Raw genomic sequence first — 230,686 nt, forward strand, 5'->3', positions numbered from 1 at the left:
GGTGCTTGACAAAATGGCTCCCAAAGCGACCCGCACCCTGACGGTGCGCTACAAAGAAAATGGGGAAACTAGCCGCAACTATACCAAGCGCACACAGGCAGAGCTGTCGCACAAAGTGGGCGGTGAGTTCAAAGACCGCAAGTACATCGGCGGCGCCTTCCAGAATGTGGACTCGCTACGGGTGCCCGATGAAGTGACCGACCACTCTTACTACATCCGCTACGAAGGTCCGGGTTGGGAGTCGGATAAAGTGGGTTACCGCTTTTACCTCGACTGGCGCAACGGCACCGATGTGTTCGGGAAAACAATCCATGATATGGTGCTGCAAAAGGCAGGGCAGGACGGTTATGACTCATACCACGAACTGCAGGATTGGGGCATGGATGTGCTGAAAGTGGGTAAATCTCTGGGTGTGGGCACACTGGCACACTTCCACAACGGAACTGCCAATCGCATGGCCGAAACCGACAGCATGATCAGTGTGATCACCGAAAACGGACCAGTGTACTCTTCGATCCGAACCAACTACTACGGCTGGAAGATCGCAGACATGAACCTCAATATTAACTCTAACATCAACATACACGCCGGCACCCGACTCACGCACCACCAGGTAGGTATAGCAGGCGACAAGCCGCAGAACTTAGCAACTGGCCTGATCAAAGACAAAAGAGCGAAGCTGCATACAAAGAAAGGTGGCAACGGGGAGTGGGGGTACATCGCCACCTACGGCAAGCAGAGTCTAAACGGCGAAGGCGACAACTTAGGTATAGCAGTGCTTTTCCGTCCGCAGGATTTCATGGAGTTCACAACAGATGAGCACAGCCATGTGGTGAAGCTGAAGCCAAACGGCAATAAGCTCGAGTACTACTACCTGGCTGCCTGGGAACTGGAGCCGGAAGGTATAAAAGACGAAGCCACTTTCCTGCAGTACCTGGACAAAACAGCCCGTGAGCTGGCGAATCCGGTGCAGGTGAAATTTTAAAGAACGATCACAAGGTATAGCTTTGACAAGAGCGCTTATACCTGTAGATAAAATTGAATAGCATGACAACCCGAAACGACCTGAAGAAATTGATATCAAATAGCGTGGCGCTATTGGTAGTATGCCTGGCCGGGTGCGCAACGCACCCGACAGGTATACCTGTCGGGTCTTCAGGGGAGACAGTAACCACAATCACAGCTATACCTGCTGAAGCGAAGGCGCTTGCCTTTCCTGGAGCAGAGGGCTTCGGTAAGTATACCACCGGCGGTCGAGGGGGAGAGGTGGTTTATGTCACGAATCTGGAGGATAGTGGAGAGGGCAGTTTACGCAAAGCCATTCAGAAAAAGGGACCACGCATTATCGTATTTGCTGTGTCAGGTACCATCGTGCTGAAGGAGCCTCTGGATATCAATAACGGAGATGTGACCATAGCAGGGCAGTCAGCGCCCGGAGATGGTATTTGCATCGGCAACTACCCGGTCAGTATTAAAGCAGATAACGTGATCCTGCGTTACATGCGTTTCCGTTTGGGCGACGTGGCGGGGCAACAGGAAGACGCTTTGAGTGGCAACAAAGGCCGCAGCAACATCATCATCGATCATTGCTCTATGAGCTGGGCCACCGACGAGTGCGCTTCTTTTTACCGAAACAAGAACTTTACATTACAGTGGAGCATCATCTCCGAAAGCCTGAACGAGTCGGTACATGCCAAGGGCGACCACGGCTACGGCGGTATCTGGGGAGGAGAGGGCGCCAGCTTTCACCATAACCTGATCGCTAACCACAGCAGCCGCACACCTCGTTTCTCCGGTTCCAAATCAACTCCAAACAGCCCGGATGAACTGGTAGATTTCCGAAATAATGTCATCTTCAACTGGGTGCACAACAGCTCATACGGTGGGGAGAGAGGCCGCTATAATATGGTGAGCAACTACTATAAAGCAGGACCTGCCACCATATCCTCTAAGAAAGACCGCATCGTGAATCCCTCGCAGCCATACGGTAAATTTTATGTGACAGGCAATCATGTGGAAGGCTATCCGGCCATCACCCAAAACAATTGGGCTGGCGGTGTGCAGGCTGACCATGTAGATTCTGCGAAAACGGCTAATCCTTTTGAGGTGGCATCCATCAAAGAACAGACTGCTGCCCAGGCTTACGAACTGGTGCTGGCCTATGCCGGAGCCAGTCATAAACGTGATGCCGTTGATACCCGCGTGGCGGCTGATGTGCGCTCCGGGAAACCAACCAGCGGCAAAAAGAAGAACGGCATCATCGATTCGCAGCAGGAAGTGGGCGGCTGGCCGGAACTAAAGTCGGCACCGGCTCCGGAAGACAAGGACCAGGACGGCATACCGGATGCTTGGGAGCTCCAGCATAATCTGGACCCGACGAACCCTGCAGATGCGACCGGCTATACCTTGGACAAGCAATACACCAATGTGGAGGTATACCTGAACAGCCTTGTGAAACCAGCAGCAGAACTATAGTAAATGAAATACCTCCTGACCATACTGTTTACACTTAGCCTGTGGGCCGCTCAAGGGCAGCACAAAAAGCTGGTCGTGGCGCAAGACGGCAGCGGTGACTATACCCGTGTGCAGGAGGCAATCGATGCTATACCTGCCTTTCCGGTTGGGGGTGTGGAAGTGTTTGTGAAGAATGGTACTTACCGTGAGAAAGTGGTTATCCCTTCCTGGAAGACCGACGTCCACCTGATCGGAGAGGACAAGCACAAGACGATCATCTCCTGGGACGACTACTCGGGCAAAGGCGACATCAATACCTTTACATCCTACACCGTGCTGGTGCAGGGAAATGGCTTCAGAGCCGAGAATATTACTTTTGAGAACACTGCCGGACCGGTTGGCCAAGCCGTGGCGCTGCACGTGGAGGCCGACCGGGCGGTGTTTAAGAATTGCCGCATCGTCGGGGATCAGGACACGCTCTACGTTGGCGTGGGTGGCAGCCGACAGTACTTCGTGGATTGCTACATCGAGGGCATGACGGACTTTATTTTCGGTCCGGCCACGGCGGTGTTTGAGCGCTGCACCATCCAGTGCAAAAAGAACTCCTACATCACGGCGGCCTCTACGCCACAGGAACAGCCATTTGGCTTTGTGTTCCTGAACTGCACCGTAACAGCGGCCGACGAAAAGCTGCAGGTATACCTGGGCAGACCCTGGCGACCATACGCCCAAACAGTATTTCTGAACACAAAACTCGGCAAACACATTCGTCCGGAAGGCTGGCACAACTGGAACAAACCAGCGGCGGAGCAGACAGCCTTCTATGCAGAGTACAATTCCTCTGGGCCTGGCGCTATACCTGAAAAACGTGTAAAATGGTCGAGACAACTGACGGCAAAAGAAGCCAAGCGCTATACGCCCGAAACGATACTGGCCGGAAAAGATAATTGGAAGCCACTAACCAAAGCGACTAAAACGCCTATGACAAAATAAAAAAGATAAAACCGCGTGCTGTTTCCCGGGGCTGATAAGGTGTTTCCAGGACTAGCAATCTGATACCCTGCGTCACCGAAGATTAAAGTGGGATAGCCCAGCATCTTCTGAGTATTGACTGAATTAGCATTTAATTAAAGCTATGCACACAATTCACTTACAGAGCCAAAAATTCTACACACTTATGAAAATTTTGATACTTATGAAGATGAGGTATTTACTAGTAATTCCTCTTTTCTTCGCTTCGATGGCGGTTGCCGTCGCGCAAGGGTTAACAGTGCAAGGAAAAGTTACAGATGACAAGGGAGAAGGTTTGCCAGGGGTAACGGTGATGGTGAAAGGTATTGCAAGTGGTACTGCCACCAACGCCATGGGTGAGTATACCCTGAATGCTCCGAGTGGTACGGGTACACTGGTTTTTTCTTACATCGGATTCAGCACGCAGGAAGTCCCCATCAATAACAGGACAGCTGTCAATGTAACACTTGCAACTGATGCCAAAGCTTTGGAAGAAGTGGTGGTGATCGGGTATGGCACTGTGAAGAAATCGGACCTGACTGGTTCTGTTGCTTCGGTGCGGGGAGAGGACCTGACGGCTATACCTGTGACAAGCGGTTTGGAAGTATTGCAGGGTAAAGTACCGGGCCTCGACCTGACCAGGAGCAGCGGGCAGGCAGGAGCAGGTGTAGACCTGAGAGTACGAGGTACCAGGTCTATCGGAGCCGGTAACGGACCGCTGGTGCTGGTAGACGGTATACGCTATGACGGCCCGCTCGACGTGAACCCGAACGACATCGCTTCCATGGAGATTTTGAAAGACGCGACAGCCACGGCTATCTATGGTTCACTGGGTGCCAACGGTGTAATCCTGATTACTACTAAAAGCGGTTCATCAGGCAAGGCGAAAGTTTCCTTTAACTCCTACTATGGTATTCAGTCCAGAAACGGATATGCAGATATTATGACCGGCCCTGAGTGGGTGGAAATGAGAAGAGAATCCCGCAGAACAGTAGGCGAGTGGAGCAGCCCGGCCGATGATGATAAAATTTTTAACCCTGCACAATTGGAGAACTTCAGAAACGGTATCTACACCGACTGGGCAGATGAAATACTGGGAACCGGAAGCCAGCAAAACTACCAGATAGGTATAACCGGCAGTGCTGACAAACTGAGCTACTACCTCTCCACAGAATACTTTGACGAGAAGGGCCTGTTGAAGAATGACCGAATGAAAAGATACAGCGGCCGCCTGAATGTGGGCTACAATGTATCGGAGAAACTGAAGGTGAGTACCAACCTGATGTATACCTATCGTGACCGGGATTTGAGAAGAGATCCGCTGAACCAGGCAAACAAAATGAGTCCTCTGGGCAGACCTTACGATGCTGAGGGTAACTTCACTACTTTTCCTGTAGGCGATGCATCCACATTGAACCCGCTGGTGGATGAGCAGGATGGCGCCTTTGAGAACAACGAGCTTAACAAGCGCTTCTTTGGCAATCTCTCTGTTGACTACACCCCTATCAAGGATCTGGTTTTCACCTCCCGTTTTGGGGTAGATCAGTTTAACAACCGCAACGGACTATACGCTGGCACCAATACCATTGAGACGGGCGCAAATGGTCAGTCTTTGGCAAGAGCAGAACTTACAAACTTCTCACGGCTTACATGGGAGAATTTTGCCAACTACTCTAAAACGCTGTCAGAGAACCACGAGTTGTCAGCTATGATTGGTACCAGTATCTGGTCCGAAACTACAGAGGCATTTTCTGCCCAAGGGCGTAACCTGCTTTCTTCTACCTTCCTCTTTCACAACTTAGGCGCTACGCAATCAGCTTATCAGCTGGGCAGCGATTTAAGAGAGCAGAGCCTGGCCTCTTTCTTCGGCCGACTGAATTACAAGCTTCTCAACAAGTATTTGTTCACCTTCGTGATGCGTGCTGACGGAGCCTCTGTATTGGCAAACGGCAACAAATGGGACTACTTCCCCTCTGCTTCAGTGGGTTGGTTGCTGAAAGAAGAAAGCTTTTTGCAGGGCGTAAATGCTATATCTGATTTGAAACTGCGACTGAGCTACGGACTTTCCGGCAACAGCTCAGTGAGCCCTTACCAGACATTGGGTAGCCTGGGCAAATCTACCTATGCCTTTGACCAGGGCAGTACCGAAGCACCTGCTTTCGGGTTTTACCCTGCCACGCTGGCTACACCCGCGCTGGGATGGGAGACAACTGCAACAACTAACTTAGGCCTGGATTTCGGCTTATTCAACAACCGGGTGGTAGGTACACTGGATGTTTACCAGCAGGATACCCGGGATTTGCTTCTGCCAAGAGCACTTCCTACCTCCACCGGATTTGAAAGAGTAATTTATAACGTGGGTGAGACCCGTAACCGAGGCGTAGAATTGCAATTAGGTACGGTGAATATTGACCAGCCCAACGGCATTAGATGGTCATCCGACTTCAGCTTCGCCCGAAACAAAGAAGAAGTACGAGCACTGGCTGATGGCGTGGATCGCGACCTGACGCTAGGCGAATATGGCCTGTTTGTGGGGCATCCGATAAACGTTCTCTACGACTATGAGAAAATAGGCATCTGGCAAGTGGGCGAGGAAGAAGCAGCGGCCAAAAACCAGCAGCAGCCGGGCGACATCAAAGTAAAAGACCAGAATAGTGATGGCATCATTACGCCGGAAGACAGAGTGGTGATCGGTAATGCAAATCCTGACTGGACGCTGGGTGTGACTAACCGGGTTGGCTACAAAGGGCTGGAACTTTCCTTTATGGTGAATGCCCGAATCGGCAATACCATCATCAGCGAGGCGGCCGGTTCTTACAAAATAGACGCGCTTGAAAACGGGCCGATGGTGGATTACTGGACTCCGGAGAACCCAACCAATGCCTATCCAAGGCCAAACGCAGGCACCAGCCGCGCCAGCACACGCTACTACACCACACTGCAGTATGTGGATGGTTCTTTCGTGAAGGTGAGAGACATTACCCTGGCTTATAGTTTCCCACAAGGTATAGCAGATAAGTTAAGGCTATCTAACCTGAGAGTGTATGCAACGGCTAAGAACTATTTTATTCTGATGAGTAACATAGCGCCTTATGATCCTGAGCGCGGTGGAGCCCTGAGCTTCCCGATGACGAGACAAATGGTATTTGGCCTCAATGTTTCATTCTAAGAAGTGAAGAACATTTTAAATCTGCAATCATGAAAAAGATATTCTATAGCATACTTGTTCCTGTTCTTCTCCTAGGCACAGCTTCCTGCGAGTCTTTCCTGGACGAAGAAAACAAATCGGGTCTTACCTCTGAAGCTTATTATAAAACAGCAGAGGGTGCAGAAAGCCTGGTGAACTCCCTGTATACGCCCATGCGCTTCTGGTATGGTAAGGAAAATGGTATTGCGTTGACAGAGACCGGCACCGACATCTTCACCCGTGGAAACGGTATGGAAAACCCACCGGTGGCACTCTATAATTCAGACCTGTCTGGCGCTAACGCACCTATCAACTTTTACTGGACCCGCTTTTACTCTGCAGTTAATGCCTGCAATGCCGCTGTCAAAAGAATTCCGGAGTCTGCCCTGGCCGAAAACCTGAAGACAACCAGGCTGGCAGAAGCCCGTTTTCTGAGAGCCTTTTACCTGTGGCACATCGTGGAGACTTGGGGCGATGTGCACCTGACAACGGAAGAGTCTATTGGGTTGGTAACAACGGCTAATCGAACTCCGGTTGAAGCATTCTATACCCAGATATTTGAAGATTTGCAGTTTGCCGCCGATAACCTGGCGCCAACCAGCTCGCAATACGGTCGTGTGACAAAACCGGCGGCAGAGGCCTTTATGGCACGCATGCACCTCTACCGCAAAAACTATCCGGAAGCGGCAAGTCTGGCTAAGAAGGTGATCAACGAGTACAATTTCAGCCTGGTGCCAAACTATGCGAACCTCTGGAGCATCAGCAACATCAAAAATCCGGAGATTGTGTGGCACGTCAACTTTACTGCTGACCTGATCCTGAACCGGGAGTTTGACGGCCCGACCGCCAGCACCAGCGACGATATCCTGCTGCGTGACGGTGGTAACAATGCGCACCTGTTCTTCCTGATGACCTATGACCAGGTAGCAGGTATGCAGCGTGATATGCGCTATGGCCGTCCGTTTGCACGCTTCATGCCGACAGCCCATTTACTCGACTTGTTCGATGAGACAAAGGATGCCCGTTTTGATGCTACTTTCGAAACTGTATGGTATGCCAACAAGCCCGGTACTTATAAAAAGACGCTGTCAAACGGGAGTGAGGTAAATGTGACTTTTGCAGCAGGTGATACGGCTATCTTTGCAAGCAAGAATGTGATATCAAATGCCCGGAAAGATGCTAAGAAGTATACGATCATCGATAGAAGTAGAACCTACAATGTGAATGCTGGTGATGCGCCCGTGGTGCGCGACAGGTACATGTCGCTGAAGAAGTTTCTGGAGCCAAACCGCCTGACCATTTCACAGCAGCAGGGCCAGCGCGATGCCTTTGTTATTCGTCTTGCCGAGTTATACCTGATTGCCGCCGAAGCAGAAATGATGCAGGGAAATACCGGAGAAGCTGTAAATTACATCAACACTGTTCGCAGAAGGGCCGCATTGCCGGGCAAGCAGGCGGAGATGGAAGTGACGGCAGACCAACTGAACATCGATTTTATTCTGGATGAACGGGCACGCGAGTTTGCCGGAGAGCAGCAGCGTTGGTTCGATCTGAAACGCACAGACAAACTGATAGAGCGGGTGAAGAAGTTTAACCCGGATGCTGCGCCGAACATACAGCCTTTCCATGTGCTCCGCCCAATCCCGCAGGCCCAGCTGGATGCGGTTTCTAACCCGGGCGAGTTCAAACAGAACGAGGGATACAACTAGCCGGTCCTGAGAGGGAGGTAGCAATCCTCCCCCTCAGATCAGCTATTCAGGATGAAGATAATCTAAGGAAACACCTTTTTACCAAACTTATGAATATTGCAAAATATACCTTGCCTGTCCTGCTGGCCTTAGCCACTGCCTGTAGCTCGGGCGGATCGGCAACTGAAAACACTGCCCAAACCCAGACCGTTGCCGCTGAAAAGCCGTGGTCTGTGTGGATGGCAGATTCTGATATCAAACGAAATCCGGAGGGGTGGATGATTGATTTCAAAGAAAAGCCGAAGTGGGACTATACGCAAGGCTTGTTTGCCAGTGCCATCGAGCAGGTATGGGAGAAAACAGGTGATGAGAAGTACCTGACCTACATCAAGGCTTTTGCGGACACCATGATCAGCGAAGACGGCACGATCATGACCTACAAGAAGATGGATTACAATATCGACCGTGTGAATCCGGGCAAGTTCCTGATGGAGCTCTATAAAGAGACAGGCGACAACAAGTATAAACTGGCTGTGGAGGAACTACGCGACCAGATGCGTACCCACCCCCGCACCAAAGAAGGAGGCTTCTGGCACAAGAAAATTTACCCGAACCAGATGTGGTTGGATGGCCTGTACATGGCTTCACCGTTTCTGGCGCAGTATGCAGTGGAGTTCAACGAGCCTGCCATTTTTGACGACGTGGCCAAGCAAATCGTTTTGGTAGACAAGTATACCTGGAACAGTGAGAAAGGCCTCTGGCACCATGGCTGGGACGAGAGCCGGGAGCAAAAGTGGGCTGATCCGGAGACTGGTAAATCACCACATGTATGGGGACGCGCCATGGGCTGGTATGCGATGGCATTAGTCGATGTGCTGGACTTCTTCCCGAAAGATCACCCCAGAAGAGACGAGATACTGCAGATAACCCAAAAGATGGCAGGTGCTCTGGAACAGTACCAGGACAAGAATACCGGACTTTGGTACCAAGTAGTAGACCAGGGCGACAGAGAAGGAAATTACCTGGAAGGTTCGGCATCCAGCATGTATACTTACTTTTTGGTAAAGGCGGCGAAAAACGGCCACATTGATCAGAAGTACATGCAGGTAGCACAGAAAGGGTATGATGGTATACTCAATAACTTGATTCAGAAGAACGAGGATGGTACGATCAGTATCACGAATGTGTGTGCCGTGGCTGGGCTAGGCGGTACGCCTTACCGCGATGGCACTTATGAGTACTACATCAACGAGGAGCGTCGGAACGATGATCCCAAAGCGGTAGCGCCTTTTATCATGGCTTCGCTTGAGTTTGAAGAGCTGAACCAGTCAAAAGTATCTGCAAAGTAATCCGAAACCATGCTTACAATTACCAGGTATACCGCCCTTCTTACGCTGCTGTTCTGCCTTTTCCTGGTGCAGGCGCAGGCGCAGAAGCAGAAGCAGCATGACTTTGTGGTGGCGCAGGACGGTAGCGGTGACTTTAAATCAGTGCAGGAAGCTATCGATGCAGTACCGGATTTTCGAAAAAACACCACGACCATCTACATCAAAAAAGGCGTGTACAAAGAGAAATTGGTGCTGCCGGCTTCCAAGACCATGGTGAAACTAGTGGGGGAGAATGTGCAGCACACGGTACTTACCTACGATGATTACGCCTCCAAAAAGAACCGCTTCGGCGAAGAGATGGGCACTACCGGCTCCACCAGCTTCTTTATTTTTGGAGATGATTTCTCTGCCGAGAATATCACCTTCGAAAACTCTGCTGGTCCGGTAGGGCAGGCAGTCGCGGTGCGCATTGACGGTGACCGGGTGATGTTCACCAACTGCCGTTTTCTGGGTAACCAGGACACGCTATACCCGCACGGCGAGAAAAGCCGGCAGTATTACAAGAACTGTTACATCGAAGGCACGACCGATTTTATCTTTGGTTGGTCCACGGCTGTGTTTGAGAACTGCGAGATTTACAGCAAAAAAGGCGGCAGTTACGTGACGGCCGCCTCTACACTGGAAGGTGCACCTTACGGCTTTGTGTTCCTCAACTGCCGCCTTACCGGCGACGCTCCGAAAGACTCTTACTACCTCGGTCGTCCCTGGAGGGCACATGCCAAAACGGTGTTCATCAACAGCTACCTTGGTCCGCATATCAAGCCCGAAGGCTGGCACAACTGGAACAAGCCGGAGGCGGAGCAAACTACTTTTTATGCCGAGTATAAGTCCAAAGGACCGGGTGCCAAGGCAGGCAAGCGGGTCAAGTGGGCGCACCAACTCAGCAAGAAACAACTCGACGATTATACCTTAGTGAAAATATTCGACGGCTGGATACCGGGAGAAAGACCAGAAACAGCCAGTAAATAGATTTTTTACCTTATTGAAACACCTTTGCCATGACTCAGAAACCTGTACTTTACGCTGCCGTTTGCTTTTCATTTTTGCTCAGTTCCTGCTCAGGACTAGCTCAAAAAGATAGTACAAACGCGACGGCAGAGACGATACAGTCAACACCTGCCCCTGTTTCGGAGGTATGGGTGGCTGATTTGGGAGATGGCAGGTATAAGAACCCAATCCTGCATGCCGACTACTCTGACCCGGATGTGGTGCAGGTAGGCGAAGATTATTACATGACCTCTTCCAGCTTTAATGCTATACCTGGTCTGCAGATTCTGCACTCCAAAGACCTCGTGAACTGGAGCATCATTGGTTACGCACTGGATCGCAACACGCCTTATGATCATTTCTCCAGGCCACAGCACGGCAATGGGGTATGGGCACCTTCTATCCGCCGCCACAACGGGGAGTTCTACATCTATTGGGGCGATCCGGATTTCGGTGTTTACATGGTGAAAACTAAAGATCCGGCCGGAGAGTGGGAGAAGCCGGTGCTGGTGAAAGAAGGCAAAGGCCTGATCGACGCATGTCCATTTTGGGATGAAGATGGTAAAGCCTACCTGATACATGGCTGGGCCGGAAGCCGCGCAGGTATAAAAAGCATCCTTACATTGAACAAAATGAGTCCGGATGGTACGAAGGTGCTGGACGAAGGCATGATGGTATTTGACGGACATGATGCACACCCAACCGTGGAAGGGCCGAAGTTTTACAAGCGCAACGGCTATTATTACATTTTTGCGCCGGCAGGAGGTGTGGCCACGGGCTGGCAATTAGTGTTGCGCTCTAAAAATGTATATGGCCCTTACGAAGAGAAGATCGTGATGGACCAAGGCAGCACACCGGTAAATGGTCCGCACCAGGGTGCCTGGGTCGGGACTACAACGGGTGAGGACTGGTTCATACATTTTCAGGATATAGAAGCGTACGGCCGCGTGGTGCATCTGAACCCGGTGAAGTGGGTGAATGACTGGCCGGTGATAGGTATAGACAAAGACGGTGACGGCAAAGGTGAGCCCGTACTGACTCATCAGAAGCCAAACGTAGGCAAGGTATACCCGGTAGCCACTCCGCTGGAATCAGACGAATTTGACGGCCATACCCTGGGCCTGCAGTGGCAGTGGCATGCAAACCCAAAATCAACCTGGGCTTTCGCAACCGGTAGCAAAGGTCAGTTGCGACTGTTCACCGAGCAGTTGCCAGAAGACTTCAAAAACTACTGGGACGCGCCCAATCTATTGCTGCAGAAGTTTCCGGCAGAAACGTTCACCACCACAACCAAGCTCAAGTTCACGCCAAACCCGAAACTGCAGGACGAGCGCACTGGCCTGATCGTGATGGGCGAAGATTATGCTTATGTATCGCTGGTGAGCAAGCTCGATGGGCTATACCTGACGTACAACACTGCCACTAAAGCTCACCAAGGAACCCCGGAGAAAGAAGAGGTGCTCGGCAAGCTGAATGGCAACGAGGTATACTTCCGGGTGAGTGTGAGCAAAGATGCCAAGTGCCAGTTTAGCTATAGCGAGGACGGCACGAATTTCAAGACGGTGGGCTCGACCTTTACAGCCGTACCCGGTCGCTGGATAGGCGCTAAGGTAGGCTTGTTTGCCACCCGCCCCGGCAAAACCAACGACTCCGGCTTTGCCGATGTGGACTGGTTCCGGATCACCCCAAACACGACTAAAATTTCTGTAAGAGACTAAAGCTGAAGATATGATTACGAAGAAGATATTGAAACACCGCTTGTTCCTACTGGCAGGTATAGCCGGCGCCCTACAGTTCGGTTGCCAGCAACAGCCAGCCGCTACGGCTACTGCAAATAACCCTGCAACTGCCCCTGTGGCCGCCAGCACTACCAACGACGATTGGGTATACGAAGGCATCGAGTTCGACATGCTGCGTGTGCAGGAGCCAAGTTTCGGCAACTACAGCGTCAGCATTACCGATTTTGGTGCAGTAAGCGATGGCCTGACCAAGAACACAGCTGCCTTTGAGAAAGCTATTGCCGATGTAGTTGCCAAAGGAGGAGGCAAAGTGATCGTACCACGTGGAATGTGGTTAACTGGTCCTATCGTGCTCAAGAGCAACATTAACCTGCACGTTGAGGATGGGGCATTGGTGCTGTTCAGCAATGATTTTGACGACTATCCACTTGTAAAAACCAGCTTCGAAGGCCTGAACACCTTCCGTTGCCAATCGCCGATTTCAGGTCGTGACTTAGAGAACGTAGCCATTACCGGTAAAGGTGTGATCGATGGAAACGGTGATGCCTGGAGACCGGTGAAGAAAGATAAAATGACCGAAGGGCAATGGAAAAAGCTGGTGAAATCGGGAGGTGTGCTGCGCGAAGACGGTAAGATCTGGTATCCTACTGAAAGCTCTAAGCGCGGAGCTGTAACCGGTAACTTTAACGTGCCGCTTGACCTGACGGAGAAAGAGCAGTTTGAGCCGATCAAAGACTTCATGCGTCCTGTAATGGTCAGCCTGATAAACTGCAAAAAAGTATTGCTCGACGGTCCTACCTTCCAGAACTCTCCGGCCTGGAACATTCATCCGCTTATGTGCGAAGACGTGACCATCCGTAATCTGACGGTGCGCAACCCTTGGTATTCGCAGAACGGCGACGGCCTGGATCTGGAGTCATGCAAGAACTCTGTCATCTACAACAACACATTCGACGTGGGAGATGATGCCATTTGCATCAAGTCAGGCAAAGACCAACACGGTCGCGAGCGGGGTATACCTACCGAAAATGTGATCGTGAAGAACAACGTGGTATACCATGGTCATGGTGGTTTTGTAGTGGGTAGCGAGATGTCGAGTGGGGTGAAAAATGTGCACGTTTCCAACTGTACCTTCATCGGCACTGACATCGGTCTGCGCTTCAAGAGCACACGGGGCCGTGGCGGTGTGGTAGAGAACATCTACATCTCGAACATTGACATGATCAACATTCCTACCCAGGCCATCAGCTTTAACTTGTTCTACGGCGGGAACTCTCCTGTGCTGGAAGCTACCCAAAAGGCTGAAACAGAAAAGCGTGACGAGCAATTGATGCCGGTAACAGAAGAAACCCCTTCATTCAAGGACATCTACATGAAAAATATTCGGGTGGCAGGTGCTGACGAGGCGCTGGCGTTGCAAGGCTTGCCAGAAATGAACCTGAAGAATGTGAACATTGAGAACGCCGTGCTGAAGGCGAAGAAAGGTATAACCGCTGTAGACACTGACGGTATTATACTCAAAAACGTGAGGGTGGAGACGGAGCAAGGACCTGCTCTTACTATCTATAACAGCAAGAACATCGACATCACCGGCTTTAGCTACAACGAAGGCAAAGAGCCAGTGGTAAAGGTGCTGGGGCCAAAAACCGAGAAGGTACGCCTGGAGAAAAAAGACTTTAACAACGCCGCCAAGCAGGTTTCGAAAGGCAAAGACCTGACTGGTACGGCACTCAATATTGAGTAATAAGAACTTTCATTTGAAACACTAAGCATGGTCACTTTAGGGCCATGCTTTTTTATCTTTTTACAACAAAACTGTTACACCTGAAGCAAACCCATTATGCAAAAACTAGTTTTCGGACTTGCGGCCATAGTACTGAGCCTCGTGCTGGTGGCTTTTGTGCCTTTCAAGAAAAAAACTGTTACGGTATACCTGATTGGCGACTCCACCGTGGCCGACTATACCGGCGACTATGACGACAAAGATTACATGACCACCCGCTATCCGGTGGCTGGATGGGGACAGGTGTTTCAGCCCTTCATGCGGCCTGACAGCCTGCGCAAACTCAGGCACTTGATCAAAGTTGACAGTGTGATAGTGGCAGACAAAGCTCGGGGAGGGCGTAGCACACGCACTTTCTTTGAAGAAGGGCGCTGGGCAGAGGTATACCGGTCGCTGCAGAAAAACGACCTGGTGCTGATGCAGTTTGGCCACAACGACGCCGCCGAAAACAAACCCGAGCGCTATACCAATGTCACCGCCTACAAAGAGTACCTGCGCCTGTACGTGTATCAAACCCGCAAGAAAGGCGCTATACCTATCCTGCTGACGCCCGTGAACCGCAACTACCCCTGGAAAGACGGCAAACTGAGCAATGTACATGGGGACTATCCGCAAGCAGTAAAGGATGTAGCCAAAGAACTGAACGTGCAACTGATCGACCTGACGCAGCTATCCATTGATGCCTTCACAGCCAAAGGGCAGGATTATGTGACAGACAATTATTTCATGAACCTGCCAGCCGGCAAGTATACCGCCTACCCGGATGGCCAGAAAGACAACACGCATTTTCAGCCGGAGGGAGCAACTGCGGTGGCGCAGTTGGTATTTCAAGGTATGCAGGAGTTGAAGGCAGGTACAACAGTTGGTCAAAAGTAATGCAGAAGTCGAAAGTATGCTGTCTATACCTGGTCAGTCTTCTGTTGGTATGTTGTTTTCCTGCCCGAGGCCAAACTCAGACTTCTGACATCGGCAACTTCTACCCGGTGCTGCGTGATCATGCGAGTCAGCAAAACAGCAGCCTCTCATACCTTAACAGCAAGCACCGCAATACCGAAAAGTGGCGCAAGGAGGCGAAAGGGAAGCTGCAGGAATTGCTGGCCTACAACCCGGCGCCTGTGCCGCTGCAAAGTGAGGTCATCAGCACGACCAAACGAGATGGCTATACCCAATACCTGGTGCGCTACATGGTAAGTGCTCATCAGCAAACCGAGGCCTTCCTGCTAATACCTGACAACCTGACCAAACCGGCACCTGCTGTGATCGCCCTTCATGACCACGGCGGTTTTTACTTTTTTGGTAAAGAAAAGCATAGTCTGACCGATGACCAGCCGGAAATACTGAAGACCTACATCCAGAATCTGTATGAAGGAAGAACCTATGCCGACGAATTGGCCAAGAGAGGCTTTATCGTACTGTCGCCGGATGCGCCCTACTTTGGTTCTCAGAAGCTGGACCCGGAGCAAGTGAGCGATGATCTTACTAAAAACTACCGCAAGCAGCTGACCGGCGAGCAGAACGCTGATATCAAAACCTATAATAAGTTTGCCAATGGGCACGAGGCAGCTATCAACAAAACAGTACTGGCGGCGGGCACTACCTGGCTGGGCATGATCGTGCAGAGCGATAGGGTCGCGATCGACTACTTGCTGTCGCGGCCGGAGGTAGATCCGGAACGGATTGGCTGCATCGGACTGTCGCTGGGTGGCTTGCGCAGTACGTATCTTTTTGGGCTTGATGCCCGGGTGAAGACAGGTATAGTGGCCGCTTTTTCCACTACTTTTGAGCACATGCTGCGCAACCACACCCACCATACCTGGATGATGTACGTGCCCCGGCAAAACCTATACCTTGATCTGCCGGATGTGGCTTCGCTCAATGCGCCGCGGCCGCTCCTGGTCATGAATTGCAAGCAGGACAAACTTTTCAACCCGGTAGGTATGGAAGCGGCAGAAACCAAGCTGGCAGGTATCTACAGCAAAATGAAAGCAACGGATAAATTCAAATGCAACTACTATGACGTGCCGCATTCCATGACCATCGCCATGCAGGAAGACGCTTTTGAATGGCTGGAGAAGTGGCTGAAATAATTGAACAAAGATCACGGATATGAAATTAGAACACTTTGCCCTGAACGTAGAAAATCCGGTTGCCATGGCGGCCTGGTATGTGGAGCACCTTGGTATGCAGGTAGTGCGGCAGATTGAACAGGCGCCCTTTATGACTTTCCTGGCTGATGACAGTGGCAGGATTATGATTGAAATATACCTGAATCCAGCTGATGAAGTGCCCCCTTACCGTGACATGAACCCGCTGTTGGTACACCTGGCTTTTGTGTCAGAAAACCCGACAGCTGATAAAAACCGGCTGATGGCAGCCGGAGCCACACTTGCCTCGGAGCAGCACCTGGAGGACGGCTCGCATTTGGTCATGCTGCGTGATCCTTGGGGACTTGCGGTGCAGCTTTGCAAAAGGGGAAAACCCATGTTAGCTGAAACCGAAAAATAGCCACTATACTTGGTAGCCAGCAAAGCTTAACTGTTCTGTCTGAGATTTTTGTATCTTTTACCCTGATACCTTACTTACCTCTATGAAACTGATACTCCTCATAACTTCCATACTTCTGATAACGCTCGTTCCGCAGCAGCAGCCAAAGCAGCCCATCAAGGTATACCTGATCGGCGACTCTACTATCTCCATTAAAGACACGAAAGCCTATCCGGAGACAGGGTGGGGGATGCCTTTTGTGCATTTCTTCGACAGTAGTGTAACCGTGGATAATCGGGCGAAAAATGGCCGTAGCACCCATACTTTTATAGAAGAGGGCCTGTGGCAACCTGTAGCCGATAACCTGCAGGCCGGTGATTATGTGTTTATTCAGTTCGGGCACAACGACGAAGTAGAAACAAAAAAAAGCTATACCACGCAGGACCAGTACCGGGCAAATCTGACCCGCTTTGTGCAGGAATCCAGAAAACAGCAGGCTATACCTGTACTGCTTACCCCGGTTGCCCGTCGCCAGTTCGACGAAGCGGGTAAGATAGTTAGTACACACGAGACTTATGCTGCCATTGTGCGGGAGGTAGCCAAATCGCAAAATGTGCCGCTTATCGACCTGGACCGCCAGAGTCAGCAACTGCTACAGCGCCTGGGTGTGGAAGGCTCGAAGCACCTATACCTGCAACTGGCACCGGGCGAGCACCCCAATTATCCCGATGGCAAGGACGATAACACGCACTTTAACGAGTATGGCGCACGACTGATGGCGCAGTTAGTACTTGCAGGCATCAAAGAAAACAAGCTCCCACTGGCAGATAAGGTGGTGAAAAAATGAAAGCTGCCCTCTATAAAAGAAATACAAGGTATAACCCAGGTATAGCCGCGTCTTTATGCGGATTGCTTGCGCTCATTTGTGTGGCGTGCGTACCCCAAAAGCCCCAGCCTAGAGAGGCATTGATGCATGTCTGGCAACTGCATACGCTGGAAGAAGTAGGAGGGCATGTGCCCGAGGTATGGGGCGCCCCCCGCGTAGTGGCTGCTGATAAAGGGCGCAAATCAGTCGCTTTTGACGGTGAACAGGATGGGTTGCTCGTGCCCGCCAACCCCATAGCGGGAGCCAGGGCTTTCGAGATAGAAGTGGTGTTTAAGCCTGCTTCGGGCTACCCTGCAAATGTGGAGCAACGTTTTCTGCATATTCAGGAGCCCGACAACCCCGACCGGCGCCTCCTCATTGAGTTGCGACTGAACAACAAACAGCAATGGTACGCTGACTTCTTCATGCGCACCGAAAAGGCCAGCCTCACCCTTCTCGACTCAACTAAAACACACCCTGTAAATGAATGGGCCACTATCAAACTGCGTTACAAAGACGGCGTGCTTACGGGTTTTGTGAACGGAAAGGAAGAAGTTTCCGGGGCCATTGAGTACCTGCCCATTGCCGATAGCGCCTATACCTCCATTGGTACCCGCATGGATAAAAGGTCCTTGTTTAAGGGTGCTATCCGGGAAGTTTGGTTCAGGACGGAGTAAATAGGTCAGGCCAGTCCTTCGCAAGGAAGAACTGGCCATTTCACCAATTTAATAAACTCAAGTATTATCTATTTCTGGCAGAAGTCTTAAAGCGACACGCCACGTTTCCAGGGAATAAAGTCGTCCTGACCAAGTAGCTGCGCTTTTGTGATGCTTTTGCCGCTCGCTACTTCTATAATGTAATCCAGCATGGCCTCGCCCATTTCTTCGATGGTTTTCTCGCCTGCTATTACAGGGCCTGTGTCCACGTCAATAATATCGGGCATGCGCTCAGCCAACTTCGTGTTTGATGATACCTTGATGACAGGTGTGATCGGGTTGCCTGTGGGCGTGCCCAGTCCTGTTGTAAACAGCATCATATTGGCGCCGGAACCCGCCATAGCTGTGGTGCTCTCTACGTCGTTGCCGGGTGTGCAAAGCAGGTTCAGGCCTGGTTGCACAACATACTCGCCATAGTCAAGCACATCTGCCACCGGTGAAGTGCCCCCTTTTTTAGCTGCGCCCGCCGATTTAATGGCATCAGTAATCAGACCGTCTTTGATGTTGCCAGGGCTTGGGTTCATATCAAAACCTGAGCCAACAGCTTCAGCAGCATGGGCGTAGGCGCGCATCAGGTGCACGAAACGGTCGGCGGTTTTGTCGTCTACACAGCGGTTAATTATTTCCTGCTCCACGCCGCACAGCTCCGGAAACTCAGATAGTATTGACTTGCCGCCCAACGCCACAATTAGGTCCGACACGTGGCCAACTGCCGGGTTGGCTGAGATGCCCGAGAAACCGTCAGAGCCGCCGCACTCCATACCGATGACCAGTTTGCTAAGTGGTGCAGGCTCGCGGGTTTGTTTGTTTGCTTCTACCAGCGCCAGGAACGTCTGACGAATGGCCTGTGTGAGTAGTTGCTGCTCGGTGCCTTCTTTTTGCTGCTCCAGAATGATAAGTGGTTTGGAGAAGTTCGGGTTAAGCGCCTTGATGCGCTCTTCCAGAATCGGTACCTGTGCGTTCTGGCAACCGAGGCTCAGGACGGTGGCGCCTGCCACGTTGGGATTGTGGATGTAGCCGGCCAGCAAGGCGCAGAGCATATCCGAATCCTGACGTATACCGCCGCAGCCGCCCTCGTGCGTCAAAAACTTAATGCCGTCGATGTTCTCAAAAACGCGGTGGCGACCGTTGGTGGAGTTTGGCTGCAAAGGCAGCGTCGCGATTTCATCGGTTTTGCCCGCCTGGTAGAGTTCCACCATTTGCTGCACATATTCCTTGTAGAGGTCCTGTTGCCCGAAGCCCAGTTTCTCCATAAAGGCCTGCTTGATGGTTTCTACGTTGCGGTTTTCGCAGAACACCAGCGGAATCACCAGCCAATAGTTTCCAGTCCCTACCTGTCCGTCTGCCCGGTGGAATCCCATAAACGACTTGTCTACCCACCTCGACACGTCAGGTGCTTGCCAGTCAATAGTTTTGGTCTTGCCAGTGAAGCCCGAAACCTGGTGCTTTACATTGCTTGTGGTCAGGATGCCGCCGGCAGGTATAGCCTCTGTGGCTTTCCCCACGAGCGAGCCATACATAATGATTTCCTGCCCTGCTTCCAGCGGTTGCTCCGCAAACTTATGTTTGGCAGGTATATTCGCTACTATTCCAATCTGCTTTCCATTAAATTCTACCACATCGCCTTCCCGCAAGTCGGTGAGGGCCACGAGTACATTGTCTTCCGGATGAATTTTTAATGTGTTGTGTGCCATGCTGGTTTAATTAGTTCTGTGCAATCGATTGCGCATTAAGACAAGTATACAAACTAAATTGGTAAAATGAAAATTTATACCTGCCGATAAGGTATAAATTTCAGAAAGAAACAAGGCAAATCCTGCTAATGTCAGGTGATAAGGAATACTAAAGCGATTGGTGTTCTTCAGTCTGGCAACTGCTCTGGTTGCACTCGTCGGTAGTTGTGGCAGGTTATGAAAAATGTCGCTAATTGTTAGGCTCAATCACTAAAATAGAAGGTATGAGAAACCTTTTTAAAATAATCGATGTATATACATTTAAAGTCTATACATTTGTTGTAAATTTGCAGCAGAGAAACATTTAAAACCAATTATAAAATTAAGATTATGGCAAGCGTAAAATGGTCAGTTGACCCAACCCACAGCGAAGTACAGTTTAAAGTAAAGCACCTGATGATCACCACCGTGACAGGTTATTTCGAGAAGTTCACGGTTGAAGCGGAGAGCGAAGACGAGAATTTCAACGGAGCCGGCAACATTGTGTTTACAGCCGATGTGAACTCGATTAGCACCAACAACGAGCAGCGCGACACGCACCTGAAGTCAGCCGACTTCTTTGATGCGGACAATCACGGCGAAGTACGCTTTGTAGGCACACGCTACGAGAACGTGGGCGGTAACGATTACAAACTGCACGGCGATCTGACTATCCGCAACATAACCAAGCCGGCAACAGTGAATGTAGAGTTTGGCGGTACGGTAGTAGATCCTTACGGACAGCATAAAGCAGGCTTTACTGTGACAGGTAAGATCAGTCGCAAAGAGTTTGGCCTGACCTGGAACGCGGTAACCGAAGCGGGTAGCGTGGTCGTAAGCGACGAGATCAAGCTGCAGGCTGAAATACAGTTGGTGAAGCAGGCCTAAGGTTTTAAGTGTTGTTTCGAATGTGTGGGAATCGGGGATTATAGTCTTCTGATTTCTCACACATATTCGGAATGACATAGAACACCCAGCCCCGCGTATACCTTAATACCAGTTAATTACTTTTCAATATCATGGAAGACAGCATCTTAGGACTCCACCATATCACGGCTATTGCCGATTCGGCGAAGAGCAATCTGGACTTTTATACCAAAGTGCTTGGGTTAAGGCTGCTCAAAAAGACGGTCAACTTTGATGACCCCGGCACCTATCACCTTTATTATGGCGATGAAGTAGGTAGCCCGGGTACCATCCTGACCTTCTTCCCATACCAGGGAGCACGTCGTGGCAAAGCTGGCGCAGGTATGGCCACACACATCGGCTACGCTGTACCCGAAGGTAGCTTCGACTTCTGGATGAAACGCTTTGATGAGCACAAAGTAAGTTACGGTCGCCCTTCAGAGAAATTCGGGGAGCAGTACCTGCCTTTTCAGGACCCGGACGGACTGCTGCTGGAACTGGTGATTCCTAAGAATGCTGACAAGCGCAAGCCCTGGGAAACAAACGAAGTGAAGGCCGACGTGGCTACGAGAGGCTTCCACAACGTAACGCTCACTTTGCTAAAAGCTGAAAAGACGGCAGCTATTCTGACCGATATCCTGGGTTATACCTTGCAGGACCAGACAGGCAGCACTTATAGGTATAGTACCGATGCGGTGGAAGGTGCTAACATCATCGATATAGTGGAGAATCCGAATATCGGGCGGGGCGAAGGCGGTGCAGGCACAAACCACCACATTGCTTTCCGGGTGAAGGACGAGGAGGTGCTCATGAGATTCCGTGAGAAAATAGCGAGCAAAGGGCTCAACATCACGGAGAAGATAGATCGTAATTACTTTTACTCCCTCTACTTCCGCGAGCCCGGCGGCGTGCTGTTCGAGATTGCCACCGATAATCCGGGCTTTGCGACAGATGAGTCGGTTGAAGACTTGGGCAAGAAGCTCTTGCTGCCACCACAGTACGAACCGCACAGAGCCAAAATTGAGGCCGTATTGCCGAGTCTGGACTAAAGCGATATTCTGAAATTTAACGAAAGGTATACTATGTACACACACGAAAAGGACATACGCACGCAGGGCAAACCCTTGTCAGAAACTGGCAAGGCGCTGATCCTGATCCACGGCAGAGGGGCCACCGCGACCAGCATCCTGCCACTGGCGCAGGAACTGGGTACCAATGATTTTACACTTTTTGCACCGCAGGCCACGAACAACACCTGGTATCCCTACAGTTTCATGGCGCCGGCTGATCAGAACCAGCCTGCCCTGGACTCAGCCTTGGAGCTGATCGACGAAACTGTGCAAAGTATACTGGCGCAAGGTATAGCGAGTAAGGATATCTACCTGCTCGGCTTCTCGCAGGGCGCGTGCCTCACAGCCGAGTACGCGAGCCGGCACGCACAGCGCTTCGGCGGTCTGCTGATTTTTACAGGCGGCCTGATCGGGCAGGAACTGAACGCGGGTAACTACAAAGGCAATTTCGAAGGTACGCCCGTGCTCATCACGACCGGCGACCCTGATTCGCACGTGCCAGTCAGCAGGGTGGACGAGACCGTGAAGCAGCTGGAAAGTATGGGTGCCATAGTAACCCGCAAGGTATACCCGGGCCGACCGCATACTATATTGGATGAAGAAATAGAGCTAGCTAAAAAGATAATAGCTTCTTAAGATAAAGTTTGGCTAAAACAAAAAAGCTGGAAGCGCCGCAATGGTTTGCTTTCAGCTTTCTTGTTTTAGAGGACGAACCATCAATTAGAACTATTAAAGTTAAAGGTGCTCCATAATTTGAAATCAGTTTCGCATTGTCATACCTGACCCTCCCTTCATCGAGGGCCCCTACTCACAAGGGAGACTTTTATGCTATTGCTTTCCTGTCTGTCATCAAGGAAAAAAGTGAGTGCCCGCCGCACAGGCGAAGCTATAAAACAATATCATTTGCTATACCTGCAAAAGTAAAAGCTACAAAGCTATACCTAGGCCAAAGGCCCCACTACAGCAGACACGAGCGAGAACCCTCGCGCCATATAATTGCTATACCTACAACAAAAAAAGCCCTGCTGGCAAAACACCAACAGGGCTCTTCATTTAAAGTGATTTTTCAAAAAAGCGATTTAATTCTGACTCTCGTAGCCGAAATCCTTAAATGTCTTTGAAATGTTCTCGTCACTCGCTTTGCTCTTATTCCTCCAGCTGGCATCAAGTTCCAGCGCTACCAGGCCTTTCAGGTTCATCACCGCTACAAAATCATCCACATCCTTTATAAACTCCGGTCTCCGGCGCGATGACTTGAGTGCATACTTACGGGCAAAGACATCGCCTTTGGTCTGCAGTTCGTTCCGCTTCTCGATGATGTAATTCAGGCGCTCTACCAAGTCTTTGGTGGAGCGGCCAATCACTTCCGTCGCCTCCAGCGTACCGATGGTCATAACGGTGGTGCCCCCGATGGTCGTGATCTTTTTGCTGGTGGCTGGCTCATCTATCACGACGGGAGCTATTCCCGTTACAGCGCCCATCGAGGCATTGGCCAGGGAGCGACCTTTCTTGCCTTTGCGGGCTCGGTTATATTTCTTCTTCAGATCTTTTTCGGTTTCCTTAAGTTGCTCCATCAGGTCCCAGGCGCGCACCAGCGAGGCGCGGTACTCGTTATATAGTTTCTGGTCCTTTTCGCCTTCGTTTACGGCATTGAGAATGGTAAACGAAACGGTGCGCTCATCGCGCTTGTTCGACTTGTCCAGCACAAAAAAGGTCATCTCAAAAGCCAGCGAGTCGAACGGGTCGCGAACAAACTCGTAGCCCGGTCGCCAGATGAATTCGTACTGCGACGGCGTGTTTTTAACCAGGGCAGTAGCCGGTACATTGGCGTTCGTAGAAATAAAGCTGAAAGTGGCAATGTCGGGCTCACCGTTGGGGTCATAGATCTGGAACTTGATGTTCACAGTGGCGTCCTCTTTGTACACAAAGCGCTTCTGAGAAGGAATCATCTGCAGGGTAGGGGGCAGGTCCTGCTGCGTAACCTCTACTTTAAAAGCACCCTTGGTGCGGGCTTTGGCGGGCTGGTCCTCTACGTAAAACTCCACCAGAATCGGCTTGTTGCGCAGGCGGTTGAACTGCGTGAGTGATGGTTTCCAGGTAAACTCTCCTTGTGCCGACAGTTTGGCTCCTTCGGGCATCCCCTCGGCAATGGCCACAAACACGATCGGGTCTTCGTCTTCGTCCTGCACCGCCGCCGACTCGATGGTATAAGTATTCTGGGCGTTGTAGCGCACATAGAGCGGTTTCAGTTCGCCTACCACGGGCGGGCGGTTCACGTGCTCTACCTTAAAATCCACTACCTGGCTGGTGCTCTCGTCTTTGTTATTGCGGACTTCAAAGATCACCTGCAGCACGCGTCCGCCGCTCAGCCTGTCTACAAAGTCGTAATTGGGCGTCCAGGAGAAATAACCGAGCGAGTCGAAGATCATGCCATCGACTTTGCCCTGCTTGATGCTGTACCTGAACTCGGAGCCTGTGCCGCCGCTGGCCTGCACCTCAAACTCGAGTTGTTGTCCCTCTTTCAGTACGTTCCAGCCAGGATCGGTCGGGAACTGCAGTTTGATGGCAGATGACTTGGAAGATTTGCCAGAAGGTGCGTCCTGTGCAATTGCTTGGTTGATAAGGAGTATCAGTAAAGAAAAAAGAAGTAGACTCTTTTTCATATAAGGTGAATTGTGCAATAGGGTGCTTAGAGAATGCTTAAACTTTCAGGTGCCTTTTGGAGCGGATAGGAGCAGAACTTCAGAATAGTACTAAAGCCGTCTGGCAGCAAAGTGCGTCCTGAGGTAGCGAATGGTGGCTTCCGCTGCAAAGTGTGTGTTATATGAAAGATGAAGTTTGAACATGCTCTCTTAGAAGCCTCTAAGTTAGCAAAGACTTCTGCGTTTATCAAAGCAGGTTTTCCGCTAAAATTTTAAACAACCCTTTTCTGAATAGCAGTAGGGAGAAATACAATAGAGAATTGTACTATATAGAGAGTTAAAGTCTTCATGAGTTGGAATTGAGGACTTACTCACTACACCTATATTATATAGAGTGAAACTAACCCAAAACAAGCGCTTTTGGTAGGGCAGGGTAATGGCTATACCTGCTTTATGGCTCTGTGAGTTATCAAAATGTTAATGGAGAAACTGTTTTGCTGCATGTTTTTGCGGATTTAATAAAAAAATATGCATAAAATTTGGTATATAGAAATATAAATGAGTTAATTAGTGAAGGAAAAAGCAGGAATGTCGCGTTAGGTTGCATAAAACTGCGCACTTTACGTTCTATCTACCCTTGCTCAAAGGCAAGGCTATCATTGTAATAAAACCACTATGTATACTTCCTTGAATGTGAAAATGCTGATGAACGGTGCGCTGGCACTGCTGCTCGCGGCAACATCGTGCAAAGCACCGCAGCAACAAGAGACGGCGCCGGTTGCGCAAAGCGCAGCGGCAAAGCCTGAAGCTGCACAAACTCCCATCATAACGGGCGCTGACCAGACCGAGGCTTACCTGCCATACCTGAAGGGTAAGCGTGTGGGCATGGTGGTGAATCCGACTTCTATCATCGGCAACAAACTGAGTGTGGATAGTTTGCATGCACTCGGAGTGAACATTGTGAAAGTATTTGGTCCGGAGCACGGCTTCAGGGGCGATGCCCCTGCCGGTATAAAGGTGGAGGACAGCGTGGACCCTAAAACAGGTATAAAGGTGGTGTCGCTCTATGGCAAGCGCAACAAGCCGACCAAAGAAGACCTGGCCGATGTGGACCTGATGATCTTCGATATACAGGATGTGGGCACCCGTTTCTATACCTACACCATTACGCTGCACCGCGTGATGGAGGCCTGCGCCGAAAACGGAGTAGAACTGATGGTGCTGGATAGACCCAACCCGAACGGATTCCTGGTAGACGGCCCTATCCTGGAGCCAGAAAATAAATCGGGAATCGGCATACACCCTATCCCTATTGCGCACGGTCTGACAGTGGGCGAATTTGCCCAGATGATAAATGGCGAAAAGTGGCTGGCAAACGGCGTGCAGTGCAAACTTAAGATCGTGCCGGTGAAAAACTACAACCACGACATGGCTTACGATCTGCCCGTGTGGCCTTCCCCTAACCTGAACTCGCAGCAGGCCATCCTGCTATACCCGTCTACCTGTCTTTTCGAAGGCACCATTTTTAACCATGGTCGCGGCACCATGTTCCCGTTCACCGTGATGGGGCATCCGGACATGAAAGACAAATACGCTTTCAGTTACACACCTACAGGTATAAAAGGCATGGCCGAAACACCATTACACCAGGACAAGGTATGTTACGGTCTGGATTTGCGCAATTATGATGTCAGCACTTTCCGGAAGACAGGCAGAATTAACCTGAGTTGGATGATCGAACTGTACCAGGCTTACCCGGACAAGGAGCGTTTCTTCGATTACAAGCAGAGCAACCAGATCGGTAACATCGACAAGCTGGCCGGCACCAAAAAGTTTAAGGAGCAGATCATCGCCGGGGTTTCGGAAGAAGAGATTCGCCAGAGCTGGGAACCAGGGCTGAGCCAGTATAAACAAATGCGCCAAAATTACCTGCTTTATCCCTGATGCTGGAGGTGTGTCAGATTGAAGATTTTCAGGACTTGATTTTCGGGATCGGGAACAGAGACAGGAACATGCAGTATGTGTTATGCCATGCGCTGTAACCAGAAAAAGCCGCAGCAACACAGCTTATGCCTCCTGGTGCCTGCATATTTGAAAAAATTGGTTTTGCCGGATTGTGCGTGTTTTGTTTACTGTCACAACATTGGATTTTGAAGCAATTGCGGCTTTAAAATCAATAGAAGCGTTTGTCAGCCGGAAAAGAGATTAAGTTAAAATAATTGTTTAAAAATATATTAAATAAGTTTAATTTTGTATGCATGATTCTGCGTTTTTGCGTATAGGCTAATATTGCTGCTTTTCTCTTTTTTAGCTAAAATGATTGCAACAACCTGTGCGCTATAAGCCTTTTTTACTAGTTTTAATGTGAGTTTAATTTGTACCCAAATACAGGGGAGAGAATGTTGCCAGCTAAATTGTATTATGCAAAGTTTTTTGCCGTAGTGCCGAGTTAGCGTCCTGAAGAGAATTAATTCTATGTTTTACCAATAACCAATAACCAATCTACCCACAATAATCTTAACCAATAGCCACGTAGTTATGATGAAAAAATTACAATGTTACCTATGGGGGATATGTTTCCTCCTGTTTCACTTTACAGCCAATGCTCAGAGCACGACTGTATCCGGCACGGTAACTGCCGCCTCCGACAATTCCCCGCTGCCAGGTGTTACGGTAGCAGTTAAAGGTCAGCCGCGTGGTACGAATACCGACACGGATGGCAAGTTTTCTATTTCGGTAGCACCAGCCGATGTGTTGGTGTTCAGTTTTATTGGCATGAAGTCCGTTGAGAAACCTGTGGGCACGAACACAGTAATCAATGTGGCCTTGCAGGCAAACGCGGAAAGCCTGAGCGAAGTAGTGGTAACGGCCCTCGGTATCAAGCAGGAAAAGAAAGCCCTGGGTTATGCCGTAACAGAGGTTAAAGGTTCCACCATCGCCCAGACACAGCGCGAGAACTTCGTGAACGGTCTGGCCGGTCGTGTGGCGGGTGTGGAAGTGAACGCTTCTTCTGGTCTGCCAGGCTCTTCTTCTTCTATCGTGATCCGCGGTATCAGCTCCCTGAGCGGCAGCAACCAGCCGCTATTCGTAGTAGACGGTCTTCCGATCAGCAACAACACTACTTCTACGGGTGTGTTTGCTTCTTCAATCGGTGCCAGCTCCAAGTCTTTCGAGAACAGAGGCGTTGACTTTACTAACCGTGCCGCCGACATCAACCCAGAAGACATTGAATCCATCACCGTACTGAAAGGTCCTGAAGCGGCCGCTCTTTATGGTATTGAGGCTGCCTCTGGTGCCATTGTGATCACTACCAAGCGTGGTCAGGCCGGTAAGCCGCGTATTAACTACAGCAACAGCTTCCGTATCGACCGCATCGTGCGTTACCCTGAAATCCAGCAGAAGTACGACAGAGGTGCTAACGGTTATACTACAGAAGGTGACGAAAGCCTTTCTTACTTTGGCGCTCCTTACTCTTCTGAAGTACAGTTTTATGACAACGTGAAGAACTTCTTTGATGATGCCTTCACACAAAAGCATAACCTGGCCTTCACTGGCGGCAACGAAGCTGCGCAATACCGCATCTCCGGTTCTTACACCGATGCACAGGGTTTCATCCCGAACACAGGTCTGGAGCGTATCACGCTTTCCTCTGCTATCACAGCTAAGTTGAGCAAGCGCCTTTCAACAGACGTAACATTCGACTATACCCGTTCTGACAACGACCAGGCCTTTAGAGGTGCCGGTGGTCCATTGCTCCAGTTGCTGCGCTGGCCATCTACTGACGACGCCAGCAACTACCTGACGCCAGCTGGTAACAGAAGAGACTTCGGTGCTTACTCAATTGCTATTGAGAACCCGTTCTTCAACGTGAACAAGAACATCTTCAACTCCCTGACTGACCGTTACAGACTGAATGCCAGCTTAACAGCTGATGTGACAGACTGGATGAAACTAGTAGGCCAGGCAGGTGTTGACTACTACACAGAGAAAAACACGATCGTACGTCACCCAGAGTCAAACGTAGGCCGCTCTTTCGGCGGTATCTTCGACCAGGCAGTGATCACGAACCGTAACCTGACGTTCCAGTACTATGCTCAGTTCACAGCGCCAACGCTGTTCAACGACAAACTGCGCACCGACCTGAAACTGGGTAGCACGGTATATGACTGGAACACGTTCAGTGCAGCCGCTACTGGTGAGCAGTTCATGGCGCCGGACCTGTACTCGATCAACAACACGACCCTTACCACACAACGCGCTTACAACAACCTGACGCAGCGCCGTCTGGTAGGTGCCTGGGGTAGCTTCAACGCCAGCTACAACGACATCCTCTTCCTGACATTGACAGGCCGTAACGACTGGAGCTCTACGCTGCCAGTTCAGAACAACTCATTCTTCTATCCATCTGCCGGTCTGAGCTTTGTGTTCACCGAGTTGGAGCCATTCCAGGGCTTCAAAAACGTACTGTCTTATGGTAAGTTGAGAGGCTCTATTGCCCAGGTAGGTAAAGACGCCCGTCCATACAGCATCCGTCCGTTCTACGAAACGGCTACGACAACGGGTGGTGGTTTCCGCTATGGTTTCACAGGCCCAAGCCTGGACCTGCGTCCGGAAATGACTACTTCTTACGAATTCGGTACAGAGTTGAAGTTCTTCAACGACCGCTTCGGCATCGATGCGACTTACTTCAAGAAGAAGTCTGTTGACCAGATCGTGCAGAACCTGCGTCTGAGCTATGCAACTGGTTTCGTACTGATGACCTTTAACGCCGGTGAGATGGAGAACTCAGGTGTAGAGCTCCAGCTGAACGGTACGCCTGTAGAGAACAGCAACTTCAGATGGGATGTGTTGTTGAACTACACGAAGAACAACAGCAAGCTGACCAAACTTCCTGGCGACGTGCAGGAGTTCTACAACTCTGACACCTGGCTGTATGGCAACGTGCGCGTGGGCTCCCGTGTAGATGGTCCGTTGACTACCTTCACTGGCTACGACTACCAGCGCAACGACAACGGTGACGTGCTGATCAACCCATCAACCGGTCTGCCAATCCTGAACACCAGCGAGTGGAAAATAGTGGGTGACCGTAACCCGGACTTCAACATTGGTCTGACCAACACCTTCACTTACAAGAACCTGTCACTCAACTTCCTGCTTGACATCCGCAAAGGCGGTGACGTGTACAACGCCACAGAGCACTACCTGACCACAACTGGTTTGAGCAAGCGCACGCTGAACAGAGAAGAGCCACGCATCGTGACAGGTGTGTTGAAAGACGGTCTGGAAAACACCGCCTCCCCAACGCAGAACAACATTCCGATCGACCTGTACAGAAACTCTACTTACTGGTCGTCTATCTACCCGCACCAGAGCTTCATCGAGAAGGACGTGAACTGGGTGCGTCTGCGTGACGTGACATTGAACTACCGCTTGCCAACCAGCATCATGGAGCGCGTTAAGTTCATTGAAGACCTGAACGTGTTTGTAACAGGCACTGACTTGTTCCTGATCACAAACTACTCTGGTCTGGATCCGGTTGCTAACGGTAACTCTGCTGCAGTAGGTGGTGCCGGTGGTGGCGGCCTTGATTACGGTAACTTCCCGTTGCCTAGAGGAATTAACTTTGGTATTAGAGCAGGATTTTAATTAAGATGAAAATGAGAAAGATATTAGTTGCTTCTCTTATAGCGGCCAGCGTGTTTTCGGCATCTGGCTGTAAAGATTACCTCGACGTAAACACCAACCCGAACGGTCCGGATGCCTTGTTGCAGCCGGAGCTGTTCCTCCCGCAAATACAGTCTGAAATGGCAGTAGCGGTACAGTGGGACGGTCGTTTTGCCGGTCAGTATGTGCAGAACTGGGCTTCTACAGCCGCTGACAACGCCATTGACCTACACGGCAACCCACTTTCTGACACCTACGCGCAGCTCTGGAGAGCCGTGTACTGGAGCATGGGCTATAACCTTTCGGACATGATCGAAAGCGGCGAGCGCAGCAAGAAGTACGACTTTGTAGGCGTAGGCCACATCATGCGTGCGTACGGCTGGCAAAACCTCACCGACTACCATGGTCCTGTGATCATGACAGAGGCCTTCAATACAGACAAACGTGTTTTCAACTTCGATGAGCAGCCGGTTGTTTACCCTGAAATTCAGCGTTTGCTAGTAGAAGGCGTTAAAAGCCTGGAGCGTACAGACGGATTGGATGCTGCCACTTCTGGCTTGAGCAAAAGTGACCTGATCTACGCAGGTAACAGGGACAAGTGGAAAAAGTTTGCATACGGTATGATGGCTATCAACGCTCACCGCCTGACAAACAAGAGCTCTTACGACCCGGCCAAAGTGATCGCGTATGTGGACCAGTCGCTTGCCAGCAATGCTGACAACGCCATGATCCGCTTCCAGGGAGAAGTAAGCGCCAACACAAACTTCTTCGGACCGATCCGTAACAACATCGCCTCTAACCGCCAGACCGACTACATCGTAGGTCTGCTGGATGGTACTAACCCATCGCTGCGCGACGAAGCTCTGGCAGGTACCGATCCTGTATTTGCAGGACAGCATCTGAAAGACCCACGCCTGACGGCCATGCTGGCACCATCGCCTGATGGGCAGTACAGAGGTCTTCGTTCAGGAAAAGGCATCACAGGTATACCTGCTGCCGAGATTCCTAACAACCTGTGGGGTTCTGTGGGTGTATCTACGGCACAGCCACGCCAGATCTATATTTTTGGTAATGCGGCCCCATTCCCGCTGATGACCTACTCACAGCTGCAGTTTATCAAAGCAGAAGCGGCCTGGATCGCTGGTATGAAAGACGTAGCGCTGGATGCTTATACTAAAGGCGTAACAGCTCACATCGACTTCTCACGCACTTATGCGCCGGATCCGGCTATGTTTGACCAGCGCAAGGCAGCTTACCTGGCCAGCGAAGAGATCATGCCGAAAACCAGCGAAGGCCTGACGCTTTCAAAGATCATGCTGCAGAAATATATCGCGACCTGGGGTTGGGGCTTCCTCGAAACCTGGTCAGATATGAGAAGATACCACTACAACCAGGATGGTGAAGTCTATACAGGCTTTACTTTGCCAAGTCCTCTGAACGTAGCTAACCAGGGAGTGCCTGCTTACAGAGCGCGTCCGAGATACAACTCAGAGTATATGTGGAATCAGGAGGCGCTGCGTGCTTTGGGCGGCAACGACGAGAACTACCACACTTATGAAACTTGGTTCAGCAAACACGAATAATCAGAAAAAGAGATGATGAAGATATTTAAAAGAGCATTCCTGTTTTTGGCAGCGGGCCTCATGTTGGGAGCCTGCGAAAAAAACGCCATCCCTGAAGTGACAGAACCAGTGCAGGACGGCGGCGCCTATGTAAAGTTCTTCTTCCAGGTGGAGGGAGCACCACGCGCTAACTTCTATCTGGATAGCAAGAAAGTGACCGGTGTAGCGCCTACTGCGACGGACATCGTACTGGGCAACGCTTATGGATCGGTATACCCAAGCAACGCTTACGCTATGGTGCCGGCCGGAAGCTTTAACATGAGTGCGATTGACACCGTAGCTGGAAAGGGCACTGCCGACGTATTGGCAAGCACTTCTGTAAGCTTGGCTGCTAACAAGCACTACTCAGCTTACCTGGCTGGTACACCGGAAAGTTATGAAGTGTTCATGGTGGAGGACAACCTGCCGCCAGCCGACTACACCAAGATCTGGTGGCGCTTTATGAACACGATGGCCGACATGCCTTTTGCCGTAGATGCCTACGCAGTGCGTTCTGCTGTAGCAGCAACTGAGACGAAGGCAGCTGAGCCGGTTGAGGTTTATGAGTTGGGCAAAGGCCTTAACTTTAAGCAGCATGGCCCATACGTGGAGCTGAAGCCGGGTACCTATACCTACAAGGTGTTCGCTTCAGGAACAGAGTATGATCCTGCTACTTCAACTTCTTATATCCAGCAGTCATTTGCGGTGGCCTCATTGGGCCGGGTGTACACTACCCAGATCCGTGGTGCTTATGCTGAAAAGCCAAAAACTACTCAGATAGATTACTGGAGAGAGAGATAAGGTGGTTAGCCCGGGGCTGCGCTGGCCCCGGGTTACTTTCCCTTGCCTTTGAACAAATGCAGGTCGGCTTATGGCCGTAATGCATGAAAATATAGATAGTGATAGATTAGCTTACGAATAGTTTTATTACCATGAAAGAGCCCCTCCTTTACTAACCCTAACGGAGGGCTTTTTTTTAGCCACCCTCTTACCAACCGGAACAATGATTAGAAACTTTACACTTTTAGCCACCCTGCTGCTCAGTTCGATCAGCCTTTTTGCCCAGGTATCGAAGCAGCCTCCCAAGCGTGAGTTCAGAGGCGTCTGGATCGCCACGGTGCAGAATATTGATTGGCCTTCCAAACCCAAGCAGGGCGTAGACTCCGAGCAGCAGAAGCAGGAGCTGATCGACATCTTCGACGCCCATCAGAAAACAGGTATAAATGCCATCATGCTGCAGGTGCGCCCATCGGCCGACGCCTTTTACGCCAAAGGCCGTGAGCAATGGAGCATGTTCCTGACCGGCAAGCAGGGCACGCTGCCCGAGCCCTTTTACGATCCGCTGGAGTTTGCCATCGAAGAAGCCCACAAACGCGGAATGGAATTGCACGCCTGGATCAATCCTTACCGTGCTTCGACTAGCTTAGCGGACTCCCTGGTGAGCACCGAGCATATTTCCCGCATTCAGCCGGACTGGTTCTTTACCTACGGCGACAAAAAATACTTTAACCCCGGTCTGCCCGAAGTGCGCCACTACCTGGTGGACGTGATCATGGACGTGGTGCGCAACTACGACATTGACGGCATTCACTTCGACGACTACTTCTACCCATACCCTGGCAAAGCCGCCCTGCCCGACTCAATCACCTACATGCTGCACAAGCAAGGTATAGCGAACGTGGAGGACTGGCGCCGCAACAACGTGGACCAGCTGATCAAAGACCTGTCAGTAGAAATTAAGAAAGAAAAGCAACATGTGAAGTTCGGCATCAGTCCGTTTGGTATCTGGCGCAACAAGGCCCAGGACCCGAATGGCTCAGAAAGCAACGGGGGGCTGTCAGGGTATAGCGCCCTCTATGCCGATGCCCGCAAGTGGATGCAGGAAGGTTGGCTGGATTACATCAATCCGCAGCTGTACTTCCCATTCGGCTATACCCCGGCACCTTACGAGAAGCTGCTCGACTGGTGGGCCGCCAACTCTTATGGCAAGCACGTGTACATCGGCCAAGGTGTTTACCGCGCCATGGAAGACCGCGAGGGCTGGCGTGACCGGCAGCAGTTGCCAAATCAGGTACGCTACCTGCGCGCCAATCCGCGTGTGCAGGGCAGTGTGTACTTCAGCTCCCGCTCGCTCACCAACAACCTGGCCGGCTTCCGCGACTCGCTGCAGCATGATCTGTACCGCTACCCGGCCTTGCAGCCGGTGATGCCCTGGCTGGGTATGGCTAAGCCCGCACAACCAGCTAGCCTGCGTGAAAACAAATTCCTGCTCGTTTTTCCACGCCTGCGCAAAGCCGTTATCCGATGGGATTATCCGGACCAGGAAGAAGACGTGTATGGTTTTGTGGTATACCGCTTCGATGAGAACGAGCCGATCAACCTGGAGCATGCCCGCAACATCCGCCGTATTCAGTTCAACGACTATGAGCTGGGCTTTTATGATGAGACGGCCGAACGCGGAAAGACCTACAAATACGTGGTGACTTCCATCGACCGGCTCAAAAACGAGAGTGCGCCGTCTAATGTATACCTGAAAAAAATACGCTAGGTATAGCTTGCATTTTGAAACCAAAAACATCCGGAACTAACAACTGTAAGACATGAACAGAAAAAAGACAGTAGTAGCACTGGTGCTGGCGGCCCTTGTGGGAGCGGCCAATGCCATCGCTTTTACCAACAAAGCCACCCCTGATTTTGAGGAGGCAGCAGGTATAGCCGCCAGAGGACCGGCCTGGATACGCATTAACCAACTGGGCTATACCCCGACAGGTATAAAAGTAGCTGTTTGGGGAAGCAAGTCGAAAGGAAAGCTGAAACGGTTTGAGTTGGTAGATGCCAGCACTGGTAAAGTGGTGTTTAAAGGAAAGGCCGGTAGTGCATTCGGTGCCTACGGTCCTTTTCAGGAATCTTACCGCCTTAACTTTTCCGAGTTCAACAAGCCAGGCACTTATTACCTGCAGGCTGGTGAAACCAAGTCGTCGGAGTTCCGGATCGATGCCGATGTTTACAAAGGCACAGCAGACTTTGCGCTGCGCTACATGCGCCAGCAGCGCAGCGGTTTCAACCCCTACCTGAAAGACTCCTGCCATACCCACGACGGCTATACCATGTATGGCCCGATGCCCGATAGCACCATCATTGACGTGTCAGGTGGCTGGCACGACGCTTCTGACTACCTGCAGTACGCGACTACTTCAGCCAATGCGACCTACCACCTGTTGGCCGCCTACCGCGACTTCCCGAGCGTGTTCACCGACAAGCACAAGGCGAACGGGCTGGAAGGTGCCAACGGCGTGGCCGACGTGCTGGACGAAGCGAAATGGGGACTAGAGTGGCTTCTGAAGCTGCACCCGCGCGAAGACTGGTTGTTCAACCAGTTGGCTGATGACAGAGATCACCAGGGTATGCGCCTCCCTACAAATGATCCTGTCGACTATGGTATGGGCGGCGGTGGTCCGCGACCAGTTTACTTTGCTTCCGGCGAACCGCAGGGTCTGGGCAAGTACAAGAACCGGGCGACTGGCGTGGCCTCCATTGCAGGAAAGTTCACCAGCGCCTTCGGTTTGGCCGCTCAAATCTACAGCACCAAAGACCAGAGCCTATCTAATCTGTTCGGTCAGAAAGCACAGTCAGCTTATAAGCTGGGCCTCGCCAAGCCAGGGGTTGCCCAGACCGCTCCCAACAGGGCGCCTTATTTCTATGAGGAAGACAACTGGGTAGACGACATGCAATTGGGTGCAGCAGCGCTTTATCAGATGACCGGCCAACAGGAGTTCTTCAAACAAGCCTATAACTACGGTCTTCAGGAAAAGGTAACGCCGTGGATGGGCGCAGATACGGCCCGTCACTACCAGTGGTATCCGTTCCACAACTTCGGGCATTTTGAACTGGCCAAGAAGTCTGATGAAAAGACCAAGGCAGAACTGATCGGTTTCTACAAGGAAGGTATAGAGCGGGTGAACGCCAAAGCGAAGAAGAATGCCTTCTACCGCGGGGTACCGTTCATCTGGTGCTCCAATAACCTGACGACCTCTTTTGCCATCCAGAGCTTTTTGTACCGCCAGCTGTCCGGCGATCAGAATTACGCGGAGCTGGAGCAGGCCAATTTTGACTGGCTATTTGGCGTGAACCCGTGGGGAACGAGCATGGTTTACGGCCTGCCGGCACACGGCGACACGCCAACAGACCCGCACTCCGCCTTCACCCGACTGAACAAGTACCCGATTGACGGTGGGCTGGTAGATGGGCCGGTGTATGGCAGCATCTTCAACAGCCTGCAGCATCTCAAGCTGTACAACGAGGATGCCTACGCCGAATTCCAGTCTAAATTAGCCGTATACCACGACGACTTTGGCGACTACAGCACCAACGAGCCAACCATGGACGGCACCGCCTCGCTGATCTACCTGCTGGCCTCCAAAGAGTATAGCTCACAGGAGGGGAGGCCAGTAAAAAAGTAGTCGTTGACCGTCACGGCGCAATCATTCGGGGCGATACGACTTCCCGACAAATTGCGCTGGTCTTTACCGGCGATGAGTTTGCGGACGGAGGGGAGGTGATCAGTGGTGTGTTGAAGAAGCACCAGGTCAAAGCCTCCTTCTTCCTCACGGGTCGTTTTTACCGAAATCCGACTTTCAAGACTTTGATCCGGGGGCTTAAAAATGACGGACATTACCTGGGCGCGCATTCCGACGAGCACTTGCTCTACTGCGACTGGACAAAACGGGACAGTCTGCTGGTCACGCGGGAGCAGTTCAGTCAGGACTTGCGGAAGAACTACCAGCGCATGGAAGCTTTTGGTGTAAAGAAATCTGATGCGCCTTACTATTTGCCGCCCTACGAGTGGTACAACCGCAGCATAAGCAACTGGACCGAGGCGGAAGGTTTGCAACTGGTGAACTTTACGCCGGGTACCCGCTCAGCCGCCGACTATACCTACCCCGATATGGGAAGTCGCTATGTAGACTCGGAGACGATTCTGCAATCGATTATGGCTTTTGAAGCCAGGGACCGGAACGGGCTGAATGGCTTTATGCTGCTTTTGCATATCGGTACGGATCCAAAGCGGGAAGACAAGTTTTACAACCGCCTAGATGAAATGATGATCATGCTGGAGCAGAAAGGCTATCGTTTTGTAAGGCTGGATGAATTACTCGAGCAAACAAAGAAATGACAAAGCAGGGCGCTATACCTGTGCATTAAGAAAGATTAGAACTCAATGAAAAAGATCCTGATACTGGTGTGTGCCCTTGCCGGGCTGATGGGTTGCCAAAAACCGGCAGTCACCTCTGATACATCGCTTATACCCGAAGGTATAACGTTTCTGTCGCGGGAGGAGTGGGGAGCCAAGGCGCCTGTGCTGCCGATGCGGCCGCATAAGCTGACGAGACTGACCATCCATCATACCGGTGTGCCGCAATTATTCGACCGCAGCCTGACTGACAAGCTGCGCAATCTGCAGAAATTCTCTCAGGAGGATAGCCCTTTGGCGGATGGTCGCATGAAACCAGCCTGGGCGGATGTGCCATATCACCTGTATGTGGATGTCAACGGGGCTGTGGGTGAGGCACGGGACCTGAACTACGCCGGCGACTCAAATACTAGTTACGACCCGGCCGGGCACCTGCTGGTGGTGGTAGAGGGTAACTTTGAAAAGGAGGCCATTACCGAAGCACAGATGAAAACGCTCGAAAAACTGGTGCCGGCTCTGGCCAAACGCTACGGTATACCTGCCGACAGCCTGGGCGCGCACAAGGATTTTGCTCAGACCACCTGTCCGGGAGCTGGGTTATACTCGGAACTGCCCCGCTTCAGACAACTGATTAACGCTAATTAAATTCTGGGTACAGTTGCGATGTGCGGGTTTGTGCAGGTATAACAACCATTAAGAAAATTTTAAAATCCTTGTTTTTGCGTGTTCTTGCCGGTTTATGAAAAAAACATGCTTAAAAATTTGGACTACTCGAATACGGTCACTATTTTTAACTTAAATAAAGGGACAGTATTCGTTTTGCTCATGCGCTTTTGTGCGGTTTTCTGCGCTAGTTCTCCAAACAAGAGTCGCGTGAGCAGGATGGATACATTTTTAGTTTAGTCTTACTAAGTCCTTTTGTTTTACGAATGCCTTGAATCAATGAAAATACAAAGGTATGTAGCGTTCATCGCTCTCTTGCTGGTTTCCAGTCTTTGCCAGGCACAATCTTTTCAGTTCGCCTTTGTATCCGATACCCATATCGGCAACCCCACCGCACAAGAAGACCTCGAGCGCACCATTGCCGACATCAATTCCAATCCCAACCTTGAGTTTGTCGTCATCACTGGTGACATCACCGAGTTCGGTTCTGATGAAGAACTGAAATTGGCCAAACAGATCTTCGATACGATTAAAAAGCCCTGGTACATTCTGCCCGGCAATCACGATACCAATTGGTCGGAGAGCGGCAGCAACAGCTTTCGGGTAGTCTTCGGGGCGGAAACTTTTGCCTTTTCACACAAGGGATATCTTTTTACTGGTACTGGTTCCGGACCGAACATGCGCATGGGGCCTGGGCAGATTCCGCGCGAGAACATCGTGTGGCTCGACTCTGTGCTGAACCACATGCCGAATCCCGAAATGCCGGTCATTTTTCTGAATCATTATCCGCAGGACTCTTCTCTTAACAACTGGTACGACGTAACCGACCGGCTGCGCGCCCGCAACACCCAACTCATTCTGCACGGCCACGGGCATGGAAACCGCCAGTTTAGCTACGATGGTATACCTGCGGTGATGGGCCGCTCTAACTTGCGCGCAAAAGATCCGGTAGGCGGCTACAATATTGTGGCCTTTGCCGATGGGAAAGCCAGTTTTGAGACCCGTAAGCCAGGTATAGAAACCCTGCCGCAATGGTTAGAAGTACCACTGGTGAAGCACGATTTCGCAAACGACTCGACCAAACACCACCGACCGTCTTTCGCTGTAAACGGGCTATACCCAAATGTGAAGCAGGTATGGGAGTACCAGGACGATAGCGACGTAGGAGCCGGCACGGCAGTTCATAAGAATCTGGTGATTGCCACCAACACCACTGGTCAGGTATATGCGCTGGATAGTAAAACAGGCAAACGCAAATGGTCCTACCATACCAACGGCAAAATCTACTCTACACCAGCTGTGGCCAATGGGTATGTGGTGGTGGGCTCTTCTGATAACAACATTTACTGCCTCTCTGCCGCCACAGGTAAACTGGTGTGGAAATTCACAGCTAATCGGCCGGTGCTCGGCTCCCCGCTGATAGAAAAAGGCGTGGTCTACATCGGAGCCTCTGATGGACACTTCCGTGCGCTTGATCTAAAGAACGGTAAATTACGTTGGGACTTTGATCAGGTGAATAACTTTGTCGTAACAAAGCCATTGCTGTATCAGGGCAAGGTATACTTCGGCAGTTGGGGCAACGAGTTTTACGCGCTCGATGCGAAAACCGGTCAGCTGGCCTGGAAATGGAGCAACGGCTCCAGCAATCGCATGTTTTCGCCAGCCGCCTGTTACCCGGTAGCTGCCAATGGCCGTATTTTCATCGTAGCCCCTGACCGTTTTATGACCGCACTGGACGCGAACACAGGCGAAGTGGTGTGGCGGGAGCAAATGAAGGAAGGCCGAGTGCGCGAGTCGATGGGCATATCGACTGACGGCAAGCTGGTCTATGTGAAAACGATGGACGGACAGGTATACGGCGTTTCCACATCAGCCAACACCCTGCAGGTAGACTGGAAATCGACGCTGCAGCTGCCTTACGAACTGGCCCCTTCTGCTATTGTCGAACACAACAACGTCGTACTAGTGCCCTCGCACTCAGGTTTGGTCAGCGCGCTTGACCGCCAGAGCGGAGAGGTACTTTGGAAATACAAAAGTTCAAATAGTCTCATGAACCCGGTGATGCCGCTTGGCAAAAACAGGGTAGTCGTGAGCACGATGGATGGGAAAATCGCCTGCCTGGAGTACGTGCCTGCCAAATAAGGTATAGCCACACAGGTAGAGCGATTGATTTAGAAGGAATTATACTTACACAAAATGGAAATTACAACCGAGAAAGACTCGAATTATAACAATCTGGAGAAGATGTCGGTGAGGGAAGTGCTGGAGAACATCAACAGGGAAGATAAAAGCGTACCCCTTGCTGTGGAAAAGGCGCTCCCGCAAATAGAAAAACTAACCGAAATCATAGCCGACCGCATGAAAAAAGGTGGTCGCCTGTTCTACATCGGCGCAGGCACCAGCGGCCGCCTGGGCGTGGTGGATGCCTCCGAGTGCCCGCCAACCTTCGGCGTGCCTTTTGATATGGTGGTGGGCCTGATCGCCGGGGGTGACACAGCCATCCGTAAAGCGGTAGAGTTTGCCGAGGACGACGCAGAGCAAGCCTGGGAAGACTTAAAAGAATACTGTTTGGGTGAGTACGATGTGATAGTAGGACTTGCCGCATCTGGCACGACGCCCTACGTGATCGGCGGTCTGCGCATGGCCAACGAGCATGGCCTGGCAACCGGCTGCATTGTGTGCAACTCGGGTAGCCCGGTAGCTGCAGAGGCACAGTACCCAGTAGAAGTGGTGGTAGGTCCTGAATTCGTTACAGGCAGTACCCGCATGAAAGCCGGCACCGCTCAAAAACTGGTGCTCAACATGCTCAGCACTGCAGTCATGATTCAGCTTGGCCGCGTGCGTGGCAACAAGATGGTAGATATGCAGTTGACCAACCACAAGCTATACCACCGTGGTGTGCGCATGGTAATGGCGGAGACAGGTGCTGATGAAGCAACTGCATCTGCTTTGCTGGAGAAGCATGGAAGTGTGCGTAAGGCTGTAGCGAGTGTGTTTGTGTCCAAGTAGGGTTTCTGCCTTCTTGCTTTAGAGCTTCTGGAAGACACTGTCCTTGCTCGCGTCCCGCGAGTTTGCGGTATACAGCGGACTCTGGCCGCTTGAGCAGAAGTTTTTGCTTCATAGCTAATACCTTCTGCAGGTATAGCGAGCAATATCGTTTTATAGCTTCGCCTGTGCGGCGGGCACCTACTTTTTTCCTTGATGAAAAAAGTAGGCAAAAAAATCAAGACGTTCCAAACTCGCTGACCGCTCAAACAGTGGAGCGCCGTAAAGTGCACTTGGCTAATGCTGTTTGTTTCATCGCTTCCGGGGTAAGTTAACCTTGCTATACCTGCCAGTATTTTGTTTCTGTTACAACAACGCTTATACCTTGAAGTGGCAGTTACAGGCTCTCCGCCTTAGACAAGGAGGGGTTAGGGGTGGGTTGAATCAGCGGGAGCTTAAACAACATAAACTACTAAGCCATACCTGTGAAATGGTAAAGGCCAAAGTCCCCCTTCGAAGGGGGCAGGGGGATGTAATCATGCACGAACATCCAGTTAATACGTGGGGGTAGCAGTCTTCTTGAATCCTGATTCAACCATTCCAGAGCAGGGTTAAAACGAAGCTGAAACCAAACAACATTACCGCCATTTCGGCAAAACTTAGTAACTTACACACATGTGCGGAAGCGTAAGGAATAGGCATGAATGCTGATTTCCTTCTTTCGCGAATGAATAATTAACGTATTATGTCGCCAATTATCCTTCTCTCTTTTCTGATCGGCTATTTTGCGGTGCTGATAGGTATATCCTACTACACCTCGCGGGGAGCGTCAGACAACTCCAGTTTCTTCATCGCCAACCGCAACTCGAAGTGGTACTTCGTGGCATTTGGTATGATCGGAACCGCTCTGTCGGGCGTGACTTTCATCTCGGTACCTGGGGCGGTCGTTAATAGTAGTTTCAGTTATTTTCAGTTTGTGCTCGGCAATACGGTCGGTTTTGTGCTGATCGCTTTTGTGCTCCTGCCACTTTATTACCGCATGAACCTGATCTCTATCTATACCTATCTGGAGAAGCGATTCGGTTATTGGAGCTATAAAACAGGGGCCATGATCTTTCTGGTGTCACGCACCATTGGCTCGGCTTTTCGCCTATACTTGGTGGCTATCGTGCTGCAGCGTTTTATTTTCGACGCCTGGAACGTGCCGTTTGTGGCCACGGTGGCAATCTGCCTTGTCCTGATCTGGCTCTATACCCACAAAGGTGGCCTTAAAACCATCGTGATCACCGATACGCTGCAGACCGTGTTTATCATCGGCTCAGTTATTTTTTCGATCATCTTCATCGCCAATAGCCTAGACCTGAACCTGGTACAGACCTTTGAGGCAGTGAAAGACAGCTCCTACTCCAAGATTTTCTTCTGGGAGGATTTCATGGGCACGAAAAGCCACTTCCTGAAGCACTTTATCGGCGGTATTTTCGTGACCATCGCTATGACGGGCCTGGACCAGGACCTGATGCAGAAGAACCTGAGCTGTAAGAACATTGGAGAGGCTCAGAAGAACATGCTTTCTTTTACAGCCATCTTTGTCTCCATCAATATCTTCTTCCTGAGTATGGGCGCCCTGCTTTACATGTATGCCGAGGCCAAAGGTATCGATGTATCGGCGCTGGCAACTCCTGACCATCTGTTCCCGGAAATTGCCCTGAACCACATGGCCATGATCCCGGCTGTTATCTTTATGCTGGGCCTGACGGCGGCTACTTTTGCCACCACCGACTCAGCGCTTACAGCCCTCACGACTTCTTTCTGCGTGGACTTCCTGAACTTTACCAAGAAGGAAAACCACGACGATGTGAAGCTCATCCGTACCCGCCACCTGGTACACGTTGGTTTCTCAGTGGTGATGTTGCTGGTGATCCTCGTGTTCAGGCTCATCAATGACGACTCGGTGGTGAACGCCATCTTTAAAGCGGCTGGCTATACCTACGGTCCGTTGTTGGGCTTGTTTGCCTTTGGTATGGCCAACAAACGTGCCGTAGCCGACAAACTGGTGCCGTACATCTGCCTTATCTCGCCAATCCTGACCTATATACTTGATAGCAACTCAATGGAATGGACAGGTTATGCTATGGGCTTTGAGCTGATTGTGCTGAACGCCGCTATTACCTTCATCCTGTTGCTGGTAACCAGCAAGCAGGGTGGTGGCGTGTTGATGGATGCGCTAAAGGAGGCTGAAAGAGGCTCCAAAGTAAAACAAACAACTTATTAAGAACCTACCTCCTATGGATATAGTATTGCTTTTGGAGAGTATTATACCAAAAGCGCGCATACGGGCACGCCTGATCGATGTCGTGTCCTACGCTTCTGACGCGGGCTTTTATTACCTGAGGCCCAAGGCCGTGGTACAGCCGGTGTCAGTAGAGGAGATCAAACAGCTGTTTGCTTTTTCGCACCAGCACAAGGTGCCGCTTACCTTCCGCACGGCAGGTACCAGCCTTTCGGGGCAGTCAATCACAGACGGTATACTGGTGGACCTGAGCCAGTATTGGAACAAGGTGCAGGTAGAACAGGAAGGGGCACAGGTACGGGTACAACCTGGCGTTATCGGCGCTATTGTGAACGCGCACCTGCGACCGTATAAGCGCAAGATCGGTCCTGACCCGGCCAGTATCAATTCGGCCATGATGGGCGGGATTCTCTCCAACAACGCCAGCGGTATGTGCTGCGGTGTGAGCAAGAACTCCTACCATACTACCAAATACATCAGCTTTGTGCTGCCGAATGGCCAGTGCTACACCACCGAAAAGCAGATCGATTACCTGCGCTTCAGCGAGGAGTGCCCCGAGCTATACCTGACGCTGCACAAGATCAAGCAGCAGATCCGCAGCAATCCGGAGCTACATTACCTGATCCGGCACAAATACAAAACGAAGAACACCGTTGGGTACTCTGTCAATGCCTTCATCGATTACGAGCACCCGCTCGACATCATGGCGCATTTGCTCATCGGAGCGGAGGGTACGCTGGGCTTCATTTCCGAAGCGGTGCTGCAAACCGTACCTGATTATCCGGCCAAATCAACAGCGCTACTTTACTTCCCAGACATCTACGCTGCTTGTCAGGCCATCGTGCCTTTGACCGAGTCAGGGGCCGAAGCGGTGGAACTGATGGACCGGGCTTCGCTGCGCTCCATCGAGCACATGGCGGGCGTTCCTGCCGTGATCAAAACCCTGCCCGAAACTGCAGCGGCTTTGCTGGTGGAGTTTCAGGCAAACAAACATGAAGAGGTACAGGAGAAGATCCTAAAGTTCATGGCGCTGGCACCTGAGCTGGCTTTGCTGGAGCAACCTGTGTTTACAACCGACCCGATCGAGCAAGCCCTGCTGTGGAAAGTACGCAAAGGCATGTTCCCGGCCGTGGGTGCCGTGCGAGCCAGCGGCAGTACCGTATTGCTAGAAGACATTGCCGTACCGGTTGCCCAGCTCGGTGATGCCATACTTGATCTGCAGAACCTTTTTCGTCAGCACGGTTATCACAACGCCATTATCTTTGGTCATGCCAAAGACGGCAACATCCACTTTGTGGTGACACAGGCCTTCGACACGCCCGCAGAGGTTACCCGCTACGACCGCTTCCTGAAAGAAGTGGTGAAGCTGGTGGTGAAAAAATACGAAGGCGCCCTGAAGGCCGAGCACGGAACGGGTCGCAACATGGCGCCTTTTGTGGAGACCGAATGGGGACCAGAGGTATACCGCATCATGAAAACCCTCAAGCAGGTTGTTGATCCGGAGAACCTGCTAAACCCTGGTGTGATTATCAACCACGACCAGAACGCACACATCCAGAACCTGAAAGACCTGCCGAAGGTGGAAGAGGAAGTGGACCGCTGTATGGAGTGTGGATTTTGTGAGCACAAATGCCCGAGCCGCAACCTTACGCTCACGCCACGCCAACGCATTGTGGTGCGTCGTGAGTTGCTCAACCTGCAGCGCAAAGGAAAGAAGAAGGAGCACAAAGAGCTACTCAACCAATATCAGTACGACGGCCTCGACACTTGCGCCGTGGATGGTCTCTGCGCCACCGCTTGTCCGGTCGACATCAACACCGGCGACTTGGTAAAACGTCTGCGCCGAGAGAACCACAGCGAGCTGGCCAACCAGGTAGCGCTGATGGTAGCGAAGAATTTCAGACCCGTTGCAGCGACTGTGAAGTTTGGTCTGCAGGCAGGAACAGGGGTAAATAAACTGCTGGGTGCCAATACCCTCTCCAGATTAACGGAAGAGGTGAAGGACATGATCCCGTCTTTCCCGCTTTGGACAAAGCAGCTGGCCCCAGCGCCAGGTATAGCCAGGTCTATGGCCAACGCGACAGCGCCTGTTACGGAGGCTGCCGTGGTTTACTTCCCGACCTGTATTTCCCGTACCATGGGCGCTGCGGAGTCCGGCAAGAAAAACATCATCGACACCTTCAAAAGCGTATCGGATAAGGTAGGGCTAAAGTTCACGATTCCGGAGAATGTACAAGGCGCCTGCTGCGGACAGATCTTTTCTTCTAAAGGGTATAGCAAGGCCTACGCCTACACCGCCAACGAAACGATCGAGAAGGTATGGCAGTGGACCGAAAAAGGCCGCCTTCCGCTGGTGCTTGATATCACGTCCTGTACACAGACGCTGCAGAACTGTCGCCCCGTGCTCACCGCTGAGAACAAGGCTAAATTTGATGCGATCAAAATCATTGATAGCATCGACTACATCGCCGATTTCATCCTGCCGAAGGCCACGGTGCTCCGCAAGAAAGCAAATGTGGTGCTGCACCCGGTTTGTTCTTTACAGAAAATGGGAATGGAAGGACGTTTTGTAAGTATAGCCCGACAGTTAGCAGAGGAAGTGACAGTACCGATGCACGCTGGTTGTTGTGGTATGGCCGGTGACCGTGGCTTCTTAGTTCCGGAGCTCACCGCTTCCGCCACCGCACCAGAAGCTGCCGAGGTAAAGCAACGCGAATATGACGGGTATTACTCTTCAGCAAAGACCTGTGAAATGGCAATGACGGAGGCAGTCGGCCGCAACTACGAGTCGATTGTTTATCTACTGGATGAGTGTTTGTAAGATAATCATGTAATAACATAAAAAAGACGCCTGTTAAAGCAACAGGCGTCTTTTTTATGCAGTTTATTCTTACACCACCTCAATTACTGCTGCATATTCTTTTAAGCACACATCAGCAGGTCTCAGATCTGTCACCAGGTAATGGATCGAGTTGAGGTCGCAAATCTTCATGTTCTGGTTAGAGCCGAGCTTTTCGGCGATGCTCATAATGGCGGTTTTCTTGGCGGAGCGTATCATGGCTTTCTTCACCTGGACTACTTCCCAGTCGGAGTCGGTGAGGCCGTCTTCTATGGAGAGGGAGTTGGTACCCAGTATACACAAGTCAACTTTGATCTCGGAGAGCTGGTTTACTACCTGCGCGCCGATCATGATGTGGGAGTTCTTGGAGAGCTGCCCGCCCAGCAAAATCACGTTGATGTTCGGCCGCTCGGCCAGTTCCAGCGCCACCAGCGGGCTAACCGTGAAGAAGGTACAACGGAGGGTGTCGGGTATCATGCGGGCCACTTCAATCATGGTGGTACCGCCGCCTACCAGCACACTCATGCCATCTTTCAAAAGGTCTATCACCTTGCGCGCAATCTCCTTCTTCGATTCCTTGGCGTAAACCTCTGACTGGCTGAACGGATAATGAAAGGACTTTGACAAGGCGCCGCCGTGTACCTTCAGGATCTGGCCGCTTTCAGCCAGCTCGTTCAAGTCTCTTCTAACGGTATCTTCCGACACGTTAAGCTTCAAACTCAAATCCGATGAAAGCACCTTGTTATGCAGATTTATTTGCTTGATAATAAAAGACTGCCGTTCCTCCTTAAGCATTCTGGTCGTGTTTAATCTTCGAAAACCAAATATAGATTTTTTTCTGAAATATGTAGGATGATATAAGCACTGAATTTTGTACGGGAGTCTACAGGATGACCTAATCCCTAAGTATTTTCAGATTTATGAATTGACAAGATTCTTGCAATGATGTGTTTAATCTGTAGGTACAGGTCGCGACCTATCTGCCCGGCGGCTGGCAATGCAACAAGGAAACGTTTAACCTTAAAAGGACTCTTCTTAATAATAGCTAGGATATTCATTACAAAAATTATTCGTGCAAGATTCAGACAGATTGCGACCTGTTCCTACGACCCTCAATTCTGTTTATCTATGAATCCTGAAAGCAAAAAAGCCTGCCCCGGTTAAGGAACAGGCTTTTTATCTCAGATATAAGGTTTCCCTATACCTTCACATAGATCTTTTTCTTGTCCATCCAGAATCCGATCACCCACATCACCAGCATATAAGCTAAGGCGAAGAGGAGGGAGGCCGTTTTGCCTTCGGACCAGCTCAGGAACAGCTGGGTATAGAGCCACTTCTGCAAACTCGTGTCGTCTATCCGAATGAAATTGAGCAGCTTGATGACCAACGTGGCGAAGGCGAAAATGAAGAGAGGATTCTTGCCGAATGCTTCGAAGAAGTATGACCATTTCACAAAGCCAAGTACCTCGATCACCAGCATCAGGCCGGCAATTAGCATCACGCTCAGGCCAACGGAGTGCAGCACGTAAGAGCTCGTCCAGATCGGCTTGTTGATCGGGAAATAGATATCCCACACCAAGGCCATGGCCACCAGCACAGCGCCAGCCACAATCAGCTTGAAGACGGTGCTCAGGCTGTTGCCACTTTTCTGGATGAACAGACCGGCAAAGTAACCGGCAATCACGTTCACGGTGGCCGGCAGTGTACTCAGCAATCCTTCCGGATCGAAGGGCATGCCAAAGCCTTTGTAGAGGTTGGTTTCAGGTATGATCAGGTCGTCGAACTTGCGGGCGGCATTGCCGGCAACACTGTACGGATCAGCGGAGTCGCCGAAGAAGTACATCACAGCCCAGTAGCCAAACAACACTACCACACTGAAAATAGCGGCCCCTTTGAACTTGAGGTAATGCACGGCCAACGAGGCAATAAGATAACACAGCGCGATACGCTGCAGCACCCCCATAATACGAACCGCCGTGAAGTCTTTCATCACGATAGCTCCTTCCGGATCTCTTGTGATAAACGGAAAGAGGTTGAGAAACAGGCCGATCAGGAAAATAAGTGCCGTGCGCTTGAATACCTTGCGTAGAAACACGCTGTCAGGTTGCGTTTCGAACTTGCGCATGCTAAAGCTCATGGCGTTGCCCACCACAAACAGAAAAGACGGGAACACTAGGTCGGTCACTGTAAAGCCATGCCAGGCAGCGTGCTTGAAAGGGGCGTAAATGCTGCCCCAACTGCCGGGGTTGTTCACCACGATCATCAGCGCGATGGTGAGTCCGCGGAGCACGTCTAGGGAAAGGTAGCGCTCGTAGGTTTTCGGACGCAGCAAGCCGGCGTCAGTCAAATGTGGTGCTGTAGAAAGTTTAGTCATCGGAGTGGGTTTAAGGTATGGCGATGATTAAGGTATAGCGATGATGCTCGATGTATAAAAAGATAGCCGCCCCGTTTCGTGCGGGACGGCTATACCTTATAGGATTACTTCACAGAAGCCTCTGCAGGCTGTTTCTCTTTGCTCTTGCCCATGGCGTCATACACCACTTGCAGCACGCCGGTGCGGGTATTGAGCTTGCTGAGTTTGTTGTTCTCGCGGGTCGGGTTCACGCGGTTGCTCAGGAACACATACACCAGGTTATTCACCGGATCAACCCAGGTATAAGTACCCGTGAAGCCCGAGTGACCGAAACTCTCTACCGGAGCACCTGGAGCTGCATTGCTGTTTGGCGCGCCTGGTTTGGCCGGACGGTCGAAGCCGAGGGCGCGGTAGTTGCCCTGGTCGCAGAACTGGCATTTGCTGTACTCCTTTACTACGTTCTCGGCGATGTAACGCTTATTGGCATACTCACCGTCGTTCAGGTATAGCTGCATCAGTTTGGCTACATCGTTGGAGTTGCCGAACAGACCAGCGTGTCCGCTCACTCCGCCCAGCATGGCAGCGCCTTCGTCGTGCACCGTTCCGTGCAGCAGTTGCTTGCGGAAGTGTGGTTCAAACTCGGTTGGCACAATGCGCGACAGCGGGTAGTTCTTGTATGGGTTGAACGTCAGAGTGCTGGCACCCAGTGGCTTGTAAATGGAGTTCTGCAGGTATGTCTCGAAACCTACACCAGTAATGTTCTCCACTACTTTCGGCGCCAGAATGAAAGACAGGTCGCTGTATACGTATCCCGGCTTCTCGTTCAGGGGCGACTCCATGATCTCCTTGTAGATCTTGTCGGCATACTTGCGGTGGATGTACAGGTTATCCGCCACTTTGATCGGGAAGCGGGCAGAAGAATCGGCCTTGAAGGTGCGCCACTTGAAGTTACCGTTTTTCTTCACCGTCTCTTTCCAGAAAGGAATCCAGGATTTCAGGCGGGCCTGGTGGGTGAGGATGTCGCGGTAGTTCAGGTCAGCTTTGTTCGTGCCGGCAGCCATCGGCAGGTAGTGGCCTAAAGTCTGGTTCTCGTCGAAGCGGCCTTCGCCTTTCAGACGCATCAGCGCAGCCATAGAAGTACTGATCTTCGTCACAGAAGCCAGGTCGTAGAGGTCATCGATATGTACCGGCTGTTGCTTGTCGTAGGTATGGTATCCGAAGGCTTTGTGGTAGATCACCTTGCCATCCTTGGCCACCAGCACTTGCGCACCCGGAGCGGCTTCTTCGCGAATCGCCTGGTGCACGAGTGAGTCTATACCTGCCAGATCCTGTGATTTTATACCTACCGCCTCCGGCATGGAGTAGGCCAGGCGAACACCACCGTGGGTCAGCAGGCCGTCACCGATTTTGAAAGAGTTGCTCACGGTTACCGGTAACTTGCCCGTAGCACCTATACCTCCAAAGATCATCTGCGAAACAAGGTCCTGCGTAACGGCATTCTCCTGGTAAGCGGCAATCACGGCATCTGCTTTGTTGAGGCTCTCCATCTCGGCGAGGCTATACACGTTGCCAAACACGCTCACAATGGTTTTCTTATTACGAATAAGCTCTTTGAGGAACAGGTTCATCTCGGCGGTGATGCCGAAATTGCTACTTCCCGCCTTGAGTTGCAGCGCGTGCACGCCTGCGATGATCAGGTTGTAATCTTTCAACTTCTCCTTCATGGCCTGTAGCTCCTCAATAGAGTTGGTTGGCTTCAGGAAGAAAGTGTCTACCTGCGTATAGCGGGCCAGATCGCGCTGGAAAGCGGTTTCTTTTGTAGTGCCGATCGCTAACGCTGCCACTTTCAACGTGTCGAGTGTCTGGATTGGCAGGATGCTGTTTTTATTGCGAAGCAGCGTGAGCGAAGCCGCAGTCAGCTGACGGTTCAGGTACTGCGCATGTGGATTGTTGAGGTCAGCAACCAGGTTCTTGGTTTCGATTGGTTCCCACTTGTCGAGGCCCACCCATTGCTTGGCGGCCAATACTTTGCGAACACGGAAGTCGATCTCAGCCTGCGAGATCTCCTTGTTGGCAATGGCTTTTTTTACTTCCTGGATGGTGGTTTTTACATCCATTGTGTTCAGCATCACATCGTTACCGGCCACCAAAGCCTTCACGTCCACTACCCCCGGAGGGTAGAACTTGGCCACGCCCTGCATGTTGAGGGCATCAGTAAACACCAGTCCTTTGTAGTTGAGCTCGTTTTTGAGCAGGTCTGTTACAATCGGCTTCGACAGGGTAGAGGCCAGGTTTGGTGTGTTGTCGAGCACCGGGATGTTCATGTGCGCCACCATCACGCTACCCAGTCCTTTGTCCATCAGGGCGCGGAAAGGGTGCAGCTCAGTAGAGTCGAGGCGGATGCGGGAGAAGTTGATCAGGGGCAGACCGTAGTGCGAGTCCACGTTGGTGTCGCCGTGACCCGGGAAGTGCTTGGCGCTGGCCAGCACGCGGTTATCCTGCATACCCTTCATGTACGCCAGTGATTTGCTGGCCACGTTATATTTATTCTCACCGAAAGAGCGGAAGCCAATTACCGGGTTGTTTGCGTTGTTGTTGATGTCCACAGTAGGGGCGAAGTTCACATGCACCCCCAGGCGCTGGCATTGGCGTGCAATCTCGGCACCCATTTCGTAGATGAGGCGCTCGTTCTCGATGCCGCCCAACGCCATTTGGTAAGGGAAGCGGATGGTGCTGTCGAGACGCATGGCCAGACCCCACTCACCGTCGATGGAGATCATGAGCGGCACTTTGCTTTCCTGCTGGTAGCGGTTGGTCATTTTGGCCTGACGCACCGGACCACCCTGGAAGAAGATCATGCCACCTACTTTATAGGTCTTCACGATGTTGCTGATCGAGTCGATGTGCGCCTGGTTTTTGTTGGAGTACACTGGAATCGAGATCAACTGGGCGATCCGTTCTTCAGGCGTCAGGGTCTTCATGACAGAATCTACCCAGCGGCTGTTGGTGTACTGCAGGAAATCAGCGTCGCGGCCCGGCGTATAGCTGGCAGCGGGCGCTTTCTTGGTAGTGGCTTTTCCTGTTTTTGCTTTGTTGGACTGGCCTTGCAGGTTGTTTGTGCCGAAAATCAGCAACAAAACAAGGGCCATCGAGAGGTAATAGGATGGTTTCAAGGTGATATAGGTTTATTTACTATCAGATACACTGCAATTTAATAGTTTTCAGGTATAAGTATTTTTATTTGCGGTAATTTTTTAAATTCCTGCAAATAAAAGCAATATTAGGGGCGTGGAGTGAGTAAGTAATCAGTACCAAATATACGATGTTATAGCGGGTATACCTATAGGGTATTCGATCAGGATGTAAGGATGCGGTTTATACCTGGTTGTCTTTGATTAGAATGGGGTATAGCTCGGATTTGAAAGGGTAGAGTGAGTTTTCGTGTATAATTTTTTTGTCTAAATCAGGATTTGCAAGATGAAAGAGGGCCTCTACCCCCACGGATTGACAGGATTTTCGCAGATACCGGGTCCAACCACCCCTAACCCCTCCTTATCCAAGGCGGGGAATCTGTAACTGTCAGTTGATAGGTACAAGCGTTTTAGTTGATGCCACAGACCACTGGCAGGTATAGAAAAGATAACTTGCACTTGAACAATGAAACAGATCGCTTTGCCAAGTGCATAAAACGACAATCCACTGTTTGAGCGTTCAGCGAGTGGGGGTAGGGGCCCTCGATTTTTTCATCAAGGAAAAAAGTAAGGCCCGCCCGGGCAAGCTATAGAACGAAACAGTAGCTATACCTGCAAAGCAGCCGCTACGCTCTTACAAACCGGCCTATGCAAAACCGCATTTGCGTTGTCGCTAAACTCACGGTACAGCTACCACTGGCAGGTATAGCCAAATTGATTTTATATATTTACTGAACAAGTAAACAAATAATGAAACGAATTTTTACTCAAGCATTTGCCCTAATACTAGGCTGCGGCCTGCTGGCAAGCTGCGCTACTAACCCTTACGCCGCAACCAACAAATCGTATAAAAAACAGGCCAAGGCCTATGCTAAATCGCTGCGGGTTATACCTACAGCCCCGAATGGCGAACACACCTACCCGCAAGGTGATCACTGGGTGGGTACTACCAATTTCAATCTGCGCAAGCCCAACTTCGTGATCATCCACCACACGGCGCAAAACTCCACGGACCATACCTTGAAAACCTTCACCATGCCCTCCACGAAGGTGAGCTCGCATTACGTGATCGGGCGCGATGGCAAGGTATACCAGATGCTGCACGACCATATGCGCGCCTGGCACGGCGGCAACAGCAGGTGGGGCAGCAACACCGACCTCAACTCTTCTTCCATAGGTATAGAGCTCGACAATAATGGCTCCGAGCCTTTTACGGAGGAGATGATCAACAGCCTGATTGCCGTATTGGGTAAGCTTAAAAAAGAGCACGGTATACCTGCCGAAAACTTCATCGGTCACGCCGACATCGCCCCGGTTCGCAAAGTAGACCCAAGCCCGCTGTTTCCATGGAAGACGCTGGCCGACAATGGTTTTGGTCTGTGGTTCGACGAGGATGTGCTGGATAAAGAGCAAGTGCTGCGCGAAGTGCCTGTAGGCGGCGAAGGCGACCAGACCCCTTTGCTGGTGATGGAGACAGTGCCGAAGTATACACTGCCCGAGCACTTTAACCCACTCGACGCCCTGCGCATCATCGGCTATGATGTGCGTAATCCCGAGGCTGCCGTGCGCGCTTTCAAGATTCACTTCATCCAGAATGATGTAAACAGCCCACTAACGGAGGACGAGAAGTTGATTCTTTATAACCTGTATCAGAAGTATTTGTAAATTGGGGGAGATTCTCTATCGTATTTAAACTGATATAAGAAAGTTTAAATGAAAGGTATGAACTGTGCCGTATTAAGACCCGTGGTTCAAAAGATAGCAGGTAACTAAAACTGAGGAGAATGGATAATCATACTACACTCAAACTAACTGAGTTTAGGGTACTTTCAAATGGTGCTAATGGAGGCCATTCATATGTCTCGTCCTGTATCGACTATAAAAATCAAAACAGAAAGATTGTAATATTCTTCAAAGACAAAGCGGATGAGAAGAAACTTCAATTTCTAGAAGAGATTTATGTTGAAGGAAACCTTTTAGACGAAGGTGAAGAGTATTCTCTAAGTCTATTAGGAGCAAAATTGATCTATAGTTGACGTTTGGTTTAAATATAGCCTGTAGGATATTATTTAGTGATTTATTCATCAAGAAGTATGCAAATCTTAAACTATGACTTACTCAAAGTATGGAAGAATTCTCAATCAAAGGAGATAACGGGAATCACTTAAAAATTTCCTTTCAGGAAGTGTATGGTTTTCCTGAATCGACCTGTAATTGGGGAGGTTATGAAGTACGCTCTTCCATAGAGATAAAGTCGAATAACTTCATGGTCAAATCAACCTTGTGGACATCTACAGGGGAGCTGCATGACTTCTTTAAAAGGTTGGAAGCCTGCAATAAAGAAATAAAAGGTACTGCCAATTTTACTAATTATGAGTCCAATTTGGAGTTCGTTGTCACTTATGATGAGCTTGGACATGTAAACATTAAGGGAAAATTTGAAGAGTTTACAGAGAATGATAATGAACTGAAGTTTGAATTTAATTCTGACCAATCATACCTGAGCTTGACACTTGAAGAACTCCGACAAATAGTTAAGAAGTATGGAAATATGAGAGGAGTAGAAAGATAAATTCAGGGCATTAAGCATAGACTACAAAAGCACTAAACATCCACCACCCATGACCAAACCTCTACTCACCCGGTATATCTTAAAACTCTTCCCTTGCCTCGGCTTGTTCTTCCTCCTTGGCTGTAGCGCTGCCAAACCCGTGGCGGAAGCGCCTGCACCTTACGGACCGGCGGAGATTCAGCGGCAGGTGATGGAAGTGGCGGCTTTGCAGAAAAGCTTCGTAGGTTTTGTATTGTACGACCCGGAACTGGGCAAGGCGGTGGTGGAGCACAATGCCGACAAGTACTTCGTGCCTGCTTCCAACACCAAGCTGTTCACGTTTTATGCGGCTTCCAAAATGCTGGGCGATTCTATACCTGCGCTCAAGTACGTGGCCACAGGCGACTCACTGATCTTCTGGGGCACCGGTGACCCGACCTTCACGCACATGGACCTTCAGAACAACATCGCCTACGATTTCCTGAAGAACCGCAAGGAGAAACTCTACTACATCGAGGCACCCATGACCAGCACGCCCTTCGCCACTAATTGGGGCTGGGACGATTACAACTACTACTACCAGCCGGAGCGCAGCCCTTTCCCGATCCATGGCAACATTATAAAGTTCAAAAAAGACAGCACCTCGGCCTATACCACCACACCAGCTTATTTTCAGAAGTACGTAAAACCAGATACCTCCAAAAACGCGCACCGCGACACCTTCCGCAGAGCATGGCGCGCGAACGACATTGCCTACAACCCGAAGCGGGCATCGATCGCTTTTTCACAGGAAGTTCCTTTTATCACCTCGCCGGAACTGACTGTACAACTCCTGGCCGACACCCTGAAGCGCTCCGTTAAACTGGTGAAGCGACCTATACCTGCGGGTGGTCAGATTCTGTACGGTCTGCCTGCCGATTCCGTATTCAAACGTATGCTGCAGGTAAGCGACAACCTGATGGCAGAGCAACTGATGATGCTGAGCTCCGGCACTTTCTCTGATACCTTGTCGGTAGAACGGGCCATCAAATATGCCGTGCAAAATTACCTGTCTGACCTGCCGGATGCACCGGTTTGGATAGATGGCTCGGGCCTTTCGACCATGAACATGTTCACGCCACGCAGCATCATTGCGCTTCTGCAGAAAATGCACGCCGAGCGACCGAGGGAGAGGCTGCTGCCTATGCTGGCCGTAGGCGGAAGACCAGGCACTTTCCGGAATATCTACAAAGCGGATGTTCCCTTTGTGTTTGGCAAATCGGGCACACTGGCGCACGTGCACAACCAAAGCGGCTACATTATCACGAAGAGTGGTAAGCTCTTGATGTACAGCTTTATGAATAATAATTTTAAAACATCTTCGGCAGAGATTAGAAGCGCCATGGAACGTATTATGACCGAGGTGCACGAGAAGTATTAAGTAGAAGCTATTTCGGGTTTTTCAATCCAAAATCTAACTGTTGCGGATTTGTAATCTGCATTTTACATGGCAGGGGAATTAGGAAAACCCAATAGTTTACTTCCGGATTAAGAAACCCGGACGAGCAATCTTAAAACAATTAGCAACAAACAATTAAGTATCTATACCTGACCATACAAACAAACCAACACCATGTTGAAACTAACGATACGCTCTTTTGACCTGCCGCTGCGGCATACCTTTACCATCTCCTACGACTCCCGCGATGTGCAGCCGACCATGATTGTGGAGCTGCAGCACGGCGAGCACAAAGGCTATGGCGAGGCAACCAGCAATCCGTACTATGGCTTCACCATCGAGAGCATGACCGCAGCGCTGGAGAACATCCGCGAGAAAATCGAGTCGACCGAGCTGACTTCGCCGGAGGAATTCTGGGCGCAGATGCAGCCACATTTAACGAACCATCCTTTTGCCCTCTGCGCACTCGACCTGGCCGCTAACGATCTGTTCGGCAAAATGAAAGGCCAGCCGCTCTATAAAATCTGGGGCCTCGAGGCGAAGAACATGCCGCTCACCAACTATACCATCGGCATCGCCTCCATCGATAACATGGTGAAAAAGTTGCAGGAAATGCCGTGGCCGCTTTACAAAATCAAGCTGGGTACAAAAGAAGACGTGGCCATTATCAAGGAGCTACGCAAGCACACCGACGCTATTTTCCGCGTAGATGCCAACTGTGCCTGGGGTGTGGAAGAAACCATTGAGAATTCAAAGCAACTGAAGGAACTGGGCGTGCAGTTTATCGAGCAGCCTATGAAAGCCGACGATCTGGAAGGAATGAAAGAGGTATACAAGCGCTCCGAACTGCCCCTGATCGCCGATGAAAGCTGCATTACCGAAGCTGACGTAGCCAAATGTCACGGACTGTTCCATGGTGTGAACATCAAACTCACGAAATGCGGTGGTCTGACACCTGCCCGTCGTATGATCACTGAAGCCAAGAGCCTGGGTATGAAAGTGATGGTGGGTTGCATGACAGAATCCAGCGTAGGTATATCGGCCATCGCGCAGTTGCTGCCAATGCTCGACTACGTGGACATGGACGGCGCCCTGCTGCTGAGCAAAGATATCGCTACTGGCGTCACCATCGACTACGGCAAAGTGAGCTACAGCGAAAATGTGAACGGCACAGGCGTTACCCTCAACGCATAATGGCAAACAAGGTATACACAGACCAACTACCGGGTCGCACCCTGGTGGTAGAGGGGACGGAGTTCCTGTTCTTTAGCGGGACCTCCTACCTGGGTATACCTGTCAATGAGGCTTTCAGGAACTGCGTGCTGGAAGGGATGGCCCGCTATGGCACCAACTACTCCAGTTCGCGCAATTCCAACCTGCAGCTGCGGGTGTTCGAGGAGGCGGAAGAGTACCTTGCCACGTATACCGGAGCCGAAGCGGCTTTTACGATGTCGTCGGGTTACCTGGCGGGGCAGGCGCTGGTGCAGACCCTGCAGGGAAACGGACATTTTATCTATGCTCCCAACACGCATCCGGCGCTCTGGCGCAGCACCGCCGACGAAGTTACCGGTGACTATGACGCCTGGGTTGCTCCGATGCTGCAGCAGGTAAAGTCTGTGAAGGAAAGTCACATCATCCTGGTCTGCAATTCCCTCGACCCGCTCAAAGCACGCAACCATGGATTCAGCTGGCTGAGCGCTTTGCCGACAGACAAGCAAATCACGCTGATCGTAGACGATTCGCATGGCTTTGGTGTGACAGGTGAAGACGGTGACGGTGTATTTGCACAGCTGAATGCCCGTCTGCAACCAAACTTGCGACTGGTGGTAGCCAGCTCCATGGGCAAGGCCTTAGGTATACCTGCCGGTGTCGTGCTGGGTGATAAAAGTTTGGTAGATAGGTTGCGGCACAGCCATTATTTCGGTGGTGCTTCCCCGGCTATACCTGCTTACCTATATGCCTTTTTGAAATGTGAATCAGTGTTCAAAGAAGCCCGTGAAAAGCTGTTTGCGAACATCGCTTATTTTCTGGAGCATTTGGAGCGGCCCGAGCAATTCAGTTACTTTGAAAGGTATCCGGTTTTCGGGGTGCGCGAGCATCGCCTGGCAGCATACCTGCAGGAACATGGCGTGATCATCTCCAGCTTCCGCTACCCGACGCCTGCCGACGACCCGATCACCAGGGTTATTCTGAGTAGTGCGCATCAGCAGGAGGATATTCAGCGATTAACGGCCTTAATCAATGAATTTGCCTGACATTAGCCTTAAAAAGGCACCAAATAAACGTTATTACAGCACCCAAACAATTCAAATTACATTTTACAGACCTTAAAAATCTAACCCAACACCCCTTTAATAGGGAAGTCTGCACTACATGGAAGAAACCACTACCGCTACAGCACCCCTCATCACCAACGATGCCGTTGTGCTGGGTATTCTCATCATCATCCTTGCCATTATTTTCAAAACCTCATCGAGTGAGCGTACCGTGTTCAAGAAATTCTACTCGGTTGTGCCATCGCTTTTGCTTTGTTACCTTATACCTAGCATACTCAACTCGCTCAATATCATCTCTGGGGAAACGTCAGCCTTGTATGGCATGGCTTCGCGTTACCTGTTGCCGGCAAGTTTGGTGCTGTTCACCATCAGCCTCGACCTGAAAGAAATCTGGAAGCTGCGCCACAAAGCGGGCCTGATGTTTATCACGGGTACAGTCGGTATCATCATTGGCGGTCCGTTGGCTATCCTCATCGTCTCCACATTTGCGCCTGATATTGTAGGGGGAGCGGGGCCCGATGCCGTGTGGCGTGGTCTCTCCACGATAGCAGGTAGCTGGATTGGCGGCGGCGCTAACCAACTGGCCATGTACGAGGTGTTCAAACCTAATCCAAACCTATTCTCAGCCGTGATTGCTGTAGATGTGATCGTGGCCAACATCTGGATGGCCGTGCTGCTTTACGGCGCAGGCAGGTCAGAGAAGATAGACACTTTCTTTAAAGCCGACAGCTCGGCTGTGAATGACCTGAAAAACAAAATTGAGAAGTACCGTCAAAGCATTATGAAAATTCCGACACTGTCAGATCTGATGCTGATAGCAGGCGTAGGATTTGGTATAACCGGCGTAGCTCACTTCTTTGCAGATATCATTGCCCCCTGGATCGAGGCAAATGCGCCGGAGCTGGCTCAGTTCAGCCTTACCTCCGGCTTCTTCTGGTTGGTGGTGCTGGCTACTACCTTCGGGATGCTCCTGTCTACCACCAAAGCCCGTAACTTGGAGGGCGCAGGTGCTTCCCGTATCGCTAGTATTTTCCTCTACATCCTGGTGGCTACCATCGGCATGCAGATGGACGTGACCGCCATCGTGAGTCAGCCGGGCTTGTTCCTGGTGGGCATCATCTGGATTTCGATACACATGCTGCTGCTACTTATTGTTGGGAAACTCGTCAAGGCACCTTTCTTTTTCCTGGCAGTTGGCAGCCAGGCCAACGTGGGCGGTGCCGCCTCCGCGCCTATCGTGGCAGCTGCCTTCCATCCGGCACTGGCACCGGTGGGCGTATTGCTGGCTATACTCGGCTATGCGGTGGGTACCTATGGCGCCTACATCTCAGCCATACTCATGCAGCTGGTGGCGCCTCAGTAACGAATTATTATAGAAAGATAAATGTTTAGTGAATAATGCTGTTGTCAGGCACTTGCGTTGGCAGCCGATTAAAAACCGATACCATGATCAAAAAGAACCCATTCGTGCTGTTGCTTTTGCTGGTGCTTGCTTCCTGCACCGGCACACAAAGCACTACTACCGAAACCGCCACTGCGTCTAAGGTTGAGCCCGCAGTTTCCCCGGCCAAGCCACATATCGATGTCGTGCGGCAACAGTTTGCACCCGACAAGCGGGTTGCGCTGTTTGATGTGGAGCCCAAGGGGAATGTACTTCGGGGCGAAACCAACATGTCTGAGGCCAAAGCGGATTTGCTAAAGCGTTTGCAGGCAGCCAATGTGACGTTCGTAGACAGCATACAGGTGCTGCCGGAAGCAGAACTGGGGGGCAAGCATTATGCTGTAGTCACCATTTCAGTGGCCAACATACGCTCTAAGCCGACCCACTCCGCCGAACTGGCGACACAGGCCACGATGGGCACCCCACTCAAGGTATGGAAGAAGCAAAACGGCTGGTACTTGGTGCAGACGCCAGACCACTACCTGTCGTGGGTGGATTATGGTGGCATCGCTTTGATGGACCAGACTGCCTTCAATAACTGGCAGCAAGGCAAGAAGTTGATTTACACCAAAACCTATGGTTTCGCGCACGCCACCGCAGACAGGAATTCCTCAAGTGTGTCCGACATGGTGTACGGTGACGTGATGGTACTCAAGAACAAGACAAAAGATTTTTATGAAGTTGCCTTCCCGGACGGGCGAACCGGTTTTGTTGCCGCTGCCGAAGCCATGGATTTCAAGGAATGGGTAGCCACGCGCAAACCAACCGAAGATAACCTGGTGGCTTCCAGCAAAGAAATGCTAGGTATGCCATACCTATGGGGCGGCACTTCTGTGAAAGGAATGGACTGCAGCGGCTTTACCAAAACCATTTTCTTTATGAACGGGCTGGTATTGCCACGCGATGCTTCGCAGCAGGTGCATATTGGCGAGCTAGTGAACACTGACAAAGGTTGGGATGATATGCGTCCGGGCGATCTGTTGTTTTTCGGTGTGCCAGCCGAAGACGGCAAGCCGGAGCGCGTGGTGCACGTAGGTATGTGGATTGGCGGTAACCAGGAATTTATTCACTCTGCCGGCCGCGTGCGCATCAACAGCATGAACCCATCCGCCGAAAACCACGATGCTTCAGAACTGGCCCGCTTCCTGCGTGCCAAACGTGTATCGCCGGAAGCAACCCTTGTGGATCTGCGCGAAAAGCCACTCTACGAGTAAGATATAGTATTGATTGAACAGAAAGGCGGTGGCGAAAGCTACTGCCTTTTTTATTGTCATTTCATCCTGATGGAGAATTCCAGAATCCCTGTAGTGGCCGTATTATTTCATTTCCATTTCACACTCTTTTGTATCCCGCAAATAAGAGTTCTCTGCCGTTAGTTCTGTGCGTTTCATCAAAGGTAGTGGAGGTTAAAGAATTAAAGATTCTTTATTTTCTAAAACAATAATTCTTAGATTAAGTAAAAATTAATGAATTATAAATTACTTCTATAAAAATTTAGTAGAAGTAACTTGATTTTATACCGCTTATTACCGTACTTTATATTATTAGAAGAAAACTGATCGCATGAGCGCATTTCTGGCATTGGAAGAAGGGTATCTGGAGAAGCTCAACCACGTGGAGCGGAAGAAACACCTTCAGAAGATTAAGATTGTGAGGCACTTGTATGTAAAAGGTGCTCGCTCTAATGCCGATATTTGCAACCGCTTCAATATCAGTTCTCCAACTTCTATGGCTTTGCTCAACGAGCTGATGGCCGAGGGATTGATTGAAAAACAGGGTCGTGGCGAATCAGTAGGAGGTCGCAAGCCGGAACTGTACGGACTGCGCAACAACTCGCTTTTCGTGCTGAGCATCGAAATGGAAAAGTTCAGCACCCGCATGGCGATTTTTGATGGCACGAACAACAACATCACCGGCACCCATACCTTTCCAATAAATCTTTCCAAAGACCTTAGCGCAATCGAGGAGCTATACCTACACGCCAACAATTTAGTGCTTTCGGCAGGTATAGACGCTGACAAACTGATGGGCATTGGCCTGAGTATGCCGGGCCTTGTTTCCTCCCACGAAGGCAATAGCTATACCTATCTGCTAACGGGTCAGAACGAAACACCGCTGCAGGATCTGCTGGCCCTCAGGTTTAACAAGCCGGTTTACATCCAGAACGACGTGAAGAGCATCACCCTGGCCGAGTACCGTTTTGGGGCAGCGCAGGGCAAGCGCGATGTGCTGGTACTCACGCTGGACTGGGGTATCGGTCTGGGGATTATTATGGATGGTAAACTGCGTGCCGGTACCTCAGGGTTTGCGGGCGAGTTTGGGCACATCCCTTTTATAGAAAATGGCGTGCTTTGCCATTGCGGCAAGCGCGGCTGTCTGGAAACTGTTGCCTCAGGAAGTGCATTGGCCCGCATGGCCCGCGAAGGACTGCAGGCCGGTCAGGATACCTTACTAAAAGCGCTTTCAGGGCAGGAATCTGAGAAAATAGAGCCGCAGACCATCATTCAGGCCGCACACGAAGGTGACCAGTACGCCATCAATATACTCGCCGAAACAGGCCGGAACCTGGGCAAAGGTATAGCCATGCTGATCCAGCTGTATAACCCGGAGCTGATCATTATTGGCGGTAAAATGGCAGAAGCCAGGCAATACCTCACCACCCCGATACAGCAATCGATCAACACGTACTGCATGACGCAGCTGCGTGAGCGGACCGAAATCGTGCTTTCCAGGCTGGGAGCGCAGGCAGGTATACTGGGGCCGGTGGCTACGGTAATGGAGCGCATTTTTGAGCACCGCATCGAATCAACGAAATAACAGAACAACGAAACACAACATCACATTATAGCACAAAGAAAATGGCACGATTAAATCTTCTGGAAGAAACCCGTTTTGAAAAGCTTCCGGTTACCGTTTACTCCGATGAACATGTCGCCTCGGTGAAAGTGGCACAGCGTATAGCGGAGCTGATCAGGTATAAGCAAGGACGCAACGAAAAGGCTGTGCTCGGTCTGGCCACGGGTGCCACACCCATAAAGGTGTATGCCGAACTGGTGCGCCTGCATCGCGAAGAAGGGCTTAGCTTCCGCAATGTGATCACCTTCAACCTGGACGAGTACTACCCGATGCAGCCAACTGCGGTGCAGAGCTATGTCACGTTCATGAACGAGAACCTGTTCGACCTCATCGACATCAACAAAAACAATGTGCATATACCTGACGGCACGCTGCCACAGGAAAGAATACACGACTACTGCCTGGAATACGAGCGCAAGATCGAAGCCGTAGGCGGCCTGGATCTGCAGCTGCTGGGCATTGGTCGTACGGGTCACATCGGTTTCAACGAGCCGGGTTCTGCGCCAAACTCAGGTACACGCCTGGTAACGCTCGACGACCTGACCCGCCGTGATGCTTCCCGTGACTTTGGTGGTAAGGAAAATGTGCCGCGCAAAGCCATCACCATGGGCATCGGTACTATCTTCAAAGCCCGCGAAATTATCCTGATGGCCTGGAGTGGCAAGAAAGCGCCGATCATCAAAAAAGCGGTGGAAGGGGAAATGTCGAGTGATGTTCCGGCCACATACCTGCAATTATCAGACAATGTCGAGTTTGTGCTGGACATGGACGCTGCTTCGGATCTGACCCGCTTCAATACGCCATGGTTGGTAAAAGATTGCCCATGGGATGATGCCCAGATCAAGAAAGCGGTTATTTGGTTGTCGCAGACGATGAAGAAGCCGATCCTGAAGCTGACCGAGGAAGATTACAACAACAACGGCATGGCCCAGCTGATCACCGAAAAGGGTACAGCCTACGAAATCAACATCGACATCTTCAACAAGCTGCAAAGCACCATCACCGGCTGGCCGGGTGGTAAACCTAACGCCGACGACAGACGTCGTCCGGAGCGTGCCGAACCTGCCCGCAAGCGTGTCGTAATCTTCTCGCCACACCCGGATGATGATGTGATCTCGATGGGGGGTACGTTTATCCGACTGGTGGATCAGGGGCATGATGTTCATGTAGCTTACCAGACTTCCGGCAACACAGCCGTGTGGGACGATGACGTGCTGCGCTACATGGAGTTTGCCATCGACTTTAACAAGAGCATCGGGCAGGAGACGAATCACCTGGAAAATATCTACGACGACATGCGTGGCTTCCTGGAGAACAAGCAGCCAAACCAGCTCGACACGCAGGAAATTCGCGATGTGAAAGGCTTTATCCGCAAGAGCGAGGCCATTGCCGGTGCCCGCTATGCCGGTCTCGAAGATGATCACATTCACTTTATGGCGCTGCCGTTCTACGAAACAGGCAAGACGGTGAAGAAGCCAGTGACTGATATTGACGTGGAACTGACCATCGAACTACTGCAGCAAGTGAAGCCGCATCAGGTGTTTGCCGCCGGCGACTTTGCCGACCCGCACGGCACGCACATCGTTTGCTTCAACATTGTGCTGGCCGCCCTTACCCACCTGCGCGAAACCGAGGAGTGGGCCAAAGACTGCTGGCTGTGGATGTACCGCGGTGCCTGGCACGAATTTGCTACGCACGAGATCGAAATGGCTGTGCCGTTGTCGCCGCAGGAAGTGGAACGCAAGCGCAACGCCATCTTCAAGCACCAGTCACAGAAGGACTATCCGGTGTTCCCGGGCGACGATGCACGCGAGTTCTGGGTACGTGCCGAAGAGCGCAATCGCGAGACCGCCAAGAACTACGATGACCTGGGCCTTGCCAACTACGAGGCGATGGAAGCTTTCGTGAAATGGAAATTCTAGATTAAACAATGACAGCTGAAACGGAGCAAATTGCTTAGCTTTGTTTCAGCTGTTTTTTTATTTGTCTGGGTTTGTGAAATTGACCCTGATTTAGCTAAAGGCAGGACTCGTTACACTTTGTTTTGTCATCCTGTAAGGATCCTGTTAAAAAGTAGCATAGGCTCGGCTTCTTAGGCAGAAGCCTTTTTTATCAACCAGGCCGCATCGCTTTCAAGCATTACCAACACCCTTAAAAACACGCGTTTCTGATATGACTTTCAGAAAAAATATTCTTACCCTTTTGCTCTCGATTTTCTGCACGGCAGGTATAGCTACGCTTTCGCAGGCGCAGGTAAAGCCTGAATCGCTGTCGCTGATACCGCAGCCAGTGAAACTGACCACCCAAAAGGGAGGCTTTCTGGTGCAACCCTCCACCAAGGTATATGTTGATCCGAAAAATGATGATCTGCTGCGTGTAGGCGAGTTTTTGGCCCAGCACATCGAAGGGGCAATCGGTCACAAGCCGGAGGTGATCCAGAAAAAGCCGAAGAAAAAAGAGACGAACCTGATCTACCTGACGCTGAAGACAGATAACGATACGCTGGGTGCAGAAGGCTATACCCTGGATGTAAAGCAGAATCGCATTACTTTGGCTGCAAAAGAAACACATGGCACATTCCTGGGTATACAGACGATACGCCAGTTGCTGCCTGCCCAAAAAACATCCGAGTCAGCGCTTATACCTGCGCTCCAGATCGTGGACAAACCCCGCTATACCTGGCGCGGCATGCACCTGGACGTGACCCGCCATTTCTTTCCGGTGGAGTTCGTGAAGCAATACATCGATTACCTGGCGATGCACAAGTTGAACAGCTTTCACTGGCACCTGACCGATGACCAGGGCTGGCGCATCGAGATCAAAAAGCACCCGAAACTGACCGAAGTTGGCGCCTGGCGCGATAGTACATTGATCGGCCACTACTGGGATCTTCCACAGACATACCGCAAGCGTCGTCACGGCGGCTACTATACCCAGGAGCAGATAAAAGAAGTCGTGAAGTATGCGCAGGACCGCTTCATCAACGTGGTGCCTGAGATCGAAATGCCGGGCCATGCACTGGCAGCCCTGACAGCCTATCCAGAGCTTTCGTGTACCGGCGGTCCGCACAAAGTGGAGTCGAAGTGGGGTATTTTTCCGGATATTTTCTGTGCCGGCAACGAGCAGACTTTCGCCTTTCTGGAAGATGTACTTACGGAAGTGATGGAGCTTTTTCCGAGTAAAGTGATTCACGTAGGTGGCGACGAAGCCCCGAAAACCCGCTGGAAGGTTTGTCCGAAATGCCAGAAGCGCATTGCCGACGAAGGCCTGAAAGACGAGCACGAACTGCAGAGCTATTTTGTGCAGCGCATGGAGAAATTCGCAAATAAGAACGGTCGCATCATCATCGGCTGGGACGAGATTCTGGAAGGCGGCTTGGCCCCGAATGCTTATGTGATGTCATGGCGCGGCACCAAAGGAGGTATAGCGGCCGCTAAAGAAAAGCACTACGTGGTGATGTCGCCGGGCACGCCTCTGTACTTTGACTACTACCAAGGCGAACGCAACCTCGAACCGACCACCATACATGGGTATAACCCGCTTTCTAAGGTATACGCCTACGATCCAACGCCCAGCGAATTGTCAGCTGAAGAGAAAAAGTACATCCTGGGAGCGCAGGCTAACTTGTGGACCGAATACATATCGACCGAAGAGCATGTAGAGTACATGGTGTTTCCGCGCATATCGGCCCTGAGCGAAGTATTATGGACACCTGCCAAACTGAAAGACTGGAAAAGCTTCCAGAACCGTATGACGGAGCAGTACAAGCGATACGATGCGTTGGGCGTCAACTATGCCCGCAGCGCTTTCAATGTGAACCAGCAACTGCAGGTAGACACGGCCAGCAATAGAGCCAACGTGACTTTTAAGACCGATGCGGCAGATGTCACCATCCACTATACCTTAGACGGATTTGAGCCAAACACGAGGTCGCAGGTATACAAAGGACCGTTCTCGCTCAACAAAACAGCCACGATCAAAGCCGGTTCTTTTGTAGACGGCAAGCTGGTTGGCAAGGTAAGCACCCGCACTTTCGAAGCGCACAAAGGCCTGAACAAGAATATCACACTTACCACTCCCGCTCACCAGAACTTTGCCAATAAGTCAAAACTAGTAGACGGTCTGAAGGGATCAACCGATCAGTATGATGGTCACTGGGTCGGTTTCCTGGACTCAGACGTGGAGGCGATCATTGACTTGGGGAAAGAGCAGCCGATCAAAAGGATGAGCACCAGCTTTATGCAGAACATTGGCTATCGCATTTTCCTGCCCGTTCAGGTAGAGTATGCACTGTCAGTGGATGGCACCAGGTATGTGACCGTAGACACGATCGACGATCCGAACCCACTGGGCGCAGAGGGCATCACGACCCACGAGGTTGCCGCCACTATCCCGCTCACCCGCGCCCGCTTTGTGAAAGTGAAGGTTCGCAGCGTAGGCGTGAGCCCGGATAAGTACCCTTCTGCCGGGCAGAAAACCTGGCTGATGCTGGATGAGATCGTGGTAGAGTAAGTGATCAGTCAAATTTTAAGGTTATAACACCTGATATCCGCGAGATAAATTTTATATTGTACCCTTAATACCGGGCTTAATCACCGGAAGCAGTTTTGCACTTCATCTATACCTAAACTTAACATGACTAAAGTAGCCCCTTCCACAAACAGCGAAACCGGGCAGGAGAATGCTTCTGGTGGGTACATGCGTCCGATCGTCATCATCGGCGCCCTGTTCTTCATCTTCGGCTTCGTTACCTGGCTTAACGCCATCCTGATCCCGTATTTCAAAATTGCCCTGGAACTCAATAACTTCCAGTCGTACCTGGTGGCGTTCGCGTTCTACATCTCCTATTTCGTGATGGCTATACCTTCGGCATGGGTGCTGAAAAAGACGGGCTTTAAGAAAGGTATGTCGGTGGGGCTGCTGGTGATGGCAACCGGTGCGTTGTTGTTTGTACCTGCCGCGCTTACCCGCACGCTCGAGTTGTTCCTGATCGGCCTTTTTGTACAGGGCACGGGTCTGGCTGTGCTGCAGACAGCCTCTAACCCCTATATTACGATTTTGGGTCCGTTGGAGAGTGCTGCCAAACGCATCAGCATCATGGGGGTGAGCAATAAGATCGGCGGCGTGCTGGGCTCTATCATTCTGGGTGCCATTGTGCTTTCAAATGCCGACGAGGTAGTGGCCAAACTGGAGTTGATGAGCGTGGCCGAGAAAGCCGTTGAGTTGGACACGATGGCCTCCAAGGTGATCATGCCATACCTGATTATTATGTGTGTGCTGATTGCGCTAGCCGTTGTCATTTATTTTTCGTCGCTGCCGGAAGTGGACACAGACCAGGAAAGTGAAACTGTGGCTGCGGCCAATGTAAACAAGACAAGCATTCTGCAGTTTCCGCACCTGTTGCTGGGCGCTTTCACCATGTTTGTGTATGTGGGCGTGGAAGTAATGGCCGGTGACACGATCGTGAGTTATGGTGCCTCTCAGGGTATACCTTTCACAACGGCTAAGTTCTTTACCTCATTCACGCTGGGAGCGATGGTGGTTGCCTACTTTGTGGGTGTGGCCACCATTCCAAAATACATCCGTCAGGACAAAGCCCTGCAGATATCCGCCGTACTAGGCATTCTCTTCACGATTGCAGCCATCATGACGAGTGGTTTTGTGTCGGTGTTGTTTATTGCGTTGCTGGGTCTTGCCAATGCCCTCATGTGGCCCGCCATTTTCCCGCTGGCAATTGCGGATCTGGGGCGTTTCACCAAAATCGGTTCCTCGCTCATTATCATGGGTATAGCCGGTGGCGCCATCCTGCCACTTATCTACGGCGCCCTGGCCGACTCGATCAACCCGCAGCAGGCTTACTGGATCATGGTGCCTTGTTACCTGTTCATTCTATACTATGCGACGGCTGGTCATAAGATCAGAACAAAATAGAATTCTGCACCATATTAAAACAGCGACAGGAGCCTTTTATGGAGGCTCCTGTCGCTGTTTTAGGAGGTATAGGCATGCTCATGTAAGCCCCAGCCAGGTAGAAGGCCGTCACACAAATAAAGTATAGGTATAGCGCTTTACTATATAGTATTTGGCAAGGTTGTTGTTGTTGTTGTTGCAGCCACGGTCGTTTTGGCTTCCGGTGTGTCTACAGCTTGCGCCTTGTTGTTTTCGCAGGATGAAACTAAGGCGAGAATGAGCAGGGTCAGCAGCAGCACCCCATATAGTCTGTTCAGCATGGCTTCTCAAGTTTATCGTGCCAGGAAGTTGGCACATGGGTTATTACGCAGGCACGATTGGCTTAGTTGAGGCTCCACTACCAAAGCAGTAAAATAATTTTTTGTAGGACAGAAGCTATGAAGTTTAAGTTTATAAAATAATTGCACTAAATACGGTCACCAGTATATCCGGGTATGCCCGTGATTACATACATTTGTGCCTGCCAAACAGGCTTTATCTCTCAAAATCATAAAACAAACATCCTATGCATCGCCTTAGACTCTTACTCCTGGTTGTACTATCTGTCGCCACAATGGCTTCGTGCACCACTTCCCGCAAGAAAAACAGCAATACCGGCCAGGTAGTGATCATTAAAGACAGTAAGAAAGACAGCAAAGCCGGATATCACAAAGGCTACAAGAAAGGCTGGACCAAGAACACAAACAACCCGCACCACCCACGCACCACCAATCCTGGCCATACCAAGCACAAGCAGGGGAAAGGCGGCAACACTGTGATTATTGTGAATAAGAACAATGCAAATGTGAAGCAGGCTGCCCCCAAGGGCAAACCGGGGCATGGCAATCACCACAACGGAGGCAAAGGAAAAGGTAACCAGGGTAAGGGTAACAATGGCAAACACGGCAACGGAAAGGGCGGTAAGAAATAAATAGTTTGTTCCTTCTGTTTTTACAACACCAGGTATAGGCGGGCTCTTAAAAGGGCCTGCCTTTTTTGTTGCAGGTGGCGCACGCTCGCCATGGAGGCTTAGTCGTGATAATAGCCAGATTTGTATATAGAAAACCTTGGTAGGTATAAATATCCTGTGTTATGAAATGTAAAGGACTATTTTTATGCCATATCCAATGCTACGCTGCGTGGGGTAAGTCTGCTTGTGCCGATTCCAGGCGATGAATAACAAACTATATATTCGGAAACTCTTACTTTGAGACTTTGCCTGAACAACTGGCTCTATACCTTGGATCTGAAAGCTATCAGCGCATCAAAAGGTACCTGAAGTTGAACCACTGCGTCACAGCAGTATTAATCTGAAGCCTGCTCACTAGTTAGTCCTGAGTAAAAAAATAAGACCATCCTTCGAAGACAAGTTCTGCGGGGGATGGTCTTATTTTTTTGGTATAAATCGATGTATAAACTGAACAATATTTGAAGTATATAGGTATATATGTTATATTTAATGCTCGATATTAACCAAATACTCAGAATCTTATGGCCCTTTTGAGATTTACCCTACTCATTGTGCTGGTAAGCACCCTGGCAACCTTTTCCTCGTGCTCTTCTTTCAGCCGTAGCAGCCGCGCCATTGTTGTGGACGACTACAGCAGCATGCGTTATGTGAAAGGAAAGCCGGACAAGGTACACAAAAAGTGGAAATCGAAATCGTCTTATACCCCCAGAAACAACAAAGTAGCCAAACGTAGAAATGCTGACTGGTAGTATTGCGTGCCTCCGAGGGAGGCTGCTACTTTTGTTTGCATGTTGCGTATAGGCAGCTATGGAAACGGCAAAGACACACTATACCCGCACACCCCGAACCGAAAGCCTGAAATGGGTAGACCGGGTCACCCACTTAATGGATAACCAGTTCCGTTTGCCTGGCACTAACTGGCGATTCGGGATGGATCCTATTCTCGGGCTTTTCCCGGTGGTGGGTGATCTGGCCTCGTTTAGTGTGTCAGCCATGCTGATCCTGACCATGGCCCGCCACGGTGCCAGCGGCAAAATGGTGACGCTTATGTTGCTCAACATAGCATTGGACACCCTGTTTGGCAGTATTCCCATCCTTGGCAACATCTTTGACTTTGCCTTTAAAGCGAACGAGCGGAACGTGCGTATGCTTCGGGCGCACTACGAAGAAGGCAAGTACGAGGGAAGCGGCAAAAAAATCATCATAGGCGTCATCATCGGCATCATCGTAATAGGCATTCTGCTGTTATGGGCCCTTTGGGAGTTGGTGGCCTTAGCCTATCAACTGGTGCAGGGTTGGTTCTAGAGTAGGTTATATTCTACCGAGTTCCTTTGCCACGGCCACTGCCTTATGGGCACTCGCTTCCTTGTCTTTTATCTCCAGCATAATATCCATATCAATGCCCTCGGCCTCTACCAGGAAATCGTGAAAAGCCTGTTCACCGATGCTTTGCACATGCTTGCCCTTGCGCTCCCCCGGCGATTGGGCGCTGTAGTCTACCATCAGAACGCCGTCACGTTCGGGTTGCCAGGTTTGGGTCGCCAGCATCAAGGCCTCGCGCATGGGTTCTCCGTTGTTCACGCACTCGTGGTGCAGGTTATCGAAAATGATGGGCATGTCCGTGAGTTCGTGCAGCACCAGGCAGTCGGTTAGGCTATACGTGCGATCGTCGTTTTCAACGCAGAGGCGGGCTTTTACTTCCTCAGGGAGCATGGTGTGATATACCTCTGCAAACCGATTGAGAGCCGACTCCTTATCTCCATAGGCGCCACCCCCGTGTATCTGTAGTTTAGCTGTAGAGTCAAGGCCCATCAGGTTGAGGATACTGCCCTGGTAGACGAGCTCGGCGATGCTATTCTGCACTGTTTGCGGGTTAGGGGAATTGAGGACCACAAACTGATCCGGGTGCATGGAAATGCGCAGGTTGTGGCGCTTGATGTAATCACCGAGCCGGCGCAAGGTCAGCTTAAAATGCTCCTGCCAGTTATAAGTGTTGATGGGGTGCGATGCGAAAGGTACCAGGTCAGAAGTGAGCCGGAAAAAATGCAGGCCATGTTCCACATTAAACTCCAGGATGCGGCGCAAACAGGTCAGGTTCTGCTCTACAGTCTGTATCAGGCGTTCCTCGGAGTAAGAGGCCAGGCGAAAGGTGCGGGAGGAGGAACAGTCTAGTGTCTGGTTGATGCAGGGATATCCGATCTTCATAAGGTATAGAGGTATAGCTATACCCTAACCTACGCACAAGCGGATTGTTTTGCCGAAAATCAGATTTCAGAAAAGCACATTTCAGCGCTCTATCTCATAACCGGTATTGTCTTTAAAGAGACTGTTGTATTTCTCTTTCTCTTCTATGCGGCGCTTGAGTTCCTGGATCATAAGCAGTTGCTGCAGTTTCTGGTTCTGTTTTCCTTCTTTGGAAAACATGTCGTATAGCAGCGAAATAGGGTTAAGCGCGGTAGGTGCGGCAGGCGGCGGCGGAGGACCGGGCTCCAGTTCAGGCCGGTAGCCTTTTCGCTTCACATACTCCGGCTCTTCCTTTTTCATGTTGCGTAGCGCACGTTGTATCATTTCCTCAGATGGCCGGCTGGTGATCTCTACCTCGCCCAGTAGAACGTTATCTGGCTGCAGCACGATGTTCACGCGAATTTCTGAGACAGGCAAATTGCGGGGCAGGTATAGCATGGGCTTAAAGCCAACAGCCCGGATCAACAGCGTGTCGTTCTGGTCGATATCGATCAGGAAGCTGCCCTCTTCATCGGAGATGACACCCTGGGTAGTGCCAAAACGGATGACGCCCGCTCCAGGTATAGGTGTAATTTTGTCGGACTCAAATATGGTACCGCTCACGCGGATATTTCGCTGCGCCAGGGCCGGCAATGTGCCCAGCAGTAAAAGGGCAGAAAGAAGAAGTAGTCGCAGCGGGTATAGGGGCATGTTACAGCAGAGGCCACCTCGGCAGTGGCAAAGGGTTAATGTCAATACGCCGGAAAAGGCTTAAAAGTATGCCCATGTTAAAATAAATAACAGTTGAGCGGCATGATGCTAAATTACGAAAATTTAGCAGAAAACAGGCTTAAATAGCGAAAGCCCGTAGCTACGGGCGCTACAGGCTTTCAAATTAGTTATACGTTGATTAAATCTATTGGTTTCTGTTCATGTTGTTCCCCGAGCCAGTAGTTGTGCCGGACTAGTTTTGATTGGTCCCGGAGTTATTCATCTGGTTCTGGTTCGTTCCTGCATCATCGCGCTGGTTGGTGCCGTCGTTACTCATGCCCCAGTAGTTGGCGCGTTTTTCCTGGTACTGGCGGTACTGCTCCTTGCTCAAGATCGACTGCAATTCTTTGTCTGTTTTCTCCATGATCTGTTCACGCTGTGTATCCAGATTTGATGCGGCTGTCGTGTTGTTTTGTGTGTTTGTGTTCATGTTGCCGCGTGTGTCGGTCATCGTGCCGCCATCCTTGTCGTAGCGGTCCTTCTCAGTAGTAGCCATATTGTCCACGTCTTCGGCTACCTGACCACCCATGCGGTTGGTTTCGTTATAGTTAAACTGGAGCTCACTCAGGCGACGCTCCCGCTCATACACCACCTGCTCCACCCGGTTTTGGGTAGTGGTGTCCAGACGCATGTCTGTTGCCATTTGGCCGGCAATACGCGTGGCGTTGCTATGCCAGGCGACGTCGGAATTTGCTGCCATGTCACCGGAGTTTGACATATCCGTTGTAGCACTTCTGGCCGCTTCAGTGCCCCTGATATTGCTTTGGTTTACGTTTTCGTCATTATTTGCATCCGCCGTTTCGTACGTCTTGCCTCTGTCTTCGGAACAGGAAGCAAACATCATGGCACTCACTATAGCTATTGAATAAAATACCTTTTTCATCTCTTACATACTCTAAGTTGAACATTTATATCACAGCTCGTTTGTTAAAAATAGTATAAAACAAATATAGTCTGTGCTAATGTTTTACGATGAAAGGAATGTTAAGTTTATAGGGTGTTTGCTGTTGTGTGTGCAATAGGTGCGTCCGTAATGCTGTATAGGAGCTTTGAAAAGTCATATTGCGTTGTGGGAGGGTTCTTGAAATTTAAATAATATACTTGAGCTGAATAAGGTGATGAAGTGCTTGAATATGACAAAATATATATGAAGGTATGGTGTTAAAGCAGAGAACCGACCATTTGGCCGGCTCTCTGCTTATTACAAATCAGGGTATAGCTTAAGCTTTTTTCAATTCGAATACGGTGATTTCGGGAAGGAAGCCCACGCGACCCGGGTAGCCGATAAAGCCTAGGCCAGTGTTGACGTACAGGTGCTGCCTGCCACGTTTGTAAAGGCCCGCCCACTGCTCGTACACATATTGCACCGGACTCCATTTCAGACCAGGTATGTTCACCCCGAACTGCATGCCGTGGGTATGGCCCGACAGCGTGAGGTCGATATCGTTATACTTCTGGTTGATCTCACCGTCCCAGTGCGAAGGGTCGTGCGACAGCAACACCTTAAACGGACTGTTTTCTGAACCACTGTAAGCTTTGTTTAGGTCGCCATATTTCGGAAAACCCACCCGGTTGCCCCAGTTCTCCACGCCCAACACCGCGATGTGCTCGCCGTCTTTTTCGATGCGGCGGTTCTCGTTCAGCAACACGTCCCAGCCCATGCTGCGCTGCGTGTCTATCAGGGTCTGCAGGTTTTGGGTCTTCTCCTCACGGCTATCCCAGTTTGCGTAGTCGCCGTAGTCGTGGTTGCCGAGCACCGAAAACACACCTTGCTTCGCCCGGATTTCCTTCAGGGTGTCCACATGCGGCATCAGTTCTTTGGCTATGTTGTTCACAATATCGCCTGTGAAGAACACGAGGTCGGCTTCCTGCTTGTTGATAAGCCTTACGGCTTCTTTCAAAGGCTCTGTGGAAGTAAAACTACCCGTGTGCAGGTCAGAGATCTGCAGCATCTTAAAGCCCTCAAAAGCCGCTGGCAGGTTCGGGAAGCGCAGCGTAACACGTTTTACGCGGTAGTCGTAGGCGCCTTTCACCATGCCATAAATAAAGGCAGAGAACGGCACTGCCGCTACCATAAATCCCATCTGGCTGAGGAATTTGTTGCGCGATGGGTCAAAAGTTGTCTCTCCGCTATTCACATTGTTGAACACCATTTTGCCCAGGCGCAGGGTGTCATCCACAAAAAGGAAAAGCACCACAACCAGTTTGGAGGCGAAAATGATAAAGAGCGTGCTGGCCAGGTATGTTTTGTAAGTATCAGGCGGGGTACCGCGTGTGAACGAGGCGAGCGCAAACGTGGTAACTGTGATGGCAAACACAGCCCAGTACAACAGGTAGATAATGCGCTGAGTACTGGCAGAAAGACTTTGCGTGACTGTTTTAACGGCCTGGAAGACATAAAGGTCCACCAGGAACAGGATGAAAATTACTATTCCTATCGAAAAGTTTCGTTGCATGGTATATGGTTGGTGCTGCTTCGGAACAGCCAAAGGCAGCTTCAGGTTTTAAAAATTGTATGTTTATATAAAAAAGCCAGGTAAAAGGCCTCTGTTTCATGAACTATTTTTAGTCTAAACAGATTCACTTAACAATCTTTTATCTAACAAAATCTGTACCGCAGTGAAAGAAGAAGCTACGTCTGCACTTTTGGCATACGATACCACCAGCCTTAATATCAAGACCTGGGCCGAGGAAGACCGTCCGCGCGAAAAGCTTTTGCTCAAGGGCAAGTCCGCCCTGAGCGACGCCGAGTTGATTGCCATCCTGATCGGCTCTGGTACGACCAAGCTAACCGCAGTGGATGTGGGCAAAATTATTTTGGCTGCCGTAGGTAACGATTTGAATGAGTTGGCGAGGCTGTCTGTAAAAGACCTGACAAAGCATCCGGGTATAGGAGAAGCCAAAGCCATTTCGATTGTGAGTGCGCTGGAGCTGGGCCGACGCCGCAAGGAAACCACTGCCGCCGCTAAAACCCGCATCACCTGCTCCACCGACATTTACAACTATATCAAACCCCAACTGCTGGATCTGCCGCACGAGGAGTTCTGGGTGATTTTGCTCAACCGCGCCAACGTGGTAATGAAGAAGGAGAGCATCAGCAGTGGGGGAGTGGCCGGCACTGTGGCCGACCCGAAAATGATCTTCAAAAAGGCCATTGAGCAGCTGGCAAGCTCCGTTATTTTAGTGCACAACCACCCCAGCGGCAACACCAAACCCAGCGCCGCCGACATCGCCCTTACCAAAAAAATGAAAGAGGCTGGACAGTTTCTGGACCTGCCGATTCTAGATCACATCATCTTCACTGATAGCGATTACTATAGCTTCGCTGATGAGGGGATGCTTTGAGTTTGAGAAAACTATTAAACTTGTCATTTCGAACGCAGTGAGAAATATGGATTTGCAGGCCTATACTTTCAGATTTCTCACTGCGTTCGAAATGACATTAAAGCTCTAATCTTCTTCTAAAACTTCCTTCACACGTCCCACTTCACCTGTCTCCAGCCTTACTTTGATGCCGTGTGGGTGGTTAGGTGATTTAGTTAAGATGGCCTCTACATAACCCTCGGTTAAGTCACCGGTGCGCTGGTCTTCCTTGAGCACGATGTTCACGTGCGAGCCTATTTTGATGTTGCTGCGTTTGGTGCCGTCCATGGTGCTTACTTCTTGGGTTGGGGCTTGGAGGTGATATGCAAAAACTCCTCTTCGTCGTTTAGGCTCCAGCGTACCGGGGCCGTGATGTCTTGCTTTACAACTTCTACTTTTTCGATCTGATCCAGGTTGGCCAGTATCAGGCTGGTGTCTTTTACAAGCTTGTTATTGATCACCACTTTCAGGTTTTGCTGAGCCGCAGGTATACGGTAATGGGTATAAATATCCTGCATCGTGGAAAATGCTGCCGTGGACTTGGCCTTGATGAGAATAGCGCCGTCTTTGGCTTTGTCGCCAAATTTGCCCGTAGCATTTTCGTCTTTCAGCACGTCAATACTTTCGATGTTGTCGGGTTTTATCAGCGCCAGGCTAGGCTGCGCGATCTGCTGCCCGTTTATCTGGATGTAAGGCTGCGGTTGTGACACCAACCCTTGCTTTTGCTGCTCCTTCGGGTGAATCAGTTCCTGTTGCGCAAAGGCCTGCAAACTGCAACCCGCTAGTAGGAGAGAGAAGAGTAGTTTTTTCATGGGAATGTTTTTTAGGAGTAACGTCAGCTTGTGCCGGCTAGTCATTTTAATCTAGAGGTATATGTCGGAAATCTGAGAGTTTATAGCGTTCTTTTGCCAGGTTGTCCAGCCACTTGCCTTCTAACTTGGTAAGAATATGGCTAAACACATGCTTGCCCTCTGCGCCCTCAGCTACTCTACCTATCTTCGCTGCAGAGTCGGCTCTCATTTGTTGCTGGTCAGCCTGCACCAAACGCTCGATTAGTTGATAATCTTCTATGGTGAGCACAGGCTCTGTAAAGCCACTCTTGTCAAACCGGATCAAATTGTTCACTTCTTCGGAGTTATTGAAACCTGCCTCTAGTAGCTTTTGAAAATAGATCAGCTTAAACTCTTCGATGTAGATCTGTTTATACTGTTGCCTGAGCACTTTTTGCCTGCTAGTGGTGCATTGGGTGAAAGTGACGAGCAAAAGAAGCAGCGCGATGGAATAAGTGGCTGTAGACTTAAGCATGATGCTAAATTAAAACAAGAATGTTAATATAGTTGGATTTGTAAGAACGGCTCACCTTTAGGGAAACAAGAACCGACAAGCTCACCGCTTATGCTTCCGGATATTCCACCACGTGTTGATAATGGACAGTCCTAAACCCGCTCCGATGAAAGCCCAGCCGATATACTTGTTTTCGAAGAAATGCCCGATGCTGATGATAGCACCTGCCACAGCTAATAGTACAGCAAAAAATCCGACCAGATTGAATGATGTCATATGCTTTGTTTAAATCCAGGTATAAGCAAAGTCAAGAGCCTGCTGAAAGTAAGTTACATAGAATCTTTTATATATTCTTCCCCAACTTCAATATTTCTGCCTGCCTCACGGGTATCTCAACTCCCAAACTCAAAACAGCTCCTTGAGCAATTGAAAAAACTTCGGTCGGGTATAGGAAACGGCGCCTATGTCGGGTGCAGCGGTCGACTCAATTTGATTGCCGAAGATGTCTTCTGTGGCTGGAGCAAATGAAGGAGGGAGGGGCACCGCTATACCTTTGTCGATAAGCGGTGATTTTTTCTGAGGACTATACCTGTCGCGCAGGGCTTGTAAATCGAGCGGATAGCCCAGGGTGCCTGCCGTGCCTGGTGCCTGTAACTGTGGGTCTGCCACCATACCTGTCGGACTGCCGTTTATCGCTTCCTGACCAGTGGCTGCCTGAAAATCGGGCAGGGAGGTATAGCGAACATCGCCCCACACAAAGGTATAGCGGCCGTCTTCGCTGTAGTAAGCATTGTGATGAAAAGAAACATCCATCGTCGTATCAGTGGCTACCAACATGGGGGCTCCGTTGCGACTGTAGAAGATGTTGTTGAAAAACCTGACGTTATGGTGACCGCCGCTTTTGAAGAACACGCCTCCGCCGGAAGGGGCAACCGCACTGTCAGCAAAGATGGTGTTGTTGTACACGAGCAAGTCCAGATTGCCGCCTCTTTCATGGTTCTCCACCCACAGCGTGATGCCCTTGTAATCATTTTTGCGGCCGTCGTTTTCCGAGATGTTGTACCGGATGATGTTGTTACGCATCGGGCGGGCCCACTCAAACTGCGCAATCAGAAAACCTGCGCCGTCGTTGTCGTGCGAGTAGTTGTACTGCATCACGGAGTTGGACACGCCGCCGTCCAGATCAAAGCCGCCGCCGTCGCAACCGCTGCCCGCGCTCATGTTGTAGGCCTCGTTGTATTGGATGGTGATGTTGTTGGCGTCCCAGGCCCAGATGCCGATTGGTCCGCCACAGTTCTTGTTCTGCATGCCCGAAGTATGGACCACGCTGTGCTCTATCGTGCTGCCGTCCACATCAGACAGCACAATGCCGCTTCCGCTGTGCTTATCGGGGAGTATCAGCCCGTAAATTTTATACACATGGCAGTGCCCGATGTAGATATTTTGGTGCGCGTAGCCGGTTTTGGTATGGTCGAACTGTCCGTAGGTGTTGATGCCGACCGAGTCGATGTCGTGTACGACGGCCTTTGTGATGCGGGCATCCCGGAAACCGCTGTTGCCGTTCCAGGCGCCCAGCGTGATGCCGGATTTCCGGAAGCCGCTCACCTCCACCTGGTCTATGACGATGTGCGGCAGTTTCACATCGCCGGGCAGGTCGTTGTAGAAAAGGATGCCGTGGTTGGTGTTGCGGGTATAGCCACTGCCCCGGAAATTCAGATCCCGGATTTCTATACCTGCCACATTGTACGCATAAAAGCCGTAACTGTCACCCGCATCAATGGTAGCGCGGCCTTCGCCATAAGAGCTGATGACCAGCGGAGCACCTTCGCCCTGGAGATTTTCCTGATGAAAATAAAGCCCGCCCGAAAAGGTATAGCCGCCTTCGAGCAGCAGCGAATCGCCGGGGCTATACCTGTGCTTGTTCGCTTTGGCGATGCTGCGCCAGGCGGAAGCAGTCGTGGTGCCCGTGTTGGCGTCATTGCCTTTGGAACTGATGTAATAGGTGTGCGCCAAGGTATAGGGTGCTGTGCAAAGGTATAGGCCGATAGAAAATAGTAGGGCCAGGGCCATTTTCATAGTCAAAAATATTCAGGTGCAGGTATAGCCGACTCCAGACTATACCTGTCAGAGTCTAAATGTCGGCGCCGCTGATGGGCATTGCCAGTTCCGATACGTGCAGTGGACGGAGCATGGATGTTTTCTTGTGCTGGTGCTCCTGCATGCGCTGGAGTATATCGTCGAGCAGTTCCACAGCCCGCAGCACGTATGGCCCCTTGTTAAGCATCACGCAGTCAGCCCGCTGCGACATGGCGGCGTCCGTGATCTCGGCCCTTGACGGACGCCCCTTCTTGGCAAGTGACTCGAGTACCTGCGTGGCCCACACCACCGGTATGTGCGCCGCCTCCGTTATCCACAGAATCTCCTCCTGCACTTCGGCCAGGCGCTGCCAGCCGCACTCCACGGCCAGGTCGCCGCGGGCAATCATGACGCCCACCGGGTGGTTTTTCATGACGGTCAGGAGCAAATGAGGCAGGTGGCGGAAACCTTCCTTCGTCTCGATTTTGAGGATAATGCCCAGGCGTGGCGGTGCCTTCAGGCGCTTCAGTTCCTTGTGCAGCGCCTCGATCATCTCGGGGTGGTTCACAAACGAGAGACTCACGATGTCAGCATGTTTCACCACGAATGCAAGGTGCTGACTGTCTTGCTCCGAGAGCCCGTTCAACTGCAAATCGCTTTCGGGCAGGTTGATGCCCTTGTCGTGCAACAGGCGGCTTCCGGTCTCTTTCGCTTCGGTAATTTTCACGAGCAAGTTATCTTCGCTCACATTCATGATCACGCCCGCTATTTTGCCATCGTCAAACAAGATCGGCTGGCCTGTCTTTACGCGACTGAATACCTCAGGCAGGGTACAGGCAATACGCGCTGGTTTTACAATATGCCCCTCGGCATCGTAGAGAGCAGGCTCACCGGGCGCTTCATCTTTGGTGAGTATCAGCAAATCGTCTTTGCGCAGGTAGATGGGTGCCACGCTGGCAGGCAATTCGCCCACCTTAGCACTGCGCTCCAGGGCGCTCTTTTTAGTAATGGTGAGTTCGGTGCCCGTGCCGATATAAGAAGATTTGAACAGGTGCGCGATGACGCCTTTATCTTTGCGATGCATCACCGTGAAAGTGCGGCTGCGACCGCGTGTGTCTCTGAACTTAAGCTTATCGCCTTGTTGCAGCTGCGCCACCCAGGCCTCGTCGACGGGCAGGCTGGCGTCTGTGGGCACCTCATTCTCCACACCGGCAGGGGCGAGCCATACCTTGGCGGGCGACACGAGCTGCCCCAGTTCGTTCTGAATCGGGCGGATGGGCAGCAGGGCGGGGCCGGGTTTGAGCGGACCCGTGCGCAGTTTGGGTCCCATCAGGTCCATCAGGATCTTGCAGCTATGGCCCGTCTCCTTTTCGGCCTTCCGGATGGATTGAACCATGGTTTCCCATACCTCCTCGTCATCGTGGGCGCAGTTGATACGGGCGCAGTCCATACCTGCCAGTAGCATGCGCTTAACCAGTTCGTAGTCCTGGGCCAGTTCGGTGGAAAAAGTGACCATGATACGGGTGCTGCGTTTGGGAGGTCGGGGCCCCAACAGTTCGCTCGTGTGCTTTTCGAGCAGCTCAACGCTTTCAGCATGTGAAACAGGTATGGGTTTTTCGGTGGGGGCACAGTCGAGCAGGTGGCAGAGCATGTTGTGCACCGCCTGCAAACTAGCCAGTACATGTCCTTCGGAGCGACCCAGCGAGGAGAGCCCCAAACGGGCCAGGTTCTCCTGCAGCTGCCGTATGTCATGCTGCCGCAGCGACAGGTAGTGCAACAGGTTGCGGGCGCTCGTGCGGAAAGATGGGTGCACGCTTTTGATGGCTGTGGCAAACTTCTTTTCCAGTTCAAGGGCATCCTGTTGCAGCACGTCGAGCTGCGATATCATCTGGCGAAGTTGTTTCTCGTCTGTTTGCATGATGTTAGAAGGTATAAGTAACAGGACTAAGGGTCTTTAGACAAAAGATAAAAGACAATAAAGTCAAGCCCTGTCATTCAATATTTTAGCATTTACGGTGTGCGCATTCATTTTTCCTGATACGCAGCATCCTATCAAACTGAAGGGATGGGTGCAGGGTTGTTTAAAAGCTATTCACCATGGCTCGGTGCAACGAATTGGAGCTCCAATAGCCACTCGCAATAATACGGCGGATGCTATGCAACGGGTCCTGCGGGTCACGCTTATCGGCCAGTTGGAAAGCCGCTATCAGGCCACGCTGTTTCAATTCAGGTATAGCCTCCGGGTTCCAGAGTCCGAATGGGTAAGCGAAGTACTCGGTTGGTTTTCCTGTAATCTCGGCCAGCTGTCGCGAAGGTTTTTCTACTTGTGTTACCCAGTCCTGTCCCTGGTATTTCTTCACATTCTGATGATCCCAGGTATGCGAGCCAATAGCATGCCCTTTATCTGAAAGCTCCTTTACCTGCGCTTTGGTCATGTAGTTAGGTCTGTCCAGCGATACGGTCATGATGAAGAACACGCCTTTGAAACCGTACTTTTCCAGCTCCGGTGCCGCCGCGGTATACTGCCCCAGGCTGGTATCGTCGAAGGTGAGCATTACGGGTTTTTTGGGCAGCGGGGCGCCGGTGGTGAGGTAGGCCAGCAACTGGTCGGGCAGCACGGTTTGGTAACCGCTGTCGGCCAGCATTTTGATGTGGTCTTTGAAGCGGTCTTCAGGTATAATGTAATCTTTGGCCTGTTTGGAATCCTTTTCTCGCCAGTCGCGCACCTGGTGGTAGCACAGAATCGGCACCTGCTTGCGGGCGATGATGGTTTCGGCATCGGCGATGGAGCTGGCTACCAGGGCCACAGGCTGATCCGGACCGGCAGGTATAGCGGCCAGCAATTGCAGACTGTCAGGTATAGGTATAGCGGTGTCGGAAAGGGCAGGTGCAACAGGTATAGCGGTTTCGACAGGTGAGAGGGTATCGGCGGTTTTGCCTTCCTGCACACAGGACGAAAAGCCAAAAAGCAACACGAATAATAAAGCAAAAAAAGGTAGGCGGAAACGGAAGTAAGGGGATTTCATGGTAGGATTTGTAAATGTCATAATGATAGCGAGTTTTCAGCTATTTTCCGAGTTTCTGAAGAGAATAACCGCTACCTTAAGCTACCATTTCTGAGAGAATCGTTAACCGCTCAATCTATACCTGAAACCGCCTATGGCAGCTATTCCTTTTACCCGCGAGGCCATGTTGCGCCAGCTTTCCGATGTGCCGGTCTGGGATGTGTTGGTGATAGGCGGTGGCGCCACGGGTTTAGGAACAGCGCTCGATGCTGCTTCGCGCGGGTATAAGACGCTCTTACTCGAGCAGTCCGATTTTGCGAAAGGCACTTCGAGTCGCAGTACCAAGTTGGTGCACGGCGGGGTGCGCTACCTGGCGCAGGGCAATATCCGACTGGTATTCGAAGCGCTGCGGGAGCGTGGACTTCTCCTGCGCAACGCGCCGCATGTGGTGTCGGTGCAGCCTTTTGTAATCCTTTGCTACAGTTGGTGGCAGCGCTTTTTCTATGGCACCGGCCTCACGCTCTACGATTTGCTGGCAGGCAGGTATAGCCTGGGCCGCACCGCCTGGTGGAGTCGCAAAACCGTGCTCGAGCGCATGACGAATATCAAATCCGAAAACCTGAAAGGCGGCATTGTGTACTACGACGGGCAATTCGACGACGCCCGACTGGCTCTGAACCTCGCCCAAACCTGCGCTGAACAGGGTGCAACGGTGCTGAATTATGTTCGTGTGACAGGCTTGACCAAAGACGCTGAAGGAAAAGTGAATGGTGTGGAGGCGGTAGACCTGGAAAGTGGCCAGCCTTATACCTTGCGGGCCAGAGCAGTGGTGAACGCGACTGGCGTATATGTAGATGAAATTCTGCAACTCGACCAACCTGCCCAAAACCCACTGGTGATGCCGAGTCAGGGCGTGCACGTGGTACTCAATAAGTCTTTTCTGCCAGGCGATGCCGCCCTGATGATTCCTAAAACGCCGGATGGTCGCGTGCTTTTTGCTATACCCTGGCAGGAGCATGTGTTGGTCGGCACAACCGATACCCCGCTGCAGCAACTGAGTCTGGAACCTGTGGCGTTGGATACGGAGATTAACTTTATCCTGCAAACCGCTGGAGCTTATCTGCAGAAGTCCCCGACCCGACAGGATGTGCTGAGCGTGTTTGCCGGCCTTCGTCCCTTAGCTGCCCCTAGTAGCTTAACCGGTAGTACCAAGGAGATTTCACGGAGTCACAAATTGCTGGTAGCTCCTTCAGGGCTGATCACCATCACAGGCGGCAAATGGACCACTTACCGCCAGATGGCCGAAGACACTGTGAACGCCGCTATCCGGGTGGCGGGGCTGCCTGCTATACCTTGCCGTACGGAGAGATTGCCCATACACGGTGCTATACCTTCGTTACCTATACCTGTGCCTAATGATCCTGGAGGATTTGCTATTTACAGCAGCGATGCAACGGCTTTGCAGGCACTGATGCAGTCCGAACCTGAACTGGCCCACAAGCTGCATCCTGACTTTAGCTATACCTTGGCCGAAGTGGTTTGGGCGGTGCGGTACGAGATGGCCCGTAGCGTGGAGGATGTGCTGGCCCGGCGATTGCGGGTGCTGTTCCTTGATGCCCGCGCTGCGCAGGAAATGGCGCCTGTGGTAGCCGAAGTCATGGCCCTCGAACTCAATCGCGAGGAGGTGTGGCAGCGGGAGCAAACAGCAGCCTTTGAAATGCTCGTTAAACACTATCTGCCACAAGCCACTGAAAAGCCGGCCGTGCGGTCACATTGACGAATTTTTTCCGAAATTGCAGCAAAATTACCCAACCCCATGCAACGACCCTTCAAAATCATCATAATGGCCGGCATTGCGCTGGTGCTTTTCTATTTTGTGCGCGAGTCTTTTCTGAGCGACGACAATTACCTGATTCCACTGAAAAAAGAGCGGGAGGAAAAAGACCTGTCGTTTCGCGGCCGCACGAACAGTCCTTTTGAGGAAGCCGACCGCAGGATGTTCACCAACCTGATGTATTACGAGCCCAACCTGGACTACCGCGTAAACGTGAAACTGGAAGACATTTCCCCGAAAGACACGGTGCACATGCCCATGACCAACGGCAGCACCGAGGCTTACATGCGCTATGCCATCGCCAATTTTGAGCTAAACGGAGAGCCGCAGCGCCTGACGCTCTACAAAAAGGTGAAAGAGGAAGAAGATAAGCTGTTTGTGCCCTTTACCGATAAAACCAACGGTTTCGATACCTATGGCGGTGGTCGCTACATGGATGTGCCGATCAAAGAAGGCGCCAAAACGGCCACCCTCGACTTCAATCGCGCCTACAGCCCTTTTTGCGCCTACAACCCTGAATACGTATGCCCGGTGCCGCCCAAAGAAAACCGCCTGACTGTGGCAGTGGAGGCCGGCGAGAAAAACTACGATAAAGTGCATCCGGTGGTGGAGTAGGGCTTTTTTGTGTCACCCAACTCGTATCAGGTAACACGATCGCTTTCAGGAAGTACTCGACAAAGGATTTTATAGAAGGTGCTATACCTGAACGCTCCATCGCTATATCGGATTTGTAATCTGCCTGCCAGCAGCTACTGCCTCTGCGATTGCGGATTACAAGTCTGCTGGTCATAAACTTTCGGATTGCAAACTGAAAGAGCAGCCTCTGGTGAGGTAGCTTCATCTAAAATTCCTTTGTCCTATTGGCTTTTATCAAAGAGCAAAGAAAAATCCTTAATTTTGGGAATTAGCTTCAACCGAACGGGGCTATACCTTACAGAACAACAAAAATAACCATGCTGATTTCATTCGACTGGCTGAAACAACTCATTTCTATAGATAAAACCGCTGAAGAAACAGGCGCCTTGCTGACAGGCTCTGGTCTGGAAGTGGAAGCGATTCACAATTTCGACCAGGTAAAAGGCGGTCTGGAGGGCATCGTGATAGGCGAAGTGCTGACCTGTGAGCGCCATCCGGATGCTGACCGCCTGAGCGTGACCACCGTGGATATAGGCACAGGCGAGCCAAGCCAAATTGTGTGCGGTGCGCCCAACGTAGCTGCCGGACAGAAAGTGGTAGTGGCGACCGTGAACAGCACGCTATACCCTAGCGGTGGTGAGTCTTTCAAAATCAAGAAATCAAAAATACGCGGAGCTGCTTCCGAAGGTATGATTTGCGCCGAAGACGAGATTGGCGTCGGCACATCCCATGCCGGCATCATGGTGCTCGACACCGATTTGCCAAACGGTACGCCTGCCGCTGAGTATTTCGGTCTGGGCTCTGACAAGGTATTCGAAATCGGATTAACGCCAAACCGCGCTGATGCCGCTTCGCACCTGGGTGTAGCCCGCGACCTGAAAGCCCTCTTGCGTGTGCCTTATACCTTGCCTTCTGTAGAAGATTTCAACGTGAGCAATACGACCCGCCCGATTGAGGTGGAGATCGGAAACATAGAGGCCTGCCCAAGGTATGCCGGTGTAACCGTGAGCGGCGTGAAGGTGGGACCTTCGCCGGAGTGGCTGCAGAAGCGCCTGCGTGCCATCGACCTGGCCCCGATCAACAACATCGTGGACGTGACCAACTACGTGCTGCACGAGTTGGGTCAGCCGCTGCACGCGTTTGATGCTGATAAAATAAAAGGCAATAAGATTGTCGTGAAAACTGCCGAAGCCGACAGTAAATTCGTGACGCTGGACGGTGTGGAGCGCAAACTCAAAGCCAACGACCTGATGATCTGCAACGCCGAAGAACCGATGGCGATTGGCGGTGTTTTCGGTGGCAAAGAGTCGGGAGTGAGTGAAGAAACAACGAATATTTTCATCGAAAGTGCTTACTTCTCGCCAGACTACGTTCGCCGCACAGGTATGGCGCACAACCTCAAAACCGACGCGTCATTCCGTTTCGAGCGCGGCACCGACCCGAATATGGTGATTACCGCTTTGAAGCGTGCTGCTTTGCTTATACAGGAAGTGGCTGGCGGTGAGATTAGCTCTGAGATTGTAGACGTATACCCGCAGGCGATTCAGAACCTGGAACTGACGCTGGATATTGAGCGTGCTCATATCTTAATCGGTCAGCACATTGGCGCTGAGCGCATGAAAGAAATCCTGACCGACTTAGGTATAGAAATCACCGGCGAAACAGAAGAGAAGCTGCATGTTTCTGTGCCGCCGTTTAAAGTAGACGTAACCCGCGAGGCCGATTTGGTGGAGGAAATCCTGCGCATTTACGGTTTCAATAACATCGAGGTGAGCGAGCACATGGCCACCACCTACATGGCCAGCTTCCCGAAACCTTACCCGGAGGACATCACGGGCACCATACTGGATTACATCTCGGCTAACGGCTTCCACGAGATCATCACCAACTCCATTACCAACTCCAACTACTATGCCGCTGGCGGAGACGAGGAGATGGCCGGGCTGGTGAAAGTGCTCAACTACAACAGCGAAGACCTAGACGTGCTGCGCAAGAGCATGGTGTTTTCGGGTCTGGAAGTGCTGCGCTACAACATCAACCGCCGTCAGCGCGACCTCAAGGTATACGAACTCGGCAAGGTATACGAGCAACTGGAAGACGGCTACAAAGAGACCCGCAAACTGGCGCTTTACATGGTAGGCAACACCACCGCCGAAAGCTGGAAGCAGCCCGCCCAGAAAGTAGCTTTCCATGACCTGGCAGGTATGGTGCAGAACGTGCTGCAGAAACTCAACGCTGCCGACTACGAAGTGCAGGCCATTGAGCAAAGCCGCTATATGCGCCAGGGCATCACCTACGTGAAAAACGGCACCGTGATCGCACAGGTCGGTTTGCTGGACGCAGCCGTGACCAAAGCCATGGACGTGAAAGAACAGGTATGGTACGCCGAACTCAACTGGGACTACCTCATCAAGAAATACAAAGACAAACTGGTGGCCGAGGAGTTGCCGAAGTTCCCGGAAGTGCGCCGCGACCTGTCGCTGGTGGTGGACAAGAACCTGACCTTTGAGCAGCTGAAGCAAATAGCGCTGCGCACCGAGCGCAAGCTCCTGCAAGGCGTGAACGTGTTCGATGTGTACGAAGGCGATAAGATAGCCGCAGGCAAGAAAGCCTATGCTTTGAGCTTCACGTTGCTGGACCGCCAGCAAACTTTGACCGACAAAGTGATCGATGGCGTGATGAACCGCCTGATGCAGCAATTTGAGAAACAGCTGGGAGCCATTATCCGCAAATAGTTATGCCAAAGGAAAAACAACTGCAACAGCTTCAGTCGATTGAGAGCAAGGTGCGCCAGCTCTTAAACCGCCACACCGACGCGCAACAGAAGCTTGCCGCCGCGCAGGAAGAAATTAAAATGCTGGAGTCGCAGCTGCAGGAGCGGGAACAGCAAATAAAAAATTTTCAAAATCAAGAGAATATTGTTAAGATTGTAGATGCGATAGCAGGAAACACTGCAAATTCGACAGAGTTAAAGCTGAAGTTAAACGAATATATAAGGGAAATTGATAAGTGTATCGCCTACTTGCGTGACTAGCGGGAGGCAGTGAGCTGGAGCCGGACATACGGCAGGCCATTGTCAGGAAACAAAGAAACGAAGTGGCCCTATACCTAAAAAACGCAACGGATGGGTGAATTAGCTATTAAGATTCGCATCGCAGAACGCGAGTATCCGATGCGGGTGAAGGAAGAAGAAGAAGAAAGGCTTCGGGTAGTGGGTAAACTTTTGAACGAGCGCCTGCGCTTTTTCAAAGACCAGTTTGGCATACAGGACAAGCAGGACTTGCTGGCTATGGTGGCTTTTGAAACCATGGTGGACAAGCTGAAGCTCGAGGATGACAAAAATGCCCATCTCGACAAAGTAGGTGCGCAACTGAGCGTGCTCGACGAGCTCTTATCAACAAATAAGTAAACCAAACCGAGACTGCCCCCTAAGCAGTCTAATTAACTACAGTGTGGTTTGTAAAGCCACTTCACTGTCTTGCTGCAGGTACTGCTATTGTTTTTATAAACCATAAAAGCGTATAGTATGTCCGATATTTTAATCATTCTAATCACCGCCATTGTCGCGCTCGGAGTCGGCGTGTACATTGGGCGCGTACTCCTGCAAAAGGTATACAAACAGCAGGAGGAAGCTGCCCGCCAAAAGGCAAAATCCATTATCCGCGAAGCTGAAATCAACGCCGAAGGCATCAAGAAAGACCGCATGCTGGAGGCCAAGGAAAAATTCCTGAAGCTGAAGTCTGAGTTCGAAGAAGAATCGAACAAGAAGAAGAACATCATCATTCAGAACGAGAACAAGGTAAAGCAGCGCGAGCAGCACGTGGCCAAGCAGATGGAACAGACCAAGCGCCGCGAAACTGAACTCGACAAGGAGAAGGAAGCACTCGACCACCAACTGGAAGTTCTCAAGAAACGCAAAGAAGAAGTAGAACAGCAGCACAGCGAGGTAGTGGCACGTCTCGAGAAAATAGCTGGTCTGACCGCAGCCGAAGCCCGCGAGCAAATGGTAGAAGCCCTGAAAAGCGAAGCCACGTCGCATGCATCTTCTTACGTGAAGGACATTGTGGCCCAGGCCAAACTCACCGCTACCAAAGAAGCCAAGAAAATTGTGGTGGAGACTATCCAGCGTACTGCCGCGGAGCACGCCATCGAAAACTGCGTGTCTGTTTTCAACATCGAAAGCGACGACATCAAAGGCAAGATCATCGGTCGTGAAGGCCGTAACATCCGCGCTCTGGAAGCTGCCACTGGTGTAGAAATCATCGTAGATGACACTCCGGAAGCGATCATTATCTCTGGTTTTGATCCGGTTCGTCGCGAAATTGCCCGACTGTCGCTGCACCGTTTAGTAGCTGACGGTCGTATCCACCCGGCCCGCATTGAGGAGGTAGTTTCGAAAACCCGCAAAAACATTGAAGAAGAGATTGTGGAAATCGGTGAGCGTACTGCCATCGATTTAGGTATACACGGTCTGCACCCTGAACTGATCAAGATGGTGGGCCGCATGCGCTTCCGCTCTTCTTACGGACAAAACCTGCTGCAGCACTCACGCGAAGTAGCCAACCTGTGCGCCACCATGGCCGCAGAACTTGGGTTGAACGTGAAACACGCCAAGCGCGCCGGTCTGTTGCACGACATCGGTAAAGTAACCCCAGACGAGCCGGAATTGCCACACGCGATCATCGGTATGGAGCTGGCCAAGAAATACAAGGAGCATCCGGATATCTGCAACGCCATCGGCGCTCACCACGACGAAATCGAGATGACCGCGATGATTTCTCCGTTGATCCAAGCTTGCGACGCCATCTCCGGTTCTAGACCGGGTGCCCGCCGCGAGATCATGGAGTCGTATATCAAGCGTCTGAAGGATTTGGAAGCTGCTGCCGTATCATTTGACGGTGTGAACCAGTGCTACGCTATCCAGGCTGGCCGCGAACTTCGCATCATGGTAGACGCCGACAACGTGAGTGACGAAAAAGCCGCACAGCTTTCATTTGACATCTCGCAGAAGATCGAAAAAGAAATGCAGTACCCAGGCCAGATCAAAATCACGGTAATCCGCGAAATGAGAGCCATTAGCTACGCCAAGTAAGGTATAGCCCAGGTATAAACAAAAGCCGCCTGTTACTATTGTAGCAGGCGGCTTTTGCATTAAACTAAAACCAATCGTCACTTAAATTCTTAGCTCAGGAAAGCCTTCAGCATCCAAAGCGTTTTTTCATTTTCGTTGATGTCTTCACTCACCAGCGCTACCGTACCTTCGTCGTCACGCTCGGCGGCCAGCGCCAGAATATCACGCTCCAGACTTACAATCACAGACAGGTTCTGGTGCGTCGCTTCTACCGTTTCGCGGTCACCGCTCAGGCTTGATGCCTCCTGTATGCTCGACACACGCAGGTAGTCCGAGAAGGAATGCAGCGGCTTCTGGCCAATGGTCAGGATACGTTCTGCCAGCGCATCGATGCGGGCCAGCGCGCTGTTGTACAACTCCTCATACTTGGCATGCAGCTGGAAGAAGTGTATGCCCTTGATGTTCCAATGAAAACCGCGCAGGTTCTGGTAGTAAATGTGATAGTTGGCCAATAACTCGTTCAGCTTGTCAGCAATTTCTACGGAGTCTTGTTTCTCCAATCCAATATTAGTCAGCTTATTCATAGTCTTGTATGTCTTTATTGTTTGTATATACAAATATACCCAAATTGTGATTATAAACCAAATCGATTATATTGATGCAGGTATAGAGATAATCTATACTTTAGCGGGTGGAGGCTAAAAAGTCTGTCTGCCTGAGGTGACTGGCCTGTTGATATAAAGCGCCTCTATACTATACGTTTGATAGCATGACACTGGTACAATTAGAATATTTATTGGCGGTAGACACGCACCGTCATTTTGCGACGGCGGCAGATAACTGTTTCGTGACGCAGCCCACTCTGAGTATGCAGCTGCAAAAGCTGGAAGAAGAGTTAGGAGTACAGTTATTTGATCGAAGCAGAGTGCCTGTGCGGCCCACCGAGATTGGAAAGGAAGTGATTGCCCAGGCCCGTATTGTGGTGGCGGAGTCGAAAAAGATAAGAGAGATTGTGCAGAACCAGAAGCAGGAGCTGAGCGGCGAACTGCGCGTGGGCGTTATACCTACCTTAGCACCCTACCTGATACCGCTTTTCGTGACGAGCTTTATGGAGAAGTATCCGGATGTGCGACTGGTGGTGCAGGAGTTGCTGACCGAGGAAATTGTGCAGAAGCTGAACTATGAGCTGCTTGATGTTGGTTTGTTGGTGACGCCCCTCGAGGACAAGTCTATAAAGGAGTTGCCGCTGTTTTACGAAGCTTTTGTGGCCTATATCAACCCGTCTCACCCATTAGCTAATAGCAAGGCTATAAGCCCGGAGCAGCTCGACCTGGACGAATTGTGGGTGCTCAACGAAGGGCACTGTTTCCGGAGCCAGGTGCTCAACATCTGTAACCGGGGCGGAGGCACAACCCCTTCCGGCCACTTCGACTACAAGAGCGGCTCCCTCGAAACCCTCAAACGCATTGTAGAAACCCAACGCGGACTCACGCTGCTACCCGAACTCTCCGTACTCGATATACCTGCCGAAAAGCAGTTGCTCGTCCATACCTTCCGGGAGCCGCAGCCGCAGCGGGAAGTAAGCCTGGTCGTACACCGCAGCTTCCTGAAAAAACGCCTGATCGAGGCCCTGCAGAATGAAATTGTAGCCGCTATACCTGCGCACATCCGTAACCGCAAAAATCAGCAAGTGGTGGGAGTGAAGGAGTTGGGGAGTTGAGGAGGTTAGAACTGCAGGTATGGTCAAGGACTGTCGGAATCTTGCATTGAGTGCTTGTCTGAATCAGGATTTAAGAATTAGAAGATTGACAGGATTTCCGTGCACGATTAACATCCCTGTGCCCCCTTCTTTGTCGAGAGCCCCTACCCCCAAGGGGGATTTTCTGCCATTCAAGTATTCTGGGTATAGATAGCTATGTAGCTGCTGCAGTTTAGGTTGTTACTTTACTCAACCCACCCCTGCCCCTCCCGAGAGGGGAATTCCTGCCGCTGCGGTCTCACAAGTATAAAGCCTGTAGCGGCAGCAATCCTTTTGCTCTACCGGGTCCAACCACCCCTAACCCCTCCTTGTCTAAGGAGGGGAGTCTGAAACTGCCATTTCAAGGTTTACTCTTCGTTTTTTCAGACCCAGACTACACAAACCCCTGGCAGGTATAGCAAGACTAACTTGCCCCGGAAGCTATAAAACAGATCACATTAGCCAGGTGCACATTTCGGCGCTCCACTGTTCGAGCGTTCAGCGAGTTTGGAGCGTCTTGATTTTTTTGCTTACTTTTTTCATCAAGGAAAAAAGTGAGGCCCGCCCGGCTAGGGCAAGCTATGAAACCAATTAGCCTAGAGTATAGAGAAGCAGTAGCTACGCCAGGTATAGGTATAGCCACGACCGTTGCTTAAGACGCCCCGCGAGGTCTGCTACCGAAAACAAAACAGGCTGCCTCATCAGAAGCAGCCCGTTTCTATGTTTATACCTAATCAGGTATAGCAAATCAAATTAAGCGTTGATCATGCCAGCTTTCTGCAGCACCTCTACCATCGTAGCACCAATCTCAGCAGGAGAATCTACCACGTGGATGCCATTCTCGCGCATGATCTTCATTTTGGCAGCAGCAGTATCGTCAGCGCCACCTACAATCGCACCGGCGTGACCCATACGGCGACCAGCTGGAGCAGTCTGGCCAGCGATGAAACCAACCACTGGCTTCTTGTTGCCAGTCTCGCTGATGTACTGGGCAGCCATTGCCTCGTAGTTACCACCAATCTCACCGATCATCACAATCGCGTCTGTTTCAGGGTCTTCCATCAGCAGCTGTACCGCATCTTTGGTTGGCGTTCCGATGATCGGGTCACCACCGATACCGATAGCTGTAGAAATACCCAGGCCAGCCTTCACAATCTGGTCAGCAGCCTCGTACGTCAACGTGCCTGACTTAGAAACAATACCGATACGACCTGGCTTGAACACGAAACCTGGCATGATGCCTACTTTTGCTTCACCTGGCGTAATTACACCCGGGCAGTTCGGACCGATGAGAGTCACATCTTTGCCTTTCAGGTAGTTTTTGGCCATCACCATGTCTTTCACAGGAATGCCCTCTGTAATCGCAACGATTACTTTGATGCCCGCATCAGCAGCTTCCATGATCGCGTCGGCAGCGAAAGCCGGCGGCACGAAAATGATAGAAACATCGGCTCCCGTTCTCTTCACAGCATCTTCCACTGTGTTGAAAACCGGCAGGTCCAGGTGGTTGTTGCCGCCTTTGCCTGGTGTAACACCACCCACTACGTTGGTGCCGTACTCGATCATCTGAGAGGCGTGAAAAGAACCTTCGGAGCCCGTGAAGCCCTGTACGATCACTTTCGAATTTTTATTTACTAAAACACTCATGTGTATCTTATTAAGTTGATGAATGATGGTCTAAAATAAGGTAGTGCAAAAATAGGCTTTTTTGCGGCGCTTCCAAAAAATAGTTAACGCTAATATAGGCGCTAAAACAGCCCGGCGGAACGGGAACAGGTATACCTGCTGTTATACGGAGGGCAGGGGGCTATACCTGTTAAGTATAATTTTTATTACGTACCTTTGCACCCGTATCTCAAAAAAGCACTCAGATGACATACCTGAATCATATAACCGAGGCGATCGGTAACACCCCCTTAGTAAAGCTTAACAACGTAACCGATGGCGTGAAAGCGACCATACTGGCCAAAGTAGAGTACATGAACCCGGGCAACTCTGTAAAGGACCGCATGGCAATCAGAATGATTGAAGATGCCGAGAAGGCCGGCATCCTGAAGCCGGGCGGCACGATCATAGAAGGCACATCCGGCAACACAGGTATGGGACTGGCACTGGCGGCTATCGCGAAAGGCTATAAGTGCATTTTTACGCTGGCCGATAAGCAGAGCAAGGAGAAAATGGATATTCTGCGTGCCGTTGGTGCCGAGGTACGTGTGTGCCCGACCAACGTAGCCCCTGACCATCCGGATTCGTACTACTCGGTGGCTAAGCGCCTGAATGAAGAGATCCCGAACTCATTTTACCCGAATCAGTATGACAACCTATCCAACTGGAGAGCGCACTACGAAAGCACCGGTCCGGAGATATGGGAGCAGTCCGGGGACAAGATTACGCACTTCGTCACCGGAGTGGGAACTGGCGGTACGGTAACTGGTATTTCGCGCTACCTGAAGGAGCATAAGCCCGAGCTGATCACAGTAGGTATAGACACATACGGTTCTGTTTTCAAGAAATATAAGGAAACCGGTATTTTCGACGAGAACGAAATCTATTCTTACGCCACCGAAGGTATAGGCGAGGACATCCTGCCCAAGAATGTGGATTTCGACGTGATCGACACCTTTTTGAAAGTGACCGACAAAGACGGCGCTATCATGACGCGCCGTTTGGCCAAGGAGGAAGGACTGTTTGTAGGTTGGTCAAGCGGAACGGCCGTATACGGAGCTTTGGAATATGCCCGCGAAAACAACCTGACGGAGAATGATGTTATGGTGGTGTTGCTGCCAGACCACGGTACCCGTTACCTGGGCAAGATCTACAACGACGAGTGGATGCGCGCGCAGGGCTACATCGACTAAACGACCTAAGGTAACTAAATTCGAGGTATATAATTTGTTTGAAGTATCCAACTTGTGTACCTTGTGATGCGGCAAATACCAAGGGTTAAACGTAGGACAATTTAATTCAGAAACGTTAGCTTGAAATATACGGCTTGCGTAGAAACAGGCCGGGGATGGTTTAGCTATGAAAAAGATATCAGGCGTTCTTCTTATTGACGACGACGACACCACAAATTTCCTGAACCAGCGTTTGCTTGAGCGAATGCAGGTGACAGACAACATACGCACGTTTGTGAACGGCAAACAGGCATTCGACTACTTGTACAATGTGAGTAACAACAACTACGAGCAGACGGACGGAAATTATTTTCAGCCGGAACTGATTTTCCTGGACATCAGCATGCCGGTGATGGATGGATTCGAAATGCTGGACCTGTATGAACGGCTGAACCCTGAGTTCCGGAAAAATATAGTACTCGCCGTATTGACCACATCAACGCATCCACAGGATACGGATGCCGCTCAGAAGTATTCGGCAGAGTATCTTACCAAGCCGCTCACGGCAGAGAAAGTTAAAAACCTGATCAACAAGCATTTTAGCTCTGCCAATCAGGAGGCTTAAAAAGACGTAGGTATAAAGACGAGCCGATGCGCTGACTCAAGCAAGAGTAGCACATCGGCTCGTTTCGTTTTATGCGGGCTGAAAAGCCAGGTATAGGTATACATACGGGTTGCTCACATGGAAGCCATCACGTAGCCTAGATATACCTGTGAAGTGGAGCAAGTATAGGCTACTAATTATTTAGATTGCGCTATACCTAGAATGAGAAGCCGAAATTGGATTTGATCAGCAGGTTAATGATTACGCCCGCACCGGCCAGCAACAAACCAACTCCGATCAGTTTTTCGATGTCCTGCATTTTGCCCTGACGTTTTTTGAGCATGTTACCGCCAATCGCCCCTAAAGCAAAGGCTGCCATTAGCGGAAGGCTGCGGCTCCAAATCACGTTGCCGAGCAGGTAGTGGCTGATAAAACCGGTAAAGCTGGTAATTACCAGGATAAAGAGCGAGGTGGAAGTGGCGATTTGTGGCGGTATGCGGAAAAGCTTGATCATCATAGGAGTCTGCAGAAAACCACCGCCTATACCGAACAGACCTGCAATTATACCTGAAGCAAAACCAAAGACCGACACCAAGCCCCCGTTCAGGCGATAAGCAATGTGCTTTGCCCTGTTTTTCCGGATAAATGAGGTCGGCACCCGACGGATGCGGTACATCATACCCGAATGCCGCTGAATCCTTTCTTTGTCCTGTGGTTTCACCATAAAGAATCCCACCGTCAGCACAAAAAGCGCGAAGATCACCTGCAACTCTGAGACAGGTAGAAAGGCTACCAGAAAGGCTCCCAACACCGTGCCGGCCACCGCCGGAAATTGAATGAGCGAGCCCACCACGTAATCGATGCTGCGGTCGCGGAGGTTGAAGACAGAGGCAATGATAGAGGCTGGCACCAACGCCGACATGGTCGCACCGATGGCGATCTCGATGTTGTATCCAAAGAAGATGATCAGGATCGGCACCATGAACACGCCTCCCCCGAAACCGATGATGGTGCCAAACCCGCTCACGAGTGCACCCACAACAAAAATGATAAATTCCTCCATTTGCTAAGCCCCGCGGGGCCGTGGTATTATACCTTTTTGTGCAAGGTACACTATTCAGCTACAGGTACGAATTTAAAGTCATCACCGTTAAACAATCCTTTGTCGCTGAGCTTGAGCGAAGGTATAACGAGCAGTGCCATGAACGAGAGTGTCATGAAAGGGGAGGCCAGTTTGCTACCCATCTCCTTGCTCATGCCGTCGATGGCCGAGTAAGCCTTGGCCACTTCGTAGCCATCTGCCGCCGACATAATGCCTGCCACCGGCAGCGGCAACAGTTGTTCTTTCGTGCCATCCACCGCGGCCACGCCTCCTTTTGCACTGATGATCAGGTTTACGGCACGGGCGATGCTCTCGTCATCTACCCCCACGGCAATGATGTTATGTGAGTCGTGGCCTACAGAGGAGGCGATGGCGCCGCGCTGTATACCTACGTTCTTGATAAAAGCTACCGCCGGTTCAGCATTCGCATACCTGTTCACCACGGTTATCTTGAGCACATCCTGCGGCACATCAGACTGTATGAAGCCATTTTCAATTTTCGGTTCCGCCCATACTTGGTGCGTGATCAACTGTCCGTCAAACGCTTCAATTACACGGATCTTACTGGCGCTATCGGCTAGCCGGAACTGCTCCGGCGTTTTGGGTTCGGTGTTGAAGTTGTTGATGACCTCGCTTGGGGTGAAGTTGATCTTAGACTTGCCATTTTCTGCCACCAGTTCCCCGTTGATATAGGTAGCCTCGATGGAAAAGTCTTCGAGGTTGTTCACCACAATAAAGTCAGCCAGGTCGTTTTCGCGCAGCAGACCAACTTCCAGCTTGTAATGCTCGACTGGGTTCATGCAGGCGGCACGGAGCACATGGAACAGGTCGTGACCCTTGGCAAGCGCCCGTTTCACGAGCAGATTCAGGTGGCCTTCCACCAGGTTGTCGGGGTGCTTGTCATCGGAGCAGAACATGATGCTGTCGGGATGGCTCGCTAGCAAAGGTATAAGCGCCTCAAAATTTTTGGCGGCACTTCCTTCCCGGATCAGTATCTTCATACCTACGGCTAGTTTGTCGAGCGCCTCTTCTGCTGTAAAGCACTCGTGATCGGTGGTGATGCCTGCTGAAGCATAAAGAGCCGCTTGTTCGCCACGTAGACCGGGTGCATGACCGTCCACCGCTTTGCCGTATTTCTTGGCCAGTTCTATCTTCTCCATCACTACCGGGTCGCGGTGCAGCACGCCGGGCCAGTTCATCATCTCAGCCAGATACTTTATTTCGTCGCGCTGAAATAAGGTTTCGATGTCAGCAGCCGTTATCTCGGCGCCGGCTGTTTCGAAAGGCATGGCCGGTACGCAGGAGGGAGCCCCGTAATAAAACTTAAAGGGTACTTTTTTCCCGTTCTCAATCATGTACTCCACGCCAGCTATACCTAGCACATTGCCAATCTCGTGCGGGTCCGACACCGTGGCCACCGTGCCATGTGGCACAGCCAGCCGGGCGAATTCGGAAGGTACAAGCATGGAACTTTCCACGTGCACGTGCGCATCCACAAAGCCCGGCAAAATATAACTGGAAGAGGAGGTGGCCTCACGAACTATTTTAGAAATGCGGCCGTTTGACACATGGACCGTTCCCTCAAAAATCTCTTGCTGGTGCAGGTTTATGATACGTCCGCTGACGGTATAGGAGCTATGCATGGATAGGACTGTCTTGTTGATTTAAAATGCCCGCTGATGGGGATTGAACCCGTAAATTACCTTATATTTGCGTTAAATTTAGTCGTTTTGAGAAAGATAATTTCATACATGCTACTGGCGGGAATTTTGGCAACTGGCCCATTGGCGAGCTGCACAACCAAAACACCGCAACAGAAAAAGACGGCCTCCTACATGAAAAAGAGCAAGAAAGGCAATGTGCCCTGCCCTTGCGATTCGAACTAACTCCTGACAGCTTACCATGAAAAAAATTGTAATCGCCATAGATGGCTACTCCTCGTGCGGTAAAAGTACAACGGCCAAACTAGTGGCTGCCGAACTAGGCTATGCTTACATCGATACCGGTGCCATGTACCGGGCGGTTACGCTTTATTTTCTGGAACATCACGTCAGTCTCACCAACCCCAAAGAGGTGAACGACGCCCTGGATAAGATAGATATCACGTTCCACTACAACCCAAAGGCCAAAAGAAACGAAGTATTCCTTAACGGTCTGAATGTGGAGGATGAGATTCGCAAGATGTACATCTCCAACCAGGTGAGCGAGGTGAGTGTGGTAAAGGAAGTGCGCCGCGCCATGGTAGCCCAGCAGCAGAAGATGGGCAGAAAACGTGGTGTAGTGATGGACGGGCGCGACATTGGAACAGCTGTGTTTCCTGATGCGGAGGTTAAAATATTTATGACCGCCGATGTGGATACCCGTGCCCGCCGACGACAGGATGAGTTGCTGGAGAAGAAGCAACTCATCAATCTTGATGAAATAAAGCAGAACCTGCAAAAGCGCGACCTGATCGACTCGACAAGAGCTGAGAGTCCGCTGCGCCGTGCCGACGATGCTTTTTTGCTGGACACGTCGCACATGACCATCGACGAGCAGGTAGAGTTTGTACTAAACAAGGTGACTTCCCGTATCTTCAACGGTGACTATGCCTTACAGGAATAGAGGAAAGTAGAAATGAACGTAACGATAGACAAAAATTCCGGTTACTGCTTCGGCGTCGAATTTGCCATACAGATGGCAGAGGATGAGATGGAGAACTGCGAGGAACTCTATTGTCTGGGCGACATTGTGCACAACAGCATGGAAGTGAAGCGCCTCTACAAAAAGGGACTTCGCATTATCGACCGGGAGCAACTCAAAGAACTGCGCGACACCAAAGTGCTGATCCGGGCGCACGGCGAGCCACCGGAAACATATAAGACAGCTTTAGAAAACAACATCGAACTGATAGACGCTTCCTGCCCGGTAGTGCTCAAACTCCAGAACCGTGTCAAGCATGCTTTTGACGCTGACAAAACCAAAGGCGGCCAGATCGTGATTTACGGGCAAGTGGGCCATGCCGAAGTGATCGGACTGGCAGGCCAGACAGGCGACGAAGCGATTATTGTGACCACAGAGGAGGATCTGGACAAGATTGACTTTTCCCGCCCGGTTACCCTTTTCAGTCAGACGACCAAAAGCACCAAAGGCTTTTATCACATCAAGTCGCTTATCGAAGAGCGTATCCAGCAGGCAAAGCAGGACAGCACCGCTTTCAACGCCAACGACAGTATCTGCCGTCAGGTATCGAACCGCGAGCCGCAACTGACCAGGTTCTCAGTGGAACACGATGTGATCATTTTTGTGAGCGGCAAGAAGAGTTCTAACGGTAAAGCCCTTTACAGCGTGTGCAAGCAGCATAACCCCAACAGTTACTTTGTGGAGAATGAAGAAGAACTGGAAAGAGAGTGGTTTGCCAATGCTGCGAGTGTAGGTATATGCGGCGCCACTTCCACGCCTATGTGGCTGATGCAACAGGTAGCCGACAGTATCAAAAAATTTGACCTCGAAACAGTATAGCGATAACCCTATACTACAAAATAGTGGCTTTTTAGCTACATTTAGGCTTTGCTTCGGTAAAGCCTATTTTTTTTAACGCACCATCACACATGAGACGCATTTTACGCTATTTTCTGAACGGACTACTTATTGTAGCGCCCTTCACCATTACGGTATGGATCATTGTGGCCATTATCGACTGGTTGAATAGCCTCTTCGACTTAGGTATACCTGGGCTGGGAATTATGCTCATGTTTGTCCTGCTCACTCTGATCGGTTTTATCAGCTCATCCTTCTTTGTAAAACCCTTCATCGTCATCACGGGGCGCTGGTTTAACAAAGTGCCGCTGGTGGGCATCGTCTATTCCAGTATCAAGGACCTGTTCGATGCCTTTGTAGGAGACAACCAGAAGTTTAACAAGCCGGTGATGGTGAAGATGTCGGAGGACTCAGATAACTTGAAGTTCGGTTTTGTGACGCAGGATGCTTTCAGTTCTGTAAATGTAGAAGACCGCGTAGCTGTGTACTTCCCGCACTCTTATAACTTTTCGGGCGAGCTGTTTGTGGTGCCCAAGCGCAACGTGGTATACCTGGACCTACCAAGCAGCGATGTAATGAAGTTTGTTGTTTCGGGAGGTGTGTCGAAGCTCTGAGTAAGCAGGAGCTATACCTTTCACCTCATTAAAAATGCCCATCAACTGAACCAGCTAAAATTTTAAGGCCCTTTCATGCATCTTATTTGTATGCATGCCGAATAAGTAAAGGAGAGAACACATTCCGCCAGAATGCCATACATTATTCATAACGGTACGAAGTTGCATTACAGAGTGCTTGGGCAAGGCACGCAGCCTTTGCTGGCCTTTCATGGCTATGGGCAGAGCAGCAGCTACTACCAACCGATGGGCCATGCGCTCGGCAGCGACTATACCATCTACGCCTTCGACCTGTTTTTTCATGGCCAAAGCAGTCTGCACAAAGAGAACATGCCGCTCGACAAGGATTTTTTGCAGGAGTTGGTTGGTTTGTTTCTCAAGAAGGAAAAGATCGATCACTTCTCGCTGATGGGCTTTAGCATGGGGGGGAAATTCGCGCTTACACTGGTGGAACGCTTCCAGGAGCGCATCGACGAACTTTTCCTGATCGCGCCGGACGGCATCAAAACCAGCTTCTGGTATAATATTGCCACCTACCCGGGTTGGCTGCAGCAGCTTTTCAAGCGCACCGTGCTTAAGCCAGAGCCTTTCTTCCGGCTATTGAATGTGCTCAACAGGTATAACATGATCCACAAAAGCCTGGTCCGCTTCGCTCGCTTCCAGATGGACAGTACCGAAAAGCGTTTGCGGGTATACCGCAGCTGGATCGGTTTCCGCGAACTCAACTTCGATATCCGCGAGATTGTGCGACTCCTCAACCACAAACAGGTGCCGGTTACAATGTTTCTGGGTGAGTTCGACCAGATCATCTCTCCCAAGCGGGTAAGTGTGTTTATAAAAGCCCTGCACAAAGGGGAGTTGGTGGTGCTCAAAGCCGGGCATTCACATTTGCTGCAGGAGGTTGCGGAGTTGCTGCATAAGAAACGAACTCAGTCTATACCTCCGATTGGATAAGTAGCAAAGGCAGTTGTAGGTATAGCTTTATGGCGCGAGCGTCCTCGCTCGTGTCTGCTATCGTGGGGCCTCTGGCCCAAGCATAGGTATAGCCGCTGCTTCTGTTGCAAGTATGCCTTGGCCAGGCGGGCGGCTGTTTCTCCTGTGCGGCGGGCACTCATTTTTTTCCTTGATGAAAAGAAAGAGGGCCCCTACCCCCAGTAAGCAAAAAAATCAAGACGATTTTAAACTCGCTGACCGCTCTTTATAGAGGGACCCCTTCACCCCCAACACAAAATCGTCATCGGTGCACCGTGCACTGCAGTTTGTTCCATTGCTAGCGTGCGAGTTTGTCTTGCTATACCTGACAGTGGTCTGTGACAGAAACAACGAAGTTTGTAATTTCGAACTGGTAGTAGCCAAAGCTCCCCTCCTTGGACAAGGAGAGGCAGGAGTGGTTTGACCCGGCACTGCAGAAAAGCTGCTGCAATTACGGAGCCTATACCTGAAAAATGGCAGCTACAGAAAGTCCCCCTTTGAAGGGGGCAGGGGGATGTTAATCATGCCCTTTCCCCTGTTGCTAGGGGAATATTGGTATGGGGTAATTCGGCATCCACGAAAATCCTGATTCAGACAAATTAATCCTTTCTGATTCCGAAAATCCTAATCCTAATATATCATACCTAAAGCAGAATGCTTAAATTGGCCCCTGATGAAAGAGGAGAACCTAAAAAAGCCCAAACCAGAGAAAAAGATCATCGGCAGGCGCGAGATGGTGGCCTTTCCCGAACTGGATATTGACGAGATAGAGGCCAAGATCGATACCGGCGCCTATACCTCCGCCATCCACTGTTCGGATATTCATGAGGAAACCCTCGCCGACGGAACTAAAGTGATCTCGCTGGACTTATTAGACCCATCGCACCCGCAGTACAATCACAAAAAACTGACCTTTGCGGACTACAGCCTTCGCGATATCCGTAACTCGTTTGGAGATGTGCAGGAGCGCTACGTCATCAAAACCCGTATCAAGGTGTTCGACGAGCTGATTGAGGCGGAGTTCTCGCTCTCGGACCGCAGCGACATGAAATACCCGGTGCTTATTGGCCGAAAATTGCTGAAAGGCCGGTTTATTGTCGACGTTTCCCGTAAAAACGTCTCACTCAAATTCAACAAAAAACAAAAGAAGGATAAATAGTATTTATGAAAATAGCGATTCTCTCTCGCAACTCTAAGTTGTACTCTACCCGCCGCCTAGTAGAAGCTGCACAGCAACGCGGCCACGAAGCCGTAGTGCTCGACCACCTGCGCTGCGACCTTGTGATTGAGCAGGGCGACCCTCACATCCTCTACAAGGGAGAACGCTTAACCGATATCGACGCTATCATTCCGCGTATCGGGGCTTCGGTTACCTTTTACGGTACGGCCGTGGTGCGTCAGTTTGAGATGATGAAAGTAAAAAGCGCCGTGGACTCGCAGAGCATCGTACGCTCCCGCGACAAACTGCGCAGCAGCCAGATCCTCTCCCGGGCAGGACTGGGCATGCCCAAGACCGCCTTTACCAATTACTCAAAAGAAACCTCCATGCTGGTGAAAGAAGTAGGAGGTGCACCATTGGTGATCAAACTACTCGAAGGAACACAGGGCCTGGGTGTGGTGCTGGCCGAAACTAAAAAAGCGGCTGAATCGGTGATTGAGGCATTTCATAACCTGAAGGCCCGTATCATTGTGCAGGAATTCATTGCCGAAGCGGCAGGTGCTGACATCCGCGCTTTTGTGGTGAACGGCGAAGTAGTGGGGGCCATGAAGCGCCAGGGCAAGGAGGGTGAGTTTCGCTCCAACCTGCACCGCGGCGGTAATGCCTCCCTCGTCAAACTTACTCGTCAGGAGAAGGCCGCTGCTTTGCTGGCTGCCAAGTCGCTGGGTCTGGGTATAGCCGGTGTAGACATGCTGCAGTCCAAGCGCGGACCGCTCATTCTGGAGGTGAACTCATCGCCGGGTTTGCAAGGTATAGAGAAGGCAACCAACAAGGATATTGCCGCTAAAATAATTGAGTACGTGGAGGGTCTGGTGCAGAAGAAGGCCGCCAAGAGAGTGAAAGAATAGCATGCCCGAAACCATTAAGATCAACGGTGTCAGTATCGACCGTGGAGAGAAAGTGCTTACCCGGCTTGTTATCTCGAAACTCCCCAGCGGTACACTCATCGACATTCCTGTTTATGTGTTCCGCTCGGTGCACGACGGCCCGGTGCTTTTGCTGATGGCCGGTATGCACGGCGACGAGGTGAACGGTACAGAGATCATCCGCCGCATGATCACCAAAAAGATGCTGTACCCGCTCAAGGGAACCATCATTGCGGTGCCCATCCTGAACATATACGGATTCCTGAACTTTTCGCGCGACGTGCCCGATGGTAAGGACGTGAACCGAAGTTTTCCCGGGAACAGAGAAGGCTCACTGGCCAGCCGTGTGGCGCACCGTTTTATGAAAGAAGTGATGCCTTTTATTGACTACGGCGTGGATTTCCACACAGGCGGTTCGAGCAGAAGCAACTACCCGCAGATACGCTGCGTGCTGGCTGAACCGAAGAACCAGGTACTGGCAGATGCCTTTGCCGCGCCTTTCACGCTAAATGCCTCTTACAGGCAGGGCTCGCTCCGGAAAGAGGCCGCCAAATTCGGTAAGCACATCCTAGTATATGAGACGGGAGAGTCGCTGCGCTTCGATGAGCGCGGCATCAAACTAGGTATAGAGGGCACTTGTCGCCTGATGCACCACCTGGGCATGGCGGCCAGTGCGCCCGCCGCAACTGAGCCAACCACTATTTGCATGAAAGATATTTGGGTGCGCGCCAAAAATGCGGGCCTGTTCCGTAGCCTTGTACTGGAGGGAGGCTACGTAAAGAAAGGACAGGTGGTAGGCACGATCACCGACCCTTACGGCGAAATGGAAGTGCGCCTCAACGCCCCGGCTGCCGGTTATATAGTCGGCCTCAATAACATGCCCGTTGTGAACCAGGGAGATGCCCTGATGCACATTGCTTTTTAAGGTATAGCAGAGACAAAAAGAGCCCGCTACCGGAAGGTAGCGGGCTCTTTTTTTATAAAGCTTTTCAGCTGTTAGAATACGTAGCGCACGTGCAGGGCTGAATCCCAGAAGCCACGGCCATGCGGTATGTTGATGTAAGGCTTGATGTCGGCACCGATCGTGAAAGGAATGTCGCGGATGTAGTACTCCAGACCAAGCACAGCATCAATACCAAAGCCTACGATATTATCTTCGTAGTATCTGTCACGTCTGTCTTTGTCATAATAGTAGTAGTAGCGACCCTCGTAGAAGCCAACGTGACCACCCAAACCATAGTACCACTGCAGACCTTTAGCGTTGAAAGCTGGTGCGTGTTTCTCATAAAGCACGGTAACTACGGCACCTCTGTGACGGAAACCTGTGCTCAGAATGCCTTCGATAGCGGCATCACTTTTAATGAAATGCTTTATAGTAAGGCCTGAAGCAACACCGCCTCTGAAGCCTATACCTGTTTTGTACTCCTGTGCATTGGCACCGAAAGCAAGCGTCATTACCAAAGCTAAGGTAAACCCTACGCGAAGAAATGTTTTCATTGTTCTATTAAAAAAGTTATATCTGGCTTGCCAGACAGGTACGTCCAGCTGGCAGGCTGCAAAAATAGAACTTCTTCCGATCGAAAAAACTAATATTTACTTTTTTCGAAAATTTTAACCCGATTGCTTGTACGATTGCAGATAGGCTGTCTTGGATGTGCGCCGCCCAATTAGTTTGAAAAACGTGATAAACTTCTCTTTATCAAGCTCCAATGCTCTGGCGAAAGCGTCTTCCTCCTCTGAGTTCTGGTAGTCTTTTATATAATGCTCCCGCACCAGCCCAGCCTCTGTCAGTTCATCGGCAGCTTCTATCTCGACCAGTCCGGTTTTCTCCCAAAGCCTTCGCCACCAATCGATGGTGTGGATAAAGTACCAATAGTTCTGATAATCCTCTTGTAAGAACTCCGGTACCTGGTCATGATTTTCGATTTCTTTGGTGAAACATACGTCTACAATCGCGATGTGCCCCTCTGGTTTGATGAAGCGGGCAATGTAGGGCAGGTACTTCTCATCGGTGCCAAAATAGGTATAGGAGTCCACCACGATCACGGCATCAAAATACTCCTCGGGGAAGGGAAGGGAACGAGCTTCCATCTCAAGCGGAAACACCTTGTCTTCACAGCCCTCACTGAAGATGCGCTCGTAGTTGTCGCTGGCCGACACGGCTTCGTCTACTGCCCAGACGGTAACCCCGAACTCTTTGGCCAGAAAGATAGAACTGATGGCTTTGCCGCAGCCGAGGTCGAGCACGCGCATGCCGGGTTTCAGGTCCAGGGACTTGGTGAGGCTCTCGAGGTTAAAAAGTACGTTTTCGCCCATGGAATGCTTGCGCACCCAGGCCGGGTCGTATTGGGAGGCTTTCGGAAAGGCGCGGCGCAGGCTTTTGTTGGGCATAGGTATAAGTATAAGTGCCTTGCAACTTACGCGTCAGGTATAGGGAGGGTTAGTGGCCCAGTCGCTCTATTTCATCGGACAGGTATACCTTGTCGGTTTTCAGGTCCTGCGCAGCGACCCGCAGCATAGCGCTGGCCACAGTCTCTGCCTGAATAGGGCGGTATTTGCGCAGAGGACCGAACATGATTTTGGAAAGCGGCTTCATGATCCGGGCACCAATTTCCTCGCCGGTGCGATGCTCGTCGCGCTCACCTAACAGAAGCGAAGGCCTGAAAATCTGCAGCGACTGAAAGCCCAGCGCCCGCACGTCACGCTCCATCTCGCCTTTCACGCGGTTGTAGAACATGCGGGACCTGGCATCTGCACCCATCGACGAAACCACCAGAAACTGACTGGCATTGCGGCGCAGCGTGATTTCGGCCAGCTGGGTGACATAGGTATGGTCTACTTTATAGAAGGCTTCTTTGGTGCCGGCTTTTTTGATGGTGGTGCCCAGGCAGCAGAACACGTCGTCGGCGGCCAGTTCGGAGGCACTTTTCTTGAGGTTGTCGAAGTCGACGATTTGCTGGTCGAGCTTGGGGTGAATGATGGCGAGCTCGCGGCGGCCAACAGAAATCACCTGGCTGTAGCGGTCGCTTTGCAAGAGCATACGCAGCAAGTGACTGCCAACCAGGCCGCTGGCGCCGGCAATCAGTGCGGTTCGGGTTCGGTGCATGGAGGTTTGCGTTTCGCTCAGTTACGTGAATCTCCGCCACATAGGTTAATAAATGCGGTGCTTTCCTGTAAATAATCCTGTTGCGGCTGTTTTTGTTTTGAAATTAGCCTCTATTGCAGCGCTACAGTACAATATGATGCGGCTTATTCGTCGCCTTTTAACCGGATGTGGTCCGTGTCTATTTCAATTTTACCTTCTTTGTATAATCCTCCTATGGCTTTTTTGAACACCTTTTTGCTCATACCCAACATGCGGTATACCTCATCCGGACTGCTCTTGTCAGACAAGGGCAAATAACCTTTGGCCGCCTCCAGCACCTCCAGTACTTTATCTGCCGCCTCATTGGATTCGCTCATGCCTGTAGTACCCGGCTTGCGGAGTGTCACGTCTATTTTGTTATCCGGACGGATGGTCTTGATATAACCGCGCACCTTGTCACCCATGTGCAGCTCCTTGAACACCTCATTTTTGTAGAGCATGCCCATGTAGCGGTTGTTGATAATCACTTTGATACCGATCTCGGTAAAGCCCGCTACCAGTAAATCTACCTCTTCGTTCTCGGTCAGCTCGTTGGCGGCTTCGTCGTTGTGCAGGTACTTGCCCAGTTTGGTTGTACCTACAATGCGGTCGGAGGTTTCGTCGAGGTATACATACACACAATACTTGCGGCCGGGGCGCATTTTGTCCTTTTGGTTGTGCAATGGCACGAGCAGGTCTTTCTCAAGGCCCCAATCCAGAAAAGCACCGAAGTCAGTACTGTCTTTGCACATCAGGCAGGCGAACTCGCGCACAGTGGCGTGCGGTGTCAGATTGGTGGCAATCACACGGTCTTCGGAGTCGCGGTACACGAACACGCGTACCTTGTCGCCTACTTTGGCGCCTTCAGGTATATACTTTCGTGGCAGCAGGATGTCGCCGTCTTCAGAGGTCAGGTACATGCCGAAGTCCACTTCGCGTGCTATCTCCAGTTCGTTGTAATGGCCGAGGTCTACCATAATGGGGTATTGTGTTAGGTATAGAATGTTGCAAATATAGCGAAACCATTTCAGGTATAGCCTGTAGGTTTCAGTCGCTTTTCTTATACCTGATTATACCTGTAAGGATGCAAAACAGCACCAGCTTTTTCGGAGGCTATACCTGCCGAGCAAGGACTTTACTGGCAAGAGGCAGTTGGCAGGTATAGCAGCTTAAAACAAAACAGGCAGCCACCATGGGCTGCCTGTTACTGCATGTTAAATAGCACTTAACTTCACCGGAAAAGATAGCAACACGCTCAACCAAAGTAAATTAGCGAGTAGGCTATACCTGAAAGTCCTTTGTCTTTTGTCCAAGAATTCTTTAGTCCGGATAGCCGCCTATACCTTAGGACTTTGCTTTGGCCTTTTTTGTGGCTTTGCCGTTCTGTCCTTTGGCTGGCTGATCATCTTCCTCCATGATGTCGTCCGGACTGGCGATCAGGCCGATGGACAGGCCGTCTTCGCCCAGGAAGTGCTCGATGTGGTGGCAGCGGTCCTCCGTTTTAAGCAGGATGCCCTCCAGCAAGGCCTTGGTGGCGAAATCTTCCAGCTCAAAAGCTTTTTTGATCGATTTTCGCAGCTCCAACACGATCGTTTTTTCGTCTTCCATGTCTTTTTTGAGCATCTCGCGGATGCGGAAAACGCCTTCTTCTTCGTGTGCGATATAAGAAAGCTCCAGCTGTTTGGCCGGGTGGCAGGTAGGGCAGTAGCCCATCACGGTGAGGCGCTCGGCAATGGCATCGTACTGTTCGTGTATCTGGGTATAGTGCTCCTCAAAGAATAAGTGCAGATCGCGGAACTGCGGCCCCTCCACCATCCAGTGGTGCTTATGGTACTGGTTATACAGGGTGATGAACGACGACAGGTGACGATCGAGTTCGTTGGCCATAGCCGTCGCGGTAGTCTTTGACAGCCCAACCGGGTTGCCTTCATATTCTGATTTTTCTCTTAGCTTTTCCATGTTCAGGGTTTGTTGAATTACTCTAACAGTGTACCCCGATCAGCTTAAAAGGATACAGGAATTTTACCTGAACTCTGGTATGCCCGGCTGTTTAAAGCGAAAGTCCTCGAAGTCGTAGTACGAGCGCGACGACTCATAAATGCGGAGGTTGTTGAAGTTCTCGTTCGCCGGAATTTTAGGATAGTAGCCCACCAGGATCTGGATCGTGCTGAATGACAGGTACTCGTTGCGGAAGCGTATGCCTACCCCAAAGCCCGGATAAGGCTTGCTCTTAAAGGGCGAGCTTTTGTTGCCGTACGAAAGCCAAGCCACATCCGCAAAGGCCAGGGTAGCCAGTCGGAAACCGAACAGTGAGAAAGGGGTATAGAGGTTGGCTTCGTAGTTAATGACCACACGGCGGTTACCCCGGAGGAGATCGGACCGGAAGCCGCGCAGGCCTTCCTCGTTGTTGATGGAAAGGAGCTCCTCCGGGTTGCGGTTGACGCCGATGGTGCCACGACCCAGAATGAAGTGACGCAGTTTCCAGTTGCCGTTCTCGTATAGCCGCGTAAAGTACATTGACTCCATCTCCAGCATGCCCTGCTCCCAGGTACCGTTCCTTATAAAGGAGCCATACCCGGCACGGCTATAGAGGTAGCCAAAGTCCTTGTTGTAACGGGCAAAGGAAAGGTCGAGCCCAAAGTAGCGGCGGTTAAAGAGGTCGCCGCGCTCATAGCCGTACGAGATGGACGCCAAGGTGCCGGCGGGCACGTCCTCCGTTCGTCCAAAGCCATACAGGTAGCGGTCTTTGTAATAGCGGCGCACGCTGTAGCCCACACTGGCTATACCCAGTACATTGTCTTGAAAGTTTTCGGTGGGTCTGGTATAGAAGTTCGTGTTAATCAGCCGCAACGCCGTAATCAGTCGGCCCCGCGGTTCGAAGCCCAGGTTGTAATTCTTAAACTTAAACGAGCGACCCAGCCATACACCCTGTAACTGATAGCCAAGGTCAGCAAAGCGCTGGATGGTGTCCTCCGGCACAGGCGGCAGCAGGAGCCGTTCATCTATTTTGCTGGCCCCGACGGCACCGGCATAACGGGTGTTGGTGGCGAAGAAGTCACGGCGCAGGAAGGCGCTGCGCTCTTTGTAATAATTCTGATCGAAGTAATTGATGTCGGCCGTAATGTAAGTGCTGCCGATGTTTTCCACGGTATAGCCGGCGGTGGTTTCCCAGGAGCGGGGCGCATTCATGTTGAAGCGGTAAGAGCCACGGATCTGATGACCAAGCCCCAAAAAGTTGAGCTCCCGGAGGGCAATCCTGCCTGCACTAGACGAAGGCGTATAAGAACCCGAACCGCCCAGGCTAAAGATGTCTTTGGTGATCACCAGCACGTCCACGCTGTCGTCGGTGGTGGTGCGCTCATCCACGATGATGCGGGCGTCGAGCAGGTATTCCGTCTGGCGCAACAAACGTTCCGACTCGACCAGAGCCAGTGGTTCCAGAGGCACCATCCGCTCGAAAAGCAGTTTGTTGCGCACCAGGTGTCGCCGTGTTTTCATGTGCAGCGAATTGCCGGCCTTTTCCAGAAAGCTGCGCGGCACGCGGGTGGTGTCGTGTATAGAATAGCCCAGCGCATCCAGCGTCATGATTTGGATGTTACGCACCACCTTATAATTGTGCCGTTCGTACTCCCGCTGGATCAACTCAGCATCCAGTCCCAGTACCTCTTCGTCTTTCCGGTCGAAGACCAGTATCGCTTTGAGCAATTTGCCCATGATGGTTTTGCGCTGCGAGATCTCCCGCAGGTTGTTCATCACACGCTCGTCAAACTTTTGCTTGATGGTGTCGGTTGGAGCAGCAAGGCTGTCCCTGCGGGGAGGTAGTTCCTGCGCACGCGCATTGCCAGCCAGTAGCCACGCCCCAAGCAGGCAAGCTAACAGGCAGCATAAAATGGGCGAACGTGGAAATGCCATGGAGGTATAGGGGCGGTTACTGTCTATTGTACGTGTTTGTACGGTAGAACCTCCTAATATACTCTTTTCAGCTTTATGTGGAAAATTTCAGTTTGAAATCCTGAAAATGGCCTGTGCTAATCATGTTAGCAATACTTAAATGTGGATAGTATGTTGATAACTATTATTGCTAATTATTTTGGGGTTTGTGCTAATGATTTTGTAATTTTATAACCGTCAAGCAGATAGAAGAAGCGAAGATGAACGATAAGGTAATAGGTAAACTAAAAATATTAGCAGATGCTGCCAAATACGATGTTTCCTGTTCGTCGAGCGGAGGAAAGCGAAAGAACGACAACAAGGGCCTGGGCAATGCAGAAGGTATGGGTATTTGCCACAGCTATACCGAAGACGGTCGTTGCGTTTCGCTTCTGAAAATCCTGCTGACCAATTTCTGCATCTACGACTGCGCCTACTGCGTGACGCGCAAGAGCAACGACGTGCAGCGGACTGCCTTTACGGTGCAGGAAGTGGTTGACCTGACCATCAACTTTTACCGTCGCAATTACATCGAGGGGTTGTTCCTGAGCTCGGGCATCTTCAAAAATGCCGACTATACCATGGAGCGACTCGTGCGGGTGGCCAAAAAGCTGCGACAGGAGGAGAAGTTCAACGGCTACATCCACCTCAAAACCATACCGGGTGCGAGCGACGAGCTGATAAAAGAAGCCGGTCTGTATGCCGACCGCCTGAGCGTGAATATTGAGCTGCCTTCGGAGCAGAGTCTGCAAAGCCTGGCGCCGGAGAAGAACTATAGTGAGATCCTGTTACCGATGGGTTCAATCAAAGACCAGTTGGTGCAGGCGAAAGAGGAGAGCAAGTTGTTCAAAGCGACGCCAAAGTTCGCGCCAGCCGGGCAAAGCACGCAGCTGATCGTGGGAGCCACCGCCGAAAGCGACCGCCAGATTTTGCAGCTGTCGGACCAGCTTTACAAAGGGTATAACCTGAAGCGGGTATACTACTCGGGTTATGTGCCGGTGAGTACCGACAGCAGGTTGTCGATTATCACGGAGCCGCCGATTATCCGGGAAAATCGCATTTATCAGGCCGACTGGCTGATGCGCTTTTATGGCTTCGATGTGAAGGAGATAGTTGACGAAGCGAATCCGAACCTAGATCTGGATATCGACCCAAAGCTGGGCTGGGCACTGCGCAACCGCCATTTTTTTCCGGTGGAGATCAATACTGCCGACTACGAAATGATATTGCGCGTGCCAGGCATCGGGGTGAAATCGGCCAAGAAAATTATATCAGCCCGGCGGTTTGCGCCGCTACACTTCGACCACCTGCGGCAGATGGGCGTGGTGCTGAAAAGGGCCAAGTATTTTATCACCTGCCAGACCAAAAGCCTGCAGCGGCAGGACTTTGACTCGGAGCAGCTGCGCCGCCGTATTTTGTTTGGCGAGGGCTCCGTACGAAGCGCACTGCTTACGCAGCAGCTGGACTTGTTTCAGAGGGCAGGCTAGTATCAATTAAACGTGACATGGAAGAGGGGAGAGAAGTGCATCATACAGATTTGTGTAACCAAAAAGATCAGACAACATTTCAAACCATTCATAAGACAATGAGAAATTCTACTAAAGTTGCCCGTGTTTCCTGCTGCTGCAAACTCAACATGCTGGTGCCGCACCTGCAGAGCCTTTCTTCCAGAATGCAAAATGACAGCAAGCGCGACAAAGCCCGCTTGAACAGCAACGCGAAGCAGTAGCTGCTATACCTTTGCCGATGTACTTCTATACCTACGACGGCTCCTTTGAGGGGCTGCTCACCGTGGTGTTTGAGGCCTATGAGCGAAAAGCCTGGCCCACTGCCATTGAGCCCGAGCAGTTGGCGCAGCCTTCTATGTTCGGCGAAACCGTGCGGGTGATGACAGACGAGGGCAAAGCCAATCGGGTGTGGCTGGGCTTGAAGAAGCGGCTATCGGTTTCGGCGCTGGAGTCGCTGTACTATACCTACCTGTGGGAGCAGAGTGGCTTTGAGCGGCTGATCTTTGACTATGCCCGGCTGGTGTTCGATTCGCCCGAAAGTGTGGAAGGAAACTATACGGCACCCTTTATATTGCAGGTACAGCAGATCCAGAAGCAAGTGCACCGCGAAAAACACCGCATGGAAGCTTTTGTGCGTTTTCAGAAAACCGCCGATGGTCTGTACTACGCCAGCATCTCACCTGATTTTAATGTGCTGCCCCTGATCGTGCGTCACTTTGAGAAGCGCTACGCCGATCAGCGATGGGCCATTTACGACACTTCGCGGCGGGATGGGGTCTATTACGATTTAAGAGCTACAAATTTTGTGCGGTTAGAGAATCCGGGCGTGACACCCAGGCAGCAGGGTAAACTTAACACCGACCAGTACGATGAAAACGAAACCCGTTACCAGATGCTGTGGCAGGTATACTTCGACCACGTGAATATACCGGAGCGCAAAAATCCGAAATTGCACCTGCGCCATATACCTAAACGCTACTGGAAATACCTCTCCGAAAAACAACCACGACTACAGTGAAAAAGATAAGTTTGTAAATGCCTGTGTTTCAGAAATATTTCATAACAAAGGCTGCACAACCCTGGCTTTTGAGTGATTTTTTCGCAACACAGGACAACCCGAATGCCGATTTTGGAGTATACGTGTATATAGATATTTTATGAAAACTGCTCAGTTGGAGCCCACTGCACAAAGTAGCGGGTGTTGTCCGCTGTCCTTCATTATCTAAAAAAGAACGATGAACACACGCGTACGAAAAAAACTTATTCAAGTAGCCCGCGGTCGCGCTCACCTGATGTCATTTCAAAATCTGATATTAGAAGCCGAGTTGGGCCTTAACCTCGAAAACACTTACGAGAAATCACAACTTAACGACGTAATCGACGAAATTTCAGAAGCAGAGCATGAAGCGGGTCGACCTTTGCTAAGCGCATTGGTCCGTATTAAAGGCCGCCAAAATCAGGGCGACAGTTTCTTTAAGCTTTGCGAACGCCTCGGCTATGGCGACTGGAAAAGTCTGAAGCGCGACCAGGAGTTTCTGGAGAAGCAGCGCGAAACCTGTCGGGAGTTCTGGCAAAACAGTAACAATTTTTCATCCTACCTATAGTACAAAGCAAAGAGGCAGGCCCGCCCTCACTCCCTGGGTCTGTTTCTTTGCCGATTTCACCCTTACACACTTACTGGTAGCAGCCCCACGGAAATTTTTTTCGTGGGGCTGCGTCTTTTCAGGGCTTCTGCCGTCATCCAAGTGTAATTCGAAAACATCACCTTAAAAAGACAAAGCCATGAAAAGATTTCACGTAAATGTTCGCGTTAAAAGTCTCCACGAATCCCTCGCCTTTTATACAGCTTTATTTGGGGCAAAGCCAACTGTTGTAAAAGAAGATTATGCCAAATGGATGCTGGAAGACCCGCGCATTAACTTCGCTATATCGCTGCACCCCGAGAATGCAGGTATAGAGCATCTGGGTATCCAGGCCGAAAGTGAAGAGGAACTGGCTGAGGTATACGGCCGATTGAAGCGCGCCAAAGGAGCCATTCGCGAAGAAGGAAAGTGCACCTGCTGCTACGCCAAGTCCGAAAAATCGTGGATAACCGACCCGCAGGGGGTGGACTGGGAAGCCTTCTATACCTTCGGCGAAGCCACTGTGTACGGCGAAGGAGCGAATGCCCGCACCACCTCAACCATCGAAACAACTGCCATTTAGTACAAGATAAAACTACGAATCCGGACCACGGCAGGTATAGCACATACCTGCCGTGGTCCGGTTGATTTTTATGTACTATCAGAAGAATTTTACGATTTGCCTTTTCCATATTTTTCTTCGTAAATTGATGTATATCTCCACCTGCTATCACAATTAAAATCTCGCGTCATGGATAATAAAAGCTGCCATACCTGTTCAGGTGAACAAGTAGTTACCTCAGTGGACACCTGTGCCGCGGTAGCGCCGGTATACCTGGAGTATGAAGCCAGACTGCGGAGCTTTGTGATGAAGCGGGTGAAAGACAAAGACGAGGCCAATGATATTCTGCAACAGCTCTACGTGAAGCTTTATAAACATTGTGAACAGCTGCAGGAAGTCCGGAATATGAACGCATGGCTCTACCAGATCGCCCGCAACGCGGTGTATGATTACTTCCGTGAGCAGGGCCGAAGCATACCTGTAGAAGATGAAGGCAAACTTGAAGAGCAGCTGCAGCAGGACTCCGAACACCAGGACTCGGAAAGCCTGGTGCTGCCACTCATCAACATGCTGCCCGTGGAGTATGCCGAGCCGCTGCGTTTGAGCGAGATTGAAGGTATCAGCCAAAAGGAAATCGCGGAGCGTTTAGGTATGTCCTACTCCGGAGCCAAGTCGCGGGTGCAGCGTGGGCGGGAGAAACTGAAAGAATTGTTCCTGGAGTGTTGCCATCTAGAACTAGACCGGAAAGGAGCTTTGGTAAGTGCGACTGCAAAAGAGAGCTGCAGGCCGCTTCAGGTGCAGTTAAAAGGAGCGTAATTTCAAAACCTATACCTTGTCTGCACCCGGATATCTGATCTTCTGGGTCCTTCAATTGTTTCCAGACCTGAACCGATGGTGCGCTGGTTGCGGTAATGCGTCAGAGCATATTTTACCCACACATCCATGCGGCGCATCGGTCTGAACTGGAGTAAGGCATACATGCGCGTGCCTCTGCCGCTGAAGGCAGGTATAGAGAAAGCGTAGAGCACGTCCCGCTCAAAAGCATACTGGCGGGTTTCGTAATCGTCGGTGTCGAAGATGGCGTAGCGGGTGCTCAGGCGAATCTTGTTGAAATTGAAGTTGATATCCTGAGAAATGAAGTAGCCCGTAGTTTGCGGTGACTCCAACTCAAAGCTACTGAACTGCACCCGGGACCGAAGATTAACAACAGGCGTAGGCGTGAATTCATAATACAAGAGGTAGTTTCTGCGATTGGCTTGTCCCACATAATCTATACTGGTGCTATTGTCGGCTACGTTACGACCTTTGCTTTCGGCACGGAACTGGGCGTAGAGCGAACTTTGGCGGTTGGGCCGGAAGAGGAGACGCAGCATGTACTCGTCGCCCTGCGAAGGGGCATCCACGCGGTAGCGCAGCCACGGAAAACGGAAACGGTCGTAGTATGCCGTGAGCTCCCACTTCGGAAAAGGCTTGATCTTGATGCCGGTATAAAGTCCCTGTTCGTTGATATTGCGTGTTCCCTCGCCAAATGCATTGCCATAGAAGGTATGGAAGTCACGGGCGTAGTAGCGGTAGAGCATGGCTAGTTCCACTTTGTTGGAGAGGTTGGCCGTCATACCGTTCACAGTGCCCATGCCGCCGCTTCTGGAAATGGCCGTTTCGCCGAACAGGTATACGTTTTGCCAGGTATAAGCGTAGTTAGCACCGATGTTGTAATTGCGCGTGGCGCTAAACTCGAAACGCTGATAGGGCAGTCCCGCCTTCTGAATCGGTGAGCTGAAGTGAGTCGCCATGGCCGTTATACCTGCCAGTAAGGTGCGGTTTCGGCTCTGGTAAGTGGCATTGCCGCCTATAATCTGTTCCCGGGCCTGCTTTTTATTGGCCAGTTCTGTAGGCGTACGATGGAAGCCGGTCGTTTGTATACCTGTGAAGAAATCATCGAAATTATCGAGCGTGTCGAGTTGCGTTTGCAGGTTGGCATCTACCCGTTTACCCGACACAAATCCCGTTACATCTACACGCCCCAAGGTATAAGTGGCCGCTGCGCCCCGGTAAAAGGCATGCTCCAGCACCGAACTGTATGGGCGTATACCTACATTTGGCCGACTCACGGTAGTAATCGTCTCGCTGCCCTTGCCTACACTATAGCCCGACGAAAGCAACAGACCCTGCCCGAACTGCAGTTGATAATCGCCAAGCGCAATAGTTTTGAATTTGCCTTTGTTGTAGAGCTGCAAGTGTGCCGAGTAAAAATCGAAACCATAGCGACGGGTGTCGGGATCCCAGATCAGCTGTTCACCAGCGTCTTTCTCAGCAGTAATGCCCAGACTGTAGTCACGGGTATGGCTCACGCGGTAGCGCATGAGTACTTTATCGGGTGAGCCGAGGTAGCGTGTGGTGGAGCGGCTGGTGGTGTCGACGGAGGTATAGCCGCGCCTTTCCTGCAGCGTACGCTCGTAGCGGATGATCAAAGCGTTGTTGTCTTCGCCCACAATGCGCTGCAGCAACGGGCGCTGGTCGGCATTAAGACCTGCATCCTCCACCCGAACAAAATACACGAGCTTGTAAATCGTCATCAGGTTGAAATCAGGTATAGCCTGCAGTTCGTAAATGCTCAGCAAAGGGCCGTTTTCCCGGATGTGGCGGAAGAAAGAAGCAATCTGCGGACGGGACAGAATGTAGAGCGAAGCTAACTCTTCGGGTGTAGTGCGGTTGAGGTCGATGGGGCGCTGGAAGTATTGAAAAAGCGTTTCGTAGAAGTCTTCGTAAGGCACGTTCTCGTCTTCCTGTTGCGCAAAAAGCTCCTGCACGAACAAATCAAAATCAAAGGTCTGGCGCGGATAGTCCTGTGCTTGCAGCGGCAGCCAGGTGCAAAGTAGCAGGAGGAAAGTCGCTATACCTTGCTTCATGCAGCGTTACTTTTGAAAGGTATAGGAAAGTGACAGATGGTGGCTCATACCCAGCAAGGTGGTGGAGCCGAAGGCATAATCGGCAAAAAGTTGACGGGCCTTGAAGCCTACACCGAAAGTAGCACGATTGGTGAGTGTGCTGAAGCCGGAACGCAGGGCCACTTTTTCCTGCAAAAGCTGATACTCTATACCTGCCTTGAAGTTAGCTGGGAAGTCAATGTGCTTCTCAGTTTCGGCTAGTAGTAGGAGTTTTTGGTAAGGGCGATAGCCAAGGCCGGCTTTCATGATGGTAGGCAACCGCTCGTCGTCGAATGTAGCCAGTTTGGCCTGGTTGATGTTGTGGGCATGCGCTCCGAAGAAGAAGCCCGGCACAATTTCCGCCTGCCCGCCCACCGACAAAGTCACCGCCTTGCGACTGCCATACCCTTCGGCCGCGACCTGCCACAAATCAGCCTTCACACCCAGACTAAACTGCCCCAACTTATGACCTATACCTACACCTATATGTTGCTGACTGAACAGCTCATCCCCGAAGCGACTCATGCTCAATCCGTAGTTACCATACCTGTTAGTAGGGTATACCGCCTGCAGCGCCATGGTCGAGAAGGCCCTCACGCCAAAACGGTTTTCAGCATAAGCACCCACCTGCATTTTTTCAAGCCCTGCTATACCTGCCACGTTGTTGTGGAGTGCCCAAAGGTCGGGCAGTGTGACAGAGGCATTGCCCAAGGCAGCAGCGCGTGCACCTACAGGCACATCGGCCTGCGCCTGTGCAAGGCAAGGCAGTAGGTATAGAAGCGAGAAAATAAGCTTGTTTTGTAGAAGTTGCGTTATCCCATTCGGTCGTGTTTTATAGCTAAAGTGCTATGTACGAGGGTATAGGGGGTGGGTTGTCGGAATCAGGATTTTGCGGATGAAAAAGGATTTTCAGGATTAATATACCTTGTACATTTATGTGATTTCCATCTGTAGGGATAGGTCGCGACCTATCCGAATCGTGCACAGGTATATTTTTGAGAATCAGGATTAGGATGAGAGGGGTATTCCCTGGAAGTAAAGTTTATGGGACTTGCTAGTAAGATACTTACAGGATGACAAAAGGTAGCATGCAGCGATCCCAGTATACGCAGGGATGTGGACATCCCCATTAGTCTGTTTTTAGATTAGGAGATCCGGAAGAGCCTTAGACTATACTTCCCTCCGTCATTATCAATCCTGTTCATCTTTTCAAATCCTCAAAATCCCGACTCAAACAAAAAGGCGCTGAGGAATCCCCCAGCGCCTTTTCTTTATTTGGTTAAGAAAACCTCAGCTTAGTTTTTCACTTCAACTTTCGCTCTTCTCTTACCGTCTTTCTTCTGGACTTTCACTGATTTCTTACCAGCAGCCAGCTCAGCTTCTGCTTGTTCAACGGCAGCGTTCAGCAGTTCAGTTGCGTTGTCTGCAGTTGCGGCGGCAGGCGTTGCACCAGCTTCGGCAGGGCCTGGGCTGTTCGTGTCCACAATCGTCATCTCGTTGATGAGGTTAGAGGCACCAGCGTATTTATCCACCATGAACAGCACGTAGTTGGCGCTCACGTTGATGCAACGCTTGTAGTCTGGGTCGTATACCAGGTCACCTGTCATGGCTTCCCAGTTGCCGTCGAAGGCCAGACCGATCAGCTCACCGTTACCGTTGATCACCGGAGAACCAGAGTTACCGCCTGTGATATCGTTGTCGGTGATGAAGTTCACGATCAGCTCACCGTCTTTGTTGGCATAGCGGCCGTAGTCTTTTGCCTGGTACAGTTGCTTCAGTTTGGCCGGCACGATAAATTCCTCGTTGCTTGGGTCTTCTTTCTGCATCACGCCTTCCAGTGTCGTAATCACATCGTAGGTCACGCCGTCAACAGGCTTGTAATTCTTCACAGAACCGTAGCTCAGGCGGATAGTCGAGTTCGCATCCGGGTAGTATACCTTGTCCGGGTTCATCTCACGCAGGCCAGCTACGTACAGGCGGTTCGCACGGGCCAGTTTGGCGTTACTCTCGGCCAGTTTAGGAGAGATATTCGTTTGGTAGTGTTCGATGATAGAGTTCACCAAAGCAAAGGCCGGGTCGTTAGTTAGCTGCTTCTGCGTCGGGTTGTTCAGGAACTGCTCTGTCTTCTGCTTGTTCACCACAAACGAGTTGCTGTAAACGTAGTCAGCCAGTTTGTTGAAGTTGCCTTTGTGCTTGGCTACCAGTTGCTTGAAAGCCTCCGGCTGCTGGTCTTTGGCAATGTCTTCGTGGTAGGCTTTCATCATGGCAGCGAACACTTTCTTGTCTGCCGGCATGTAGTAGTCTTTGAAGAAGGCTTCGGCTCTTGGCTTCAGGTCCTCAGCGGCTTTTTTAGCAGCTTCGGCGTTGCCAGATTTCAAAGCGTTGTTCAGTGCCGACATGCGGTAAGCGAACAGAAGCGCTTCTGTGCCCAGCACGGCCTCGTTCAGGTATACGCTGGCCAGGTTGTACTTCTCAATCTCAGCATAAGCCTCGTTCATGTCGTTTAACGACGAGCCGTAAAGGGCTTTGCGCTCTGGGGTAGCATCGGCCCAGGCCTGGAATTTCTTCTCGTCAGCCTGCTTGCCTTCTACGGTCTTCATGCGCTTGATGCCGGCATTCTGACCGATCGAGTATTTGTAGTAGTTGGCGGTAGAGGCATGCTTGGAGGCATACTGAATGCGCACGGCATCGCTCTTGTCCATCTCTTCTTTCCAGATGTCAAGCTTCTGCTCGCGAAGCTTAATGCGGGATTCGTTCAGCTGGTTCACGTCCAGTTTCAGGCCTTCGGAGGTCATAAAACGCTTAGTGCGGCCCGGGAAACCGAATACCATCGCGAAGTCATCCTGCTCCACACCACCAATGTTGATTGGCAGGTGGTGCTTTGGCTTGTAAGGCACGTTGTTGGCTGCGTAGTCAGCTGGCTTGCCGTCCGGCGCCATGTATACGCGGAACATCGAGAAGTCGCCGGTGTGACGTGGCCACATCCAGTTGTCGGTGTCGCCACCGAATTTGCCCACGGCAGAAGGAGGCGTGCCTACAAGACGCACATCTGTGAAGCGCTCGTATACAAACAGGTAATACTCGTTTCCGTTGAAGAAATCGCGCACATAAGACACGTAGCGGTCATTCTCACCGGCTTCTTTGGCAATGGCCTGCGCACGCTGCGAGGCAAGCTGCAGACGCTCTTTCTCCGGTGTATTTTTGTCGATGCCTTCCAGCACCTTGGCTGTCACGTCGTCCATGCGCACCAGGATGTCCACGAACAGACCTTCATTTGGAAGTTCCTGCTTGCGGTCCATGGCCCAGAAGCCGTTGGTCAGGTAATCTTTCTCAGGGGTGGAGTGCGACTGAATCTGGCCGTAACCGCAGTGGTGGTTTGTCAGCAAGAGACCTTCGGCCGAGATGAACTCACCCGTACAGAAGCCGCCAAACTGCACGATGGCGTCTTTCAGGCTGGAGTTGTTCACATTGTAGATTTCTTCGGCAGTCAACTGCAGGCCTTTTTTCTGCATGTCCGCGTGGTTGAGGCGCTTGATCAGCATCGGCAGCCACATGCCTTCGTCGGCTTTTGCGAAGGGAACGCAAAGCGAGACTAAAAGAAGGAGTGAAAGGATTCTTTTTAACATGAAATTTTGTTTAGATTAGTTAAACTGTGACAAATTTACCTAAAAATTGCGTTTCCTAACAGTTGTTCGGCAAATTAAAACGCTGCAAAATCGTACCATGACCTGGCTTTTCAAAAAACTATTGCTCGCCCTTCTCTGGGTATACCGCAACATGATCTCGCCCCTGAAGCCCGCCACCTGCCGCTATACCCCTTCCTGCTCGACCTACGCTGTGGGAGCCGTGAACAAATATGGCCCTTTTAAAGGCGGCTGGATGGCGCTGAAACGAATCGGGCGCTGCCATCCCTGGGGCGGGAGCGGGTATGACCCGGTTCCGTAGCTTCTAAAACCCTACGCTCAACTGCACAAACACATTCCTGCCAGGGCGGGCAATGCGGCCCCAGTCGAGGTGCTCGCGGTAGTGCACATCAAATATGTTTTCTATACCTGCATTCAGCTGCCATACCTTCTTTTCTGTTTCTTTCTGATAACCAGCGCGCAAATGCCAGAGCATAAACGCCTCAGTTGGTTGCTCCAGGAAGCTTTCGCTGTTGCGGTTCTGGGCAGCGGCCAGTTCGGTTTCGCCCTGCACCCAAAGGTAATCCCCGAAGTATTTTCTCAGTGAGGTGATGTTGCGCAATGGCGGCATCATCGGAAGTGGATCGCCATCGGTGTTGCTGCCAAAGCTATACCTGAGCGTGCTTACCAATTGTGTATAACCGGTGATGTTGTACACGGCGCTGGCTTCGGCGCCGGCTAACAAAGCGTAAGGAGTGTTGTAGTAGATTTTTACGCCACGGGCGCCAATGGTCATGGCGCTGAGGTCCGGGTTGTAGGCACCCACCATGTAGTCCTGCACGCGGGAGGCATAGGCGGTAGCTTGCAGACGCAGGCGCGGCTCCTGCCAGGAGAGAGTAAACTCGCTCTGCACGCTTTTCTCAGGTTTCAAATTAGGGTTACCCACATAATCAAAGCCGTCGAACTGGCTGAACAGGTAAAAACCATAGAGCTCACTGGCAGTAGGAGTGCGCCCATTGAAACCGCCGGAGAGGGTGGCTTTCAGCTTTTTGTAAACCATACGACTGGCCTGTAGCGACAACGAAGGTATAAGGAACTGACGGGCAGTGCTCTCATACCCAAACACAGATAGCTGGTTTCGGCCTTCGCCGGTAGTTACGGCAAAATCAGACATATTTAGGCGGCTGTTGAGCTGCAGCTGGGTTTTATCGCCCACCTGGAAACTATATTGTGCTGCTATACCTGACTGCAACTGGCGGTTGTCGGGCCAGGTGAGCATGTACATCGGCGTCTGGCCTTCCTGGTACATCGTCATGGAGGCAGTCAGGTAAGAGGCAGAGGCATCTGCGCGGACGGTTAATTGCTGGTGATGGCCGGGAGAAGTGGTGCCTTCCACATACATACCCGACGTGCGGCTCAGGCCGGGCATATCCATGCGGATGGGCAGGTCGGGGCGGGCGCTGTCGTCCATGTAGTGGGCGATGCGGTTGGCGTAGAGACGGGCTTCTACACGGCTCCAGCGACGGTCGCTGTTCTCGCGCACCAGACTCACCGAACCGATGCGGGCATTGGCCTGTCCTACGTCCATCGGTAGGGCAGGGTAGCCGATGTTCCATCCGTCGTCGGCGATGAAATCTGCTTTGAGCACTAGGTCGTCCTGTAGCAAAAACTTACCGCTGAGAGCGTAGTTGGCCTTTTCGTACTGCGAGTAGAGCACTTTTTCGCCACGACCGTTGCGGTAGTTCTGGCTTTTGCGGTAAGTGCCCGATGCGCGCAGTCCCCAGGTCGGTGCGGCATAGCTCAGCCGCAGACCACCCATCATGGCGTTGGCCGCCGACTGGTAGCCGCTGGTCACCGAACCGGAAAGTTTTCGCTCATCCGCAAAGTCTGCTTCGGCCAGTTTCATATCGAGGCTACCACCGATGGCCGCGCCCTGCATGGAACTGGCGCCTGCTGTCTGCACCTCAATGCGCTGCAAACTGAGCGGCTCGATATAGATAGTGGCGGGGTCCATTTTGTCGGTGCAGGCACCTTGTATGCGCATACCATCCAGCGTTACGCTTACCTGTCCGCCGCTGTAGGCCCGTATGGTGGGTTCCATGCCGTAACTGCCGCGCCGGATGAAAGACAGCTCAGGCATGCGCGACATCAGTTCTTCGGTAGTGGCTGCCTGGTTGGCGTTATAGAAATTCTGCAAATGCTGTTGATGATCTTGGCGCTTGGTGACCACGGCTACTTCCTGCAACACAATGGTGCGCACCGAGTCGGCAGGTATAGGCTTTTGTTGGGCAAGTACGGGCGATGCGACCAGCGCAAGGGCACCGAGCAGGAGAGGCGTTTTCATATCCTTCACCATTAAGAATTGTAAGATGGGCGCTGGTGCTTAAGTGCTATACCTGAGCACCAGCGCCCTTTAATTAAAAGTTGACTTCGAAATACAGTTTACCGGCTTCTCCGCTGGCGTCGCTGAGCGTCAGGTGCAGGTGCCACAGGCCCGTCATGGTAAAATTGACTTTGCCTTTGTAGTGTCCGCCGCTCGTGTGGGTCGGGTTCACGTTGTTTGGGGAACCATGGTCCATGGTTGGCATTTCGGGCTCAAGCGCTAAAGTGAGGTTGGTTACGGCCGGGAAGTCCATCATTCCGCTCGCTTTATAAACAGCGACTTCCAGATCATTTACACCTACTTTGGGCTGCTTTGGCTGCAGATAAGCTACAAAGTATTTAGCTCCGTCAGTTTTGGAGACGAACGATTTGAGGCGGCTGGTGGTAGGCTCTTTGATGGTAACAGGAGTCGTAAAGGTGCCGGTCTGCCCGTTGGCCTGTACCTGCACACCTAGCGTCCAGGAGCCCATCTCACCGGATGGCATCGTGAACACCACGGCTCCCGGGAAGTAGCCATCCACAGCCTGCCCGGAGCTTGGGTTTTCGATAGGTGAGGCGTGTTTCTTCATACCCATGTCCATCATCGGCTGGAAGCTGACATCTGCCTGCTCAATACGCTTGCCGGAAGCGTCGAAAAGAGCAATGTAAATAGGGTTGTAGCCAGTTGTCAGCTCTTCGTTGCTGTATACTTCTATTTTGAAGTCGGTTCCGGCGGCCTTGCCTTCGGCTATTTTCTGATAAGCAAAAGTCGGGGTTGGCGTGTCGTCATCTTTGTCGCAGCCGGTAGTAAAAACAGTGATAAGAGAAAGAGCCCATAGTGTGAGCCAGGTATATTTTTTCATGGTAATAGGTCTTAAAATGCCTGTGTCAGGCTAAAATTCAGGTATAAGTTTTTGGGGTGCGCGAAGTGAAATGCACGCAAGGGAGCCGTTGGCACTTGTATAGGTGCTTTTGTCGGCAATGAATTTGAAATTGAATGCGCAGGGTATAGCGGCGCCATACCTTAGCGGTGGCGCAGAACGGTGAACCTGGTTAGGAAGATAGACTTATACCTGTGGTGGGTGAAAACAGGCGGGATGGTAGGAATTGCGGTAGGAGCTTTCCTGAAAAGTGCCGTACCCGGTCTGGACCGGAGACACAGCGACCATTTTACCAAGCTTAAATAAAGAAGCCGTGAAAGGGCTGGTTTCCAGTTTGAGTGTCAGGCCAGTGGCGTTGCTCTCCGGCGTGTCGGCTTTCTGGAGTTGTTTTTTGAGGTAGCATTTGCCTTCGCACTCGAGTTGGGGCTTGTCTTTGTTCTCGCAAAGTACGGCCGCGATGTAGGCTTTGTTGGCAAAATAAGACGAGAAGACGATTCCCTGGTACATTACCTGGAACGTCATCAGGGTTAACAATATGGCTGCTATATACCTTCTCATCTCAAAGGCAAAGGTATAGCAGGATTGATTCTCAGAAAATGATTTAAGTCACAAGTTTAACCGGCAAATGTCAGTAAAGAGCCGGACTGTGCGCTGTGCCGGCAGCCAGAAAGGGCAGGCTATACCTTATTTTAGCTGCAAATATTTCACCATCTGTTTTACCATGGTCTCGGCTGTGCTGGCGTAGTCCTCCTCATACTTTTTCAGGAGCTCCTCGCGGCTAGGTTTTTGGTCTTTGGACTGTTTCTCCCACAGGACCGAAAGCGAAGCGTAAGGCGGGAGCACCATGCCCACCGCGTTGTAAAAGTTGCTGATGTTGGCAATAATATGTTGCGCTCCGTCCGAGTCGCCTGTAATGACAATGCCACCCACTTTGCCCTCAAGTTTCGATTTCTTACCTGCCAGAATTTCGTCATGAATTTCATCGAGCCGCTCAATTACCCGCTGTATTTCCGATGACTGGTTGTTCCACCAGATGGGAGTGGCGAACACGATAATATCGGCGGTAAGCACCTGTTTTAAAATGGCGGGCCAGTCGTCGCCTTCGCCCATATTGCTGTAAGTGCCTGCCAGAATGTTGTGCTCCACCAGTTTGACGATGCTGCAGTCGATGTCCTGCTTTTTGAAATAGCCTGCCAGAAATTCAGACAGAACCTCTGTGTTGGACAGCCCTTCTTTCTTGAGTGTGCCGAGTAGAATGATCGCTTTCATACTCTACTTACTCTAATCAGTAGCAGGGAGTTATTGGGGTTGGGGTAGTAGTGTAGAAATTCATCGGCTTTCCTGTAGAAACTTAACTGCGGCCTCTAATTGCGTATCCTTCCCGAGCTGAATGTCTTTGAGATTAGGCTGAACTGAAATATCAGGCTGTACACCTACGCCATGGTAGGGGCTGCCGTCCCGATTCTGCACTCTCATACCTGTCCAGACAGCTTGCAACTGCCCTGCCCCAGAAAAGTTGATGTTGCCATTGGTGCCAGCTGTAACGCAGCCAAACATAGTGCCTATTTTGTAGTGTTCAACCAGTTCTGCACACGTTTCGCCGTAGCTTTGAGTGTTGTGTCCTATCAGGAAAGCTTTTTTTACACTAATATAGTTGCCATTCGGTTTTATACTCCACTTGCTGGTTGGCACAAAATGCACATTTTTCTGGTCAGGGAAGGTATAGTGTGGAATGGACCAATTGCCAGTATCTACTTCTTTGTCAATCAGATAGGGCAGGACGCCTCTTAAAAAGCTGCTGGAAGGACGACCACGCATATCAAACACTATACCTTTGGCCTGTTGCAGTGCAGGCAGGTTTTCTTTGATGTCCTTTGCGCTTACTGCAGATGTGTTGATATAATAAATACCGCCTTCGAGTGTGCGAATGGCAGCTACTGGCGTAGGAACCTTAAATTGATACCCTTGCCCGTTTAGCACAACATTTTTAGCGTTGCCGCTGCTATCAATTAGTGCCATCGTAATGGTGTCGGTAGTGGTACTTAGCCAGCCTAGTGCACTCTGTGCGGCCAGTAAATTGCCATTGTTTGAGTTAGCGTGGGAGAGAAAACTCTTGGTGTAATCCAGTAGTCCAGCTGCTTCTTGAGCTCCTACTTTCTGTACAATATCACCAGGCAAAAGACTAGTATTTTCGATGTTAACTTTGCTCACCACCAATTTATTTTCGACCCAGGCAGTCTGCAGGATAGGGGGAGATGGGCGACTATAAATGCCCGTGCTGTTAGTAGAAGCCAGGTAAGCGTGCCCATCGTTGAGCGAGGTGGTTAAGTTTCTTGCTACACGCATAAAATCAGCCCTGGTCATGGAAGGGGATAGTTGCTGTACAGTCTGTACAAACACGCTGTCCCATGCTGCTGCATTGTCCAGGTAAGGATGAAAGTGCTGGAACACATTCCAGAAGATGATCACTGTGGCCAGCCTGTCCTCGTGTCGGTCGAGGTTAAGCTGGTATTTCTGGCTGAAGTGCCTGTGGGCTTGATTGCTTTTATAGTTGCTTTCGGTTAATACTAGCGGGAGGGAACAATATAGTTTATCTGTTAGCGGTACCGAGTAAAGGCTATCTACAGAAAGTATTCTGTCTTTTGCCAGCAGATCCAGATAGGTCTTATGGTCAACATCCATTATCCTGCTTTTGTAAAGTTCCGAAATTTTTCTGGTGAGGATTGGGAGGTCGCCCTTATCTTGCCCAAGCCCCTGGTGAAGGTTATAATAGTAGTGGTTGCTGCTTTCCTGACCCGCAGTGCTTATACCTATGCCATCATAAGCGCTATGAATATTTAGAAGCGGGGCAATCGGGCTAAAAACAGCTCGCAAAGCTTCTGCTAAAGCTTCTTCAGATGCCGCATTCAGAACACGTTGACTGCCATGCGCGGCAATGTAGTTCCAGCTTATCTTGTCCTTTTTCTGCAACGGATAAAAGTATTTGACAAAGCCATACACCCTGGCAAAAGCGAATAAATTTTTCACCTGATTTTCAGATAGGTGACTGTCGCGTGTTTGGGTCGTATCAGTTGGCTGAGCCAACACAGAAGATGAAGTAACAACGCAAAAAACCAGGGAGAGGGCTAAAAGAGCAAAGGGCTTTAAGTTCATTTTTAAGGTATAAGGGGTGTGTCAACGTATAGCAATCAGGCTAGAAAATCAGGTCGAAAATTTTCTGTTCTTTGCTTTCCGTAAAGCCTACTTTCAGGTAAAATTTGTGGGCGTCGGTTCGTATTGTGTTGCAGCGTACCCTGATTTTTTGAACTGCAAAACCGCTAGCCCATACCTTTACTCTGGCAATCAGCTGTTGCCCTATACCTTGCCTTCGAAAGCCTTCGTCTATAACCAAACCCCCAATCTCCACAAAGGGCTCCGATTCCAGCCGGAAGGTATAGAAACCGTGAATCCAGCCGACAATCTGTTGTTCTGCTATTGCTACAAAGCCACAATGATCTTCCCGGGACAGCATCTGTTCCATCCGATCCCGCATTTCCTCAACGGTCACGCTGTAGCCGAACTGGTGTGACAGCGCTGCCAGGGCTCGGGCATCCGCCAAAATGATTTCTCTGAACGTGAGTTGCATAGGTATAGCGATGGGTTTGAGAAGCTGAAGTGATAGCCCACTAAATGCGTATGCTATACCTTGAGGACCCACTAAGTGCTACTTCAGTTGCATCGGGCAAATCAACTTAAATTTTTACTTAATCACTCCCTTCATCCAGTTACTAATAGTTTCCATCGCCACAGGTGCCATGGTTTCCTCTATAGTCCCGTACTCATGCACCTGGCCGGTGTCGGCGGTCTGGAAAATGTGGTTGAGGCCGGGCAGTTCTTTGATAGTATAGCGCTTGTTACCGGCGGCTTTCAGGGCTTTTTCGGTGGCAGCGAGGTTGGCGGCGGCGGGTACCTGCAGGTCTTTGCTTCCGTTGAGGGCTAGCACGGGCATTTTGAGTTGCTGCAAGGCCGGGGCCGGGTCGTAAGCCAGGAAATAGCGCATCCAGGGTGTCATGATCTGAGCGACAACGGCGTTTTCTGCCTGGGGTGAGAACATGACCGCTAGCTGTTTGTCTTTATCGGTCAGGTTGGCTCTGGCTTCTTGCTCCAATGTCCGTATTTTTTGGGAGGCTTCAAATACTTCGGTATCCGAGGCAGCTAATTCGAACTGGGCGCGGCGCAGTTTCAGGTACTTTTGCAGTTCCTCTGTCTGTAACTGTGACTTCAGGATAGCTTCGTTCTGCGACACCAGCAAATCGACACCCGGTACGGCACTGCCCGCCATGAGCACCACTAAGGCCACGTCCTTGTTGACGGCGGCCACACTACTCGCTATCAGGGCACCCTCGCTTATACCCAGCAAGCCGATCTTTTTCGGGTTTACCGCCTGGTGCGTTTTCAGGTAGGTATAGGCCGCCTGAGCATCTGACACAAAATCCTGCGTCGTGGCCATGGTAGCGTTACCACCTGACTTACCGGCACCGCGGTCGTCGAGGCGAAGGACGGCAAAGCCCTGGCGGGTGAGGTGGTCGGCCAGCACCAGAAAAGGCTTGTGTCCCATCAGGGTCATATCACGGTCCTGTTTGCCGGAGCCGGTAAAGAGAATAACAGCCGGATGTTTGCCCTTGCCAGCAGGTATGGAGAGTGTTCCTGCCAGTGTTATACCTGCTGCCTTGTTCTCCACGGTTACTTCCTGTTCCTGGTATGGGTAGGGTTTTACGGGCATCTGCGGACGCTTCACTTGTGCTGGCTCGCCTTTGGCAAGGGGAAGCGGGAAAGCCATACCTGCCTGCTTCCAGCTACCGCTTATGGTTTCCGGGCCGGTAATTTTGCCCGCGAAGGCAATGCCACCAGCCGGTGTGCGCAGGTATAGGCTGTCTTGTTTGAGTTCGGTTTCAGGTATAGCCATGCCTTTTACTCCCTGCAACGGGATGTCCATGGTGGCAGTCAATTGGCCGCTTTCGCTGTTGCTTAGCCTGAAAATTACTGTTACGCGTGTGCCGGGGGCTTCTAGAGTGCCATGCCAGGGACCCGTGATCTGTGTTGGAGCCGTCCTTTGCGCCACGGTGGCCATTGAGCTGAAAAATATAAGGCTAAGTGAAAGCAGCAGGCGTGTCATGTTGGGAGCTTAGCGCGTTTTGGTGTGGAAGATTATACTTGTATGGATGTTTTGGTTTTATGACTGTTGTCCTAGTTCGCGTCGCTCCCGCCGGTAGGCTATAAAGGAATAGGCCACAGGGATCAGTACTGTTAAGGCTATCACGGTGATATAAAGCATTTGCTGCATACCCATTTCAGGCAGAAACGCCAGCAGTATGAGCGAAATGCCGCCGATGATCCACAGGATGCCGCCCAGCCGGTGCGTCTTGCGCCATACCTGCTCGCTCTCCAGCGTCCAGGGCGTGCGGATGCCGATGAAGTAATTGGGCTTCACCGCCTGAAAGTAGTTGCCCAGGGCGATGAAAAGCCCGCCTATCAACACGAAATGAATATTCTGACGGAAAGCGCTCGGATTTAAGGCATTGTGGATGAGGAACACAGAGAGGACCGCCATAAAAATGACAAGGATGAAGCGCAATTGGTGGTACTTGCTGCCCATCTGGGTCAGTTTCCGTTTCGGGTCGATGTGCGGCAGTGCCAGCATAATGAGGTTGAACAGGGCAGTTGTGCCTAGCACAATAAAGACCAGGGCTGTTTTGCCGGCCCAGCCGTCGGCCTCGCCTTGCAGGTTGAAGTGTACCGGCACTTGCTCTGGCAGACTGTTCCAAACCACAGCCAGGTATACCAGCGGGATGAATACGATCGCCCAAAGGATGATTTCTCGGGTCAGGTTGTTGGCTTTCATAGGGTCTAATCTTTAAGCGTGATGATCCATTTCATTAAGTCGTCGAGCACTGTCGTGTTAAGCGAGTAAATCACGTACTGCCCTTGTTTCTGCGAGGTAACCAACTCTGCCTGGCTCAGGATGTCGAGGTGGTGCGAAATGCTGGGTTTGGTAATCTGGAAAGCCTCTGCAATATCGCCGGCTGTCAGATCCTTCTCCTTCAGCAGGTTGAGGATCTCCCTCCGCGTCTGATCATTCAGGGCCTTGAAAACTTTATTCACAATGTAAATTAGGTATTTAGACAAATATCTAAATAATGACTGAAAGCACAAAATAATTCGTGAATAATTATGCTTAAAAGTTTCATTGAGTTTGCAGCAAGCTGCTCAATCTTCTTTTTGAGAATGAGACTCCCGGATCGCTACAGCTATACCTTGGTACCAGCTTTTTGTAGCCTTGTCTATACCATGTCTTGCCAGCCCTGCCAGAACTAAGCCTGGTAAAGTATGGGCTTCGTCAGGTTTTTTCTTACATTAGCAGAATTACATATTTTACCTGTTTAATTAACGTGCTTCGATTAAAATCCATTACGCTTTCCTTCTCCCTCTTTATCGCCCTGATACTGACAAGTGGATGCACCGAATACGACCAATCTGCTAAAAACCAGGCAGAAACAACGCCCGAGTATGTCGCCAGTGTAGACGAGTGGCACCAGACGCGTGAGGCAAAGCTAAAGGAACCCGATGGATGGCTCACCCTGGCAGGTCTGTTCTGGCTGCAGGAAGGCGAAAACACATTTGGCAGCGGACCCGACAACAGCCTGACCTTTCCGAAGGGAAGGATTCCGGGCCGTGCAGGTGTGATCAGTCTGAATGGCGACACGGTAACCACCCGCATCAACCCGGGTGTTGAGGTACTACTGGAAGGTAAACCCGTGCGTGAAGCCCTGCTCTATACCTCCGGTATGGATTCCGTTCCCAAACTGTCGCACAGTTCGCTTACCTGGTTCGTAATCAAGCGAGGCAACAGGTATGGCATACGGCTCCGCGACCTGCAAAACGATGCTCTGGTGCATTTCAAAGGGATAAAGCGCTTCCCTGTAAGGGCCGACTGGCGTCTGAAGGCCAGTTTCGTGGCGCACCCTACACCAAAGCAGATCGCCATTACAAATATCGTGGGGCAAACCTCCATGCAGGAATCGCCCGGTACGCTGATCTTCACTCTGAACGGCCAGCAGTACCAGCTGGACGCGCTGCTGGAAGGAGAGGAGCTTTTCATCATCTTTGCTGACAGAACCAACGGCATCGAAACCTATGGCGCTGGTCGCTACCTCTACGCCAATAAGCCCGGGCCGGACGGCTCCACGGTGCTCGACTTCAACAAGGCGTCCAACCCGCCCTGCGACTTTGTATCCTACGCTACCTGCCCGCTGCCTCCCCGCCAGAACTTCCTTCCTGTTATGATTGAGGCCGGGGAGAAGTCGTACGGAGAGTACTAAGCTATACCTTTAAGTCTTCATTAATTAGGTTTCTTCCCGGACTACCCAAGGTATACGGCCGGTTTTACTCGGGCAGGCAGACGAGCTACTGCCAAGGCACTTTAACGCTGGTATCGACCTACTGATTGCTGTCAGTGTCTGCAGTGTCAAGTATCAGGTATAATCAACGTCGTCTTTACATTTTGTCCAATTCGTGTTGCGCCCCGGTTTCAGCTACTTTGCAGCGATACAGAGCTGAGGCATCCGTCTTCTGTTAATCCCGACGGGTTAAGCAAGATGCCTGACAGAAATTATAAACAATTTGGTGCAAAAAGGGTAGTATATAGCAGAGCACTCCAGGGTGTTGGAAGAGAACGAACTTATCGGGACATATAACTGTTAATATATAGTTTTGATAAAATTTTAAAGTAGAGCATAATGATGAACAAGACGATGCCAAATACAGTAATTACAGCTGCACATCTGGCGCAGGCCATGAACTATACCCAGTACCGGGAACTAATTGACACACTGCTGGCCGAGAACAAAACCACGGGCACGGACCATTCTGAAGCCATGGTAGACTACACCCGCATGAACGCCCAGCGCATGCGCCGCGTCGAGAAAACCACCTTGCTGGACGATGAACTGGTGGAGCTGATGCTGCGCGTGCAGAACAAGATGATCTGGGTGATCGTGACCGAGGCCTGGTGCGGTGATGCCGCCCAAACCGTGCCCGCCATCGTGAAGATAGCCGATGCCTCGCCGCTGATTGACGTGAAGCTTTTGCTGCGCGATGAGCACCTAGAGGTAATCGACGCCTACCTGACCAACGGTGGCCGCTCCATACCGAAGCTTATCGTGCTCGATGCGGAAACCATGGAAGAACTTGGCACCTGGGGCCCACGGCCGGCAGCTGCCCAGGAGCTGTTCATGGACATGAAAGCCCGGAACGTACCTTACAATGAATTTGTAGAGAAACTGCACGGCTGGTATGGCAAAGACCGCAGCAAAGCACTGCTGCAGGAGTTCAAACAGTTAATTCCGCAATGGGGCCGTTTGCAGCCAATTGAAGAGCAGCCTATGGAACGACTCTAAAAGAGCGTTTCATGAAAAAGCGGCGACCTTACACAAAGGCCGCCGCTTTTTTTATACCTGTCTGTTGCGGTCTTAATTCGTTTTAGCCCGCAAAATCAGATTGACTTGTTTGATCTTATCGCCTACCTCCAGTTGGTGCACCACGTCCATCCCTTCTACTACCTTTGCAAAAATGGTATAGCGGCCATCCAGGTGCGGGGTGGGTGAGTGCGTGATGAACCATTGGTTACTCTCGGTGTCTTTTCCGGCAGAGGCCATGCCTACATAGCCTTCGCGGTAATGGAGCGGGGCGAACTCAGAGCGGATAGAATAATCGGAGCTGCCCCAGCCGTCACCTCGCTTGTCGCCGCCCTGTGCCACAAAATTCGGTACCACACGGTGGAAGTACAGCCCGTCAAAAAACTGCTTGTTCACCAGCTCCACAAAATTAGCCACCGAGCCTGGGGCATCCTCCACAAAAAGCTCCAGGGTGATCGTGCCTTTCTCGGTTTCGATCACCACCTGCTGGTCGGGGTGCAGGGTCTGAACCAGTTTCCAGTCGATGGGGTGGGTAAATGGATTTTTTGGGGTTTCAGATTGCTCTTTCCCACTCAGGTAATCGATGGTTTTCTGCAATTCAATGTTGGTTTCCATGTCGCGGGGCAGCACCAGTTTCTGCTGCGCCTCGGTCAGGAAGGTGTGGTCGCGGTATACCTCCCGGAAGTTGAGTTTGGGGTTGCGGATCACACCCGCTGCCAGACCTGCCAGCGACACATCGCCGGAGGCTATACCTTGTTTAAAGATGTCGGCAAAGTTCTGCTCCAGTGCTTTCGGGAAGTCTCCCTGCTGGCGCATGGCGGTGAGCGCTTCCATGCCATAGGTGCCGATCACGGGCTGCGACGCGGCAAAGGTTTCTTTGGCAATGAACTGGTAGTTGTTGTAGTCGGCGGAGAGGGCCTTGAGCAAGTGTGCTTTGTCGTATGGGTTGTCGGTGCTAAGGTATAGCTGCTGGTATTCCTGGCTCAGTTTGGCCTTTTCGGGGCTGTTGCGCAAGATCACCCAGATCAGTCCGGCCCGCACCCGACCGTCTTCCACTTGGGCAAGAGCTTTACGAAGTGTGTTGCTGTCCGCGCCGGCATAGTTGGCCTGCAGAAATTCTGCTGTGGCCACTGCCGTGTTAATATTTTGATCGGTCAGGCCTGCCAGGATGGCCTTGTCAATTTCCTCAAACTCAAGGCCTGCCATAGAGCGGATCGCGCTGAGCCGCACGCGGTAATCGGGGTCGCTTTGCACGATACCGGAGAGCAACGAAGCTTTATCACGGGCATTTACTTTCGAAAAAGCCTGTGCCACCGCCATGCGCACATCCGCCGATGGATCTGATGTGACCACTGTGGTGAGTTGCTGGCGGTAAGGCGACAGATCGAGCTTGGGTGTGCGGGCCAATTGGTGAGCGGCCGCGAGGCGCACTTCATACAATTTGCTGTCAGTCAGCCACTGCACGGCTTGTTTCACGGCCTGCTCGCTGCTGACCTGGCGCAAACCTGCCCGGTATAATCCCCAGGCCTGTCCTTCAAGCGCCGCTGCGTTAGTCGCCCTGTAGTTTACCAGGAAATTGAGGCCGCTGTTGTCAGCCAGCTTGCCTAACGCTTCCAGTGCCTCGGCCTGTACTGCTGCGTGCCTCTCTTGCTGCAAGTGCCGGATCATGGACTGCTGGGCTTTCTTGTGCCCGATCTGGCCCAAAGCATAAGCCGAGGCTGTCCGGATCGCAGCGCTGGTGTCCGACAGTGAGGTCAGCAGTTGGGGTATGGCCAGTGTGTCTTGTACCGAGGCAAATGCAAGCGCTGCTTCCCGGCGGTATTGCGGTTTCGGATGATTCAGGAAATTGAGGAGCTCAACCGTTTTGCGCTCGTCCTGCAAGGTATAGAGCTCGCGCAGGGTGGCGTCCGAAAACTTGTTGATGTGCTGCGATGTAGTATCGTTAGTCGCTGTCAAACTCTGTTGGGGCTGTTGACGGCAAGCGGCGAAGGCGGCAAGGGCAAATAGGAAGGTATAGCTTTTTTTCATCGTGTAGGCTTATGCGCTTCAATATACTAAATGCCTGTAATATCGCCCCGTTAAAATGTTTTGCCGTCAATTTGTTTGGCAGCTTTATAATTTTTAGTATATTGAATTCTTGAATATATATTTTTACGATGCAGCACACCAGCATTAGCATACGTTTGTTCTCCAAACCCTATGGCATCAGGTCGCAGGTGGAGCGTCTGCTATTTGTACTTGCCCTGCTTTCTTTGGGTTTGCATGGTTGGCTTTTATATCAGCTTATCGCTGTGCGGGACTTTCACTCCGCCATGACCTTCCTATACCTGTTTAGTCTATTGCCTTTCTCGCTTTTCATGGTCTCTGTGTGGCTCGACCACAATCCGGATTACCAGCGCCACCTGAGTATAACGGATTTGGGTGTGCGGTACCGACTGGGTTTTATGCAGCGGGAGCACGATTTTGAATGGGAAGAAGTCGAGCGCCTGGTCATCAGCAGCAACGCACTTGGGTTTGAGCTCAAGAACGGAGAACAGCACGCCGTTGCACTGGATACGGTGAACCATGCCAGAAAACTGCAGCGCATCCGGGACGAACTAGCGCAGATTGCAGCTGCAAAGGGTATAGCGATTGAAATAACACAAAACTAACCCTATGTATGTAAACCTCTACCCACACAAAGAGCTTAAAAAGACAAAGCAGATTCTGCTCTGGACAGGCATCCTGTTATTCTGCGGTGGTCTCTCTGCCCTGGTCGTTGAGTTCATTGCCCGCGAAGAAATCCGGTGGGTTTGGGCAGGCGGCGCTTTGCTGGTAGGTGCAGCTGGTGCATTGGGTTTTGCCGTAGGAGCTGGCTATATTCAATTGAAGGATGCTTACTTTTCCATGACGCCGGAGCGCATCGCCTATCGGCTCACTTTGTATGGCCCTGAGCACACAATCTATTGGGACTCCATTGATAGTATACAGGCAACCGAGCATACCTTGGTTTTTGACCTGAAGGACAGCAGGCAAATGATCATGCGGCTAGGGCATATTCAGAGTCCCGGAATCGCAAACCATGTCAGCGTCAGTGTGCAGCTAGCCGCTATTCAGCAGCAGGTGGAAGTAAACCAGGTGCCGGTGAGCGCACAGGGTGTCAGACTGTAAATTTATTTCCTTCACGGCCTGTCTCAATAGAAGTCTACTTCTTTTATACCTATTGGAGCAGGACTTTCTTCTTTCCCCTGAGTCCCCTCAAAAGTCCGCATCTCTATACCTCTGTCGGCTATACCTGACTATTTCCCTGTCCCTTAAACTGATTCCAAGCTTGTCCAAATTCTCGCTTTAATCACCTGAATCAACTTCTGATAAATTGTATTTAATTTATTTCTATTAAAACAAACCAATTGTGTGGTATGGCCGTACTTTAAATTAATATAATTTGTGATTATTATTATATATTTTTTTAATATTTTTCGTTGCTGCCTGTTCGGTTCGTCTTGCTGTAGGTCTTCTATTCAATACAGTTTCCATGTACATCAGTCTTTATACAGCTCGACAATTGCGTAGGATCAAAGACCGGCTGCTTTGGTTGGGACTGTTTATGGCCAACGGGGGTGGATCAGCGCTACTTTACAATCTTATACTAAGGGAAGATGCCCGCTGGCTATGGGGGATGGCAGCTTTCATAATTGTTCTGGTAGGGCTATACCTGCTGGCACTCAGCACAGATAAGATTCCGCTCAAAAATGCCTTTGTGGACATAACACCTGACAAAATCTCTTACAGACTAAATTTTTATGGCAAGGCATATACCCTGGACTGGAGCGGCATCGCAGCCATGCATTTTAGCGACCACTGTGTGCTTTTCGATATAAGGGGTGGTCACCAGCGATCCCTGCTCCTCTCTGATATCGAGAGTCACAACAAGGCCAGTCAGGTGGCATTGGGCTTACAACTGGCCGCGCTGGAGCATAACATTACCGTCAATGGCGTCCGGTTTAATGTACCTGGTCCTGCCACGGGTTTGTAAGTTCCCTATTTCTTCTCTCGTTCACACTGCGACTATCTCAAACCCGGGATAGCGCTCTCTTTCTCCTTTCTAATTTTCCTGTTTCAGGGATGCCTGGCGGCCATACTGCCCGTTACTGCGCTGCTTTCTTCCTTAGGCCGCTGGGCCAAGTGAGTGATTTTAGTAATATGTATTTAAAAAGTATGATTAATTAATTTCTTAATATATATTTTTATCTTAATATTGCAATAGATAATCTTCTCTCACCTTAAACAACCAGCTAATGAAATTAAGATTATATGCAGCTCTAATCAGTGCCATGATGCTTTTCTCATTTGCCAGCTTCGCCAAAGCTGACCTAAAGTCTGATAAGTATGAGAAATCGACCAAAGCAAAGAAACAGGTAGTATCCGGTAACAAAACAGCAGCGAATTTTTCGTTTAAGTCTTCTGCGTACCAAAAAGATGGCCTGGTGAAAAAGAAGCGTTACAAAAAAGGCAGCTGCCCTGTCTTCGACTAATTTACAAGTCACCTTTCTATAGCAAATCGAAGGTAGCCTGGAGGCTACTAATATTTTTAAATTGAAATCATACTTGACAACCAATTATAAGCACTTCAGCAACTAAATTACATACAGGCAGGTCTGCTGGGTTATAGTTTTGGAGCAATTGTTTTCGGAACTTGCGGCTTTAAACCGACTATGGCCGAGCTGAAAACACGTGTGTATGGACTTCAATTTGGATTGCTGTGCCTGAGCTCTTTTCTTTTCTTTGCAAGCTTCAACATGATCATCCCGGAGCTGCCCAACTACATCACGCAGCTGGGCGGCGCTGAGTACAAGGGACTGATCATTTCTCTTTTCACGCTTACCGCTGGCCTGTCGCGGCCCTTTAGCGGACAATTGGCCGACAAGATGGGGCGTATACCTGTCATGCTGATCGGGGGAACTGTCTGCATCCTGTGTGGTTTCCTATACCCTATTACCGGCAGTGTGGCGGCATTTCTGCTGCTGCGTCTGGTGCACGGTTTCTCGACTGGGTTTACGCCAACCGGTACGGCTGCTTATGTAGCCGATATTATCCCGATGGAGCGCAGGGGCGAGGCGACCGGACTATTGGGTTTGGCCGGCAGTCTCGGTATGGCAGCAGGGCCGGCCATGGGAGCCTCTATCGCCAACAGTTTCTCGCTGGAGGCTATGTTCTATTCTTCTTCCGCCGCTGCTTTTTTATCAGTTGCCGTGGTGGCCCGCATGCACGAAACGCTGGACAACCCAAAGCGCTTCCGGATGGGACTGCTCAAAATATCCCGCAAAGAGATCTTCGAGCCCCGCGTGCTCAATCCTTCCATTGTCATGATGCTCACGGTGGTTTCCTTCGGCATCATCCTCACGATCATTCCCGATTTCAGTGAGCACCTAGGCATTCAGAACAAAGGCCTCTTCTTTACCAGCTTCACGCTTTCCTCACTGGCGATCCGTTTTCTGGCCGGCCGGGCCTCCGATAAGTTTGGCCGCATTCGGGTGCTCAAGGTCAGTTCGGGGATGCTGGTAGTCGCGATGGGATTGATTGGCGGGGCTGACACGGCGACAGAACTGTTGCTAGCGGCGGCGGTGTTTGGCGTGGCAGTAGGCATGAACTCCCCCACTGTTTTCGCCTGGACCATCGACCTGAGTCACCCGGAGCGCCGGGGACGGGCGATGGCCACTATGTACATTGCCATGGAGGCAGGTATAGGTTTCGGCGCCCTGGCCTCCGGCTGGATCTATGCTAACGACCCCTCCCGGTTCAGCCTGGTATTCTGGACAGGCGGCGTGTTTGCCCTGCTCGGGTTCCTATACCTCAATTTGGTAGTGAAAGACCAGAAAAAGTAAATGGGTTATCATTTTGTAGGTATAGCTTACACCTACTGTATAAGGTAGAGGCCTCTCACCAAAGGAGGTCTCTTTTTTTTGTGCCGCCAAATCACTGGCGACAATATTTCATGCAAGAGGTAGACAGAGGGTATTGCTTGGCCGTATAGCTATCTGTTGTGTAGACTGCAATAAAACTTTTGCCAGGACGAGTTGTTTCACCATCATCATGACCGCAATCAGCCAAGCTTTTATTGATCATCTGACAGCTGTGCACCAGCAGTCCCGCCATGTAGTGCCCCATTCCATGAGCTGTGCCTTTCTGGAAGGCGTGCTGCAGTTGCTCTTTCCATCGCTTTCAGAACGCTCTTTCAGCTCCCGATCCGAAGTAGAAGCCTATGCGATGTTGTTGCACTCCGATCTGGAGAAGATACTGTTCAGAATAGAAGAGCGCCTTCCCGGTAAACCCCACGAGATAGCGGACGCCTACTTTGAAGCACTGCCTGGCCTGCAGCAGCAGCTCAACGACGACGCTGCTGCCATCGAGGCAGGCGATCCGGCCGCTGTAAACGTAGACGAGGTGATCCGGACTTATACCGGCTTTTTCGCCGTGGCCGTATACAGGCTGGCGCATCAGTTTTGCCGCATGGGTGTGCCCCTTCTACCGCGCGTGCTCGCTACCTACGCGCATACCAGAACAGGCATAGACATCCATCCTAGAGCCAACATAGGCGCCCGCTTCTGCATAGACCACGGCACCGGCATCGTGATCGGGGAGACGGCCGATATCGGAAACAATGTGAAGATATACCAGGGAGTGACGCTGGGAGCGCTCAGTGTCGAAAAATCTATGGCCAATGTGAAGCGGCACCCGACCATTGAGGACAATGTGATCATCTATGCCGGCGCCACCATATTGGGCGGCAAGACGGTGGTGGGACACGACAGCATCATTGGAGGAAATGTATGGCTGACCGAAAGTGTGCCCTCTTTTGCCAGGGTATATCACCGTCCGCAGATAAAAGTGAGTTATTATGAAGATAGAACTGATGTTCTGAATTTTTCAATCTAAAAAGATACGCATATGAAAGCGCATAGCATACTGGAAACCATAGGCAGAACGCCCCATGTAAAGATCAACCGCATGTTTAAAGACAAAGCGGAAGTGTGGATGAAACTGGAGCGCGCAAATCCGGGCGGCAGCATCAAAGACCGCATCGCCCTGGCCATGATCGAAGACGCTGAGACAAAGGGCATTCTTAAAAAGGAAAGCGTGATCATTGAGCCAACCTCCGGCAACACCGGCGTGGGACTGGCTATGGTTGCCGCTGTAAAAGGCTATCACCTCATCCTTGTAATGCCGGAGTCTATGTCCATAGAGCGGCGCAGGCTGATGACGGCCTATGGAGCCAAGCTGGAACTGACACCACGCGAAAAGGGCATGAAAGGTGCCATTGAGCGTGCCCGCGAAATGCTCGAAGAACACGACTCCTCCTGGATGCCCATGCAGTTTGACAACGAGGCCAACACGCAGGTCCACATCGAAACCACAGCGCAGGAGATTCTGGCTGATTTCCCGGAAGGATTCGATTACCTGATCACCGGGGTGGGTACCGGCGGGCATATAACAGGTGTAGCCAAGGTGCTGAAGCGGCATTTTCCTAACCTAAAGGTATACGCGGTGGAACCTTCCGCCTCGCCGGTACTGAGCGGCGGTCAGCCGGGGCCGCACCCAATACAAGGTATAGGCGCCGGGTTTGTACCCGTTATCATGGATACCAGCCTGCTGGATGGCGTGGTGCAGGTGGCAGCCGACGATGCCTACGACTATGCCAGACGAGCAGCTATGGAAGAAGGGATATTTGTGGGCGTGTCGTCGGGCGCGTCTTTGGCGGCTGTGCAGCAGAAGCTGGACGAAGAGATTCCGGATGGGGCACGGGTACTGACCTTCTGCTACGACACGGGCGAGCGCTATTTATCGGTAGAGGGGCTTTTTGTGTAGGGTATACTTCTAAAAAGCGCTGCCTGCTGCATTCTGCAACAGGCAGCGCTTTTTCTATTTAGGCAGCCAGTAGTTCCTGGATGTCCTCGTTCAGTGATTCTTTCACTTTCTGCAGCTGGCCATCGGTCATGGTGCGTTGCAGGGCCTGGAACACAGCCCGGAAAGCCGCCGTGATTTCTTCGTCCTGCTGAAAATCATTGTCTGCGGCAAAAGCGTTTTTGTTTCGGATGTAATTGATCCAGTCGTTTGCATCCCGGATTTTCACAGGTACCTTATTCAGGTCATACTGATCAAAGTAGACACCTTTCCAGAAAACGGGAAGCTGGGCAGCGAATTGTATGGCATCGTTTACAGGCATTCTATCCCGTACAGATTGCAGCACAGCCCTGAAAATACGGCCGGCCTTGTTAAGATCCTCCGTCTGTAACTCTGCTGCTACATCCTTCAGCAGCAATGCAGCGTCCTTGGTACTGTCTTCAAAAATAAATGGCATTGATCCTCCCTTCTTTAAGCGTTACGTCCTATATGTTACGGGCAGTAGGGGGGCATGTTCCGTTATACCTGTTTTCTCAGGTATAACTGTTCAGGATGTACAAGTATAAAAGAACGAATCGCTGCATCGTTATAATCAACTACTGAATGATTCAATCGGAGTCTTAGGAGCATAAAATATGTAATTCTCTGAAACAGAATTATGTTAAGAAAATTATAGTGGATTTAGTATAAAATAATCTATATATTGTACCGGCAAAGATGTATCACATAGTATGAATACGCAAGTCTCCTCGGTAGCACATTCGATTTTCAACAACAAAGGCGCATTTGCGTTGTTGCTCGGCTCTGGAGTGGCCGGAAGTGCTGGTATACCTGGCGATAAGGAAATAGCCTCTGATCTGATCAGGCAGATAGCTGTTCTGGAAAATGCGAAGTGTGAGCCGAATCCGGAGAAGTGGTTTTTTGAGCGGTTTGGAGAAAAGCCGGGCTATGCAAGCCTGCTGGAGCCGCTTGCCAACACCGAGACGGAGCGGCACAATCTGTTGCGAAGGTACTTCGAGCCCAGTGAGGCCGAGTTGGAGCAAGGGCTAAAAAAACCAACGTCTGCTCATCAAACAATTGCCCGTCTGGTCAGCAAAGGTTATGTACGGGTTATCCTGACGACTTCCCTGGACAGGCTGATGGAAAACGCCCTGAGGTGCATCGGCATAGAGCCTGTGGTGATCAGTAGCCCCAGCCATATCGTTAACGCCCTGCCAATCGTGCATGCCCGCGTTACAGTCATCAAGATTAACGGAGACTACATTGATTCCAGCTTCCTGAATATAAAGAGCGAGGCAGACAAGTATGAGGAACGCCTTTCGGAGCTGCTGCGCTATGTGTCGGATAACTTTGGACTGATCACCTGCGGCTGGTCAGCCGAAAGTGACCGTGTGCTGAAAGAGGCGCTGGAGACTTCCAACAAGTTCAGGTTTTCCAATTACTTCACTTACTCAGACCAGCTCGGAAATGAACTGGAGGAACTGGCCTACATCAGACGGGGAAAGGCTGTAAATGTGACGAACCCCGACTTGTTTTTCAAAGAACTGCAGGAGAAAGTGGAGACCCTTGAAAGTGCCAGGCCGTCTAACCTTTCAAAATCACAGATGGCAGTAGTCAGCCTGAAGAAGTATATTGTGCAGGACGACCTGATCATATCGCTGCATGATCTGATCAGGGGCGAGGCAGATCGGCTAAATGATAACTTTAATGCACTGCCGGTTAGCGGTATACCTGCTAAAGAAGAAATAAAGGCGCGGGTAAATTACTACTTCCATCAGTGCAATACGCTGAGCGGACTGTTTGTGAACGGCGTTTATTGGGGCAGAGAACAGCACCATTCCATCTGGCTCAATAGCCTGGCCTGTTTTACGTCCGAAAAAGATCGGGAAGGGGACGGTGGCGTATGGCATGACCTGGAAACGCTGCCTGGCCTCATTTTCCTCTATAGCATTGGACTTGCCAGTGTCCTGAAGAAAGATTACAGGTTACTGTCGAAGATGTTTTCCATGACAGCGCACGTCAGGTATGGGGAGGCACCTATTCTGGATCACGTCCATGTTGCGAAGGTACTCGATTATGACACGTTGCGGGAAGCGATGGGAAACAGGCAGCTGGTGCCTATGTCTGAATTGCTGTTCTCAGAGTTGAAGCCAATCTTCAGCTCCTTTCTTCCACACGATAGAGATTATGAAAACCTGTTCGACAGGTTCGAATACCTGCTGGCTTTGTCGCATACCAAGATAATGGGTAAAGGCAGGACTCCTGTCGGCCGGTTTGGGTATAGAGTGAAACAAAACGGCATCAAGCACCCCTTCGAACAAATCGCTACTGAGCTAGGAAACCACACGGAAGGCAACAGCCTGTTCTCGCCCTCCTTATTCGTCGATATCACTGACCTCAAGCACACCGAGAAGAAATTCAAAGAATATTTTGATAAGCTTTCGGGGTATTATTTTTAGGGAGCGGAGCCAACTTGTAGGTTAAGTTTACTTTCCATTGATTTATCTTGTATTAACCATTGAGAGACAAGTAAGGTGAGCCTCCTTTACAGTGTATAACCGCAATCTATCATAACATTAAAAAATATAAATAAAAAATCCCAAGTATATGTACCACAAGCGCCAATAAGCATAGTATAGATTTCCATACAGGGCGATTGCTTAGTAGCAAAAAGAAAAGAATTGGGGGAGTTGTATGTACTTTTGTGTGAACCTCAAAGAAAAAGCCCCTACGTTTTTGACGTAAGGGCTTGATAAGGAGAGTGGAGAATATCGGAGTCGAACCGATGACCTCTTGCATGCCATGCAAAACGGTTTGTATTTCTTATGTATTCATGCTTTTGTGTTTGGTTTATAAACTATTGATAATTAGTTAATAAAGCATAAAAATACTTTACATACCGTTTCTTTAATTTTCATTCATTCTTTATATTTGTGTGTACCTTTGTGTGACCCCCCCCAGAGTACACACAAACTAACCCGAATGAAGTATGTTTGATTTTTCCGAAAGTGGCGTTACGCTAACCACCCTGCTTGAAACCCGCAAGGCCAATGCAGATGGTGCATGCCCTGTTAAAGTACGAGTGACCCACCAACGCCAAAGGGCTTATTACTCCACAGGCAAACGGCTAACCGTTGAAGAATGGGATAAGCTGCCAACCACTAAGGCGAAAGAACTCAAAGCGATTCGGGAATCAATACAGAAGTTCGCAAAGGAGTTTGAAGCTACCGTTATACAGCTTATCCGGAGAGATGAATTTAGCATAGACAATCTGCAAGCCCAGTTGAGCAAAGGGCAGGGGAGTACCCTAAATGCGGCTTTTACAGCCCGTATTTCTGAATTAAAGGAGATGGGCAAAGTGAGTACTTCAGATTGGTATAAGTACACACTGAAGAGTATAGAGGGATACAAGAGTAAGAAGATAGAGTTTAAACAAGTTACAGTTGATTGGCTACGCAGGTACGAACAGCACTTATTAGACCAGGGCAAGAGCTACACAACTATTTCAATGTACATGAGGGCGTTGCAGGTTGTCATGAATGACGCAAAGACAGCAGGCATTGTCAAACCCGCTCAACACCCATTTGGTAAAGGCCGCTATGAGATTCCACAGCATGCAGGCCGAAACATTGCCCTAACCCTAAGCGACATAAAGAAGATTGTTCAGTATGAGTGCGAAACCGACACGGTAGAGAAATGCCGTGACCTTTGGTTTTTTTCCTACCTATGCAACGGGGCAAACATTACTGATATCTGCAAACTCAAATACGCCAATATCCGAAATGGGGAGGTATGTTTCTACCGACAAAAGACGTTGGCAAAGGCGAAGAAAAAGAAGTTGATTCATGCCACCTTGCTACCAGAGATGCAGGCAATCATAGACCGTTGGGGCAATCTTGAAGAGAGCCCCGAAACCTTTGTATTTCCAATCCTGCAAGGCGAAGAAAGCCCCGAACTTGAAAGAACCAAGATTAAGAACATCACAAAGTTGATGAATACTAAACTAAAGGTTATCGGTAAAAAGGTTGGCATACCCACAATCAGTACCTACACAGCTCGACATAGCTACGCCACAGTATTAAAACGGTCTGGAGCTAACATAGCCTTTATTTCAGAGAGTTTAGGGCATAACGACCTAAAGACAACCGAAAACTATTTAGCATCCTTTGAGCAGGAAGAGCGGGTTAAGAATGCTGCATTTCTCACTAACTTCTAACCCACCCACATAGAGATGAATCCGGAACAGTTAAAAGAGTTTGCTAAGGTTGCATACAAAGCATTAGAGCCACGCAGACAGATGGTTAAAGCCATGAAGGAATGCACAATGCCTTTGGAAGAAATTTATGATAGGGCTATGGAAGAAGCTGAATATTGGTTTGAAAGATTTAAAAGTGATTTAGACACCCAACTACAACGCTATCCGCTCAACAAAATTGAGATTCTTAGGGAATCTGCTAATAAGCTAAGGAAGGCAAAACCCTATAGTGCATGGTTAGGAGATGGTATAGAGAATAGAGATGAGATATTAGGTTTTTTATTGCCCTATTACGGCCAATCAGATGATGGCTATACGATTTATAAGCAAATCATAGAAACCTTTGATAGTAAATGGAGCCATGAGTATTTAGAACTTCTTACAAATAACGAGTTAAATTCAGATGTTGTTAAAAACTACAAGAGTAGGAGATCTATAACGCATGTAGAAGATTTATTCAAGTTTCATGTTGGTGAACGCTACGCATGGAATAAGTATTTCGAAGCTAATGCTATACGTGTTGATGAGCTTAACAAGCAACTCCCAGAGCCTAAAACCTTTGCTGAAGCATGGGAGCAGTTCATTAATTATCATGCTCAAATGACCTTTGAATTAATGGCCGAAGATTTTTTAAGGAAGTACGGGGCTATTTCAGTTGGCCCTTTGGAAAGTGAGCTGAATGAGTTGTATGAGTTTATGGAAAAGGCCAAAACCACAGTACGGACTTCTAAAGCCTTTGCAAACGCTAATGCACTCTATGGGCCTAAACCAGACTTTACAAGTTGGGAAGAGGAATACATCAGGTTGGCTAATGGCTACTATAATGATAGTAGGTATGAAGGATTAGCGCATACCCCTACGCCTAACGTGTACGGCAAATACTTTATGTTTAAAGATTGGTTAGAGATGCAACTCGACACCTTGCAAGACAAGGTCGCCATAAAGCCAGACACGAGGTATACCACCCAGGAACAAGAGCCCAAAACAGAAAATAGCAAATCTTACTTAGAGCCAGAAAGGTTGGTTATGCTTTATACCAAGTTTAATGGTGAGCTATGGGAAAGTGTAAGCGTTGGCGAATTCCTTAGCGTTTTTACCTATGCTTCAAAACACACGCTAACAATAAAGAATGGTAAAAGAGAATTAGTTTGCGGATTACTTAAGCGAATGTACGATTATAGCGAAAGAGATCAGTACATGAAAGACTGGGTTAAACCTTTGCTCGAAAAACTCCATTTAAAGAAAAGTACCTTTGATGGAATCGATAGTAAACTGTTTAATAATGAGCAAAAAAGCAGGGCACAAAAAACATTCCTGCAAGACCTAAAAAGCATTTTGCCAACAAAAGCAAACCCGACTTACTAATAACTTACTAAGTTTTTTGCTGTTAGTATCTAACATGCTGTAATTCAGTATAATAAATGTAAATCAGATGCAATAGCTTACTAAAAAGCTCGCTAATTCCATAGTGTACTTTGTTGTAAATCAATCAAGTACATTATGGAACTGATAGTAACAACAGCAGATCAGCTATCAACTCTAATTCAGAGAGCAGTAGCCAGGGCAATAGCCCCAACATCAACACCCACCCCCAAGCCCGACCGATGCACACTTGATGAAGCATTGGAGATCACAGGGCTAAGCAAGTCTAAACTTTACAAGCTAACATCATTAGATGAGATACCCCATAGGCACTATGGGAGCAGGCTTGTATTTAGCCGGAAAGAACTCGCTGAATGGGTAGAAGAACAAACAGTTGAGAAGCATGCAGACGATGCCACAACGGTATTAGCCGCTTCTGCCAGACGCAAACAAAGAAGGGGGTAAGCTATGCGGAAACATAAGCTAACCCCCCGTAAATCTTTGGTAACTCGACAGACCAAAGGTAACACCAAGCCGACCCAACTGCAAATCTTCTACACATTTTTGCAAACTCAGGTAGCCACCGCATCAATGGTAGCCGCTGCCACGGGCGTACCCCAAAAGAACATCACAAGATTTAAACGCAGGCTGGAGATTGCAGGCCGCTTATGGGAAGTAACCCGAACCCGCTGCCAACTTACTGGGTGTAGGGCATCATACCTAACCACTGACCCCGCAAAAGCACCAAACTCAACTTTTCAACTTAGCCTGTTTTAGCGATGGATAGTTTAAGCAATAATACACCTACATACGGGAGCCAATTCCCTATAAAAGCATTTCCTAAAGAGATACAAAGAATGGTGCATCAACTGCATGATGCACTTCAATTCCCTATTGACTACACGGGAGCCGCTATCTTATACGCTACATCAGTTGCCATAGGCAATACCCACAAAGTACAGGTAAAGCACGATTGGCACGAAAGCGCAATGATTTACATTGCCCTCGTAGGCCGGCCAGGGCTTAACAAAAGCCACCCCCTAACATGGGCACTTTCACCAATATTTCAGAGAGATAGCAAGGCGTATAAAGCGTTTCAGCAAGAGTATGATGAGTTTAAGCGACTTGCCAGCTTATCAAAGAAAGAACGGAAAGAACAAGGCGTTGGAGATGAGCCGCCAAAACCAATCCTGAAAAAGCATTTAGTACAGGATTTTACCCCCGAAGCACTTGTTAAAGTACATCAGCATAACCCCAGGGGGCTAGGTGTCTATGCAGATGAGTTGGCCAGTTGGTTTAAGAATTTCGACAGGTACAACAAAGGCAGTGAGGAGCAATTTTGGCTTAGTAACTGGAGCGGAAAGCCTATTGTAATTGACCGCAAAGGAGATGAGCCAATTCTAATCAACAGCCCTGCTATTTCAGTTGGCGGTACTATTCAGAATGGTATACTAAATGACTTAGCCAAAGACAGCCGAAGCCAGAACGGATTTACTGACCGGATCCTATTTGCCATGCCCGATGGGTTAAAAAAGCCTTATCCGAATGATACTGATTTGAAGCCCCAACTAAGCCAAGAATGGTATTTCTATCTTGCCACCTTGCTTGATTTATCAGCCGCAACAGATGACGAAGGCAACACCATACCCCGTTTATTGCAGTTTACGCCACAGGCTAAGGAAGTTCTGAAGCGATGGAACTACACTAATACAGACCTAATCAACGGGGCCGAATCGGAGAGTATAGCGGGCTTATACACCAAACTTGAAATGTACCTGATCCGGTTATCGCTTATACTCCAGATGCTGAGTTACACGGTTGGAGATAGTGAGCGTGAACACATAGAAGCCGACACGGTAGAGCGGGCCATACTTCTAATAGAGTACTTCAGGCAGACAGGGCTAAGGGTACACGGCACATTGAATAGCACTGCATACGACAAGCTGAACACCACCCAGCGCAAAGTGTACGACCTATTGCCTGACCTATTCACTACAAAGGAGGGGTTAAACATTGCTTACAGTGAGGGCATGCCGGACATCACATTTAAGCGATACCTGCAAAGTGCTGACCTGTTTACAAAGGAACGCCACGGCCAATACTCTAAGAAATTCTAAAAAGTGTAGGTATGAGATTTTAGATACTATTGAAACTTTCAATACACATTGTATCAATAGTATCAACAATATCATACCTGCACATTTTCCAAAAAATCAACTGAAACGCATTATGGAAAGTGTTTTAAATGTACAGGTATCTTGTTTTGAGAGATGTTTCATACCCAACGAGCCAAAGGCTATCAACTTGCTTACATGGCTAACTTCTGACAAGTATAAAGAGCAGGTTGCAGCGATACGGAGAGAGCCATGTAATGAAGCCCGAAAGAAACTGAAGCGAATATTATTGCCCGTAGTAGCGGCATCAGGTCAATTTACCTATCGTGACGAAAAGTACTTAACACAGCATAGCGGGCTATTGCAGTTTGACATAGACCAAAAAGAAAACCTGCATCTAACTAATCTTGCTGAAGCCCGCCAACTATTATCTAAGCTGCCATACGTTGCCTATTGCGGAATCAGTGTGAGTGGCCAGGGCATTTGGGGCTTAGTCCGAATAAGTGATACAAGCCTGCACAGTGAGCATTTTGAGTATCTGTTCAAGGTATTAAGTGAAATGGGTTTGAAGCTCGACAGAGGGCCGCAAAACGTAGCGAGCGCACGGTATTACAGCTATGACCCAGACGCTTACTTTAACCATCAGGCCGAACCGATGCAGGGCTTTATCCAAGCACCCAAAGAAGAATACTATGCTACCAGAACAGCCAGCCCGACAGATGACCAGGCAAAAGTAGAAGCCTGTATTAATGAGATAATCAGGCAACGCATAGATATTACCAGTTCCTATCATAAAGATTGGCTGCCTATAGGCTGCAATTTCGCCAGCACATTTGGCAAGAGCGGGCGCATCTACTTTCATCGGGTTAGCCAGTTCCATACAGGTTACAGCAAACGGGAAACGAATAAACAGTATGACCGCTGTCTAAAGATTAGCAAAGGAGCCGCAACACTGGGAACATTCATGAAGCGATGTGCTGAAAACGGCATCAACTATACCGACCTGCTGACAGGCACACAGCAAGACAAAGTTTAAACCATTACATCTAACAGGAAGGAAAACATGAAACCTACTAAGAAGAGTTTACAAAAGTTTACAGAAACAGAAGCCAAGATTAGCAAATTAATGGCGTTGGAATCCTTGTCTTATGACGATTTAGAGATACTGAATGATGATGAGCGAAAGCAATTCGGTAAGATGCTGACTGATATTTTTAACAGCCTGCAAGGTCATGAGCTTGACAAGTTCTATAATAAGATTAAGCCTATAATGGCGAAGGAAACCAAGAATAGTATTTGGGATTCAAACCACAACCGGATAACCTACGGCATGTCTAAGCTAATGCAGGATTTCGGGCGCATGCCCACTAAAGATGAGTTGGCGAATGAAACAGGGCTAAGCCGCCAAACGATTCACAAGCATCTGAAAGACTACGCCAACCACCCGTTGTATCTGGAGCATACTGACCAGTTTAAGTTTATGGTAGATAAGGTATTGGCTAAGATGTTCCACTATGCAGTTAATGGAGATGTTTCAGCGGCAAAGCTATTCCTAACCGTAGTGAACCCACCAACGGCTAAAGTAAACGGTAAAACGCTAATACAGACCCAAAACAACTACATACAGATTAACGGAACAGTGTTGAGCCAGGAAACATTGCAGCAACTTAGCCCCGAACAGCTAAACAATTTGGAAGCGATGTTGAAAACGGCACTACCTGAAGCAACACAGAATCAATCGCACCCAGGGGGGAGGGATATTAAGTCCTGAAACTTACCCCTATACCGCTGACCCCCACACTTTCTATGCTGCCAAAATTCATAGCAGCCCTTTAAATGGGGAAAAGGTATCAGGAACACTTTTATAAAGTACTTTAAATATCCGATTATGGGACGTTATAGAACAGATTCAAAGGAAAAAGCCTTAAAAGGTACACTGAGAAAAAGCAGGGAGCTAAAAGCACCTACTACATCAACAACATTTGACCAAGCACCGGAGCCACCCAAAGATTTACCTGCTTATGCTCAGGAGGTGTGGCGCATCACTGCAAAGGAGCTACAGGAACAGAAGATTTTGACCGTTGTAGATCTGCCATTGTTCAAAAGCTATTGCTTCTGTTTACACATGATGAAAGAAGCTCAGGAGTATTTAGAGAAAGAAGGTTTAGTTATCACACAGGTAAACACCAAAGGCCAGCAATACCAGGCAAAGAGCCCGTATGTTTCAATCCTGAATGACGCAACATCACAGGCGAACAGATTAGGAGCTGCTTTTGGTTTAAATCCACTGAGTAGGCAAAAGCTGAACATCAAGCAAAAGCCCGACCCTAACAACCCATTTGCGGAACTGGATAACTACATGAATGCTTGGGAAGAAATGTAAGTTTGTAATTACCCGTTATTTCTTTCATACTCTCTTCTTAATTTCTGATACTCGTATTGCCAGCTTGTTACCCGTGTAAAACTCAATACAGATACTACCTTTATGTAGAAGAGAAATTTACGCATAGTCATTAAGGTAATTATTGGTAAAACCAATTGACTTAGGGTTAGTGTTTATACTCTCAGATAGGAGTAATACGATAAATCAAATGGATAAATTCAAACTTAGGGAATACCTGCAAAGCAATACCGCCAGACTATTTATGATTGGCGGTATTGCATCAGATGATTTATACCCACAGAAGAAGATTATAAAGCAGGCAATGCAGGGCAGGCCTATTGAGTTTGTGTATGAAGGCCCAACCAGAAGAGTTAAACCCTACCAGGCTAAACTATGGGTTAGTGCAGCCCCTACCGTAGGCAGCTACGTTGGTTTCGGGTATACGAATTATCTTGACCCAACCAGTCGTAATGGATTGGAAGCAATGGATTCTTTTGAATCAGCATGTAAGGCTTATGAAATGGAATTTGGGTACTATCCTGAAAATATTCTTTTAGTAAGGGTATAATTAGACTATTGATTTTCTGTGTGGCTATAACTTGCAACAATAAAAAGGCCACAAAGCATTCCGACGCTTTGTGGCTAATAATGGATAGAAGATACAACTGTATTATTTTGTATCGCTAACACATTTAAAATTTAATTGAATTTTCTCTGCACTTTTGTCTTTTATTTCATTTGAAGTAGTGTTAAGTGCATACTTCGCTATTTTCTTATTAAGAAAATATTCTTTGTTTTCCTCATTTATCAGCATCATTCCTGTAAGCCAATAACTACTTCCAGATGAATATTTGCAATCTATTTCGGCTATTTCATCTTTATAAATAGTACCATCATCAAACTTAATGTACACGCCTTTTGAACCATAAACAGGTCTGCTAGTAGAAATACTGAATATGGCGACTAGAGTCTCAGTACTGTCTTTTATTGTTTTCCCAATCATAACGTACCCAGCTCCATTCATAACAGCACTAGAGGCAATAGTAACTTCATTGGTAAATTCATTAACCTGACGTTTAGTGTCTTTGCAAGGGCCGGTTTTATTTGAGTTACTAATATTGTACATGGGATCCTGTGCAAAAGCAGTGCAGCTTACACAAATCAATAGGAGAGCTAAAAGTTGTTTCATAATAGATTTATTTGTTTTTATAAATATACAATAAATAAATTATAATAAACTATTAATTTCGACTGGCTTAAATTGCTGTTTTATTAAGCAGTATAGTAGTGTCAATTCCAGAACTGTAAGAGTTGTGTGTACTTTTGTGTGACCCCCCAAAGAAAAAGCCCTTACGTTTTTAGCGTAAGGGCTTGATAATCAGTGTGGAGAATATCGGAGTCGAACCGATGACCTCTTGCATGCCATGCAAGCGCTCTAGCCAGCTGAGCTAATCCCCCGTTTGAGTGTCACAAAATTAGAACAAATTTTGAATATGCAAAAGCTGAAGCGCTAGTTTTTGTAAATAAAAAAGGCGGGACATTTGTCCCGCCTTTTTTATTTACAATGGTTGGATACTTCTTAATTGAAGATGTAACGCAGACCAATTTGAGCATACCATGTAGTTGAAAGTGTTGTTACGTCTCTGAAAGGTTCTGTAGGAAGCACAGTTTTTCCGTTCTCTGTAACAGTTCTCATCTGGAAAGTAGGTACACCATCAGCACTGATAGGAGCGTCTTTAGTGTTGGTCACCAAAATGCTCTGCGCATTGTTGAACGCTGTGCTGATACCCCAGTTAGAGTTGATCAGGTTACCAATGTTCATCACGTCAGCGCTTATTTGAAGCGTGTTACGCTTACCACCGATGTTGGTGTAGATGTCCTGTAGCAATCTGAAGTCGAAACGGTTCAACCAAGGCATCAGGGCACCATTACGCTCAGCATACTGGCCGCGTCTTGTGCTCAGGTAGTCATCGTTGTTGATGAAGTTGTTGAACGCTTCACGCTGCTGAGCCGCAGTGAATACTACGGTGCCTTTATCAACAATATCAACGAAGTTCAGGTTGTTAACATCATTTGGTACATACAGCAGGTCGGCGTTAATACCATCTTTGTTAATGTCACCATTGTAGGTATAAGAGAAACGTCCCTGATGTGAACCGTTGTAGAACAATGATACAGTAGTGGCCAGGCTATTGAAGTAGTTTACTTTGTAAGATAAGCTACCTACCACGTTATGAGGCACTGCATACTGAGAGTTGTAAAGGATCTGCTCGTTCGGGCCGTTTACAGACGGGCTGCCTAACCATGCAGAAGAGGCATTTGATCCTGGGTTACTAGATACTTCAGTAGCGTAAGTATAGGTATAGTAAAGTGAACCAAACAAACCATTACGAGACGGAAGAGAAAGACCTACTGTGCTGCTGAAAGATTCGCCTTTCTCAGAAGTATTAGTCAGCACTACAGCAGTGTTAGCGTTAACAGCTTCATTGTATTTTGTGCTGTTTGCACCTGCAGGATAGTATCCTCTGTTGTCGTTCTCACCCTCACCGCCATAGTTCAGCGTTATAGGAGCATTTGCTCTGTTGGCACCAAACTGGTAAGCTGCATTCACGTCTTTTGTGTAGATAACGTCAGCAGTAGCTACCAGCGGCGTTCCAGGGATCGTGTAGTCAGCACCAACGCTCGTTCTCCATACCTTAGGCATTCTGAACTCGTTATCAACTAAGGCGAAGCTTGTAGGAACGCCAGCTCTTGGGTTCTTGATAAACACGTTCTGAGCACTTGCCGGCGTGTTGTTCAACCAGTAGTATTGTTCCGGTTGGAAACGGATGTCGCCAATCCAACCTGCAACTGATGCATAGCTGTTAGGTTCTACGTTGTTCTGGATTACACCAGAGTTCGAAGGCATGTTTGTCAACCACACGAAAGGAACACGGCCGTTGAACAGACCAGTACCACCACGCAGCTGCAAAGAACCATCACCGAAGGCATCAAAGTTGAAGCCGATACGTGGAGCCAGCATAATTCTGGATTTTGGCCATTCGCTGGTCGTGTACTTTTTGTCGCCACCTTCAGGAGATCTCAGCGTAAGTTCATCAATGGATTGGTTGGCAGTCAGGTCGTTCATGTAAACAGGCATGTCTGCACGCAAACCTAATGTCAGGTCCAGTCTGTCAGTAGCAGCAAACTTATCCTGGATGTAAGCGCCTGCTGTACCCAATACGATTGGAGCATAAGGATCCTGTCCCTCGTAAGGGTAAGTCAGACCGAACATGATTGGGGCCACTTCATTTGGAGTACCTGTTGTCAGGAAGTCTTCAACAGAGTTATAACGGTAGTAAGAAGTACCCAAACGGATGTACTGGTTACCAAACTTCTGTGACTCAAATGTAGCACCACCAGTTATTGTGTGCTTGCCTGCTAGGTAGGTCAGGTTGTTTGTGATGCTGTAGTTGTTATTCAGTACGTCGTTTCCAAACGTAAACAACTCATAGCCAAATGTCATGTAGTTGGTGCCACCATTCCAGATATCAACCATTGGGAAGATCTCACTTGGAGATTTACGCGTATCCTGGATGCGGCTATACGTTGCCAGTAACTGGTTAGAAAGACGGGAAGAGAAGGTGCTGTTCAATTCAGCAGAAGCTGAACGTACAATGTTCTCTGTATCGTACATGGTTTTAGCAAAAGCCATAGACTGATCGCTCACACGGTTCACAGTAGAACGTGGGCTTGGGCCTGAGCTGCCATTCACCAAAGAACCAGCTTCACCTTTCACCTGGTTGTAACGAACAGCCAGTTTGTGATTGTCGTTGATGTTCCAGTCAATACGAGCCAGTAAGTTGGTGCTCTTAGTGCCATTATCATTAGCGTAGCCTTCGTAAGCGCCTGGGTCATAACCCCATGTGTTGATCAGGTGGTTACGCACCGCTTCAAGGTCAGATCTTTTAGTTCTGGCAATGTTCTGGTCAGGGTTAGCTATACCATCACCAGAGGCTTTCCAAAGGTTTACGGCAAATGGGTTAGTGCCTTTTTCCTCGATGTTCTCAGCATTTACGAAGAAGAATAGTTTATTCTTGATAATCGGACCACCTAAACGGAAACCTAAAGTACGGCTTGATGTTTCGTTGCCCTGATCAAGTTTTTCGCCATTTACTCTTCTGCCATTCATGTCCTGGTTACGGTAGAAACCATATACTGAACCAGAGAACTCGTTGTTACCGCTACGGGTAACGGCGTTAATGCCTGCACCGGTAAAGCCTGACTGACGAACGTCGAAAGGAGCAATGTTTACTTGTACCTGCTCGATCGCGTCGATAGAAATAGGCTGCGAACGACCTCCAGGAAGTGGGTTGGAGTTTAAGCCGAAGCCGTTGTTAAAGTTTGCACCGTCAATCTGAACATTGTTAAAACGACCATCACGACCTGCAAAGCCATTACCGTTAGCCTGTGGTGTAAGACGGGTGAAGTCTGTAAGGCTTCGTGTTACTGTAGGCAGCGTAGCAATCTGCTCAGTGCTTACGTTAGTCGCAGCGCCAGTTCTCTGGGCGTTGAATACGGAAGACTGGTCAGCTGTCACCATCACTTCCGATAACTGAGTACCACCGTCAGAAAGGGTAGCATCCAGCACGTAAGGGCGGCCAAGCTGCAAAGTGATGTTTGTGAAAGACATAGGCTGGTATCCTATGTAGCTTACTTCGATGGTGTAAGGACCACCGATACGGGTGTTGGCGATGTTAAAGCGACCTTCTGTATTGGTCACTGCGCCATACGTGGTGCCCGAGGGCTGGTGTGTTGCTCTTACGGTTGCCCCGATCAAAGCTTCACCTTTCGAATCCTTCACGGATCCACTCACGCTACTTGTAGTTACCTGGGCGTGTATAGTAACCACGCACAGCAACATAAGCAGTGTTGATAGTAATAACTTTTTCATAAAAGATTGATTGATTTTTGCTCGCAAAATTAGAGGGTATATTTCGAAATGCAACTACTTACAGATTAAATTATTATTAATAAAATGTCTTATGTTATTTGCTTTTTAGCACCAATAATTTATTGTAATTTGCAAACGTGCTATTAGTCTTAAACACTGATTGCCAAAAGGAAAGGCGGAGCTGTATGGCCCCGCCTTTCCTTTTGGCAATCAGTTAAGATAGTACCCAGTTTACTTTTAATTGAAAATGTAGCGAATGCCAAACTGGGCTCTCCAGCGCGACGAAAAGTCGTTCACGAAAAAGGGATCGCCGTCTGTCAGGCCGCGTCCGGTATAGTTGAATCGGGGTGTCGTGGTGCCAGGCTCATAGCCTACAAAGTCAATGGCCTGGAAAGCGTTGAAAGTAGCCGTGTACTGACGGCCCCAGTCCTTGTTGAGCAGGTTGGTAAAATTAAAAACGTCTAAGGTCAGTTGTAGCCGGTGGTTGTTCTCATTCTGACCTATATAAAAGTCCTGCATCAGGCGCAGGTCAATCTGGTTCGTCCAGGGCAGCCTGTCCTCATTTCGCTCCGCATACTGACCCCGTCTGTCGCTCAGGTAGTCGTTGCCACTGATAAAGGCGTCCAACGCCTGCCATTGCTGCTCAGCCGAGACAACAGTGCCATCCCGTTCGGTAAAAGGAACCAGGTTTATCTCCGAAGCACTGCCTGGGATGTAGATCAGATCATTCGTTCTGCCTGCATCACTGTTCACGTCACCGTTATAGATGTACGAAAGCGGCACGCCCGACTGTCCGTTGTAGAAGGCGGAGATAGTGGTGCCTGCAAAGCCCAGGTAATTTAAGTTGTAGGTGAGGCCGGCCACCACCCTCGAACGTACATCATTGTCGGCAAACGCTTCTCTTACACTATTGAGGCCCTCTACCTGGTTCACATTGATCCAGTTAGACCGTGCCTGGCTGGAGTTGCCGGGGTTCACATCTTTGGCTCTGGAGTAGGTATAGGCCAACGAACCCGAAAGGCCGTTCTCCATATAGGTTTTCTGTAACTGAGCTGTCAGGCTGTAGCCATAGCCACGGCTGGTGTTGGTCAGGTAGATGATGTCCTGGAAATTGTTGCCCTGTATGCGGCCGAAGACTGGTCGATTGTCTGCCCCCGTCAAGGTGCCCGTCTGCTCCAGGTTCAGGTTCTGGTAGTAGATGTTGTTCAGGTTTTTGGAGTATATACCTTCCAGGGTCGCCACAAGGTCAAAGGGAAGGCGTTGGTCAATGGCTGCGTTGACCCGGAACAGCTGCGGGAACTTAAAGTCAGGATCTGTGATGTTGATCTCGGCTGTTCTGTCTGACAAGCCCACGGTGGTGGCAGTAGGCTGGGTGGTAGGGTCTGGGTTGAAGCGGATCTGCTCCAGAATCGGGCCCGAAGTGAGTGACAGGCTACCCAGCATTTGCCCTGTATTGGTATACTGATTGGCGATCCACACAAACGGAGCCCTTCCCGTGAAGATACCTGCGCCGCCGCGCACCTGTGTATTGCCATCATCCATTACATCCCAGTTTACACCTACGCGGGGCGATAGCATAAATTGAGCGCCCGGCGTCTTGTCCGTAGCCAGGCCTCTGCTGGCAAATGCTTCGTTGAACTCCTCGTTGGCTGCAGGCTCGTCGTTAAAGGTCGGGATATCTAAACGTATACCTGCTGTCAACTTCAGGTTGTTCAGAACAGCATATTCGTCCTGCGCATAGAAGCCGAGTTGAAAGGCGGAAAATTCGGCGCCCTGCTGGCGGTTGTCGGTCCTTGAATAATTTCGGAAGAACTCGCCTGGCGCTGTTTCGGCGGGGGTGCCGATCGCTTCAAAAGCCTCCAACGAGTTGTATGTATAAGCACCGAACTCCTGGCGGATGAACAGGTTGTAGGTTTTGTAAAACTCATTGTGCGTTCCCAGCGTGATCGTGTGCTTCCCTAAAAACAGGTTAAAGTTGTCGGTGATGGTGAGTACATCCTGGTCGAGCTGGTTTTGAGCTGAAAAGGGCTCGCTGCCCAGCGAAATGGTGCGGCCACCTGCCAAGCGGACTTGCACGCTCGGGAAAGGGTTGCCGATGATGTCGCGGTCATCACGCACTGCCGTAAAACCGATCAAGGCCTCGTTGGCATACTGGCCTCCAAACTGACTGCGCAGCTGCAGTACGCTGGAGTTGGTCGTGCTAGGAAAATATTCGGCGTTGTTGGAGAAGCGCAGCGCGTTCGGTGTCCTGGAGTTGTCGATGTTCTCGCCGTATACATAACTGTGGCGGAGCGTGAGTTGGTGGTTGTCGGTGATGTTCCAATCGAGTCGGGCAAAGATCTTGTCGCTCCGGGTCTCATCGTCTATACCTCTGAAACTGCCTGGGTCGTAGCCCAACCGGTTGGCGACGTTCAGCACGCGGGTGGCTTCGTCGACTGTGATGTTGGAGCCTGTGGTGCCGGGTTCGAAGAGGAGCGGGGCCACGCGTTTGGTTTTCTCGCCATTCACAAAAAAGAACAGTTTGTCTTTGATGATCGGGCCGCCAATGCGCAGGCCGGTCTGGTAGTCGGTAAAGTCCGGCAGCCTGGTGCGCGCATCATCCGGACTCTTGCCCACCAGCCGCTCATTGTTGCCAAAATAATAGGCCGAGCCCGTGAATTTGTTCGACCCGCTACGCGTGATGGCATTGATGCCGCCTCCCGTAAAGCCGCTTTGTCGCACATCGAAGGGAGCAATCACCACCTGTATCGCCTCAATGGCATCCAGCGAGATGGGCTGCACTCCGGTCTGTCCGCCGTTGGTGCCGCTGGCCGAGAGACCGAACACGTCGTTGTTCACGGTGCCGTCTATAGAAAAGTTATTGAAGCGATTGTTCTGGCCGGCAAACGATATACCTGATCCGGATGTAGTAGCCTGCGGGGTGATGCGGGTGAAATCATTCAGACTTCGGGAGATGGTGGGCAGCGACTCCAGCTGCTCTGTCGACACGTTGGTGGCTGCGCCCGTCCTGTCTGAGTTAATGACTTTGTCCTGTGTCGCGGTGATCTGTACCTCGCCAAGGGTGGTCGTGCTTTCTGAAATGGTGAGGTCCAGTCTGAAGTTCTGGCCAAGTGCCAGGTTAATGTTGTCGAATCGTTGCTCCTGGTAGCCAACATAAGAGGTGCGTACGGTATAGGGCCCACCTACACGCATGTTCTGGATATTGTAACGGCCTTCTGCATTCGTGGCAGCTACATACTGCGTGTTGGTCGGGTTATGGACCGCAATAACTGTTGCGCCAGGCAGTGGGGAACCGTTCTGGTCCTGCACTACGCCGTTCATGGCCGCAGTTGTCGTGCCCTGTGCCCATACCAAATGGCTGCTTAACAGCAAAAGGAGGGATATAAGCAACTTTGTGTAAATAGTCCTCATAATACTTATACGTTAGATTGAAAAAATATAACTTCTTATAAGTACGTATGTATGAGGTTTTTATCTCTTATTTGATGTTAAATTTTAAGACCAGGTTGGACGGTGCTTATTTTGATTAAAATAGCGCGTGCTCTGTGGTTCAGGTATAATCCCTGTTGTACTTTTTTAGGTACAGTGTAGGCCATACCTGCACTAAGGTATAGCTACTGCCGCCTGAGCGAATGATCCTGCTGACCAAACCCTGCTATACCTGCACCAAGGTATAGCCAATACCGGCCAGATATGAAATTATACCTGTGGCCGGCCGGTTTTTTTAAAAAGTTTGCAGCGAAATGCTAAGGGTTCCCTAAACACCTTATTCATCAAAAGGGCGCACCGCCTTGATGAAGATCTTTTGCCAGTAATCGGAATAGAGGTTGTTCTCGATGACACCCAGACTGGTGGAGGCGTGTATGAATTTAACTTCGTTATCGTTGTTCACTTCCGTTACCATACCTACGTGCGTGATTTCACGGCTGAATTTATTAGCCCCGAAAAACACGAGGTCGCCCTCCTTCAGTTCTCTCACCTTTACAGTTTTGCCAAAGCGGCTCTGCTCCTCCGATGTGCGTGGCAGGTTCACATTAATGCTCTGGAAAGAGGTGCAAAGCAGGCCGGAACAGTCCATGCCTACGCGCGTGGTGCCGCCCCACTTATAAGGAGTGCCGGTATAGGAGCGGGCTGTTTGTATAACCGTTTCCACGTTCTCATCGAGGCGCCGTGCGTTGGGCACATTGGTGCGGCTGGTCCGGTCTTTGGAGGCTACCTTGCCTTTGACTTTCCCACCACTCCGGGCGGCCATTCTGGCTTGTTTGCGGGACTGTCGCTTTTCTTCGGCTATCTCCCTGGCCGACTTATAGGTCTCGCCACGCTTGCTGAAGGTGGGCTTCGCTGACTGACAAGAAGCCACCAAGCCGATAAAAAAGATAAATAATAGGTAATTGGTAATTGATGTTCTCAAAGCGTAACTTGGTAATTAGTGGCTAAAATTTTGTCAGGCTTGCTAAATTAAGCATAAGCTATTTAATATAAAATGAATTTTAATAAGATAACCCAGAATCTGGTGGAAGCCTTCGCCAATATCGTCGGGCAGGAGCACGTGGTACTGCCTGCTGACCAGGAAGGTATGGTGCGCTATACCCACGACGAAACCGAGGACCTGCGCTACCTGCCTGAAGTTGTGCTCAGACCTAAGAACGCTGAAGAAATCAGTCGTATTATGCGGCTGTGCCACGAAAACGCTATACCTGTAACACCTCGTGGTGCCGGTACCGGATTAAGTGGAGGGGCGCTAGCCGTGCATGGGGGTGTCGTACTATCCATGGAGCGCCTCAAAACTATCATTTCCATTGACGAGCGCAATCTGCAGGCTACCGTAGAGCCCGGCGTTATTACGCAGGTATTCCAGGAAGCAGTGATCGCGAAAGGCCTTTTTTATCCGCCAGACCCTTCGAGCCGGGGCAGCAGCCAACTGGGCGGTAATCTGAGCGAATCGTCGGGCGGACCCAGGGCGGTGAAGTATGGAGTGACGAAGGATTACGTGTTGAACGTGGAAGTCGTGCTGCCAACTGGTGAGATTACCTGGACCGGCGCCAATGTGCTCAAAAACGCCACAGGATATAACTTGACACAACTCATAGTCGGTAGTGAAGGGACTCTGGGTATCATCACCAAAATTGTCTTCAAACTTATACCTTACCCGACTCAGAACCTGGTACTCCTGGTGCCTTTTCGGAAAGAAGAGGAGGCTGCCGCTGCCGTATCCCGAATTTTTATAGCAGGCATCGTACCATCCGCGCTGGAGTTTATGGAGCGCGAGGCCATTGAGTGGACCTGTAGGTATGTTGGCCTGGAGGTGCCAATGGCAGCTGACGAACGCGCCCACCTGCTCATAGAATTGGACGGAAACGACATGGACCTGCTGTACAAGGATGCCGAGCGGGTATACGAAGTACTGGAGACGTTTGATGTAGGCGATATACTCGTTGCTGACAATGAAAAGCAGAAAGAGGACCTATGGCGGCTGCGCCGCAGCGTGGGTCATGCTGTTAAAAGCAACTCTGTTTACAAAGAAGAGGACACGGTGGTGCCGCGTGCAGAACTGCCGGTGCTGCTTCGGGGCGTGAAGGAAATAGGCCAAAGGTATAAGTTCAAGTCGGTTTGCTACGGGCACGCAGGCGATGGCAACCTGCACATCAACATCGTGAAGGGTGACATGTCAGACGATGACTGGAACAACAAGCTGCCCGAAGGTATAAAGGAGATATTCAGGCTGTGTGTTTCGTTGGGAGGCACCATTTCCGGGGAGCATGGCATAGGTCTGGTGCAGCGGCCTTACATAGGTATAGCGCTAAGTGATGTGCAACTTAGGCTGATGCAAGGTATAAAGCAGCTCTTCGACCCGAAAGGTATACTGAACCCCGGAAAGATATTTTAGAAAAGAAAGCGGCAGTCATACAATGGCTGCCGCTTTTGTAGGTATAGAACCAAGGTATACCCTGGCTGTCGGTAATTATCAGGATTTACGGTCATGGTCTGGCTTTTTGTCTGCTAGATCCATATCCATTTGTCGAAGTGTGTCCCAGGACTGTAACAGGTTGCGCGGTGTTTCGTGTAGTTTGGGCTGCAATGCGTCTGGCTGCTCTCCTTTTTGCTGGCCTGTGCTCATGCTATGCAGCTCGCTCTGGGCCTGGTTGTCCTTCTCTGTCGCCTGGTGACTTCGAAATAAGGCTTCATTTAAGTTTTTATCGGGTTCCGTCATAATCGCTCGTTTTAGGTGTTGTGTAATGTCTTCTCCTTTTTCTTGTCTTCCTCTTTTATAAAATTACTAACGTACTGCGCCACCTCATCGGCGTGCTCTTCCATCAGAAAATGCCCGCTGTCCTCAAAGTGCAGCACATAGCATTCGTGGAAAAACTTTTTCCAGCGCTGCAATGCCTCGATTCTGACAAGTTTGTCACGTTCACCCCATAGGATAAGGGTCGGAATGTCCTGGATCTTTTTACGCTCCTTCCAAAGTTCATCATACCACTTGCTGACGCCCACCAACTCCCGTGCGAAGGCCAGCGAACTGACCGTGTCATCAGGGCCGCCCAGCCCCAGCGTGTATTGATCCTTTAGCTTTTCCGGCATGTTGCTCTCCTGCCCGAACAGTTCGTGCACCAGTTGGTTCGTAGTGAGATTGAGCTTGGAGTGCAGAAACTTGCCAAGGGGGCCGATCAGATATTTGCTGGCTTTTGAAAAGACATGATGGTTAGACAGTGACCAGGTCCAGGTGTTGAGCATCACGATGCTCCGGACTTTTTCGGGATATTTGATGGCATAGGCCAGGCCGATTGGTGCACCAAAGTCGTGTACCAGTAGGGTGAAGTCGGTCAGCCCAAGGTGTGCCATCAGTTGCTCGAAGTTGACGGCATGGGCCCTTGGCTTGTAGCTCCAGTCCTTGGGTTTGTCCGATAGGCCAAAGCCGATCAGGTCCAGCGCCACACAGCGGTACTTTTTGCTCAGGAGTTTGATCAGGTTGCGGTACGCGAATGACCAAGAAGGCGTGCCGTGAATCATAACGATCGGGTGACCTTCCCCCTCATCGATATAATGCATCTTGCCGGCTTCTAATTCCAGGAACTTGGATTTGAAGGGATATTCTTTAGTGTCCAGCCAGTCTGGTTTCATAGGTGACTCAGGGTGTTAGCTTCCCTTATCTATACTTGAGACCGGCACTCAGGTTGTAGGGAAAAGTAAAAATGTGCCCTGCTTATTTAAATTAAAGGAAAAGCGACACCTGGGCTACGTATAAAAACAGACGCCTTAGCAACACAGGCTGTCAGGTCGGGAAAAGGTCGAATTGATTTATTTTAATTTTTGAGGACATACCGCAACACTTTTGTGCTGAACAAAGTAAGACAAGGCGCCGGTTCGCGGTATTTTTGAGGAAAGACACTGCCATGCGATCAAATCACCAGACAGTAGAGAGGTTATCACAGTGTATCCAATTCAAATCCTTCTTAAAAAAATGTGTAATTTCGTCTTTTTAAAAGCGTGTGTTTCATGGGGAACATCCCTGTGCAACTATTTATAGAGTTACCGAGGAATGAGTATTTCCTGTATAAATTGCTGCTTTTTAAAACAACAATTCCCTCGCTTAAAAGGGCAAGGATGTTGGGAAAGCGGCAATTTATACGCGGGCAAGTTTGTTGAGACTGCGTATTGATTATTTTAAAAAACTTTAAGTTTGTACTTCATTAATAATATTTACCTATGAGAATAGCTGTAGTTGGCACCGGTTACGTGGGCCTGGTGACGGGCACTTGCTTTGCAGAGGTGGGCATTGACGTGACCTGCATTGACATCGACTCCAAGAAAATAGACAATCTCAAGCAGGGCATCCTGCCCATCTACGAGCCCGGTTTGGAGGAGATGGTGCTGCGCAACTCCCAGAAGGAGCGCCTTTCCTTCTCCACTAACCTTGCCGAGAGCGTGCAGGGCTGCCAGGTAGCCTTCATCGCTGTGGGCACACCTCCGGGCGAGGACGGCTCGGCCGACCTGAAATACGTGCTGGCCGTGGCCCGCGAGATCGGCCGCTCCATGACTGACTACCTGGTGGTAGTGACCAAGAGCACTGTGCCGGTGGGTACGGCCGCCAAGGTGCGCAACGCCATCCGCGAGGAGCTCGAGGCCCGCGGCGCCAACATCCCATTTGATGTGGCCTCCAACCCCGAGTTTTTGAAGGAGGGCGCCGCCATCGACGACTTCCTTAAGCCCGACCGCATCGTGGTAGGCGTGGACTCCGAGCGTGCCGAGCAGGTGATGTCGAAGCTCTACAAGCCTTTTTTGATGAACGGCCACCCGCTCATCTTCATGGACATCCCTTCTGCCGAGATGACCAAGTATGCGGCCAACGCCATGCTGGCCACCAAGATCTCGTTCATGAATGACATCGCCAACTTGTGTGAGATCATGGGCGCCGACGTGAACATGGTGCGCAAGGGCATCGGCTCGGACGCCCGCATCGGCAACAAGTTCATCTACCCGGGCATCGGCTACGGTGGAAGCTGCTTCCCCAAGGACGTGAAGGCCCTCATCAAGACGGCCTCCGAGAACGGCTACTCCATGGAGGTGCTCAAGTCCGTGGAGACGGTGAACGATCGTCAGAAGTCAGTGCTCTTTAATAAAGTGATGAACTACTTCTCGGGCGACCTGTCGGGCAAGACCTTTGCCGTGTGGGGGCTCTCTTTCAAACCCAAAACGGACGACATGCGCGAGGCCCCCTCGCTGGTGATCATCGAGAAGCTGCTCGAGCAGGGCGCCAAGGTAAAGGCCTACGACCCGGTGGCCATGAAGGAGGCCAAGCACTCGCTTGGTGATACGATCGAGTACGGCAAGGACGAGTACGAAACGCTCATCGACGCTGACGCGCTGCTGCTGGTGACCGAGTGGCCTGAATTCCGCTCACCTAACTTCGCTGTAGTGAACAAGCTGATGAAGGAAAAGGTCGTGTTCGACGGCCGCAACATCTATGACGCCCGTGAGATGGAGGAAAAAGGCTTCACCTACTTCGGCATCGGTGTCAAGCAGGCCATGGTTCCACAACAAACAAAGGAGACGGTATAGCATGGCCAGAAAAAGAGTATTAGTAACGGGTGGTGCCGGGTTTCTCGGCTCCCACCTGTGCGACAGATTCATAGCCGAAGGTTACCACGTGATCGCGATGGACAACCTGATCACCGGCAATCTCGAGAACATCGAGCACCTTTTCAAGCTGGAGCAGTTTGAGTTCTACCACCACGATGTAAGCAAGTTCGTGCACGTGCCGGGCAAGCTGGACTACATCCTGCACTTCGCCTCGCCGGCCAGCCCGATCGACTACCTCAAGATCCCGATCCAGACGCTGAAGGTGGGTTCGCTGGGCACGCACAACCTGCTGGGCCTGGCCATGGCCAAGAAGGCCCGCATGCTGATTGCCTCCACCTCGGAGGTGTACGGTGACCCACTCGTGCACCCGCAGAGCGAGGACTACTGGGGCAACGTAAACCCTGTAGGGCCGCGCGGCTGCTACGACGAGGCGAAGCGCTTCCAGGAGGCCATGACCATGGCTTACCAGATGCACCACGGGCTGGAGACTCGTATCGTGCGCATCTTCAACACCTACGGTCCGCGCATGCGACTGGACGACGGCCGCGTGCTGCCTGCCTTCCTGAGCCAGGCCCTGCGCGGGGAGCCGCTGAGCATTTTCGGTGACGGTAGCCAGACGCGCTCCTTCTGCTATGTGGACGACCTGGTGGAGGGCATCTACCGTCTGCTGCTCAGCGATTACCACATGCCGGTCAACGTCGGCAACCCGTCCGAGATCACCATCCGCCAGTTTGCCGAGGAGATCTGCAAGCTGACTGGGGTTGAGCTCAATATCGAGTACCAGCCGCTGCCGACCGACGACCCGCAGAAGCGCCAGCCGGACATTACGCTGGCTAAGCAGGTACTGGGCTGGGAGCCGAAGGTGGACCGCGCCGAAGGCCTGCAGCGTACGCTTGAGTACTTCAAGAGAAAAGTGAAGGTGCCAGCCGAACGTATGGTAAACTAGGCACTGCGCGAATGATTAAACAAAAAGCCCTGACAGATTAGCTGTCAGGGCTTTTTGTTTAAGGTATAGCAAGTATACCAAGCTTAGATCTTTTTGTGCGCTTTCATAAAGTCTTTTGCCTCTTTGTTGGCCGCGTGCTTCTTGTCGGTAGCTTCCAGTACTATATTATAGTAATGCTTCGCCGTTTTCAGCTCACGCTCTTGCTTCGCAATACGGGCGAGGTTCAGATAAGAGTTGACAAAATAACCGGAATCACGCTCGTTGCTCATTTCAGCGAACATAATGGAGTTCTGATAGTAGGCCTTTGCCTTCTGGAAATCACGGTACTTGTTCTGGTTGATGTAGGCCAGGATATAAGAGGCGTAACGCCCGCTAACAGCTTCGTAGCCCGGCATGCGCCGATCTAGCTTGCTCAGAATATCAAGGCACACCCGCTCCGCCATGGTGAAGTGGCCCTGCACAAAAAGCGCACGTGCATAGAAACGCTGGAAATAGGCATTGTTAGGATATTTCTCCACCAGCCCCTTTACCAGATCGAGAGCAGCTTCCATGTTTCCCTCCTCGTTGGCGTAGATCTTCATCAGAAAGAACTTTGCCTCTGTACCGGTATAGAAGCCATTATTAGCTACGTAGCGTAGCTGTTTTATGCCTAGTCGCTTGTCGCCGCTCGGGAAGAAAGCCAACACGGGGCGCAGCATCTTGTAGTTTTCATGAATCCAGATGGAGTAGTAATTGAAGAGCGCCTCTCCAAACAAAAATTCAGGGCTCAGGCCGTTGCCGGCTTTGGCTTTTTCCAGATACTCGAGTGATCGCTTGCTGGCAATAGTGGCTTTGCGCCAGTTACTGCGTTCGGAATGAAGGCGTCCGGCAAAGCCATTTGCGGCTGACAAAAAGAAGGCAGCTTCGTAGTCCTTGTTATTGGCGTCGTAGAGCTTCTCCGCTTTCATGATGGTAGAGTCCATGTAAGCGAAGAACAGATCATCATACGCCAGGGTTTGAATATTGGTAGGCACGATCTTCCACCACTGGCTGAGACCCATCAGGAAATAGGGCAGCGGATGATTGGGGTAGCGGCGGCGCAGGGATTTGAACTGCTTTTCGGCCAGCTCATACTTAAAGTTGTACATGTTGTCCACGGCACCCTCCAGTTCGTACTGGATGTCTTTGTCCATGAGCAGCATGCCTTTGATGTTACCGGCTGCAGGGATGACCTCTACGGATTGTATTGTCACCTCTCTGATAGCCGTGTCAGACTGCTCCTTAGAACCCTGCCCAAAAGCAAGGTTAGTCAGGATGATACCGAGAAACGCAAGTACAATCTTTTTCATAGATTAAAAGAAAAGTCCGGGGTGTCGTGCCAATAGCTCCTTATCTGGAGAACAGGTACTAAAAGTACAACAATTATATTAATTTTGAATTGATACAAAAGAAATATTGCATGAAACTTCTGAAACAACTCTGCAGCATACACGCACCGTCCGGCAACGAAAAAAAACTATCCGATTTTCTGCTTAACTACATTGAGGAACAGAAAGTTCAGTGGAAGCGACAACCAGTAATTATACATGGAGAAGGTTTTCAGGATTGTATTTTGTTAATATTCGGAAAGCCCAGAACGGCCATTTTTGCACACATAGACTCCATTGGATTCACTGTGCGCTATGGTAGACAATTGGTAAAGATCGGCGGTCCTGACCTGGAAACCGGCTATACGCTGGTGGCAGCGGATTCGCAGGGGGAAATTGAGTGTACACTGGAGTTTGATGAAGAAACGCATGAGATCAGTTACAGGTATGAGCGGGAGATAGAACGGGGTACGGAACTAGTTTTCAAGTGCGATTTCCGTGAAACGGAAGAAACCGTGCAATCTTGCTACCTCGATAACCGGCTGGGTGTGTGGAGTGCTTTAAAGGTGGCTGAAACATTGGAGAATGGCATCATCGCGTTTAGTAGTTGGGAAGAGCACGGCGGAGGTTCAGTAGCCTACCTGTCCAAATACATTTCGGAGCGTTACGGCGTGCATCAAGCGCTTATTTCGGATATTACCTGGGTAACCGAGGGCGTAAAGCCAGGGGAGGGCGTTGCCATCTCGATGCGCGACAGCCTGATCCCTCGCAGGTCTTATGTTGAGAAAATCATAGGTATAGCCAAGGCCTCCGGTATACCTTACCAGTTGGAGGTAGAAGGTGCGGGTGGCAGTGATGCAAAGGAGCTGCAGCACGGACCCTATCCCTGGGACTGGTGTTTTGTCGGCGCACCCGAAGACAATGTGCACAGCCCAAACGAAATTGTCCACAAGAAGGACATTGATAGCATGGTGGCGCTGTACAGGGAGTTGATGGCGAAGTTGTAATCGGAGTATAGGATATGATAAGGAGGCTGCCAGGCATGGGCAGCCTTTTTTGTTTGCCTACAACGGTGCAAACAGGATATGATAACGGCACCGGGCGCAAATGACTTAACTCTAGTGGTATAGGCTATGTCCGGGGTGTAAAGCTTTGGAAGTAAATATTTGGAAAAGTCAAACGAATAGGCTTTCTTTAATAGCTATATATAGCAATTTCAGAATCTCAACCCTTATTTACAAAACTAACTCTTATTGAATGGAACCTATTCTCTACGCAATTCCTGGATTTGGTCTGGCGGCCCTCATTTATACCTTTATAAGGTCGGCCTGGGTAACGAAGCAAGCAGCAGGCAACGAACGCATGACGGAAATCGCCCGTCACATTTCCGATGGCGCCATGGCTTTTTTGAAGGCAGAATACAAAGTGCTCTTCTACTTCGTAATCATCGCCAGTTTATTTCTTTTTTACCTGGGCTATACCGGTGAAAAGTCGCACTGGACTATTGTATTAGCCTTCATTATGGGCGCCCTTTTCTCAGCCGTTGCCGGCTTTATCGGTATGCGCATTGCCACAAAGGCCAATGTGCGTACGGCAGAGGCAGCCCGCACCAGCCTGTCGCGCGCGCTCAGCGTGTCGTTTGCCGGTGGTTCAGTAATGGGTATGGGTGTAGCCGGTCTGGCTGTGTTGGGCCTAGGCTCGCTCTTTATCGTGCTCTACTACTTCTTTGTTTACAGTGTGAATGGCAGCGTGAACGGCCACGAAATGGAAGTGGCCCTTGAGGTGCTCACCGGTTTCTCGCTAGGTGCTGAAAGTATTGCGCTTTTCGCACGCGTGGGCGGCGGTATCTATACCAAAGCGGCCGACGTGGGAGCTGACCTCGTGGGTAAAGTAGAAGCAGGTATACCGGAGGATGATCCGCGTAACCCGGCGACGATTGCCGACAACGTAGGCGATAACGTAGGTGACGTGGCAGGTATGGGCGCCGACCTTTTCGGTTCGTATGTGGCCACTATTCTGGCCACGATGGTGCTGGGCCGTGAAGTGGTTTCGGAGGATAATTTCGGTGGCATGGCTCCGATCATTCTGCCGATGTTCATTGCGGGTCTGGGCATTTTGTTCTCCCTGATCGGTATGTTGTTCATCCGGGTAAAAGAAGGCGGTAACGTGCAAGGAGCCCTCAACCTCGGTAACTGGATCTCTGTCGCCCTGACAGCCGTTGGCGCTTATTTCGCCATCCACTGGATGCTGCCTGAAAACATGAACCTGCGCAACTTCGAATTTACCTCAAACGGTGTGTTCATCGCCGTGATCGTGGGTCTGGTAGTAGGTACTTTGATGAGTATCATCACGGAATACTATACGGCCATGGGCAAAAAGCCTGTTAATTCGATTGTGCAGCAATCTTCCACAGGCCATGCCACTAACATCATCGCCGGTCTGGCAGTAGGTATGCACTCTACGGTGTTGCCTATCATCGTTTTGGCCGCCGGTATCGTGCTGTCATATGCTTCTGCCGGTCTGTACGGTGTGGCGATTGCAGCTGCCGGTATGATGGCGACTACAGCCATGCAATTGGCTATTGACGCGTTCGGTCCTATTGCTGACAACGCTGGTGGTATAGCCGAGATGAGCGAACTGCCAAAAGAGGTGCGTGGTCGTACCGACATTCTGGATGCCGTGGGTAACACCACCGCCGCTACCGGTAAAGGCTTCGCGATCGCATCTGCCGCCTTGACATCACTGGCCCTTTTTGCGGCCTTCGTAGGTATAGCCGGCATTGATTCTATTGACCTTTATAAAGCACCCGTACTAGCCGGCCTGTTCATTGGTGCCATGATTCCGTTCATTTTCTCGGCGCTTTGTATCGCGGCGGTTGGTCGTGCGGCCATGGCCATGGTGCACGAAGTGCGCCGTCAGTTCCGCGAAATTCCGGGGATTATGGAAGGTACCGGTCAGCCAGAGTATGAAAAATGCGTGGCCATTTCCACAAAAGCTGCAATTCGTGAAATGATGCTGCCAGGTGCCATTGCCCTGATCGTACCAGTGTTGGTGGGCTTTGGTTTCAGAGACGTATTCGCTGATACTCCGTCAGCAGAGATCCTGGGCGGATTGCTGGCAGGTGTAACCGTATCGGGTGTGCTGATGGCGATGTTCCAATCCAACGCCGGCGGCGCTTGGGATAATGCCAAGAAATCGTTTGAGAAAGGCGTGGAGATCAACGGTAAGATGGAGTACAAAGGCTCTGATGCTCATAAAGCTTCGGTAACGGGCGACACTGTGGGTGACCCATTCAAAGACACTTCCGGTCCTTCCATGAACATCCTGATCAAGTTGATGTCGATTGTGTCCCTGGTAATTGCGCCGCACATCGCCACAGAGCGTACCCCGGCTATACCTGAAGAGCCGAATCTGAACATGGAGATCCAGCAGGAGGCCCCGTCTACCGGGCAGATCATTAACCCAGACAATACAGTTATCGTGGCTGGTTTAGCAACCCGATAGCCAACACAATCTCTATCAGTATAAATAAGCCCAGCCATGAGGTTGGGCTTATTTTTTATTATCCGTACCTTTGTTTGCCAATAAGACCAATACGCTATATGGAGCCCCGTACCATCACGATTCACGATTGTGACTTCAGTACCTACCTGTACGAAGAAGAAATCATTGCACGCATAGTGATGCTGGCAGAGCAAATTGAGCAGGACTACACTGGTAAAAACCCACTGTTTCTGGCAGTACTGAACGGATCGTTCATGTTCACGGCCGATCTGATGAAGCGTATCAACATACCTTGCGAGATATCATTCATCCGCATGTCGTCTTACCAGGATATGCACAGCACCGGCCATGTAAGGGAAGTGTTGGGCCTGACAGAGGAAATTGAAGGGCGAGACGTGCTGATCATTGAAGACATTGTGGATACCGGGCACACGGTAAATGCATTGCTTCAACAGCTTCAGGAAAAGAACCCTGCGTCGATCGAGATCATTACTTTGCTCATGAAGCCGGAGTGCCTGCAGCACCAGCTGGATGTGAAGTATGTAGCCAAGGCTATACCGAACGATTTTGTAGTAGGCTACGGGCTCGACTATAACGGACTGGGCCGCAACCTGCGCGATATTTACAAGATCGTGTCTTAGAGAACCAGGGCTGGCAGAGGCATCAAGCACCGCACAGTACCATGCGCGACTCAAAAAATATTGAACAATACACCGATTTTATACCTAAATTTGTTTTTTATCATAAATCATAGATATGCTCAACATCGTTTTGTTTGGCCCTCCAGGTGCTGGTAAAGGTACACAAAGCCAAAAGCTGATAGACAAGTATAACCTGATACACCTGTCAACGGGTGATTTGCTGCGCTCCGAAATTGCCGCCGGCACCGAACTGGGGATGAAAGCCAAGTCGCTGATGGACAACGGTCTGTTAGTTCCGGACGAAGTGGTGATTGGCATGATTGCGAACAAAGTGAGAGAAAACAATCACGCGGGCGGGTTTATCTTTGACGGATTCCCACGCACGGTGCCACAGGCGCAAGGTCTGGACAAGCTCCTGATGGATCTTGGCACTGAGATATCCTGCATGGTTGCCCTGAAAGTGGATGATGAAGAGCTGACCAAGCGCCTGTTGCTGCGCGGACAGACTTCCGGCCGCCCGGATGACCAGAACGAAGAGTTGATCCGCAAGCGCGTAGTAGAGTACAACACCAAAACTACACCAGTTGCGGACTACTATGCCGGACAAGGCAAGTATTATGCAGTAGATGGCATTGGCGAGATTGACGAAATCTTCAGCAATATCTGCGCGCATGTCGATAACCTGAAAGAGAAGCAAAAGAAGTAATCTTCTGCTCAGCTTTTATTAGATAGAATACAGAAGGTATAAGCAGGCCGGAACTCAAATGCTCCGCTCTTGCTTATACTTTATAATTTATACCTGTTAGCATTACCTACATTGGCCCAATCCAACTTTATTGATTACGTAAAAATCTGTTCCCGCTCCGGACACGGTGGCGCTGGCTCTGCGCACCTTCACCGCGACAAACGCACCGCCATGGGTGGTCCTGACGGCGGCGACGGGGGCAGAGGAGGCCATATTATCCTGCGTGGCAACGCACAGCTGTGGACTTTGCTGCACCTGCAGTTCCGCAAGCACGTGATTGCTGAAAATGGTCAAGGCGGGGGGCCGAGCCATTCTTCAGGCGCGCAGGGAAAAGACGACGTGCTGGAAGTACCACTGGGAACGATCGCCCGTAACGCCGAAACCGGCGAATTTATGTGCGAAATCACCGAAGACGGACAGGAGATCATCCTGACACCGGGCGGACGTGGTGGCCTTGGCAATGCGCACTTTAAGTCACCGACCAACCAGACACCACGCTATGCCCAGCCGGGTGAGCCAGGTATAGAGGAATGGGTAATTCTGGAACTGAAACTTCTGGCCGATGTCGGTCTGGTAGGATTCCCGAATGCCGGCAAATCTACTTTGCTATCTGTGGTATCAGCAGCGAAACCGAAGATCGCCAATTATGCCTTTACCACGTTGGAGCCTAATTTGGGTGTTGTTGCTTATCGTGACTACAGATCCTTTGTGATGGCTGATATACCGGGTATCATCGAGGGTGCTTCGGAAGGAAAAGGCCTTGGCCTGCGTTTCCTGCGCCATATCGAGCGTAACTCCATGCTTTTGTTTATGATTTCGTGCGATAGCCCGGACATTGCGGAGGAGTACAAAATACTGGTGAACGAGCTGGAGACCTACAATCCTGAGCTACTCGACAAGAAACGCATTCTGGCGATCACTAAAACTGATATGATCGATGATGAGCTGGAAGCGGAGATGCGGGAGACTTTGCCAAAGGATATTCCAGCAGTGTTTATCTCCAGCATGACACAGAAAAATATTACGCAATTGAAAGATATGATCTGGTCAGCACTCAACTCGTAGTCTGTCAGTCTTCATACAAATACAAATCGGTAGAGGCTGTAAGGCTTACTACCGATTTTTTTTAGCAGCAGCCATCTATCAATTAATAAATGCCAATCTGGCACGAAAGCAGAATTGGCAAGACAATTGAAAAGACAAAATAGACCTATCAACCTATAATTCTTAAGGCATTATGTCAGAGAAAGATATCAAGAAAGAGCAGGAAAACGCAGAACTACAGGATAACACTGCCAATACAGAAGAAAATAACAGGCAGGGGCAGACCGAGGAGACAGCAGAAGAAACTGGCTCTGAAACCCAGGCCGACGCCGAACTGGCTGAGATGAAAGATAAGTACATCCGCCTGATGGCCGAGTTTGAGAACTTCAGACGCCGCACCAACAAAGAGCGCATGGACCTGCTGAAAACAGCAAACGAAGATTTGATGAGCGAACTGTTGCCTGTGCTGGACGATATGGAGCGTGCCCGTCAGTCGATGGAAGCAACTAAAGAGGTGGATGCCTTGTTGCAGGGCCTGGAGCTGGTGTTTCATAAACTGAAGCACGTGACACAAATCAAAGGTTTAAAGCAGATCGTGATCAACGCAGGAGATGATTTTGACAGCGACTATCATGAAGCTGTTACCCAGATCCCGGCTCCATCAGAAGAACTGAAAGGCAAAATAGTAGACGTAATCGAGAAGGGCTATACCTTGAATGAAAAGGTGATCCGCTTCGCGAAAGTTATCATAGGAGCTTAATCAATGGCTAAGAGAGATTATTACGAGGTTTTAGGTGTAAGCAAAGGAGCAAGTCCGGAGGAGATTAAGAAGGCTTACCGTAAGCTCGCTATTAAATTTCACCCCGACAAAAACCCCGACGACCACACGGCGGAAGATAAGTTTAAGGAGGCAGCTGAGGCATACGAAGTGCTGAGCGACCAGCAGAAGCGTCAGCGCTATGACCAGTTTGGTCATCAGGGTATGAACGGCGGCTTCGGCGGTGGCGGCGGCATGAACATGGAGGATATCTTCTCCCAGTTCGGCGACATCTTCGGTGGTGCTGGCGGTGGCGGATTCGAGAGCTTCTTTGGTGGCAGCAGCCGTCAGGGTGGCCGACGCACCCGCAAAGGCAGCAACCTACGGATTAAGCTAAAACTCAACCTCGAAGAAATTGCCAACGGCGTTGAGAAGAAGATAAAAGTAAAGCGTTATGTAGCCTGCGGTACCTGCGGCGGCAACGGCGCTAAGAACGGCACCGACATGCAGACCTGCGGCTCTTGCCAGGGGTCGGGCCAGGTGCGCAAGGTGGTGAACACCATGCTGGGCCAGATGGTAAGCACGGCAACCTGCCCCACCTGTAACGGCGAAGGCCGCATCGTAACCAAAAACTGCGAAGCCTGCCACGGTAGCGGTCGCGAACTGCAGGAAGAGGTGATCACGATCAACGTGCCGGCTGGCGTAATGGATGGTATGCAGCTGTCGATGAGCGGCAAAGGCAACGTGCCAGAACGTGGTGGTGTACCGGGCGACCTGCTGATTCAGATTGAAGAAGAAGAGCACCCAAGCCTGAAGCGCGACGGTAACAATGTGATATTCGACCAGTACATCAGCTTTATTGACGCTGCGCTTGGTTCCGATATTGAAGTGCCAACCATCGGTGGCCGCGTAAAGATCACGATAAAGCCGGGTACACAGAGCGGTGAGATCTTCAGACTGCGTGGCAAAGGTGTGAAAGACATTAACGGCTACGGCAAAGGCGATCAGCTGATCCACATCAACGTATGGACGCCAAAGACGCTGAGCAGCGAGGAACGTGCCGCACTGGAGCGCCTGCGTGATTCGAACAACTTCGCTCCACATCCGGGTAAGAGCGATAAAGGCTTCTTTGAAAAAGTGAAAGACTATTTCCAATAAGCTATTCAATGGCTAGACAAAAAAAGCCTGCCTTTTCAGTAGAGAAGGCAGGCTTTTTTTGTTGCTACTATACCGCAGCACCCGTATTTGGTATAGCCCATACCTGCGTTAGTCGATTAAGTATAGGGCTTTATTGATATTGCTTGTCACTCAGCCCTAAAAAGGCTATTTTTGAACATACCAAAAGGTTAACCGCATTGAGCATACTTAAAATAGATGGCGTTACCAAGCGTTACGCCAACCACACTGCCCTTGATAACGTCAGCTTCGATATCCCGGCTGGCTGCATTTTCGGCCTATTAGGACCAAACGGAGCAGGCAAAACATCCCTTATCCGCATCATCACCCAAATAACAGGAGCCGACTCCGGCGAGATATACTTCAAAGGCGAGAAACTGCGCCCGTCGCACATCAAGGACATGGGATACCTGCCTGAAGAGCGCGGTCTGTACAAAAAAATGAAGGTAGGGGAGCAGTTGCTATACCTTGCCCAACTCAAAGGATTGACCAAAGACGAGGCCACGGCCCGAATCAAAGAGTGGGTGGTGCGTTTCGAGATAAAGGAGTGGATGAACAAACACATCGAAGACCTTTCGAAAGGGATGCAGCAGAAGGTGCAGTTTATGGCCACGGTCATGCACGAGCCATCGCTGATCATTCTCGACGAGCCTTTTTCCGGCTTCGACCCTATCAACGCTAACCTCATCAAAGACGAGATCCTGCGCCTGCGCGACAACGGGGCGACTATCATTTTCTCGACGCACCGCATGGAGTCGGTGGAGGAATTGTGCGATAACATTGCCCTGATCAACCGCTCCCGCAAGGTGCTTGACGGGCCTGTGCGCGAGATCAAAGACACGTATAAAACAGATACCTACCAGGTGATCGGCAACGGGCAGTTGCTGATTACGTCACCGGATTTTGAGGTGCTGGAGCAGCACGATAACCATGGTGTTTTCCGCGCATCCATTCGCTTGCTCGATGGCGCTTCGCCAAACGACTTGCTGCGTTACCTGATCCAGCGCGTAGAGGTACACTCTTTTGTGGAGCTGGTGCCGAGTATCAATGACATTTTTATCCGAAAAGTAAAAGAAACCTACCATGCATAAGATCTGGCTCATCATACAACGCGAATACCTGACACGCGTGCGGAAGAAAAGCTTCATCATCATGACTTTCCTGACACCGCTGTTGCTGGCCGCTTTCATGGTTATACCCGCCTGGCTGGCCACCATATCGGACAGTGAGGATGTGGTGATGGTACTGGACGAAAGCGGGCTCTTCGCCGATAAGCTGGAAAGTAAGGAAGACCTGAAAATTATACCTATAGCCGCCGGTTCGCTGGAACAGGCCAAAACGGCATATCAGGAGACCGACTACACGGCCTTGCTGCACATCCCAAAACTCGACCTGGACAACCCGGAAGGTATACGCCTTTACTCCAAAAAGAACACCAGTCTGCAGGTGAAGTTCAGGTTGGAAAACATGCTCGAGAAGGAAATTGAGAGTCAGCGTTTTATGGCCTCAGGTATAGACCGTGAGATGCTCAACAAAATGAAAGCCAACGTGACCATGACGACCGTGAACCTGAGCGAGAGTGGCGAGCGTGACAGCAACGTATGGGTGACCTCGGGCGCAGGTATCATCGGGGCGGTGATCATTTATTTCTTCATCTTCCTGTATGGTGTGCAGATCATGCGCGGCGTGATTGAGGAGAAGACCAACCGCATTGTGGAGGTGATGATCTCGTCGGTGAAGCCTTTTCAGCTGATGATGGGCAAGATTGTAGGTATAGCCGGCGTGGGCCTGACGCAGTTTCTGCTTTGGGTGGTGCTGTCGACCATTGTGGTGGGCGGTGTACAGGCGGCTTTTGACATCAAGCCAGCGCCTACCCCAATTGAGCAGATGCAGGCTGGACGCGATTTAGCGACTGGCGAAGAGTCTGCTCAGACGCAGGAAGAAAGCCAGGCGAATATGCTGTCAGAGGTGAGCAGTGCCATTTCTAATTTGAACTTCCCGCTATTGCTGGGCTGCTTCCTGTTTTACTTTTTAGGCGGCTACCTGCTGTACGGCTCACTCTTCGGGGCCATTGGCGCCGCCGTGGATAACGAGACCGATACGCAGCAGTTCATGTTCCCGATTACGATCCCACTGATCATCTCATTCATCATGTCGTACACCGTGGTGATCCAGAACCCGGATGGGCCTGTGGCGTTCTGGATGTCGATCATACCGTTCACATCGCCGATCGTGATGATGGTGCGTATTCCGTTTGGTGTGCCCGCCAGCGAACTCCTGCTCTCGATGGGACTCCTCATTCTGGGCTTCATCTTCACCACCTGGATCGCCTCCAGAATCTACCGTGTAGGTATACTAATGTACGGCAAGAAGATCAACTACAAAGAATTATCGAAGTGGTTGTTTTACAGGGTGTAAACTAAAAATATATAGGTATAAAATAAGTATAGCTGGTTCTTCGGAGCCAGCTAGTTTTTTGTAACTTGATAGGAGAAACTTAATATTTAAAAATGACCCAGAGAATAGAAATACCGCTTAGCAAAGCGAAAATGGTGCTCTTCATGGTGGGAGCCGTCGCATTCGTCATTATAGGCGTTTTCTTTGCAATAGAGCCGGCCAGATTCATATCGCCAATTTTCAGGAGTGAGGAAATTATCCGGATAGCTGGAGTTGCTGCTGTGTTATTCTTTGGGTTAGGCGCAGTGTACATCCTTAGAAAATTATTCGACAAGAAGGTAGGGCTGACGATTGATGAATAAGGTATTACGGATAACTCAAGTGCCGTAAGTGTTGGTTTAATTGAGTGGCAGGATATAATTGGCGTAGAAACACTGGAGATCGCATCGAATAAGATAATGCTATTGCATACTAACAATCCTGAGAAATATATGGCGCGTGCTACTAATATGTTCTCCAGGAAAGCAATGCAGGCGAATCACAAGATGTATGGAACACCCTTATCCATTACAGCAAATTCGCTCCAGATTAAATATAAAGAGTTAGAGCGGCTGCTGTGTGAAGGATTAGAAAACAGGAAAGTGCTCTAGGCTAGTAAGCCGAATAAGATTCATGAAAGAACAACCTATTAAAGTTAATAACGATACGATGACCCGGCTTTCACTTCTCACACTTCTATTTTTTATGTTCTCCACAGGTATAGCTACCGCTACTAACAAAGACAAACCCGCCTACCAGCTCTTCAACGCGAAGGGCAAGCAGGTAAGGTATAGCAAAATGCTGGAAGAGCTGCAGAAGGCCGATGTGGTCCTGTTTGGTGAGCAGCACAACGACCCAATTGCGCACTGGCTGCAGCTGGAAGTAGCCAAAGACCTGCACAAGGAGCACCAGCAGAACTTTGCCATCGGTGCTGAAATGTTTGAAGCCGATGTACAGTTGGTGCTGAATGAATACCTGTCCGGGCAAGTAGCGGAGAACAACTTTGAGCAGGAGTCGCGGCCTTGGAATAACTACAAGACCGACTACCGCCCGGTGGTGCGTTTTGCCAAAGAGGCGTCTATACCTTTCATCGCGACCAACGTGCCGCGCCGCTATGCCGCCATGGTAGCAGCCGGCAGCCTGAAGGCGCTGGAGAATGTGTCGGAAGATGCCAAACGTTACATAGCACCACTACCTGTGCAAGTAGATATGGATTTGCCAGGGTATAAGAATATGCTGGCCATGTTCGGCGGCAGCACCCACGGCAATACCAAAAGCGAAAACATTGTGCAGGCCCAGGCCCTGAAAGACGCGACCATGGGCCACTTCATATTGCGGCAGGCAAACAGCGGCAAAAAAATGCTGCACCTGAACGGCGCCTACCACTCCGATAATTTTGAAGGTATAGGGTGGTATCTAAAACAAGGCAACCCGCAAGTTAAGACTCTCACCATTACCACCGTACTGCAGGAAGACCTGGACAAGCTGACGGAGGAGAACAAGCAGAAAGCGGATTTTATACTAGTTGTGCCGGCAAGTATGACCCGAACATATTGAGTTTGAGGGTTAATCTATGGAGTTCTTATTAGGTGACATTTTATTAGCCGGAGTAGGCTGGCTATACCTACTAATAAGGTATAGGAATAGAGAAGTTATTGCAAAAGTTCTGGCAGAAGAATATGAAGGAAGCTATAGTAAGGCTGGCAGTTCGCTTACGCTGAATATTTTCGCTATGGCGCTAGCCGCGTTGCTTTTCGTTTTTCTGATAACTGTTATTTTCATTAACTCGAAAGGCTAACCCCAGGTATAGAAACAACAAAGCCCGACCAATTGGCCGGGCTTTGTCTTTCTACTAAAGAGAAAAAAGGTGCTTTTATGCAGAGAATGAGCTTCCGCAGCCGCAGGTACTCTTCGCCTGTGGGTTGCTGAAAACGAAGCCGCGCGCGTTCAGGCCGTCCTGGAAGTCCACTTCCATGCCCAGCACATACATCGCATGCTTTTTGTCCATGATCATGCTCAGGCCATCCAGGTTGTATACCTCATCCGTGTCCTTGGCCTTGTCGAAGCCCAGCAGGTAAGACATACCTGAGCAGCCACCGCCCTGCACGCCAATGCGCAGGCCGTATTCTGCAGGTACGTTCTTCTCTTGCATTATATTTCTAACCTCAACCAGCGCTTTTTCAGTAAGCGTTATCGGTGCAGTTTTTGTTTCAGTTGCCATAGTCTGTTCAAATTTGAAATGGAGCTGCAATTTACGCAATTACTTGCAATTTTGCTGCGGCTCCCGAATGTATTAGAGAAACAGCTATACCTTCAAAATGATTCATGCCAACCTAAATTAATTTTTTCCGATATTTAAGGTTCAAAACAATTGCAAATGGAAGAAGGTACCAATATTATACTCGACATACTTAAGATTTCTATACCTGCCATACTGGTAGCTGCAGTAGCTTACTCTATTATTAAAAAACACCTGGAGCGCGACTACAAACTGCGTCTCCTGGAACTGCGCCAAAAAAATGCCGAGGTGGTAACACCTATCCGTCTGCAGGCCTACGAGCGCATTGTGCTCTTGCTGGAGCGCATCACGCCAAGTAATCTCCTGTTGCGGGTGAGCGGTGGCGGCCATACTGCCGCAGAATACCACCGCATCCTGCTCACTGAGATCCGTAACGAGTTCAACCATAACATGTCGCAGCAGGTCTACATGACGGAACAAGCCTGGCAACAGGTACGCCATGCCCGCGAGGAAGTCGTGAACCTGATCAACAAATCCTATCAAAGTCTGGGCGAGAAGGCGAAAGGTACCGAACTGGCCAAACGCATCCTGGAAAACGTCCTCAACAACGAGATCGACCCAACCGCAAGAGCCATCAGTTTCCTGAAGCAGGAAATCGGGCAGGTGTTTTAGAGTTAGAAAGGTAGAAAATTTAGAAGGTAGAAAGTTGAAATGTAGCGACTTTACACTGTAACGTCGTTTCCGTGCAGTGGCATCGCTTTGCAACACGGGCAAAGTCCTCTTTCGGACATCCGTGTCCCCGTATATCTGAAAAGCAGGCACATTGGCAACAAGCTCTTTCAGATTTATCAATCCGAAAGCAAACGGCAGGGGATTTCCTAATCTCCGTATACCTGCTATACCTCTGCACGGGGATGTGGACATCCCCAGCAAACTACTTTCGGATCTCGAGATCCGAAAGAGCAACTGTTTCATTTGTAGGGACAGGTCGCGACCTATCCGAATCGTGCACAGGCCATACCTGAAACCATACCTTAGTACAGAATCCTGAACTTGATTGTAGCCGGTACCTGCTTCATCTCCTCAATCACTTTCTTGTCATACAGCTTGTCGATGTCGGTGATCACGTAGCCGATTTGTTCATTGGTTTTCAGGTACTGGCCCAGAATGTTGACCTGATTACCGGCCAGCACGTTGTTGATGTTGGCTAGCACTCCCGGCACGTTCTGGTGGATGTGGATTAGGCGATGCGCATTCTTCAGTTCCGGCAGCTGGATGTTCGGGAAGTTGACACTTTGGTAGCTGTTGCCTGTGTTGATGTACTCCATGATACGGCTCGGTACAAACATACCTATGTTTTCCTGTGCCTCCTGTGTGCTGCCGCCGATGTGTGGGGTCAGGATGACATTGGGTAGGCCGCGCAGTTCGCTTACAAACTCTTCATCGTTGGTGGCTGGCTCGTAAGGGTATACGTCTACCGCAGCGCCATGTATTTTTCCTGATTTAATAGCCGCTACCAAAGCAGGCAAATCCACGATATGGCCCCGACTCAGGTTCAAAAAGATGGCGCCTTCCTTCATGGCAGCAAATTCTTCGGCACCGAACATACCTTCGTTACTGGTGCGGCCGTCCACGTGCAGACTAACAATATCAGCTATTTCGAGGAGATGTTTGAGTGTCTCGCATTTGCGGGCATTGCCGAGCTGCAGGCGTTCTATCACATCATAATAGTACACATCCATCCCCAGCGCCTCAGCCAGCACCGACAGTTGCGCCCCAATGCTGCCGTAGCCTATTATACCTAGTTTCTTATCGCGCACCTCTACACTGCCTGTCGCGGACTTGTCCCAAATACCCTGGTGCATTTTAGTGCTTTTATCCACTACGTTGCGGCAGAGCATGATGATCTCGCCGATGGCCAGCTCCACCACGCTACGGGTATTGCTGTATGGGGCATTAAACACGGCTACGCCTGCGTCAAGACAGGCCGTAAGGTCGATCTGGTTAGTGCCGATGCAGAAAGCGCCGATACACATCAGCTTGTTTGCATGCTCAAGTACCCGTTTGGTTACCTGCGTTTTGGAGCGTATACCTAGCACAGACACATCTTTGATCCGCTCACAGAGCTCGTCCTCGCTCAAAGCACCCGAAACGGTTTCGATCTGGTAGCCTTCGCGCTTGAACAACTCCACAGCCTTGGGATGCACATTCTCCAGCAGAAGCACCCGAATCCGATTCTTAGGATAGGAGATCGCCATCGGCAGGTTGTGCTGGTACAGGAACTCATCCAGGCTTGGAGCTACGTTATCGGCTTTTGCCACCACACTGTCGCGCACCACGTTTTCGGTGAACGCGTAGAACTTGTTGGCTAGTCCAGCCTCCTTTATTTCGTAATCGGTATAGCCATCGCCAAGCACGTATACATCACCTTCCAGCGCCAGCTCTTCGAGTAGCTTTATTTTACCCCGATCCAGGCAAAGCAGGTTCTCTTCATCAAAACCAATGATATTGCCCTGCTCATCAAACTTAAAAGTATTGGCGTAAATATTCTCTTCCTTGATGCCATACTCGGTCACGATCGGGGTGATGAACTCCTTAAAGCCGCTCGACACAATCAGTATATTATCGGCGTAGGCCTGAAAGAACTCTTTGTTGCGCCTGATGGAGTCCGATACCCTGTTCTGCAAAAGGTGGATCAGCGGTTTCAGGTGACGGCGGTTCGCTTTGAGCAAGGTCAGACGCTTGGACAAACCTTCGGTGAACGAACTTTTTCCTTCCATGGCGCTATTGGTCAGATCCATGATCTGCTGCAGAATCTCCGCTTTGTTCTCTTCCCCTTCGAGCGTTATCTCGCCCAGTTCATCCAGCGCCTCTACCTGTGTAAACGTGCTGTCGAAGTCGATGATGTAGTATTGATCTTTTGCCATAGTTTGGTCGGATAATAGAGTAGTAGGTATAGGTATAGGTATGGATAAGGTATACAGGACGCTCACGCCATATTGGCGGTGAAATTTTCCTTAAGTGCCTCCCGATCCAGATCTCTTTTTTCATCGAGGTGACAGTACTGGGATGATCGTGCACGACACCATAAAGTAAAGATAGGACATAAAAAAATCCGGCAACAGGTATAGCGGCCGGATTTTTTGTCTTTATTCCTGAATTACAGTGGATTACTGGTTTCAGCCAATTGTGCGTCGATGATGCGCTGGTAGAATTGCTCGTAGAGCGGCACAATCTTCTCGATGTCGAAATCGTGGGCGCGAGCCAGTGCGTTTGCTTTGAAAGTTGGCAGATTAGCATCGTCGAGAATGAGCAGGGCGTTGTGCACCATGTCATCCACATCGCCTACGTTGCTCACAAAACCAGTGAGGCCGTGCACGTTCAACTCAGGTATACCGCCGGCATTGGTCGAAATTACGGGTACTTCGCAGGCCATCGCCTCGAGTGCAGCCAGGCCAAAACTCTCTTTCTCAGACGGCATCAGGAACAGATCGGCGACGGAGAGTACTTCTTCCACAGCCTCCAGCTTACCCAAAAAGCGCACATCATTGTAAATATTCAGATCGCGGCACAATTTCTCCATTTTAGGGCGCTCAGGGCCATCACCCACCATCAACAGTTTGGAAGGCATTTGCTCACGTACTTTGGCAAAGATCCGGATCACGTCCTCCACGCGCTTCACACCCCGGAAGTTGGAAGTATGCACCAGAAGTTTTTCGTTGTTCGGACTGATGGCCGCCCTAAAGTGATCCTTTTTCTGGCGCTTGAATTTGTTCAGATCGATGAAGTTAGGTATAACCTCAATGTCTTTTTCGATCTGGAAAAACTCGTATGTCTCGGTGCGCAAACTCTCCGACACAGCCGTTACGCCATCAGACTGGTTAATGCTGAACGTTACCACCGGCTCAAAAGAGGCGTCCTTGCCCACCAGCGTAATATCTGTGCCGTGCAGCGTTGTGATGATAGGTATATGGATGCCCTTGGTGCGAAGGATTTGTTTGGCCATGTAAGCCGCAGAAGCATGCGGTATGGCATAGTGCACGTGCAGCACGTCGAGTTTCTCGAAACGGGCGATGTCTACCATCTTGCTGGCCAGCGCCAGTTCGTAGGGCGGGTACTGGAACAGCGGGTAATTCGGGATGTATACTTCGTGGTAGAACAGGTTCTCGTTGAAAAAGTCGAGCCGGGCCGGTTGGCTGTAAGTGATAAAGTGTACCTGATGCCCTTTGAGGGCCAGCGCCTTGCCGAGTTCAGTGGCGACCACGCCGCTTCCCCCGAAGGTTGGGTAACAAACTATTCCGATTTTCATGGTTTTATGCTGAGGAAACAACAAGTGCAGCCCCACGCGGAGCTGCACTTGTTAACAATCCATTCTATGTTAAGTTTTAGGAACAATCGATTTATAAATCACATCGTGAATACGGGTTCGGATATTATACTTCACCAGTTTAGAGTTGCCTGCGTCCGGGTATACCCTGTTGCTCAGGAAGATGTAGATCAGTTGGTTCTCCGGATCAACCCAGGCGCCTGTACCTGTGAAACCTGTATGGCCGAAGGTAGCTTTTGAAGCTAAGTTCGAAGTCGGACCGTTGCCATCCGGGTCGGGTTTGTCCCAGCCCAGGCCGCGGCGGCTGGTGGTAGATTGGCGCTTCGAGAACTCTGTCACCACCGGGGTGTTGTAGAACTTGTGGCCACCATAGTTGCCGTTCTGCAGGTTCATCTGCAGGAGCACCGCCAGGTCGTTGGCGTTTGAGAACAAGCCTGCATGGCCGCCCACACCACCCATCATGGCAGCGCCCTGATCATGCACCGTTCCCCAGATCAGATTCTTGCGGAAGTAATTGTCATCCTCGGTCGGCACAATCACATCGCGCTGGTGCTTCAGGAGCGGGTTATAGGTCATGGTGCTCAAGCCGAGCGGACCGTAAAAATTCTGATCCATGAACTCATTCAGCGGCTGGTTGAGCATACGCTCCGACATACGCTTGAGAATATAGAATCCCAGATCGCTGTACTGATAGCTGTAGGATTTGGCCGCTTTGGGCTTCACCAGCAGCGGCGAGCGCACAGTCCAGGCCCAGAGCGAGTCCTCCATCGATTTGATAGAGTAGATGCCCGGCACCACTTCGTTCGGGAACACATCGTTTTGAGCGCTGGCGTAGAAGGTCTGATTCAGCTGCAGCTTGTCCAGTGTTTTCTGCCAGTGCGGTATACCTGCCCGCAAACCCGACTGGTGCGCCAGCACATCACGAACCACTAAATTTGCTTTGTTGGTACCTTTCAACTCCGGCAGGTATGTCGCTATTTTTTCATCGAGGTTGATCTTGCCCTGGTCTTTCAGGAACATCACGGCCTGCAGCGTAGCCGCCACTTTGGTGATGGACGCAATATCGTATACCGTGTTGTTTGTTACCGGCTTTTTCTTGTCGTAGGTATAGTGGCCGTATGATTTGTTGAAGATCACGGTGCCGTTTTTTACCACCAATACTTGCGCGCCTGGCGTTGCAGCATAAGCAATGGCTTCGGTAGCGATGTTGTCGATCTGGGTCAGGGTTCTGGAGTCCATACCTACACTTTCAGGCGTGCCGTACTTCAGGCGACCAAGGGAAGGCGTGGCTATACCTGTACCTGCCTTTAGGGTAGCCGAAGCGGTTATCGGTAGTTTGCCTTTTGCGGCGCGCGCTCCAAACAGCACCTGCGGCACCAGTGACTGCGAAATCGCGTTGTCTTCGTATCCGGCCACCAGCCACTCGCTCTTGTCGAAGAACTTCAGGCTATAGGCGTTTCCAAACACGGCTACCACTACTTTTTTGTCGGTGCGATCCTGTAGATATTTGATAAAAGCACGTGTACCCAGACCTATACCGAAGTCGCGGAAAGGGGTGTTGTTCATGCCATGCACACTCACGACCACCACATCATGGTCCTGCAGCTTAGATATAAGTTTAGTAAAGGCAGTGTCTGGTGCGAAGCGGTCTTTGATGCTGAACTTGGTTACCGGAGCGTAGTTGCCCAGTGTTTGCTGGAAAATGCTGTTCGGTCCTGTGCCAATTGCCACCGATGCAATGGTCAAAGTATCAAGATTGCGGAAAGGAATGAGGTTGCTTTTGTTGCGGGCAACGGTTACGGCATGCTCGTACAGCTGCTCCTGCACCACATTGCTCAACGGACGATCCATGTCTTGCTGCAGATTGGTCAGCGATACCGGCTTGTAGTTGTTCAAGCCAGCCCAGTACTTGGCATGCAGTATCTTGCGCACACGCTGGTCAATGTCTTCCTGCTTAATTTGCTTGGCCGCAATGGCTTCGTTGATCTTGCGTAAAGCAGTTGGCACATCCTCCGGGAACAGCAATACGTCGTTACCGGCCATCAAAGCTTTTAAATCCACCTCACCAGGCTTGTAGAAGCTGCTCACGCCTTTCATGTTCAGGGCGTCGGTAAACACCAAACCTTTGTACTTCATCTTTTCTTTCAGAAGTCCTGTTACGATTGGTTTGGAGAGCGTAGCTGCCTGGTTTTTAGTCGAGTCGATCTTTGGCATGTGCAGGTGTGCGACCATCACGCCCATCACACCGGCCTCAAAAGATTTATGGAAAGGGTATAGCTCCACCTCCGAGAGGCGTTTCATGTCGTGGTTCACCACCGGAAGGGTCAGGTGGGAGTCGGTGTCGGTGTCGCCATGGCCGGGGAAGTGCTTGGCCACGGCGATCACGCCGTGGTCCTGCAGGCCTTTGATGTAGGCTACACCACGCCGGGCTACTTCTTCTTTGGTTTCGCCGAAAGAGCGGTTGCCGATCACCGGGTTAGCCGGGTTCACATTCACATCTAATACCGGTGAGAAGCTTACGTGCACGCCCATACGCTTCATTTTAAGCGCAATTTCGCGGCCCATCAGGTATACGTACTTGTCGTCGTCAAGCGCGCCCAGCGTCATTTGCTTGGCGAAGTGCATGCTACTGTCGAGGCGCATGTTCAGGCCCCACTCGGCGTCCAAAGCGATCAGTGCGGGCACTTTTGCTTTGCTCTGGAAACGATTGGTTAGTTGCGCCTGCCGCACTGGGCCACCCTGCATAAACATGATGCCGCCCACGTTGTAGCGGGCTACGAGGGTATCGATCTGGCGGAAGTGCTTTTCGTCCTTGTTGGAGTAGGCGGCCACCATAAACAGCTGGCCCAGACGCTGATTGGGAGTCATAGATGTAAAGACACTGTCTACCCAACTTTGCTCTTTAGAAGCCACAATGATGTTGTCTGACGGAGTCAGTGACATCAGCGGACCCATGCCGAGAAAGATAAGTATAAGTAATCCTAAGCTAAAACTCTTCAACATCCTGTACTGGTATTATTATATTGGAACAAGTCGAAATTACCCCTATTTTTGCAGAAGGTGGTTCAAAAAACGAGAAAAATTATTTCCGGTCTTTTTTGCCTCCCTTAGGCGGTATGGCAGATGGTTCTTGTAGGTGCTAACGGCCCGAGAGTCACAAGTCATGCAGCTTCTCTAGTTAAAATCAGAACCCCAGACTTTCTCTGATTTCCGATCGCGTTTTGCAACTGGTCTGTAAATTAGTAATAAAATTCGTTCTGAATAAGTTCTGTTTTGACAAAATAGTATATTCAAAAACCCGGCCGTTTTCGGAAATCGGGTGCTCCGAAGGGAAGATACCATCAAATTGAATTTGAAATAGCGGATGTCCGATATTATACACTTATTGCCCGATTACCTTGCCAACCAGATAGCTGCCGGCGAAGTGGTGCAGCGGCCTTCATCTGTTGTGAAGGAGTTGCTCGAGAACGCCATAGACGCCCGCGCCACCAGCGTGCAGCTGATCGTGAAGGAGGCGGGAAAACAACTGGTGCAGGTAGTGGACAACGGTATCGGCATGTCGGAAACTGACGCCCGCATGTGTTTCGAGCGACACGCCACTTCCAAGATCAAATCGACCGAAGACTTGTTCCGGATCCGGACAATGGGATTCCGGGGAGAAGCCATGGCCTCGATCGGAGCAGTGGCGCAGGTGGAGCTCAAAACCAAGCCGCATGGCGCCGAAGCAGGGACACGCCTGCTGGTAGAAGGCTCCACGGTGGTGTTGCAGGAGCCGGCTGCTATACCTGCGGGATCATCCATTGCTGTCAAAAATCTTTTCTATAACGTACCCGCCCGTCGCAACTTTCTGAAAACGAACGCGGTGGAGATGCGCCATATCCTCGACGAATTCCAAAGGGTGGCGCTGGCTTACCCGGAAGTAGCTTTTACGCTGCACCACAACGATGTAGAGATATTTAGTCTGCCGGCAGGTAAGCTGAGTCAGCGCATTGTAGGCGTGTTTGGCAACAACTACAAAGAGCAAATGGCCGGCTGCGAAGAAGAAACGCCTTTTATGAACGTGCGTGGCTACATCGGAAAGCCTGAGTTTGCCAAGAAGACCCGGGGTGAGCAATTCTTTTTCGTGAACAACCGTTTTATCAAGAGCGGCTACCTCAACCACGCCGTGATGACGGCCTACGAAGGACTCCTGCCAAAGGACAGCCATCCGTTCTATGTGCTTTTCATCGACATTGAGCCGGAGCGGATCGACATCAACGTGCACCCGACCAAGACCGAGATCAAGTTTGAGGACGAGAAGACGGTATACGCCATTGTGCATGCTGCCGTGAAAAAATCGCTGGGGACGCATAATATTGCGCCTTCGCTTGATTTCCAGAGTGATGTGAATTTTGCGCCGTTGCAGCCGATCCGGATGCAGCATGGGGGAGAGGGGTTTGAAAGTGAAGGCACATTCTCAGGCTTTAAGGCACCATCCTCACCCAAAAAGGCTAGTTCCAATGGCTGGGAACAGCTTTACGAACCTTTGCGCAATACGCAGCCGGTACAGCATCAGGAAGAACGAATCACGTCGCCATCAGGTATGGGCTTGCTCGACGATGCCTTTGCTGCGCCCATGACCACATCCAGCAAAACTTTGCAGGTACATCACAAGTATTTGTTGGTGCAGGTGAAGTCAGGGGTGATGATCATTGACCAGCAGGCGGCGCAGGAGCGGATTTTGTTTGAAAAGTACATGGCCTCGCTGCAGAAAAAGATGGTGACCTCGCAGGCGCTTCTTTTCCCGCAGACCATCGAGTTGTCGCCCGCTGATTCTGCTTTGGTGAAGGAGCTTCGGGCAGAGTTTCAGGAACTGGGTTTCCAGTTCGAGGACTTTGGTGGCAATACCATCATCCTGAATGCTATACCTGCCGATGTGCAGGCGGCTAACGAAAAAGAGCTGCTGGAGGAACTGATTGAACAGTACAAAAACAATCTGGCCACGCTCAAGTTGGATAAACGGGAGAACCTCGCCCGGGCCATGGCCAAGCGACTGGCTTCCAAGCTGCAGCCGCGCATGTCAGACCTCGAGATGAACTCGCTCGTAGACAAGCTGTTTGGCTGCGAAGTACCCAACTATACCCCCGGCGGACAAAAGACATTGGTCATCATGGAGCTAGGTCAGCTGCACGAGCTTTTCCTGAAGGGGTGATTTTGAATTGTTAAATTGTTGATTGTTAGATTGTTGTTTTTGCTTTTCTGAGTTCGTTCTTAGGTATAGGTATAGCCAACAGGTATAGCAAGCGACGCGAGAAAAGAAGATAAGATGTTCAATATAACCCCCATGGTCAGGAACCTCCTGATCATCAACGTGGTGGTGTTCATGCTACAGTCAGCAGGTGTGTTCGACTACCGATCATTCGCACTGCACCACTTCGGTTCCGACTATTTCCAGCCGGTCCAGATATTTACACACATGTTTCTGCATGGCGGCTGGGCGCATTTGTTCAGCAACCTATTTATGTTGTTCATTTTTGGGCCTCTACTGGAACGCTTCTGGGGCTCACAGCGCTTTTTAGCTTTCTATTTGATTACAGGTATAGGGGCTAGTTTAATGTACTCTGGAGTGCGTGCATATGAATTGCATAACCTAGAGCAGGAAGCAGTGCAGTATATCGAAAATCCGACTCCGGTTGGCTTTCATAATTTTATGGAGTCGCATTTCTCTGGTAATTACGATAAGAGTTTAGCCATTAATTTTCAACGCAATCCTGATAGTCCGGAATTTATTGAGCATACAAGCAGTATAGTACGAAGTGCATTTAGTGCTTCCTTTAATTCACCAATGCTAGGTGCCTCTGGTGCCATATTTGGAGTGCTTATGGCATTTGGTATGCTCTTCCCTAATCTTGAACTCTTTCTGTTGTTTCTGCCCTTCCCCATCAAGGCCAAATATTTTGTGCTTGCTTATGGGGCTATAGAACTGTACACGGGCTTTAACAGGGTGCCGGGCGACAATGTGGCACACTTTGCACACCTGGGAGGTATGCTGTTTGCGTACATTCTTATTAAAATGTGGCAACGCAACGATTATCAGGATACGTAATAGTAAAAACAATAAGTATAAGATAGCAAGGCATAAAAGCCTTTCCGCTCTTTTCAGCTAACAGGTATAATGAGTATCATCCAAGACATAAAAGACTCTTTCCGGCAGCAAAACAATACCCTGAAGCAACTGATTCTGATCAACGTCATCGTTTTTGTGACTTTGATCGTGCTTCGTACGGTGCTGTACCTGACCAGTAGCAGCTGGGCCTACACGGGGCTGATGCGCTTTATCGCGCTCCCCTCTGACCCGCTCGTTTTCATCACCCGTCCCTGGACGATCATTTCGTATTTCTTTACCCACGAAGGCTTCCTGCACATCATTTTCAACATGCTCAACCTCTACTGGTTCGGGCAGCTGATTCGCGAGTATCTTGGTGAAAAGAAATTGCTTAGCCTTTACATATTAGGAGGTATAGCCGGTGGTTTGCTCTATATGCTGAGCTACAACCTGATTCCGTACTTTGCCGACCGCGCCGCCTATGCCGTGATGATCGGTGCTTCGGCCAGTGTGCTCGCGGTGGTCGTGTCGGCGGCTACGCTGATTCCGAATTATACCTTCAACCTGATTCTGATAGGTCCGGTACGAATCAAGTACATCGCTGCTTTTCTGGTGATTTTGTCTATTTCCGGGGCTGTGGGCGATAATGCCGGCGGTAACATTGCGCACTTAGGTGGCGCTCTCTTCGGCTGGCTTTTCGTGAAGCAACTACAGCGCGGTCGCGACATGGGGCGACCGTTGCACAGCACCATGGATTTCTTCACGAACCTGTTCAAGCGCCGTCCGAAACTGAAAGTAACGCACCGTCAGAAAGCTACAGTCGGGAATGATTCCCGGCCTTCCTCCGGCTACCACACCGGGTATGCCGGCAAACCCAGCCAAATGGAGATCGATTTGATCTTAGATAAGATTTCTGTGTCGGGTTATGAGAGTCTTTCCAAAGAAGAGAAGCAGAAGCTGTTTCAGGCAAGTCAGAAGGATTAATCAGGTATAATTATTTTCTCGCTTGGCCAGCGGGGCTCTGTGCGATGACGCGAGCGTCCTCGCTCGTGTCTGCTATGGTGGGGTCTCCGGCCCAGGTATAGGTATAGCACCTTTGCTTTGTAGCTAATGTCTTTTCAGGTATAGCTTCCTTATTTGTTTCATGGCTTCGCCTGTGCGGCGGGCACCTACTTTTTTCCTTGATGAAAAAATAGAGGGCCCCTGCCCCCAGTAAGCAAAAAAATCAAGACGCTCCAAACTCACTGACCGCTCAAACACAAAATCGTCACTTGTGCACCGGGCTAGGGCTATACCTTCGTAGTCTCGGTGCAAGTTAGCCTGCTATACCTGCCAGTGGTACGTGTGGCATGTGTCAAATCCTACAGCACTTATACCTAACTATAGCAATGGCAGAAAGGTCCCCCTTTCAAGGGGGCAGGGGGATGTTAATCGTGCACTCCGACATTATCAATCCTGAAAATCTTTCATAATCCTGCAAATCCTGATTCAGACAAAAAAAGCACCGCTCCTTTACAGAAGCGGCGCTTTTCGTATCAATAAGTAGGTATAGCGATTAAGCTTTGGAGGCGTTGATGTTGTCTAGCGCTTCCATTACTTCTTTCACGTGACCGCGTGACGTTTCTAGCAGTTGCTTCTCGTCTTCGTTCAGTTGCAGTTCGATGATCTTTTCAATACCGTTTTTGCCCAGAATTACCGGAACACCCAGGTATACGCCATCGATGCCGTACTCACCTTCGAGCTTCACGCAAACAGGGAACACACGGCGCTGGTCGCGCACGATTGCCTCCACCATCTGAGCAGCAGCTGAACCCGGTGCATACCAGGCAGAAGTACCCATCAGTTTTACCAGTTCACCACCACCGTTCTTGGTGCGGTCAACAATAGCGTTCAGTGTTTCTTCGTCGATCAACTCAGTTACCGGGATGCCACCAACTGTGGTATAGCGTGGAAGTGGAACCATCGTGTCGCCGTGGCCACCCATTAATACTGCCTGTATGTCTTTTGGAGATACGTTCAATGCCTCAGCCAGGAATGCTCTGTAGCGGGCAGTATCTAGGATACCAGCCATACCCATAACCTTGGTGCGTGGCAGTTTAGAGGTGATGTGCGCTGCGTACGTCATCACGTCAAGTGGGTTAGAAACTACGATGATGATGGCGTCAGGCGAGTGCTTTACGATGTTTTCTGTTACCGACTGCACGATACCGGCGTTGGTAGAGATCAGGTCATCGCGCGTCATGCCCGGCTTGCGTGGCAGACCAGATGTGATTACTACCACGTCAGAACCCGCAGTTTTGCTGTAATCGTTGGTTACGCCAACAGTGCGCGTGTCGTATAAGTTGATGGGAGCTTTCTGCCAGATATCAAGCGCTTTGCCCTCAGCAAAACCTTCTTTAATATCCACTAAAACTACTTCGTTCGCGATTTCGCGGTAAGCCAATACATCGGCGCATGTCGCACCAACGTTACCAGCTCCAACTACGGTTACTTTCATTGTAGGATATACTTTAATTATGGTTTGAGAATCAGTTTACTTCCGTAAAATTAGAAAAATCTATTGTTAAAAGCGTGCTTTTCGGACAAAAGACTATGTGACAAAAGGCAAAGGATTTTTAATTATCCGTACATGAAGTCTTTTGTCCAGGATTCATTTGTCAGGAAGCCGCAGGCTTCCGCTGCAACGAGACCTCCAGCACCTGTTCTGTCTTCTCAGTTACTTTAAAGCGGTTATCGAGTCGCTGGCCCACAATCCAGGCAATAGACTGCTCTGATACCAATACCAGCGTTTTGGCTTTAAGGTTGGCCGGGATCTTCTTGTCGATCATGAAATCGCTGATTTTCTTTTTGCCGTTCATGCCGAGCGGTACAAACCAGTCGCCTTCCTGCCAGGGGCGCAACTTCAGCGGAAATTTAAGCAGGCCGGCATCCAGGGCAGCCACATGGGGTTTTGTGTTGAGCTTATACTCACTGGCAGGTACATAGCGCAGCGTCAGGTATACATGCTCCTCGTTTACTTCAGTCTGACCTTCGGCTATGGTTACACTGCCAAAGCGACTCAGGTTGCGGGGCGTGATCACGAGCTGGTCGCGGTCTTTGACCAGGGTATGGCTCGGCGAGTCAAACTGTTTGCCCGGTATACCTTCCAGCGCCTCCACCAGTTCCAGCACCACGGTATAGCTGAAGTTAAAAGGTCTCAACAGCTCGTGTAGCACAACCGGCAGGCCCGTCGCGTTCTGCAACGGCACCAGCGACAGGTATACGGCGTCTTCGGCCTCCTTTATACTTTGCTGCCGCAGGTTGTTGATGTAGGCGTGCACAATGGCCTCGGCCTGACTTACCCGCTCGGCCGTATGCTGCATGGTTTCCTCCAGGTTCGGGTTGATTTCCTTGAGCACCGGAATTACCTCATGCCTGATTTTGTTGCGCTGGTACTTCGTCGTTTCGTTGGATACATCTTCCCGCCAGATTAGTCGCTGCTCGGTCACGAAGTCGAAAATATCGTCTTTGGTAACAGTGAGCATTGGCCGGATGATGTGGCCGTTTTTGGCAGGTATACCGTGAAGCCCTGCTATACCTGTGCCCTTGGTGAGGTGCAGCAATATGGTCTCTGTCAGGTCGTTGCTATGGTGGGCTGTGGCAATGTAGTCGTAACCTTCCTGCTTGCGTACCTGTTCAAACCAGGTATAGCGGAGTGTGCGGGCTGCCATTTGGGTCGAGAGTTTTTCCTGCGCAGCAAAAGCACGGGTGTCGAAATTCTCGGTAAAGAAGGGCACCTCGTACTTTTTGGCCAGTTTTTTGGCGAAGAGTTGGTCGGCCTCTGCGTCTTCGGCACGTAGCCCGAAGTTGCAATGCGCAATGGCAAACGTATACTTAAGCTGGTGCAGTACTTCGCAAAGCACCACCGAATCGATGCCGCTGCTTACGGCCGCCAGTATTTTGCTGTCGGGCTCGCAAAGGGTATGGGATTGGATGAAACCGGAAACTTTCTGTAGCATAAGGCAGCGGCTGGTATATTTTTTATAATTTTGAAGTTAAGAACAGGCAAAGGCTGCAGGTATAGAAACGTTGGAATGAAACGTTGCCCCTGACCCTTGTCTTTTGTCCATAAAACATGAACATCACAAAATTAGTCTATTCTATTCTCTTTACGCTATTCTCGCTGACAGTTTTGGCGCAGGAGCAGAAGCCTCCGGTGACTCCGCGACAGGCGGCGCAGAAAGTTCGTCCGCCGCAGCCGCCCAAAATCGTGCCGCAGCAACAGCCTCCCCAGCCACGCCTCAACCAGCCGCAGCAGGCACCTCAACAACCCCGCACCACACCACAGCAGGATACAGCCCTTCCGACGCAAACGCCGGCTCAGCAAGGGCCTCAGCAGCAGGGGCAGCAGGACCGAGTGCAGCTGAAGAATACAGAAGAATTGATAGGCACGATCATCAATGGGAAGCGTGTCAACAAACTGATCGGGAACGTGATCTTTCAGCAGAAGGAGACGCTCTTGTATGCTGATTCAGTGTACCAGTACCGTGACAGCGAAATACTGGAGGCTTTTGGCAACGTGCGCATCAACCAGGCTGATACCGTAACGATGACAGGCACGAAGGCGATTTACGATGGCGCAAAGCGCACCGCCAAAATGAGTGGCGGCGTGACCATGCAGGATCCCAACATGACGCTTACGACGCCAACCCTGGACTATAACCTGGATTCTCGCACGGCAGTTTATACCGAAGGCGGCACCATCGTGCAGCCCGAAAACCGCCTGCAGAGCCAGCGCGGCACCTACGATACCAATACCAAAGTCTTCACTTTTCAGCAAAATGTGAAAGTGTTCTCGCCAGACTACGAGATCACGGCGCAGAACATGCGCTACAACACCGAAACCAAGGTAGTTTACTTCCAGGGGCCAACTTTTATTAAAGGACAGAATGGCGACCTTTATGCGGAACAGGGTACTTACAATACCGTCACCAAAGTGTCGCGCTTTGGTCGCAATGCCTACATCGTAACACCGGAGTACCGTTTGGGAGGCGATGACCTGTACTATGACGAAGCCCGTGGCTACGGAGAGGCGAAAGTGAACATGACTATGCGCTCCCTCAAAGACGACGTGACCATACGCGGACAGGTAGGCCGCTACTGGCGCGAGCAGGGCGTGGCCAAGGTATGGGGCAATCCGGTGATGGAGTCGATCATGGACGGCGACACGCTGTACATGTCCGCCGATTCGCTTATTTCCCGCGAGGCGAAGGCGGACGGGCAGCCCAGTATGCTGTTCGCTTTCAACAACGTGAAGATCTTCAAATCAGACCTGCAGGGCACCTGCGACTCGCTCAGCTACAACAGGACTGACTCGCTGATGTACATGCACCGCAACCCAACACTGTGGAGTGAGCAGAGCCAGATTGTGGGCGATACCATCCGCATCCACATGCGCAACAAGACCATCGATAAGATGTACATCTTCAGCAACTCATTTATCACCTCCGAAGACTCGCTCCAGAACTACAACCAGGTGAAAGGCCGCAACATGGTAGCGCATTTTCAGGACGGTCGTATGCGGCGGGTGAACGTGAACGGCAATGGCGAAAGCATTTATTTTGCGCTGGAGGGCGATTCGGTGCTGACAGGTATGAACCGGGCCGTGTGTAGCGATATGGTTTTAAACTTTGCAGAAAATAAAGTCAAATCTATTTCGTTTCTTGTTAATCCGGAGGCTAAATTCATACCACCGCACGAGTTGCAGGCCTCGGATCGAAGGCTGGAGGGGTTTGCCTGGCTGGAAGAACTCAGACCCGATAAGAATGAGGTGGTGAACCCGCGGGCATCGGTAAAAGAACCGGCTGCGCCTGCAAAAGCCGCTACGCCAGCAAAAGGCAAGGCATCGGGCACCAAGTCAGGTCAGTCCAAAGGCAAAAAGCCTGCTGCCAAACCGACGCCGGTCCGCCAGTAAACACTATATTTTCACGCTTGTAAATCACAGGGATATTGTATAATTTTGCCCGTTCATGAACAAAGGAATCCTGCATACCGTCGTAATGTTGTGCCTGTTGGTTTTTGCAACCAGCTGCAGCAACTTCCAAAAGCTATTGAAAAGCAACGACGTTGACCTGAAATACAAAGCCGCGCTCGAATACTACGAGAAAGGAGACTACTACCGTGCCAACCAATTGCTGGAGCAGGTAATGCCTTTGATGACGGGAAGAGAAGAGGCCGAGAAAGCCCGTTTCTACTACGCCAACACGCACTACCAGCAGCGGGAGTATATGCTGAGCGCTTTCCAGTTCCGCACTTTCTACGAGACATACCCGCGCAGCGAGTTGGCTGAAGAGGCGATGTTCCTGCAGGCCAAGTCACTCTTCAACGACTCGCCGGACTTTGAACAGGACCAGACCAGCACCGTAACGGCCATGGAGTCGATCCAGGAATTCCTGGTGCGCTACCCGAACAGCCAATATGCGGCAGAGGCCAACACAATGTTCGATGATCTGAGCGCCAAACTGGATCGGAAGTCCTTTGAAAGTGCCCGCCTGTATTATAAGCTGCGTAACTATAAGTCGGCTGTAGTGGCATTCACAAACTTCCTGCGCGAAAATCCGTCTTCCCCTTATGCTGAGGAAGCCTCTTATTTGAGAATAGATGCACAGTACCGTTACGGGCTGGATAGTGTGCCGGACAAGCAGCAGGAGCGTTTCACAGAGGCAATTGACTTCTACCAGGCCTTCATCGACCAGTATCCGGACAGCCGTTTTCTGCGTAGTGCCGAGCAGGTATACGCCAGCACGCAGTCAGAACTCGAGAAAATAAAGAAAACTAACCCAAGCAATTCATAAATCAAGTATATATGGCAATCGTTCCATCATCAATCGTTACCCGTAACATGGCCGACTTCGCAAAGCAGACCGGCAATGTGTACAAGTCTGTTTCGGTGATTTCTAAAAGAGCAAACCAGATCTCAGTGAAGCTGAAGGAAGAGTTGAACTCTAAGCTGGCTGAGTTTGCGACAACAGTGGATAACCTGGAGGAGGTATTCGAGAACCGTGAGCAGATCGAAATCTCTAAATACTACGAGCGCCTGCCAAAACCAACTAACCTGGCGATCGAGGAATTCCTGGAAGGCAATGTTTACGTTCGTACACCAGACGTAGAGACTGACGAAATATCGCTGTAAGGCACATGCTCCGGAATCGGAAAATAGTATTGGGAGTTTGCGGGAGTATAGCTGCGTATAAGGCAGCCATGCTGGTCCGCTTACTCGTAAAAGCAGAAGCAGAAGTACAGGTAATCCTGACCACTTCTGCTTCTGCCTTTATAACCCCGCTCACGCTGGCGACCCTTTCCAAACGGCCGGTGCTCACCGAGTTTGTGCTCAACGAGCAGGGTGTCTGGAACAACCACGTGGAGCTGGGTCTTTGGGCCGATGCCATGGTGGTAGCGCCTGCCAGTGCCAACACGGTTGCCAAATTTGCCAACGGGTTATGTGACAACCTATTATCAGCCACTTATTTATCGGCACGTTGCCCGGTGTTTGTGGCTCCGGCCATGGACCTGGACATGTACCGGCACCCGGCAGTGCAAGCCAACTTCACCAAACTGCGAGGGTATGGAAACTCCATTATTGAAGCAGGGTATGGCGAACTGGCCAGCGGACTGGTAGGACAGGGGCGTATGGCAGAGCCCGAGGAAATTATTCGCGTACTAGAAAACCACTTTTCAGGCATTGGAAAAACTGTTTGAGGGCAAAACCGTGATGCTGACCGCCGGCCCAACGTATGAGCCGATTGATCCGGTGCGCTTTATCGGCAATCACTCGACCGGCAAAATGGGCTATGCACTGGCCGAGTGCTTTGCCAGTCGGGGCGCACAAGTAAAGCTCGTGGCTGGCCCAACTAACCTGCAGGCACAGCACGAAGGTATAACGGTTATACCTGTCACGACAGCCGATGAAATGTATGCGGCCGTAAAACAGCTGGTTCCTGCAGCTGATATTTGGGTATTTGCTGCCGCCGTAGCCGATTACAAACCCAAAGTCGTTGCTACCAAAAAGATAAAAAAAGCCGGTTCCGAACTGACGATTGAACTCGTGAAGAACGTTGATATAGCAGCTGCGCTCGGCAGAGAGAAGCGGGAAAACCAGTTTGCCTTAGGCTTTGCCCTAGAAACGGATAACGAAGACAGCAATGCCCGCGAGAAGCTGAGAAAGAAGAACCTGAACATGATCGTGCTGAATTCGCTAAATGATCCGGGCGCTGGTTTTAAGCACGATACAAATAAAATCACTATTATTGAGGAAGATACGACCACAGCTTTTGAACTGAAGCACAAAAGCGAAGTGGCACAGGATATCGTCAACCTGATCTGGGAGAGACTCTATGTTTAAGCGACTGTTTGTTTTGCTGTGTGTGATGGGAATGGCCCTGGGAACTCGCGCCCAGGAGCTGCAGTGCGATGTGGTGGTTAACAGCGAACAAGTAGCTTTTGCAGACCGGCAATTGTTCACCGAAATGCAGAACCGCATTTTCGAGTTCATGAACAACCGCCGCTGGACAAACCAAACTTACAGAGTAGATGAGCGCATTAAGTGCCGCATCCTGATCAACCTGACCGAGATGCCTGAAGTTGGTACTTTCCGGGCCAATGTGCAGGTTGTGTCGGTACGGCCAGCTTACGGTACCGGCTACGAATCCACACTTTTCTCGTTTATCGACCGCGACTGGCTTTTCCAGTTTAACGAAGCACAACCCCTCGACTTTGCCGAAAATAACTTTACCGGCAACTTGTCGGCCATGCTTGCTTACTACGCCTACATGATCATCGGGATGGATAACGACAGCTTTGCCAAACTGGGCGGCTCGCCTTCTTTTGACCGGGCGCGTGGCATCCTGAACCTGGCAGCTTCACAGAACTCTATTTTTCCGGGCTGGCGTCCGTTTGAGGGGAACCGAAACCGCTACTGGATGATCGACAACATGCAGGACCCGGTGTTTGTACCGTTTCGGGAGGGCATCTATACCATGCACCGCCAGGGGATGGACCTGATGGTGCAGGACCCGGAGAAAGCCCGCAAGGCGACGCTCGATGTGTTAAGGAACATCCAGAAGATATCGCAGCAAAAGCCCGGCGCGGCGGTGATCCGTTCTTTCTTTGAAGCCAAGTCCGATGAACTGGTGAATATTTTCAAAACCGCCGCTCCAGCCGATAAGCAGGACGCTTATACCTTGCTCACGCAGGTGGACCCTACCAACAACACCAAATACGAAGTACTTCTCCAGCGCTAAGCCTTTTCCAAATTTCACAGAAAGCGCGTATCTTCACGGGGCGGATGGCTATACCTGTACGCTATACCTATGGGCAAACGCCAGATAAGAATCAATCGAAACAAATTGGCCGATCATCTGCCCGATTTGCTCCAACAGCAGACGGTGCAGGTGGTGTTGAGAACCCGCGTGGTGGTGCAGGGCGTGCTACAGCATGTTTCAGCTGAAGAACTGGAGTTGCTCGACGGCCGACGCAGCAGGCACACTATACCTGTAGCGGACGTGGAAGAAGTGATTTACGACATAGAAGCACCTTATTAGAAGAGAACTCGTGACTAGGAAAAGTGAATTAGGCTTATTAGTTATTTTTGTTCTTTTTTTGCTCTTATTTGTATTTTCTGTCATTCAGCTTTATAATCTTGAACTCCTTCATAACGATTAAGAAAGAATTGCGGGAATATTTGAAGGGAGTAAAAATACAGCAAGTGGAGAGACACTCAATACACCACTCTGGAAGGGCTTTTTAATTAGTAGCGCATTTGGGTCTACTATTATGATGGTGTTCATACTATATCGTATTTGGAAAGCAAAGAGTTGATCGCAGTGCATTCAGTTTAACTGAATAAAATTAACAATAGAATTATCGAACGAAGCATGGGCAAAAAGGCTTATACCTATTGTCTGGTGTCTTTTGACCTTTTTTATGCTGATTGATCTTAAAATAAAAAACTACGCACTGATAGAGCAGTTGGAAATGAATCCATCGCCGGTGCTCAATATTATAACCGGCGAAACCGGTGCCGGTAAGTCCATTATGCTGGGCGCCATCGGACTGCTGCTTGGTAACCGTGCTGATTCCAAACTACTCTTCAACCAGGAGCAGAAGTGCGTGATTGAGGGGGTGTTTGATATTTCGCAGTACAACCTCAAAGAGGTGTTTGTGGCCGAAGACCTGGACTTTGATGAGCAGTGCATTCTGCGCCGTGAGATCAGCCCGAGCGGAAAGTCACGCGCCTTTGTGAACGACACGCCGGTAACGCTGGATGTGCTCCGAAAAATAGGGGAGAACCTGATGGATATCCACTCGCAGCACGACACCCTGCAGCTGGGCGATACGAGCTTTCAGCTCAATATCCTCGATATCTATGCCGGCAACACCTCGTTGGATATTTATGCGGGCAACCTCTCATACCTGAAAGACTACAACGAGACTTTTCGCAGGTATAAGAAGCTGGATGGCGACTATAAAAAACTGACCGACCAACTGGCGCAAGCGCAGAAGGAGCTGGATTACAACACTTTCCTGCTCAACGAACTCGAAGAGATCAACCTGCAGCAAGACGAGCAGGAGCAGCTGGAGACAGAACTGAAGGAACTGGAGAACGCAGAAGACATCAAACTGAAGCTGACCCAGGCGGTGCAGTTCCTGACGGAATCCGAGTTCAACATCACTTCGGCCCTGAAAGACACCGTGCAGCTGATCAATCAGTTGGCTGCTTTCTCCCCAAAATATGAAGAGTTGCGCACGCGCACTGAGAGCTGCATGATCGAGCTCAACGACGTGGCCGGTGAACTGGAAGATGCAGAGCGTCGCACGGAAGCAGACCCGGCCCGCACTACGGAGGTGCAGGAGCGCCTGAACACCATCTATACCTTGCAGCGAAAGCACCAGGTGCAGACCATTGCAGAGCTCCTCGAAATACAGCGCGAACTCGAAAACAAAGTAGGCAGTGTCCTCAACCTGGACAATGCTCTTTCCAGCACCGAGAAAGCCATGAAAGAGGCGGAGAAGGAAATGCTGGAGAAAGCTGCTGTGCTTTCGGAGCGTCGTAAAGCCTCGTTTGGCCAGTTCGAAAAGGAACTCTATACCTTGCTGGCCGAACTCGGAATGCCGAACGCCCGCATTGTCATTCAGCATAAAGCCGCCGCGCCAACTGCTACCGGCACCGACGAGATCAGCATTCTGTTCAGCGCCAACAAAGGAGCACAGCCGCAATCATTAGTGAAGGCAGCCTCAGGTGGTGAATTCTCCCGCCTGATGCTGAGCATCAAGTACATGCTGGCCGACAAAACGGCTCTTCCAACTATCGTGTTTGATGAAATTGACACAGGTATATCCGGTGAGGTGGCCGTGAAAGTAGGCAAGATGATGCAGCAGATGGCACAGAAGCACCAGATCATTGCTATATCGCACTTGCCTCAGATCGCAGCGCAGGGCAACTCGCATTACTTCGTGTACAAGCATGACACTGAAGACCGCACGATCAGCCGTATTAAAAAGCTGAGTGAGAAAGAGCGTGTGGATGAAATTGCCCACATGATTGCAGGCGCCAACCCAAGTGCAAGCGCCTATAAGAGCGCCAAAGAATTGCTGTCGCTGTAAACTCAATTAAAGCCGCCCTTTGCTGAGAAGCTCAATTCTGAAACAGGATAGGGATGAATAGAGGAGCGGGCTTATGTGAATGATGGCTGCTTTGAACTTGAGTTATACCTAGTTATTGCTATATTGCTGCGTAATTTCCGCGGGCTATACCTAACTGGCGGGAATCATGAAATTTTAAAACATTAACCTGACAAATACATGTCTTATAATCTGCTTAAAGGAAAGAAAGGAATCATTTTCGGAGCGCTTGACGAAAAGTCTATTGCCTGGAAAGTGGCCATGCGTGCCAAGGAAGAGGGCGCTGAGTTTGTGTTGACCAACGCTCCGATCGCGATGCGTATGGGGGAGATCAACAAATTGGCAGAAGCCTGCAACGCGCAGATTATACCTGCTGATGCCACTTCTGTAGAGGATCTGGAAAACCTGTTCGCCAAAGCACAGGAGATTTTAGGCGGTAAACTCGACTTCGTACTGCACTCTATCGGCATGAGCCCGAACATCCGCAAAGGCAAGTCTTATGGCGATCTGAACTACGAGTGGTTCCAAAAGACACTGGACATCTCGGCGCTGTCTTTCCACAAAGTGATGCACGTGGCTGAGAAGCAGGATGCCATGAACGAGTGGGGTTCGGTTGTAGCTCTTTCTTACATAGCAGCCCAGCGTGTGTTTCCAGACTATACGGACATGTCGCATGCCAAGGCATTGCTTGAGTCGATTGCCCGCAACTACGGTCATCGTTTCGGTAACCTGAAGAAGGTGCGTGTAAACACAGTATCGCAGTCGCCAACTAAAACTACAGCCGGTACCGGCGTGGGTGGCTTCGACGCGTTCTATGACTATGCTGACAAGATGTCGCCACTTGGCAACGCTTCAGCTGAGTCTTGCGCCGACTACTGCATCACCCTGTTCTCGGACCTGACCCGCATGGTGACCATGCAAAACCTGATGCACGACGGCGGCTTCTCTTACATGGGTATCTCCGAGAGTGTGGTAGAGATGCTCAATAAGCAGTCTTAGTTTTTAAATTTGAAAATTTGGAGATGTGAAGATTTGAAACTGAATCTCTCAAATCCTTGACATAAAAAAAGCCCCTGGCGCTAGATGCGTCAGGGGCTTTTTTTTGATGTTTTGCTCTTTTGAATTAAGTGAAAAGTAAGCGAAACCCAAGGTAACTTATAGCTTTGCTTTAAAGTACAGCTATAAATCTCCCCATTCCCAAATCAATCTTCCTCCCGATGTACTTTGGTGAAGTCGAAGGCGGGAACGCAGACGGACCAGTACTCAGTTTCTTCGTCGTAAGGGTTAGCGTAGCGTATGCGGGATCCGGCTTTGATCAGGATGGACTCGCCGGCTTCCACCTCCACTTCCTCTCCGTCAATCTCAATTAACTTTCGGCCGCGCAATACGATCGTGATCTCGTCGAACTCTGGCGTCTGATGCGGCTCGCCCCAGTGCGGTGGCGCTACCATGTGGGCCACGCTGAAGGCATCGGTGTGGGTAGAGGCCTTGCCGAAATGTTCTTCTATCAGCTTTCCGTCCGTGGTAGGTACCCGGAAGGGCTTGGTCTGCTTGAAATATTTCTTCTCAGTCATGCCAGGTATAGCTTAGGATTTAGTGGCGCACTCGCCTTTGGTATAAGAAGTCACGCCGGAGCGGTCAGCTGTGCAGGCATTACCATAGGTTTTTCCGTCGCAGCCGCATACCGGGTCGTACTGCATGGTGCACATTTGATCAGGGTTAATCTTCGCTTGATCGATACAGGGTATTTCGCTGTTTTTGCAGGAGTAGAAGACAGTCAGAGCCAAGAAGGCCGTTGCGAAAGCTGTTTTTTTCATAGTGTTTTATTCTTTATCGTTTATACGCACTTATTGGTGGTCGGAGGGGAGTGACATGTTGCAAACTAAGTATGCACGACCCCGTATGTAATGGAACGTAAAATAAATCGAATATAAGTATAAGGACGATACTTTCTATTTCAAGAAACCAAGCCTTATCAAATAAACAGCACCAGAACATGATAAACAACATGAACGACGAGAAAGGAAAGATTTTGATGGCCACGCTGGCCGGTATTGGAATAGGCGTAGCGGCAGGTATACTGCTGGCCCCCAATAATGGCCCGGACACACGCGACAGCCTGAAAAGAACATTAAGCAAAGCAGGTGATGACCTGGAGCGCACCGTGAAAAACCTGATGGACAAGCTCGAGAGCAACAAGGTGACAGACGATGGCAGCAGCCTGGTGATGCGCGGATCCTGGGACGATGTTAAAGGCCAACTGAAGCAGAACTACGCAGAGCTCACCGAAGACGACCTGACCTATGTGGAAGGTCAGGAAGATGAACTCTGGGGGCGTTTGCAGCAGAAATTAGGCAAAACCAAAAACGAAATCATGAAGGTGATCAGAGACTTGTAATAACACACTGATCGTAATTAAAAGCTCAGCAAAGTGTTTTGCTGAGCTTTTTTTTCGTTAATTAGGTGCAGTATAGTATAAAACTGTAGTATAGTTATAACTTAATACATGGCTTCCTCGTTATTAGGTCAACAGTTGAAATTAAAGAAAACAAATCCAACAATTTATAATAAACAAAACTATGAAAGATAATAGCGGAAAAGTAATGCTTGCCCTGTTGGCAGGCGCTAGCGCTGGCGTAATTGCAGGTCTACTGATGGCTCCGGACACCGGTGAGCAGACTAGAACTGGTATCAAAAAGTGGGCTAACAAACTGAGCAAAGACCTTGAGAAAAACCTGCAGACTGGCCTTGACGAAATCAAGAACATGAGCAACGAAGCCATGAACAAAATGGGTAGTGCTAACAAAAACGGTGGCAACACTGGCGGCACTACTGGTGGCAATACTTCCTCTTCATCAACTGGCTCTACTGGCTCATCTGCTGGAACAAACACAGGTGGATCTTCAGTAACTAACGTTTAGTACATAGCCCTTTCAGGAACTATACGAAAAGCTTAGCTCACGCCCGGGGCATATGTGCCCGCTGAGGCGAAGACTAACTTTGAAAAGATGAATGGCCTGTCCCTAACCGGGGCGGGCCTTTGTTTTTAGGGCCTTTTGAGCTGAATTGCGCTAACCTTCGGACTTTACTCCCGTTATTATTTTAGAGCATATAAGAAGTTGGCAAGAAAGAATTCACATATAACCTAAGAAGACTATGAGAACGAAAACGGATTACAGCAGCCTGGGAGAGTCCAAAAGCACATACAGCAACACCCCACGATCTTCCTCAACACACAGCTACGTAGGCAAAGAATCGAGCGGAAACGTAACACATTCTTCAGTTCGGGAGCCCAAACACCAGCCGCAAACGCAGCAGCGTACTGTGTATAGCAGCGGCAGTCGTAAGGACTCTTCCTCCGGCTCGCATGGGGAGAGCAGCGGCACCTTGGGGGTCGCCATGGGCCTGCTCGCCGGCGCCAGCGTAGGTGTGCTGGCAGGTATACTGATGGCGCCCGACAGTGGCCGCATTACCCGTCGCCGCCTGTCAGACTCCGCCGCCTGGGTAGGCCGCGGCATCAACGAGAAACTAGGCACTGGCAGGGTTAAAACTGAGTCATGGATCAGTAAGGCAGAAGTAAGCCTGAAAGATGTGACAAATAAGGTGAAAAGCAGCCTGTCTGGCGAAAACAGAGACAAGTACGATACTGGAGACAGCTACTAAAGAGCAACCGGCAGGATGTCGGCGACTATAAAACAGAAATGGCCCGCTATACCTTAGCGGGCCATTTCTGTTATTTTTGTGAGGATTTTCTACTCTTCTCTCTTCTCCGGCTTCATCTGCGGGAAGAACAGCACATCCTGGATGGAATGCGAGTTCGTCATGATCATGCTCAGGCGGTCGATGCCTATACCTAAACCGGCTGTTGGCGGCATGCCATACTCCAGCGCACGCAGGAAGTCTTCGTCGAGCACCATGGCCTCGGTGTCGCCACGTTTGCCAAGCTCCAGTTGCTCCTCAAAGCGGGCGCGCTGATCGATCGGGTCGTTCAATTCAGAGAAAGCGTTGCAGATTTCCTTGCCGTTGCAGATCGCTTCGAAACGCTCTACCAAACCCGGCTTGTCTCGGTGCTTCTTCGCCAACGGGCTCATTTCCACCGGGTAGTCCGTGATGAAAGTCGGCTGAATCAGGTATGGCTCGCAGGTTTCGCCGAAAATTTCGTCGATAATCTTGCCTTTGCCCAGTTTCGGATCCACTTTTATACCTAGCGACTCGGCTGTCTGGCGCAGTTCCGGCTCTTCCATTTCTGAGATATCGATCTTGGTGAAGTGCTCGATGGCCTCAAACATAGTGAAACGCTTCCATGGGCGCTGGAAGTTGATGATGTTCTCACCTACCTGTACTTTGGTGGTGCCGTGCAGATCCATGGCTACTTTCTCCACCATTTCCTCTACCAGGTCCATCATCCAGTTGTAGTCTTTGTAGGCTACGTACAGTTCCACCTGCGTGAACTCCGGGTTGTGGAAACGGCTCATACCTTCGTTACGGAAGTCCTTGGCAAACTCGAACACACCGTCGAAACCACCCACGATGAGGCGCTTCAGGTATAGCTCGTTGGCAATGCGCAGGTATAGCGTCATGTCCAGCGTGTTGTGGTGCGTCTTGAACGGACGCGCCGCCGCACCGCCGTACAGTGGCTGCAGAATAGGAGTTTCTACTTCCAGGTAGCCTTGATTTGTCAGGTAAGAACGCATGGAGTTTACCAGTTGCGTACGCTTACGGAACGTCTCACGCACGTGTGGGTTCACAATCAGGTCCACGTAACGCTGGCGATAACGCAGTTCCGGGTCTGTAAAACCATCGTGCACGATCTCGTTGCCGTTCTCATCAACCTCACGCTTCACGATTGGCAGCGGACGCAGCGACTTGGTCAATACCTTCAGCTCCGTTACGTGTACCGAAATCTCGCCTACCTGTGTGATGAAAGCATAGCCTTTGATACCGATGAAGTCACCGATGTCGAGCATCTTTTTGAACACGGTGTTGTACATGTCCTTGTTCTCGCCCGGGGCAATGTCATCGCGGGAAACGTAGATCTGGATTCGACCGGTGCTGTCCATTAGCTCAGCAAACGAGGCTTTGCCCATTACGCGGCGGCTCATCAAGCGACCAGCCAGAGTTACTTCCTGGTAGTTGTTCTTCTCCTTATCGAAATTCTCCTTTATCTCTTTGGCCGTGGCCGTCACTTCAAATGTTTCGGATGGATATGGGTTAATGCCCATTTTCTCCAGCTCTTCGCGCTCGTGGCGTCTGCGTAGTTCCTGTTCGCTGAGTTGCATGCGATTTTAGTACTAAAGGTGACTGTTATATATAAACTGCAAAATTGCTAAATTATCGGCAGCTTTTAAAAGGTTAATTAGTGATTGTTAAAGGTTAGGAAGGTTATGGTAAAGAAATGGAGTAGGGAGTTGTAATTGTGCATGGGCTATGCTTTGTAGTCACGGCTGTTGCAGGTATCGCGAACTACGTTGTTTCATAGCTTCGCCTGTGCGCCGGGCAATGTCCTATGGCGCGAGCGTCCTCGCTCGTGACTACTATGGTGGGGCCTCTGGCCCAGGTATAGCTGATTATACCTTGCTGTGTTTCAACTGCGTGTTGTAGGTATAGCAACCTTACTTGTTTTATAGCTTGCCCTGGCCGGGCGGGCCTCACTTTTTGTCTTGACACAAAAAGTGAGCAAAAAGGTCAAGACCCTCCAAACTCGCTGAACGCTCGAACAGTGGAGTGTCGTAATGGTGCACCTGGCAAAGGCGATCTGCTTCGTAGGTCCAGTGCAAGTTAGCCTTGCTATACCTGTCAGTGGCCTGTCATAGTCACAATAAGACTTATACTTAACAACTGGCAGTAGCAGAAGTCCCCCTTTGAAGGAGGTAGGGGGATGTTAATCGTGCACGATAATCCTGTCAATTCTTTAATCCTGTAAATCCTTGGGGTAGGGGCCCTATGTAAAGATTCAGACAAAAAAAGCCCCGGCAAGCAAAACTTGCCGGGGCTCCCATATATGTAGTAGAATAAATCGGACTTAAGCAGCGGTGCGGAGTTGCTGCTCGTCGTCCTGCAAAAGCGGTTTTACTTTATCCTGCAGTCTGGCTGCCACAAACGAGTTCTGCAGATAGGCCGGCAGTTCCTGCACAAAGGCCTCGTACTGCTGCAGACTCATGGCCTGCGCTACATAGCACTCATGTATACCGTTCAGGTAGCTCACAATCTGAAGCAGCGAGTCGTGGAACAGCTTGAAGTCGATATCGGACTGCACGAAGCGCTCGATCTCGCGGTGTGAGCTGGAGATGCGCAACCTCGCCAGCAAGTCGAACAATGTGGTATAGCCTATGCGCCAGGTAAGCTGCTGCCAATGCTGAGGACCAAATTTCTGCAACACCTCACCGGTACGGCTGCTACGGATGGCGGTATTCGGATTAGCCTGTACCTGCTGGCGCACAGATTTAGCCTTCATGCGACGTGTGGTCTTCAGAAACTGACCGATCTGCGACTGCGCTTCGAGCTCCTTGCCCGCAATTTGCAAACCTGGTTTGTAATGCGCCAGCGGCAACCGGTTGATGCGGAAGTCATCGTAATGCCCTGATGCATAGAAGCTCATCGCCTGTGGGTAAGCATTCTTCACGATCAGGCGGCCTGCCTCGCGCATCACCAGCGACTCGTTGCTGGTCTTGATTTGGCGGGTATGCAGGAAAGCCTGCAAACTTGCAAACACGGTATAGTAAGCCTGCGGAAACGTCCAGTGCAGGGCATTTCGGATATAGTTCTCATCGCCCAGTTCGGCTGTGGTGCGCAGAGCATATTCTGTGTTCCAGCTGTTGAGCAACAGTTTCTTCACCGCTTCCAGATCTTCATCAGATAACGCAGCAGGTACATCCTTAAAGTAAGCCAGCTGCTGCAGACCCATCCCTTCATAGTGGTCGAGGTGGTAATTGATCGCGAAAAAGTAGTTTAGAAACACCTGCGCCGGGATGGATTTATACCATTCCTTGTCCAGCTGTTTCTGCTCTTCCGGATACATGGATATGATGTTTTCTTCTTCTTTCTCTTTCATGTATTTACAACATTTTTAGCCTGCTAACAGTTGCAATTTTCAGGTATAAATGCTGTGTTTTATTGATTTTATTAGCCTGATAATCAGTGTTTTGTGATCTAGTGTAAAAATATTTTCTATGCCCGTAAAATGCTGTTGCAGTGGCTGCTTTAAAGGCAGGTTTTGGTCATGCCTATACCTGTAAAAGAGAGGTAATTGTGAAAGGAAACATTGATAACCCGAAGCTCAAAATAAGAGTACAAGAGGGGGATAAACCCTTATACCATGGACCTATCTTACATCCTCAACCAGTTGGGCGAAGACCGGGAACTGTACTTTAATGCAGTGACGCCTCCCATCCTGCAGACCAGCAATTTCGCCAGCAAAACAGTGGACGAGATGCGGCGAATGCTCCAGAATGAGGCGGAGTCATACCTATATACCCGCGGCAACAACCCCACTGTGACCATGTTCGAGAAAAAGATGGCTGCGCTGGAAGGAGCGGAGCATGCCATTGCCTTTGGAAGCGGGATAGCGGCCGTCTCTGCGGCAGTGCTTTCGCAGCTAAAGGCAGGTGACCATGTAGTGTCGATTGATAAACCCTACGGCTGGACGAATATGTTGATGACCCGCTTTTTGCCAAGGTTTGGTGTGGAAGTAACCATGGTGGAGGGCACTGACACAGAGAATTACCGCCAGGCCATGCGGCCTAACACGAAGTTGCTATACCTGGAGAGCCCCAATTCCTTTACCTTCGAGCAGCAGGATATAGCAGCTATTGCGGCACTTGCAAAGGCGCATGGCTGCAGCACCATCATCGACAATAGCTTTGCCTCACCGCTTAACCAAAACCCCTTGCAAATGGGTGTGGACCTGGTCGTGCACTCCTGCACCAAGTACATCGGTGGGCACTCCGACACGATGGGCGGGGTCATTTGTGGTAGTCGAGAGATGATCAACAGAATATTTGGAGGGGAATTTATGACACTCGGCGCCATTCTGCCACCGCAGGACGCCTGGCTGCTTATACGCGGACTGCGCACGTTGCCCGTGCGAATGGAACGCGTCGCCGAAACGACCCGGAAGGTAGTGGCCTGGATGGAAAAGCAGGAGAAGGTCGAGAAGATCTATTACCCTTTCCTGCCTTCGAACCCACAGTATGAACTGACCAAAAAACAACTGCGCAACAACACGGGGCAGTTCACGATTGCCCTCAGAACTGATGACATGCAGCGGGTAGAGGATTTCTGTAACAGCTTGCAGCATTTCCTGATGGCCGCTTCTTGGGGTGGGCATGAGTCGCTGATCTATCCGGCAGCCGCTTACTATAACAAAGAGGCGAAGTACTCAGGCAAACTCCCTTTCAACCTGGTGCGCTTTTATATCGGACTAGAGGATGCCGACTATTTAATAAAGGACATTGAGCAGGCCCTGGCTAAGGTATAGCAGGTCTAAAATATACATTTAAAATTATATTAATGTTTTGGTAACATTGGATTGAAAGCGTCTGCTTACCTTTGCCTCCGATGGATCTTCATGCGCTCATCTGTGCCCGTATCCCATTGCGCGACAGTGCAGTACACTCTCGCGTCTCCTACACAACAGAAATCAAATCTCTCTTATACCTATGTTTAAACATCTACAAAAAGCCTCTGCTTTTGTGCTGATCTGCTGTGCCTTTTTGGCTGGCGGAGAAGCCTTAGCGCAGACAAACCCGCAGCCACAGCCGCTGCCTTATTCGCAGGACTTCTCTAGCCTGGAGCATGCTTCTACTGCGTATCCAGACGGATGGCAAGGATGGTTACTGGCTACTAGTCCCGGAGCTAGCTTCAGAACAACTCCGGCTACTGCCGACAGAGCCATGTTAGCCAACAGTACATCTACCACCACCAATGGTGCGATTCACAACTACAACGGCAAGATCGGTATCCTGAACAGTGGTTCTGTAGACCTGAGCCTGGCCTTTGCCATCAACACATTGCAAAAGACTGCTGTCAATGTGGCTTTTGATATGATGACGCTGCGCAACCCGTATGACGGTGGAAGCAATACCCGTATTAACGAAATCGTACTGCAGTACCGCGTAGGTACAAGTGGTGCCTTTACCAGCATCGAAGGCTCACAGTATCAAAACAATACGGAAAAGTGGGCTACAAGCGGTAACACGGAGCCTCAGAAAGTAGAGTCTTTTACCGTAACGCTACCAGAGGCGGCTGAAAACCAGGAAGTGGTGCAGTTGCGCTGGGCTACACGCCAGATCAGCGGCGGTGGTTCCAGACCAAGCTTTGCCGTGGACAACATCGCGGTGACCAGCCTGAGCGACAGCAAGAACCCCATTGTGCTGGCTCCTGCTTCACTTGCCTTTGGCGAAGTGGCCGCCGGACAGCCAACTACTGTTTCCTATACCTTGACCAGCGCCAACATCACGGACAATGTGCAGCTAACAGCCACAGGAGGTTTCAAAGTTTCAAAGCTGGCGACAACTGGTTTCGCTACCAGCCTTTCCTTCTCAGCTGAGGAGATGTCCTCCAACCCTACTGTGTTTGTGCAGGTGTCGCCAACTACAGCAGGCGCTTTGTCTGGCTCGATTTCACATAGTGGCCAAGGTATAGCTACTGTCGTAACTGAGCTGACAGCCAATGCAGTTAGCTCATTTGCTCAAGACTTTAACAACTGCTCTACCACACTACCAGGCGGCTGGAAAGCCTATAGCGTAACTGGCGACCAGGTATGGGGCTGTACTACGTTTGGCAGAGAAACTGCTGAAAACCCACGTAACAATGGCGTGCAAATTAACGGTTATGCCGGCGGCGCCCAAGACAACGAAGACTGGATGATTTCTCCTGCGCTGGATTTGTCTGACTTCAACATCGCTGCCCTTTCTTTCTGGAGCCGCACTGCCTTTACAGGTCCTGGCCTGAAACTGATGGTATCGACTAACTACGATGGCAGCAGCGCACCTGCCACTGCCACCTGGACAGAACTGAATGGCGATTTTCCGGCTGCCGCTTCTGACGTATGGAAGCAGTCGATTGTGAACCTCACTGCTTATAAAGGTGCTTCTGTGCATGTGGCTTTCGTCTATACCTCTGGCGTTGACCTGAATGCCGCCCGTTGGACCTTGGACGATTTCGCTGTGGAGAACGTAGACCAGTTGCTGGTTGCTAATGACTTCAGCGTTGATTTTGGATTGGTGGAAGTGCCGAACGCTTCTGCTCCGTATACCTTCAACTTCTCTGCGCTGGGCTACCCGGCAGGTATGACACTGTCAGCAGGTACTGATTTCGAGCTTTCCAGGAACGGACAGACATACGCTTCTTCTCTGGTTTATACCGCTGCTGAAGCGAGTGCAACAAACCAGGTATACATACGCTACAAGCCAGCCAGCACCAAGCTGCGCTCCACTGGCCAACTGACTTACACAAGCGGCGATTTCACCGTGGTGAAAGGAAGCCTGACCGGTACCTCTCTGCCAAAGAGCAGCACCCTGGACATCGTGTCCTGGAACCTGGAGTGGTTTGGCGCTGACAAAGACGACAGAGGCTCAGAACTTGGCCCTAGCGATGAGGAACTGCAGTTTGCCAATGCTAAAAAGGCACTACAGACACTGGACGCTGATATCATTGCCTTCCAGGAGATTGCAAACGATGCCGCCATGGCCAGCCTGATAGCTGAGTTGCCAGCCTATGACTTTGTTCGTTCTGATGTGCATTCTTACTCTTGGGACCCAAGTCGCAACCTGGTGCCACAAAAGCTTTATGTTGCCTACAAGAAGGACGTAATTAAAGTGAAGAGCCAGAAAGTACTGCTCCACAAACTGTATCAGGATGTGCTAGCTGGTACAGCTACGTTGCCAGATTATCCGGCCGCACAGACCAGTTTCTGGGCAAGCGGTCGGCTGCCCCTGATGGTGGAACTGGAAGCTACAGTAAACGGCGTGACGCAGCAAATCTATGTGGTGAACCTCCACACCAGAGCAAACTCCGGCACGAACGTGACACCATACAACCAACGTAAGTACGACGTGCAGGTGTTGAAGGACAGCCTGGCGGCACAGTACCCGAACGTAAACCTGGTGATGCTGGGCGATATGAACGACGATGTGGACGTGTCTGTAGTAAACGACCTGCCTTCTACCCTGAGCCCGTTTGTGCAGGACGAAAACTACAAAGCACTGACCTACGACCTGAGCGTGGCAGGTGGCTATACCTATGCAAGTGGCTCTTTCCAGAGCTTCCTGGATCACATCATCGTGTCTAAATCTTTGGTGGATGAGTATATCGAGGAATCTGTTACAATTGAAAACCAATTGCTCAGCCTGATCCCGAGCTACAGAAACACCACCTCGGACCACGTGCCCGTATCGGCCCGCTTCAGCTTCAGTGCTACGCCAGCTGTTGCTTTCTCAGCGCCTACACTGACGGCAACTGAAGGCGATACACCGTTTGCCGTGAACATGAGCATCTCGGCCGCACAGCCAAAAGCGCATACCGTATACCTGACTGTGAAGGACGGTGCCACCGCCACTGCAGTTGATTACACGACTGCCCCGGTAGCCGCTAACAACGTGATTGCAGTTGAGGTGCCTGCTTATGCTACATCAGCCACAATCGACCTGAGCATTGTAGACGACAAAGTGACCGAGCCAACGGAGCAGGTAACGTTCCACATCAACAACGTAACCACCGACCTGGGTATAGCCGCTGCAGCCCGAAGCTTCACACTGGCCATCCGCGACAACGACTTCCCGGCAGGTATAGCCAACGGTCAGGACCTGACTTTCCGTCTGTATCCGAACCCGACGCAGGGTCCTGTGGTGAACATCTCTTTGCCAGTAGAGGTATCGGTTATGGATGAGATGACACTGGAGCTGCGTTCTGCCAACGGCACCAAAATGTATGAACTCAACGGTAACCTGAGCAGTGTGCAGCAGCAGCTGAACGAGAAGGTAGGCGGTCTGCGTAACGGCATGTACTATGTGCAGGTAGCAGTACAAGGCAAGGTATACCAAGCCAAACTGGTAAGAAACTAGTTTATATCAACTCAAAAAAAGCGGCCTCCTGTCTTACGGGAGGCCGCTTTTTTTATGTACAGGTATAGCAGTTCCTTATATGCAGTCTTTCAAACAGGTATAACCAAGCCGTAAATCAATCGGTATGAAGTAAACGAACCAATGGAAACGACTATGACAGACAAACCCCAAATCATAAACAATATACACGCTGCCACCCTGATCGGAACAGGCCTGAGTAGTTATTTTATGAACAAGAAGCGACCCAAAACGGCGCTTATACCTGCTGTGGCCGGAAGCGGACTACTGCTCCTGAGCAAAAACCTGGAGAAAGGCGACCAAATCATGGCCCACGTGGCAGTCGGCATCACCGGACTCCTGCTGGCCCAGACACTGCGCTCGTTCCTGCAGGCCGCCGTACCCGACGCCGAAACAGAAGCAAAATTTAACACGGCTACCTTAAACCGCCGGAAGCTAATGTTCGGCCTGATGAGTACCACAGGTATAGCGGCCATGGCCAATTACATAGGCGGATTCATTGAAAAGCGAAAGAATGGCTAAGGTATACCTGAAATAAAAGAGAACGCCCGCAGATGCTATACCTGCGGGCTCTCTCTTTTATGTTTATGTAATCAAAAAGCCGGTTGGCTATACCTGTTTAGAAGCCAACTGCAGTATCGTCACCGCGCGGGTCGGCACCTCCTTCCAGTTTGCCGTTGGGTAGCACCAGTATACCTTCCACTGCGCCATACCTGCCTCTTTGCTTTAGTTTATACCCTTTGCTTTCCAGCACGGCTCGTACTTGAGGAGAGATGGCATTCGGTTCGTGCTGTATCTCATCGGGGAGCCACTGGTGGTGAAAGCGGGGAGCGGCTACAGCCTCCTGCATGGTCATATCATGTTCTACTACATTCAGTATCGTCTGGAAAACAGAAGTGATGATAGTAGAACCTCCTGGCGTGCCCACTACCATAAACAGCTTGCCGTCTTTCTCCAGAATGGTCGGCGTCATGGCGCTGAGCATGCGTTTGCCGGGCTGCACGGAGTTTGCTTCGCCTCCAATCAGGCCAAACATGTTGGGCACACCGGGCTTTGCGCTGAAGTCGTCCATTTCGTTGTTGAGCAGGAAACCAGCACCTTCTACCACTACCATGGAGCCGTAGCCGCCGTTGATTGTCGTGGTGATGGAAGCGGCATTGCCAAACTGGTCTACAATGCTGAAGTGGGTTGTCTGATCTGATTCATACACCGGCAGCACACCGGCTTTCACTTCTGAAGATGGCGTGGCACGTTCCAAACTAACGTTCTGCATACGCTCCTTTAAATAACTACGATCCAGCAGGCCGTTGCTGGGCACTTTGTAAAAATCCGGGTCGCCGAGGTAGGTGGCGCGGTCAGCATATACGCGGCGCTTGGCCTCCGTCATGATCTGGATGGTCTGAGGCTGCTGCCAACCAAAGCTCTTCAGGTCGTAAGGCTCTACCATGGTGAGTAGCTGCATCAGGGCTATACCTCCGCTCGAAGGTGGCGACATAGAGGTAACTTTCAGATCTTTATACTGACCCGTAATCGGCGTGCGCCATACCGCATTATAATCACGCAAATCCTGGTGCGAAACCAGTCCGCCACCGCGTTGCATTTCTTTCACGATCAGGTCGGCTGTCTCGCCTGCATAGAAACCATGACGGCCTTTGTCGCGGATGCGCTCCAGGGTGCGGGCCAGGTCCAGATGATAGAGCGTATCACCTGGTTGCCAGCCCTGCTCACGCGTCAGGTAGGGGGTATGCTTGTTATACTTGATCATTTCTTCACGGGCATTGTTGAGCATACGGGCTTCACGGGCAGTCAAAATTACTCCGCGGCGGGCTAGGTCGATGGAGGGCTGCACCAGTTCGGCAAAAGGCAGGGAGCCTAGTTTTTCGTGCAGCTTGATCATCCCGTCAACAGAGCCGGGTACGCCTGCTGCCAGGTGGCCGAGTAGACTCAGGTCAGGTATAACATTGCCCAGCGAGTCGAGGTACATATCGCGGTGAGCGCCTGCGGGAGCTTTCTCTCTAAAGTCAAGTGCTCCGGTTTCGCCGGTGTGGTGACGGTATACCAAAAAGCCACCGCCCCCAATGTTGCCGGCCACCGGATAGCAAACTGCCAGTGCGAACTGTGTGGCGATGGCTGCGTCGTAAGCGTTGCCACCCTTGCGCAGTATCTCCAAACCAATGTCAGAAGCATCGGGGTGGGCCGAAACCACCATGGCCTTGTCGGCTACGACGCCTCGCTTTCCGGCTTCGGGTTGGGTTTGAGGGCGGGGTGCACAACTTGAGAAGGCGAGGAGCACCGTTGCAATACAGGACAAGGTATAGCGCTTCGATCGGAAGCTCTGAAGCGGGTTGAAGTGTTTCATGAGTAAGGTATAGGTAAGGCGAAGATGCAAAATAAAAAAAAGCCGGCTATCTACATAGCCGGCTTCTATTATTGTCAATTAAGAATGATTACTTAATATCGTTTTTAATGATCGCTACTGCTTCTTCCACATACACATCTTTCTGCAGTGACTTCAGGAAGTCTTTGTTACGGGCCATTTTGGCAGTGTCTCCCGCCAGGGTCTGCAAATCAGTTTTGAGACGTGATACGTTGAGCACCGGAATGTTTTTCTGAGCGTCCTCCAATTGCTTGTTCGCTACCTCGCTCTTTTTGTCTTCTTCCATGTACTTTTTCAGACTCAGGGAACGGGATGTGATGTCCACCTGCTTTTTCAGCCTTTCGCCGCTCTGCTGAATAATTTTGAAGCTCTCGTTACCAGAAACACGGCTCTTGCTGCTGGCCTGTATTGCGGGGATGTTCAGCTTGGCGCGCGACCATGGCTTATAGCGGGCCGGAGAAATCTCGTCGAATGGCAGGGCGTATTCCTGCTCTTTTTCACCGAACTCCAGGTAGCTGTAGGCGTCTGGTAGAATCACATCAGGCGTTACACCACGCAATTGCGTTGTGCCACCGTTGATGCGGTAGAACTTCTGGATAGTCAGTTTGAGCGCTCCGAATGGCTTGTAAGGGTCAAACTGAGATGGCAGGGCTTCGTCAATCTCCACGAACTGCTGCACTGTGCCTTTGCCGAAGGTAGGAGTACCCACAATTACGGCGCGCTTATAATCCTGCATGGCCGCCGCCAGAATCTCGGAGGCAGATGCACTGTTGGAGTTCACCATTACTACCAGCGGACCGGTATACTGTACTTCCGGGTCACGGTCGTCGAGTACGACGGTTTTGCCAGCAGAGGTACGGATCTGAACGATCGGGCCCTGGTCAATGAACAGGCCAGCCATCTCAACAGCGTCAGCAAGCGAACCGCCTCCGTTGTTGCGCAGGTCCAGTACCAGTCCCTGCATACCGGCAGCTTTCAGTTTTTCAACTTCAGCCTTCACGTCTTCGCCGCTATTACGGCCACCTTTGCGCTCGAAGTCGGCATAAAAACCAGGGAGTTTGATGTATCCGATCTTCTGCTTGTCGTCAATCATCGCGCTCTGTGCGTAGGTCTCTTCAAACACAATCACGTCACGCACGATCGGGATGATGCGGGTACTGCCATCAGGCTTACGCACGGTCAGGCGTACTTCCGTTCCTTTTTTACCACGGATAAGCTGGATGGCATCGTCCAGGCGCATACCTTCTACCAATACAGGATCACCGCTGCCCTGGGCTACTTTCTGGATCGCATCGCCCGGCTTCAGATCGCCCTGCATATACGATGGGCTGCCTGGTACAATTTCCATCACCTTGATTTGTCCGTCCTTCTCCTGCAGAGAGGCACCTATACCTTCCAGTCGGCCGGTAAACTCAATATCAAAGTCTTTCTTGGCTTTAGGAGGGAAATAACCTGTGTGCGGATCGTAGACATTCGCTACTGCGTTGATGTAAGTAGAACGTCGGTCGTCACGCGTTACCTGGTCCAGGCGCTTATAGAGCTCGTTGTAGGCTGTCAACACTTTTTCGCGTGCTTCGGCTTCCATCTGTTCCATGGTCTTGCGCGTTTCCTTGCTATCTGCGCTGGCGGTAGCTTTTTCCTGTTGCTTTTGCATGTCAGCCAGGCGCACCAATGTCTGGTACTTCAGCTGCTTTCTCCACGCTTCCTTCAACTCGTTTTTATCTTTGGCGAATTTGAGTTTCTTACCGTCCAGTTCAATGCTCTCCTCTTTAGAGAAGTCAAATGGCTTGCTTAGTATCTCTTTGTAAAAAGCTTCAGATTCCTTGGTGCGCTTCTCGATCAGGTCAGCTGAGATATCAAAAAACTCAAACGAACCGGCACGAAGCTGGTCATCCAGTTGTGTCTCGTACTGGCGCAGCATGGCCACATCTGACTCAAGCAGAAATTTCTTGTTAAAATCGAGTCGGTCCAGGTATAGACCAAAGGCTTTTTTCGAAAAGCTGTCATCTACCTTCTCCGGCTTGTAGTGCATGGTACTCAAACCCTGCATCAGGGCTTTGATCAGTATCTCGTTTTTCCCGGCAGGCGTGCTGTTGTTTTTGCTGTACAGGATAAATGAGCCCGTAAGCAGGACCACGGCCAGTACAGAAAGGAATATTTTTAATCTGGTTGTCAAGGATAGCATCTAATTAAGTTAGTTGGACCACACATTGTCTACGCAAAAGTAGTGCCGTAGATGAGGCCACGGGCATTTCTTTTAAGGCGAGTCCTAATGTAGTATAAATATCGCTTTATCGCAAAGCAGCGTGTCGGCTCAGCATAAACAAACAGGTTGCCTGCTTGTTTTACGGAAAGCCGCACTTCTTTATATAACTGTTCAGACTTTTTTTTCGTTTCCGAAGCATGCCTAAACCTTGCCACCTGCTCCCGGGTGATCTCGTCTGGTATGGAGCGCTTGTGCTCTCTTCCGCACAGATATAGATGGTGCAGCTCCGGGTGCTCAGCAAGGTATAGCAGGACCAAACGACTATGAAGACACTACTTTTTTTCGGGGATAGCTTGACAGCGGGGTATGGCTTGCCGACAGCACAGGCCTATCCGTCGCTGATACAGGAGAAGTTGAGAACGGAGGGATACGAAGGCTATACCGTGATCAATGCAGGTATCAGCGGCGACACCACGTCAAGCGGTTTGTACCGGCTGGACCGCTGGCTGTCTGCGCCCATCGATGTATTTGTGCTGGCACTCGGAGCCAACGATGGACTGCGGGGCATACCTGCACGGGAAACCTCCCAGAACCTGCAGCAGATCATTGACAAGGTAAAACACAAACACCCGGAAGCGCAGATCATTCTGTCAGGTATGGAGATCCCTGCCATTGTGCCGGGGCGCTACGCAGAGGAGTTCCGAAAACTGTTTCGGGAGTTGGCCATTAAAAATAATGTAGCCTTTGTCCCTTTTCTGCTGGAAGGAGTGGCCGGTATGCGCCACCTCAACCTTCCCGACGGCGTGCACCCGAATGCAGAAGGTCAGAAACTACTGGCCCGCCATACCTGGGCAGTTCTGAAAAACGTACTGAAGAAGGAAGTTTAAACAAAACAGGCGGTGCTGTCAGCTCCGCCTGTTTTTGTAGCATTATTTTTTGTTGTCCTGCCTGAGCTCCATGGCATTTTCCATCTGCGCCCGGATTTCTTTTCCCGTATTACGGGCCCACAAATTAAAGGTGGTGTTGTCTGTCTCCGCAATGTCTTTCACGTTATCCTCAAACTTCTCAAGTGCATCTTTGTGGGCTTCTACCACGGTGTCCCAGTAGGCACGGTCAAATTCATCCGTATTTTTATCGCGGAGCTCCTGCACGCGTCCGGCATGGTCTTCTTCCATTTGCTGCGGCAGAGTAACGCTATATTGTCCTGACATGTCTTGCAGCTCGTCCAGCTTTTTGGAGTACAGGTCTACCATCTGCTGGCCATAGTCACGTACCTGCTGGGTTGTACCTTTTTCGACTGCCAATTTGCCTAGTTCTACCTGCTGTGTGCTGATGCTGTGCGCCTTGCCCATAAATTCACGCTTGTCTTCGCTCAGGGTAGAATCTACTGGGGTGGTTGTGTTCATTTCGGTGTCCACCTCAGCAGTGGTGTTGGTTTCCTGCTTATCGGAGTTGCAGGATGTAAAGGCAAGCGTGCCCAGTGTGAGGGTGGCTGCCATCCATAGGTTTTTCATAGTCTTATTTTTTTGCTTTTGATATTTCTGATTGTTTTAAGGGCATACGGAAAAACGGTCAGTATATGTTCATTTTATTGTATACCGGCCTTCCCTCTGCATCAGGTAGAGTAGGCTATAAAGACAAAGGCTCGACTTTGCCACAAGGGGAAAGCCAAGCCTTTGATTTTATGTAAGGCAATCGGGCCTTAGTAATAAATATGCTCTCCGCGGTTCTTCTGGAAATGCTCTTCGAAGTAACGGGCATCTTCTGATGTGCGCGGCTTAAAGCCCAGCACGATGTTACCTTCTTTCACGCCTTCTTCATAAACCTTAGCGCGTTCTTCAGGTATACCGGCGCCCACCAGGGCACCGATCAGGCCGCCTGTCAGGCCACCAGCACCAGCACCTGCCAGTGCAGCTGCCAACGGACCTGCCACTACCAAGCCCAAACCAGGTATAGCTACGGAAGTACCAATGGCTGCCACAGCACCTACAATGGCGCCAAGCGTACCACCAATGGCCGAACCGGCTCCGGCTCCCTCCAGCGATTTGTTACCCAGTTCGGTATCGCCGTCGCGGTCCAGGTCACCGCTAAAGTGGCGCTTGCGTCCCTCGTCCGACAATACTACGTTGATATCGTCTTTGTCATATCCGCGTGCACGTAGTTCTTCATAGGCGCTCTCTGCGCTGTCACGGTCCCGGAACATGGCTGTCATCATGCTCGTATTGCTTACTCTTTCCATAGTTGAATTTTTAAGTTTGTATTAGTGTAATTTAAGGATGCCTACTTTTTTGCAGACTAGTTTATTGTAACGGCTCACCAACTCTATGGTTGCAAATTGAAGTTAGGCAGTGAGCGTTTCCCATATAATAAGCGGGTTTTTTGAAAGATGATCATTAAAAAAGCCTTCCGTAAGGGAAGGCCTTTTCAGTATGTTATAATGCTGTTGGTTATTCTTTGTCAGTTACGGCATCAGCAGTTACCAGCACACGGTCCACTACATGGATCACACCGTTGTTGGCCTCAATGTCAGACTCTATAATACTGGCACCGCCAATAGTGAATGAGTTAGGGGCAGCGCCTGCGCTAGCTACTTCAATATAGTCATCCTGACCTACCTGGATACGCTGGTTAGCCTGCAGCTGGCTTGTCATCACTTTACCCGAAATGATGTGGGCCTGCAGGATCTGAATCAGTTCGTTTCTGTTTTCTGGTTTTTTCAGATATTCTAATTGGCCAGCAGGGAGCTTCTCAAAGGCCTCGTTAGATGGGGCAAAGATGGTAAACTCACCTTCCTGCTCAAAGGCTTTTGAAATATTGGCTGCCTGTACCAACTCCATGAAAGTAGAGATTTCGCTCTTTGTTCTGGCCGCGTCTAATATAGCCATAGAGCTTGTTTCACCAGTTACACCCATCGTGGAAGAAGTATCCATGTCCGTAGTAGTGGTTTCAGTGCTTACTTCTGTTTCTGTGGTAGTAACATCATCACCGGCCATGGTAGTTGTTTCGCTCATGGTTGTGGTTTCGTCCATGGCAGTAGTGTCCATTGTGTCGTTACTGCTGGCGCAGCTGTATAAAAAGCCTGCGGCAAAGACAGCTGCAAGAGGTTTTAGCATTCGCATTTTCATAGTTGTTACTTTATGGTTCATGATTAAACAAATTGTACATCTTTTGTCAGGATATACATGGTCTATTTAACTGCATCTTTTTAAAAAAGTTATAAAAAAAAGAGGACTACCTGTGCTTATATGACAGATAGTCCTCCATGGTGTTGCAATAAAGCAATATTACCGTGCCTTAGTTATACACTTTCACGACAAAAATATAGTCCTGAAGTTTCTTTAACTGCTGTGTGCGTGAGGTTCCACTCAGGTTGTTTTGCTGCGGCAGACTTACTGTTAGCCCGTTTTCTCTCTCCTTCATTTCTGTTACCATTTGCAGCAGGTAAGAGGATTTCACTGCAAAAGCGGCTCCTTCCTGACCTGCCTGCTTGCCGTTGATCACGCCAATAACATTGCCTTTGTCATCGAGCAGCGGACCGCCACTGTTACCCGGGTTCAGGGGGATGGAGATTTGGTAAGAAGTAGTGTCGCCCTCAAAACCAGACGCGGAACTCAGTGAGCCTTCACCAAACACAATGTCCTCGCGCGGGAAGCCCAGCGTATACACGCGCTCACCCAAGTCCGAAGAGGCAGTCTTAAAGGTATAAGGCAGCTTGCCGAAACCTGCAAAGGAAGGGTCTTCCACTTTCAGGATGGTCAGGTCGTAGTCGGTGTTGCGGTGCACTTCCGTTACCTTATACTTCAAGCCGGCTTTGTTCTCGATCAGGATAGAGTCCGCTCCCTGGATTACGTGTGAGCTGGTGACAATGTACCCATCTGGGCTGATGGCGAAACCGGTGCCACTGAAGCGTGCCGAACGCGGAGCCGGTGCGGGGGTGTCCGCGCTGGCGATGCCATTGATAATGGCACGCTGTTCTTTTTTGATTTTCTCAACCTCACGACGGAGCTCAATGTAGCGCGCCGTTTGCTGCTGTACAGGTTTCTTCATTTGCTGCACACTCCAAAGCGTGCCGAATACAGACAGCAGCGAAACGCTGGCGGCAACCGCCATGGTCTGGGCATGCTTCTTAAAGAAGACTTTCCAGGCCGTCAGTTCGCTGGTGATAGCCCGCGAACCGGTTTCCATTTCTGTGTGGATGCTGTTGAGCTTATGGCGCAATTGCTGACGCTGGCCATAGTGCTGCATGGCCTGCAGCACCTGGCGGTGCTCCTGTACCTGGTCGGCAAGCCGCGGGTCGGAGAGCAACAGCGCCTCAAAGGCAGCTTTCTCCTCGGCGGGCAGGGTGCCGGCCAGGTAGCGCTCTATTTGCTCGTATATGCGGTGGTCAAACATGGTTATATAAAAATACCTTTTACAAGGTGCTAAAATTCAATTCGTCTATGCTATACCTCTGGTTTATAAGAGGTGAAGAATAGCTTCTTGAGGCGTTGCAGGCACTTGTACTTTTGGTTTTTGGCCGTGTCTGTGTTCGTGTAGCCAAACTTTTCCACAATATCCTGCATGCCCTGCGCCCGGATGTAAAAGTCCTCTAGTAATGAGCGACAGGGCTCCCCGAGCTGGTCAAGCGCCTCGGCCATCACGCCGAACTGCCTTTCGTTTTCCTCGTGCTGCGGCACATCCTCCTCCAGCGACAGGTAGTTCTCAGAGTCCTCTATGCGATTCGCGTAGCGGCCTTTCTCTGCCAGCCGTTTCAGCCAAAGCCGGCGGCACACCGAGTAGAGGTAAGTCTTGATCTGGCAGCTAAGCTCCAGGCTGTTGCCTTTGATCTTCTCGTAGAAGACGATCACGCCTTCCTGATAAATGTCTTTCGCCTCGTCATCAGTTCCACTGTTGCTGATGATGAAATGAGAGATCATCGGGAAGTGCAGCTTATACAGATGTGCGAGTGCGCGGTCATCGTCATTCCGGATTCCCTCCATGATCGCCTCATCCGTCTCATACAAACTCTTCCTCATGCCGTTCTGTTTTTAATACGCCAGGCCGCTTTTTGTAACCCAACAAAAAAATATTTTAAAAAAATAAAAAATACCGGGTTACCTAGCCGGGTTTCCGGTATGAAGTTCAAATTCGAAACCAAAACACTTAATCACAAACACAAAATGAAAAAATTGTTCAAATTCGCTTTCGTAGCGTTCGCCCTGGTAGCTTTCACAGCTTGCAACACTGAAGAAACTGCAACTGAAACTGAAGCTGTTGAAACTGAAGTAACTACTGAAGAAGAAGTTGTTACTGAAGAAGTTGAAGCTGACTCTACTGTTGAGACTACAACTGTTGAGACTGACTCTACTGTAACTGTACAGTAATCAATAGCAGAACTACGGATAATACCTTATAGTTCTAAACACATAAGAAGGCCCTGCAGCAATGCAGGGCCTTCTTATTTTTTGTGCTGTTCAGTAGACTCAATGTAGGTTTGGGATGATTAAGTATCGCCTTTAGGGAGTTTATGCTGCTAACCTAAAGCCTTACACCCTGCCTGCCGCAAACTCCGAACCCCCGTCCTTACTTTCGGACTCAACAGAGTTACTCCTCCAGTGCCCGGTACGTCAGGCCCTAACGCTTCGCTTTCTTACGGCGCTCCATTTCTTTGCTGATCAGGCCAAACTCGCGGCTGCTCTGGCCGGCGATGGCTGTATTCTCGTTGGCACGGCGCAGCAGGTAGGGCATCACCGACTCCACCGGACCGTAAGGCACGTACTTCGCTACATTATAACCGGCATTGGCCAGGTTGTACGATAAGTTATCGCTCATGCCGAAAAGCTGGGCAAAGAACACGCGCTCGTCGTTGGGCGCTATACCTTTCTCCTCCATCAGTTCCATTAACAGGTAGCAGCTGGCTTCGTTGTGCGTGCCGGCGCAAAGCGATATGCGGTCGATGTGGTCGATGCAGAAGCGGAGGCCGTCGTTGTATAGTTTGTCAGAGGCGGCTTTGGTCGGGTTGATCGGGCTTGGATAGCCTTGCTCTTCGGCACGTCTGCGCTCTTTTTCCATGTAGGCACCGCGCACGGGCTTTGCTCCGAGTATGTAGTTTTTGGCCACGGCGTTCTCATAGTCGCGTGCCAGCGCGTCGAGGCGGTCGTGGCGGTAGAGCTGGTAGGTGTTGTAAACAATGGCTTTCTCCTTGTTGTAGAGTTCCATCATATCGTAGGCCATGTTGTCGATGGTGTCCTGAAACCAGCTTTCCTCGGCATCCACAAACACACGCACATCGGCTTCGTAGCAGCGCTGGCAAATGTCCTGTACCCGCTTCAGGCCACGCGCATAGGCGGCTTGCTCCTCAGCTGACAGTTTTTCTCCTGCCTGCACTTTCTCCAGAAGAGGTGTGCTCACCAGGCCAGTCACTTTAAACACAGAGAAGGGGATGTTCTTGTTGCCACGCGCTTTCTCTACGGTGCGCAGAATCTCGTCCCGGGTATCGTCAAAGCTTTTGTCCGAGCCCTCGCCCTCTACGGAGTAGTCGAGGATGGTGCCGATGTTGTATTTGGCCAGCTCGCGGATGGCACGCTCCGATTCCCCGATCGTTTCGCCACCGCAGAAGTGGTTGAAAATAGTTGGCTTGATGATAAACTTTACCGGCAGGTGCAGCTTGAGCGCGAAGTTCAGCAGGTTGCCACCTACCTTCACAAAGGTGTTGCTGTTCATGGACTTGAACAACAGGTACATTTTATAAAGCTCAGCGTCTGACTTGGAAGAAAAAGCGACTGCTGTATCGTCGAAAGAAACGTTGGTAACCGGGTTCATGTAATGGTGTGTTAATTGCCGCAAAGATAAGGCATGCGTTAACGTTTTACACCATAGAAGCCTGGTACCCAAGATATATTTTGTACTGTTTTTCAGGGCAGCCATTCCCTTAAACCAGATCCGCTGCATAACTGTTGTATTTGTCGTACCTTTGTAGGGACAATTGACACCGATGGATTTCAAAAATAAAGACACCTATTTCGCTGAACTGCTGGCTGAGCGGGGCAGGCCGCTGGTGATTGCCGGGCCTTGCAGCGCGGAGAGCGAACAGCAGGTGATGCAGACGGCCGAAGCCCTGAAAAAGCTGAATGTGCACCTATTCCGGGCAGGCATCTGGAAGCCGCGTTCCCGCCCCAACACCTTTGAGGGGGTAGGTCTGCAGGGCCTGGCGTGGCTGGCCCGCGTAAAGCAGGAACTGGGTATGCGGGTAACGACGGAGGTAGCCACGGGTCGCCACGTGGAGGAAGCCCTGAAACAAGGTATAGATGTATTGTGGATCGGCGCTCGTACCACCGTGAACCCATTTGCCGTGCAGGAAATAGCTGATGCGCTGAGCGGGGTGCAGATACCTGTGATGGTGAAAAATCCCGTGAACCCGGATCTGGCCCTCTGGATCGGAGCGATCGAGCGCATCTACCAGGCAGGTATAACCGACCTGGCCGCCATCCATCGTGGTTTCTCTTCGTACCAACCTTCCAAGTACCGCAATGCGCCGGTCTGGCAAATTCCGATCGAACTGAAAGCCCGTTTCCAGAACCTTCCCGTGTTCGTGGACCCGAGCCACATTGGCGGTACCCGTGATCTGATCTATCCCCTGTCGCAGCGAGCGCTTGACATGGGCTGTGATGGCGTGATGATCGAGACGCACCCGAACCCGGCGGAGGCCCTGAGCGATGCGGAGCAGCAGGTAACCCCAGCCGCGCTGGCTGACATACTGAGCAAGCTGCAGGTGCGTAAAACGAATTACGACGATGCGGAACTGGTGAACCGGGCTGAGGAACTGCGCCTGAAGATCGATGCTGCCGACCACGACCTGATCGGGGCCTTGGCACAGCGAATGGCCTTGGTGGAGCAGATAGGGGAGTACAAAAAGCAAAACAACGTGCAGGTGCTACAACTCGAGCGTTGGAAGGAAATTTTCCGTACCCGTGCCGACTGGGCCGCCGAAGCAGGGATCAACCCGGCCTTTGTGGAAGAGCTCTACAAGCTGATCCACGTCGAATCGATTCGCAAGCAGACCAGCATCATGCAGACCGGAAGTCCGGAAACAAAACCTAACACCGAGCCGGAACAGGCATCGTAAGCGTATACCTGAACGCCGGTTTATAGCCGACGTTTTTACACCTATACCTGATAAAATAAAATCCGCGTGACTGAAAGCATTTATATCGGGCGAGACGTGCTGCCGCAGCTGAAAGCGGTGCTGCAGAACCTGGCCTTCTCGAAAATAGCCGTGCTGGTGGACGAAAATACCCTGCACCATTGCTACCCGCAGGTGAAGCCCCATTTGCCCGAGCACGGCATCATCCAGATTCAGAGTGGTGAAGCTCATAAAACACTGCAGACCTGCGAGGATATCTGGCAGCGTATGACGGAGCTCCACCTGGACCGCTGGTCGGTGCTGGTGAACTTGGGAGGCGGCGTGATCGGTGACATGGGTGGTTTCTGTGCAGCCACCTTTAAGCGCGGAATGTACTTTGTGCAAGTGCCCACCACACTTCTCGCGCAGGTGGATGCCAGCGTGGGCGGCAAAACAGGTATAGACTTCCACGGACTCAAGAACCACATCGGGGTTTACAAAGAGCCGAAGGCTGTCATCATCGATCCGGGTTTTCTGGATACGCTGCCACAGCGCCAACTCAAGTCGGGTTATGCCGAAATCATCAAACACTGGCTGATCGCCGATGCGGCCGCCTTTGAGGAGCAGCGCCACATCGGGCTTTTCACCGAAGACTGGGACGCGCTGATCCGCCATTCAGTAGGTATAAAGTCGGCTGTGGTGGAGGCTGATCCGCTGGAGGGCGGTTACCGCAAGGTGCTTAACTTCGGCCATACCGTGGGCCACGCCGTAGAAAGCTACCTGATGGAGCAGCCCGGCCGCGAGCTGTTGCATGGCGAGGCCATTGCTGTCGGGATGCTGTGCGAGGCCTACCTTTCTGTGAAGAAAGAGTTGCTCACCAAGCGCGAGCTCGACCAGATCGAGACTTTCATGGTGTCGATCTATGAAAAGGTAAAAATCACTGAAGAAGATATTCAAAGCATGGCCAAACTGGCTTTGCAGGACAAAAAAAACACGCACTCTACCATCAACTGTACGCTGTTGCAAGGTATAGGCAAGGCCGTTTGGGACCAGCCTGTTACCCTGCCAGAGATACAGGAGTCTTTGCGCTACTACCAGCTACTATGACAAAAACCGTTACTCTTTCGCACCCTACAGGTATACTGAAAGGTCGTGTACAATTACCAGCCTCCAAAAGCGAGGCGAACCGCGCCTTGATCATCGCAGCACTGGCAGGCGGTGAATCCGAACTGCAGAACCTTTCGGAGGCCAACGACACCCAACTCCTGCAAAAGCTCCTGAAAAGTGATGCTGATACGATAGACGCCGAGGATGCCGGTACGGTCATGCGCTTTCTGACGGCCTATTATGCCGTGACGGGTCAACAAAAAACACTGACCGGCACCGAACGCATGTGCCAGCGACCAATCAAGGTGCTCGTAGAGGCACTGCAGGACTTGGGCGCAGGTATAGCTTACCTTGGGGAGGCGGGTTACCCACCCCTCCAGATCAGCAGTTTTAAAGGCAACGGCAAAAAGCAGTTGAAAGTGCGCAGCGACATCAGCAGTCAGTACATTTCGGCTTTGCTGATGGTAGCGCCTTTGCTGCCGGAAGGCCTGGAACTGGAACTGGAAGGCAAGATCGGCTCACGGCCTTACATCGAAATGACACTGGCTTTGATGCAGCATTTTGGGATAGAGGCCAGCTTTGAGGACAACACGATTACGGTGCCGCATCAGAAATACCAGCCAGCCACATTCGCTGTGGAATCGGACTGGTCTGCGGCTAGTTATTGGTACAGCATGGCGGCCCTGGCCAAAGAGGCGGATATTACTTTGCTCGGGCTGCGGGAGGACTCGCACCAGGGCGACAAAGCCATCGTGGACATTATGCGCCGCCTGGGCGTGTATACCGAGTTTAAGCCGGAAGGGGTGCGGCTCACCAAGAAGCATGCGGAGAAAAGAGTAACGTTTGACTTTAGCAACTGTCCGGATCTGGCACAAACTGTTGTGGCGCTGTGTGCCGCCTCCGGTATAACCGTCGAGATGACTGGGTTGGAAAGCCTTCGTATCAAAGAAACTGACCGTATCCAGGCTTTACAGATCGAAGTCTTGGGTATGGGTGCCTCGCTGGATGAAAGAACACCAGGCATTTTTCAGATGAACCCGACACTGATGATCAACCGGGAATTGAATTTCAGGACTTACCAGGACCACCGCATGGCCATGGCGTTTGCTCCCATCGCTTTGCTGCAGTCTGTTCAAATTCAGGAACCGGAAGTGGTGCGCAAGTCCTACCCACGGTTTTGGGAGGATCTGGAGAAAATGGGGTTTGAGGTAAGGTATAATGATTAGGGATTAATGGAGAAGCGCTATTTGTACGGAGATGCCGGCCTGATCGAGGTGCTGTTGCCACAGTTTGAGTTGATGGAGACTTCTGCTGGTGGGTATGCTGCCGTTTACAAAGACCCGCTCACTAATTCTTTTTGGCTGAAGTACTACGCTACCACAGTAGCAGCAGGCGGAGGCTACCTCACTTTAATGCGACTGCCAGCCCCTTCCACCGAAAACCTTATTGACATTGTCATTCGCACATTTTTCGAAGACGAAGCAGTCGCTGCCGTTTTGCGATTGCTTGACGAAGAGGCTATCGAGAAGAAAGAATTCCGACAGCAACTTATTGAAAAGTTAGAGCAGGCAGTTGAAACAGGCGATCTGCAGCGCGATCGTGCCTTTCAAATTATTAAATTCACGAACCTGGCTGACCCGATGAACAAACGGGAAGTAGTAGGGAAAACCGGAACAGATGTACAGGCAGATGCCGCCTATTTTGCAGGTATAGCCGAGCGGGCTGAGCGGTTGCTAAAGCGCCTTTCTTAGTGTCCTATACCTTGTTCGACTTCTTCGATTATACCATGCAAATACGCTGGTGCCTGTAGTAAGCGGCTACCGTACCAGCTGAACATCTCCCCATCCACCACTTTAATCACCGCCTCCGGGCACATTTCCTGAAACTCGCCAAAGTGCTTTTCCTGAAAAGGGTATGGCTCCGATGATAGCAAAATCAGCTTTGGAGCGGCAGCCTGTAGTTGCTCAGGCGATACCTCCGGATAACGGGGCTGATCGGCGAAAATGTTTGAGAATCCGCATCGCTGCAGCAGGTGGTCGATGAAGTTGTTGCTACCCACCGCCATGTAGGGGTTGCGCCAAATAAAGTAGGCGGTAGGTATAGCAGGGTGCACGGGCTGCAGGTTGTTGAAGCCAGCCGCTATACCTTGTCTGATTTTCTCTGCCCTGGCCTCTGTTCCGGTCAATTCACCTACCTGGCTGATCATCTCAAGAGAGTCCTCTAAGGTATAGATATCGCTCATCCAGACCGGATACTTGTCCTGTAGACCAGCTATACCTTCTTCATAGTTCTCCTCCTTGTTCCCAATAATCAGGTCAGGCTGCAGTTCATCAATCACCTCCAGTTTAAAGTTCTTGGTGCCGCCGATAATGGTCTTTTGCTTTACTTTATCACTTGGGTGAATGCAAAATTTGGTCAAACCCACAAGGCGATCTTCCAGTCCTAAGTCAAAAAGGAGTTCAGTTTGTGAAGGCACCAGCGACACAATGCGCTGTGGCAGTTGCGGCAGCGTAACGGTAAGGCCCATCTGGTCGGTGAAGGTATAAGGAAAGCGCATAGTCAAAAGTAAAGAATTCGGGAAGGCTTTAAAACAAAAAACCACACAAGCCGCTCAGGGCTGTGTGGTTTCTCTCAGGCTAAAAGTGATTTCTATTTCAGGTACCGGAAGTCCTGATTGTCCTCAATTTTTAGCAGTGTTTCATATATCAGTTTCGTTACGTTCTCCACGTCGTCTTTGTGCACGGTCTCTACGGTTGTGTGCATGTACTTCAGTGGCAGGGAAATCAAAGCCGAGGCTACACCCGCGTTAGAATAAGCAAAGGCATCGGTGTCGGTTCCGGTTGCACGTGAAACGGCGGAGCGCTGGAACGGAATCTCTTTTTCCTGTGCGGTATTGATGATCAGATCACGCAGGTTGTTTTGTACCGCCGGACCATAGGCGATCACAGGACCTTTGCCACAGTGGATGTCACCGCTGTTCTTCTTGTCATACATCGGCGACTGCGTATCGTGCGTCACGTCTGTGATGATGGCCACATTCGGGTTGATCCGATGCGCGATCATCTCAGCGCCACGCAAACCAATCTCTTCCTGCACAGCATTCACGATGTACAGGCCGAAAGGCAGCTTATGCTTGCGCTCATGAATCATACGGGCCACCTCGGCGATCATAAAACCACCAACACGATTGTCCAAGGCACGCCCCACGTAGAACTTGTCATTCATCACCGTAAACTCGTCCTCAAAAGTAGCCACGCAACCGACGTGTATACCCATTTTTTCTACCTCTTCGCGGTTGCTGGCACCACAGTCCAGGAACACGGTTTCGATGGTAGGGGCTTTGTCATTCTCCACCTTGCGCACGTGTATGGCCGGCCATCCAAAAACGGCTTTGACGATGCCTTTGGAGGTATAGATGTTCACGCGTTTGGAAGGAGCGATCAGGGCGTCGGAGCCACCGTTGCGCTTCAGGTATAGGTAGCCTTCCGGCGTGATGTAGTTCACAAACCAGGAGATCTCATCGGCGTGCGCCTCGATTACTACCTTGTATTCGGCCTCTGGATTGATTACACCCACCACTGTACCGTACGTGTCAACGAAATAGTCCTCAATGTAAGGTTTGATATACTCCAGCCACAGTTTCTGGCCTTCAGACTCGAAGCCGGTAGGAGAGGAGTTATTCAGGTATTTTTCTAGAAAATCGAAAGATTCTTTTCTCATTAGATTAGTTTTCAGTAATGTATACACAACGGTTGTTAAACTTAACGAGCATGCACAGCCAGATGTTCTAGGACTGCGCATGCTCATTAATCAATCCGGTTAAAGCGGGATATTCCCGTGTTTCTTGCGTGGCAAGGTCACTGCCTTGTTCTCCAGCATCTTAAAGGCCTTGATCAGCTTGGAGCGTGTTTCGTTCGGCATGATTACCTCGTCGATGAAGCCACGGTGCGCGGCACGGTATGGCGTCGCGAACTTGTCTTTGTACTCCTGCACCTTCTCCGCCAGTTTCGCAGCCGGATCTTCGGCTTCAGCGATCTCGCGTTTGAAAATGATTTCGGCAGCACCCTGCGCACCCATCACCGCAATTTCGGCAGTTGGCCAGGCGTAGTTCATGTCGGCCCCAATGTGCTTGGAGTTCATCACGTCATAAGCACCGCCGTAAGCCTTGCGGGTAATCACTGTGATGCGCGGTACAGTTGCCTCGCAGAACGCATAGAGCAGTTTGGCACCGTTGGTAATGATGCCGCGCCACTCCTGGTCGGTACCTGGCAGGAAGCCCGGAACGTC

192 protein-coding genes, 1 tRNA gene and 2 pseudogenes (2 of these 195 cut by a window edge) are annotated in these 230,686 nt (G+C 50.5%); 124 read left to right on the top strand and 71 right to left on the bottom strand.

Going from position 1 to position 230,686, the window contains the following annotated elements; translation table 11 throughout:
* The 14 genes from L1278_RS06820 to L1278_RS06885 all read left to right on the top strand — a co-directional run.
* Nucleotides 1-985 carry the 3' portion of a DUF4861 domain-containing protein gene (locus L1278_RS06820; protein ID WP_253402235.1) on the top strand. 308 nt of this gene lie to the left of the window's left edge, so 985 of the gene's 1,293 nt are visible here — the last part of the coding sequence; its start codon lies beyond the left edge, outside the window; its stop codon occupies nucleotides 983-985.
* Between the two features lie 62 nt (nucleotides 986-1,047).
* Nucleotides 1,048-2,475: a polysaccharide lyase family 1 protein gene (locus L1278_RS06825; RefSeq protein ID WP_253402237.1), complete on the top strand. Its 1,428-nt coding sequence runs from the start codon at nucleotides 1,048-1,050 to the stop codon at nucleotides 2,473-2,475.
* Nucleotides 2,476-2,478: 3 nt separating this feature from the next.
* On the top strand, nucleotides 2,479-3,447 hold the full coding sequence (locus tag L1278_RS06830; protein WP_253402239.1) for a pectinesterase family protein: 969 nt from the start codon (nucleotides 2,479-2,481) through the stop codon (nucleotides 3,445-3,447).
* A gap of 208 nt (nucleotides 3,448-3,655) precedes the next feature.
* Complete coding sequence (locus L1278_RS06835) at nucleotides 3,656-6,634, top strand: TonB-dependent receptor (RefSeq protein WP_253402241.1); 2,979 nt, start codon at nucleotides 3,656-3,658, stop codon at nucleotides 6,632-6,634.
* A 29-nt stretch (nucleotides 6,635-6,663) separates the two neighbouring features.
* A complete protein-coding gene (locus L1278_RS06840; RefSeq protein ID WP_253402244.1) occupies nucleotides 6,664-8,361 on the top strand; it encodes a RagB/SusD family nutrient uptake outer membrane protein in 1,698 nt (565 codons plus the stop codon).
* An 89-nt stretch (nucleotides 8,362-8,450) separates the two neighbouring features.
* Nucleotides 8,451-9,689, top strand: a complete 1,239-nt coding sequence (locus L1278_RS06845; protein ID WP_253402246.1) for a glycoside hydrolase family 105 protein — start codon at nucleotides 8,451-8,453, stop codon at nucleotides 9,687-9,689.
* 9 nt (nucleotides 9,690-9,698) lie between these two features.
* Nucleotides 9,699-10,697 (top strand): pectinesterase family protein, encoded by a 999-nt coding sequence (locus L1278_RS06850; protein ID WP_253402248.1) that lies wholly within the window; start codon nucleotides 9,699-9,701, stop codon nucleotides 10,695-10,697.
* A gap of 29 nt (nucleotides 10,698-10,726) precedes the next feature.
* On the top strand, nucleotides 10,727-12,433 hold the full coding sequence (locus tag L1278_RS06855) for a glycoside hydrolase 43 family protein (RefSeq protein ID WP_253402250.1): 1,707 nt from the start codon (nucleotides 10,727-10,729) through the stop codon (nucleotides 12,431-12,433).
* A gap of 10 nt (nucleotides 12,434-12,443) precedes the next feature.
* Nucleotides 12,444-14,198, top strand: coding sequence for a glycoside hydrolase family 28 protein (locus L1278_RS06860; protein ID WP_253402252.1), 1,755 nt, complete (start codon nucleotides 12,444-12,446; stop codon nucleotides 14,196-14,198).
* A 96-nt stretch (nucleotides 14,199-14,294) separates the two neighbouring features.
* Nucleotides 14,295-15,113, top strand: coding sequence for a rhamnogalacturonan acetylesterase (locus tag L1278_RS06865; RefSeq protein WP_253402255.1), 819 nt, complete (start codon nucleotides 14,295-14,297; stop codon nucleotides 15,111-15,113).
* Nucleotides 15,113-16,324 (top strand): dienelactone hydrolase family protein, encoded by a 1,212-nt coding sequence (locus L1278_RS06870; protein ID WP_253402257.1) that lies wholly within the window; start codon nucleotides 15,113-15,115, stop codon nucleotides 16,322-16,324. The genes L1278_RS06865 and L1278_RS06870 overlap by 1 nt, the downstream gene beginning before the upstream one ends.
* A gap of 19 nt (nucleotides 16,325-16,343) precedes the next feature.
* Nucleotides 16,344-16,742 carry a VOC family protein gene (locus L1278_RS06875; RefSeq protein ID WP_253402259.1) on the top strand — a complete coding sequence of 133 codons (399 nt, stop codon included), beginning with the start codon at nucleotides 16,344-16,346 and terminating at the stop codon, nucleotides 16,740-16,742.
* Nucleotides 16,743-16,824: 82 nt separating this feature from the next.
* On the top strand, nucleotides 16,825-17,568 hold the full coding sequence (locus L1278_RS06880; protein WP_253402261.1) for a rhamnogalacturonan acetylesterase: 744 nt from the start codon (nucleotides 16,825-16,827) through the stop codon (nucleotides 17,566-17,568).
* Complete coding sequence (locus tag L1278_RS06885; protein ID WP_253402263.1) at nucleotides 17,565-18,263, top strand: LamG domain-containing protein; 699 nt, start codon at nucleotides 17,565-17,567, stop codon at nucleotides 18,261-18,263. The genes L1278_RS06880 and L1278_RS06885 overlap by 4 nt, the downstream gene beginning before the upstream one ends.
* Before the next feature lie 86 nt (nucleotides 18,264-18,349).
* On the opposite strand, the gene L1278_RS06890 is transcribed toward L1278_RS06885, so the two are convergent.
* Entirely contained in the window at nucleotides 18,350-19,996 is a 1,647-nt protein-coding gene (locus L1278_RS06890; protein WP_253402265.1) for a UxaA family hydrolase, read from the bottom strand.
* A gap of 369 nt (nucleotides 19,997-20,365) precedes the next feature.
* Between L1278_RS06890 and L1278_RS06895 the strand changes: the two genes are divergently transcribed.
* The 3 genes from L1278_RS06895 (at nucleotide 20,366) to L1278_RS06905 (ending at nucleotide 22,626) form a co-directional block, all read left to right on the top strand.
* Nucleotides 20,366-20,902, top strand: a complete 537-nt coding sequence (locus L1278_RS06895) for a YceI family protein (RefSeq protein ID WP_253402267.1) — start codon at nucleotides 20,366-20,368, stop codon at nucleotides 20,900-20,902.
* A gap of 131 nt (nucleotides 20,903-21,033) precedes the next feature.
* Nucleotides 21,034-21,969, top strand: coding sequence for a ring-cleaving dioxygenase (locus L1278_RS06900; protein WP_253402269.1), 936 nt, complete (start codon nucleotides 21,034-21,036; stop codon nucleotides 21,967-21,969).
* Nucleotides 21,970-22,002: 33 nt separating this feature from the next.
* Nucleotides 22,003-22,626, top strand: a complete 624-nt coding sequence (locus L1278_RS06905; RefSeq protein WP_253402271.1) for an alpha/beta hydrolase — start codon at nucleotides 22,003-22,005, stop codon at nucleotides 22,624-22,626.
* A gap of 443 nt (nucleotides 22,627-23,069) precedes the next feature.
* Here the strand turns inward: L1278_RS06905 and L1278_RS06910 are convergent, their stop codons facing one another.
* Complete coding sequence (locus L1278_RS06910; RefSeq protein ID WP_253402273.1) at nucleotides 23,070-24,653, bottom strand: hypothetical protein; 1,584 nt, start codon at nucleotides 24,651-24,653, stop codon at nucleotides 23,070-23,072.
* 654 nt (nucleotides 24,654-25,307) lie between these two features.
* On the opposite strand from L1278_RS06910, the gene L1278_RS06915 reads away from it, so the two are divergent.
* The 12 genes from L1278_RS06915 (at nucleotide 25,308) to L1278_RS06970 (ending at nucleotide 45,847) form a co-directional block, all read left to right on the top strand.
* Nucleotides 25,308-26,576 carry an exo-beta-N-acetylmuramidase NamZ domain-containing protein gene (locus L1278_RS06915; RefSeq protein WP_253402275.1) on the top strand — a complete coding sequence of 423 codons (1,269 nt, stop codon included), beginning with the start codon at nucleotides 25,308-25,310 and terminating at the stop codon, nucleotides 26,574-26,576.
* Between the two features lie 594 nt (nucleotides 26,577-27,170).
* Nucleotides 27,171-30,278 carry a SusC/RagA family TonB-linked outer membrane protein gene (locus L1278_RS06920; protein WP_253402277.1) on the top strand — a complete coding sequence of 1,036 codons (3,108 nt, stop codon included), beginning with the start codon at nucleotides 27,171-27,173 and terminating at the stop codon, nucleotides 30,276-30,278.
* An 11-nt stretch (nucleotides 30,279-30,289) separates the two neighbouring features.
* A complete protein-coding gene (locus L1278_RS06925; RefSeq protein ID WP_253402279.1) occupies nucleotides 30,290-31,879 on the top strand; it encodes a SusD/RagB family nutrient-binding outer membrane lipoprotein in 1,590 nt (529 codons plus the stop codon).
* A gap of 12 nt (nucleotides 31,880-31,891) precedes the next feature.
* Entirely contained in the window at nucleotides 31,892-32,698 is an 807-nt protein-coding gene (locus L1278_RS06930; RefSeq protein ID WP_253402281.1) for a DUF4397 domain-containing protein, read from the top strand.
* A gap of 202 nt (nucleotides 32,699-32,900) precedes the next feature.
* Nucleotides 32,901-34,445: a glycoside hydrolase family 10 protein gene (locus tag L1278_RS06935; protein WP_253402283.1), complete on the top strand. Its 1,545-nt coding sequence runs from the start codon at nucleotides 32,901-32,903 to the stop codon at nucleotides 34,443-34,445.
* A gap of 52 nt (nucleotides 34,446-34,497) precedes the next feature.
* Nucleotides 34,498-36,357 (top strand): glycoside hydrolase family 9 protein, encoded by a 1,860-nt coding sequence (locus L1278_RS06940; RefSeq protein WP_253402285.1) that lies wholly within the window; start codon nucleotides 34,498-34,500, stop codon nucleotides 36,355-36,357.
* A 107-nt stretch (nucleotides 36,358-36,464) separates the two neighbouring features.
* Nucleotides 36,465-37,070: a polysaccharide deacetylase family protein gene (locus L1278_RS06945; protein WP_253402287.1), complete on the top strand. Its 606-nt coding sequence runs from the start codon at nucleotides 36,465-36,467 to the stop codon at nucleotides 37,068-37,070.
* Between the two features lie 45 nt (nucleotides 37,071-37,115).
* Nucleotides 37,116-37,733 carry a peptidoglycan recognition family protein gene (locus L1278_RS06950; protein WP_253402289.1) on the top strand — a complete coding sequence of 206 codons (618 nt, stop codon included), beginning with the start codon at nucleotides 37,116-37,118 and terminating at the stop codon, nucleotides 37,731-37,733.
* A 297-nt stretch (nucleotides 37,734-38,030) separates the two neighbouring features.
* Entirely contained in the window at nucleotides 38,031-39,893 is a 1,863-nt protein-coding gene (locus L1278_RS06955) for a PQQ-binding-like beta-propeller repeat protein (protein ID WP_253402291.1), read from the top strand.
* 54 nt (nucleotides 39,894-39,947) lie between these two features.
* The gene (gene murQ, locus L1278_RS06960) at nucleotides 39,948-40,760 is read left to right on the top strand and encodes an N-acetylmuramic acid 6-phosphate etherase (protein WP_253402293.1); all 813 of its coding nucleotides are present in this window, start codon (nucleotides 39,948-39,950) and stop codon (nucleotides 40,758-40,760) included.
* Nucleotides 40,761-41,481: 721 nt separating this feature from the next.
* The gene (locus tag L1278_RS06965; RefSeq protein ID WP_253402295.1) at nucleotides 41,482-43,008 is read left to right on the top strand and encodes a sodium:solute symporter; all 1,527 of its coding nucleotides are present in this window, start codon (nucleotides 41,482-41,484) and stop codon (nucleotides 43,006-43,008) included.
* A 13-nt stretch (nucleotides 43,009-43,021) separates the two neighbouring features.
* Nucleotides 43,022-45,847, top strand: coding sequence for an FAD-binding and (Fe-S)-binding domain-containing protein (locus tag L1278_RS06970; RefSeq protein ID WP_253402297.1), 2,826 nt, complete (start codon nucleotides 43,022-43,024; stop codon nucleotides 45,845-45,847).
* Nucleotides 45,848-45,916: 69 nt separating this feature from the next.
* Here L1278_RS06970 and L1278_RS06975 read toward each other — a convergent pair whose 3' ends face one another.
* The 3 genes from L1278_RS06975 to L1278_RS06985 all read right to left on the bottom strand — a co-directional run bounded on the left by L1278_RS06975 (nucleotide 45,917) and on the right by L1278_RS06985 (nucleotide 51,391).
* A complete protein-coding gene (locus tag L1278_RS06975) occupies nucleotides 45,917-46,660 on the bottom strand; it encodes a DeoR/GlpR family DNA-binding transcription regulator (protein ID WP_253402299.1) in 744 nt (247 codons plus the stop codon).
* A gap of 403 nt (nucleotides 46,661-47,063) precedes the next feature.
* Nucleotides 47,064-48,239 (bottom strand): acyltransferase family protein, encoded by a 1,176-nt coding sequence (locus L1278_RS06980; RefSeq protein ID WP_253402301.1) that lies wholly within the window; start codon nucleotides 48,237-48,239, stop codon nucleotides 47,064-47,066.
* Nucleotides 48,240-48,343: 104 nt separating this feature from the next.
* Nucleotides 48,344-51,391, bottom strand: coding sequence for a glycoside hydrolase family 3 N-terminal domain-containing protein (locus L1278_RS06985; RefSeq protein ID WP_253402303.1), 3,048 nt, complete (start codon nucleotides 51,389-51,391; stop codon nucleotides 48,344-48,346).
* 768 nt (nucleotides 51,392-52,159) lie between these two features.
* Between L1278_RS06985 and L1278_RS06990 the strand changes: the two genes are divergently transcribed.
* From L1278_RS06990 to L1278_RS07040, 11 genes are all read left to right on the top strand, one after another.
* Entirely contained in the window at nucleotides 52,160-53,074 is a 915-nt protein-coding gene (locus L1278_RS06990) for an N-acetylmuramoyl-L-alanine amidase (protein ID WP_253402304.1), read from the top strand.
* Nucleotides 53,075-53,534: 460 nt separating this feature from the next.
* Nucleotides 53,535-53,981, top strand: coding sequence for a hypothetical protein (locus L1278_RS06995; protein ID WP_253402306.1), 447 nt, complete (start codon nucleotides 53,535-53,537; stop codon nucleotides 53,979-53,981).
* Nucleotides 53,982-54,030: 49 nt separating this feature from the next.
* On the top strand, nucleotides 54,031-55,380 hold the full coding sequence (locus L1278_RS07000) for a D-alanyl-D-alanine carboxypeptidase/D-alanyl-D-alanine-endopeptidase (RefSeq protein WP_253402308.1): 1,350 nt from the start codon (nucleotides 54,031-54,033) through the stop codon (nucleotides 55,378-55,380).
* Nucleotides 55,381-55,575: 195 nt separating this feature from the next.
* Entirely contained in the window at nucleotides 55,576-56,592 is a 1,017-nt protein-coding gene (locus tag L1278_RS07005) for a dipeptide epimerase (protein ID WP_371927342.1), read from the top strand.
* The gene (locus L1278_RS07010; protein ID WP_253402312.1) at nucleotides 56,592-57,653 is read left to right on the top strand and encodes an aminotransferase class I/II-fold pyridoxal phosphate-dependent enzyme; all 1,062 of its coding nucleotides are present in this window, start codon (nucleotides 56,592-56,594) and stop codon (nucleotides 57,651-57,653) included. Before L1278_RS07005 ends, L1278_RS07010 begins: the two co-directional genes overlap by 1 nt.
* A gap of 118 nt (nucleotides 57,654-57,771) precedes the next feature.
* Complete coding sequence (locus L1278_RS07015; RefSeq protein ID WP_253402315.1) at nucleotides 57,772-59,037, top strand: DUF819 domain-containing protein; 1,266 nt, start codon at nucleotides 57,772-57,774, stop codon at nucleotides 59,035-59,037.
* 83 nt (nucleotides 59,038-59,120) lie between these two features.
* A complete protein-coding gene (locus tag L1278_RS07020) occupies nucleotides 59,121-60,329 on the top strand; it encodes a C40 family peptidase (RefSeq protein ID WP_253402317.1) in 1,209 nt (402 codons plus the stop codon).
* A gap of 349 nt (nucleotides 60,330-60,678) precedes the next feature.
* The gene (locus L1278_RS07025; RefSeq protein ID WP_253402318.1) at nucleotides 60,679-61,932 is read left to right on the top strand and encodes an ROK family transcriptional regulator; all 1,254 of its coding nucleotides are present in this window, start codon (nucleotides 60,679-60,681) and stop codon (nucleotides 61,930-61,932) included.
* Complete coding sequence (locus L1278_RS07030) at nucleotides 61,920-63,893, top strand: glucosamine-6-phosphate deaminase (RefSeq protein ID WP_371927344.1); 1,974 nt, start codon at nucleotides 61,920-61,922, stop codon at nucleotides 63,891-63,893. The genes L1278_RS07025 and L1278_RS07030 overlap by 13 nt, the downstream gene beginning before the upstream one ends.
* A gap of 250 nt (nucleotides 63,894-64,143) precedes the next feature.
* Nucleotides 64,144-66,483 carry a beta-N-acetylhexosaminidase gene (locus tag L1278_RS07035; RefSeq protein ID WP_253402322.1) on the top strand — a complete coding sequence of 780 codons (2,340 nt, stop codon included), beginning with the start codon at nucleotides 64,144-64,146 and terminating at the stop codon, nucleotides 66,481-66,483.
* A 123-nt stretch (nucleotides 66,484-66,606) separates the two neighbouring features.
* Entirely contained in the window at nucleotides 66,607-67,902 is a 1,296-nt protein-coding gene (locus L1278_RS07040) for a sugar MFS transporter (protein ID WP_253402324.1), read from the top strand.
* Nucleotides 67,903-68,042: 140 nt separating this feature from the next.
* Here the strand turns inward: L1278_RS07040 and L1278_RS07045 are convergent, their stop codons facing one another.
* Nucleotides 68,043-68,201 carry a hypothetical protein gene (locus L1278_RS07045; protein WP_253402326.1) on the bottom strand — a complete coding sequence of 53 codons (159 nt, stop codon included), beginning with the start codon at nucleotides 68,199-68,201 and terminating at the stop codon, nucleotides 68,043-68,045.
* A 245-nt stretch (nucleotides 68,202-68,446) separates the two neighbouring features.
* On the opposite strand from L1278_RS07045, the gene L1278_RS07050 reads away from it, so the two are divergent.
* From L1278_RS07050 to L1278_RS07060, 3 genes are all read left to right on the top strand, one after another.
* Nucleotides 68,447-68,851 (top strand): hypothetical protein, encoded by a 405-nt coding sequence (locus L1278_RS07050; protein ID WP_253402327.1) that lies wholly within the window; start codon nucleotides 68,447-68,449, stop codon nucleotides 68,849-68,851.
* Between the two features lie 560 nt (nucleotides 68,852-69,411).
* Nucleotides 69,412-69,639 carry a hypothetical protein gene (locus tag L1278_RS07055; protein ID WP_253402329.1) on the top strand — a complete coding sequence of 76 codons (228 nt, stop codon included), beginning with the start codon at nucleotides 69,412-69,414 and terminating at the stop codon, nucleotides 69,637-69,639.
* Between the two features lie 58 nt (nucleotides 69,640-69,697).
* Nucleotides 69,698-70,195: a DUF4112 domain-containing protein gene (locus L1278_RS07060; protein ID WP_253402331.1), complete on the top strand. Its 498-nt coding sequence runs from the start codon at nucleotides 69,698-69,700 to the stop codon at nucleotides 70,193-70,195.
* Between the two features lie 6 nt (nucleotides 70,196-70,201).
* On the opposite strand, the gene uvsE is transcribed toward L1278_RS07060, so the two are convergent.
* The 4 genes from uvsE to L1278_RS07080 all read right to left on the bottom strand — a co-directional run bounded on the left by uvsE (nucleotide 70,202) and on the right by L1278_RS07080 (nucleotide 74,340).
* On the bottom strand, nucleotides 70,202-71,095 hold the full coding sequence (gene uvsE / locus L1278_RS07065) for a UV DNA damage repair endonuclease UvsE (RefSeq protein ID WP_253402333.1): 894 nt from the start codon (nucleotides 71,093-71,095) through the stop codon (nucleotides 70,202-70,204).
* An 81-nt stretch (nucleotides 71,096-71,176) separates the two neighbouring features.
* Entirely contained in the window at nucleotides 71,177-71,824 is a 648-nt protein-coding gene (locus L1278_RS07070) for a carboxypeptidase-like regulatory domain-containing protein (protein WP_253402336.1), read from the bottom strand.
* Between the two features lie 253 nt (nucleotides 71,825-72,077).
* Nucleotides 72,078-72,767: a hypothetical protein gene (locus L1278_RS07075; RefSeq protein ID WP_253402338.1), complete on the bottom strand. Its 690-nt coding sequence runs from the start codon at nucleotides 72,765-72,767 to the stop codon at nucleotides 72,078-72,080.
* Nucleotides 72,768-73,104: 337 nt separating this feature from the next.
* On the bottom strand, nucleotides 73,105-74,340 hold the full coding sequence (locus L1278_RS07080) for a metallophosphoesterase (RefSeq protein WP_253402340.1): 1,236 nt from the start codon (nucleotides 74,338-74,340) through the stop codon (nucleotides 73,105-73,107).
* A gap of 163 nt (nucleotides 74,341-74,503) precedes the next feature.
* Here L1278_RS07080 and radC point away from each other — a divergent pair, with 163 nt between their 5' ends.
* Nucleotides 74,504-75,229: a DNA repair protein RadC gene (gene radC, locus L1278_RS07085; protein ID WP_371927322.1), complete on the top strand. Its 726-nt coding sequence runs from the start codon at nucleotides 74,504-74,506 to the stop codon at nucleotides 75,227-75,229.
* 105 nt (nucleotides 75,230-75,334) lie between these two features.
* On the opposite strand, the gene L1278_RS07090 is transcribed toward radC, so the two are convergent.
* From L1278_RS07090 to L1278_RS07120, 7 genes are all read right to left on the bottom strand, one after another.
* Nucleotides 75,335-75,535 (bottom strand): YwbE family protein, encoded by a 201-nt coding sequence (locus L1278_RS07090; RefSeq protein WP_253402341.1) that lies wholly within the window; start codon nucleotides 75,533-75,535, stop codon nucleotides 75,335-75,337.
* A gap of 5 nt (nucleotides 75,536-75,540) precedes the next feature.
* Nucleotides 75,541-76,059, bottom strand: coding sequence for a hypothetical protein (locus tag L1278_RS07095; RefSeq protein WP_253402343.1), 519 nt, complete (start codon nucleotides 76,057-76,059; stop codon nucleotides 75,541-75,543).
* Between the two features lie 46 nt (nucleotides 76,060-76,105).
* Complete coding sequence (locus L1278_RS07100) at nucleotides 76,106-76,552, bottom strand: hypothetical protein (RefSeq protein WP_116544866.1); 447 nt, start codon at nucleotides 76,550-76,552, stop codon at nucleotides 76,106-76,108.
* Between the two features lie 81 nt (nucleotides 76,553-76,633).
* On the bottom strand, nucleotides 76,634-76,807 hold the full coding sequence (locus tag L1278_RS07105) for a hypothetical protein (protein WP_253402345.1): 174 nt from the start codon (nucleotides 76,805-76,807) through the stop codon (nucleotides 76,634-76,636).
* A 129-nt stretch (nucleotides 76,808-76,936) separates the two neighbouring features.
* Nucleotides 76,937-78,607, bottom strand: coding sequence for a right-handed parallel beta-helix repeat-containing protein (locus L1278_RS07110; RefSeq protein WP_253402347.1), 1,671 nt, complete (start codon nucleotides 78,605-78,607; stop codon nucleotides 76,937-76,939).
* Between the two features lie 55 nt (nucleotides 78,608-78,662).
* Nucleotides 78,663-80,525: a pyruvate kinase gene (locus L1278_RS07115; RefSeq protein WP_253402349.1), complete on the bottom strand. Its 1,863-nt coding sequence runs from the start codon at nucleotides 80,523-80,525 to the stop codon at nucleotides 78,663-78,665.
* A gap of 163 nt (nucleotides 80,526-80,688) precedes the next feature.
* The gene (locus L1278_RS07120) at nucleotides 80,689-81,633 is read right to left on the bottom strand and encodes a polysaccharide deacetylase family protein (RefSeq protein ID WP_253402350.1); all 945 of its coding nucleotides are present in this window, start codon (nucleotides 81,631-81,633) and stop codon (nucleotides 80,689-80,691) included.
* 133 nt (nucleotides 81,634-81,766) lie between these two features.
* On the opposite strand from L1278_RS07120, the gene L1278_RS07125 reads away from it, so the two are divergent.
* The 6 genes from L1278_RS07125 to rny all read left to right on the top strand — a co-directional run bounded on the left by L1278_RS07125 (nucleotide 81,767) and on the right by rny (nucleotide 89,174).
* A complete protein-coding gene (locus L1278_RS07125) occupies nucleotides 81,767-83,389 on the top strand; it encodes a glycerol-3-phosphate dehydrogenase/oxidase (protein WP_253402352.1) in 1,623 nt (540 codons plus the stop codon).
* Between the two features lie 39 nt (nucleotides 83,390-83,428).
* The gene (locus L1278_RS07130) at nucleotides 83,429-84,061 is read left to right on the top strand and encodes a DUF1684 domain-containing protein (RefSeq protein WP_253402354.1); all 633 of its coding nucleotides are present in this window, start codon (nucleotides 83,429-83,431) and stop codon (nucleotides 84,059-84,061) included.
* Between the two features lie 338 nt (nucleotides 84,062-84,399).
* Nucleotides 84,400-86,817 carry a phenylalanine--tRNA ligase subunit beta gene (gene pheT / locus L1278_RS07135; protein WP_253402356.1) on the top strand — a complete coding sequence of 806 codons (2,418 nt, stop codon included), beginning with the start codon at nucleotides 84,400-84,402 and terminating at the stop codon, nucleotides 86,815-86,817.
* Nucleotides 86,818-86,819: 2 nt separating this feature from the next.
* Complete coding sequence (locus L1278_RS07140; RefSeq protein WP_253402357.1) at nucleotides 86,820-87,116, top strand: hypothetical protein; 297 nt, start codon at nucleotides 86,820-86,822, stop codon at nucleotides 87,114-87,116.
* A gap of 90 nt (nucleotides 87,117-87,206) precedes the next feature.
* Nucleotides 87,207-87,491, top strand: a complete 285-nt coding sequence (locus L1278_RS07145) for a cell division protein ZapA (protein WP_116544875.1) — start codon at nucleotides 87,207-87,209, stop codon at nucleotides 87,489-87,491.
* Nucleotides 87,492-87,608: 117 nt separating this feature from the next.
* Nucleotides 87,609-89,174: a ribonuclease Y gene (gene rny / locus L1278_RS07150; RefSeq protein WP_116544876.1), complete on the top strand. Its 1,566-nt coding sequence runs from the start codon at nucleotides 87,609-87,611 to the stop codon at nucleotides 89,172-89,174.
* Between the two features lie 89 nt (nucleotides 89,175-89,263).
* Here the strand turns inward: rny and L1278_RS07155 are convergent, their stop codons facing one another.
* On the bottom strand, nucleotides 89,264-89,737 hold the full coding sequence (locus L1278_RS07155; RefSeq protein WP_253402359.1) for a Dps family protein: 474 nt from the start codon (nucleotides 89,735-89,737) through the stop codon (nucleotides 89,264-89,266).
* 185 nt (nucleotides 89,738-89,922) lie between these two features.
* Here L1278_RS07155 and L1278_RS07160 point away from each other — a divergent pair, with 185 nt between their 5' ends.
* A complete protein-coding gene (locus L1278_RS07160; RefSeq protein WP_253402361.1) occupies nucleotides 89,923-90,873 on the top strand; it encodes a hydrogen peroxide-inducible genes activator in 951 nt (316 codons plus the stop codon).
* A 771-nt stretch (nucleotides 90,874-91,644) separates the two neighbouring features.
* Here the strand turns inward: L1278_RS07160 and sucD are convergent.
* On the bottom strand, nucleotides 91,645-92,538 hold the full coding sequence (gene sucD, locus L1278_RS07165) for a succinate--CoA ligase subunit alpha (protein WP_253402363.1): 894 nt from the start codon (nucleotides 92,536-92,538) through the stop codon (nucleotides 91,645-91,647).
* A gap of 224 nt (nucleotides 92,539-92,762) precedes the next feature.
* On the opposite strand from sucD, the pseudogene L1278_RS07170 reads away from it, so the two are divergent.
* A pseudogene (locus L1278_RS07170) lies at nucleotides 92,763-93,746 on the top strand (PLP-dependent cysteine synthase family protein); the annotation flags it as partial.
* 169 nt (nucleotides 93,747-93,915) lie between these two features.
* On the top strand, nucleotides 93,916-94,353 hold the full coding sequence (locus tag L1278_RS07175) for a response regulator (RefSeq protein WP_253402365.1): 438 nt from the start codon (nucleotides 93,916-93,918) through the stop codon (nucleotides 94,351-94,353).
* 196 nt (nucleotides 94,354-94,549) lie between these two features.
* Here L1278_RS07175 and L1278_RS07180 read toward each other — a convergent pair whose 3' ends face one another.
* Both L1278_RS07180 and ade read right to left on the bottom strand, forming a co-directional pair.
* Nucleotides 94,550-95,395, bottom strand: coding sequence for a sulfite exporter TauE/SafE family protein (locus L1278_RS07180; RefSeq protein ID WP_253402366.1), 846 nt, complete (start codon nucleotides 95,393-95,395; stop codon nucleotides 94,550-94,552).
* 50 nt (nucleotides 95,396-95,445) lie between these two features.
* Complete coding sequence (gene ade, locus L1278_RS07185) at nucleotides 95,446-97,077, bottom strand: adenine deaminase (protein ID WP_253402368.1); 1,632 nt, start codon at nucleotides 97,075-97,077, stop codon at nucleotides 95,446-95,448.
* A 259-nt stretch (nucleotides 97,078-97,336) separates the two neighbouring features.
* Here ade and cmk point away from each other — a divergent pair, with 259 nt between their 5' ends.
* The 4 genes from cmk (at nucleotide 97,337) to L1278_RS07205 (ending at nucleotide 100,521) form a co-directional block, all read left to right on the top strand.
* Nucleotides 97,337-98,038 carry a (d)CMP kinase gene (gene cmk / locus L1278_RS07190; RefSeq protein ID WP_253402370.1) on the top strand — a complete coding sequence of 234 codons (702 nt, stop codon included), beginning with the start codon at nucleotides 97,337-97,339 and terminating at the stop codon, nucleotides 98,036-98,038.
* A 12-nt stretch (nucleotides 98,039-98,050) separates the two neighbouring features.
* On the top strand, nucleotides 98,051-98,935 hold the full coding sequence (locus L1278_RS07195) for a 4-hydroxy-3-methylbut-2-enyl diphosphate reductase (protein WP_253402372.1): 885 nt from the start codon (nucleotides 98,051-98,053) through the stop codon (nucleotides 98,933-98,935).
* An 89-nt stretch (nucleotides 98,936-99,024) separates the two neighbouring features.
* Nucleotides 99,025-99,567 carry a DUF502 domain-containing protein gene (locus tag L1278_RS07200; protein WP_253402374.1) on the top strand — a complete coding sequence of 181 codons (543 nt, stop codon included), beginning with the start codon at nucleotides 99,025-99,027 and terminating at the stop codon, nucleotides 99,565-99,567.
* Between the two features lie 132 nt (nucleotides 99,568-99,699).
* A complete protein-coding gene (locus L1278_RS07205) occupies nucleotides 99,700-100,521 on the top strand; it encodes an alpha/beta fold hydrolase (RefSeq protein ID WP_253402376.1) in 822 nt (273 codons plus the stop codon).
* Here the strand turns inward: L1278_RS07205 and L1278_RS07210 are convergent.
* Nucleotides 100,497-100,682 carry a hypothetical protein gene (locus tag L1278_RS07210; protein WP_253402379.1) on the bottom strand — a complete coding sequence of 62 codons (186 nt, stop codon included), beginning with the start codon at nucleotides 100,680-100,682 and terminating at the stop codon, nucleotides 100,497-100,499. The two genes, L1278_RS07205 and L1278_RS07210, sit on opposite strands and share 25 nt — an antisense overlap.
* Nucleotides 100,683-101,212: 530 nt before the next feature.
* Between L1278_RS07210 and L1278_RS07215 the strand changes: the two genes are divergently transcribed.
* Genes L1278_RS07215 through L1278_RS07225 form a run of 3 tightly spaced genes read left to right on the top strand, consistent with a single transcriptional unit; the run spans nucleotide 101,213 to nucleotide 103,549 of the window.
* On the top strand, nucleotides 101,213-101,698 hold the full coding sequence (locus L1278_RS07215; protein ID WP_253402380.1) for a RimK/LysX family protein: 486 nt from the start codon (nucleotides 101,213-101,215) through the stop codon (nucleotides 101,696-101,698).
* A 5-nt stretch (nucleotides 101,699-101,703) separates the two neighbouring features.
* Nucleotides 101,704-102,606 carry a 30S ribosomal protein S6--L-glutamate ligase gene (rimK, locus tag L1278_RS07220; RefSeq protein ID WP_253402382.1) on the top strand — a complete coding sequence of 301 codons (903 nt, stop codon included), beginning with the start codon at nucleotides 101,704-101,706 and terminating at the stop codon, nucleotides 102,604-102,606.
* 1 nt (nucleotide 102,607) lies between these two features.
* Nucleotides 102,608-103,549 (top strand): succinylglutamate desuccinylase/aspartoacylase family protein, encoded by a 942-nt coding sequence (locus tag L1278_RS07225; protein WP_253402384.1) that lies wholly within the window; start codon nucleotides 102,608-102,610, stop codon nucleotides 103,547-103,549.
* Between the two features lie 71 nt (nucleotides 103,550-103,620).
* On the opposite strand, the gene L1278_RS07230 is transcribed toward L1278_RS07225, so the two are convergent.
* The 6 genes from L1278_RS07230 to L1278_RS07255 form a co-directional block, all read right to left on the bottom strand.
* Nucleotides 103,621-104,121: a hypothetical protein gene (locus tag L1278_RS07230; protein ID WP_253402386.1), complete on the bottom strand. Its 501-nt coding sequence runs from the start codon at nucleotides 104,119-104,121 to the stop codon at nucleotides 103,621-103,623.
* A 114-nt stretch (nucleotides 104,122-104,235) separates the two neighbouring features.
* A complete protein-coding gene (locus L1278_RS07235; RefSeq protein ID WP_253402388.1) occupies nucleotides 104,236-105,015 on the bottom strand; it encodes a methyltransferase domain-containing protein in 780 nt (259 codons plus the stop codon).
* Nucleotides 105,016-105,064: 49 nt separating this feature from the next.
* Complete coding sequence (locus L1278_RS07240; RefSeq protein ID WP_253402390.1) at nucleotides 105,065-105,730, bottom strand: oxidoreductase; 666 nt, start codon at nucleotides 105,728-105,730, stop codon at nucleotides 105,065-105,067.
* Nucleotides 105,731-105,873: 143 nt separating this feature from the next.
* A complete protein-coding gene (locus L1278_RS07245) occupies nucleotides 105,874-106,725 on the bottom strand; it encodes a S1 RNA-binding domain-containing protein (RefSeq protein WP_253402392.1) in 852 nt (283 codons plus the stop codon).
* A gap of 367 nt (nucleotides 106,726-107,092) precedes the next feature.
* A complete protein-coding gene (locus tag L1278_RS07250) occupies nucleotides 107,093-107,707 on the bottom strand; it encodes a Dps family protein (protein ID WP_253402394.1) in 615 nt (204 codons plus the stop codon).
* A 63-nt stretch (nucleotides 107,708-107,770) separates the two neighbouring features.
* Complete coding sequence (locus tag L1278_RS07255) at nucleotides 107,771-109,660, bottom strand: hypothetical protein (protein ID WP_253402396.1); 1,890 nt, start codon at nucleotides 109,658-109,660, stop codon at nucleotides 107,771-107,773.
* 239 nt (nucleotides 109,661-109,899) lie between these two features.
* Between L1278_RS07255 and L1278_RS07260 the strand changes: the two genes are divergently transcribed.
* The 6 genes from L1278_RS07260 to sigZ all read left to right on the top strand — a co-directional run bounded on the left by L1278_RS07260 (nucleotide 109,900) and on the right by sigZ (nucleotide 114,186).
* Nucleotides 109,900-111,165: a putative DNA modification/repair radical SAM protein gene (locus L1278_RS07260; protein ID WP_253402398.1), complete on the top strand. Its 1,266-nt coding sequence runs from the start codon at nucleotides 109,900-109,902 to the stop codon at nucleotides 111,163-111,165.
* 98 nt (nucleotides 111,166-111,263) lie between these two features.
* Nucleotides 111,264-111,407, top strand: coding sequence for a hypothetical protein (locus tag L1278_RS07265; RefSeq protein ID WP_220625212.1), 144 nt, complete (start codon nucleotides 111,264-111,266; stop codon nucleotides 111,405-111,407).
* Between the two features lie 17 nt (nucleotides 111,408-111,424).
* A complete protein-coding gene (locus L1278_RS07270) occupies nucleotides 111,425-112,204 on the top strand; it encodes a TIGR03915 family putative DNA repair protein (protein WP_253402400.1) in 780 nt (259 codons plus the stop codon).
* 217 nt (nucleotides 112,205-112,421) lie between these two features.
* On the top strand, nucleotides 112,422-112,790 hold the full coding sequence (locus L1278_RS07275) for a hypothetical protein (RefSeq protein WP_253402402.1): 369 nt from the start codon (nucleotides 112,422-112,424) through the stop codon (nucleotides 112,788-112,790).
* Nucleotides 112,791-112,968: 178 nt separating this feature from the next.
* Nucleotides 112,969-113,391 carry an ArsI/CadI family heavy metal resistance metalloenzyme gene (locus L1278_RS07280; protein WP_253402405.1) on the top strand — a complete coding sequence of 141 codons (423 nt, stop codon included), beginning with the start codon at nucleotides 112,969-112,971 and terminating at the stop codon, nucleotides 113,389-113,391.
* Between the two features lie 168 nt (nucleotides 113,392-113,559).
* Nucleotides 113,560-114,186 (top strand): RNA polymerase sigma factor SigZ, encoded by a 627-nt coding sequence (sigZ, locus tag L1278_RS07285; protein WP_253402407.1) that lies wholly within the window; start codon nucleotides 113,560-113,562, stop codon nucleotides 114,184-114,186.
* Between the two features lie 2 nt (nucleotides 114,187-114,188).
* On the opposite strand, the gene L1278_RS07290 is transcribed toward sigZ, so the two are convergent.
* From L1278_RS07290 to L1278_RS07300, 3 genes are all read right to left on the bottom strand, one after another.
* Nucleotides 114,189-116,279: a helix-hairpin-helix domain-containing protein gene (locus L1278_RS07290; protein ID WP_253402409.1), complete on the bottom strand. Its 2,091-nt coding sequence runs from the start codon at nucleotides 116,277-116,279 to the stop codon at nucleotides 114,189-114,191.
* Between the two features lie 6 nt (nucleotides 116,280-116,285).
* Nucleotides 116,286-117,035 carry a hypothetical protein gene (locus tag L1278_RS07295; RefSeq protein ID WP_253402411.1) on the bottom strand — a complete coding sequence of 250 codons (750 nt, stop codon included), beginning with the start codon at nucleotides 117,033-117,035 and terminating at the stop codon, nucleotides 116,286-116,288.
* Nucleotides 117,036-117,592: 557 nt separating this feature from the next.
* On the bottom strand, nucleotides 117,593-119,923 hold the full coding sequence (locus tag L1278_RS07300; protein ID WP_253402413.1) for a S46 family peptidase: 2,331 nt from the start codon (nucleotides 119,921-119,923) through the stop codon (nucleotides 117,593-117,595).
* A gap of 97 nt (nucleotides 119,924-120,020) precedes the next feature.
* Between L1278_RS07300 and yidD the strand changes: the two genes are divergently transcribed.
* Nucleotides 120,021-120,242 carry a membrane protein insertion efficiency factor YidD gene (gene yidD, locus L1278_RS07305; RefSeq protein WP_188502115.1) on the top strand — a complete coding sequence of 74 codons (222 nt, stop codon included), beginning with the start codon at nucleotides 120,021-120,023 and terminating at the stop codon, nucleotides 120,240-120,242.
* Between the two features lie 3 nt (nucleotides 120,243-120,245).
* Here the strand turns inward: yidD and L1278_RS07310 are convergent, their stop codons facing one another.
* The 9 genes from L1278_RS07310 to L1278_RS07350 all read right to left on the bottom strand — a co-directional run bounded on the left by L1278_RS07310 (nucleotide 120,246) and on the right by L1278_RS07350 (nucleotide 129,303).
* Nucleotides 120,246-122,264 (bottom strand): TonB-dependent receptor domain-containing protein, encoded by a 2,019-nt coding sequence (locus tag L1278_RS07310; RefSeq protein ID WP_253402415.1) that lies wholly within the window; start codon nucleotides 122,262-122,264, stop codon nucleotides 120,246-120,248.
* Between the two features lie 73 nt (nucleotides 122,265-122,337).
* The gene (locus tag L1278_RS07315; RefSeq protein ID WP_253402417.1) at nucleotides 122,338-123,144 is read right to left on the bottom strand and encodes a FixH family protein; all 807 of its coding nucleotides are present in this window, start codon (nucleotides 123,142-123,144) and stop codon (nucleotides 122,338-122,340) included.
* Nucleotides 123,145-123,348: 204 nt separating this feature from the next.
* Nucleotides 123,349-123,720, bottom strand: coding sequence for a hypothetical protein (locus L1278_RS07320; RefSeq protein WP_253402418.1), 372 nt, complete (start codon nucleotides 123,718-123,720; stop codon nucleotides 123,349-123,351).
* Between the two features lie 126 nt (nucleotides 123,721-123,846).
* Entirely contained in the window at nucleotides 123,847-124,431 is a 585-nt protein-coding gene (locus L1278_RS07325) for a flavodoxin family protein (protein ID WP_253402419.1), read from the bottom strand.
* A 60-nt stretch (nucleotides 124,432-124,491) separates the two neighbouring features.
* Nucleotides 124,492-126,189, bottom strand: coding sequence for a S41 family peptidase (locus L1278_RS07330; RefSeq protein ID WP_253402420.1), 1,698 nt, complete (start codon nucleotides 126,187-126,189; stop codon nucleotides 124,492-124,494).
* A gap of 166 nt (nucleotides 126,190-126,355) precedes the next feature.
* Entirely contained in the window at nucleotides 126,356-126,787 is a 432-nt protein-coding gene (locus L1278_RS07335; protein WP_253402421.1) for a GNAT family N-acetyltransferase, read from the bottom strand.
* A gap of 114 nt (nucleotides 126,788-126,901) precedes the next feature.
* The gene (locus tag L1278_RS07340) at nucleotides 126,902-128,317 is read right to left on the bottom strand and encodes an alpha/beta hydrolase (RefSeq protein ID WP_253402422.1); all 1,416 of its coding nucleotides are present in this window, start codon (nucleotides 128,315-128,317) and stop codon (nucleotides 126,902-126,904) included.
* Between the two features lie 57 nt (nucleotides 128,318-128,374).
* Nucleotides 128,375-129,043, bottom strand: coding sequence for an SdpI family protein (locus L1278_RS07345; RefSeq protein ID WP_253402423.1), 669 nt, complete (start codon nucleotides 129,041-129,043; stop codon nucleotides 128,375-128,377).
* A gap of 5 nt (nucleotides 129,044-129,048) precedes the next feature.
* Nucleotides 129,049-129,303, bottom strand: a complete 255-nt coding sequence (locus L1278_RS07350) for an autorepressor SdpR family transcription factor (RefSeq protein ID WP_253402424.1) — start codon at nucleotides 129,301-129,303, stop codon at nucleotides 129,049-129,051.
* A 287-nt stretch (nucleotides 129,304-129,590) separates the two neighbouring features.
* On the opposite strand from L1278_RS07350, the gene L1278_RS07355 reads away from it, so the two are divergent.
* Together L1278_RS07355 and L1278_RS07360 are read left to right on the top strand one after the other, a co-directional pair.
* A complete protein-coding gene (locus L1278_RS07355) occupies nucleotides 129,591-130,520 on the top strand; it encodes a DUF1684 domain-containing protein (protein WP_253402425.1) in 930 nt (309 codons plus the stop codon).
* A 417-nt stretch (nucleotides 130,521-130,937) separates the two neighbouring features.
* On the top strand, nucleotides 130,938-131,597 hold the full coding sequence (locus tag L1278_RS07360) for a thioredoxin family protein (protein ID WP_253402426.1): 660 nt from the start codon (nucleotides 130,938-130,940) through the stop codon (nucleotides 131,595-131,597).
* A gap of 72 nt (nucleotides 131,598-131,669) precedes the next feature.
* On the opposite strand, the gene L1278_RS07365 is transcribed toward L1278_RS07360, so the two are convergent.
* A complete protein-coding gene (locus tag L1278_RS07365; RefSeq protein ID WP_253402427.1) occupies nucleotides 131,670-133,643 on the bottom strand; it encodes a peptidylprolyl isomerase in 1,974 nt (657 codons plus the stop codon).
* Between the two features lie 128 nt (nucleotides 133,644-133,771).
* Here L1278_RS07365 and L1278_RS07370 point away from each other — a divergent pair, with 128 nt between their 5' ends.
* The 7 genes from L1278_RS07370 to cysK all read left to right on the top strand — a co-directional run bounded on the left by L1278_RS07370 (nucleotide 133,772) and on the right by cysK (nucleotide 139,460).
* Nucleotides 133,772-134,266: a hypothetical protein gene (locus L1278_RS07370; RefSeq protein WP_253402429.1), complete on the top strand. Its 495-nt coding sequence runs from the start codon at nucleotides 133,772-133,774 to the stop codon at nucleotides 134,264-134,266.
* Nucleotides 134,267-134,270: 4 nt separating this feature from the next.
* Nucleotides 134,271-134,765 (top strand): hypothetical protein, encoded by a 495-nt coding sequence (locus L1278_RS07375; RefSeq protein ID WP_253402431.1) that lies wholly within the window; start codon nucleotides 134,271-134,273, stop codon nucleotides 134,763-134,765.
* A gap of 394 nt (nucleotides 134,766-135,159) precedes the next feature.
* A complete protein-coding gene (locus L1278_RS07380) occupies nucleotides 135,160-135,630 on the top strand; it encodes a hypothetical protein (protein ID WP_253402433.1) in 471 nt (156 codons plus the stop codon).
* Between the two features lie 262 nt (nucleotides 135,631-135,892).
* Nucleotides 135,893-136,129 (top strand): hypothetical protein, encoded by a 237-nt coding sequence (locus L1278_RS07385; protein WP_253402435.1) that lies wholly within the window; start codon nucleotides 135,893-135,895, stop codon nucleotides 136,127-136,129.
* A 180-nt stretch (nucleotides 136,130-136,309) separates the two neighbouring features.
* Nucleotides 136,310-137,479: an MFS transporter gene (locus L1278_RS07390; protein ID WP_253402437.1), complete on the top strand. Its 1,170-nt coding sequence runs from the start codon at nucleotides 136,310-136,312 to the stop codon at nucleotides 137,477-137,479.
* Nucleotides 137,480-137,687: 208 nt separating this feature from the next.
* Nucleotides 137,688-138,530 (top strand): serine O-acetyltransferase, encoded by an 843-nt coding sequence (locus L1278_RS07395; RefSeq protein WP_253402439.1) that lies wholly within the window; start codon nucleotides 137,688-137,690, stop codon nucleotides 138,528-138,530.
* A 12-nt stretch (nucleotides 138,531-138,542) separates the two neighbouring features.
* Nucleotides 138,543-139,460, top strand: a complete 918-nt coding sequence (gene cysK, locus L1278_RS07400) for a cysteine synthase A (protein WP_253402441.1) — start codon at nucleotides 138,543-138,545, stop codon at nucleotides 139,458-139,460.
* 58 nt (nucleotides 139,461-139,518) lie between these two features.
* On the opposite strand, the gene L1278_RS07405 is transcribed toward cysK, so the two are convergent.
* The gene (locus tag L1278_RS07405; protein WP_253402443.1) at nucleotides 139,519-139,953 is read right to left on the bottom strand and encodes a DUF2267 domain-containing protein; all 435 of its coding nucleotides are present in this window, start codon (nucleotides 139,951-139,953) and stop codon (nucleotides 139,519-139,521) included.
* A 274-nt stretch (nucleotides 139,954-140,227) separates the two neighbouring features.
* Between L1278_RS07405 and L1278_RS07410 the strand changes: the two genes are divergently transcribed.
* From L1278_RS07410 to L1278_RS07450, 9 genes are all read left to right on the top strand, one after another.
* Nucleotides 140,228-141,955, top strand: coding sequence for a hypothetical protein (locus L1278_RS07410; protein ID WP_253402446.1), 1,728 nt, complete (start codon nucleotides 140,228-140,230; stop codon nucleotides 141,953-141,955).
* Nucleotides 141,956-142,485: 530 nt separating this feature from the next.
* Nucleotides 142,486-143,712 (top strand): site-specific integrase, encoded by a 1,227-nt coding sequence (locus L1278_RS07415; protein WP_253402448.1) that lies wholly within the window; start codon nucleotides 142,486-142,488, stop codon nucleotides 143,710-143,712.
* A 15-nt stretch (nucleotides 143,713-143,727) separates the two neighbouring features.
* Nucleotides 143,728-145,116 carry a hypothetical protein gene (locus tag L1278_RS07420; RefSeq protein WP_253402450.1) on the top strand — a complete coding sequence of 463 codons (1,389 nt, stop codon included), beginning with the start codon at nucleotides 143,728-143,730 and terminating at the stop codon, nucleotides 145,114-145,116.
* A 135-nt stretch (nucleotides 145,117-145,251) separates the two neighbouring features.
* Nucleotides 145,252-145,578, top strand: coding sequence for a helix-turn-helix domain-containing protein (locus tag L1278_RS07425; protein WP_253402452.1), 327 nt, complete (start codon nucleotides 145,252-145,254; stop codon nucleotides 145,576-145,578).
* A 314-nt stretch (nucleotides 145,579-145,892) separates the two neighbouring features.
* Nucleotides 145,893-147,230: a YfjI family protein gene (locus L1278_RS07430; RefSeq protein WP_253402454.1), complete on the top strand. Its 1,338-nt coding sequence runs from the start codon at nucleotides 145,893-145,895 to the stop codon at nucleotides 147,228-147,230.
* A gap of 112 nt (nucleotides 147,231-147,342) precedes the next feature.
* The gene (locus L1278_RS07435; protein WP_253402456.1) at nucleotides 147,343-148,263 is read left to right on the top strand and encodes a BT4734/BF3469 family protein; all 921 of its coding nucleotides are present in this window, start codon (nucleotides 147,343-147,345) and stop codon (nucleotides 148,261-148,263) included.
* Nucleotides 148,264-148,290: 27 nt separating this feature from the next.
* Entirely contained in the window at nucleotides 148,291-148,998 is a 708-nt protein-coding gene (locus L1278_RS07440; RefSeq protein ID WP_253402458.1) for a hypothetical protein, read from the top strand.
* A 117-nt stretch (nucleotides 148,999-149,115) separates the two neighbouring features.
* A complete protein-coding gene (locus tag L1278_RS07445) occupies nucleotides 149,116-149,610 on the top strand; it encodes a phage terminase small subunit P27 family (RefSeq protein WP_253402460.1) in 495 nt (164 codons plus the stop codon).
* Between the two features lie 208 nt (nucleotides 149,611-149,818).
* The gene (locus L1278_RS07450) at nucleotides 149,819-150,178 is read left to right on the top strand and encodes a hypothetical protein (RefSeq protein WP_253402462.1); all 360 of its coding nucleotides are present in this window, start codon (nucleotides 149,819-149,821) and stop codon (nucleotides 150,176-150,178) included.
* Nucleotides 150,179-150,280: 102 nt separating this feature from the next.
* Here the strand turns inward: L1278_RS07450 and L1278_RS07455 are convergent, their stop codons facing one another.
* From L1278_RS07455 to L1278_RS07475, 5 genes are all read right to left on the bottom strand, one after another.
* On the bottom strand, nucleotides 150,281-150,799 hold the full coding sequence (locus L1278_RS07455) for a hypothetical protein (RefSeq protein ID WP_253402463.1): 519 nt from the start codon (nucleotides 150,797-150,799) through the stop codon (nucleotides 150,281-150,283).
* 195 nt (nucleotides 150,800-150,994) lie between these two features.
* Nucleotides 150,995-151,068, bottom strand: a tRNA-Ala gene (locus L1278_RS07460).
* A 121-nt stretch (nucleotides 151,069-151,189) separates the two neighbouring features.
* Nucleotides 151,190-154,543 (bottom strand): carboxypeptidase regulatory-like domain-containing protein, encoded by a 3,354-nt coding sequence (locus L1278_RS07465; protein ID WP_253402465.1) that lies wholly within the window; start codon nucleotides 154,541-154,543, stop codon nucleotides 151,190-151,192.
* Between the two features lie 237 nt (nucleotides 154,544-154,780).
* Nucleotides 154,781-157,915: a TonB-dependent receptor gene (locus tag L1278_RS07470; protein ID WP_253402467.1), complete on the bottom strand. Its 3,135-nt coding sequence runs from the start codon at nucleotides 157,913-157,915 to the stop codon at nucleotides 154,781-154,783.
* 394 nt (nucleotides 157,916-158,309) lie between these two features.
* Entirely contained in the window at nucleotides 158,310-158,954 is a 645-nt protein-coding gene (locus tag L1278_RS07475; protein ID WP_253402469.1) for a C40 family peptidase, read from the bottom strand.
* Between the two features lie 72 nt (nucleotides 158,955-159,026).
* On the opposite strand from L1278_RS07475, the gene L1278_RS07480 reads away from it, so the two are divergent.
* A complete protein-coding gene (locus L1278_RS07480) occupies nucleotides 159,027-160,430 on the top strand; it encodes an FAD-binding oxidoreductase (protein ID WP_253402471.1) in 1,404 nt (467 codons plus the stop codon).
* Between the two features lie 78 nt (nucleotides 160,431-160,508).
* Here L1278_RS07480 and L1278_RS07485 read toward each other — a convergent pair whose 3' ends face one another.
* Nucleotides 160,509-160,754 (bottom strand): hypothetical protein, encoded by a 246-nt coding sequence (locus tag L1278_RS07485; protein WP_253402473.1) that lies wholly within the window; start codon nucleotides 160,752-160,754, stop codon nucleotides 160,509-160,511.
* 11 nt (nucleotides 160,755-160,765) lie between these two features.
* Nucleotides 160,766-161,665, bottom strand: coding sequence for an alpha/beta fold hydrolase (locus L1278_RS07490; protein WP_253402475.1), 900 nt, complete (start codon nucleotides 161,663-161,665; stop codon nucleotides 160,766-160,768).
* Between the two features lie 585 nt (nucleotides 161,666-162,250).
* On the opposite strand from L1278_RS07490, the gene L1278_RS07495 reads away from it, so the two are divergent.
* Nucleotides 162,251-163,603, top strand: coding sequence for a UDP-glucose/GDP-mannose dehydrogenase family protein (locus L1278_RS07495; RefSeq protein ID WP_253402477.1), 1,353 nt, complete (start codon nucleotides 162,251-162,253; stop codon nucleotides 163,601-163,603).
* 1 nt (nucleotide 163,604) lies between these two features.
* A complete protein-coding gene (locus tag L1278_RS07500) occupies nucleotides 163,605-164,570 on the top strand; it encodes a UDP-glucuronic acid decarboxylase family protein (RefSeq protein ID WP_253402479.1) in 966 nt (321 codons plus the stop codon).
* A gap of 83 nt (nucleotides 164,571-164,653) precedes the next feature.
* Here L1278_RS07500 and L1278_RS07505 read toward each other — a convergent pair whose 3' ends face one another.
* On the bottom strand, nucleotides 164,654-165,898 hold the full coding sequence (locus L1278_RS07505) for a lipopolysaccharide assembly protein LapB (RefSeq protein WP_253402481.1): 1,245 nt from the start codon (nucleotides 165,896-165,898) through the stop codon (nucleotides 164,654-164,656).
* A 110-nt stretch (nucleotides 165,899-166,008) separates the two neighbouring features.
* Here L1278_RS07505 and L1278_RS07510 point away from each other — a divergent pair, with 110 nt between their 5' ends.
* From L1278_RS07510 to L1278_RS07560, 11 genes and pseudogenes are all read left to right on the top strand, one after another.
* Nucleotides 166,009-166,923: a M20/M25/M40 family metallo-hydrolase gene (locus L1278_RS07510; RefSeq protein WP_253402483.1), complete on the top strand. Its 915-nt coding sequence runs from the start codon at nucleotides 166,009-166,011 to the stop codon at nucleotides 166,921-166,923.
* A 250-nt stretch (nucleotides 166,924-167,173) separates the two neighbouring features.
* Nucleotides 167,174-169,420, top strand: coding sequence for a sodium-translocating pyrophosphatase (locus L1278_RS07515; protein ID WP_253402485.1), 2,247 nt, complete (start codon nucleotides 167,174-167,176; stop codon nucleotides 169,418-169,420).
* A 98-nt stretch (nucleotides 169,421-169,518) separates the two neighbouring features.
* Entirely contained in the window at nucleotides 169,519-170,061 is a 543-nt protein-coding gene (gene hpt, locus L1278_RS07520; RefSeq protein WP_253402487.1) for a hypoxanthine phosphoribosyltransferase, read from the top strand.
* 115 nt (nucleotides 170,062-170,176) lie between these two features.
* Entirely contained in the window at nucleotides 170,177-170,767 is a 591-nt protein-coding gene (locus L1278_RS07525) for an adenylate kinase (protein ID WP_253402489.1), read from the top strand.
* A 111-nt stretch (nucleotides 170,768-170,878) separates the two neighbouring features.
* Entirely contained in the window at nucleotides 170,879-171,871 is a 993-nt protein-coding gene (obgE, locus tag L1278_RS07530) for a GTPase ObgE (protein WP_253402491.1), read from the top strand.
* Between the two features lie 172 nt (nucleotides 171,872-172,043).
* Nucleotides 172,044-172,610 carry a nucleotide exchange factor GrpE gene (locus tag L1278_RS07535; protein WP_253402493.1) on the top strand — a complete coding sequence of 189 codons (567 nt, stop codon included), beginning with the start codon at nucleotides 172,044-172,046 and terminating at the stop codon, nucleotides 172,608-172,610.
* A 3-nt stretch (nucleotides 172,611-172,613) separates the two neighbouring features.
* On the top strand, nucleotides 172,614-173,765 hold the full coding sequence (gene dnaJ, locus L1278_RS07540; RefSeq protein ID WP_253402495.1) for a molecular chaperone DnaJ: 1,152 nt from the start codon (nucleotides 172,614-172,616) through the stop codon (nucleotides 173,763-173,765).
* A 197-nt stretch (nucleotides 173,766-173,962) separates the two neighbouring features.
* The gene (locus L1278_RS07545; protein WP_253402497.1) at nucleotides 173,963-174,874 is read left to right on the top strand and encodes an ABC transporter ATP-binding protein; all 912 of its coding nucleotides are present in this window, start codon (nucleotides 173,963-173,965) and stop codon (nucleotides 174,872-174,874) included.
* A complete protein-coding gene (locus tag L1278_RS07550) occupies nucleotides 174,867-176,201 on the top strand; it encodes an ABC transporter permease (RefSeq protein WP_253402499.1) in 1,335 nt (444 codons plus the stop codon). Before L1278_RS07545 ends, L1278_RS07550 begins: the two co-directional genes overlap by 8 nt.
* Before the next feature lie 131 nt (nucleotides 176,202-176,332).
* Nucleotides 176,333-176,830, top strand: a pseudogene (locus tag L1278_RS19600) (STM3941 family protein).
* A 58-nt stretch (nucleotides 176,831-176,888) separates the two neighbouring features.
* Nucleotides 176,889-177,776 carry a ChaN family lipoprotein gene (locus tag L1278_RS07560; protein ID WP_253403334.1) on the top strand — a complete coding sequence of 296 codons (888 nt, stop codon included), beginning with the start codon at nucleotides 176,889-176,891 and terminating at the stop codon, nucleotides 177,774-177,776.
* A 316-nt stretch (nucleotides 177,777-178,092) separates the two neighbouring features.
* Here the strand turns inward: L1278_RS07560 and L1278_RS07565 are convergent, their stop codons facing one another.
* Nucleotides 178,093-178,440, bottom strand: a complete 348-nt coding sequence (locus L1278_RS07565) for an iron-sulfur cluster assembly accessory protein (RefSeq protein WP_253402503.1) — start codon at nucleotides 178,438-178,440, stop codon at nucleotides 178,093-178,095.
* A 156-nt stretch (nucleotides 178,441-178,596) separates the two neighbouring features.
* Between L1278_RS07565 and L1278_RS07570 the strand changes: the two genes are divergently transcribed.
* Entirely contained in the window at nucleotides 178,597-179,130 is a 534-nt protein-coding gene (locus L1278_RS07570; RefSeq protein ID WP_253402505.1) for a hypothetical protein, read from the top strand.
* A gap of 362 nt (nucleotides 179,131-179,492) precedes the next feature.
* On the opposite strand, the gene serA is transcribed toward L1278_RS07570, so the two are convergent.
* The 3 genes from serA to L1278_RS07585 form a co-directional block, all read right to left on the bottom strand.
* Nucleotides 179,493-181,385: a phosphoglycerate dehydrogenase gene (gene serA / locus L1278_RS07575; RefSeq protein ID WP_253402507.1), complete on the bottom strand. Its 1,893-nt coding sequence runs from the start codon at nucleotides 181,383-181,385 to the stop codon at nucleotides 179,493-179,495.
* Nucleotides 181,386-181,618: 233 nt separating this feature from the next.
* The gene (gene bshA, locus L1278_RS07580; protein WP_253402509.1) at nucleotides 181,619-182,767 is read right to left on the bottom strand and encodes an N-acetyl-alpha-D-glucosaminyl L-malate synthase BshA; all 1,149 of its coding nucleotides are present in this window, start codon (nucleotides 182,765-182,767) and stop codon (nucleotides 181,619-181,621) included.
* Between the two features lie 69 nt (nucleotides 182,768-182,836).
* Nucleotides 182,837-185,728 (bottom strand): glycoside hydrolase family 3 N-terminal domain-containing protein, encoded by a 2,892-nt coding sequence (locus tag L1278_RS07585; protein WP_253402511.1) that lies wholly within the window; start codon nucleotides 185,726-185,728, stop codon nucleotides 182,837-182,839.
* 421 nt (nucleotides 185,729-186,149) lie between these two features.
* On the opposite strand from L1278_RS07585, the gene mutL reads away from it, so the two are divergent.
* From mutL to L1278_RS07600, 3 genes are all read left to right on the top strand, one after another.
* Nucleotides 186,150-187,976 carry a DNA mismatch repair endonuclease MutL gene (mutL, locus tag L1278_RS07590; protein ID WP_253402513.1) on the top strand — a complete coding sequence of 609 codons (1,827 nt, stop codon included), beginning with the start codon at nucleotides 186,150-186,152 and terminating at the stop codon, nucleotides 187,974-187,976.
* Between the two features lie 114 nt (nucleotides 187,977-188,090).
* Nucleotides 188,091-188,870: a rhomboid family intramembrane serine protease gene (locus L1278_RS07595; RefSeq protein WP_253402515.1), complete on the top strand. Its 780-nt coding sequence runs from the start codon at nucleotides 188,091-188,093 to the stop codon at nucleotides 188,868-188,870.
* Between the two features lie 69 nt (nucleotides 188,871-188,939).
* The gene (locus L1278_RS07600) at nucleotides 188,940-189,854 is read left to right on the top strand and encodes a rhomboid family intramembrane serine protease (protein WP_253402517.1); all 915 of its coding nucleotides are present in this window, start codon (nucleotides 188,940-188,942) and stop codon (nucleotides 189,852-189,854) included.
* Nucleotides 189,855-190,425: 571 nt separating this feature from the next.
* Here L1278_RS07600 and mdh read toward each other — a convergent pair.
* Nucleotides 190,426-191,367, bottom strand: coding sequence for a malate dehydrogenase (gene mdh, locus L1278_RS07605; protein WP_253402519.1), 942 nt, complete (start codon nucleotides 191,365-191,367; stop codon nucleotides 190,426-190,428).
* 160 nt (nucleotides 191,368-191,527) lie between these two features.
* A complete protein-coding gene (gene tilS, locus L1278_RS07610; protein ID WP_253402521.1) occupies nucleotides 191,528-192,868 on the bottom strand; it encodes a tRNA lysidine(34) synthetase TilS in 1,341 nt (446 codons plus the stop codon).
* Between the two features lie 116 nt (nucleotides 192,869-192,984).
* On the opposite strand from tilS, the gene L1278_RS07615 reads away from it, so the two are divergent.
* The 9 genes from L1278_RS07615 (at nucleotide 192,985) to L1278_RS07650 (ending at nucleotide 201,527) form a co-directional block, all read left to right on the top strand.
* Nucleotides 192,985-194,823, top strand: coding sequence for an OstA-like protein (locus tag L1278_RS07615; protein ID WP_253402523.1), 1,839 nt, complete (start codon nucleotides 192,985-192,987; stop codon nucleotides 194,821-194,823).
* A 55-nt stretch (nucleotides 194,824-194,878) separates the two neighbouring features.
* On the top strand, nucleotides 194,879-195,703 hold the full coding sequence (locus L1278_RS07620) for an outer membrane protein assembly factor BamD (RefSeq protein ID WP_253402525.1): 825 nt from the start codon (nucleotides 194,879-194,881) through the stop codon (nucleotides 195,701-195,703).
* An 11-nt stretch (nucleotides 195,704-195,714) separates the two neighbouring features.
* A complete protein-coding gene (locus L1278_RS07625; protein ID WP_188502514.1) occupies nucleotides 195,715-196,041 on the top strand; it encodes a DNA-directed RNA polymerase subunit omega in 327 nt (108 codons plus the stop codon).
* Between the two features lie 68 nt (nucleotides 196,042-196,109).
* Nucleotides 196,110-196,607, top strand: coding sequence for a flavoprotein (locus L1278_RS19630; protein WP_371927325.1), 498 nt, complete (start codon nucleotides 196,110-196,112; stop codon nucleotides 196,605-196,607).
* Entirely contained in the window at nucleotides 196,591-197,250 is a 660-nt protein-coding gene (coaBC, locus tag L1278_RS19635; protein WP_371927326.1) for a bifunctional phosphopantothenoylcysteine decarboxylase/phosphopantothenate--cysteine ligase CoaBC, read from the top strand. The genes L1278_RS19630 and coaBC overlap by 17 nt, the downstream gene beginning before the upstream one ends.
* Nucleotides 197,243-198,148, top strand: coding sequence for a DUF4835 family protein (locus L1278_RS07635; RefSeq protein ID WP_253402527.1), 906 nt, complete (start codon nucleotides 197,243-197,245; stop codon nucleotides 198,146-198,148). The genes coaBC and L1278_RS07635 overlap by 8 nt, the downstream gene beginning before the upstream one ends.
* Before the next feature lie 69 nt (nucleotides 198,149-198,217).
* Complete coding sequence (locus L1278_RS07640) at nucleotides 198,218-198,448, top strand: hypothetical protein (protein WP_253402529.1); 231 nt, start codon at nucleotides 198,218-198,220, stop codon at nucleotides 198,446-198,448.
* A gap of 382 nt (nucleotides 198,449-198,830) precedes the next feature.
* Nucleotides 198,831-200,510, top strand: coding sequence for a DNA repair protein RecN (recN, locus tag L1278_RS07645; RefSeq protein WP_253402531.1), 1,680 nt, complete (start codon nucleotides 198,831-198,833; stop codon nucleotides 200,508-200,510).
* Nucleotides 200,511-200,708: 198 nt separating this feature from the next.
* Complete coding sequence (locus tag L1278_RS07650; RefSeq protein WP_253402533.1) at nucleotides 200,709-201,527, top strand: enoyl-ACP reductase; 819 nt, start codon at nucleotides 200,709-200,711, stop codon at nucleotides 201,525-201,527.
* A gap of 203 nt (nucleotides 201,528-201,730) precedes the next feature.
* Here L1278_RS07650 and L1278_RS07655 read toward each other — a convergent pair whose 3' ends face one another.
* Together L1278_RS07655 and L1278_RS07660 are read right to left on the bottom strand one after the other, a co-directional pair.
* Nucleotides 201,731-202,102, bottom strand: a complete 372-nt coding sequence (locus L1278_RS07655) for a cupin domain-containing protein (RefSeq protein WP_253402535.1) — start codon at nucleotides 202,100-202,102, stop codon at nucleotides 201,731-201,733.
* Nucleotides 202,103-202,114: 12 nt separating this feature from the next.
* Nucleotides 202,115-202,345 (bottom strand): Kazal-type serine protease inhibitor family protein, encoded by a 231-nt coding sequence (locus L1278_RS07660; RefSeq protein WP_253402537.1) that lies wholly within the window; start codon nucleotides 202,343-202,345, stop codon nucleotides 202,115-202,117.
* A 179-nt stretch (nucleotides 202,346-202,524) separates the two neighbouring features.
* Between L1278_RS07660 and L1278_RS07665 the strand changes: the two genes are divergently transcribed.
* The 3 genes from L1278_RS07665 to L1278_RS07675 all read left to right on the top strand — a co-directional run bounded on the left by L1278_RS07665 (nucleotide 202,525) and on the right by L1278_RS07675 (nucleotide 204,191).
* Nucleotides 202,525-202,926 carry a CsbD family protein gene (locus L1278_RS07665; protein WP_371927327.1) on the top strand — a complete coding sequence of 134 codons (402 nt, stop codon included), beginning with the start codon at nucleotides 202,525-202,527 and terminating at the stop codon, nucleotides 202,924-202,926.
* Nucleotides 202,927-203,107: 181 nt separating this feature from the next.
* A complete protein-coding gene (locus L1278_RS07670) occupies nucleotides 203,108-203,449 on the top strand; it encodes a YtxH domain-containing protein (protein WP_253402539.1) in 342 nt (113 codons plus the stop codon).
* Between the two features lie 235 nt (nucleotides 203,450-203,684).
* The gene (locus tag L1278_RS07675; RefSeq protein WP_253402541.1) at nucleotides 203,685-204,191 is read left to right on the top strand and encodes a YtxH domain-containing protein; all 507 of its coding nucleotides are present in this window, start codon (nucleotides 203,685-203,687) and stop codon (nucleotides 204,189-204,191) included.
* Nucleotides 204,192-204,280: 89 nt separating this feature from the next.
* Here the strand turns inward: L1278_RS07675 and lysS are convergent, their stop codons facing one another.
* Entirely contained in the window at nucleotides 204,281-205,807 is a 1,527-nt protein-coding gene (lysS, locus tag L1278_RS07680) for a lysine--tRNA ligase (protein ID WP_253402543.1), read from the bottom strand.
* Between the two features lie 743 nt (nucleotides 205,808-206,550).
* Nucleotides 206,551-207,579, bottom strand: coding sequence for a hypothetical protein (locus L1278_RS07685; protein ID WP_253402545.1), 1,029 nt, complete (start codon nucleotides 207,577-207,579; stop codon nucleotides 206,551-206,553).
* 264 nt (nucleotides 207,580-207,843) lie between these two features.
* Here L1278_RS07685 and L1278_RS07690 point away from each other — a divergent pair, with 264 nt between their 5' ends.
* From L1278_RS07690 to L1278_RS07700, 3 genes are all read left to right on the top strand, one after another.
* A complete protein-coding gene (locus L1278_RS07690) occupies nucleotides 207,844-209,004 on the top strand; it encodes a PLP-dependent aspartate aminotransferase family protein (protein ID WP_253402547.1) in 1,161 nt (386 codons plus the stop codon).
* Nucleotides 209,005-209,185: 181 nt separating this feature from the next.
* Nucleotides 209,186-212,590: a T9SS-dependent choice-of-anchor J family protein gene (locus L1278_RS07695; protein ID WP_253402549.1), complete on the top strand. Its 3,405-nt coding sequence runs from the start codon at nucleotides 209,186-209,188 to the stop codon at nucleotides 212,588-212,590.
* Between the two features lie 153 nt (nucleotides 212,591-212,743).
* Complete coding sequence (locus L1278_RS07700; RefSeq protein WP_253402551.1) at nucleotides 212,744-213,130, top strand: hypothetical protein; 387 nt, start codon at nucleotides 212,744-212,746, stop codon at nucleotides 213,128-213,130.
* Between the two features lie 97 nt (nucleotides 213,131-213,227).
* Here the strand turns inward: L1278_RS07700 and ggt are convergent, their stop codons facing one another.
* Together ggt and L1278_RS07710 are read right to left on the bottom strand one after the other, a co-directional pair.
* The gene (gene ggt, locus L1278_RS07705) at nucleotides 213,228-214,967 is read right to left on the bottom strand and encodes a gamma-glutamyltransferase (protein ID WP_253402553.1); all 1,740 of its coding nucleotides are present in this window, start codon (nucleotides 214,965-214,967) and stop codon (nucleotides 213,228-213,230) included.
* An 88-nt stretch (nucleotides 214,968-215,055) separates the two neighbouring features.
* Nucleotides 215,056-217,170, bottom strand: a complete 2,115-nt coding sequence (locus L1278_RS07710) for a carboxy terminal-processing peptidase (RefSeq protein ID WP_253402555.1) — start codon at nucleotides 217,168-217,170, stop codon at nucleotides 215,056-215,058.
* 344 nt (nucleotides 217,171-217,514) lie between these two features.
* Here L1278_RS07710 and L1278_RS07715 point away from each other — a divergent pair, with 344 nt between their 5' ends.
* Complete coding sequence (locus tag L1278_RS07715; RefSeq protein WP_253402557.1) at nucleotides 217,515-218,078, top strand: arylesterase; 564 nt, start codon at nucleotides 217,515-217,517, stop codon at nucleotides 218,076-218,078.
* A 42-nt stretch (nucleotides 218,079-218,120) separates the two neighbouring features.
* On the opposite strand, the gene L1278_RS07720 is transcribed toward L1278_RS07715, so the two are convergent.
* The 5 genes from L1278_RS07720 to L1278_RS07740 all read right to left on the bottom strand — a co-directional run bounded on the left by L1278_RS07720 (nucleotide 218,121) and on the right by L1278_RS07740 (nucleotide 222,206).
* The gene (locus tag L1278_RS07720; protein ID WP_253402559.1) at nucleotides 218,121-218,705 is read right to left on the bottom strand and encodes a DUF4142 domain-containing protein; all 585 of its coding nucleotides are present in this window, start codon (nucleotides 218,703-218,705) and stop codon (nucleotides 218,121-218,123) included.
* A gap of 188 nt (nucleotides 218,706-218,893) precedes the next feature.
* The gene (locus L1278_RS07725; RefSeq protein WP_253402560.1) at nucleotides 218,894-219,430 is read right to left on the bottom strand and encodes a hypothetical protein; all 537 of its coding nucleotides are present in this window, start codon (nucleotides 219,428-219,430) and stop codon (nucleotides 218,894-218,896) included.
* 208 nt (nucleotides 219,431-219,638) lie between these two features.
* Nucleotides 219,639-220,304: a fasciclin domain-containing protein gene (locus tag L1278_RS07730; protein WP_253402562.1), complete on the bottom strand. Its 666-nt coding sequence runs from the start codon at nucleotides 220,302-220,304 to the stop codon at nucleotides 219,639-219,641.
* Nucleotides 220,305-220,485: 181 nt separating this feature from the next.
* Nucleotides 220,486-221,583 carry a serine protease gene (locus tag L1278_RS07735; RefSeq protein ID WP_253402564.1) on the bottom strand — a complete coding sequence of 366 codons (1,098 nt, stop codon included), beginning with the start codon at nucleotides 221,581-221,583 and terminating at the stop codon, nucleotides 220,486-220,488.
* 50 nt (nucleotides 221,584-221,633) lie between these two features.
* Nucleotides 221,634-222,206, bottom strand: coding sequence for an RNA polymerase sigma factor (locus tag L1278_RS07740; RefSeq protein WP_253402566.1), 573 nt, complete (start codon nucleotides 222,204-222,206; stop codon nucleotides 221,634-221,636).
* 144 nt (nucleotides 222,207-222,350) lie between these two features.
* Here L1278_RS07740 and L1278_RS07745 point away from each other — a divergent pair, with 144 nt between their 5' ends.
* On the top strand, nucleotides 222,351-222,554 hold the full coding sequence (locus tag L1278_RS07745) for a hypothetical protein (protein WP_188502535.1): 204 nt from the start codon (nucleotides 222,351-222,353) through the stop codon (nucleotides 222,552-222,554).
* A 250-nt stretch (nucleotides 222,555-222,804) separates the two neighbouring features.
* Here the strand turns inward: L1278_RS07745 and L1278_RS07750 are convergent, their stop codons facing one another.
* The gene (locus L1278_RS07750; protein WP_253402568.1) at nucleotides 222,805-223,992 is read right to left on the bottom strand and encodes a proline dehydrogenase family protein; all 1,188 of its coding nucleotides are present in this window, start codon (nucleotides 223,990-223,992) and stop codon (nucleotides 222,805-222,807) included.
* A gap of 172 nt (nucleotides 223,993-224,164) precedes the next feature.
* Here L1278_RS07750 and L1278_RS07755 point away from each other — a divergent pair, with 172 nt between their 5' ends.
* From L1278_RS07755 to L1278_RS07770, 4 genes are all read left to right on the top strand, one after another.
* The gene (locus L1278_RS07755) at nucleotides 224,165-225,295 is read left to right on the top strand and encodes a bifunctional 3-deoxy-7-phosphoheptulonate synthase/chorismate mutase type II (RefSeq protein ID WP_253402570.1); all 1,131 of its coding nucleotides are present in this window, start codon (nucleotides 224,165-224,167) and stop codon (nucleotides 225,293-225,295) included.
* Nucleotides 225,296-225,361: 66 nt separating this feature from the next.
* Nucleotides 225,362-226,399 carry a 3-dehydroquinate synthase gene (aroB, locus tag L1278_RS07760; protein ID WP_253402572.1) on the top strand — a complete coding sequence of 346 codons (1,038 nt, stop codon included), beginning with the start codon at nucleotides 225,362-225,364 and terminating at the stop codon, nucleotides 226,397-226,399.
* On the top strand, nucleotides 226,396-227,625 hold the full coding sequence (locus tag L1278_RS07765) for a 3-phosphoshikimate 1-carboxyvinyltransferase (RefSeq protein WP_253402574.1): 1,230 nt from the start codon (nucleotides 226,396-226,398) through the stop codon (nucleotides 227,623-227,625). Before aroB ends, L1278_RS07765 begins: the two co-directional genes overlap by 4 nt.
* 6 nt (nucleotides 227,626-227,631) lie before the next feature.
* A complete protein-coding gene (locus L1278_RS07770; RefSeq protein WP_253402576.1) occupies nucleotides 227,632-228,150 on the top strand; it encodes a hypothetical protein in 519 nt (172 codons plus the stop codon).
* Here the strand turns inward: L1278_RS07770 and L1278_RS07775 are convergent.
* The 3 genes from L1278_RS07775 to L1278_RS07785 all read right to left on the bottom strand — a co-directional run.
* Nucleotides 228,147-228,956, bottom strand: coding sequence for an ABC transporter substrate-binding protein (locus L1278_RS07775; protein ID WP_253402578.1), 810 nt, complete (start codon nucleotides 228,954-228,956; stop codon nucleotides 228,147-228,149). The two genes, L1278_RS07770 and L1278_RS07775, sit on opposite strands and share 4 nt — an antisense overlap.
* A 92-nt stretch (nucleotides 228,957-229,048) precedes the next feature.
* On the bottom strand, nucleotides 229,049-230,119 hold the full coding sequence (locus L1278_RS07780; RefSeq protein ID WP_220625301.1) for a M42 family metallopeptidase: 1,071 nt from the start codon (nucleotides 230,117-230,119) through the stop codon (nucleotides 229,049-229,051).
* Between the two features lie 99 nt (nucleotides 230,120-230,218).
* Nucleotides 230,219-230,686, bottom strand: the 3' portion of a protein-coding gene (locus L1278_RS07785) for an acyl-CoA carboxylase subunit beta (protein WP_253402580.1). 1,092 nt of this gene lie beyond the right edge of the window; 468 of the gene's 1,560 nt are visible here — the last part of the coding sequence; the start codon falls outside the window, past its right edge — the gene reads right to left on this strand; it ends in the stop codon at nucleotides 230,219-230,221.

Origin of the sequence: Pontibacter sp. HSC-36F09 (genome assembly GCF_024171605.1) — a bacterium.
Classification (GTDB): Bacteria; Bacteroidota; Bacteroidia; order Cytophagales; family Hymenobacteraceae; genus Pontibacter.

Bases quoted from the DNA above. Each gene is read 5' to 3' on its own strand.
- L1278_RS07465 (WP_253402465.1), bottom strand. From the start codon at position 154,543: ATGAAAAAGTTATTACTATCAACACTGCTTATGTTGCTGTGCGTGGTT.
- L1278_RS07625 (WP_188502514.1), top strand. From the start codon at position 195,715: ATGGCAATCGTTCCATCATCAATCGTTACCCGTAACATGGCCGACTTC.
- L1278_RS07050 (WP_253402327.1), top strand. From the start codon at position 68,447: ATGCATCGCCTTAGACTCTTACTCCTGGTTGTACTATCTGTCGCCACA.
- rny (WP_116544876.1), top strand. From the start codon at position 87,609: ATGTCCGATATTTTAATCATTCTAATCACCGCCATTGTCGCGCTCGGA.
- L1278_RS07740 (WP_253402566.1), bottom strand. From the start codon at position 222,206: ATGAGGAAGAGTTTGTATGAGACGGATGAGGCGATCATGGAGGGAATC.
- L1278_RS07490 (WP_253402475.1), bottom strand. From the start codon at position 161,665: ATGAAACCAGACTGGCTGGACACTAAAGAATATCCCTTCAAATCCAAG.
- mutL (WP_253402513.1), top strand. From the start codon at position 186,150: ATGTCCGATATTATACACTTATTGCCCGATTACCTTGCCAACCAGATA.
- L1278_RS07080 (WP_253402340.1), bottom strand. From the start codon at position 74,340: ATGCAACGAAACTTTTCGATAGGAATAGTAATTTTCATCCTGTTCCTG.
- L1278_RS07535 (WP_253402493.1), top strand. From the start codon at position 172,044: ATGTCAGAGAAAGATATCAAGAAAGAGCAGGAAAACGCAGAACTACAG.
- L1278_RS07425 (WP_253402452.1), top strand. From the start codon at position 145,252: ATGGAACTGATAGTAACAACAGCAGATCAGCTATCAACTCTAATTCAG.
- L1278_RS07620 (WP_253402525.1), top strand. From the start codon at position 194,879: ATGAACAAAGGAATCCTGCATACCGTCGTAATGTTGTGCCTGTTGGTT.
- hpt (WP_253402487.1), top strand. From the start codon at position 169,519: ATGGAGCCCCGTACCATCACGATTCACGATTGTGACTTCAGTACCTAC.
- L1278_RS07340 (WP_253402422.1), bottom strand. From the start codon at position 128,317: ATGACACGCCTGCTGCTTTCACTTAGCCTTATATTTTTCAGCTCAATG.
- L1278_RS07235 (WP_253402388.1), bottom strand. From the start codon at position 105,015: ATGCCCAACAAAAGCCTGCGCCGCGCCTTTCCGAAAGCCTCCCAATAC.
- L1278_RS07180 (WP_253402366.1), bottom strand. From the start codon at position 95,395: ATGGAGGAATTTATCATTTTTGTTGTGGGTGCACTCGTGAGCGGGTTT.
- L1278_RS07410 (WP_253402446.1), top strand. From the start codon at position 140,228: ATGAATACGCAAGTCTCCTCGGTAGCACATTCGATTTTCAACAACAAA.
- L1278_RS07565 (WP_253402503.1), bottom strand. From the start codon at position 178,440: ATGGCAACTGAAACAAAAACTGCACCGATAACGCTTACTGAAAAAGCG.
- L1278_RS07780 (WP_220625301.1), bottom strand. From the start codon at position 230,119: ATGAGAAAAGAATCTTTCGATTTTCTAGAAAAATACCTGAATAACTCC.
- cysK (WP_253402441.1), top strand. From the start codon at position 138,543: ATGAAAGCGCATAGCATACTGGAAACCATAGGCAGAACGCCCCATGTA.
- L1278_RS07260 (WP_253402398.1), top strand. From the start codon at position 109,900: ATGAACGATAAGGTAATAGGTAAACTAAAAATATTAGCAGATGCTGCC.
- yidD (WP_188502115.1), top strand. From the start codon at position 120,021: ATGACCTGGCTTTTCAAAAAACTATTGCTCGCCCTTCTCTGGGTATAC.
- L1278_RS06990 (WP_253402304.1), top strand. From the start codon at position 52,160: ATGAAACGAATTTTTACTCAAGCATTTGCCCTAATACTAGGCTGCGGC.
- L1278_RS07250 (WP_253402394.1), bottom strand. From the start codon at position 107,707: ATGGAAAAGCTAAGAGAAAAATCAGAATATGAAGGCAACCCGGTTGGG.
- L1278_RS06955 (WP_253402291.1), top strand. From the start codon at position 38,031: ATGAAAATACAAAGGTATGTAGCGTTCATCGCTCTCTTGCTGGTTTCC.
- L1278_RS07280 (WP_253402405.1), top strand. From the start codon at position 112,969: ATGAAAAGATTTCACGTAAATGTTCGCGTTAAAAGTCTCCACGAATCC.
- dnaJ (WP_253402495.1), top strand. From the start codon at position 172,614: ATGGCTAAGAGAGATTATTACGAGGTTTTAGGTGTAAGCAAAGGAGCA.
- murQ (WP_253402293.1), top strand. From the start codon at position 39,948: ATGGAAATTACAACCGAGAAAGACTCGAATTATAACAATCTGGAGAAG.
- L1278_RS06905 (WP_253402271.1), top strand. From the start codon at position 22,003: ATGTACACACACGAAAAGGACATACGCACGCAGGGCAAACCCTTGTCA.
- L1278_RS06885 (WP_253402263.1), top strand. From the start codon at position 17,565: ATGAAAGCTGCCCTCTATAAAAGAAATACAAGGTATAACCCAGGTATA.
- L1278_RS07365 (WP_253402427.1), bottom strand. From the start codon at position 133,643: ATGAAAAAAAGCTATACCTTCCTATTTGCCCTTGCCGCCTTCGCCGCT.
- L1278_RS07495 (WP_253402477.1), top strand. From the start codon at position 162,251: ATGAGAATAGCTGTAGTTGGCACCGGTTACGTGGGCCTGGTGACGGGC.
- L1278_RS07395 (WP_253402439.1), top strand. From the start codon at position 137,688: ATGACCGCAATCAGCCAAGCTTTTATTGATCATCTGACAGCTGTGCAC.
- uvsE (WP_253402333.1), bottom strand. From the start codon at position 71,095: ATGAAGATCGGATATCCCTGCATCAACCAGACACTAGACTGTTCCTCC.
- L1278_RS07120 (WP_253402350.1), bottom strand. From the start codon at position 81,633: ATGAAATCCCCTTACTTCCGTTTCCGCCTACCTTTTTTTGCTTTATTA.
- L1278_RS07040 (WP_253402324.1), top strand. From the start codon at position 66,607: ATGACTAAAGTAGCCCCTTCCACAAACAGCGAAACCGGGCAGGAGAAT.
- pheT (WP_253402356.1), top strand. From the start codon at position 84,400: ATGCTGATTTCATTCGACTGGCTGAAACAACTCATTTCTATAGATAAA.
- L1278_RS06920 (WP_253402277.1), top strand. From the start codon at position 27,171: ATGATGAAAAAATTACAATGTTACCTATGGGGGATATGTTTCCTCCTG.
- L1278_RS07595 (WP_253402515.1), top strand. From the start codon at position 188,091: ATGTTCAATATAACCCCCATGGTCAGGAACCTCCTGATCATCAACGTG.
- L1278_RS07685 (WP_253402545.1), bottom strand. From the start codon at position 207,579: ATGAAAGAGAAAGAAGAAGAAAACATCATATCCATGTATCCGGAAGAG.
- L1278_RS06950 (WP_253402289.1), top strand. From the start codon at position 37,116: ATGAAAAAGATCCTGATACTGGTGTGTGCCCTTGCCGGGCTGATGGGT.
- L1278_RS06915 (WP_253402275.1), top strand. From the start codon at position 25,308: ATGTATACTTCCTTGAATGTGAAAATGCTGATGAACGGTGCGCTGGCA.
- L1278_RS06855 (WP_253402250.1), top strand. From the start codon at position 10,727: ATGACTCAGAAACCTGTACTTTACGCTGCCGTTTGCTTTTCATTTTTG.
- L1278_RS06900 (WP_253402269.1), top strand. From the start codon at position 21,034: ATGGAAGACAGCATCTTAGGACTCCACCATATCACGGCTATTGCCGAT.
- L1278_RS07390 (WP_253402437.1), top strand. From the start codon at position 136,310: ATGGCCGAGCTGAAAACACGTGTGTATGGACTTCAATTTGGATTGCTG.
- L1278_RS07570 (WP_253402505.1), top strand. From the start codon at position 178,597: ATGGAAGAAGGTACCAATATTATACTCGACATACTTAAGATTTCTATA.
- L1278_RS07510 (WP_253402483.1), top strand. From the start codon at position 166,009: ATGAAACTTCTGAAACAACTCTGCAGCATACACGCACCGTCCGGCAAC.
- L1278_RS06875 (WP_253402259.1), top strand. From the start codon at position 16,344: ATGAAATTAGAACACTTTGCCCTGAACGTAGAAAATCCGGTTGCCATG.
- L1278_RS06930 (WP_253402281.1), top strand. From the start codon at position 31,892: ATGATGAAGATATTTAAAAGAGCATTCCTGTTTTTGGCAGCGGGCCTC.
- L1278_RS07500 (WP_253402479.1), top strand. From the start codon at position 163,605: ATGGCCAGAAAAAGAGTATTAGTAACGGGTGGTGCCGGGTTTCTCGGC.
- L1278_RS07035 (WP_253402322.1), top strand. From the start codon at position 64,144: ATGACTTTCAGAAAAAATATTCTTACCCTTTTGCTCTCGATTTTCTGC.
- L1278_RS07100 (WP_116544866.1), bottom strand. From the start codon at position 76,552: ATGCTTAAGTCTACAGCCACTTATTCCATCGCGCTGCTTCTTTTGCTC.
- L1278_RS07440 (WP_253402458.1), top strand. From the start codon at position 148,291: ATGAAACCTACTAAGAAGAGTTTACAAAAGTTTACAGAAACAGAAGCC.
- L1278_RS07325 (WP_253402419.1), bottom strand. From the start codon at position 124,431: ATGAAAGCGATCATTCTACTCGGCACACTCAAGAAAGAAGGGCTGTCC.
- L1278_RS07110 (WP_253402347.1), bottom strand. From the start codon at position 78,607: ATGAAAATGGCCCTGGCCCTACTATTTTCTATCGGCCTATACCTTTGC.
- L1278_RS07195 (WP_253402372.1), top strand. From the start codon at position 98,051: ATGAACGTAACGATAGACAAAAATTCCGGTTACTGCTTCGGCGTCGAA.
- L1278_RS07375 (WP_253402431.1), top strand. From the start codon at position 134,271: ATGTATGTAAACCTCTACCCACACAAAGAGCTTAAAAAGACAAAGCAG.
- L1278_RS07125 (WP_253402352.1), top strand. From the start codon at position 81,767: ATGGCAGCTATTCCTTTTACCCGCGAGGCCATGTTGCGCCAGCTTTCC.
- ggt (WP_253402553.1), bottom strand. From the start codon at position 214,967: ATGAAACACTTCAACCCGCTTCAGAGCTTCCGATCGAAGCGCTATACC.
- L1278_RS07695 (WP_253402549.1), top strand. From the start codon at position 209,186: ATGTTTAAACATCTACAAAAAGCCTCTGCTTTTGTGCTGATCTGCTGT.
- serA (WP_253402507.1), bottom strand. From the start codon at position 181,385: ATGGCAAAAGATCAATACTACATCATCGACTTCGACAGCACGTTTACA.
- L1278_RS07720 (WP_253402559.1), bottom strand. From the start codon at position 218,705: ATGAAAAACCTATGGATGGCAGCCACCCTCACACTGGGCACGCTTGCC.
- L1278_RS19630 (WP_371927325.1), top strand. From the start codon at position 196,110: ATGCTGGTCCGCTTACTCGTAAAAGCAGAAGCAGAAGTACAGGTAATC.
- L1278_RS07055 (WP_253402329.1), top strand. From the start codon at position 69,412: ATGGCCCTTTTGAGATTTACCCTACTCATTGTGCTGGTAAGCACCCTG.
- L1278_RS06845 (WP_253402246.1), top strand. From the start codon at position 8,451: ATGAATATTGCAAAATATACCTTGCCTGTCCTGCTGGCCTTAGCCACT.
- L1278_RS07550 (WP_253402499.1), top strand. From the start codon at position 174,867: ATGCATAAGATCTGGCTCATCATACAACGCGAATACCTGACACGCGTG.
- L1278_RS07315 (WP_253402417.1), bottom strand. From the start codon at position 123,144: ATGAAAAAATATACCTGGCTCACACTATGGGCTCTTTCTCTTATCACT.
- L1278_RS07455 (WP_253402463.1), bottom strand. From the start codon at position 150,799: ATGAAACAACTTTTAGCTCTCCTATTGATTTGTGTAAGCTGCACTGCT.
- L1278_RS07560 (WP_253403334.1), top strand. From the start codon at position 176,889: ATGACCCGGCTTTCACTTCTCACACTTCTATTTTTTATGTTCTCCACA.
- L1278_RS06825 (WP_253402237.1), top strand. From the start codon at position 1,048: ATGACAACCCGAAACGACCTGAAGAAATTGATATCAAATAGCGTGGCG.
- L1278_RS06970 (WP_253402297.1), top strand. From the start codon at position 43,022: ATGGATATAGTATTGCTTTTGGAGAGTATTATACCAAAAGCGCGCATA.
- L1278_RS07745 (WP_188502535.1), top strand. From the start codon at position 222,351: ATGAAAAAATTGTTCAAATTCGCTTTCGTAGCGTTCGCCCTGGTAGCT.
- L1278_RS07750 (WP_253402568.1), bottom strand. From the start codon at position 223,992: ATGAACCCGGTTACCAACGTTTCTTTCGACGATACAGCAGTCGCTTTT.
- L1278_RS07025 (WP_253402318.1), top strand. From the start codon at position 60,679: ATGAGCGCATTTCTGGCATTGGAAGAAGGGTATCTGGAGAAGCTCAAC.
- mdh (WP_253402519.1), bottom strand. From the start codon at position 191,367: ATGAAAGTAACCGTAGTTGGAGCTGGTAACGTTGGTGCGACATGCGCC.
- L1278_RS07345 (WP_253402423.1), bottom strand. From the start codon at position 129,043: ATGAAAGCCAACAACCTGACCCGAGAAATCATCCTTTGGGCGATCGTA.
- L1278_RS07010 (WP_253402312.1), top strand. From the start codon at position 56,592: ATGGCAAACAAGGTATACACAGACCAACTACCGGGTCGCACCCTGGTG.
- L1278_RS07290 (WP_253402409.1), bottom strand. From the start codon at position 116,279: ATGAAGCAAGGTATAGCGACTTTCCTCCTGCTACTTTGCACCTGGCTG.
- L1278_RS06965 (WP_253402295.1), top strand. From the start codon at position 41,482: ATGTCGCCAATTATCCTTCTCTCTTTTCTGATCGGCTATTTTGCGGTG.
- tilS (WP_253402521.1), bottom strand. From the start codon at position 192,868: ATGCTACAGAAAGTTTCCGGTTTCATCCAATCCCATACCCTTTGCGAG.
- ade (WP_253402368.1), bottom strand. From the start codon at position 97,077: ATGCATAGCTCCTATACCGTCAGCGGACGTATCATAAACCTGCACCAG.
- sigZ (WP_253402407.1), top strand. From the start codon at position 113,560: ATGGATAATAAAAGCTGCCATACCTGTTCAGGTGAACAAGTAGTTACC.
- L1278_RS07450 (WP_253402462.1), top strand. From the start codon at position 149,819: ATGGATAAATTCAAACTTAGGGAATACCTGCAAAGCAATACCGCCAGA.
- L1278_RS07700 (WP_253402551.1), top strand. From the start codon at position 212,744: ATGACAGACAAACCCCAAATCATAAACAATATACACGCTGCCACCCTG.
- L1278_RS07310 (WP_253402415.1), bottom strand. From the start codon at position 122,264: ATGAAAACGCCTCTCCTGCTCGGTGCCCTTGCGCTGGTCGCATCGCCC.
- L1278_RS06850 (WP_253402248.1), top strand. From the start codon at position 9,699: ATGCTTACAATTACCAGGTATACCGCCCTTCTTACGCTGCTGTTCTGC.
- L1278_RS06935 (WP_253402283.1), top strand. From the start codon at position 32,901: ATGATTAGAAACTTTACACTTTTAGCCACCCTGCTGCTCAGTTCGATC.
- L1278_RS07370 (WP_253402429.1), top strand. From the start codon at position 133,772: ATGCAGCACACCAGCATTAGCATACGTTTGTTCTCCAAACCCTATGGC.
- lysS (WP_253402543.1), bottom strand. From the start codon at position 205,807: ATGCAACTCAGCGAACAGGAACTACGCAGACGCCACGAGCGCGAAGAG.
- L1278_RS07735 (WP_253402564.1), bottom strand. From the start codon at position 221,583: ATGTTTGACCACCGCATATACGAGCAAATAGAGCGCTACCTGGCCGGC.
- L1278_RS07320 (WP_253402418.1), bottom strand. From the start codon at position 123,720: ATGAGAAGGTATATAGCAGCCATATTGTTAACCCTGATGACGTTCCAG.
- L1278_RS07095 (WP_253402343.1), bottom strand. From the start codon at position 76,059: ATGAAAAAACTACTCTTCTCTCTCCTACTAGCGGGTTGCAGTTTGCAG.
- L1278_RS07675 (WP_253402541.1), top strand. From the start codon at position 203,685: ATGAGAACGAAAACGGATTACAGCAGCCTGGGAGAGTCCAAAAGCACA.
- L1278_RS07415 (WP_253402448.1), top strand. From the start codon at position 142,486: ATGTTTGATTTTTCCGAAAGTGGCGTTACGCTAACCACCCTGCTTGAA.
- L1278_RS07615 (WP_253402523.1), top strand. From the start codon at position 192,985: ATGAACATCACAAAATTAGTCTATTCTATTCTCTTTACGCTATTCTCG.
- L1278_RS07000 (WP_253402308.1), top strand. From the start codon at position 54,031: ATGACCAAACCTCTACTCACCCGGTATATCTTAAAACTCTTCCCTTGC.
- L1278_RS07435 (WP_253402456.1), top strand. From the start codon at position 147,343: ATGGAAAGTGTTTTAAATGTACAGGTATCTTGTTTTGAGAGATGTTTC.
- L1278_RS07650 (WP_253402533.1), top strand. From the start codon at position 200,709: ATGTCTTATAATCTGCTTAAAGGAAAGAAAGGAATCATTTTCGGAGCG.
- L1278_RS07730 (WP_253402562.1), bottom strand. From the start codon at position 220,304: ATGCTAAAACCTCTTGCAGCTGTCTTTGCCGCAGGCTTTTTATACAGC.
- recN (WP_253402531.1), top strand. From the start codon at position 198,831: ATGCTGATTGATCTTAAAATAAAAAACTACGCACTGATAGAGCAGTTG.
- L1278_RS07670 (WP_253402539.1), top strand. From the start codon at position 203,108: ATGAAAGATAATAGCGGAAAAGTAATGCTTGCCCTGTTGGCAGGCGCT.
- L1278_RS06980 (WP_253402301.1), bottom strand. From the start codon at position 48,239: ATGACTAAACTTTCTACAGCACCACATTTGACTGACGCCGGCTTGCTG.
- L1278_RS06895 (WP_253402267.1), top strand. From the start codon at position 20,366: ATGGCAAGCGTAAAATGGTCAGTTGACCCAACCCACAGCGAAGTACAG.
- L1278_RS07485 (WP_253402473.1), bottom strand. From the start codon at position 160,754: ATGACGGAACCCGATAAAAACTTAAATGAAGCCTTATTTCGAAGTCAC.
- L1278_RS07660 (WP_253402537.1), bottom strand. From the start codon at position 202,345: ATGAAAAAAACAGCTTTCGCAACGGCCTTCTTGGCTCTGACTGTCTTC.
- L1278_RS07690 (WP_253402547.1), top strand. From the start codon at position 207,844: ATGGACCTATCTTACATCCTCAACCAGTTGGGCGAAGACCGGGAACTG.
- L1278_RS06865 (WP_253402255.1), top strand. From the start codon at position 14,295: ATGCAAAAACTAGTTTTCGGACTTGCGGCCATAGTACTGAGCCTCGTG.
- L1278_RS06840 (WP_253402244.1), top strand. From the start codon at position 6,664: ATGAAAAAGATATTCTATAGCATACTTGTTCCTGTTCTTCTCCTAGGC.
- L1278_RS07245 (WP_253402392.1), bottom strand. From the start codon at position 106,725: ATGGTAGACCTCGGCCATTACAACGAACTGGAGATAGCACGCGAAGTG.
- L1278_RS07770 (WP_253402576.1), top strand. From the start codon at position 227,632: ATGGAGAAGCGCTATTTGTACGGAGATGCCGGCCTGATCGAGGTGCTG.
- L1278_RS07200 (WP_253402374.1), top strand. From the start codon at position 99,025: ATGAGACGCATTTTACGCTATTTTCTGAACGGACTACTTATTGTAGCG.
- L1278_RS07480 (WP_253402471.1), top strand. From the start codon at position 159,027: ATGAATTTTAATAAGATAACCCAGAATCTGGTGGAAGCCTTCGCCAAT.
- L1278_RS07725 (WP_253402560.1), bottom strand. From the start codon at position 219,430: ATGGAAAGAGTAAGCAATACGAGCATGATGACAGCCATGTTCCGGGAC.
- L1278_RS06870 (WP_253402257.1), top strand. From the start codon at position 15,113: ATGCAGAAGTCGAAAGTATGCTGTCTATACCTGGTCAGTCTTCTGTTG.
- L1278_RS07155 (WP_253402359.1), bottom strand. From the start codon at position 89,737: ATGAATAAGCTGACTAATATTGGATTGGAGAAACAAGACTCCGTAGAA.
- L1278_RS07600 (WP_253402517.1), top strand. From the start codon at position 188,940: ATGAGTATCATCCAAGACATAAAAGACTCTTTCCGGCAGCAAAACAAT.
- sucD (WP_253402363.1), bottom strand. From the start codon at position 92,538: ATGAGTGTTTTAGTAAATAAAAATTCGAAAGTGATCGTACAGGGCTTC.
- L1278_RS07230 (WP_253402386.1), bottom strand. From the start codon at position 104,121: ATGAAAACATTTCTTCGCGTAGGGTTTACCTTAGCTTTGGTAATGACG.
- L1278_RS06880 (WP_253402261.1), top strand. From the start codon at position 16,825: ATGAAACTGATACTCCTCATAACTTCCATACTTCTGATAACGCTCGTT.
- L1278_RS06910 (WP_253402273.1), bottom strand. From the start codon at position 24,653: ATGAAAAAGAGTCTACTTCTTTTTTCTTTACTGATACTCCTTATCAAC.
- L1278_RS07525 (WP_253402489.1), top strand. From the start codon at position 170,177: ATGCTCAACATCGTTTTGTTTGGCCCTCCAGGTGCTGGTAAAGGTACA.
- L1278_RS07130 (WP_253402354.1), top strand. From the start codon at position 83,429: ATGCAACGACCCTTCAAAATCATCATAATGGCCGGCATTGCGCTGGTG.
- L1278_RS07255 (WP_253402396.1), bottom strand. From the start codon at position 109,660: ATGGCATTTCCACGTTCGCCCATTTTATGCTGCCTGTTAGCTTGCCTG.
- L1278_RS07665 (WP_371927327.1), top strand. From the start codon at position 202,525: ATGATAAACAACATGAACGACGAGAAAGGAAAGATTTTGATGGCCACG.
- L1278_RS07075 (WP_253402338.1), bottom strand. From the start codon at position 72,767: ATGAAAAAGGTATTTTATTCAATAGCTATAGTGAGTGCCATGATGTTT.
- L1278_RS07225 (WP_253402384.1), top strand. From the start codon at position 102,608: ATGCCCGAAACCATTAAGATCAACGGTGTCAGTATCGACCGTGGAGAG.
- rimK (WP_253402382.1), top strand. From the start codon at position 101,704: ATGAAAATAGCGATTCTCTCTCGCAACTCTAAGTTGTACTCTACCCGC.
- L1278_RS07215 (WP_253402380.1), top strand. From the start codon at position 101,213: ATGAAAGAGGAGAACCTAAAAAAGCCCAAACCAGAGAAAAAGATCATC.
- L1278_RS07070 (WP_253402336.1), bottom strand. From the start codon at position 71,824: ATGCCCCTATACCCGCTGCGACTACTTCTTCTTTCTGCCCTTTTACTG.
- L1278_RS07270 (WP_253402400.1), top strand. From the start codon at position 111,425: ATGTACTTCTATACCTACGACGGCTCCTTTGAGGGGCTGCTCACCGTG.
- L1278_RS07445 (WP_253402460.1), top strand. From the start codon at position 149,116: ATGGGACGTTATAGAACAGATTCAAAGGAAAAAGCCTTAAAAGGTACA.
- L1278_RS07775 (WP_253402578.1), bottom strand. From the start codon at position 228,956: ATGCGCTTTCCTTATACCTTCACCGACCAGATGGGCCTTACCGTTACG.
- L1278_RS07145 (WP_116544875.1), top strand. From the start codon at position 87,207: ATGGGTGAATTAGCTATTAAGATTCGCATCGCAGAACGCGAGTATCCG.
- L1278_RS06925 (WP_253402279.1), top strand. From the start codon at position 30,290: ATGAGAAAGATATTAGTTGCTTCTCTTATAGCGGCCAGCGTGTTTTCG.
- L1278_RS07765 (WP_253402574.1), top strand. From the start codon at position 226,396: ATGACAAAAACCGTTACTCTTTCGCACCCTACAGGTATACTGAAAGGT.
- L1278_RS07420 (WP_253402450.1), top strand. From the start codon at position 143,728: ATGAATCCGGAACAGTTAAAAGAGTTTGCTAAGGTTGCATACAAAGCA.
- L1278_RS07060 (WP_253402331.1), top strand. From the start codon at position 69,698: ATGGAAACGGCAAAGACACACTATACCCGCACACCCCGAACCGAAAGC.
- L1278_RS07335 (WP_253402421.1), bottom strand. From the start codon at position 126,787: ATGCAACTCACGTTCAGAGAAATCATTTTGGCGGATGCCCGAGCCCTG.
- L1278_RS07205 (WP_253402376.1), top strand. From the start codon at position 99,700: ATGCCATACATTATTCATAACGGTACGAAGTTGCATTACAGAGTGCTT.
- L1278_RS07240 (WP_253402390.1), bottom strand. From the start codon at position 105,730: ATGCACCGAACCCGAACCGCACTGATTGCCGGCGCCAGCGGCCTGGTT.
- L1278_RS07020 (WP_253402317.1), top strand. From the start codon at position 59,121: ATGATCAAAAAGAACCCATTCGTGCTGTTGCTTTTGCTGGTGCTTGCT.
- L1278_RS07265 (WP_220625212.1), top strand. From the start codon at position 111,264: ATGAGAAATTCTACTAAAGTTGCCCGTGTTTCCTGCTGCTGCAAACTC.
- L1278_RS07640 (WP_253402529.1), top strand. From the start codon at position 198,218: ATGGGCAAACGCCAGATAAGAATCAATCGAAACAAATTGGCCGATCAT.
- L1278_RS06860 (WP_253402252.1), top strand. From the start codon at position 12,444: ATGATTACGAAGAAGATATTGAAACACCGCTTGTTCCTACTGGCAGGT.
- L1278_RS07175 (WP_253402365.1), top strand. From the start codon at position 93,916: ATGAAAAAGATATCAGGCGTTCTTCTTATTGACGACGACGACACCACA.
- cmk (WP_253402370.1), top strand. From the start codon at position 97,337: ATGAAAAAAATTGTAATCGCCATAGATGGCTACTCCTCGTGCGGTAAA.
- bshA (WP_253402509.1), bottom strand. From the start codon at position 182,767: ATGAAAATCGGAATAGTTTGTTACCCAACCTTCGGGGGAAGCGGCGTG.
- L1278_RS07385 (WP_253402435.1), top strand. From the start codon at position 135,893: ATGAAATTAAGATTATATGCAGCTCTAATCAGTGCCATGATGCTTTTC.
- L1278_RS07715 (WP_253402557.1), top strand. From the start codon at position 217,515: ATGAAGACACTACTTTTTTTCGGGGATAGCTTGACAGCGGGGTATGGC.
- L1278_RS07635 (WP_253402527.1), top strand. From the start codon at position 197,243: ATGTTTAAGCGACTGTTTGTTTTGCTGTGTGTGATGGGAATGGCCCTG.
- L1278_RS07045 (WP_253402326.1), bottom strand. From the start codon at position 68,201: ATGCTGAACAGACTATATGGGGTGCTGCTGCTGACCCTGCTCATTCTC.
- L1278_RS06835 (WP_253402241.1), top strand. From the start codon at position 3,656: ATGAGGTATTTACTAGTAATTCCTCTTTTCTTCGCTTCGATGGCGGTT.
- L1278_RS07360 (WP_253402426.1), top strand. From the start codon at position 130,938: ATGATGAACAAGACGATGCCAAATACAGTAATTACAGCTGCACATCTG.
- L1278_RS07430 (WP_253402454.1), top strand. From the start codon at position 145,893: ATGGATAGTTTAAGCAATAATACACCTACATACGGGAGCCAATTCCCT.
- L1278_RS07710 (WP_253402555.1), bottom strand. From the start codon at position 217,170: ATGCTATCCTTGACAACCAGATTAAAAATATTCCTTTCTGTACTGGCC.
- L1278_RS06830 (WP_253402239.1), top strand. From the start codon at position 2,479: ATGAAATACCTCCTGACCATACTGTTTACACTTAGCCTGTGGGCCGCT.
- L1278_RS07585 (WP_253402511.1), bottom strand. From the start codon at position 185,728: ATGTCACTGACTCCGTCAGACAACATCATTGTGGCTTCTAAAGAGCAA.
- L1278_RS07275 (WP_253402402.1), top strand. From the start codon at position 112,422: ATGAACACACGCGTACGAAAAAAACTTATTCAAGTAGCCCGCGGTCGC.
- L1278_RS07115 (WP_253402349.1), bottom strand. From the start codon at position 80,525: ATGCAAACAGACGAGAAACAACTTCGCCAGATGATATCGCAGCTCGAC.
- L1278_RS07755 (WP_253402570.1), top strand. From the start codon at position 224,165: ATGGATTTCAAAAATAAAGACACCTATTTCGCTGAACTGCTGGCTGAG.
- L1278_RS06995 (WP_253402306.1), top strand. From the start codon at position 53,535: ATGGAAGAATTCTCAATCAAAGGAGATAACGGGAATCACTTAAAAATT.
- L1278_RS07210 (WP_253402379.1), bottom strand. From the start codon at position 100,682: ATGAGTGCCCGCCGCACAGGAGAAACAGCCGCCCGCCTGGCCAAGGCA.
- L1278_RS07300 (WP_253402413.1), bottom strand. From the start codon at position 119,923: ATGTTAAAAAGAATCCTTTCACTCCTTCTTTTAGTCTCGCTTTGCGTT.
- L1278_RS06975 (WP_253402299.1), bottom strand. From the start codon at position 46,660: ATGCTTAAGGAGGAACGGCAGTCTTTTATTATCAAGCAAATAAATCTG.
- L1278_RS07505 (WP_253402481.1), bottom strand. From the start codon at position 165,898: ATGAAAAAGATTGTACTTGCGTTTCTCGGTATCATCCTGACTAACCTT.
- L1278_RS07105 (WP_253402345.1), bottom strand. From the start codon at position 76,807: ATGACATCATTCAATCTGGTCGGATTTTTTGCTGTACTATTAGCTGTG.
- L1278_RS06940 (WP_253402285.1), top strand. From the start codon at position 34,498: ATGAACAGAAAAAAGACAGTAGTAGCACTGGTGCTGGCGGCCCTTGTG.
- L1278_RS06890 (WP_253402265.1), bottom strand. From the start codon at position 19,996: ATGGCACACAACACATTAAAAATTCATCCGGAAGACAATGTACTCGTG.
- L1278_RS07655 (WP_253402535.1), bottom strand. From the start codon at position 202,102: ATGACTGAGAAGAAATATTTCAAGCAGACCAAGCCCTTCCGGGTACCT.
- L1278_RS07405 (WP_253402443.1), bottom strand. From the start codon at position 139,953: ATGCCATTTATTTTTGAAGACAGTACCAAGGACGCTGCATTGCTGCTG.
- L1278_RS07515 (WP_253402485.1), top strand. From the start codon at position 167,174: ATGGAACCTATTCTCTACGCAATTCCTGGATTTGGTCTGGCGGCCCTC.
- L1278_RS07090 (WP_253402341.1), bottom strand. From the start codon at position 75,535: ATGGACGGCACCAAACGCAGCAACATCAAAATAGGCTCGCACGTGAAC.
- L1278_RS07160 (WP_253402361.1), top strand. From the start codon at position 89,923: ATGACACTGGTACAATTAGAATATTTATTGGCGGTAGACACGCACCGT.
- L1278_RS07140 (WP_253402357.1), top strand. From the start codon at position 86,820: ATGCCAAAGGAAAAACAACTGCAACAGCTTCAGTCGATTGAGAGCAAG.
- L1278_RS07015 (WP_253402315.1), top strand. From the start codon at position 57,772: ATGGAAGAAACCACTACCGCTACAGCACCCCTCATCACCAACGATGCC.